At 57.2% G+C, this 187029-nt stretch carries 181 protein-coding genes, 6 tRNA genes and 11 pseudogenes (1 of these 198 only partly in view); 117 read left to right on the forward strand and 81 right to left on the reverse strand.

All coding sequences use genetic code 11. The features are described from left to right. From JH25_RS16875 to JH25_RS29020, 41 genes are all read left to right on the forward strand, one after another. A protein-coding gene (locus JH25_RS16875) for a 34 kDa antigenic family protein (protein WP_164699514.1) crosses the window boundary here: on the forward strand, positions 1–116 show its 3' end. 451 nt of this gene lie to the left of the window's left edge; the window shows 116 of its 567 coding nt (coding positions 452–567); the start codon falls outside the window, past its left edge; it ends in the stop codon at positions 114–116. Positions 117–242: 126 nt separating this feature from the next. Continuing rightward, positions 243–1400, forward strand: coding sequence for a PFGI-1 class ICE element type IV pilus protein PilL2 (gene pilL2, locus JH25_RS16870; RefSeq protein ID WP_032877871.1), 1158 nt, complete (start codon positions 243–245; stop codon positions 1398–1400). Further along, positions 1400–3217 carry a PilN family type IVB pilus formation outer membrane protein gene (gene pilN, locus JH25_RS0127035; RefSeq protein ID WP_032877874.1) on the forward strand — a complete coding sequence of 606 codons (1818 nt, stop codon included), beginning with the start codon at positions 1400–1402 and terminating at the stop codon, positions 3215–3217. Before pilL2 ends, pilN begins: the two co-directional genes overlap by 1 nt. A gap of 3 nt (positions 3218–3220) precedes the next feature. After that, positions 3221–4552: a type 4b pilus protein PilO2 gene (pilO2, locus tag JH25_RS16865; RefSeq protein ID WP_032877876.1), complete on the forward strand. Its 1332-nt coding sequence runs from the start codon at positions 3221–3223 to the stop codon at positions 4550–4552. Continuing rightward, positions 4542–5114, forward strand: coding sequence for a type IV pilus biogenesis protein PilP (gene pilP, locus JH25_RS16860; RefSeq protein ID WP_032877877.1), 573 nt, complete (start codon positions 4542–4544; stop codon positions 5112–5114). The genes pilO2 and pilP overlap by 11 nt, the downstream gene beginning before the upstream one ends. A gap of 12 nt (positions 5115–5126) precedes the next feature. Next, positions 5127–6686, forward strand: a complete 1560-nt coding sequence (locus JH25_RS16855) for a GspE/PulE family protein (protein ID WP_032877879.1) — start codon at positions 5127–5129, stop codon at positions 6684–6686. Next, a complete protein-coding gene (locus JH25_RS16850) occupies positions 6676–7815 on the forward strand; it encodes a type II secretion system F family protein (RefSeq protein ID WP_032877881.1) in 1140 nt (379 codons plus the stop codon). Before JH25_RS16855 ends, JH25_RS16850 begins: the two co-directional genes overlap by 11 nt. Positions 7816–7840: 25 nt before the next feature. Next, positions 7841–8356, forward strand: coding sequence for a type 4 pilus major pilin (locus JH25_RS16845; RefSeq protein ID WP_173667485.1), 516 nt, complete (start codon positions 7841–7843; stop codon positions 8354–8356). 10 nt (positions 8357–8366) lie between these two features. After that, the gene (locus JH25_RS16840) at positions 8367–9308 is read left to right on the forward strand and encodes an ATPase, T2SS/T4P/T4SS family (protein ID WP_008437359.1); all 942 of its coding nucleotides are present in this window, start codon (positions 8367–8369) and stop codon (positions 9306–9308) included. Then, positions 9298–10614, forward strand: a complete 1317-nt coding sequence (pilV, locus tag JH25_RS16835; protein ID WP_032877884.1) for a shufflon system plasmid conjugative transfer pilus tip adhesin PilV — start codon at positions 9298–9300, stop codon at positions 10612–10614. Before JH25_RS16840 ends, pilV (JH25_RS16835) begins: the two co-directional genes overlap by 11 nt. Positions 10615–11040: 426 nt before the next feature. Continuing rightward, on the forward strand, positions 11041–11481 hold the full coding sequence (gene pilM / locus JH25_RS16830; protein WP_032877886.1) for a type IV pilus biogenesis protein PilM: 441 nt from the start codon (positions 11041–11043) through the stop codon (positions 11479–11481). 1534 nt (positions 11482–13015) lie between these two features. Then, positions 13016–13267 (forward strand): hypothetical protein, encoded by a 252-nt coding sequence (locus JH25_RS16825; protein ID WP_008437363.1) that lies wholly within the window; start codon positions 13016–13018, stop codon positions 13265–13267. A 95-nt stretch (positions 13268–13362) separates the two neighbouring features. Further along, on the forward strand, positions 13363–13866 hold the full coding sequence (locus JH25_RS16820; protein WP_008437365.1) for an STY4534 family ICE replication protein: 504 nt from the start codon (positions 13363–13365) through the stop codon (positions 13864–13866). 96 nt (positions 13867–13962) lie between these two features. Continuing rightward, complete coding sequence (locus tag JH25_RS16815) at positions 13963–14280, forward strand: hypothetical protein (protein WP_032877888.1); 318 nt, start codon at positions 13963–13965, stop codon at positions 14278–14280. Between the two features lie 286 nt (positions 14281–14566). Next, positions 14567–14902, forward strand: coding sequence for a hypothetical protein (locus JH25_RS16810; RefSeq protein WP_032877890.1), 336 nt, complete (start codon positions 14567–14569; stop codon positions 14900–14902). A 77-nt stretch (positions 14903–14979) separates the two neighbouring features. Beyond that, entirely contained in the window at positions 14980–15585 is a 606-nt protein-coding gene (locus JH25_RS16805) for a DUF3275 family protein (protein WP_032877891.1), read from the forward strand. An 84-nt stretch (positions 15586–15669) separates the two neighbouring features. Further along, positions 15670–15951 carry a hypothetical protein gene (locus tag JH25_RS16800; RefSeq protein ID WP_032877894.1) on the forward strand — a complete coding sequence of 94 codons (282 nt, stop codon included), beginning with the start codon at positions 15670–15672 and terminating at the stop codon, positions 15949–15951. 72 nt (positions 15952–16023) lie between these two features. Further along, positions 16024–16629, forward strand: coding sequence for a hypothetical protein (locus JH25_RS16795; protein ID WP_032877896.1), 606 nt, complete (start codon positions 16024–16026; stop codon positions 16627–16629). A 15-nt stretch (positions 16630–16644) separates the two neighbouring features. After that, on the forward strand, positions 16645–18111 hold the full coding sequence (locus JH25_RS16790) for a DUF6094 domain-containing protein (protein WP_032877898.1): 1467 nt from the start codon (positions 16645–16647) through the stop codon (positions 18109–18111). Positions 18112–18215: 104 nt separating this feature from the next. Next, complete coding sequence (locus JH25_RS16785; protein WP_032877899.1) at positions 18216–20456, forward strand: SNF2-related protein; 2241 nt, start codon at positions 18216–18218, stop codon at positions 20454–20456. 159 nt (positions 20457–20615) lie between these two features. Continuing rightward, a complete protein-coding gene (locus JH25_RS16780) occupies positions 20616–21332 on the forward strand; it encodes a hypothetical protein (protein WP_032877902.1) in 717 nt (238 codons plus the stop codon). A gap of 10 nt (positions 21333–21342) precedes the next feature. Further along, on the forward strand, positions 21343–22137 hold the full coding sequence (locus tag JH25_RS27940; protein ID WP_236648035.1) for a TIGR03759 family integrating conjugative element protein: 795 nt from the start codon (positions 21343–21345) through the stop codon (positions 22135–22137). After that, positions 22122–22679, forward strand: a complete 558-nt coding sequence (locus JH25_RS16765; RefSeq protein WP_032877907.1) for a lytic transglycosylase — start codon at positions 22122–22124, stop codon at positions 22677–22679. The genes JH25_RS27940 and JH25_RS16765 overlap by 16 nt, the downstream gene beginning before the upstream one ends. After that, a complete protein-coding gene (locus tag JH25_RS16760; protein WP_032877909.1) occupies positions 22676–23179 on the forward strand; it encodes an integrating conjugative element protein in 504 nt (167 codons plus the stop codon). The genes JH25_RS16765 and JH25_RS16760 overlap by 4 nt, the downstream gene beginning before the upstream one ends. Before the next feature lie 7 nt (positions 23180–23186). Continuing rightward, positions 23187–23471, forward strand: coding sequence for a hypothetical protein (locus JH25_RS28630; RefSeq protein WP_073451710.1), 285 nt, complete (start codon positions 23187–23189; stop codon positions 23469–23471). Continuing rightward, positions 23431–23841: a hypothetical protein gene (locus JH25_RS16755; RefSeq protein WP_008437384.1), complete on the forward strand. Its 411-nt coding sequence runs from the start codon at positions 23431–23433 to the stop codon at positions 23839–23841. Before JH25_RS28630 ends, JH25_RS16755 begins: the two co-directional genes overlap by 41 nt. A gap of 3 nt (positions 23842–23844) precedes the next feature. After that, complete coding sequence (gene traD / locus JH25_RS16750; protein WP_032877911.1) at positions 23845–26055, forward strand: type IV conjugative transfer system coupling protein TraD; 2211 nt, start codon at positions 23845–23847, stop codon at positions 26053–26055. Positions 26056–26073: 18 nt separating this feature from the next. Then, entirely contained in the window at positions 26074–26829 is a 756-nt protein-coding gene (locus JH25_RS16745; RefSeq protein WP_032877914.1) for a TIGR03747 family integrating conjugative element membrane protein, read from the forward strand. A gap of 9 nt (positions 26830–26838) precedes the next feature. Further along, positions 26839–28317, forward strand: coding sequence for a UvrD-helicase domain-containing protein (locus tag JH25_RS16740; RefSeq protein WP_032877916.1), 1479 nt, complete (start codon positions 26839–26841; stop codon positions 28315–28317). A 75-nt stretch (positions 28318–28392) separates the two neighbouring features. Further along, on the forward strand, positions 28393–28704 hold the full coding sequence (locus JH25_RS16735) for a hypothetical protein (RefSeq protein WP_032877918.1): 312 nt from the start codon (positions 28393–28395) through the stop codon (positions 28702–28704). A 151-nt stretch (positions 28705–28855) separates the two neighbouring features. Further along, on the forward strand, positions 28856–29170 hold the full coding sequence (locus tag JH25_RS16730; RefSeq protein WP_236648088.1) for an integrative conjugative element protein, RAQPRD family: 315 nt from the start codon (positions 28856–28858) through the stop codon (positions 29168–29170). After that, a complete protein-coding gene (locus JH25_RS16725) occupies positions 29167–29406 on the forward strand; it encodes a TIGR03758 family integrating conjugative element protein (protein ID WP_032877922.1) in 240 nt (79 codons plus the stop codon). Before JH25_RS16730 ends, JH25_RS16725 begins: the two co-directional genes overlap by 4 nt. 18 nt (positions 29407–29424) lie before the next feature. Continuing rightward, on the forward strand, positions 29425–29763 hold the full coding sequence (locus JH25_RS16720) for a TIGR03745 family integrating conjugative element membrane protein (protein WP_008437401.1): 339 nt from the start codon (positions 29425–29427) through the stop codon (positions 29761–29763). A gap of 13 nt (positions 29764–29776) precedes the next feature. After that, a complete protein-coding gene (locus JH25_RS16715) occupies positions 29777–30157 on the forward strand; it encodes a TIGR03750 family conjugal transfer protein (protein ID WP_008437403.1) in 381 nt (126 codons plus the stop codon). Further along, positions 30154–30807 (forward strand): PFL_4703 family integrating conjugative element protein, encoded by a 654-nt coding sequence (locus JH25_RS16710; protein WP_020302977.1) that lies wholly within the window; start codon positions 30154–30156, stop codon positions 30805–30807. Before JH25_RS16715 ends, JH25_RS16710 begins: the two co-directional genes overlap by 4 nt. Beyond that, positions 30807–31709: a TIGR03749 family integrating conjugative element protein gene (locus JH25_RS16705; RefSeq protein ID WP_050549344.1), complete on the forward strand. Its 903-nt coding sequence runs from the start codon at positions 30807–30809 to the stop codon at positions 31707–31709. The genes JH25_RS16710 and JH25_RS16705 overlap by 1 nt, the downstream gene beginning before the upstream one ends. Continuing rightward, positions 31699–33189 (forward strand): TIGR03752 family integrating conjugative element protein, encoded by a 1491-nt coding sequence (locus JH25_RS16700; protein ID WP_032877924.1) that lies wholly within the window; start codon positions 31699–31701, stop codon positions 33187–33189. Before JH25_RS16705 ends, JH25_RS16700 begins: the two co-directional genes overlap by 11 nt. Continuing rightward, entirely contained in the window at positions 33167–33595 is a 429-nt protein-coding gene (locus JH25_RS16695) for a TIGR03751 family conjugal transfer lipoprotein (RefSeq protein ID WP_050549345.1), read from the forward strand. Before JH25_RS16700 ends, JH25_RS16695 begins: the two co-directional genes overlap by 23 nt. Continuing rightward, complete coding sequence (locus JH25_RS16690; RefSeq protein ID WP_032877926.1) at positions 33595–36558, forward strand: conjugative transfer ATPase; 2964 nt, start codon at positions 33595–33597, stop codon at positions 36556–36558. The genes JH25_RS16695 and JH25_RS16690 overlap by 1 nt, the downstream gene beginning before the upstream one ends. Beyond that, positions 36555–36851, forward strand: a complete 297-nt coding sequence (locus JH25_RS16685) for a hypothetical protein (RefSeq protein ID WP_032877928.1) — start codon at positions 36555–36557, stop codon at positions 36849–36851. Before JH25_RS16690 ends, JH25_RS16685 begins: the two co-directional genes overlap by 4 nt. Positions 36852–36904: 53 nt before the next feature. Next, positions 36905–37189 carry a DsbA family protein gene (locus JH25_RS29020; protein ID WP_236648036.1) on the forward strand — a complete coding sequence of 95 codons (285 nt, stop codon included), beginning with the start codon at positions 36905–36907 and terminating at the stop codon, positions 37187–37189. Positions 37190–38092: 903 nt separating this feature from the next. On the opposite strand, the gene JH25_RS27950 is transcribed toward JH25_RS29020, so the two are convergent. The 3 genes from JH25_RS27950 to JH25_RS28635 form a co-directional block, all read right to left on the reverse strand. Next, positions 38093–38344: a bacteriocin immunity protein gene (locus tag JH25_RS27950; RefSeq protein WP_081883298.1), complete on the reverse strand. Its 252-nt coding sequence runs from the start codon at positions 38342–38344 to the stop codon at positions 38093–38095. A gap of 96 nt (positions 38345–38440) precedes the next feature. Beyond that, complete coding sequence (locus JH25_RS0127040; protein ID WP_050549346.1) at positions 38441–39700, reverse strand: S-type pyocin domain-containing protein; 1260 nt, start codon at positions 39698–39700, stop codon at positions 38441–38443. After that, entirely contained in the window at positions 39670–40053 is a 384-nt protein-coding gene (locus JH25_RS28635) for a hypothetical protein (protein ID WP_164699515.1), read from the reverse strand. Before JH25_RS28635 ends, JH25_RS0127040 begins: the two co-directional genes overlap by 31 nt. A gap of 459 nt (positions 40054–40512) precedes the next feature. Here JH25_RS28635 and JH25_RS29025 point away from each other — a divergent pair, with 459 nt between their 5' ends. From JH25_RS29025 to JH25_RS28640, 5 genes and pseudogenes are all read left to right on the forward strand, one after another. Further along, on the forward strand, positions 40513–40785 hold the full coding sequence (locus tag JH25_RS29025) for a recombinase family protein (RefSeq protein ID WP_268872688.1): 273 nt from the start codon (positions 40513–40515) through the stop codon (positions 40783–40785). 41 nt (positions 40786–40826) lie between these two features. After that, positions 40827–41102 carry a helix-turn-helix domain-containing protein gene (locus JH25_RS29210; RefSeq protein ID WP_268872689.1) on the forward strand — a complete coding sequence of 92 codons (276 nt, stop codon included), beginning with the start codon at positions 40827–40829 and terminating at the stop codon, positions 41100–41102. Between the two features lie 385 nt (positions 41103–41487). Further along, a pseudogene (locus JH25_RS29240) lies at positions 41488–41868 on the forward strand (recombinase family protein); the annotation flags it as partial. A gap of 149 nt (positions 41869–42017) precedes the next feature. Next, a pseudogene (locus JH25_RS29245) lies at positions 42018–42092 on the forward strand (recombinase family protein); the annotation flags it as partial. 508 nt (positions 42093–42600) lie between these two features. Continuing rightward, positions 42601–42849 carry a hypothetical protein gene (locus JH25_RS28640; protein WP_164699516.1) on the forward strand — a complete coding sequence of 83 codons (249 nt, stop codon included), beginning with the start codon at positions 42601–42603 and terminating at the stop codon, positions 42847–42849. 449 nt (positions 42850–43298) lie between these two features. Here the strand turns inward: JH25_RS28640 and JH25_RS27630 are convergent, their stop codons facing one another. The 7 genes and pseudogenes from JH25_RS27630 to JH25_RS0127070 form a co-directional block, all read right to left on the reverse strand. Further along, positions 43299–43760, reverse strand: coding sequence for a toxin-activating lysine-acyltransferase (locus JH25_RS27630; RefSeq protein ID WP_050549347.1), 462 nt, complete (start codon positions 43758–43760; stop codon positions 43299–43301). After that, positions 43753–45480 carry a hypothetical protein gene (locus tag JH25_RS28645; protein ID WP_164699517.1) on the reverse strand — a complete coding sequence of 576 codons (1728 nt, stop codon included), beginning with the start codon at positions 45478–45480 and terminating at the stop codon, positions 43753–43755. Before JH25_RS28645 ends, JH25_RS27630 begins: the two co-directional genes overlap by 8 nt. After that, positions 45477–46601: an SbmA/BacA-like family transporter gene (locus JH25_RS27955; protein ID WP_081883299.1), complete on the reverse strand. Its 1125-nt coding sequence runs from the start codon at positions 46599–46601 to the stop codon at positions 45477–45479. The genes JH25_RS28645 and JH25_RS27955 overlap by 4 nt, the downstream gene beginning before the upstream one ends. A 67-nt stretch (positions 46602–46668) precedes the next feature. Then, the gene (locus JH25_RS16675) at positions 46669–48087 is read right to left on the reverse strand and encodes a TolC family protein (RefSeq protein ID WP_081883300.1); all 1419 of its coding nucleotides are present in this window, start codon (positions 48085–48087) and stop codon (positions 46669–46671) included. Then, positions 48087–50240 carry a peptidase domain-containing ABC transporter gene (locus tag JH25_RS0127065; RefSeq protein WP_050549350.1) on the reverse strand — a complete coding sequence of 718 codons (2154 nt, stop codon included), beginning with the start codon at positions 50238–50240 and terminating at the stop codon, positions 48087–48089. Before JH25_RS0127065 ends, JH25_RS16675 begins: the two co-directional genes overlap by 1 nt. Before the next feature lie 9 nt (positions 50241–50249). Then, on the reverse strand, positions 50250–51506 hold the full coding sequence (locus JH25_RS16670) for an HlyD family secretion protein (RefSeq protein ID WP_032877930.1): 1257 nt from the start codon (positions 51504–51506) through the stop codon (positions 50250–50252). Positions 51507–51891: 385 nt separating this feature from the next. Beyond that, positions 51892–52092, reverse strand: a pseudogene (locus JH25_RS0127070) (IS3 family transposase); the annotation flags it as partial. A gap of 234 nt (positions 52093–52326) precedes the next feature. Here JH25_RS0127070 and JH25_RS16665 point away from each other — a divergent pair. Continuing rightward, positions 52327–52947: a LysE family translocator gene (locus JH25_RS16665; RefSeq protein ID WP_032881110.1), complete on the forward strand. Its 621-nt coding sequence runs from the start codon at positions 52327–52329 to the stop codon at positions 52945–52947. Between the two features lie 35 nt (positions 52948–52982). Here JH25_RS16665 and tnpC read toward each other — a convergent pair whose 3' ends face one another. The 3 genes from tnpC to tnpA form a co-directional block, all read right to left on the reverse strand. Then, positions 52983–54521 (reverse strand): IS66 family transposase, encoded by a 1539-nt coding sequence (gene tnpC, locus JH25_RS16660; protein ID WP_032877932.1) that lies wholly within the window; start codon positions 54519–54521, stop codon positions 52983–52985. A 61-nt stretch (positions 54522–54582) separates the two neighbouring features. Continuing rightward, positions 54583–54918, reverse strand: a complete 336-nt coding sequence (gene tnpB / locus JH25_RS29035; RefSeq protein ID WP_032877934.1) for an IS66 family insertion sequence element accessory protein TnpB — start codon at positions 54916–54918, stop codon at positions 54583–54585. Further along, positions 54915–55247 (reverse strand): IS66-like element accessory protein TnpA, encoded by a 333-nt coding sequence (tnpA, locus tag JH25_RS27960; RefSeq protein ID WP_236648038.1) that lies wholly within the window; start codon positions 55245–55247, stop codon positions 54915–54917. Before tnpA ends, tnpB (JH25_RS29035) begins: the two co-directional genes overlap by 4 nt. Before the next feature lie 343 nt (positions 55248–55590). On the opposite strand from tnpA, the gene JH25_RS29040 reads away from it, so the two are divergent. Next, a complete protein-coding gene (locus tag JH25_RS29040) occupies positions 55591–55821 on the forward strand; it encodes a hypothetical protein (RefSeq protein ID WP_050549352.1) in 231 nt (76 codons plus the stop codon). Between the two features lie 74 nt (positions 55822–55895). On the opposite strand, the gene JH25_RS27985 is transcribed toward JH25_RS29040, so the two are convergent. Continuing rightward, on the reverse strand, positions 55896–56138 hold the full coding sequence (locus tag JH25_RS27985) for a barstar family protein (protein ID WP_442961408.1): 243 nt from the start codon (positions 56136–56138) through the stop codon (positions 55896–55898). A 141-nt stretch (positions 56139–56279) separates the two neighbouring features. On the opposite strand from JH25_RS27985, the pseudogene JH25_RS29045 reads away from it, so the two are divergent. Then, a pseudogene (locus tag JH25_RS29045) lies at positions 56280–56408 on the forward strand (hypothetical protein); the annotation flags it as partial. Positions 56409–56488: 80 nt separating this feature from the next. Here JH25_RS29045 and JH25_RS29355 read toward each other — a convergent pair. From JH25_RS29355 to JH25_RS16635, 5 genes and pseudogenes are all read right to left on the reverse strand, one after another. Then, positions 56489–56797 (reverse strand): annotated as a pseudogene (locus tag JH25_RS29355) (nuclear transport factor 2 family protein); the annotation flags it as partial. A gap of 330 nt (positions 56798–57127) precedes the next feature. Then, positions 57128–57976: an SDR family oxidoreductase gene (locus JH25_RS16650; RefSeq protein ID WP_032877936.1), complete on the reverse strand. Its 849-nt coding sequence runs from the start codon at positions 57974–57976 to the stop codon at positions 57128–57130. A gap of 86 nt (positions 57977–58062) precedes the next feature. Further along, entirely contained in the window at positions 58063–58446 is a 384-nt protein-coding gene (locus tag JH25_RS16645) for an antibiotic biosynthesis monooxygenase family protein (RefSeq protein ID WP_201772882.1), read from the reverse strand. Between the two features lie 50 nt (positions 58447–58496). Then, the gene (locus JH25_RS16640) at positions 58497–59969 is read right to left on the reverse strand and encodes an aldehyde dehydrogenase family protein (RefSeq protein WP_032877938.1); all 1473 of its coding nucleotides are present in this window, start codon (positions 59967–59969) and stop codon (positions 58497–58499) included. Positions 59970–59982: 13 nt separating this feature from the next. Continuing rightward, positions 59983–61104 (reverse strand): NAD(P)-dependent alcohol dehydrogenase, encoded by a 1122-nt coding sequence (locus JH25_RS16635; protein WP_032877940.1) that lies wholly within the window; start codon positions 61102–61104, stop codon positions 59983–59985. A 104-nt stretch (positions 61105–61208) separates the two neighbouring features. On the opposite strand from JH25_RS16635, the gene JH25_RS16630 reads away from it, so the two are divergent. From JH25_RS16630 to JH25_RS28000, 3 genes and pseudogenes are all read left to right on the forward strand, one after another. Beyond that, the gene (locus JH25_RS16630; RefSeq protein ID WP_032877942.1) at positions 61209–61649 is read left to right on the forward strand and encodes a winged helix-turn-helix transcriptional regulator; all 441 of its coding nucleotides are present in this window, start codon (positions 61209–61211) and stop codon (positions 61647–61649) included. A 405-nt stretch (positions 61650–62054) separates the two neighbouring features. Next, the gene (gene tnpB / locus JH25_RS27995; RefSeq protein ID WP_236648091.1) at positions 62055–62240 is read left to right on the forward strand and encodes an IS66 family insertion sequence element accessory protein TnpB; all 186 of its coding nucleotides are present in this window, start codon (positions 62055–62057) and stop codon (positions 62238–62240) included. A gap of 121 nt (positions 62241–62361) precedes the next feature. Next, positions 62362–62920 (forward strand): annotated as a pseudogene (locus JH25_RS28000) (transposase); the annotation flags it as partial. Between the two features lie 331 nt (positions 62921–63251). On the opposite strand, the pseudogene JH25_RS29250 reads toward JH25_RS28000, so the two are convergent. Both JH25_RS29250 and JH25_RS0127095 read right to left on the reverse strand, forming a co-directional pair. Next, a pseudogene (locus tag JH25_RS29250) lies at positions 63252–63956 on the reverse strand (tyrosine-type recombinase/integrase); the annotation flags it as partial. Between the two features lie 14 nt (positions 63957–63970). Beyond that, positions 63971–64317, reverse strand: a pseudogene (locus JH25_RS0127095) (LexA family protein); the annotation flags it as partial. Between the two features lie 230 nt (positions 64318–64547). Here JH25_RS0127095 and JH25_RS16620 point away from each other — a divergent pair. The 5 genes from JH25_RS16620 to JH25_RS16600 are packed head-to-tail and all read left to right on the forward strand — an operon-like array spanning position 64548 to position 69196. Continuing rightward, complete coding sequence (locus JH25_RS16620) at positions 64548–64976, forward strand: TIGR03757 family integrating conjugative element protein (RefSeq protein WP_081883305.1); 429 nt, start codon at positions 64548–64550, stop codon at positions 64974–64976. Beyond that, positions 64973–65914 carry a TIGR03756 family integrating conjugative element protein gene (locus tag JH25_RS16615; RefSeq protein ID WP_032877947.1) on the forward strand — a complete coding sequence of 314 codons (942 nt, stop codon included), beginning with the start codon at positions 64973–64975 and terminating at the stop codon, positions 65912–65914. Before JH25_RS16620 ends, JH25_RS16615 begins: the two co-directional genes overlap by 4 nt. A gap of 20 nt (positions 65915–65934) precedes the next feature. Continuing rightward, the gene (locus tag JH25_RS16610; protein ID WP_032877949.1) at positions 65935–67296 is read left to right on the forward strand and encodes an integrating conjugative element protein; all 1362 of its coding nucleotides are present in this window, start codon (positions 65935–65937) and stop codon (positions 67294–67296) included. A gap of 8 nt (positions 67297–67304) precedes the next feature. Further along, positions 67305–67685, forward strand: a complete 381-nt coding sequence (locus JH25_RS16605) for a hypothetical protein (protein WP_032877951.1) — start codon at positions 67305–67307, stop codon at positions 67683–67685. Continuing rightward, positions 67682–69196: a conjugal transfer protein TraG N-terminal domain-containing protein gene (locus JH25_RS16600; RefSeq protein ID WP_032877953.1), complete on the forward strand. Its 1515-nt coding sequence runs from the start codon at positions 67682–67684 to the stop codon at positions 69194–69196. The genes JH25_RS16605 and JH25_RS16600 overlap by 4 nt, the downstream gene beginning before the upstream one ends. Positions 69197–69235: 39 nt before the next feature. On the opposite strand, the gene JH25_RS28655 is transcribed toward JH25_RS16600, so the two are convergent. After that, positions 69236–69586, reverse strand: coding sequence for a hypothetical protein (locus tag JH25_RS28655; protein WP_164699477.1), 351 nt, complete (start codon positions 69584–69586; stop codon positions 69236–69238). A 238-nt stretch (positions 69587–69824) separates the two neighbouring features. Next, positions 69825–70253: a hypothetical protein gene (locus JH25_RS28005; protein WP_177327402.1), complete on the reverse strand. Its 429-nt coding sequence runs from the start codon at positions 70251–70253 to the stop codon at positions 69825–69827. Between the two features lie 264 nt (positions 70254–70517). On the opposite strand from JH25_RS28005, the gene mobH reads away from it, so the two are divergent. Next, positions 70518–72404 carry a MobH family relaxase gene (mobH, locus tag JH25_RS16595; protein WP_032877955.1) on the forward strand — a complete coding sequence of 629 codons (1887 nt, stop codon included), beginning with the start codon at positions 70518–70520 and terminating at the stop codon, positions 72402–72404. After that, entirely contained in the window at positions 72401–73720 is a 1320-nt protein-coding gene (locus tag JH25_RS16590; RefSeq protein WP_032877957.1) for a site-specific integrase, read from the forward strand. Before mobH ends, JH25_RS16590 begins: the two co-directional genes overlap by 4 nt. A 170-nt stretch (positions 73721–73890) precedes the next feature. Here the strand turns inward: JH25_RS16590 and JH25_RS16585 are convergent. The 7 genes from JH25_RS16585 to rluD form a co-directional block, all read right to left on the reverse strand. Then, positions 73891–73967 (reverse strand) — tRNA-Pro (locus tag JH25_RS16585). 188 nt (positions 73968–74155) lie between these two features. After that, positions 74156–74231: transfer RNA gene (locus tag JH25_RS16580), tRNA-Lys, on the reverse strand. A gap of 5 nt (positions 74232–74236) precedes the next feature. Continuing rightward, positions 74237–74313 (reverse strand) — tRNA-Pro (locus tag JH25_RS16575). A gap of 9 nt (positions 74314–74322) precedes the next feature. After that, a tRNA-Asn gene (locus JH25_RS16570) sits at positions 74323–74398 on the reverse strand. 295 nt (positions 74399–74693) lie between these two features. Next, positions 74694–77258: an ATP-dependent chaperone ClpB gene (gene clpB / locus JH25_RS16565; RefSeq protein WP_005784667.1), complete on the reverse strand. Its 2565-nt coding sequence runs from the start codon at positions 77256–77258 to the stop codon at positions 74694–74696. 135 nt (positions 77259–77393) lie between these two features. Continuing rightward, positions 77394–78119, reverse strand: a complete 726-nt coding sequence (gene pgeF, locus JH25_RS16560; protein ID WP_032877959.1) for a peptidoglycan editing factor PgeF — start codon at positions 78117–78119, stop codon at positions 77394–77396. Beyond that, the gene (gene rluD, locus JH25_RS16555) at positions 78116–79078 is read right to left on the reverse strand and encodes a 23S rRNA pseudouridine(1911/1915/1917) synthase RluD (protein ID WP_005784662.1); all 963 of its coding nucleotides are present in this window, start codon (positions 79076–79078) and stop codon (positions 78116–78118) included. The genes pgeF and rluD overlap by 4 nt, the downstream gene beginning before the upstream one ends. 149 nt (positions 79079–79227) lie before the next feature. Between rluD and JH25_RS16550 the strand changes: the two genes are divergently transcribed. Continuing rightward, on the forward strand, positions 79228–80253 hold the full coding sequence (locus JH25_RS16550) for an outer membrane protein assembly factor BamD (RefSeq protein WP_005784660.1): 1026 nt from the start codon (positions 79228–79230) through the stop codon (positions 80251–80253). A 127-nt stretch (positions 80254–80380) separates the two neighbouring features. Then, on the forward strand, positions 80381–80614 hold the full coding sequence (locus tag JH25_RS16545; protein WP_005784659.1) for a PP0621 family protein: 234 nt from the start codon (positions 80381–80383) through the stop codon (positions 80612–80614). On the opposite strand, the gene thiO is transcribed toward JH25_RS16545, so the two are convergent. The 5 genes from thiO to pilV (JH25_RS16520) form a co-directional block, all read right to left on the reverse strand. Continuing rightward, positions 80601–81710: a glycine oxidase ThiO gene (gene thiO, locus JH25_RS16540; protein WP_032877963.1), complete on the reverse strand. Its 1110-nt coding sequence runs from the start codon at positions 81708–81710 to the stop codon at positions 80601–80603. The two genes, JH25_RS16545 and thiO, sit on opposite strands and share 14 nt — an antisense overlap. Before the next feature lie 62 nt (positions 81711–81772). Further along, positions 81773–82174 (reverse strand): type IV pilin protein, encoded by a 402-nt coding sequence (locus JH25_RS16535; protein ID WP_032877965.1) that lies wholly within the window; start codon positions 82172–82174, stop codon positions 81773–81775. A gap of 11 nt (positions 82175–82185) precedes the next feature. Then, entirely contained in the window at positions 82186–82716 is a 531-nt protein-coding gene (locus JH25_RS16530) for a pilus assembly PilX family protein (protein WP_032877967.1), read from the reverse strand. A 5-nt stretch (positions 82717–82721) separates the two neighbouring features. Then, a complete protein-coding gene (locus JH25_RS16525) occupies positions 82722–83429 on the reverse strand; it encodes a prepilin-type N-terminal cleavage/methylation domain-containing protein (RefSeq protein WP_032877969.1) in 708 nt (235 codons plus the stop codon). Then, positions 83426–83911: a type IV pilus modification protein PilV gene (gene pilV / locus JH25_RS16520; protein ID WP_032877971.1), complete on the reverse strand. Its 486-nt coding sequence runs from the start codon at positions 83909–83911 to the stop codon at positions 83426–83428. The genes JH25_RS16525 and pilV (JH25_RS16520) overlap by 4 nt, the downstream gene beginning before the upstream one ends. Before the next feature lie 206 nt (positions 83912–84117). On the opposite strand from pilV (JH25_RS16520), the gene JH25_RS16515 reads away from it, so the two are divergent. Then, positions 84118–84699, forward strand: a complete 582-nt coding sequence (locus tag JH25_RS16515) for a GspH/FimT family pseudopilin (RefSeq protein ID WP_032877973.1) — start codon at positions 84118–84120, stop codon at positions 84697–84699. Here the strand turns inward: JH25_RS16515 and ispH are convergent. The 6 genes from ispH to murJ form a co-directional block, all read right to left on the reverse strand. Beyond that, the gene (gene ispH, locus JH25_RS16510; RefSeq protein WP_005784653.1) at positions 84653–85600 is read right to left on the reverse strand and encodes a 4-hydroxy-3-methylbut-2-enyl diphosphate reductase; all 948 of its coding nucleotides are present in this window, start codon (positions 85598–85600) and stop codon (positions 84653–84655) included. The genes JH25_RS16515 and ispH overlap by 47 nt on opposite strands. 177 nt (positions 85601–85777) lie before the next feature. After that, a complete protein-coding gene (gene fkpB / locus JH25_RS16505; protein WP_177327426.1) occupies positions 85778–86215 on the reverse strand; it encodes an FKBP-type peptidyl-prolyl cis-trans isomerase in 438 nt (145 codons plus the stop codon). A 7-nt stretch (positions 86216–86222) separates the two neighbouring features. Continuing rightward, the gene (gene lspA / locus JH25_RS16500) at positions 86223–86735 is read right to left on the reverse strand and encodes a signal peptidase II (protein WP_032877979.1); all 513 of its coding nucleotides are present in this window, start codon (positions 86733–86735) and stop codon (positions 86223–86225) included. Continuing rightward, complete coding sequence (gene ileS, locus JH25_RS16495; protein ID WP_032877981.1) at positions 86728–89559, reverse strand: isoleucine--tRNA ligase; 2832 nt, start codon at positions 89557–89559, stop codon at positions 86728–86730. Before ileS ends, lspA begins: the two co-directional genes overlap by 8 nt. 14 nt (positions 89560–89573) lie before the next feature. Next, positions 89574–90512 (reverse strand): bifunctional riboflavin kinase/FAD synthetase, encoded by a 939-nt coding sequence (gene ribF / locus JH25_RS16490; RefSeq protein WP_003188404.1) that lies wholly within the window; start codon positions 90510–90512, stop codon positions 89574–89576. A gap of 119 nt (positions 90513–90631) precedes the next feature. Further along, a complete protein-coding gene (murJ, locus tag JH25_RS16485; RefSeq protein ID WP_032877982.1) occupies positions 90632–92170 on the reverse strand; it encodes a murein biosynthesis integral membrane protein MurJ in 1539 nt (512 codons plus the stop codon). A gap of 253 nt (positions 92171–92423) precedes the next feature. On the opposite strand from murJ, the gene rpsT reads away from it, so the two are divergent. Beyond that, positions 92424–92702, forward strand: coding sequence for a 30S ribosomal protein S20 (rpsT, locus tag JH25_RS16480; RefSeq protein WP_003188401.1), 279 nt, complete (start codon positions 92424–92426; stop codon positions 92700–92702). Positions 92703–92962: 260 nt separating this feature from the next. Here the strand turns inward: rpsT and JH25_RS16475 are convergent, their stop codons facing one another. Next, the gene (locus JH25_RS16475) at positions 92963–93448 is read right to left on the reverse strand and encodes an FKBP-type peptidyl-prolyl cis-trans isomerase (RefSeq protein ID WP_003171645.1); all 486 of its coding nucleotides are present in this window, start codon (positions 93446–93448) and stop codon (positions 92963–92965) included. Between JH25_RS16475 and JH25_RS28015 the strand changes: the two genes are divergently transcribed. The 3 genes from JH25_RS28015 to JH25_RS16465 all read left to right on the forward strand — a co-directional run bounded on the left by JH25_RS28015 (position 93447) and on the right by JH25_RS16465 (position 96816). Then, complete coding sequence (locus JH25_RS28015) at positions 93447–93737, forward strand: DUF3565 domain-containing protein (protein WP_078820254.1); 291 nt, start codon at positions 93447–93449, stop codon at positions 93735–93737. The genes JH25_RS16475 and JH25_RS28015 overlap by 2 nt on opposite strands. A 79-nt stretch (positions 93738–93816) precedes the next feature. After that, positions 93817–95916: a phosphate acetyltransferase gene (gene pta / locus JH25_RS16470; RefSeq protein ID WP_032877983.1), complete on the forward strand. Its 2100-nt coding sequence runs from the start codon at positions 93817–93819 to the stop codon at positions 95914–95916. Then, on the forward strand, positions 95917–96816 hold the full coding sequence (locus tag JH25_RS16465) for an acyltransferase (RefSeq protein WP_032877984.1): 900 nt from the start codon (positions 95917–95919) through the stop codon (positions 96814–96816). 193 nt (positions 96817–97009) lie between these two features. On the opposite strand, the gene cysN is transcribed toward JH25_RS16465, so the two are convergent. The 3 genes from cysN to JH25_RS16450 all read right to left on the reverse strand — a co-directional run bounded on the left by cysN (position 97010) and on the right by JH25_RS16450 (position 100853). Next, positions 97010–98908: a sulfate adenylyltransferase subunit CysN gene (gene cysN, locus JH25_RS16460; protein WP_005784642.1), complete on the reverse strand. Its 1899-nt coding sequence runs from the start codon at positions 98906–98908 to the stop codon at positions 97010–97012. 9 nt (positions 98909–98917) lie between these two features. Further along, positions 98918–99835, reverse strand: a complete 918-nt coding sequence (gene cysD, locus JH25_RS16455; RefSeq protein WP_005784641.1) for a sulfate adenylyltransferase subunit CysD — start codon at positions 99833–99835, stop codon at positions 98918–98920. Between the two features lie 259 nt (positions 99836–100094). Beyond that, positions 100095–100853 carry a Nif3-like dinuclear metal center hexameric protein gene (locus JH25_RS16450; protein WP_032877985.1) on the reverse strand — a complete coding sequence of 253 codons (759 nt, stop codon included), beginning with the start codon at positions 100851–100853 and terminating at the stop codon, positions 100095–100097. A 101-nt stretch (positions 100854–100954) separates the two neighbouring features. Here JH25_RS16450 and algW point away from each other — a divergent pair, with 101 nt between their 5' ends. Together algW and JH25_RS16440 are read left to right on the forward strand one after the other, a co-directional pair. Then, a complete protein-coding gene (gene algW, locus JH25_RS16445; RefSeq protein ID WP_005784639.1) occupies positions 100955–102115 on the forward strand; it encodes a Do family serine endopeptidase AlgW in 1161 nt (386 codons plus the stop codon). A gap of 112 nt (positions 102116–102227) precedes the next feature. Beyond that, positions 102228–104321, forward strand: coding sequence for a TonB-dependent siderophore receptor (locus JH25_RS16440; RefSeq protein ID WP_032877986.1), 2094 nt, complete (start codon positions 102228–102230; stop codon positions 104319–104321). A 127-nt stretch (positions 104322–104448) separates the two neighbouring features. On the opposite strand, the gene hemH is transcribed toward JH25_RS16440, so the two are convergent. Together hemH and JH25_RS16430 are read right to left on the reverse strand one after the other, a co-directional pair. Continuing rightward, positions 104449–105474 (reverse strand): ferrochelatase, encoded by a 1026-nt coding sequence (gene hemH, locus JH25_RS16435; RefSeq protein WP_032877987.1) that lies wholly within the window; start codon positions 105472–105474, stop codon positions 104449–104451. A 14-nt stretch (positions 105475–105488) separates the two neighbouring features. Continuing rightward, positions 105489–106388, reverse strand: coding sequence for a TIGR01777 family oxidoreductase (locus JH25_RS16430; RefSeq protein WP_032877988.1), 900 nt, complete (start codon positions 106386–106388; stop codon positions 105489–105491). A gap of 212 nt (positions 106389–106600) precedes the next feature. Here JH25_RS16430 and JH25_RS16425 point away from each other — a divergent pair, with 212 nt between their 5' ends. The 12 genes from JH25_RS16425 (at position 106601) to JH25_RS16370 (ending at position 116592) form a co-directional block, all read left to right on the forward strand. Continuing rightward, the gene (locus JH25_RS16425) at positions 106601–107587 is read left to right on the forward strand and encodes an NAD(P)/FAD-dependent oxidoreductase (RefSeq protein ID WP_032877989.1); all 987 of its coding nucleotides are present in this window, start codon (positions 106601–106603) and stop codon (positions 107585–107587) included. Beyond that, a complete protein-coding gene (locus JH25_RS16420) occupies positions 107584–107799 on the forward strand; it encodes a TIGR02450 family Trp-rich protein (protein ID WP_032877990.1) in 216 nt (71 codons plus the stop codon). Before JH25_RS16425 ends, JH25_RS16420 begins: the two co-directional genes overlap by 4 nt. 111 nt (positions 107800–107910) lie before the next feature. Then, positions 107911–108870, forward strand: a complete 960-nt coding sequence (locus JH25_RS16415; RefSeq protein ID WP_005784633.1) for a YbgA family protein — start codon at positions 107911–107913, stop codon at positions 108868–108870. Between the two features lie 3 nt (positions 108871–108873). Further along, positions 108874–109803 carry a MerR family transcriptional regulator gene (locus JH25_RS16410; protein WP_032877991.1) on the forward strand — a complete coding sequence of 310 codons (930 nt, stop codon included), beginning with the start codon at positions 108874–108876 and terminating at the stop codon, positions 109801–109803. Next, positions 109804–111246 (forward strand): deoxyribodipyrimidine photo-lyase, encoded by a 1443-nt coding sequence (phrB, locus tag JH25_RS16405; RefSeq protein ID WP_032877992.1) that lies wholly within the window; start codon positions 109804–109806, stop codon positions 111244–111246. Next, positions 111239–111661: a nuclear transport factor 2 family protein gene (locus JH25_RS16400; RefSeq protein ID WP_032877993.1), complete on the forward strand. Its 423-nt coding sequence runs from the start codon at positions 111239–111241 to the stop codon at positions 111659–111661. Before phrB ends, JH25_RS16400 begins: the two co-directional genes overlap by 8 nt. Beyond that, positions 111658–112440, forward strand: a complete 783-nt coding sequence (locus tag JH25_RS16395) for an SDR family NAD(P)-dependent oxidoreductase (RefSeq protein ID WP_032877994.1) — start codon at positions 111658–111660, stop codon at positions 112438–112440. The genes JH25_RS16400 and JH25_RS16395 overlap by 4 nt, the downstream gene beginning before the upstream one ends. Further along, entirely contained in the window at positions 112437–113684 is a 1248-nt protein-coding gene (locus JH25_RS16390; protein WP_032877995.1) for an NAD(P)/FAD-dependent oxidoreductase, read from the forward strand. The genes JH25_RS16395 and JH25_RS16390 overlap by 4 nt, the downstream gene beginning before the upstream one ends. Further along, positions 113681–114490, forward strand: a complete 810-nt coding sequence (locus tag JH25_RS16385; protein ID WP_032877996.1) for a DUF1365 domain-containing protein — start codon at positions 113681–113683, stop codon at positions 114488–114490. The genes JH25_RS16390 and JH25_RS16385 overlap by 4 nt, the downstream gene beginning before the upstream one ends. After that, positions 114477–115748 carry an SAM-dependent methyltransferase gene (locus JH25_RS16380; RefSeq protein ID WP_032877997.1) on the forward strand — a complete coding sequence of 424 codons (1272 nt, stop codon included), beginning with the start codon at positions 114477–114479 and terminating at the stop codon, positions 115746–115748. The genes JH25_RS16385 and JH25_RS16380 overlap by 14 nt, the downstream gene beginning before the upstream one ends. Continuing rightward, entirely contained in the window at positions 115741–116232 is a 492-nt protein-coding gene (locus JH25_RS16375) for a DUF2878 domain-containing protein (protein ID WP_032877998.1), read from the forward strand. The genes JH25_RS16380 and JH25_RS16375 overlap by 8 nt, the downstream gene beginning before the upstream one ends. Before the next feature lie 54 nt (positions 116233–116286). After that, positions 116287–116592 (forward strand): YkgJ family cysteine cluster protein, encoded by a 306-nt coding sequence (locus tag JH25_RS16370; protein WP_032803249.1) that lies wholly within the window; start codon positions 116287–116289, stop codon positions 116590–116592. Positions 116593–116728: 136 nt separating this feature from the next. On the opposite strand, the gene JH25_RS16365 is transcribed toward JH25_RS16370, so the two are convergent. The 6 genes from JH25_RS16365 to hemA all read right to left on the reverse strand — a co-directional run bounded on the left by JH25_RS16365 (position 116729) and on the right by hemA (position 122093). Beyond that, positions 116729–117247, reverse strand: coding sequence for an acyloxyacyl hydrolase (locus JH25_RS16365; RefSeq protein ID WP_005784623.1), 519 nt, complete (start codon positions 117245–117247; stop codon positions 116729–116731). Positions 117248–117357: 110 nt separating this feature from the next. Continuing rightward, entirely contained in the window at positions 117358–118152 is a 795-nt protein-coding gene (gene murI, locus JH25_RS16360) for a glutamate racemase (RefSeq protein ID WP_032877999.1), read from the reverse strand. Further along, positions 118145–118900, reverse strand: coding sequence for a molybdopterin-synthase adenylyltransferase MoeB (locus tag JH25_RS16355; protein WP_032878000.1), 756 nt, complete (start codon positions 118898–118900; stop codon positions 118145–118147). The genes murI and JH25_RS16355 overlap by 8 nt, the downstream gene beginning before the upstream one ends. Then, positions 118894–119724, reverse strand: a complete 831-nt coding sequence (prmC, locus tag JH25_RS16350; protein WP_032878001.1) for a peptide chain release factor N(5)-glutamine methyltransferase — start codon at positions 119722–119724, stop codon at positions 118894–118896. Before prmC ends, JH25_RS16355 begins: the two co-directional genes overlap by 7 nt. Next, a complete protein-coding gene (gene prfA / locus JH25_RS16345; RefSeq protein ID WP_032878002.1) occupies positions 119725–120807 on the reverse strand; it encodes a peptide chain release factor 1 in 1083 nt (360 codons plus the stop codon). Next, on the reverse strand, positions 120804–122093 hold the full coding sequence (gene hemA / locus JH25_RS16340) for a glutamyl-tRNA reductase (RefSeq protein ID WP_032878003.1): 1290 nt from the start codon (positions 122091–122093) through the stop codon (positions 120804–120806). Before hemA ends, prfA begins: the two co-directional genes overlap by 4 nt. A gap of 182 nt (positions 122094–122275) precedes the next feature. Here hemA and JH25_RS16335 point away from each other — a divergent pair, with 182 nt between their 5' ends. The 18 genes from JH25_RS16335 to JH25_RS16255 all read left to right on the forward strand — a co-directional run bounded on the left by JH25_RS16335 (position 122276) and on the right by JH25_RS16255 (position 136735). Continuing rightward, positions 122276–124000: a tetratricopeptide repeat protein gene (locus JH25_RS16335; RefSeq protein WP_032878004.1), complete on the forward strand. Its 1725-nt coding sequence runs from the start codon at positions 122276–122278 to the stop codon at positions 123998–124000. Between the two features lie 4 nt (positions 124001–124004). Continuing rightward, the gene (gene lolB / locus JH25_RS16330) at positions 124005–124622 is read left to right on the forward strand and encodes a lipoprotein insertase outer membrane protein LolB (protein WP_032878005.1); all 618 of its coding nucleotides are present in this window, start codon (positions 124005–124007) and stop codon (positions 124620–124622) included. 1 nt (position 124623) lies between these two features. Beyond that, positions 124624–125472 (forward strand): 4-(cytidine 5'-diphospho)-2-C-methyl-D-erythritol kinase, encoded by an 849-nt coding sequence (gene ispE / locus JH25_RS16325; protein WP_032878006.1) that lies wholly within the window; start codon positions 124624–124626, stop codon positions 125470–125472. A gap of 37 nt (positions 125473–125509) precedes the next feature. Beyond that, a tRNA-Gln gene (locus tag JH25_RS16320) sits at positions 125510–125584 on the forward strand. A 46-nt stretch (positions 125585–125630) separates the two neighbouring features. Beyond that, positions 125631–126572, forward strand: coding sequence for a ribose-phosphate pyrophosphokinase (locus JH25_RS16315; RefSeq protein WP_003208392.1), 942 nt, complete (start codon positions 125631–125633; stop codon positions 126570–126572). 138 nt (positions 126573–126710) lie between these two features. Continuing rightward, positions 126711–127316, forward strand: coding sequence for a 50S ribosomal protein L25/general stress protein Ctc (locus tag JH25_RS16310; protein WP_005784612.1), 606 nt, complete (start codon positions 126711–126713; stop codon positions 127314–127316). A gap of 167 nt (positions 127317–127483) precedes the next feature. Continuing rightward, positions 127484–128068, forward strand: coding sequence for an aminoacyl-tRNA hydrolase (gene pth / locus JH25_RS16305; protein WP_005784610.1), 585 nt, complete (start codon positions 127484–127486; stop codon positions 128066–128068). Between the two features lie 22 nt (positions 128069–128090). Further along, positions 128091–129191: a redox-regulated ATPase YchF gene (gene ychF, locus JH25_RS16300; RefSeq protein WP_005784608.1), complete on the forward strand. Its 1101-nt coding sequence runs from the start codon at positions 128091–128093 to the stop codon at positions 129189–129191. 322 nt (positions 129192–129513) lie between these two features. Next, positions 129514–130437 carry a sigma 54-interacting transcriptional regulator gene (locus JH25_RS16295; protein ID WP_032878007.1) on the forward strand — a complete coding sequence of 308 codons (924 nt, stop codon included), beginning with the start codon at positions 129514–129516 and terminating at the stop codon, positions 130435–130437. 557 nt (positions 130438–130994) lie between these two features. Beyond that, entirely contained in the window at positions 130995–131366 is a 372-nt protein-coding gene (locus JH25_RS16290) for a hypothetical protein (RefSeq protein WP_032878008.1), read from the forward strand. A 2-nt stretch (positions 131367–131368) separates the two neighbouring features. After that, on the forward strand, positions 131369–132169 hold the full coding sequence (gene sctJ, locus JH25_RS16285) for a type III secretion system inner membrane ring lipoprotein SctJ (protein WP_032878009.1): 801 nt from the start codon (positions 131369–131371) through the stop codon (positions 132167–132169). Positions 132170–132182: 13 nt separating this feature from the next. After that, positions 132183–132764 (forward strand): type III secretion protein, encoded by a 582-nt coding sequence (locus JH25_RS16280; protein WP_228309320.1) that lies wholly within the window; start codon positions 132183–132185, stop codon positions 132762–132764. Further along, on the forward strand, positions 132742–133335 hold the full coding sequence (gene sctL, locus JH25_RS16275; protein WP_032878011.1) for a type III secretion system stator protein SctL: 594 nt from the start codon (positions 132742–132744) through the stop codon (positions 133333–133335). Before JH25_RS16280 ends, sctL begins: the two co-directional genes overlap by 23 nt. Before the next feature lie 88 nt (positions 133336–133423). Beyond that, positions 133424–133639, forward strand: coding sequence for a hypothetical protein (locus tag JH25_RS16270; protein WP_032878012.1), 216 nt, complete (start codon positions 133424–133426; stop codon positions 133637–133639). Next, a complete protein-coding gene (locus JH25_RS16265; protein WP_032878013.1) occupies positions 133640–134032 on the forward strand; it encodes a hypothetical protein in 393 nt (130 codons plus the stop codon). Between the two features lie 14 nt (positions 134033–134046). Then, positions 134047–136173, forward strand: a complete 2127-nt coding sequence (sctC, locus tag JH25_RS16260; protein WP_032878014.1) for a type III secretion system outer membrane ring subunit SctC — start codon at positions 134047–134049, stop codon at positions 136171–136173. Then, positions 136170–136373 carry an HrpT family type III secretion system protein gene (gene hrpT / locus JH25_RS29055; protein ID WP_081883307.1) on the forward strand — a complete coding sequence of 68 codons (204 nt, stop codon included), beginning with the start codon at positions 136170–136172 and terminating at the stop codon, positions 136371–136373. Before sctC ends, hrpT begins: the two co-directional genes overlap by 4 nt. After that, positions 136370–136735: a hypothetical protein gene (locus JH25_RS16255; RefSeq protein ID WP_032878015.1), complete on the forward strand. Its 366-nt coding sequence runs from the start codon at positions 136370–136372 to the stop codon at positions 136733–136735. The genes hrpT and JH25_RS16255 overlap by 4 nt, the downstream gene beginning before the upstream one ends. Here JH25_RS16255 and sctU read toward each other — a convergent pair whose 3' ends face one another. Genes sctU through JH25_RS16200 form a run of 11 tightly spaced genes read right to left on the reverse strand, consistent with a single transcriptional unit; the run spans position 136736 to position 146882 of the window. Beyond that, a complete protein-coding gene (sctU, locus tag JH25_RS16250) occupies positions 136736–137833 on the reverse strand; it encodes a type III secretion system export apparatus subunit SctU (RefSeq protein ID WP_032878016.1) in 1098 nt (365 codons plus the stop codon). Then, positions 137830–138618 carry a type III secretion system export apparatus subunit SctT gene (gene sctT / locus JH25_RS16245; RefSeq protein WP_032878018.1) on the reverse strand — a complete coding sequence of 263 codons (789 nt, stop codon included), beginning with the start codon at positions 138616–138618 and terminating at the stop codon, positions 137830–137832. Before sctT ends, sctU begins: the two co-directional genes overlap by 4 nt. A gap of 10 nt (positions 138619–138628) precedes the next feature. Further along, positions 138629–138892: a type III secretion system export apparatus subunit SctS gene (gene sctS, locus JH25_RS16240; protein ID WP_014716816.1), complete on the reverse strand. Its 264-nt coding sequence runs from the start codon at positions 138890–138892 to the stop codon at positions 138629–138631. A gap of 7 nt (positions 138893–138899) precedes the next feature. Further along, positions 138900–139553: a type III secretion system export apparatus subunit SctR gene (gene sctR / locus JH25_RS16235; protein ID WP_032878019.1), complete on the reverse strand. Its 654-nt coding sequence runs from the start codon at positions 139551–139553 to the stop codon at positions 138900–138902. Then, positions 139550–140563, reverse strand: a complete 1014-nt coding sequence (locus JH25_RS16230) for a FliM/FliN family flagellar motor switch protein (RefSeq protein WP_032878020.1) — start codon at positions 140561–140563, stop codon at positions 139550–139552. The genes sctR and JH25_RS16230 overlap by 4 nt, the downstream gene beginning before the upstream one ends. Then, the gene (locus tag JH25_RS16225) at positions 140560–141018 is read right to left on the reverse strand and encodes a type III secretion system HrpP C-terminal domain-containing protein (protein ID WP_032878022.1); all 459 of its coding nucleotides are present in this window, start codon (positions 141016–141018) and stop codon (positions 140560–140562) included. The genes JH25_RS16230 and JH25_RS16225 overlap by 4 nt, the downstream gene beginning before the upstream one ends. Further along, a complete protein-coding gene (gene sctO, locus JH25_RS16220; RefSeq protein WP_032878023.1) occupies positions 141015–141443 on the reverse strand; it encodes a type III secretion system stalk subunit SctO in 429 nt (142 codons plus the stop codon). The genes JH25_RS16225 and sctO overlap by 4 nt, the downstream gene beginning before the upstream one ends. Next, a complete protein-coding gene (locus JH25_RS16215) occupies positions 141430–142788 on the reverse strand; it encodes a FliI/YscN family ATPase (RefSeq protein ID WP_005784571.1) in 1359 nt (452 codons plus the stop codon). Before JH25_RS16215 ends, sctO begins: the two co-directional genes overlap by 14 nt. Further along, positions 142785–143690 carry an FHA domain-containing protein gene (locus tag JH25_RS16210; protein WP_032881120.1) on the reverse strand — a complete coding sequence of 302 codons (906 nt, stop codon included), beginning with the start codon at positions 143688–143690 and terminating at the stop codon, positions 142785–142787. The genes JH25_RS16215 and JH25_RS16210 overlap by 4 nt, the downstream gene beginning before the upstream one ends. A gap of 37 nt (positions 143691–143727) precedes the next feature. After that, positions 143728–145821 (reverse strand): type III secretion system export apparatus subunit SctV, encoded by a 2094-nt coding sequence (gene sctV / locus JH25_RS16205; RefSeq protein ID WP_032878025.1) that lies wholly within the window; start codon positions 145819–145821, stop codon positions 143728–143730. Next, complete coding sequence (locus JH25_RS16200) at positions 145818–146882, reverse strand: TyeA family type III secretion system gatekeeper subunit (protein ID WP_032878026.1); 1065 nt, start codon at positions 146880–146882, stop codon at positions 145818–145820. Before JH25_RS16200 ends, sctV begins: the two co-directional genes overlap by 4 nt. Before the next feature lie 263 nt (positions 146883–147145). Here JH25_RS16200 and JH25_RS16195 point away from each other — a divergent pair, with 263 nt between their 5' ends. The 5 genes from JH25_RS16195 (at position 147146) to JH25_RS16175 (ending at position 151529) form a co-directional block, all read left to right on the forward strand. Next, complete coding sequence (locus JH25_RS16195; RefSeq protein ID WP_032878027.1) at positions 147146–147697, forward strand: RNA polymerase sigma factor; 552 nt, start codon at positions 147146–147148, stop codon at positions 147695–147697. 238 nt (positions 147698–147935) lie between these two features. Then, positions 147936–148012, forward strand: a tRNA-Met gene (locus JH25_RS16190). Positions 148013–148139: 127 nt separating this feature from the next. Beyond that, a complete protein-coding gene (locus JH25_RS16185) occupies positions 148140–148919 on the forward strand; it encodes a PhzF family phenazine biosynthesis protein (protein WP_032878029.1) in 780 nt (259 codons plus the stop codon). Between the two features lie 36 nt (positions 148920–148955). Beyond that, positions 148956–150785: a gamma-glutamyltransferase gene (gene ggt / locus JH25_RS16180; protein ID WP_050549354.1), complete on the forward strand. Its 1830-nt coding sequence runs from the start codon at positions 148956–148958 to the stop codon at positions 150783–150785. A gap of 27 nt (positions 150786–150812) precedes the next feature. Further along, the gene (locus JH25_RS16175) at positions 150813–151529 is read left to right on the forward strand and encodes a polyphenol oxidase family protein (RefSeq protein WP_032878031.1); all 717 of its coding nucleotides are present in this window, start codon (positions 150813–150815) and stop codon (positions 151527–151529) included. Positions 151530–151532: 3 nt separating this feature from the next. Here JH25_RS16175 and ddlA read toward each other — a convergent pair whose 3' ends face one another. Beyond that, positions 151533–152627: a D-alanine--D-alanine ligase gene (gene ddlA, locus JH25_RS16170; protein ID WP_032878032.1), complete on the reverse strand. Its 1095-nt coding sequence runs from the start codon at positions 152625–152627 to the stop codon at positions 151533–151535. A 162-nt stretch (positions 152628–152789) separates the two neighbouring features. Here ddlA and JH25_RS16165 point away from each other — a divergent pair, with 162 nt between their 5' ends. Both JH25_RS16165 and JH25_RS0127105 read left to right on the forward strand, forming a co-directional pair. Further along, the gene (locus JH25_RS16165; RefSeq protein WP_032878033.1) at positions 152790–153599 is read left to right on the forward strand and encodes an AraC family transcriptional regulator; all 810 of its coding nucleotides are present in this window, start codon (positions 152790–152792) and stop codon (positions 153597–153599) included. A 446-nt stretch (positions 153600–154045) separates the two neighbouring features. Continuing rightward, positions 154046–154282, forward strand: a complete 237-nt coding sequence (locus tag JH25_RS0127105; protein WP_005784550.1) for a hypothetical protein — start codon at positions 154046–154048, stop codon at positions 154280–154282. A 153-nt stretch (positions 154283–154435) separates the two neighbouring features. Here JH25_RS0127105 and JH25_RS29360 read toward each other — a convergent pair whose 3' ends face one another. From JH25_RS29360 to JH25_RS16155, 3 genes and pseudogenes are all read right to left on the reverse strand, one after another. Further along, complete coding sequence (locus JH25_RS29360) at positions 154436–154867, reverse strand: methyl-accepting chemotaxis protein (RefSeq protein ID WP_371920264.1); 432 nt, start codon at positions 154865–154867, stop codon at positions 154436–154438. 108 nt (positions 154868–154975) lie between these two features. After that, positions 154976–155752 (reverse strand): annotated as a pseudogene (locus tag JH25_RS29365) (PAS domain-containing protein); the annotation flags it as partial. A gap of 105 nt (positions 155753–155857) precedes the next feature. Next, on the reverse strand, positions 155858–156190 hold the full coding sequence (locus JH25_RS16155) for a DUF2790 domain-containing protein (RefSeq protein ID WP_032878036.1): 333 nt from the start codon (positions 156188–156190) through the stop codon (positions 155858–155860). Positions 156191–156415: 225 nt separating this feature from the next. On the opposite strand from JH25_RS16155, the gene JH25_RS16150 reads away from it, so the two are divergent. The 3 genes from JH25_RS16150 to JH25_RS16140 all read left to right on the forward strand — a co-directional run bounded on the left by JH25_RS16150 (position 156416) and on the right by JH25_RS16140 (position 160196). Then, complete coding sequence (locus tag JH25_RS16150) at positions 156416–157735, forward strand: OprD family porin (RefSeq protein ID WP_032881122.1); 1320 nt, start codon at positions 156416–156418, stop codon at positions 157733–157735. Between the two features lie 335 nt (positions 157736–158070). Then, the gene (locus JH25_RS16145; RefSeq protein WP_005784544.1) at positions 158071–158745 is read left to right on the forward strand and encodes a heavy metal response regulator transcription factor; all 675 of its coding nucleotides are present in this window, start codon (positions 158071–158073) and stop codon (positions 158743–158745) included. Continuing rightward, positions 158742–160196 carry a heavy metal sensor histidine kinase gene (locus JH25_RS16140; RefSeq protein ID WP_032878037.1) on the forward strand — a complete coding sequence of 485 codons (1455 nt, stop codon included), beginning with the start codon at positions 158742–158744 and terminating at the stop codon, positions 160194–160196. The genes JH25_RS16145 and JH25_RS16140 overlap by 4 nt, the downstream gene beginning before the upstream one ends. Positions 160197–160270: 74 nt before the next feature. Here the strand turns inward: JH25_RS16140 and JH25_RS16135 are convergent, their stop codons facing one another. The 4 genes from JH25_RS16135 to JH25_RS16120 form a co-directional block, all read right to left on the reverse strand. Next, positions 160271–163414: a CusA/CzcA family heavy metal efflux RND transporter gene (locus tag JH25_RS16135; RefSeq protein ID WP_032878038.1), complete on the reverse strand. Its 3144-nt coding sequence runs from the start codon at positions 163412–163414 to the stop codon at positions 160271–160273. Positions 163415–163431: 17 nt separating this feature from the next. After that, positions 163432–164538 carry an efflux RND transporter periplasmic adaptor subunit gene (locus JH25_RS16130; protein WP_032878040.1) on the reverse strand — a complete coding sequence of 369 codons (1107 nt, stop codon included), beginning with the start codon at positions 164536–164538 and terminating at the stop codon, positions 163432–163434. Between the two features lie 19 nt (positions 164539–164557). Beyond that, positions 164558–165784, reverse strand: coding sequence for a TolC family protein (locus JH25_RS16125; protein ID WP_032878041.1), 1227 nt, complete (start codon positions 165782–165784; stop codon positions 164558–164560). A gap of 109 nt (positions 165785–165893) precedes the next feature. Beyond that, positions 165894–166799 (reverse strand): cation diffusion facilitator family transporter, encoded by a 906-nt coding sequence (locus tag JH25_RS16120; protein ID WP_032878042.1) that lies wholly within the window; start codon positions 166797–166799, stop codon positions 165894–165896. 217 nt (positions 166800–167016) lie between these two features. Between JH25_RS16120 and JH25_RS0127110 the strand changes: the two are divergent. Then, a pseudogene (locus JH25_RS0127110) lies at positions 167017–168386 on the forward strand (GntT/GntP/DsdX family permease). Between the two features lie 3 nt (positions 168387–168389). On the opposite strand, the gene JH25_RS16115 reads toward JH25_RS0127110, so the two are convergent. Beyond that, positions 168390–169679 carry an MFS transporter gene (locus JH25_RS16115; protein ID WP_032878043.1) on the reverse strand — a complete coding sequence of 430 codons (1290 nt, stop codon included), beginning with the start codon at positions 169677–169679 and terminating at the stop codon, positions 168390–168392. A 186-nt stretch (positions 169680–169865) separates the two neighbouring features. Between JH25_RS16115 and JH25_RS16110 the strand changes: the two genes are divergently transcribed. Further along, entirely contained in the window at positions 169866–171284 is a 1419-nt protein-coding gene (locus JH25_RS16110; RefSeq protein ID WP_032878044.1) for a short-chain fatty acid transporter, read from the forward strand. 38 nt (positions 171285–171322) lie between these two features. On the opposite strand, the pseudogene JH25_RS28040 reads toward JH25_RS16110, so the two are convergent. Next, positions 171323–171664, reverse strand: a pseudogene (locus JH25_RS28040) (HepT-like ribonuclease domain-containing protein). Next, positions 171661–171951, reverse strand: a complete 291-nt coding sequence (locus JH25_RS16100; RefSeq protein ID WP_032878046.1) for a nucleotidyltransferase family protein — start codon at positions 171949–171951, stop codon at positions 171661–171663. Before JH25_RS16100 ends, JH25_RS28040 begins: the two are co-directional and overlap by 4 nt. Before the next feature lie 157 nt (positions 171952–172108). On the opposite strand from JH25_RS16100, the gene acpA reads away from it, so the two are divergent. The 3 genes from acpA (at position 172109) to JH25_RS16085 (ending at position 175751) form a co-directional block, all read left to right on the forward strand. Then, a complete protein-coding gene (acpA, locus tag JH25_RS16095; RefSeq protein WP_032878048.1) occupies positions 172109–173809 on the forward strand; it encodes an acid phosphatase in 1701 nt (566 codons plus the stop codon). Positions 173810–173928: 119 nt separating this feature from the next. After that, on the forward strand, positions 173929–175098 hold the full coding sequence (locus JH25_RS16090) for a hypothetical protein (protein ID WP_032878049.1): 1170 nt from the start codon (positions 173929–173931) through the stop codon (positions 175096–175098). 137 nt (positions 175099–175235) lie between these two features. Beyond that, positions 175236–175751 (forward strand): hypothetical protein, encoded by a 516-nt coding sequence (locus JH25_RS16085; protein WP_032878050.1) that lies wholly within the window; start codon positions 175236–175238, stop codon positions 175749–175751. Here JH25_RS16085 and can read toward each other — a convergent pair. After that, a complete protein-coding gene (gene can, locus JH25_RS16080) occupies positions 175748–176392 on the reverse strand; it encodes a carbonate dehydratase (RefSeq protein ID WP_005784518.1) in 645 nt (214 codons plus the stop codon). The two genes, JH25_RS16085 and can, sit on opposite strands and share 4 nt — an antisense overlap. 139 nt (positions 176393–176531) lie before the next feature. Here can and JH25_RS16075 point away from each other — a divergent pair, with 139 nt between their 5' ends. Then, positions 176532–176936, forward strand: coding sequence for a hypothetical protein (locus JH25_RS16075; protein ID WP_032878051.1), 405 nt, complete (start codon positions 176532–176534; stop codon positions 176934–176936). Between the two features lie 58 nt (positions 176937–176994). Here the strand turns inward: JH25_RS16075 and rimI are convergent, their stop codons facing one another. Together rimI and JH25_RS16065 are read right to left on the reverse strand one after the other, a co-directional pair. Beyond that, positions 176995–177447 (reverse strand): ribosomal protein S18-alanine N-acetyltransferase, encoded by a 453-nt coding sequence (gene rimI, locus JH25_RS16070; protein ID WP_003188286.1) that lies wholly within the window; start codon positions 177445–177447, stop codon positions 176995–176997. After that, positions 177440–178186 carry a hypothetical protein gene (locus tag JH25_RS16065; RefSeq protein WP_050549356.1) on the reverse strand — a complete coding sequence of 249 codons (747 nt, stop codon included), beginning with the start codon at positions 178184–178186 and terminating at the stop codon, positions 177440–177442. The genes rimI and JH25_RS16065 overlap by 8 nt, the downstream gene beginning before the upstream one ends. A 187-nt stretch (positions 178187–178373) precedes the next feature. On the opposite strand from JH25_RS16065, the gene mksB reads away from it, so the two are divergent. The 3 genes from mksB to mksF are packed head-to-tail and all read left to right on the forward strand — an operon-like array spanning position 178374 to position 183185. Then, a complete protein-coding gene (mksB, locus tag JH25_RS16060) occupies positions 178374–179651 on the forward strand; it encodes an Mks condensin complex protein MksB (protein ID WP_005784507.1) in 1278 nt (425 codons plus the stop codon). Beyond that, on the forward strand, positions 179641–180348 hold the full coding sequence (gene mksE / locus JH25_RS16055; protein ID WP_032878054.1) for an Mks condensin complex protein MksE: 708 nt from the start codon (positions 179641–179643) through the stop codon (positions 180346–180348). Before mksB ends, mksE begins: the two co-directional genes overlap by 11 nt. Further along, positions 180345–183185 carry an Mks condensin complex protein MksF gene (gene mksF, locus JH25_RS16050; protein WP_005784503.1) on the forward strand — a complete coding sequence of 947 codons (2841 nt, stop codon included), beginning with the start codon at positions 180345–180347 and terminating at the stop codon, positions 183183–183185. Before mksE ends, mksF begins: the two co-directional genes overlap by 4 nt. A 186-nt stretch (positions 183186–183371) precedes the next feature. Here mksF and JH25_RS16045 read toward each other — a convergent pair whose 3' ends face one another. Genes JH25_RS16045 through JH25_RS16035 form a run of 3 tightly spaced genes read right to left on the reverse strand, consistent with a single transcriptional unit; the run spans position 183372 to position 186937 of the window. Next, positions 183372–185675 carry a PqiB family protein gene (locus JH25_RS16045; protein WP_032878055.1) on the reverse strand — a complete coding sequence of 768 codons (2304 nt, stop codon included), beginning with the start codon at positions 185673–185675 and terminating at the stop codon, positions 183372–183374. Further along, positions 185668–186291, reverse strand: coding sequence for a paraquat-inducible protein A (locus JH25_RS16040; protein ID WP_032878056.1), 624 nt, complete (start codon positions 186289–186291; stop codon positions 185668–185670). The genes JH25_RS16045 and JH25_RS16040 overlap by 8 nt, the downstream gene beginning before the upstream one ends. After that, complete coding sequence (locus tag JH25_RS16035) at positions 186278–186937, reverse strand: paraquat-inducible protein A (protein ID WP_032878058.1); 660 nt, start codon at positions 186935–186937, stop codon at positions 186278–186280. Before JH25_RS16035 ends, JH25_RS16040 begins: the two co-directional genes overlap by 14 nt. Positions 186938–187029 lie beyond the last annotated feature (92 nt).

The raw sequence follows: 187029 nt of genomic DNA on the forward strand, positions 1-187029 counted from the left end.
TCGATCAGTTCGGTATGGATCTCATGGGGGTTCTTGCATTTTGTTTATGCATGTGGGTACTTCTTAAAAAAAACCTTCAGCACGCCAGAACACACCGCTCATTTTCCTTGGTTTGAGAAATAGCAACGAGAGCCGTGGTAGCGGTTACGTAAATACCTAAAGACGCAGTTTTCTATTTCCTACTGCGCAGCTGGTACCAGCCTGTCACCGTTCCCCTATCATTACAGGGGGCCTCTCGGCACATGATCAGGCACGTCACCACGCTCTGGCTGCTCGCGTTAATCGCCAGTTGCACGACCCAAACGGCGCAGACACCCAAGCCCGCTTTCGACAGCAGTCGCAATCCGGACATGTTGACGCCAGACCTCTATCCTGGCGGCGCCGTTCCTGAAAAAGAACCAGTAGTGCGCTATGGCCGCTACACCCTCGTCAGCACGCTGCCAGATTCTGGCCAACGTGACCTGATGGCTCAGATTATCGACATCAGCATTCCAGCCAACATGCACCCAAATGTGCGTGAAGCGATGCAGTACGTGGTGGACCGTTCCGGTTATACGCTTTGCTCGGCAGACACTGGCCACGTCAACATCCTCTACACCCGACCACTGCCAGCAGCCCAATATAAACTTGGCCCAATGACTCTGCGTAACACCCTGCAAGTGCTCGCAGGTCCGGCCTGGCAGGTGAAGGTGGACGAGGTCAACCGTCAGGTGTGCTACGTCCTGCGCCCTGGCTACCAGCTCCCTGACTCTCCACGTCCTGCATCAACTCAGATTGCTCAGCTCAACACATCGACAGCTGCACAGCCTGTCGCAGCAAAGAGCCATAACAACGATGCGGGCAGCCAAGTAGTAGTCGCCGCAGTTCTGCAAACAGCGCCTTTCACAACAACAGCATCTGCCGCCACACCTGCGGCGAATGCTGCACCAGCCATAACCGTGGCCCCTTCTACGGTGAATACCAAGGACGGCTCTACCAAACAAACGTCTACCTTGCCGAATCCGAGTCCGGCCTCGACCACGGTCAGCAATGCCAATGCGAAGGTCGCTTCAACTCCGAAACTGGTCACCGCGACGTCCGCAGCTTCTCCAGCGCCAAAGCCAGTTGCGACGGAAACTGCAGCACCGAAGCCGCTGGCCCAGATATGGACGGCTTCAACTGGCTCAACTCTTCGTCAAACCGTCGAAGGCTGGGCTGAAAAAGCGGGCTGGAAACTGATGTGGCAGGTCGATGATTTGGATTATTCAATTGACGCTCCGCTTCGATTTGAGGGCAGTTTCCAAGAAGCCATCGGGTCGATTTTCCCGCTGTACGACACGGCTCCACGGTCCTTTCTGGTCGATGTGGTCGACAGTAGCTCATCACAGCGGCTGATTTTTATTACAGAGAGGAACAAATGATGAATGCTCGTCTCTGGATCAAAGGCACAGCCTTGTCACTCATGGTCTCGCTGGTGAGTTCCTGTTCGCTGCAGCGCGTGAATGAATCAGCCAGCCGAGCTGAAAATGACGCTGCGACAGCCTCCCAATACAGCCGATTTCTGAGAAATCAGCAACAAGAGTCCGCCCGCGCTACGGTGGTGTTCAGCGACAAACCATGGGTATCCAAAAAACCGCTGGTCGCCAAGCGTGGTTTACCGCTGAGCATGGATTGCGATATCACCTATCGCCCTTCGTATAACGTTGGGATCGCTGAGATTGCGCAGTACATCACTAGCGAATGTGGTGTTCCGGTCATCGTAGCCCCTGATGCAATCGACCCAAGTGTCCTTTCCAGTTCGACCCAGGGCAACTCAGGACCTGCAGTTCCACCTGGTTTGGGCTCTGCCGACAACCTGGCCAACTTCATGCCCGCCGGCGTCATCGGCAATGTTCCGAGCAGCGCCCGCTCAATGAATTCGGTTGGGCTGACTGCGCCCAACACATTCCCCATTAAGTACAGCGGCAAGCTGTCAGGGTTGTTGAATCAATCGACCTCCCAGTTGGGTTTAGCGTGGAATTATTCCTCCGATGATCGCAGCGTGCATGTCACTTACTTCGACACCAAGACGTTCGACGTCTGGGCATTTGGAGATGACCAGGTCATTGAAAGCACTGTGAAGTCGGGCTTGCTGACCGCCACAGGCAGCGGGAGCAGTTCCGGTGGTGGCGGTGGTGGCGGATCTTCGTCGACAGGAGCATCGGGTGAATCAGGCAGCAACCAGAGCACCACCGTCACCATCAAGACGTCCCTGATCGGAGACGTTGAAAAAAACGTCAAGGCGATGCTGAGCCAGCAGCCCCAAGGCCGAATGTTCCTCTCCCGATCCACTGGCACCCTGACGGTAAGTGATCGACCAGAAGTACTTTCTAACGTTGCCAAATACCTGAATTCGATCAACAGCAGTATCACTCGTCAGGTTTTGTTCAATGTCAAAGTCTTCGAGGTAACTCTCACTGACACAGACCAGACTGGCCTGGACTGGACAGCTGTCTATACGTCCTTGAGCAACAAATGGGGCTTCTCCCTGAAAAATGCCACCACCGGCATAAGCACGGGTGCGGTTTCGGGCTCCCTGAGTATTTTGGACACGTCGAAGTCTCCCTGGGCTGGCTCCAACTTAATCATAAAAGCACTCTCAGAACAGGGCCGTATCTCAAACGTTCGCTCGCCGTCGGTCACCACGCTGAATCTGCAGCCGGCACCAATCCAGATCGGCAACGTAAAGAGCTATGTCGCATCAAGCTCGACAACCACTACGGCTTCCGTTGGATCGTCTACTTCGCTCACCCCTGCGACCATCACCAGCGGCTTCAACATGATGTTGCTTCCTCGAATCATCGACCAGGACAACATGCTGCTGATGATCACCCTGAGCATGAGCAGCAAACCGACGTTTACCACTTTTACGAGCAACGGCTCCAGTGTCCAGACAGCGGACTACGACACCAAGAACCTGTCGCCCAAGGTCAAATTGCGCAGCGGTCAAACCCTCGTACTGACTGGCTTTGAGGAGAACAGCGAAAACGCAACCAAGTCGGGCGTGGGGGATCCAGGGTTCTTCGGTTTGGGCGGCAGCCGTGTCCGCACCACAGGGCACAGCGTGCTCGTAGTGCTGATTACTCCTGTTGTTGATAGCGACACAGGCAGCCCCAGCGCGGTGATTTCACCTGCTGCCAACGAGCCTTGGGGCTCTTGCCCTACCCCACTGCTGCATTGCACAGGTTCCAAGGGGTAAGCCATGGTTGCGGAAACCTCAAAAAATGCACGCTCTGCTCGGGTCCAGGTACTCCAGTATCGAGGGAAATCATTTGTCACCGGTCTGCGCTGGCATCCTCTGGGCAGTGTTACCGGTCACATGAAAGAAGCGCGCCAATACGGTCGTGAGCACCACCTGGACATTGTCGCCATTAGAAGAACACCAGCCATTATCCAGGCGGGTTTCGTAGCGCGTAGTGAGGAGGTCACTAAAGGGATGTACTCGCTCGCGGCCACCTTAGCTGGACAGCTGGGGGACTCATGGATCGCGGCCTGGAAAACTGAAGGCGACATTGACCAATACGCTCTCGTCGCGGTGTATCAAGGTGGGGTGATCTCTGGCTGCGACATGATCGGCACAGGTGCCGAGGTGCGCCGCCGAGTTGTACAACAGCGTAGTCGTGGCATCAACTTCGACCATGAGTACCTGCCCCCAGAGTTCGAAATGGGTGGTCAACCACTGGACGTGGAAGATCTACTAAAGCCCTCGCACCTGAAACGCGAGTACCGGCTTCGGCCACTCGTCTTTGGGTTATCCAAAGCAGAACTGGTGCAACTGGCAATTCTTGGAGCGCTGATCGCTGCCGGCATCATCGGGTGGGCTCAATGGCAGAGCCATCAGGACCGGATAGCCAAAGAGGCGGCGTTCCAGGCTGAACAGCAACGCCTGGCAGAGTTGGCCAGGCTGCAAAAAGAATCCGGTATGGAGCAGCCGCCCCAAGCGCTTGAACACCCCTGGGCCAAACGTCCATCTGTTGCTGATTTCTTGGAGGGTTGCAGCAACGTCATTTATCAGTTGCCTCTGTCCATTCAGGGATGGCAGTTTACGAGTGCAGTCTGCGACGGCGCACAGGTCTTGTCCTCTTATAAGCGTTCGGGCAATAGCACAGCCGACAAACTGATACAGGCAACTCAGGGCCACTTTTCTGATCGGCCGGCCTTCTTTGACGAGGGCAACTCGGCCACGTTGAAATTCGACATCTCGCTACCCGCAGCCGGTGATGAGTCTCTAAAAGAAGCCATCGTGATGTTGGCGAACCTCTCCTCTTGGCTGCATAGCTTCACGCAAACCCCTGTACTGAAAGAAGTACCGGTCGTTGTGCCCGTTCAACCGGCCATTCCCGGTCAGCCTGCTCCCCCGCCGCCCCCACCACCTCAATGGAAGCAATTCGAGCTGAGCTACGCCACTGGAATTACTCCGTTGGACTCTCTGGCCGACGCGCCTAATCAAGGCCTGCGGCTGCGTGAAATTAAGACCGAATATCAGTCTGGCCATCTTATCTGGTCGGTAATAGGTGACCTTTATGCGAAATAAAGCGCTGTGCTTTTTGTGCTCCATCCTTGCGTTAGGGGCACCATCGAGTTGGGCAGATGAGAACACCCTATCTGGGGTGAACGTCGGCGAGCTGGCCCTGATTCAAAGCCAGACGATCTTGTTGAATGCCAAAGCCGAGAAAGCCAAGGCCGAAAGATCGATCAAGGGCGAAGACCAAAGTGCGACGACGCAGCCGTCAACTGTGTTTTTTTCTCAAGGAAACCTCACACAGCCGGCTGCAGCCTCGGCCCACAGCAGTGATACGCAGTCTGAATTGCCTGTCGTGAAAGCGGTATTCGGCTCAGCAAAACGGCTCCGTGCAACCCTGCTCTACAGCAGTGGATTTGAAGTAGACGCAGATGCCTCATCTCGGGAGTTACCCGGTGGTTATCGCGTGGCCATCCTCTCAGTCGAAAACGTGACCCTCGAGCGTGGCGGTAAGCGCTACCCCCTCGGCTTTTCCAGTACGCCCCCGGCCAGCTTGAGCAACGTCAACAATTCAGCCCCCAGCATTACCCCATCAGCACCCATGCCGCCTGGGCTGATCCCTGGCCAACGTTGATTGAGAAGTTCGATGACGATCCTGACTGAAAAACCAGATGTCATAGAGCCTGACAGTGATGAGTCTGCTGCAGTCCTACTGACGTCGCACCAAACACTGCTGACGGCCCCTGGTGGACCGTTTGAGCTGAAACCCGAGCTGCGTCAACTATGTGCGCTGACCAGCGATGGGATTTTGTATGTGTCAGCCCAACACCAAACGGATGCCTATGTCATGGCATTCGAGGACCAGCTGGAACACGAAAATCACCACTTTGAGGTCAAGGTCTGCTCGATGAGCACGATCAAGGCACTCTACCGCGCCAATGATGATGCAAATGGTAAAGCGCTATCGGCGACCGAGACGAAGCGCCAGGCCCAGGTGGTGCAGCTTTTAGGAGAAGCCCACCGGCGCAACGCTAGCGACGTCCACTTTGTCGTAGGTCACGATATCACTCGAATCTTCTTTCGCATCCACGGGCTCTTGTGGGAGGCAGAACAGCATCAGAGCCAGGTGGGCATGGAGCTCTGCTCGTCCCTCTACAACAGCATGTGCGATGTCGCGAAAGACCACTACCAGCCGCAGGTGAGCCAGGACGCCAGGGTAAAACGCGCCTATGTTGACCAACTCGGTTTGTTCGGTGCCCGAGTCGCCACTCGGCCGCTCGTAGATGGCCCTTTGATGGTTTTGCGTCTGCTGTATGACGACAAAACCAAAATGACGCTTAGTGATCTCGGTTTCCTGACGCAGCAAATTGATGCATTCAGCCGCATCCGCAGCTTGCCTTATGGGGTGAACCTGATCACTGGACCCACCGGTTCCGGCAAATCGAAGTCGCTGCAGGTAAACCTGAACCTCTTGCATGAAGAGTGCGGTGGAACAAAACACATTCTGACGATGGAAGATCCACCTGAATATCCACTCCTCGCCAATCAGTCACCGCTGGGCGCCGGTGAAACCTGGAATGACGGTATCACCAATTCCATGCGGCTCGACCCTGACATTCTCATGTATGGGGAGATCCGGGACCTTGCATCAGCACAAGCAGCTTTCCGCGGCGGTATGACTGGTCACCTGGTGCTGACGACACTGCACACCAATAACGCTGTAGCAGCTCTTCAACGACTGATCGACATGGGTGTAGACCGACACCTGGTTACTGATCCTGCATTGATGACAAGCGTGGTCAACCAATCCCTCTTGCCCGTGCTGTGTTCCCACTGCCGCGTACCCGCACGCGAGCATCTCGGGCAGCTCAACAGTGCGCTGGTGCAGCGCTTGCGCGATCTAGAAGCGATTGATGAGACCTACCTCAAAGGACCGGGATGCCCGCGCTGCAAAGGCTTGGGCATCACCGGTCGCACGGTGGTTGCGGAAACTTTGCTCACTGACCTTGAGTTCATGCGCGTTTTCAATGGGCAGGGTGCAAGTGCGGCACGTCGCCACTGGGTCAAGGAAATGTGCGGTATTACCAAGACCGCGCACACGATCATCAAACTGAAACAAGGATTAGTAGACCCCCGCCACGCCGAAATGACGGTGGGGCCTTTGGACTTTGACCGGCAAATCCTGGAGCTCGCTCATGCTGAGTGACATCAGAGCGATGCTGAATCGTTGGGCAGAGACCTTCTATGCCAAGCAGTTCGGCAAAAACGAAAGAATCCAGTTCTACGAGAGCCTGATGGGCATCCTTGAGGATGGTGTGTCGCTTGAGGACGCACTGCACACGGTGGCCAGAGCATTCAGCGATAACGGGCAGAAGCTCCATCCAGTGTCCCTTGCCTGCAAGGATATCGCGCAATCGGTAAAAGGTGGGAAATCGCTGAGCATTTCCTGCGAAGGCTGGGTTCCCTATGACGAGAACTCTTTGATCGCTTCCGGGGAAGACACCGGCAACCTGGTGCAGGCATTTCGGGACTGCGTGAGGATCATCGAAGTACGTCAGCGGATCAGCAAACTCGTAGCGTCCGCCACCGTTTTCCCCTCCGTGGTGTGGAGCGTCATGGCGGCGTTGCTGTATGTGATTGCAGTGTGGATGGTGCCCTCCATGACACGACGCTCCAACCCCGAGGCGTGGACCGGCGTGCCGGCCTTCCTCTACGCCCTGTCGAATTTCGTGACCCACTACGGACTTGTAACGCTGATAGCTGTGATCGTCTTCATCCTCATATCGATCGTCACTCTCCCCGTGTTTTGTGGACTTCAGATCACGGCCGCCAGCCCTTCGTGGAAGCTGCAGTTGAACAAGCTGCTACAGATCCTGCGAGTCCGTGCTGAGAGGCTCCCGCCTTGGTCAGTCTACAAGGCACTCCACGGTTCGATCTTTCTGCTCAACATGGCTGTGATGCTGCGCTCCGGCATCAATCAACTCGATGCATTGACCTCTCTTCAACGCAATGCCTCCCCATGGCTGAAAGAGCGGCTGAGCGCCATTCATTACGGAGTGAGCGCCGGCAAAAACTTCGGTACTGCATTGAAGCTAGCGGGTCATCAATTCCCAGACCCCATGGCGATGCATTTTCTGGAAGTACTCGCCACCCGAAAAGGCTTCGCCGAGTCGATGGAACGGTTTTCAAACCGGTGGCTGGAGCAAACCCTTCAGCGCGTCGAAGCCATCGCCAAATCTCTTATCGGCATGTCCTCCATGGCCATGGGGGTCATGATGATTCTGGTAGTGATCGGAATCTTCCAGTTGGCCGGCAATGTGACTGCAACGCTTTAAATCAAACCTAAATGAGGTACTGGAAATGCCAACAAACACTCCAAACAACCAACGCGGATTTCTCTCCCTGGACGGGATGTTCTGGTTGATGCTGATCGCGGTGGCGCTTGGTTTCATCGTGTTCATGGGCTACAGAACGTTCGGCAGCTCGGACGTCACTATTGAACAGAGCAATCTCGGCACGTTGCTGAGCAATACCAAACGACTGAAAAGCACCACGGGTTACGCCACGGCAGGCACCAACTTGGCGCCTTCTTTGATCAACCTCGAGGCAACTGGCGGCATGAGCATCAACGGTAATGCCCTTTCCAACCGCTGGAACGGCGCAGTGACCGTGATGAGCAACGGCATGACCTTCACCATCACAGAATCCAACCTTCCGAAAAATGCCTGCATCACCCTTGCCTCGAACATGGCCAAGGACAAACAGACAACGACGGCGATCAACGGCGGCACTGCAATTGCCGGCGAAATCACTGCGGTGGCAGCTGCGACCAGCTGCTCCTCGGACGCCAATACCATCGCTTGGACTTCGTACTAAGGAATTCAGTGTGAGCGTGATCTCTGATGCTGAATTCGTCGACCTGTACCTCGGCGATGGATTTGCCGACGCCAAAGGTCTCCCTGGGCAGGCACGAAGGGTTGAAGCGCCCGCCGAATGGCGGGCAGACCTTGAGCGCTTACGGGCGCAGTGCGAGGAAAAGCACAAGGCAACCCAGGATCCAGAGTTCGCCCTAATTGAAGATGGCGTCGTCCTTCGTGTAACCCAGTTGCTGGATTTGAATGGCAAGCCTGTGTTTGTCGTAAGCAAATCCTCAGTCCAGATCCGTCCATTGGACATGCTGGGTCTGCCCGACTATCTGCAGGACGCGCTGATGAGCGACACGGTTCGCGGCCTGATATTCATTTGTGGGGAAATGGGCACAGGGAAAACCTCCAGTGCAGCTTCACTGGTGAAAGCTCGCCTTGAGGCCTGGGGAGGCATTTGTGTGGCTGTCGAGGATCCTCCAGAACCGTTTTTGAATGGTCGCCATGGTAGTGGGCGCTGCATTCAAGTTCCGGTCTCTCGCCGGATGGGGGGATACGAGGAGGCGTTGATTCTAGCGCTGCGCACAAGAGCCGATTTCCTGTTCGTGGGAGAAATTCGCGACAGCTCGACAGCAGCACAAGTAATTCAAGCCTCGATCAATGGCCATCTCATCATCAGCACAGGCCATGCAGGCAGCGTTACTCAAGGCATTGAGCGTATATCAGCCCTGGCTCAGCCGTTACTCAATAACGCCCGAGAGCTGCTCTCCAAGGGGTTAGTGGCCGTTCTTCACCAGTCCTTATCAAGCGGCAACGAAGGAAGTCGTCGATTAACCCTGCAGAGCCTGCTTTTCACGGGCGATGACGGACCGGGCATCCGAGAGAAAGTCCATGCAGGAAAGATCACGATGCTCGATCACGACATCGCTCACCAATCATCAAGGAGTCTCTGGAATGACCAGTAGGAACAAGCAGCGGGGCTTCTTGAGCTTGGACATGGCGATCGGATTGGCCGTTTTCTCCGTTGTCGTCACTTTGGCGATCGCATGGCAAATCAAACAGATGGACTCTCAGGACTATCGAATTGCTGCTGATCAACAGAGAACCATTTCAGAGGCATTGGCCAAATATCTGAAGGATAACTACAGCGTGGTGCTGGCCAACGCGGCAGCAACCGTACCGGTGCAAATAACCGTTCCGATGCTCGTCAACACCAACTACCTTCCTGCAGGTTTTAGCCCCACTAACGCCTTTGGGCAAACCATTCTCGGCCTCGCCCGGAAACCCAACCCCAATCAACTGGAAGTAATTGTGGTTACTACTGGTGGGCAGACAATTCCAGAAATGGGTATCCGAACCATCGCTGAAAATCTCGGAGGACCTGGTGGCTTCATCTCTTCAGCCAACCCGAGCATCGTCCAGGGGGTGAGGGGGGGATGGCAGGTAGCACTAAGTAACTATGCTATAGCTCCTGGCCCAGGACATACAGCCAGCGCACTTTTCCTTATGGATGGTGCGTTGGCTAATGACTATCTATATCGAAACGCAGTACCCAACCATCCAGAATTCAACACGATGAATACTGATATCACGATGGGAAACCACAATATTAACAATGCAGGAAATATCACAGCGTCGGGCAACATTACAGCTAATGCCGATATTACAGCTCGAAACGTCATCGCCACAGCCAATGTTAATGCCGCGACTGCAACCATTACCGGTGATACCAGCACAGGTGGTTGGTTCAGAACACGTGGTGACACAGGCTGGTACAGCGAAAAATGGGGAGGCGGGATTTATCAAAATAGCCCCAACTGGGTCCAGGTTTATAACGACAAAAACTTTTCAACCGGTGGTGAACTATGGGGTGGAAAGATAACCTCGACTGGCAAGATAACGGCCTATGATCGCATTCAGACAAATGAATATTTGTCCCTGGGAGGCATAGCTACCGAGGGGCAACAGTGCAGTGACCGAACCCTTCTTGCAAAAAGCGCCGCGGGAATAACGTTGTCCTGCGAACAAGGCTTATGGAAAAGACCAGGTGGGTGGGAATTCCAGCTGATCCAGGGCACCTGCCAGGCGCCTCCCAGAGGAAGTGTGACCTGCTCCCTTGGCGACACCACATGGAAGTCATGCTCTTTAACCGGCGCTTTTGGCATCGGAGATAGCGAGACTGGCTATATCTTCAGAAATGCAAGTGGATGGTTTCTCTCCACATCTCGACTTTCCTGGCCAGGTCTTTTCTATTGGAGCTGCTTCAAATAAAGCATCCACTTATAAAATTTAACAAACGTTTTTTGTATGTTTATGGGGATTATTGCAGTGCAGTCGCTTGAGAATGACGTTGAGTATAGTGCTGGAGAATTACAGGCCTGGCTAAGCACCCGAAGCAGGATATGCTCAACTGTGCTATGGCGTCGCGCATTAGAAGGAAAGGAGGCATTCGAGGTCGGCGATTTCACTTAAAAATTACACCCTACGCCCTCTGGTCGTTATTTAGTAAAGAAAATCGCCACTATGGAGTTAATCAACCCACACCGTAAACCATTGGGCTTCAAGCGAGCCGCAACGTGGACAGTCATTGCGCTTGGCCTAGTGGGAATTTGCTTAACATTGATTATCCTATCGAAATAGTTTTGTTATTGACGCTTCGGATGTAACAACCACCGTTCTGTAAATGGACCTCGTATCATGACAATGCAATGGCTCGTTTTGATGGTTGTGCTTATTGCCTCCAGCATTTTCATGGAGAACCAACATCAGGACCAACGTATATCCAACTACGCTACCCTCGACTCGCTGGGTCGCGGCTTTCTGGTGTACCGATCTGCCGCTACCGAATATGCCCAGGCCAACCCGGGCTTCAGCGGGGTACCGAGCGATTCTGCGCTCAACCTACCTGGGTGGTTTGTGAAACCTGTGGGCGTCGGTTCTTACATCTCATCAGGAACGGCCTATACTTATTTTGATGGGGTTGCACCGTCAGGCTTGCCTTCTGTGCTGGTAGACCTGACAAAGACAACTACCGTTGGTTTAAAGCGTTCAGGAATGCTGATTTCACAGATAACTGGGGCGACCGGTATAGCAATTCCGTCCCCCGTTCCCGAGGGTGCGGTCGTCGCCGTCAATTAGTCTGCGTCGACCGACTTTGAAAGGCGCCGGGTTGCATAAGCTACGGCCTATCAACATAATGCACGCAACAACGTTTCCACCCCGTTGGCTACTGGCGGTCATCAGTAGCGCCCGGTGATACGGCTTGCCTTATCACCAACCCCAAAGCACGCATAGCTCCGGGAAGGGCGTGCGGACCTGGTTCAGAGCTCTCCCTGTGTCTCCCTGTTCAAGCCAGACACGCAGCCGTCTAACTCGTGAATTGCGAGTTCAAAGGCACATAGGGCTCTGTTGAGGTTCGAAGCACCGTAGTCTAAGGGCCACACTGGTGTTGTGGCCCACACTTTTTAAAGCTCACACAATAGGTAGCCTGATCATCTTGCAAAGGATGATCAGGCTACCTATTGGTAGCTGCTTTTCCTTGCCGGTGGCCCGCCGGCGAAACGCAGGGCTCCCTTTGTGCGCGGATGCGTGCCTTATGCTAGCTGGCCTCAGCCACGATAATCGGCCAGGTGTTGGAAGTAAGACGTTCAGATCACAGCCCAGGGATCAATAACGCCTTCATCCCGCACAGGTGGTATTTTTTTCTGAAAGACGCTTCTTACTACATCCGAGAGTGACTGTTGACCCAGCTACTCTCGGTAGCTTCTCCTGTCGTCCTGAACCTGCTTTGCCCTCCCCGAAATATCCCCTCCCCGCTTGACACATCACCATCCCCCTTCGATGATATGGACGTGGTTTGCTGACGTCGTCAGCATCATGCCCAGGCAGTCAGGATCTTGAAGACTGCGACACGATGTTAGTGTCAGATCCGCCCAAGACCGCTGAGCTTCTGGTAGCGCGGTCGGTCGACAATCGTCGATGGAAGCACCTTATGCAACTCACCTCGCGGGGAATCACTTCCCCAACAGGGTCAGTGGGTTCTCCGCATTCAACCTGCAGGAGAATCACCATGTCCAAACTTGCTTATGGCTTCGGCTTCGCGCTTGGCACCATCACGCGACAGTTTCTGCGTGCGGTTAAGAAATCCAGCGCTGCGCCCACAGCTATCCATACCAAAGCAGCTCCGTTGCTTCCACCGCCTTGCGTACCTGAGCGTCTCGTACGTGAGATGGATCATGTACCGGCAATAACTCGTAAAGGTGTCGACCTGAACCTTTGGTACGCGGCTAACACTCGAGTGGTCGAAAAGCCTGCTCGGAAATCGCGTAAGAAGCCAGCTGCACGCTCGTTGGTGCCAGCAACTTGCTAAGTCTGCGCCCTTCGCCTCTGTAGGGAGCCTTCCCAACGGGAAGGTTTCCTCAGAGTTTTACGGTAGGGGCTTGACAAGCGACAATCGTATTTCCATGATCTGCACATGTATCACTGACGTCGTCAGCAACATGCCCAAGTAGTCTGGATCCGCAAGACTACGATGCGGTTTTCCGCATTGATCCACTCCCAAGATCGCCATAGCTTCCGGTAGCGCGATCAGTCGACTTAGTCGATGGAAGCACCTTTCCCACCCATGACGGGCCTACCCCGCCAGGGCAGGCCTCTCACTTTTGGAGGTCTGATGAAAACTGAACTGGCTCTCTACCAGGCGTTGATTTCGATTAACGTCCCGGAACAGAAGGCAAATGCTGTTATTGAAGCTTTGGAGACCGACATGCTTTCACGTTTGGCTACCAAGGCAGATTTAACTGCTCTTGCTGCAGAGTTCAAATCTGAGATTTCACAGCTTGAAGTCAAGCTCACCATTCGCATGGGCGTCATGTTGTCTGCAGCTGTCGGTGTAATGATTGCTGCAATGAAGCTGATGCATTAAAAAACCTTAAGCTCCACCCACCCTCGCGGGGAATACTTTCCCCCTAGGGCGAAGTGTTTCTCCGCTTTCTGTTATTTCGAAACTGGAGAATCACCATGAGCACTAATCAATCCAACGAAGCAAAATTCTTCGACCTTCACACCACTGGTATCGGTTATCTCAACCGTATCCGTGAAGTGAAACCTCGCGGCAAAGGTAAGCCATTCATGGCAGTTACCGTTGCGGCTCTGCGCGGCTCGATGGATGATGCCGAGTATTCCTATATCGACTGCAACGTGGTCGGCGCTGAAGCTGAAAAGCTGATTCGTCGCAGCCAAGCAGCCGTTGAAGCCGGAAAGAAGGTCCTTGTGAGCTTCCGAATCGGTGATATCTGGACCGACGCATTTACCTACGAAAAAGGCGATAAAAAAGGTCAACCTGGAGCAAGCCTCAAGGGACGCCTGTTGTTTATCGGCTGGATCAAGGTGGATGGGGTAACTGTCTATGAAGCCAAACCGAAAGACTCTGCTGAGCCCCTTCCTGCCCAGGATGGTGCTGCTGGAGATGATTCGGATGACGCCCAAGGACAACCAGAACCTGAACAACGTCAATCTGCATGATTGAAATCATGGCGCCCCCTGGGCGCCTTTCAATATTCGTACCGAAGGGAACGCCTCCCTTCGGGATTGGTGATTTCCGAACCCTGGAGATAAACCATGATGATGAATCCTCAACGACTGCCGCTGCTGACCGAAATTGGTCTTTTAGCTGCTCAAGCTAGTGTTTACAGCGAGCTGGATAAACTACTTCCGAGCAACCCGGCGCTCGATCCCGATGACGACCCGCGCTACACCCTTACTTCTGACCTTTGGTTAGAAGTTCTGGATGGCGTTATCTCATTGGCAAAGATGGACCATCGAGATGAATTCACTCCCAAAAACAGCCCACTGTTATCGGAGTACGGACTTCTCAAGGAATATCGAAGAGCTCGCTGGGAACTGGAAGATGAACATATTCATCCCGAATACTACTAACTCGCTATTAACACACTCTGCAAACTCTGCATCAGTCCCTTCAACTGCTACTTGCGCAGCGGAAATGGAGAAGGCGCAGAAATCAATCAACCTCTGGCTTTCTCAAGGGGCAGAAGCGGAAAGGATGGGCGACACATTCTGGGCAGAGTTATCGGCCGAGAAGGTGACTAAGTACCAATCGATTCTAGCAAGCCTTCGAAAGACAGCATAAATCACACAGCAAACAATACCCCGCCGGGAACCATCTCCCGAACGGGCCAGGTGGTTTTCGCACCTGGAGATAAACATGCAAACCACCACTAACCTCGTGTCGTCTGACCTGCTCAAGCTCCCGGTCGTTTTAACACCTCGGGCCTGGCAGGAAGCGGTGCATATTGAAAACCCACAGGATGCAAGTGTTGTCAGTGAGCGACTGGGCGAAGTTGTCCTGGAGGCCTACCGAGAACTGCATTTGCAACCTGACAGCACACAGATCCATTTCGGCCTCTATCGTTTATTGCCTGCCGGCAATAGCACTGATCGGGTCTGGCTGGACCTAAAACTTGACCGCATAGAATCACCGCCAGGCGTTTTCTATCTGTACATCTCACTCAAGGATGAAACTCATACTTCTTGCCCGTAATCCTTCGACATTCACAGCACTACCCAAAGCCCGACATCTGTCGGGCTTTTTTCATTCGTAGCAGTGTGGAGCTGCCCATGATCAACATCCCCGGCCAACTGGCCATCCGTACCATCAGCGGCCGTAATGGCGAATTCAACGTCGGACGGCTCTCGACCTCTATCGGTGAGTTCGTGATCAAAGACGCACTCCTCGATCAGTACGATGAAGGCAAATACCGAGGCGACTTTCTGATAACGGAGATCCGTCCTTCGTATTACTCCACAGCAGGCCGCCTGGTCGTTGAGATCCGTGCAAAGCTGGAAAGCATGAGCCTCGACGACGTCGACAATCTGACACCAGAAGACGCCGCCAGGCTCTCGCCAAACGAGCCTGACCCTATGGATGAAGAGTCTTCCTCCAACCTCTCCAAGCCAGTGCAGCGGAATAGTCCGCCCGCAGTACCGGCCTCCAATAAACAGGTATCAAAAGAGGATGCCCCGTTTGGGATGACCCCGACCGGCGGAACCAACGACCTCGAGGCAGATGCCGAGTTGTTCGGCACAATCTGGCCTCTAAGCGATACAGTCAGGCTGGACACAACTGTTGATCGTCAGCAACTACGCCAACAGTGCAGTCGGCTCTCTGAGCTCGGCTATGTACACAACTTCAAACTGCAGGTATGGAATATCTCCAATACCTGACGAAGCCCGCGATACGCCAAGCCAATCGGCACAACCCATGAGGGGCCCCCTCCTGGGCGCTCCTCGACTTAGCAGGAGCAGCACATGAATCCAATCTTCAATAACCTGACCCAAGAAATCCTTGAAAACATCGAAGATCAGCTCGCCAATAACGAGGTGTCGACGAATGAGGAGCTTTGGGACTTCTTCGTAGAGGAGCTCGAAATGACGGCAGAACAAGCCGATGCCGCCGTTGCCCTTCGCCACAAATACCTAGGGCAAATTTTTCTCACTGGGCACAGCCCTCTATTTCAAGACGAGACGGTCTCGTTTGACCCGAACGATAAAACGTTCAAATCGGACAACCTGCTGTTTCCCAAGCAATAACACTTACTGCTAACACCCCCGAGGGGCTCACCGCCCCTCCGGGCGGGTTCCCCCTCCATTGTGGAGGTTCCCATGCCCAGCCCTACCCCGCTCTTCCCAATCGAGGAGTGCAATGATCTTTTCGTCGACGCTTGCGCGTGTGACGAACAACGCAACCTGGTGTTCCTTTCTGCATGGGGTCGAGACACGGCGCTGCAGGAGTTCCTTGCCAGGCTGACCCTCGGCACGACAGAAGATGGTCTAAGCCAGTTTCACATCGTTGTAGATGGCCGAAGTCTTCCTGTTTTCCCCAACATCGATCTGTTGGAGAAGCGCACCACGCGACAAATGCGCGGTACGTTATTCGGCAGCTTGATTCACCTCTGGTTGTTTGACCGACGCTGCGTACAGCCGGATCGGGCCAACCACTTCGCCTACGCCCTTCTTGAGAACGGGCAGTCACCTCATCAACGGCTTTGGCCGTTGATACAGGACACCTGTCCATTACCGCTACTGCCTCATTGGCAGGAGCAGGTAATGGGGTTGCTCACCCAACACGACATGCTGCAGCTGTTACCTGGAACGTCCGGTGCTGTTGCGGCATGGCGTTTGACGTTGCAACTCGACGTTCTCGAAACAGCCCTAGGCGAGCTCATTTGCCAGGGGCAGCTCTCAACCCACGCTCAGTTTGAGCATTGATCCAGGAGCCTCACCATGGCTTTGATGTTCCCACGATTGGCGCGCAACTTCGCTCGCAATGGCTACTACCCCACTGACGAAACGACGCTGGAACTCACCCTACAAGCGTTGGCACCATCCCCAAGCGGGAAGATGCGGATCTTCGATCCCTGTGCAGGCGAAGGCGTTGCCTTAGCTGAAGCTGCTCATGCACTCGGGCGTGACCGCGTTGAGACCTACGCAGTCGAGTATGACCAGGAGCGTGCCAAACACAGCAAGACACTGCTGGATTGCGTGCTGCACAGCGACTTGATGGACACCATGATCAGCCGCCAGGCCTTCGGCTTGCTCTGGCTCAACCCGCCCTACGGTGACCTGGTCGCTGACCATGCAGGTGCATCTCAGTACCAAGGTAACGGCCGTCGGCGCCTGGAGAAGATGTTCTATCAACGGACGCTACCACTGCTGCAGTACGGGGGAGTCTTGGTGCTGATTGTTCCGCACTACGTGCTGGACGATGAGCTGTGTGGTTGGCTATGCAATCACTTTACTGAACTGCGGATCTACAAAGCCGCTGATCCAACCTTTAAACAGGTAGTGATCTTCGGTATACGAATCCGCCGGCAGGACCTCGCTCGACCGCAAGAGGTCAAAAACGTACGCGCACGCCTTCAGGCGATCGGTGCCGGCACACTGAGCGCGGAAGCGTTACCAACCAGTTGGCCATGGGAGCCCTACAGGGTTCTCCCGGCATCCAACGAGCTGGAACACTTCTACCGTATCAGCCTTGAACCTGAACAGCTCAGCGAAGAAATTAAAAGACTTCGTGGCATGTGGCCTGACTTCACACTGCACTTTGGTCAAAGCGGCGCTCAGCCACGACCTCCCGTGAGGGAGCTGTCGCGCTGGCACTTGGCGTTGGCATTGGCTGCCGGTGCGATTTCCGGCGTAGTGAAATCCAAAACCGGCCGAGTATTGGTACTCAAAGGCGATACCTACAAAGATAAGGTCCGCAAGACCGAGTTCACCGAAGACCAGGACGGCAACGTGTCCGAGGTAAGGATCCTGACTGATCGTTTCGTGCCCATCATTCGGGCATGGGACATGACGCCAGGCTCTGCCAACCAAGGCCGCGTGATCACCATCAGTTCATCGGCGGATACGGCGGATACGCCGCATGAGCCTGATGAGGCGGTGACACAGCCAACACTGACCCCACCACCACGAGTGACATTTGAACCTGGCCGCTTAGTGCTGACCCAGTCAGTGCACCACCTGATTGAGCATGGACATCTCGATCCAAGCACTTACTTGCGACGGCATTTCTCCGGTGACTGGGGGGAACTGCCCAAAGAAGACTGGAGCAGTAACCAACGGGCTTTGACCTACGGGGATCGATTGTTCTCCTGTTATGACATATGCGCCGGCGATGAGACCCGGCTCTGGATCATCACCGAAGCTGACCGCAGTGCAACAACCGTGTTGCTGCCATCGGACTACTGACCCACCACGCCAACCTGGCCATCCGTTAACCAACCCGCAGGGTATTCACCATACCCGTCGGGGTGTCGTGCATGCCCTGTTTCGTTCCTATTGGAGAAACACTCATGAACGACCTATCCCAAGTCTCTGTATCGCCCTTGGCCATCGGCCTGACTGAGTTCATCGACGAATTCGGTGATGAATTATTGGACTCCCTCAATCGCTCTAACCCACCGGTTTATTCCGGCAGCATCAACGAAGCCCATCAACGGGTTATGAGCGAACTCAAACGCCAGCCGTTCCCTGCTCAAGCTGATGTAGTGCAGGCCGTTGCAGCTTTATTGCTAGACCGCAACGAGCAGGCAGCCGTTATCAATGCAGAAATGGGCACAGGGAAAACCATGATGGCCATCGCTGTAGCCGCTGTCATGCACAGTGCGGGCTACCGCCGCACTTTGGTGGTTTCGCCTCCACACCTGGTCTACAAATGGCGACGGGAGATACTCGAAACCATCCCAGACGCACGCGTGTGGGTTCTCAACGGACCCGATACGCTGGTTAAGCTGATCAAGCTACGTGACCAACTGGGGGATCCTTACGATGGCCGTAAAGAGTTCTTCATTCTCGGACGCGTGCGAATGCGCATGGGGTATCACTGGCGTACGGTATGTTGGCCACGTCGCGCCAGCGGCGGATACAACTTCGCAGGATGCCCCGACTGCGGACGCCTTCTGGAGGACTTAGAAGGCAACCGTGTGACTGTCGAAGAGTTTCACCGAGAGGAACGCCGTCGGAGCTGCCCTTATTGCCAAGGACAACTCTGGACGCTGATGCGCCCGGGCAAAGCCGACAACGGAACTCGTCGTGCGACCATACTAAAATCGATGTGTCGGATTCCGACTATCGGTCCAGTACGTGCGGACAGATTGCTGAATGACTTCGGGGAGGACTTCCTCGCCTCGATGCTGATCGACAACGTCAGCGAATTCATCAATCTGATGGACGCCCAGGGCAATTTCATCTTCAGCGACCGCCAAGCCAAACGCATGGAGCGCGCCATGGCCAACATTGAGTTTGGCTTTGGCGAGGGCGGTTACCAACCCACCGAGTTCATCAAACGCTACCTACCAGACGGATATTTCGACCTGTTGGTGGTGGATGAAGGACATGAATACAAAAACAGTGGCTCGGCCCAGGGTCAAGCTATGGGTGTATTGGCAGCGAAAGCACGTAAAACCGTGCTGCTGACAGGCACCCTCATGGGTGGCTATGCAGACGATCTGTTCTACCTCCTGTTCCGAATACTTACCCGGCGAATGATCGAGGACGGTTACAAACCAAACGCGCGCGGAAGTATGGCGCCGGCCGCGATGTCATTCATGCGCGACCACGGCGTATTGAAGGACATTTACACCGAGCGGGACAACGTGTCACACAAAACAGCCAAGGGAAAAAAACTCTCGGTGCGAACGGTGAAAGCCCCAGGCTTCGGCCCTAAAGGCATTCACCGCTTTGTGTTGCCGTTCACCGTGTTTCTGAAACTTAAAGATATCGGTGGCAACGTGTTGCCGGCGTACCAGGAGGAATTTGTCGATATCAGCATGTCTGCAGAACAAGCGTCGGCCTATCAGCAATTGGCAGGAAAACTGACGCAGGAACTTCGCCAAGCATTGGCCCGTCGAGACACTACCTTGCTAGGGGTAGTCCTCAACGTGCTGCTGGCTTGGCCTGACTGCTGCTTTCGACCGGAGATCGTTAAGCACCCTCGTAGCAAAGATACCTTGGCGTTCGTCCCCTCGATCTTTGCAGATGAGCAAATAATGCCGAAGGAGAAAGCACTGCTCGACCTCTGCCTCACGGAAAAAGCCAAAGGCCGGAAGGTTCTGGCCTATACCGTGTACAGCGGCACGCGAGACACCACCTCTCGCCTGAAACGACTGCTGGAGCAATCTGGTTTAAAAGTAGCGGTCCTGAGGGCGTCAGTGGATACCGCCAGGCGCGAGGATTGGATCCTCGACCAGGTAGACAGAGGTGTCGACGTACTGATCACTAACCCGGAGCTGGTCAAGACCGGGTTGGATTTGCTCGATTTTCCGACCATTGCGTTCCTGCAGACGGGGTACAACGTATACACCTTGCAACAGGCAGCTCGACGGTCATGGCGGATTGGGCAAAAGCAGCCGGTGCGGGTGGTTTTTTTTGGCTATGCCGACAGCTCTCAGATTACTTGCCTGCAGTTGATGGCCAAGAAAATCGCCGTGGCTCAAAGCACGTCGGGAGATGTGCCAGACTCTGGTCTCGACTCGCTGAACCAAGATGGTGACTCAGTTGAAATGACACTTGCAAGGCAGCTCATTGCTTCATAGTTTGACGGCCACCTTCGGGTGGCCATTTTTTTATAACGATCCCAATTTACCAGCGGCCAACTCGACACTTCAAAAACCATGCGTCCTGGAAAACCTATTTCCTGATGCACCTAAGAGACCGGTTTGAGAGGGTGTATTCGCTTTTGCGCGAGGACGCCCATGAATCTACCACGCCCTACTCGAACCACAGCGATACTCAGTCTGTGCCTTGCATTATTGGCAGGCATTCTGGGTTATGAGCATCATCAACTCTCCCAACTCAGCAACAGCTTGGCTGCGACTGCAGACAAAGAGTCGCTCGATGCGTTGTTGACGCGGCTGGGCAAAGTCGATGAGCGACTGGACACGGTAGCCGGCAACCACCTGGTGACCAATGAGGACTTCCGAGCCGGGAAGCAGGCTTTATCGAATCGAATTGATGCGGCACAAGCGTATGCAAAGCAAGCGACGGAGTCTGCGCAAGAAATCTCTCAAAATGCTGCGTCTGCTGGTGAATTGGTAGTCCTCAAAGCCAGCGTCGAAACACTCGATAGCCGTCTTCAAGAACTCAGTCAGTCACGAATCAAACAAACCACTGCTGTTCCCCTCAAGCCCAAGCCTAAGCCCGTTTTTCGCCAACCAAAGCGGCCAACACCGCCCGCTACCACCACTGTCACACCGCAAACACCCCCTTTTACCGTTGTCGGTATCGAGTATCGCGGCGGTGAACGCTTTTTGTCAGTAGCACCGCCTGGCAGCACGCAGTTGAATCAAATTTACCTTATCCGACCTGGTGATGCTGTAGCGGGCACCGCCTGGCGACTCAACGCGCTGGACGGAAGATCCGCACGCTTTGACGTGGCCGGAACACCTCAAACCGTAACCGTCGCGCAATAGGACCACCTTTATGCACTCCCCTACCACTTCCTCGAAAACAAAGAAGCCCAGGAACATTGCTCTTTACGTTTTGGGTTTTATTGCAGGCTTGGCCACCTTCGCGTTTGCATACGGCTGTCATGCGGCTTCGGGGCAATCAACGTCGATCTCGAACACTCAGAACAGTGAAGTTCACAACTCTTCTCAAGGAGCCAGTCAGACAGAACTCGCCCGCGAGTGGGGATTAACCCCCCAAGAATGGTCCCGCTTTCAAACTGTGATGGAGGGTCCTCGCGGAATCTATTCGCCAGGCCTGGATCCTCTGACAGCACTTGGCATCGAAGCGAAGTCGGAGGAGGAGCGCCGACGCTATGCAGAGCTGCAGGTGCGAGCCGAGCGACAGCGTATCGATAAGGAACTGGCGTACCAAAGGGCCTATGACCAAGCCTTCGCACGTCTTTACCCCAATGAAAAAGTAATCCAACTATCGTCCAACCCTGCATCTGCTCCAGGCTCGGGCGCGGTAACTGCTGTGAAAGGCACTGGACGACTAGCCGTTTTTGTTCAAGACAGTTGCAACGCATGTATTGACCGCGTCAAAGACTTACAAAAACAGAAACAGTCCTTTGATCTGTACTTCGTTGGTAGTCAAGGTGATGACGAAATAATTCGCCGCTGGGCCATCTTGGCCGGAGTCGAACCGGCCAGCGTGAGAAGCCGACAGATCACACTGAATCACGATGCCGGTCGATGGCTTGGCCTTGGACTCGGCGGTGAGCTGCCGGCCGTGGTACGGGAGGTGAATGGACAATGGCAGCGTCTGTAATTCGCGCGGCTTTAACGGGGGGGCTACTGCTCACCGCGGCATTTGCTAACGGTGCTGAGGTTCCGCCACCGGCCTATCAGTTGATTGCCCTGCCTGCCGGCGTTCCGTCCGAGGTGCTGTACTCCGTTGCACTGCAAGAGAGTGGCACCCGACTTCGCGGCCAGATCGTCCCCTGGCCCTGGACGTTGAATGTCGCCGGCGCCGGATATCGCTTTGCGACACGCAGCGATGCTTGCAGAGCGTTGATGATCGCCCTTCAGACCGCAGGCCCAAGTAGGGTCGACGTCGGTCTTGGACAAACCAACATCGGTGCCAACGGCCACCGTTATAGCTATCCCTGCGAAGGGCTGGATCCGTACAAAAACCTCTCGGTTACGGCCCAGATCCTGGCTGAGCAAAAAGCCAAAGGAGGCGATTGGATCACCGCTGCTGGCCGGTACCACCGCCCTGCCGGAGGTGAACCCGCTGCCCGCTACCGACGAGCTTTTGCCAAACACCTCAGCCGGGTCACCGGTATCAACCTGATGGCGAATAATCCATGAATAGATTGCTGCATCTGCCTATTTTGCTGTGTTTGGCCTCCCCCATAGCGGTGCATGCCACCTCGCTGATTGTTGTTGAAGATCGAGGGGGTGTTTCCGCTCTGCCCTACTACCAGGACTTGGCTCCAGAACCTACCGAGCAGTCCGCACAGTCAGACAATATTGGTGTGCGTGGGCAAGGCTCGTTTCCAGTGCGCTCTGACCAACTGACACCCGGGCAGGTCCAGGGCCGGGTAATCAATGCACCAGGCCTGCAACCATTGTTTCTTGTAGGCGACGATGAAAGCTCCAGAAAGTGGTTATCTCAGCGCCTCGATCAGTTACAGCAACTGCAGGCAGTTGGCCTTGTGGTTAACGTGGCCAGCGCCGAGCGGTTTGCCGAAATCCAACGATGGGCAGGAAATCTACAGGTGGTCCCGGCACCATCCAATGATCTGGCACAGCGCCTGGGAATCCAGCATTACCCGCTGCTGATCACTGCCACAACGATCCAGCAGTAACCAGGGTATGGCCTCTCTTACGCACATCACCTTGGTCATCAAGCAACCAGATGACCCACGAGCAGGCCAACTGCTTTTTGAACAGGTCACCTATGTCGCCAAGCTCTATGGCGGCACCGTCATCGCCCGCGTACCTGGTGACGAGGTGGAGCTATGTCAGCGGCTAAAAGAACGCCTGCCCGAGGCAGTTGAGCAAGCGAGGCAAGAGTTGGCCAATTCATCATCACCCATCAAAGGAGAATCCCGGCCCCATGAAGCTGACCAAGAAGCAACGCTGCGAGCTTCACGCTAAATTCGCGGGCCATTGCGCATACTGCGGGGTGCTGTTGGGTGACCGGTGGCATGCGGACCACATGGAAGCAGTATGGCGAGAACCAGAGAGGGTGGACGGCAAGTACTCAGGTGCCATCATTCTGGGGCGGCCAGAGAACCACGCCATCAGCAACATGATGCCCGCGTGCGTGCCGTGTAATTTGAGCAAGGCAGCGATGCCATTAGAGGTCTGGCGAGAGCGCATTGCTGGACACGTCAACTCCCTCAACAGCTACCACCCCATATACCGCCTGGCCAAGTCCTATGGGCTGATCGCTGAGACAGGCAAGCCAGTCGTTTTCCATTTCGAAACAGTGGGGCCACTGTCCCCTTTCACTCATAGGAAGTGATCCATGGCCACCTCCTACACCATTGAGTCGTTACTACGCCCTGCTGTTGAGCTGTACACAGTTTGCGTATGTGCCGCTGCGGCGTTGCTCTGTATTTTCGCGCCCTGGGCGGTTGCTCTGACGCCTTTATTCGGCATGGTTGCCGGTACAGGCTTTCTGGGTCTAGGGTTCGTCCGCCTCAAACAAGCATTGGTGGTGCTGCGTTACCGGCGCAATATTCGGCGCCTACCCCACTACACCATGACCAGCAAAGACATGCCGGTCAGCAATGAGCGGCTATTCATCGGTAAAGGCTTTCGCTGGACCCAAAAACATACTCAGCGGTTGATGGAGACTTACCTCCCAAAATACGCCGAGTATGTCGAGCCCACGTCTATCTATACCTTTGCTCGCAGAATTGAGGAGCGTTTGGAGTTCGCGCCCTTTCCACTCAAATTGCTGTCAAAGGCTACCTCGTGGGATGTGCCATTTAACCCGGCGCGTCCACTTCCTCCAGTCGGGGGGCTACCGCGCTTACACGGTATAGAGCCGAACGAAGCGGATGTCAGCCTGCCACTGGGTGAGCGGGTTGGACACTCCCTTGTATTGGGGACTACTCGTGTTGGAAAAACCCGCCTGGCAGAGTTGTTTATCACCCAAGACATCAGGCGTACCCGCCGTAGCCCCCGGCGCCGCGTTCATATGGGGCGACGCGTGCAACCCGTTCATCGAAGCCAGCGCAATGTAGAACTGGACCGCGAAGTGGTGATTGTCTTCGATCCTAAAGGCGACGCAGACCTCCTGAAGCGCATGTACATCGAATGCAAGCGCGCAAACCGACTGGAGGAATTCTACGTGTTCCACCTGGGCTGGCCCGATCACTCCGCTCGCTACAACGCCGTTGGCCGGTTTGGTCGGATCTCGGAGGTTGCCACCCGCATTGCCGGCCAACTTTCGGGGGAAGGCAATTCCGCGGCATTCCGGGAATTCGCCTGGCGTTTCGTCAACATCATCGCGCGCGCCCTCGTGGCACTGGGACGTCGGCCGGACTATGAACAGATCCTCAAGCATGTGACAAACATTGACGCGCTGTTCATCGAGTATGCGCAGAAGCACTTTGCTGAAAATGATCCCAAAGCCTGGCAAACCATCGTTGAGCTGGAAGGAAAGATCGATCGTAAGAACCTCAGTTTTGCCATGAAGGACCGACCGCTACGCGTGGTGGCCCTGGACATGTACCTCACTCAGCAACGCATCTCCGACCCAGTGATGGAGGGTCTGCGATCAGCGGTGCGCTATGACAAAACCTATTTCGACAAAATCGTGGCCAGCCTACTGCCGTTGCTGGAAAAACTGACCACAGGCCGGATTGCAGAGCTGCTATCTCCCGACTACATGGATCTTGAGGATCCACGCCCGATCTTCGACTGGATGCAGATCATCCGCAAACGGGCAGTGGTCTATGTCGGCCTGGACGCTTTATCAGATACAGAGGTGGCCGCAGCCGTGGGCAACTCGATGTTTAGCGACCTGGTGTCAGTTGCGGGCCACATCTATAAGTTTGGCATCGATGATGGCTTGCCCGGGGCAACCGGGGGCAAGGTAGCGATTAACGTGCATGCGGACGAATTCAACGAACTGATGGGCGATGAATTCATACCGATGATCAACAAAGGCGGCGGTGCCGGCATGCGGGTCACTGCCTACACCCAAACCATGAGCGATATTGAAGCAAAAATCGGTAACCGCGCTAAAGCTGGCCAGGTCATCGGTAACTTCAACAACCTGTTCATGCTACGCGTACGTGAGACTGCAACCGCCGAGCTGCTGACCAACCAGTTGCCCAAGGTCCAGGTGTTCACCAGTACACCCGCAAGCAGTGCAAATGACGCTATTAACGGCAACGCTGCTTTCACCTCTAACACCCACGATCAGATCCAAAGTGTCAGCGTACCGATGATCGAACCGGCGCATGTGGTTGCCCTGCCCAAGGGGCAGTGCTTTGCCCTGATAGAGGGGGGGAATTTGTGGAAAATTCGTATGCCGTTGCCGGCAAGCGATCCCGATGAAGTGATGCCCAAGGATCTTCAGGCCTTGGTTGAGGGCATGCGTAAAGGGTCCGGAACCAGCAGCGACTGGTGGCAAGCGCCGGGATATCACGCATTAAGTGAGTCGCTTCCTGATGACCTGGTAGACGACTTCCGCCAGATGGCCAATAACGGAAAAGCCGCATAGGTCTGAGGTAGCATAACCATGGCCGATATCGCGGAAAAAGCACAGCAACAGCAGGAAGGTCAAAAAAACTTCCTGGGCATGCTGTTCTCCACCCCCTTTCACTTCTTGGGGGTGATGTTCGGCTCTTTGCTCGGCGCCATCGTCGTTGAATGGCTGTGCATGTACACCTTCTGGCCAGATGCCGGCTGGAAACATGCTCAGCAGATGTTCCAACACGAACTGGGCTGGCTGTCCCAGGATCTGCTGCACAGCGTTGTCATTAAAGAACCGGGGCGTACAGCGACCTGGCTGGCACAAACGGTCTATGACTGGCTGATGGTGAAAACCGGCATGCAGGACAACATAAATGCACTGACACAGTACGCTCGCTCAACATCACCACAACAAGCGGGAACCTTGAACCTTCGCTACGAACTCGGTCGGGCGATGATCAAGTTCCAGGACTATGGCTTAGCCGCGTTATACACAGTCCTGACCTTCTGTGTGCGAATGGTCATTCTGACGTTGACGATTCCGCTGTTCGCACTGGCGGCGTTCACTGGCTTGGTCGATGGCCTGGTGCGGCGTGACCTACGAAAATTCGGCTCCGGCCGCGAGTCAAGTTACCTGTATCACAAAGCCCGGGGGACGATCATTCCGCTGACCATCGTGCCCTGGACGGTCTACCTGGCCATCCCCATCAGCATCAGCCCCCTTTTGATTCTGTTGCCCTGCGCCGTGCTGTTGGGTGTGTCCGTTTACATCACCGTCTCAAGCTTCAAAAAATACCTTTAGGAGCTGCCCATGCAGTGGACTCAAGAACAGCAGCCCATCATCCACTCCACGGCTGACAAGCTGCTGGTTCAGGCCTTCGCCGGTACCGGCAAAACCACCACATTGGTGGGCTACGCCACACAACACGCCTCGGTGAAAATGCTCTACCTCTGCTACAACCAATCCGTCGAGCTCGCTGCCAGAGATCGCTTTCCACGCAGGAACGTGGTGTGTAAGACGGCGCATGGCCTCGCATACGCAGTCTATGGCAGTCAGTACGCCACCAAGCTGACTAACAATTTGCGCCTGACGAATATCGCAAGGGCCATCAACACCCAGGACTGGGAACTCGTGCGGGACGTCCTCAGCACACTGAACAACTTCATGGCCAGCGCCGATGACGAGTTGGGTCGTGTGCATTTTCCCAGGTTCCAGGGGCAACGAATGCTCACCAGTGCCCAGGAACGTTTCCTGAACAATGCTTTAAACGCGGCTAAAACCATCTGGAACCGGATGATCGATCTGCAGGACACAGGAATGTCGATCACCCATGACGCTTACTTGAAGCTGTATCAGCTGAGCAAGCCCGACCTGAGCGAACGATTTAACGCCATCCTGCTCGACGAAGGTCAAGACGTGAACCCGGTTATTGCCGACATAGTAAAAATACAACGGGTCCGCAAGGTGGCAGTCGGAGATCCCCACCAGCAGATCTATCGCTTCCGCGGTGCAGAAGATGCGCTCAACAGCGACTGGATGGCCGACGCCGAACGTCACTACCTGACACAAAGCTTTCGCTTCGGCCCTGCCGCCGCGCATGTTGCCAACACCATTCTTTTTTACAAGGGTGAGAAACGAAAGCTGCAGGGGTTAGGTTGCAACACCCTGGTTAAACGGGCTCTGCCTGAAGAGCTACCGCATCGCACGTTTATCCATCGTACCGTGATCGGCGTCATCGAGAACGCCCTGCAGCTGGTCGCAAGAAACCCCAAGATTTTCTGGGTCGGCGGTATCGACAGCTACTCGCTACGCGACCTGGAAGATTTATACCTATTCAGCCGCAACCGTAACCAGGAGGTGCAGAACCGCAGGCTGTTGCGAGATTACCGGGACTTTTCGCAGTACATGGAAATAGCCGAGGTAAGCCAGGATACGGAGATGTTGCGATCGATCAAGATTATTACAGCCTATCCGGACCTGCCCCAGCGGATCCAAACCTTACGTTCCCGCTCGGTAGATAACGAGCTAGACGCCACCGTGACACTCACGACTGGGCACAAAGCCAAGGGGCTGGAGTGGGACTTTGTCAGCCTGTATGACGACTTTAGCGCTGATCCGCTTTCACCTGATATCGATCAAGGTCGTAAAGATGACGAGTTGAATTTGCTGTACGTGGCGGTGACGCGAGGGATGAAGATTCTAGCGTTGAACTCGATGGTGCTTTCTATCATGCAGCGCTATGTCGATGCTCGGACCTCTGCACTCCAACCTCAGAAATCACGCGCTTAGCAGCAAACTATTTCAGATTGCTGGCACGCGCTCATTATTGAAACCCTGGTAGCTCTGCACATTGAGGACGTCGCCATGGGCCGTCAGAAATTTGAATACCACACTGAGTTCTCTCCCTTTCATTACGTTGTCAAAACCAAAAAGCTCTTCATGTTCAAGTCCGAAGAGCCCACCACTGAACCCGACACCCGGGGTTTTCTGGAAGATTCTGAACGGCAAAACCGCCTTGCTCAATTAGGCAACGAAGGCTGGGAGCTGGTCAGCGTCCAGCCCGTGGTCAAAGGAGAAGTCAAGGTTGGCAATCAAAACGCCCAAGGCTGGGCTTATGGATTCGCCTTGCCCATCGGGTATCTGCTGTTCTTCAAACGCCCTATCCACTGTGAATGATGGGTTCGGTACCGCCAGAAGAAATCCTTACAGTCCTGAATATGGTTTTCTTGCGGCGACCATAGCTTGATCACGGCAAGCTGACGGCATCAGGAATGACTAGAGCCCAGCCGTGATCCAGTACCCGCGTCTCACTGCACTCACTCGCCGAATTGCCTTGCCAGGCCTCATCGTACTTATCGGATGCAGCCTGCCTGTCTCTCATGCGGCCGCTGCTTCAGCCTCTGAACAGGCCAACTTGGACGTGATGATCCGCCAGTTAAATGCCTTGGAGGACACCGCACGTCGTAGCGCTCAAGTGGCCGACGAACCTGGCAAGCGTTACTTCTTCGATTACCAGCGCCTAGCAGGTGATATCGCCCGAATTCGTCATGGGTTGGAGGGCTATCTCACCCCAACCCGAGCCCAGCCTCGTGATCCTGTTGAGCTGTCAGGCCAATACACGACAGAAGGACGCAAGCCATGAGCATGAGCGGCGCTCAGGCTGCTGCGTTTCAAGCGGCGGGAGGATTCCCTGCCTCGACGAGCTACCTGTTTTTCGTCGGCGTCGCTGTAGCCATCATCTTTATGTGGGGCGCCTGGGCTATCTGGAGCTGCTACCGAGGATGGGCCACTGGCAACCTTGATCGAACGATTGCCTCGACCTCGGTCGTCCGCATCCTACTGCTTTGCATGATCCTCACCACATTTGTTCTTAGTTGACCCTATGGGAGATACACCATGACTTCATTCTTAAAACCGGGCCGCATGCTGATCGGGTTGCTTGCTCTCCCCCAACTGGCCATGGCGGCTCTTCCTCAGTCTCAGCCTCCAACCCGGGGGGAAGGCTCTAACCTGATGCAAACCATGCAGAACTACGCCTTTGACGGTTTTACTTTGCTTGGCCTCATCATCTGCGCCGTCATTTTCAGTGGCGTTGCTTGGCATGCCTTCGGCACCTACCACGAAATTCAACTTGGCAAGAAAAAATGGGGAGATCTGGGGGCGACAGCCGCCGTTGGCGTCGCCATCCTCGGTGTCGCCATTTTCCTGGTCACCAAGGCTTCAAATATTCTTTAAAAGAGCCTTGGCCATGACAGAACTCTCAGACGATGGGACCCTGATTTTCCTCCCTGTGCGATTGAACAATCAACCAGTCATCATGGGCGGCCTTACCGCTGACGAAATGTGGGCCACCTTGGCGTTAAGTACCGGCGCAGGGCTGGTTATCGGTATTCCGGCCGCGATATTGACCCAGATTTGGGCACTTATCATCGGCGCCGCCATGCTCTGTGCTGTCCTAGGGCTGTTTCTTGCCAGTCGTTTCTTGCGTCGGTGGAAACGCGGCCGACCTGATACATGGCTATACCGCCAGATGCAACTGAACATCGCGCGGTTTTTTCCGACGTGGAATAAAGCCCTGCTGATTACTCGTACAGGTGCGTGGACCTGTCATCGAACGGAGGTTCAATGACTTACCGTAAAAAAGTAGACGCCCAACTGGCCCACATCAACAGCCTGCGCATGGTCATTGGTTTTCTCATTGCCCTGGGTCTGTACATGGCTTATGGCTGGCAGAGCGCACCGCGTGACCTAACTGTTCATGTACCTCCAGATCTACGTTCAGGTAGCACCCGTAAGTGGTGGGATATTCCACCGGAGTCGGTATACGCCTTCGGTCTGTACATTTTTCAGCAGATGAACCGTTGGCCCGTTGACGGTGAAACCGACTACGAGGACAACATTACCCGCTTGGAAAGCTACCTGACTCCCAGCTGCAAAGCCTACTTGCAGAAAGATTTCGAGCTACGCCGCAATAGCGGGGAACTGCGCAAACGTGAGCGGGGTGTATTTGAAATTCCAGGCAGAGGCATCGACGATAAGTCTGAGCAACATATTGAACAGCACAGCATCAATGACTGGACCGTCAACCTGGACATCACCGCTGACGAGCACTACGGCGGGGAGCGCGTAAAGCGGGCATTTGCTCGCTATCCGTTAAGAATTATCCGATTCGACGTCGATCCCGAAAAAAACCCCTTCGGCCTAGCCTGGGACTGTTATAGCAGTAATCCACAACGCATCGAAGTCTCCGCAGAAACGACCAGAGCAGGAGGCAAATGATGACACGCCGCCTACTGATCATCGGACTCTTAGCCCTTCACTTCTGCGGGTTGGCCAACGCCGTCGAAATCCTGCGCTGGGATCGTATCCCTATAGCACTGCCCTTGATCGTGGGTCAGGAGCGTATTGTCTTTGTGGACCAAAACGTACGGGTGGGTCTGCCTCGTAACCTCGTCGACAAACTGCGCGTGCAGAGCACCGGTGGTGCCCTCTACCTGTTGGCGAAAGAGCCGATTGAACCGACTCGCTTACAGCTGCAGAACATGAACTCCGGTGAGATCATGCTCGTGGATATCATCGCAACGGTAGGAAAACCGAATCAGGTCGCATCCGAGCCGGCTAAAATTGTAGCCGGGGACAGTCCCGCCCCGCGTTACGGCCAAGTCAACGCCAAACCTACAAGCAACCATGCAACTTCTTCCACGGCCCAAGCCAGCGCTCAAGTCGAGGAGGATGAGGATGCGCCGAAACCGCGTCGTGAGACCCCTCTTCCGGTGGTCATAACGCGCTATGCCGCACAGATGCTTTACGCGCCCCTACGCACCGTTGAGCCCGTGGAGGGGATTGCTCAGATCAATCTGAAGCGCGGTTTGGACCTCACCACCCTAATGCCGACATTGCCGGTCGAAGCCTCTGCGTTGGGGTCGTGGCGGTTAGACGAGTATTGGGTCACGGCGGTGAAGCTACGTAACACAAGCGCCCAAAACCTCACATTGGATCCGCGTGACCTGATGGGTGACTTTGTCACCGCGACTTTTCAGCATCCCTACCTTGGCGCCAAAGGTGATTCCAGCGACACCTCGACGGTGTACTTGGTGACCCGTGGTCATGGTCTAGCCGAATCGTTATTGCCGGCCGCCATCAGCCAGATCGATCCGAAGGGAGGCCGTCGTGAAGAGTAATCCACTTGTTAAATACCTGGTCATATCGTTCGCGATCCTGGCGATATACGTAGTGGTCAAATTATTCAATCGCGAAAGTGCCGATCAACAGGTTCATGCGCCGGAAACGGTTGTACTTAGTACGAAGGAGGCTAAAAAGCTTGGGGTTGACGGAGATACACCCAGCGACACATTGCGCACCATTGTCGTGGAAAGCAGACAACTCAAGGACCAAGTCTCCAATGCTTTGAAGAACAATGACGAGCTAAAGCAACAGAACATCGAGCTGCAAAAACGCCTGCAGAACATCGACCTCAACGTCGATAACAAACTGCAGAACGTTCAGCAAACGATGAAGCAGGAGGCGCAACAACAGAGCCAAACCCTCTTGGACACACTGCAGCAGCAGTACAATACCCTGAGCAGCAAATCGGGCAGTGGCAATGAGTCTGGATCTGATTTGCCGATCGGCTTCGGCGTTCAGCCAGGTGACGGTCAAGGCTTCAAAGGCGGACCTGGCGCGGACGTTGTTTGGATAGAGCCGCAGGACGCAACGCCGGTCGATGTCAACGGCAAGCCCATCGCTGCAGGGTCAAATCAAACGGCAAGCGGCTTCAACTTCCCGACCTCTTTTGGCGAGTCCGTGGACCGAGGACAAAACGCACTGCGCACGGGCGCTCAAAGTGTTGCGAATGAAATCTCGCCACAGGAGGCCCGCAAACAGGTGCGCAAGGTCTACACCTTGCCGCAGAACTCGACATTGATGGGTTCGGTGGCCATGTCCGCGCTGATCGGCCGGGTGCCCATTGACGGCACTGTCAACGACCCCTACCCGTTCAAGGTATTGATCGGGCCGGACAATCTCACGGCCAACGGCATCGACTTGCCCGACGTCGCCGGCGCGGTGGCCAGCGGAACGGCTTCCGGCGATTGGACCCTGTCTTGCGTACGCGGTCAGATCAAAAGCCTGACGTTCGTCTTCAATGACGGCACTGTGCGCACGCTGCCACAACCTCAGGAAGAAACGAATAGCAGTCAAAATAGTAACAATCAGAACAATGGCAACCAAACCACCATTCAGGGTGGCCTGGGCTGGATAAGCGATGCCTATGGCATTCCTTGTATCAGTGGCGACCGCAAGAGCAACGCCTCGCAATACATTGGCTCGCAGGTACTGATTACCGCCGCCGGCGCAGGTGCTGCCTCCCTCATCAAGTCAGATGGAAACAGCGGTTCTTTTATAAACCCTCAGTCCGGAACCATCGGTTCTGTCGGCGGCTCGGGCAGTGAAGCCATGGGCAAAATCATTGGCCAGGGCGTCAATGACGTCTCCAGCTGGGTCAACAAAATCTACGGGCAAGCCTTCGCAGCGGTGTATGTACAACCCGGGGCAAAGATAGCTGTGCACCTGGACCAGCAACTGACCATCGATTACGAACTCAATGGCCGCAAGGTCAACTATCGCTCAGGAGCCCGTCATGTTTCGACTCCGCTTGACTAATCATGGCTTAAAACTAGGTGCATACCTGGCCATCGCCCTACTCGCCTCGGCCTGTTCCACCAACAAAGACGAATTGCTCCCCCATGGGGACCGCACAATGATGGACGTTTGGGATCAAGGTTCCAGCGGCTCAAGCAGCTCGAGCAGCCGCCAATGGCTCGATGCACGCCAAGATCTTCGTCGGCCTCTGGAGACGAGGGAAACAGACAACACCATGTTCACACGTACCGCACAAAATGAGATCTACAGCCAATTTAAACGCCTACCCAATCCCGACCTGGTGATGTACGTCTTTCCTCATTTAGCGGGTTCAGACCCGGCACCGATCCCAGGCTACACCACGGTGTTTCCGCTGTATCAGCGGGTGCAATACGCCATGCCTGGCGAACGCACGGAGGCATATTGATGGTTTTTTTTGAACGATTCAAAACGCGACGGGCGACAGAGCGTGTGGAACCTGGCGTAACACCAGATTCGCCGTTATCTGACGATGTGCAGGGATCAGCAACCGAGACGTTTGAGGCTGCGACAGAGCGTTACTACGAACGCCTTGCTGCCATGGGTATTCCCTCGCCGAGCGATTGGCGTAACCCAAAAAAAAAGCCAGCCACAACCGCTGATGCTGACTGTCTATACGACGTCAACCCCTCCTTCGTAGACCTACTGCCCTGGGTGGATTACCTGCCTGCAGAAAAAGCCATGCTATTGGAAGACGGCGTGTCACGCGCTGCCTTTTTTGAGCTGACACCGATAGGTACCGAAGGTCGGGATCCCGAATGGTTACGCAAGGCCCGCGACGCCCTGGAAAACGCCCTCCAGGACTCCTTCGACGAGCTTGAAACCTCACCCTGGGTGGTTCAGCTCTATGCCCAGGACGAAACCAGCTGGGACGATTACCTTCAGCAACTGCATGACTACGTTCAACCACGCGCACAAGGCAGTGCATTCACCGAGCTTTATTTGAAGCTGATGAAGCAACACCTGGAATCCATCTCCAAACCAGGCGGGCTGTTTGAAGACACCAAGGTCAGCCAACTGCCCTGGAGGGGCCAGCAGCGCCGCGTCCGTGTTGTTGTCTACCGCCGTACCCAAGGCGCGCAAGCGGATGTGCGAGGCCAGGCGCCAGGTCCTTACCTGAAAATCATCTGTGATCGCTTGGTGGGCGGCTTGGCGAACGCCGGCATTAAAACCCATCGCATGGATGGCCACGCCATTCGCCATTGGCTGATTCATTGGTTCAATCCACGTCCCGATCATCTTGGCCCTGCCGATGCAGATATTCGCCGCTTCTACGAATTGGTGTGCAAGCAAGCACCTGCTGCTGCAGAGGGCGAGCTGCCGCTCGCCAGCGGCACTGACTTCTCGCAAAACCTGTTTTATCGCGAACCACTGTCAGATATAGAGAAAGGTCTGTGGTATTTCGACGGCCTTCCCCATCAGGTGGTGATGCTTGACCGCTTGAGGGATGCTCCCAAGACCGGGCACTTAACCGGTGAAACCCGAAAGGGCGGTGATGCGCTCAACGCGCTGTTCGACAAAATGCCAGAGGACACCATTCTCTGTATCACTCTCGTGATCACCCCGCAGGACATTCTCGAAGGGCATCTGGAACAGCTTTCACGCAAGGCAGTTGGAGACACGCAGGCCTCGATCCTGACACGCGAAGACGTCGCCACCGCCCGTCAGTTGCTTGGGCGCAAGCACAAGCTGTACCGAGGTAGCGTAGCGTTTTACCTGCGGGGTAAAGACGATGCCCAACTGCACGAACGCAGTTTGCAACTCAGCAGCGCATTGCTGGGTGCTGGCATGGAGCCGGTGGAACCTCGGGATGAAGTGGCACCGCTGAACTCCTACCTTAGATGGCTACCCGGCAACTTCGACCCCAATGCGCGCAAAGCACTGGAGTGGTACGCACAACTGATGTTCGCCCAACACATTGCGAACCTAGCCCCCGTCTGGGGTAGGTCGACCGGAACCGGGCGCCCGGGTATTACCCTGTTTAACCGTGGGGGAGCGCCGATAACCTTCGACCCGCTGAACAAGCTGGACCGGCAGATGAACGCGCATTTGTTCATTTTCGGGCCTACGGGTTCAGGTAAATCGGCCAGCGCGACAAACATCCTTAGCCAAATCATTGCCATCTATCGGCCACGTCTGTTCATTGTGGAGGCTGGCAACAGCTTCGGCTTACTCGGTGATTTCGCCAAAAAGTTGGGTTTGACGGTAAACCGGGTTCGACTTGCCCCTGGATCGGGTGTCAGCCTCGCGCCATTCGCTGATGCCGTGAAGCTCATCGAACCCAGCCAAAACGTGAAGATTATCAAAGCTGATGATCTTGAGGCATCGGACGAACATCTGACTAGCCAGACCGAAGATGAACAACGCGACATCCTGGGCGAGATGGAAATTGCGGCCAGGCTGATGATCACCGGTGGTGAAGAAAAAGAGGATGCCCGTCTTACTCGTGCCGACCGTAGCGCCATCCGCCAATGCATACTGAATGCAGCGAAAAAATGCGTGACGGAACAACGTATCGTCCTGCCGGAAGATATCCGTGAAGCGCTGCGAGAAATGGGACTCGAGCCCGGTATTCCAGACGCCCGAAGCACACGATTCTTGGAGATGGCGGAAGCCTTGTCCATGTTCTGTATGGGCACCGAAGGCGACATGTTCAACCGTCCTGGCACCCCATGGCCAGAAGCGGACATTACCATTGTCGACCTTGCCACCTATGCGCGAGAAGGCTATAGCGCACAGATGGCCATCGCTTATATTTCCCTGCTCAACACGGTCAACAACATTGCCGAGCGTGACCAGCTTAAAGGCCGTCCGCTGATCTGCTTCACCGACGAAGGCCACATCCAGTTGAAGGTCCCACTCCTATCACCCTACTCCGTCAAGATCACCAAAATGTGGCGAAAGCTCGGCGCCTGGTTCTGGATGGCCACCCAGAACGTTGACGATGTGCCGCCAGAAGCCTCAGCCCTACTCAACATGATCGAATGGTGGATGTGCTTAAACATGCCGCCTGATGAGGTGGAGAAGATCGCACGGTTTCGTGAACTGACTCCTGCACAGAAGTCGATGATGCTGTCAGCGCGTAAAGAAAGCGGCAAATTCACCGAGGGCGTCGTGTTGTCCAAAAGCATGGAACTGTTGTTCCGGGCGGTACCACCGAGTTTGTACCTGGCCCTCGCCATGACCGAGCCGGAAGAAAAAAAGCAACGCTTCGACATCATGCAAGCCAAAGGCTGCAGCGAGCTCGATGCTGCTATTGAAGTTGCTGCAACGCTTGACCGCTATCGCGGTATCGAACCTCACATCATTACTTTCCCCGAGCAAGTCACGGCCTTGGAGCGCCAGGCATGAGAGCATTGAATTCCCTGACCCAGAACCTGATAGAAAGTCTAACCCAGCTGCTTGAACAACCGGGCGAAGACGCCCTTCAAACCCTTGAGGTGTGTGCCCCCGTTTTGATAGAGCAACTGCAACAGGTTTTGGTTCGTGCGGTGGATCGTCGTGACATTGAGTCCCAACTTCACGCGGTGTTAGCCAATTGGCTGCGACAGCACCCACAACCCGAGAATGCTGAGAACGCTCTTCTTGAGGCCCTTCGTAAACAAGCGCTGCTTTCATCGAAGCCAGCCGAGGCTCGGGCATGATAGGCCTTCGCAAATAATGGTTGATGCCGGGGTGCATTTTGGCAGGCACATCGATGGCCTGCTTTGCCCTCACTCGAAGTGAGGTACCGCCCCCGCACAGCACAGGCCCGTGGTTATTTGGACCTTCAAAAGCACGCTGGACTGTGACTGAGTTCGCGGATCTGGAGTGCCCCTACTGCAAGACGTACACACCTGCGTTGAAAACCTGGATACAGCAGCAGAAGGATGTAAACCTGCAGTGGCATCATCTGCCACTGGATGTGCACGGTCCCACCGCAGTACACGAAGCCAAGCTCGCTGAATGTGCGAGGGCGCTTGGTGGCGCACCTGCCTTCTGACAAGCCATTGACCAGATCTTTGACCGGACCCGTAGCAACGGTGAGGGTTTCGATGGGCATCTGAAAGTTGTTGGTGTTACTAACCAGGCCCTGTTGTCCTGTGCAGCCACCGACAAAGTGATCGCCCAGCGTGTCGGCCAGCAGGCCGAGGAGGCCGTCAAAGCCGGGGTTACGGCCACTCCTACTGTCATAATTACAGACAACACGACAGGCCGCTCCGTAAAGCTTGAGGGACCAGCTGATGCGGTGTTGTTGTTATCAGCCATTGATTGGCTAGCTCAGAAAAAGGAGCAGCGACACTCTAAAAAATTCGACCGTTAAATCAGACAGTTTTGTGCGCTAAACCAAAGTCATCAAATGCGTAGGCTGCTCCAGTGCTCTCCAACTCTCATATACGCTTGCGTGGCGCTGTTCGTCACGTCTGGTTTTTAGACGTATCACAACAATGGCTATCAGTCCCTATCGTCCGCCATGGCGGCGGATGCAATTTTTGTCTGAACTGCTCTGAATCGCCCCGGATTCTCTAGACACCTTGCAAGCTCATTTGCAGATTTCCTACTACCTGAGCCGGGCCCTCGCCAAAGGCGTGTTAGTTGGGGCCAATCCCGTTGACGTTGACTTCGTGAAAACGGTGTTATCCCCAGGCCTGGACGGGCTTGAAGCCAGGTTGGCCCGTAATGGGTATGGGATTAATGCCCTGTGTGGCCATCTCGGGGCTCGACGAGCGGAGGTCCGCGCCTATCTGGCAGGTCAACTGCCACAAGGTCGAGCTGAAGACTTCAACAAAGAAATTCATAAGCTGGGTGTTTTATGAACTGTAATGCAATGGTAGTCATGGGCCGCTCAAAACCGGAAAACCCAGTCACCGAAATTAACTCGGTGACTGGGTTTAACTGACTTCAATTAAGCGGTTTTGAAGCTTGGCTTACCGTTGGCGGCTCGCCATGCTTTAACTTCTGCAACTACTGCCTCTGGGCCACTTTTCCCATCTTCGGGATAGTAAAGTAAATCTGAGCCTGAAGGATGCTCTGAAATCTCCTCAAATTCCATTACGGCATTATCATGTGCTTCTTCAGATGGATAGTCCGCACTATATAGTTTATTAAAAAATAAAAGAAAATCAGATTCTGTCATTTCATTTATTGATGTGCTCATTATTTCTTCTCCTGATGAGTTTCGATATGCCGCTTTGGAGTAATTACGATAATGTTATCAATGTTAAAAACATTCTCCACCTGTGGAGATGTAGTTTTAGTGGTGCAGTTCATATTTTTTACGCGCTCCCGCACGCTCAATCTTTCTGACGAATGCCGCATACCCCTTTTCCATGGCGGCGACACTACCTGGATCAAACTGTTTAGAGAGCTCGGGGTCACCAGCTACGGCTTTCCAAAACGCCTCTCGAAAAGCCCTGAAGTTCTTGAATTCCTTACCCCGAAGCTGATCAGCAATCTGTGACGGAATGGGTGCCCCTTCACCTTGCGATGCAGTCCCTAGCCAGATCCCCGACACGGGTTGACCTACACCGGTTACCACACCGGGATCTTCACGCCGATCCCGGAACATCACATAGATCGGAGGCAACCCCGAATCTGCCGGGAACACGGTGATGAAGTCATCGAAACCGGCCTCCGCCCCCCCTGGGAAGGTGTCAATTCGGCTCTCAACTGGCGTTACCGTTGCGCCAGTATAGACCGGCGGTGCGGGCTGTTCAGCAGGCGATGTGGTTGAACTGTTCCCTGGGTTGACAATAGGCGTCCAGGTCAAGGTCCTACGCGGAGTGTCTCCTGTCGTTACGCTATAGACGTTCTGCGCAGCATCGTAGGTAGCAGCCACCACCCTGACGCTTGAAGGAATAGTCGTACTATCAGTCTTAACTATGATGACTTCTGACTGTCCATCCGCTGCTGTTTTTGAGTTAAGCCGCACGGGTAGGTTAACGGTTCCACTGGTGGCGGCAATGGCAAGTAAATCTTGGTTTTGCTCAGGGTCGAGATCCGACAGAGGGGTGCTAAACGTATAACGCTCAGGCAGCTCACCATTGGCCAGTTTTGGCGAGTAGGCCAGGGTAGAAACACCCACCAAAAGACCTGAGGCGGTACCGGCTAGCAAACTGGTCAGTTCGGCAATTGCGGAGCGAATCGCAGCTTGCAATGTAACTGCCGCCGTTTCAATAACATTTATAGTTCCCACCGCGGAAATAACAACTGGGCCAGTTGCTGACGCAGAGCCTGGCGCACGAAACGTATTGGCGACTCGAATAGCTTCTGCTGCAAGACGCGTCTGTTCAGCGGCAGCCTTTGCAGCGGCATCAGCAGTGGCTTTGTCAGCGGCAGTCTTTGCAGCAGCCTCAGCCGCGATTCGAGCTTGAGTGGTCGCCAATTCTGTTTTCAATGCCGCAGATTGAGAATTTAAAAGCGAAATTTCATCGTTAATATATTTGGCTTGATAGGCCGCTTTGCGAGCCTCATTCCAATGACTTACCGTATCAACAGGTGGGATGAGTTGCATGCCCCGCTTATACGTCTCTTCAATAAAATCCCTGTCAGTCTTACTAAAAAATCGGCCCCATAAAAAGCATCGGCGATGGTTTTTTGAGCTTGATAAGCGGGAGTTTTCTGAGCGACCAATGAATCTCGCAAGGTAATTTCGTTACTTATGCTGGCTGCAGCCCCAGGGTCATTAATTACACTGCCTCCTCTGGCTGACGCCAGCTTACTTTCAACCGTTTGAGACAGGATTTGAAGCTTTGCGGAATATTCCTTTACCCCGTCTTCGGTTGCCTGCTTCAAAATAGGTGGATAGTAATTATTTAGAAATTTTATAAATGACGTCGGGTCAATTCCTGGCGCTACGCCCATCATAGGACCGCCGTTACTAGGGACTACATTTCCACCCCCCCCACCAACATAATTGGTTCCTGCAGGGGGCTGAGCCCCCTACATATGACGTGGGTAGTAAAATAGCTTCGCCTGCCATTCTGTTCTCCTTAACGTTTGATTTGAGCTCATATCTTGATAATACGAGCTAGCTGTCTCCTTCCTTACGCCTTGCCAAGCGTTGACGAGAAAACGCAGCTCACAAATACTGTATGTAAATCCAGCATTCATGCACAACCGCAATATGCACATATGCATATCTGCTGACGAACAGTAATAGCTCAATTCACTGCTCATATGTCCGAAAGGGGATCGTTCAACGGACGGTTTTTCCCCGCTCTGATCGATTGGCTGAAACGCCTTCTTTTCTTGGGCGTCGCCTGTCTCATTTGAGTGGTACGATATATTTATCGTTGAAGGCCCCTTTGGTATTACAGTTCGACCATGACAACTACACTCATTAGCTACGCACGTTGCTCGACCGACAGGCAAGACCTCACCTCACAGAAGGAGGCTTTAATCAAGCTCGGTGTGAAAGCGGATCGCATTTATACCGACCATGGTTTTATCGGTACGAAAAGAGAGCGGCCGGGGCACGACCAGGCCCTGGCGGCAGTGCGCCACGGGGATACGCTGGTTGTCCTTAAACTCGACCGCCTTGCACGCTCCGTTCCTGACGCGCGTGCGATTGGAGATGAACTCACGGCCGCTGTGTGAGGTTGCAGATCGGGACCAGTGTCCATGATCCTTCCGATCCGATGGGCAAGCTGTTCTTCAACATTCTCGCCACGTTCGCTGAGTTCGAGTCGGACCTCATCAGACTGCGCACGCCGGAGGGGATGGCCATCCCACGGGCCAAAGGTAAGTTGCGCGGTAAGAAGCCGAAGCTCTCGGATCGCCAGCAAAAAGAGCTGTGCCGGATGTATGACACCGGCGAGTACTCGATCAGTGATCTGGCCGAAGTGTTTTCCATATCAAGACCGACCGTCTATCGAACGCTTGCGCGCCAATCAATCGGAGCGGCTGCGACATGAACTGACCAGGTGGGGCGACGGGCAGAGAGGTGTCGTCGAGGTTGATGCATTATTGCTTGCGGATATACGCAAATAATGTGGGTCGGGGACGCAGATAAAGTCAGTTAATGTGGGCAACTGCCCGGATAGAATCAAATAATGTGGGCAACCTCGGTCGGATAGCGTCATTTAATCTGGGTTCAAAAAGGCGGATAAACGCGAGCCCAACGATTTATAAACGCAAGCGATAGCAGGTAGGCAGATCAAACAGTGCCGAGCGCTGTCGCTCGGTGAGAATGTGTCGTCTCGGCATCACCACTGTCCCTGTTGAAGTATAGTTTGATTTGGACAAAAATCAGCGCATGTAAATCAAGGCTTTCCAACACCGTAAACGACGAGGGTTCAATTGGGACAGCGCGCAGCCATCTATTGTCGAGTTTCGACTGCAGACCAATCATGCGAACGGCAGGAGCGTGACCTGACGGCGTTTGCCAGTCGTGCCGGTTACGATCCCATCGGGGTCTTTAAGGAGACCGGTTCCTGTACGAAGCTTGACCGCGCCGAACGGCGAAAAATCATGGCATTGGCCCAGTCACGGCAGATCGATGCCATTATCGTAACAGAGCTGTCTCGATGGGGGCGGTCGACGATCGACCTCCTCAATACGCTACGTGAACTGGAGAGCTGGAAGGTATCTGTCATTGCCATGAACGGTATGGCGTTCGACCTGTCGTCCCCGCATGGCCGTATGCAGGCGATGTTTCTTTCCGGCATTGCGGAGTTCGAGCGTGATCTCATCAGTGAACGAGTCAAGTCAGGCCTCGCCGCTGCTCGCGTCCGAGGACGTAGGCTCGGGCGGCAAGTCGGCGTGCGCCCGAAATCCGAAAGCTTTACCCGAAAGTCATCGAAGCGATTGAAGCGGGTCGCAGCTATCGGTGGATCGCCCGGGGTCTTGGTATTAGCAAGAACACCGTCACTGAAATTGTCCGCAGACATCGCGAAACTGCTTAGCGTGTCATTTCGCCCCCTGCCGAAACCGACCCCACAGGGGCTTAGCGTACGATTTTTTTCCGAATTCTGTGCTCGCCCCTTTACTGACGAATGCGGGAAAGGTGCACTTGTAATGTGGGAAATGGTCACTGCGAGGAGCTTGCGGCGGCAAAGAAACAATATTAAGCAGATGATCTGATCGTTTTTGACCGATTTTCTGCCTTCAAAATCGACGGAGGCTGAAGCGGGCCAGAAATACACACCTACTTGAGAGTATCCTTAGCTGTAAATTCACTATTATTTCAGAAATATGAGGTAGTTGACGGATGGGAAAAACTTCTGAATTTGTTTGTTCGATAGTTCTTGGAATCATTGTAGCAATCATTGCAAAAAATATGAGTGCTGAAGATAATGTGCCGAGCGGCCTGATGATTTTAACTGTGCTTGTAACAAGCCAAATATTCAAATTTATCAGAAAATACTCCGCTAGTAAAGAAGAAAATAAGCTTTAAACATATTGGAGGTGATTATGCGAAGACTTACGGATGGTGAAATCAAAATTATAAGTGGAGGGGGGGATGGACAGTTACTAGGAGAGCTAATAGGTGGTGCCATCGGTAGTAAATTGGGTGGTAATGGTGGAGCTGTTGTTGGCGGATATGTGGGGAATAAAGTTGGAGGATTTGTGGAGGGACTTTCGAATGTAAAACCAAGCCCTGGAATTCCTATTATGGGTATTCCTCCGATGGGATCGTTAAAACCTTTTAGCAGCAAATAAAGGGGTAGTCCCTTCGGCAGAGTATTGATGCGAGCCCACGTGTCTCACCCGTGGGCTCGCATTAATTAATGCTGATAATGAAGCTCTAGTTTCTTCTTCGTTTATACTCTTAAAAAAGTTATCTGGAGCTAGGAATGATTATTAGCATCAGTGGATGCGCCACTGGTAGTCGATACCGGCGCCAGTCTATACTTGACTCATCAGGCAATCACCTACCGCTATTAGCCGGTCGCCTCGATGATAATGAGCTTTTCTCATCCTTGTCCAGAACGGCCACCCGTTCGCTATGGCGTGACAAAAATGCGTCCATTATTCGGTTGTGCTGTCAACAGGGAAGATAACGTACGTTAACTTCGGCAACATAGATAGAGCTGTCTAAAAAAACCTGGATAATTCAGCTGTCTGGAATCTCCATCGCACTAAATTTTGAAAGTTTATTTGAAGACTCTCTAGATCTTACGCCGCACTACTTTCCGAATCGAATAATCATCCTCCCTACGGGCCCAATGAACTGTATTTATACTTTGCGATTTGAAAACTCTTCTAATTTCTTTCATCGCGAATACCGCATCCCCAAAGGGAAAGCAACAATCTATTATCCATGTTTTATCACCCTCATCCCATTCAGATTCATGAAGTGAGAAGTTAGGATCTTTCAATAGACGCAGTTCAACATCATAGCTAAGGTTGGCCCAGGTTACATACCCAATAGGGTTGTCGAAGACATCAAAAAAAATTATTATTTGTTTGTGCTGGATTGCCGACATTAGCCAGCCTCTAAAATCTATCAGTCTAAATAACAAATATTTTGGAGACTGCATCGCAATCCAAAATGAAAAACCTAAAGTTTTTGCTTGGTCTTCGATGCTGGTTTTTTTACATGCGGTAAATAATCTGTATTGTTTATTCATAAAAAACCTCAATCATATCTACATAAAAGCAAGTTGCCGACTTCATTGTATTGTTTTTTTCCAAAATCTCTGAAAATGAACCTGAATCTATTAAGTCGCCATGGATAGTATGGATTTCGAAACGATTATTTTGTGCGACGTAGACAATCAATATATCTCCGTCTCTCCAGAACAAAGTATTAGTTGCAGTATAATGCTTATACGTTAAAAACGCTGAATTGATCGCTCTTTCAAACAATTCACCGTATCTTGATTTTTGTTCAACAAATGACTTTGCCTGACGAGATTTTGGAATCATATCTTGCAAGCAGAACAATACTGAACTAAACCTATTCAACCGAGTCACATTGATACTTACAAGCTTACAAAAAGCATCATAATTTACTCCATATATCTCGGCATTATGCTGCACAAGATCAAACAGTGAGTCATAAGCAAATGTCAGGTCTTTCAGAAGATCTCCGTTCGTTGATACCCAGCAAAAACTTTCTTTTGTCTTATAGAGCTTTTGCTTAAGGAGCTGCCTGTAGAGTTTAGATATCCAGTATTCGTATCCCTCCCACCCATTACTGAGTTTTATTGGAGTGACGGAGTAATTATCTAAAGCGAGAATTTTATTCAATAAATCAGAAAATCTAGAGAAGTAAACATTATCTGATAAGGTTTCAAGTATGTCTATCGGGAATCCTGACTGAGCTGCATTGTATATCGACAAGTTTTTTACGTACTCCCGATTAAAGGTAGCTAATGCCAAGCTTGCTAACTTATTCGAGTTCTCCATTGTAACCATCTGATACTTGTACAAATAAAAACAAATTTCTCGAATGCTATCGGTCGCAGGTTCATACTCCATCAAAAAATGTTTTATGTTGAATCCTTCCCACCACATATCGTTTGAAAATACTGTACTCCCCGCTAAATCCATCCAGGCACCGTCTAAGGTTATATTGGATGCACTGATGCTTTGGTGGAATATCCTTTTTGCTCTTGCTGCCGCAAATTGTTTTGCATAGCGAGAAGCAAGCTCCGAGAGTCTATAAGCTAGATTTTCATCTAAGGTTTTAGCTGGGCTAGCCAAATTGCTTTCAGGCAAGAAATCAACCAATTTCTGAATTGCTAATTTTACTCGTTTTGCATCTTCACTCAAAGCATCTAGTTTTTTTTCTTTGAAATATAATGCTCTTATAAAGTGAGCTGGCCGTACGGCAGGCATCCTGATCAGCAACCCGCGAGGGAGTGTTATATCCGGCTCTTCGAAATCACATTCTAAGTTTATAACTGCAACCGTTCTTACTGCTCCATAGGGAAGCGCGATGTTAATGATCTCAGACCAAATGGATTCATAAATAGCAACGTCTAACGATAAAAAACCGTTCGCGTGAGAATTTCCGTATCTATCCCGAGGCCTGTCACCTACTAATTGGTTGGGCCCCAGTCCTTTTGAATGAAACACTCCATCGAAGCCACAGCGCCCCCCTCCGCCGTTAGTGGAAATCCCATCCCCCCCGTATCGTTCTGCATAAAAAATCTTCGTATCCAATAAGTTATCTGATTTTTGTGAGGTATCAATAGTTACGTAGTTATATTTTGAGATTATCTCCAAGTCAGTTAAGTTGTGTCCAAGATTTTTATTATTGTAGACAACCTTGCCTTTTTTGGCTTTTACAGTTTTAAATTCTACAAAAACCTCTGGCAAATCATTCAGTGTTAATTTTTTCACGAAGCCTCCTTAATCATACAGCTTGTGACGAGCTCATGGCACGCTGATAACTCTGTTTGGTATGCTAGAGCCTTATCAAACGATATCAATCGATCAGTTGTCGCTTTCCATTCAGCTAAACTGGGATAGGCATTAATGAACCAACTTAAATTTTCGCAAAGATTCCCAAATGCTGAGTTAATCTGCATAACATCGCCGAAAGTTATCGAGCCAGAAAAAAACCGTGGCACTGCCAGCAAACTACTAAAAAGCAACGATAACTGACCGTAAATTTCTGTGAACAATGAAAGGCGCACTTTAACCCTAATTGTCCGACGCATATTGGCGAGGCTAATATCCAGTTTTTCGCTAATATTGTTTTTTTCAAGACTTCGTACTGTCTTGGCGGACTCAATATTATTTCGATCACGAAAACGCACTAAAAAATAGCGAAGATCTGCCTCTGACTTTTGATGATAATTATTCAGCGATACCAGCTTAAAACCTATCTTCTGGCTTATATACATACCTAGCGCAGCATATATAATCGCCGCCCAGAACATATAGGCAGGTACCTTTACTCCCCATAGTGACGCGTTTCCTGAAATCGCGATGAGAACTACACTGAATGATACTACACTTGCCAAAGTATAAAGGAGCCCACACGAGAGATAAACTGTTGAGTACGTAAACTTATTAATATCCTCAGCAATGCGCTGGTCGGGGTTATCAACACGACGCTCAACCTGACGAGGCTGCGGAGATCTAATTATCCACGCAGAGAGATAGTGATTGGTCAGCCATCGACGCCATTTTAGTGCAAATATACCTACTAAATAGGTGGTCAGCACTGAGCGCGCCACTGAGAAACATACAACTCCAAGAAAAACCAATACCAACATGTAGAAACTTCGAGCATTCATCTCTTGAATGGCGTTGTAAAAATGCTTATACCACTCATTGAGCACTAATGCGCTTGCAACCCCCAGCAATGAGAGCGTCACCAAGCCAATGAGCGCGCACCATGCAAATATTTTTTCTTCCGACTTCCAATACAGCGAGAGCAAAAAAGACGTACTTCGCAAAAATCCACTTTTGTTGAATTTTGACGCATTTATACTTTCTGTATCAGTGTTCATCATGGCTTCTCGGTTTTTTTGCGTTTATAATTTTATTTATAAATTTCTATTTTATTTCAAGCACGACTAGCTATAACGCCCAGAACCCCAGGCGTCCTAAGCTCGCCGCTAATTTCAAACGCGCCATTTGCCAGCTGTTCAGGGCATTAATGTGTTGCTGCTCTGCAGACGCATACGCAGTCAATGCATTAAGTAGTTCGATCATGCTGCCAACGCCCGATTGGTAGCGGCCTCGCACGACTTCCAGTGCCTGGTTGGATTGCTCTACCCACTCGGCCGTTCTTTCCAAGGATCGCGTTTCAGTGATCAGCGTTTGATAGTTGCCCCAAAGGTCTATCGAAATACGCTGCTCAACATCGCTTACCTCTGCCTCCCTCGCTTCCAGTCGAGCTTGAGCTCCTCGTACTTGGTAAGTGCGCTCGAATCCTTCAAACAAAGGGATACTCAGTTGCAGCCCAACGCTGTTATCGCGTGTGCGGCTATCGCCGTTGAACGCCATTGATTGGTTAAGCTGCACATCAAAGGCGTTGGCAACCAATGACAAGGTAGGACGGCCTTCCGCCTTGCTCTCGTCGATGGCTGCTTTTGCCGCATTCAGCCGAGCCTTGGCAGCAACGAGCGAAGGATGATCCTGCTTAGCTTGCTCAAGCAGCTCGTCAATACCTTTGACAAATTGGGTATCCGGACGCCGTGTCAGGCTTCCGGCAAGCTCCAGTGCTGCCCGCGGCGCTAGCCCCATGCGCAGGGCCATCAGGCCCTTGGCATTGACTAAAGCTCCGTTGCTGCGGACTTCGTTAAGTGCCGCTTGGGAGTACGCCGCCTGGGCTTGAAGGCGGTCCGAAAGTGCAGCTGCACCTGCGTCATGCTTGGCGCTGGCGGCCTTAAGGTTTTCGGCTGCCAGGGCCGCCACCTGAGCAGCAGCAATATGACTATTTTGTGCAGCTAGGGTGTCGTAATACAACTGCGCAGCCAGTATGAAGGTTTGCTGCAATTGCTCATCTTGATTAGCGTTCGCAGCAATCAACAAATGGCGAGCATTGCGCAAGGCTGCGTCGCGCCGACCAAAATCAAACAACACCCAGCTCAACGCCAATCTGTGATCCACTTGGCTTTTATGGCCGCGGCTGGAGTATTCCTCACGCTGTTCATAGTTCGTGTGGTTGCGACCCGTGGTGATACCCGAACTTGCGTTGAGTCTGGGAAGATACGCCGACTGCCGCACCCCGACATACGCGGCCTGAGCTTTGGCATTTGCCCAGTTCAGCCTCGCCTGGGGATCGTGACAGAGCACCCGCTCTATCATGTCTTCCAATGTTAAACGCGCAGGTACCGGGTTGCTCTCACACGCACCGGGAACACTGTCGATGGGTTGAGTAGCTGTTTGTGCACTTGTATGCTCAGTCGCGAACACATCCAGACCTGCTGCCAGCCCCCACTGAGAGAAAGCATAAAGACAAGCCACTACCGTGGCGGCGCGTGAAACCCTCATCACGGAGAGACCGTGCCAATGCCATGAATACCATGGGTCTCAACAAACTGAGCCGGTACAATCCGCCCATGCTCCAGCATCACCACTCGATCTGCCGATGCAATCGTCTCAGCGCGATGAGCGATAATAATCCGCGTCACTTTCAGCGCTCGCACGGCCTCATTGACTTGTTGCTCGCACGCCATATCCAGATGGCTGGTGGCTTCATCTAGGATCAGTACGTCGGGTTTCTTGTAGAGCGCTCTGGCTAACAGCACACGCTGTTTCTGACCGCCCGACAACACTGTCCCCATATCGCCCACCAGGGTGTTGTAACCCATCGGCATAGCCAGGATGTCGGCATGAATGGACGCCATGCGCGCACACTCCATAGCCCAGCCCAAATCTGGGTCTGACTCAAAGAACACGATGTTGTCTGAGAGTGAACCGGCGAACAGGCAGTCGTCCTGCATGACTGTCCCGATCTTGCCGCGAAATGTATCGGCGCCCAGTTGTTGCAGATCACTGCCTGCGACACAGATCTTTCCTTCAGTAGGCTGGAAGATTCCTAAGAGCAAACTGATAAGGGTGCTCTTGCCACTGCCCGAGACTCCGGTGATAGCCACAGATTCGCCTTGCGCGATGTATAGATCGATGCCATCGAGCACGAATGGCTCTTGATCGGAATATCGATACTTCACACCTTTGAATTCGACATCTACAGGGCATACGGGCCACGTCGTGCAGGTGAGCGTCCCACGACTATCTTCCGGTGGATGCATGACGATATCGGCCAGCCGCTCGCTTTGCAGACGAAGCATGTAAAGCTCAAAAAAATGGTCGATCAGATTCGCGACGCGACTGACGAACTGATTTTTGTAAGCCATGAAAGCGATCAGTACTCCGACGGTAAATTGGTTATTCATGACCATCGATGCACCAACCCCAATGGCAATTAGGTTTTCCAAACCAAATATCAAACCATTCAACTGCGTGTAGATCATCTGTAGCTTCTGTGCTCGTAAACCTGCGTTGATCTGCTCTACGAGCAGGCCAAGCCAGGCTAGACGCCGCTCGTTCTGGCGCTGGAACAGTTTAATTGGCCTTATGCCACGTACTGTTTCCAGGAAGTGGCTTTCCTGGCGAGCGGCGTGAACAATCTGCTGTTCATTAGCCCGGCGTAACGGGTAGTACCACGCCCAGCGAACCAGGGCGTACAGGAGCATCGCGGTTGCGGCTATAGCCGCCAGTAACGGGCTATAGATATACATTAGAATTAAAGTAGCGATGGTCATGAGACCATCGAGCACCGCAGAAAGGAAGGCCGCTGTTAGGGTGCTCTGTATGACATCGACGACACCAAAACGGGACACGACATCACCTAGATGCCGCTTTTCAAAATAGTTGATAGGCAGACGCAGCAAATGACTGAATACGTTGGCGCGCCATTGCACGCTTAATAGCGTACTCAAATGCATCATGACCCAAGCCCGTATGGCGCTAACTATTTGCTGCATCAGCAACAGTAAGCCAAAGCCGATAATCAAAGTTGTCAACAGGTCACGATCTTGAGTGACCAGCACGTTGTCGAGCGTCCATTGCAGAAGGAAAGGACTGACCAGTGAGAACACTTCCAAGGCCAATGCCAAGACTAATACCTGCCCAAGGGAACGGTACAGACCACTCACCTTTCCCAGCATGCTCATCAGTTTGATCTGGGGCTTGGGCTCCTGCTTTTCAAAGCCCCCCTCCGGCCAGACTTCGAGCGCTACACCGGTAAAACATTTGCTGGCCTCGGCCAAGCTCAGATGCCGTATGCCACTTGCCGGGTCATGCACAATAATTCGCTGATTCTCTACCGCCTTGAGCACAACGAAGTGATTTAAGTTCCAATGCAAAACACAGGGCAGCTTGAGTTTGTTCAGCTCATCGAGCTCCAGTCTGACAGCCCGAGTGCCGAGATTGAGCTGTTCGGCAATCTGGATCAGTTGCCTGAGCGTGCTTCCCTTGAGCGACACGCTGAATTTGCGGCGCAAGTCCATCAACGTGGCATGATGACCATGAAAGCCTGTGATCATCGCCAGGCAGGCCAGGCCACACTCCGTCGCTTCGGTTTGCAGAATTAAGGGCAAACGGCAGCCCATTCGCAAGGAAATTGCATCGAGGTAACTCAAGCTGCTCTCCTATAATTTTCCGGTCAGGCTGTAGAGTGGCTCAAGCACCCATTCATAGAGGCGGCGGGTTTCTTGCAAAATGTCAGCCTCAACCAACATGCCGGTTTGCAGCGGGCGTGGCTTGCCATATGCCATTACCGATTGCGCTTCGATGTCAACGCGAATGCGATAAATCTGTTCACCTTCAAGGCCAAGCCCTGGAACGCTACCCGTCATCGTTGCCAGATCGGCGGCCGACAGCGATGCTTTTGAGATAGATATAACGCTGCCACTGTGTTGGCCGAACTTCTGGTATGGATACGCTTGATATCGCACTCTCACTAAGTCACCGTTACGAATAAAACCTATGGCTTTACTCGGCGCGTACAGTTCGGCTTGCAGATGAGAATTAGCGGGCACGATGCTCATCAAGACCCGCGAGCTATCAACTGTCTGACCTGCCTCAACGAGGATTGCGGTGGCTACGCCATCTTGGGGAGCTGTAATGGTCAAGGCACGCTTGGCTTCACTTTCGATGAGCTCTTGCTGGATACCCGACAGCGAGCGCTGAATGCCGGCAAGTTGGTTTTCATGCAGTGACGAAAGACCTGCAAGCTCATGCTGGGTCTCCACTAACTGCTGATTAAGAACCGTCGTTTCGCGAGCCAAGCCTTGGAGAGTCTGATGCTGGCCAAGTAACTCGGATTGGCGCTGTTGAAGCTGATCCACTGAGATGTAGCCCTTATCCATCAACCCCTGATAACGATCAGCAGCATTTGTCGCCAGTTTAACAAGCTTCTCCTGACTGGCCTTCTGCTGCGCCAGAGTCCGCAACTGTTGCCGAAGACTGTCCAGTTTGCTTTGCAGGCTTTGCAGTTCTTCAGCTTGAAGTTGCTTTTTCTTCGTTAGTTCATCACTCAAAGAACGCTGCCGCATTGCAAGTTGATCACTCACGTCGGCCTGAACCGGCCGTGAGTCTCCCGCATACCGCTCGCTGGAAATTCTAAACAGTGGCAAGCCTTGCTTGACGGGTTGGCCTTCCTCGACAAATCGCTCCAAGACAAGACCATACTGAGGCGCGTGTATTTTCAATTGCCCTGAGAAAGGCACCAGTTGACCTGGTACGGTGATACGCTTGGTATAGCTGCCCCAAAGAAAAAAAGTCACTACCATGGCCGCGAACAACCCCGCAACCAGTGTGAGGACGGTAAAGGAGACTGGCCTAACAAGCACGATTTCACCAAGCCAATTCACATGCCGTGAGGCCATTGCTTCAATCCGGAACATTGGTTTTGGGGATTTCACAGGTCGTCCTTAATGCCGGTTACAATCCAGAGCAATACGCATCCTTGCAAGCTGATAAAAACCTGGTGAACAGCAATTAGTACTGAGAGGGAGGCTATTTTCAGATTCTTAAGTCATTTTACAGGCGGAAAGCACCCGACTGTATAAAAATTTAGTAAATGGGGAAGCTCGACTTTTTGTGCTGACGCCATCAGAGTTGAATGCAGGATTACACCATATCAGACATCCTGATTGCACTACTGTCGTTGACCGTGCCTGTTCTGACCGGTTTTGTTGTGGCGCCCACGCGTTGGTGGTGGAGCTGTTGGCGCTGATTGAAAAGTGACCCACCCTGTGAACTGCCCCCCCAAAATTTGGACAGGAGACGCTATTGATTCAGCGCCTGGATACGAAATTGTACCGGACTCAAGCCATTCAGTCTGAGGCTTATGCGGTCTTGGTTGTAGTAGGCGATGTAATCCTCTATGCCTGATGCCAGTTGCTCCACACTCTCAAATGATTCCAGATAGAAAAACTCGCTCTTGAGCGTACCGAAAAAGCTTTCCATAGCGGCATTGTCCAAGCAATGGGCCTGTCCCGTGACAACGGACGCCAAGAAGCGATACTTAAATCGTTCTCTTGGAGGTTGCCATGTATCCATCCACTCGCCGTAACTACACCGATGAGTTGTAAGCGTCCGGGGGACACACCTTTCTGATTGCGCCGGCGTCCTGACTGCACGTGCTCCAGCATGACCCTAAGGACGGTGGCACGCGCGGCAGTTCAATTGTAGGATTGACGAAAAATGGTTATGGATATCCATATGAACCTTGCGACGCTAGCGTTATTCCTGCCCGCCTGCTTTGCCCTGAATATGGCGCCTGGGCCCAACAACCTGCTGTCTATCAGCAATGCAACACGCTACGGATACCGCACATCATGCATGGCAGGTGTTGGTCGCTTGCTGGCGTTCGCGGTGATGATTGCGCTGGCTTCGGCAGGCTTGGCCGTAGTGTTACAAACTTCAGAGCTAATCTTCTATGGGATCAAAATAGTTGGCGCGGCATATCTTTGTTACTTGGCATACCAGTTGTGGAGAGCTACACCGCAAGCGGAAGCTGAGTCAAAAAACGCCCCGATAGGTCTATGCGCGCTGGCAAGGCAGGAATTCCTCGTTGCCGCAGGCAACCCCAAAGCCATCCTGATTTTTACCGCGTTCTTGCCTCAATTCGTCGACCCAACGGCAGACATTGGTTCTCAGCTTACGTTGCTCGGTCTTCTGTTTTTGGTATTGGAGTGGATTGCGATTGGCATCTATGCGTACATCGGATTGCATATGCGACGTTGGTTCGCTCTGCCTCGTGGTAAGCAAATTTTCAACCTTTGCTGCGCTGGCTTGTTGTCGGCTGCCGCCTCAATGCTATTGATGACACGTCGAGCTTGATCCGCAGTAAGCAGATGATGATAAGTGTCTCCGACTCATCTGCGTGGTGGGATGGGTTGCCACTTATGCGGCAGCAACTGATCAATTTCACTCGCCCGCTGCGTCGGCAGGCGCGTAAGAACGTCCTTCAGATAAGCATACGGATCATGCCCATTAAGCCGCGCAGACTGGATTAAACTCATAATCGCTGCTGCCCGTTTGCCGCTACGCAGCGATCCTGCAAAGAGCCAGTTCTTGCGTCCAAGCGCCCATGGCCGGATCTGGTTCTCTGCCCAGTTGTTGTCTATGAGTACGGCCCCGTCATCAAGGTAGCGCGACAGCGCTGCCCAGCGTTTCAGGCTGTAATCCAGCGCTCTGCTGATGGCTGAACCTTCAGGCACGAGTTCGCGCTGGGCCATCATCCAAGCATTTAGTTTATCCATCACAGGTACGGCTTTCTCTTGCCGTATTCGGCGCCGTAAATCCGGCTCCAGGTCGCGCACTTCACTCTCGATTTCGTAAAGCAACTGGATGTAGCGTAGGGCCTGCTCGGCGAGCATGCTCTTGTTGGTGGCATGTAGTTCGAAGAATTTGCGCCGCGCATGGGCCATGCAGCCGATCTCGGTTACGCCGAGTTCGAAACTGGCCTTGTAGCCGCCAAAATCATCGCAGACCAACTTGCCCTTCCAGCCTTGCAGGAAGTTGCGAGCATGCTCTCCGGCGCGGCTGGGGCTGAAGTCGTAAACCACCGCTGCCAAGTCCGAGAACTGGCTGGTGGCGTAGGCCCAGACATAAGAGCGGTGGGTTTTCTTCGCGCCCGGAGCGAGCATCTGTAACGGTGTTTCATCGGCGTGAATGACCTGCTGCCCGAGCACTACGTCGCGTAGCGCATCGACCAGAGGCTGCAATTGGACGCCAGTAACGCCAACCCATTGAGCCAACGTCGAACGTGGAATCGCCAAGCCAGCTCGACCGAAGATCGATTCCTGACGGTAAAGGGGCAGATGGTCAGCGAACTTCGCGATCATGACGTGGTCGAGCAGGTCCGAAGTCGGGATGCCCTTATCAATGACCTGCACCGGAACCGGCGCCTGGATCAGTGTTTCACAGTCATCGCAGACCCATTTGCCACGGACATGGCGCTCAACGGTAAACATGCCAGGCGCGTAATCAAGCTTCTCGCTGACATCCTCGCCGATGCGCTTGAGTACGCAGCCACATTGGCAGTGAGTATTGTCCGGTTCGTGATGGATCAATGTGCGTGGAAACTCTGCCGGTAATGCCGTGCGCTTGGGCTTTTGCTTTTTATCGGTCGCCGTTGGCGCTGTTTGCAAGGCTTGAAGCTCTGCTTCAATTGCCGCGATATCGGGATCGATCAGGTCATCTAGCAGACTGGCCTGCTCAGGATTCATCTGCTCGCTGCGCTTGGCAAACTTCAATCGTTTGAGCTGCGCGATCTCGTGAGTCAGTTTCTCGATGACCGTTTGATCACGGTTGATTTTCTTGCCCATGGTGTCGACTTGCGACAGCAACTGCGCTGCCAAAGCACGCAGTTGGTCGGGGGACATTTGATCGAGATTGGGCGAAGAAGTCATGCCCCGGATTTTTCCAGAGCAGGCGGTTCGCGGCGATAGACCGATAGGCTAATGGCAGCCGTTAAAGCAGTGTGATCGCGCCGCCGGAGCCCGCGCGTTGCCAGGGCAGCCCTACTACCAGGGCTTGGAGTTGCTCGGAATCCAACTGCATTTCAGATCCATGGCGAATACCTGGCCAGTGGAACTTCCCCTGGCTCAGTCGACGAGCAGCCAGCCAGACCCCGAAGCCGTCATGCACCAGAACTTTCATGCGAGTGGCGCGACGGTTGGCGAATAGATAGGCACAGTGCGGCTTCGCCGCACCGAACACCGCGATCACTCTGGCCAACGCAGTCTCGGTACCTGCTCGCATGTCCATCGGCTCGGTGGCGAGCCAGATGGAGTCGATCCGGATCATCGCAGCAGATCTCGAAGAAAGGTCGCGCAGGCAGCAGCATTTTCCGTTGGCCAGTTCACTTTGACGGTGCCACGTGTGTGCTGGATCTCAACGCAGATATTCGGCGATGCAGCTTGCGAATTTGCTCCAGCCAGCTGCATGGGCAACGGAATGAAAGCAGGTTGCAGCGCCGTATTTTGCTGCGTGTGTAACCGAATCCATTTGTGGACGAGGTTTGCGTTAAGATTATGGCTGAGCGCGATGCTGGCAATCGAAGCGCCTGGCTGGGCACACTCTTGAATAACCTGGGCTTTGAAGGACTTGGAATAGGAACGGCGTGTTGGCTGCATGAAATACCCACTTAAAAGGCTAGAATTGGTGCGCACATAAATTTAAGTGCACACCATGTCTTGGCTTTGCGGGGCTTGGTAGGTGACTTGGCCGGACGGATACCGCACTCAGCCATAATCTTAACGCAAACCTCGTCCACAAATGGATTCGGCTGCAATCGCAGAAAAGCACAGCGCTGCAACCTGCATTTATTCCATTACCCGCGTCGCTGGCTGGGGCAAAATCCCACCCATCATCATCGAATATCTGCGTTGAAAAACAGCACACGCGCGGCACCGTAAAAGTGAGTTGGCCCACTGAAAATGCTGCTGCCTGCGCGACCTTTCTTCGAGATCTGCTGCGATGATTCGCATCGACTCCATGTGGCTTGCCACCGAGCAGAAGGACATGCGCGCCGGTACCGAGACGGCATTGGCCAGGGTGATCGCAGTGTTCGGTACGGCGCAGCCGCACTGTGCTTATCTGTTCGCCAAGGCGCATTGGCTGGACGCTTACCAAGTCTCGGAAAAATGGCTATGCGTAGTGGACAATTCCTATGGGACGACGCTACTCGATAGTGTCATCGGATCGTAGGACATCAAAAGGGTAGAGCCTACCTCCAGCAAGTAGGCTCCATCACCCACAAACGAAAGGCAGCAGTTTAGCTTTCAGCGAGGTGTGTCTGCCAGACGCTTACATTCAACCTTCATTTCGGTAAGGCATTCATGCATAAGCCTCGCATCCTCAGGTAAGCGCTTGGATAGCGTGTTCCACCCTGAATTTTTTAGGTGCTCGGGCATTTCCACTAGACCCATTATCGCGTCCCAGAAAGCATCCCAATTGCAGCCATACCACTCAGGAAAACCTAGCGCATCCTTCAAGAAAAAATGGAGTTCCTCAGAGCTTGACACCCCACTCAGGTCAATAATTACCGATGTGCAATCTGCTCATCGTCATTACCTCAAAAAACTGTTAACCGGCGAACGCATGCCAGCGGCTGAATCAGAATGCTTTTGCTATCATTTTTGGCGTGATCAATTCGGGGGGCGGCAATGAAGCGCTTCATTCAAGGTGACCATCGCGGACAAGCCACTTTGCTTCCCGAAAGCCTTGACGACTACGTCAGCAACACAAATCCGGCGCGAGTAGTCGACTTTTTCGTCGACGAACTCGACCTAGGATAGTCGGCGGTGAAGATCGAATTACATGCTTTGGCCCTGGTCAACATGACTGAGCTGCTGAAGCATATTGGTGCTGAGCGTTAGAATCCTTCACCTTCGTCTGTTACTGGCATGTTTGAGTAATGGACCTTAACTATTCGCCATACTCCACCAACCCTTACAAGCATTTGGCTCTCGCGCCCCTCAGTATGCAGCGGCTCACCGTTTTGGCGGAAAGTGGCGTCAAATGCCCAGTAGAACTCTGCATAGGCTGCATTCCCGAATACCGTTATGCTGATGTCGCGTGGCACCAGTTTTCGAGCGGAAAACATATCGCCCATGGTCTGGATGTAGAAGTTGTCCCTGACCTGCACCCAGCCAATTTCATGGCCCCGAGGATGAACGAAGCTCGCATCCGGGGATGGTGAGCCAGATCTTCTCTGCCAGGTTCAAATCGGTGCCATTAATATCGCCATTTATTGAATTCGCGTACTGCTCGATCAAGGACCTAATCTCATTGTTATCGCTAAGATTCATCGTAACTCTCCTAAAGTTGTACCAAAGTCCCACTAATAGCGGAATCAACCTAACTAAGTAAATGATTCGCTGTTTTTAGCGATTTACATTCCGTCGTAATTGCATCAACAGTGACGGTATTCATGCATCTGAAAGGATGCATTGGAGCGGATGCGGCTGTGACCTTGCGTCGCAGTTGCGACGCAAGGCTTAACTGTGCTGAATCAGGCCTTCAGCGCCTGCGCAACAACGGCAGACAAAGGGGTGGTTGGACGACCTAGTAGCTTCGAAAGCTGGTGCCCGTCATCGAATAGTCCGCCCTTCGACGCACCAACGTCCCAAGATGCAAGCCCATCCGCCAGACTTTCCGGTAGGCCCGCGCCTTTGAGGGCTGCGGCGTAGTCGGTTTCGGGAATATCGGTATAGGGGATCGAACGGCCTGTCTGCTTGGAGATTTCCGCAGCAAGATCAGCCAGCGTATAGGCTTCGTCGCTGGCCAACTCGTAAACCTTCCCGGCGTGGTTTGTGCTTGTCAGAACAACAGCTGCTGCCTCGGCATAGTCGGAACGAGGGGCAGAGGAAATCAGTCCGTCGCCAGCGCTACCGTAGAAAGCACCGTTGGCCAACGCGGCCGGAATCGATGCTGTGTAGTTCTCCGTGTACCAGCCGTTGCGCAGAAGCGTAAAGGGCACGCCCGACGCTTTGAGAGCCGCCTCGGTCTGGATATGTTCGTATGCCAAATTCAGCGGCGACGTATCCGCATGCAGCAAGCTTGTGTAGACGATAAGCTTGACACCGGCCTTTTTGGCAGCAGCGATGACGTTGGCGTGTTGAGGTACACGTTGCCCCACTTCGCTGCTGGAAATCAGCAGTAGTGTATCCACGCCACCAAGCGCCGAGTCGAGTAGATCGGATTTGGTGTAGTCGAAGGCACGGGCCGCAACGCCCAGGTTCGAGGCCTTGACTGGGTCGCGCACCAAAGCCACGATATCGGACGCAGATGCTTTGTGCTTGAGTTTCTCGATGACAAGACGGCCCAGTTGGCCGGTGGCGCCAGTGACTGCAATGCTCATGATTTAACTCCTACATGGATGAAAACGAACAGAAAATAGTTTGGCTCAGAACTCACATGCTGAGCGGTAAGGCCGTGCCTCGCTACTTACGGCGCTTGATAGCGCTTCATCACCATCGTCGCGGGATCGATCAGCGAAACGAACTTCTGCGCAGCAGGCGCAGAAGAAAAACTGGCCATCGAGGCGTCGGCGTCGGCTACCGATCTCCAGTGCACGATCACCAACCATTCGCCGTTCTTACCTGCGGCCGATTCACGTGAAATGAACCCTGGCTGGTGGGCGACATGTTCGCTTTCCACGGCCTTGTCGACCGGTGCGAACTGGGCATAGCTGACACCACTCTTAAGGGTGAGAGCTACCACCTCAATAACGGGTTTAGCTGGGGTTACGGTTTGGGCACCTGCTTGTGCAGCAAATCCCAAAACGAAGCATGCTGCCGCGATAAGGCGAGGAAACTTGGATCGACTCATGTACATTTCACTCCCTACAGACTTGTCGTAAATAAAAGGCAATTAACACGTCAGAACGGATAGGCACGCCGCACGCGTTGTACGCTGATCCAATGATCGGTGGTGAATTCGTCGATAGCCCAGTCGCCGTTGAAGCGACCGATACCTGAATTTTTCTCGCCGCCAAATGGCGCATTAACCTCATCGTTGACAGGAATATCGTTGACATGGGTCATGCCGGCGCACACTCGTTGCGCGAACCATGCGCCGCGCTCCAAGTCTCCAGAGAACACAGCGCTGGAAAGACCGTATTCGCTGGCGTTGGCGAGTTCGAGCGCATGTTCCTCATCTCGCGCAGCAAGGATGCCGACCAAAGGGCCAAAAATCTCACTGCGGGCTATCTCAAAATCCGGCTGGACATCGGCAAAAACGTGAGGTGGCAGGACTTGGCCTTGGGCTGGCCCTTCCAGCAAGACACGTGCGCCTTCGGCCTTCGCCTGAGCAATCTTTTTTTGCAGGCCCTCTAACTGCTTCACGTTGATGACTGGACCGATAACGGTGCTAGGCAGCGAGGGATCGCCAACAGACAGTTTGGAGACGCGCTCCACGAACAGCTCTATGAAGCGCTCATACACAGGCTGCTCGACGATGATCCGATTGATCGCCATGCAGATCTGGCCGACGTGCAAGAATTTGCCCACGACGGCTGCATGCGCAGCCTGCTCCAGATTTGCATCGGCTAGTACGACAAAGGGGCTATTGCCGCCCAGCTCTAAGGCCACGTGCTTGAGGTGCTCCCCACCGCTTGCAATGCGACCGATGCCGCGGCCCACTTCGGTCGAACCTGTGAAAGAAATCAGCGCTGGCACTGGGTGCTCGACAAAGGCGTCCCCAATATTCGAGCCTGTCCCAACCACCACACTCAGCACGCCGGGCGGCAGTCCGGCCTCCTCGAAGATATGGGCGAGCAGAAGGCCTCCAGTGATGGGGGTGTCGCTTGCAGGCTTGAGTACTACTGCATTGCCCACCGCCAGCGCCGGCGCCAATGAACGCTGGGTCAGGTGCAATGGGAAGTTCCAAGGGCTAATAATGCCTACCACCCCTAATGGCTTACGATATACGCGGCTTTCCTTGCCGGGAACATCGGAGGGCAGAATGCGACCCTGCACGCGACCGGGAAAACTGGCCGCTTCCAACGTGATTGCGCGGGCGGAGGCCCATTCGATCTCGGCTTTGATGCGAGTGCTGCCCGACTCGCGGATTAACCAGTCGATGATCTCGTCGCGGCGCTGCTCAAAAATTTCAGCTGCCTTCAATAGAACCGTTGAGCGAGCGGCGGGCCCAGCGGCCGCCCAGGCGGCTTGGGCTTGCTTGGCGTAGGCGTAGGCGTCATCCAGATCGTCACGGCTAGCCAGCGGTATTGTGACCAGTAACTGTTCATCGTAGGGCGAGCGGTTTTTAAGCGTCTGGCCGGAGCAGCCTGCGCGCCACTCGCCGGCGATGTATTGCAAATTTAGGTTCTGGTAGGCATCTGATCGACTCATAGTAATGGCTCCTTTATCGCAGCGGCGATATCCGCAGGATTGGCTTGAGAGTGATACCTTTCTCGCTGTCCGCGGCCGCCTGGTTGATCTGGTCGAAGTCGTAGAACTTGACCAACTTGTCGAACGGGAAGCGGCCTTGCATGTAGAGGTCCACTAGCCGCGGAATGAAAATATCCGGCACGCTATCGCCTTCAATAATGCCGAACACGTGCTTGCAGTTCTGCATTACATCATTGGCGTCCAATTCGAGTTGAGTACCGAGTTTGGAAGCTCCGACGATGCCGCAGCGGCCGCGTGGACGCAGTGCAGTGACCGCGGAACGGATCACCGCCGGGATGCCGGTCGAGTCCAGAGCGAAATCCACGCCATTACCGGTAATCCGCCGAATTTCCTCAACCGGGTCCTGCTCGCGGCTGTTGATGACGTGGGTCGCACCCAACTCCAGAGCCAATTGCAGACGCGACGGAACCACGTCGATGGCAAAGATAGTGCTTGCCCCGGCTACACGGGCACCGAGCACCGCGCTCAGTCCGACCGCACCGCTTCCGAAGGCTGCGAAGCTGTCACCAGGCCCGATTTTGAGGGCGTTGATGGCCGCCCCAGCACCGGTCTGAATGCCGCAACCCAACGGCCCCAGCTGTTCGAGCGGCGCGTCCTTGCGCACCTTCACTACGTTGCGCTCGTTGGCGACCGCATATTTACCAAACGAGGACTGGCCAAAGAAACGGTCATGAAGCTCCTGGCCGGACGCGTCATCCAAGGCGTGCGAACCGTCGTGACGATGGCCCGAGAAATTCAGAGCATTCAGACGCTCGCAACTGGCCGGAGCGCCTTCGTGGCAGGCGCGGCACTGGCCGCATGAAAGGAAAGTCAGAACGACGTGGTCGCCCGGCACCACCTTGCTCACTGCGGCGCCGACTTCCTCCACCACGCCGGCACCCTCGTGTCCCAGCACAATAGGCTGTGGCACAGGATAGACTTGGTCGCGCGCCACCATGTCCGTGTGGCACATTCCAGTGGCGACCACGCGCACGCGCACCTCATTATCACGTAGAGAGGCTATGAAAACTTGTTCAAGTACAAAGGGGCCGCCTGGTCGTCTGACGACAGCGGCCGTAAAGTATTTGGTGCACATATTGATCAGCCCTCATGCCGACTTCTCAGCAGGATTGACGGGAACGACGCATGCACTATAAATTCACGGCTTATTTTTCGTAAGTACTTACAAAAATGTAAGCTATGAACAATGTCCTTGACGTAACAGTCTTCAGTGAAACCGGCGACGCTTCGCCGCTAGCCGAGAGGATTCGGCATGGCAACGTCCTGGCCAAGGCGTGCCCGTCGCGTAAGCGACTGCAACATCTCACCAGCCGCTGGGCCGTTTTGGTACTGTTGGTACTGCTCGATGGAACGCTGCGGTTTAGCCAATTGCGGCGCATGATCGAAGGCGTGAGCGAAAGGATGCTGGCGCAGACGTTGCAACAGCTAGAGGCAGACGGAATCGTCCGTCGCCGGGTCTTTAAGACGGTGCCCCCCCAAGTTGACTACACACTCACGCCGCTGGGCAGGGAGGCTGCGCTGAAGGTCGTGGCGTTGGTTGATTGGATTGAAATCAATCTGCCGCTTCTCGAAAACACCGTGGAACCACACCAAAAATCAGAGGCCGAACGCCTCGGATGACAAATTTCTTAACGGTGCAATGAGCGCGCGCTCCTGCTCAACGTGAAGTAGCACTAGCTTCCCGCGATCCAGATCCGCCAGGACTGTGTGCATGGGCACTCCCCCCCAGCCACGGCATCAATGTTAACGTGATCGCAAGTGGCTGCCGATTTACCGTGATAAACCCGTCGCGCCACTTCCCGCGTTTGTACCGCTGCAATCGATGCCTAAACGGCACACTGATGAAGCGGTGTCTATCGTACTGTCGCTGGGCGACAAATCCATCACGGTCAAATGGCCCGTATCAGACGCAGACGGCTGCACACGCTTCATCCGTGGCCTCTCGCAATGATCCGCCTCGATGCTATCTGGGTCGCCACCGAGCCGATGGACATGCGCACAGGCACCTAAACTGCGTTGGCCCGCGTGGTGGCGGTGTTCGGTGCGGCGAAGCCGCACTGCGCCTATCTGTTTGCCAACCGCCGCGCCAACCGGATGAAGGTGTTGGTACACGATGGCGTGGGCATCTGGCTTGCCGAATGCCGGTTAAACCGAGGCAAGTTTTACTGGCCCGGCACTCATAGCGGCCAGGAAGTCGAACTCGACGCTTAACAACTGCAAGCGTTGGTGCTCGGTTTGCCATGGCAGCAGGTTGGCGTCAACGGCGCAATTACAGTGATTTAGTTCCGCCTTTGACCTGTGGTGGATGAGTTGCTTTGGTAAAATCCACGGCATGACTTCCTCGCCCAACCTCGACCAAATGACACCCGAACAACTGCGCGCCTCCGCTACGCAGTTGCTATCGAAGGTCGACACCATGGGCAGGAAGATCCATCGTGACGAGACGATTATCGAACAGCTCTCACGACATCGCCAAGCGCATCGGTGAAGACGTTAGCGAGAAGCTGGATTACACGGGCGGCGTGTTCACCGTCGAACGCCATGTCCGTTGCAAGTAGGTCTGCGATGACTTCGAAACGCTGACTCAGGCACTGGTTCCGGCGCAAGTTATTGATAAGGGCATCCCGACTTCGGACCTGCTCGACCACGTCATGATCGCGAAGTTCGCTGACCATCTGCCCCTTTACCGTCAGGAATCGATCTTCGGTCGAGCTGGCTTGGCGATTCCACGTTCGACGTTGGCTCAATGGGTTGGCGTTACTGGCGTCCAATTGCAGCCTCTGGTCGACGCGCTGCGCGAAGTAGTGCTTGGGCAAGTAGTCATCCACGCAGATGAAACACCGGTGCAGGTGCTCATGCCGGGAACAAAGAAAACTCACCGTTCCTATATGGCATTTGGTCAGGCCGTTCGGCGATGCGGGTGGCGACTCGACCAAGCATCCACCTAAAAAACTCAGGAAGAACCTCAACCCCTTCACGGAGTAACCAATCAAAGTGGCCACAGAGAAGTTTCCACCTTGAAGCAGCGCCCGGATAACGTAAATACTCTGAATTGTCCAAGCCTCGAAGCCCGAACCTAGATATTGAGAATGGTCGAGCTGCCTATGATTTCTCGGGTTACTCGGCAAATCAATCTTGATGCTGTCATCGACAGCCTCGAATCCTATCGTGACGGATTGCAGGGCCGACTTATAGTTCTTTTGCCGGGCCAACGTAACTACCTCAGGTGCGCTTAGTGGAGTCAGCCATAAACATCATGTCAATTTCGTCCTCATGCGCAAGAACGGATTGAACCTCCAGCTGGTTGATGAGATGCAAGTAAATCATCGTTATTTGAACATCTGAATGCCCCAGCCTGTCTCTGACATAAAACAGTGGCTCACCTTCAAACTCTCTGCTTTTTATAAGGGCAAGCAAGGTATAAGTCCCGTAAGTTTGGCGTAGCATATGAGCCCGAACATAGAAGCCGCACTTTCGCTCATAGGACTTCATAACGTCCACTACGGAATTCTTTGAATAATGCCTGCCTTCATTAGTTAGGAGCAGCGCAGTAACACCTCCATGACCATTGGACTTACGAACCTCTCGCTAGTGAAGGGAGTAAGACCACATGCTCTCCATCAGCGAGTAGGGCACATGGATAGTCCTAGGCCTTTCGTACTTGATATGCATGTCTGAAGGATTAAAGGCAACGCTGACCATTTGCCCTGAGCGCACTCCCTTTTTCAACCTAGGATTGAACACATATTTGAGAGGAAAAGACCTAGCCTCACAGGAGCGAAGCCCTGTACACACCATGAGGTGGAATAATATCTGGTAACTTGGATCAGTATCCAGGGCAAGGCATACCTTGACTTGATCCTTGGTCAAGAATTTGGTCAGGCGCTTTCGGTCGCGCACCATCACCGAAGCCTTCATGCTCTCCGCTGTTGAGGTCGACCTTAACGCTCATGGTCACGCACGCTGTAGTTGACCACACCCCATATCATCAGGTCGTCGCCTTCCATTACGTACCTGGGGGATATTTAGGATTTTCAGCCATCAAAATCACTTGGTCATCGCGACTGTGCAGACGCTTGCACAGGCACTCGGCATTGAGCGCCACAATAACGATATCGCCATGACGAGCCGTTTTGCTTCGGTCAACGATCACCAGGTCACAGCTGAAAATGCCGACACCTTGCATACTGTCGCCTTGGATCTTGGCCAAGTAGACGTGTGGTGCACGGATTTAAAAAAGCTCATCCAGCGAAATCAACTTTTCCAGATGATCAGCCGCCGGCGATGGGACCAAGAAGGGTCGCGCTCATAAACTTGGCCTGAATATATACTGCATGGATAGCCAGTTAACTGTGCACTCACTGCGTCGTCAATTTGAGCCGACCAAGTGCCATCTCTAATCCAACCCATACGAATTCGTCGCTCTCAAATACCCAAAGCTTCCAAATTCCTATTTCTTACTGCGCTCAAGACAGTCATCCGGTCTTCTGTACCTGAATCCATATCAGGTACGGTGCCATGCTCCAGATCCTTACCCATCTTAGCGAAACGCGGCGCTGGCTGTTTTCACTGCTAATGTTCTTGTCCACTGCGTCCCACGCGGAGACGTGGGTCATTACAAACCGAGCACATCCAGTATCCGCACCTTCTGGCGCTCGCGTCATCTTCCTGGATGATCAGCAGCGCCTTGAAGAACAACTTTCCAACCAACTACCCGCCGATCCAGGCCAGGCAGAAGCAGCCATTCAACGCTACCTGGTCAGCCCTGCAGGGAAGCATCTACAAAACGAGCTGGCCCAAGCCCAGCAGGGCGTCACAGACGCCTGGAGCCTGCGAGTCGAAAAACTCCCAGCCGTGATCGTAGATCGTCGCTACGTCGTGTACGGCGAGCTTGACGTAGCTAAAGCCGTCGCGTTGATTGAACGAGCGCGGAGCCTGCCACGATGAGACGCTCACGTTTAGCGATCCGGCCTTTGTCGCTGGCTATCACTTTCAGCCTGTCATTCAGTGCATCGGCTGCGATCAACTCGGCAGCGATTATTGCCTCGACCCTGTCACCAACCTGCCTGGAGTACAAAGTGGTCGGCATCTGCTACTGGCTGCTCTGCACGCCATTCGGATGCAAAGTCAAAACCTCGACCAAGGTTCGTCACTACGTACCGGACGCTGTGGTGTCTGCATATGCGAATACAGGGATGAACCCTTGGATAGAGATGTCACCTCTTGGCACCCCGAATCCGATGGCCCAAGCGGGCAACGACGGCACTACCAATCACGTTGCCGAGAACAACATCATCAAATTTAAGGAAGCCGATGTCATCGGCCATCCAGGTGGTGCGGCGTTGAGTCAGTTTGCCAGCGCCTCGGGCTATGTATGCAAAGGCGCAACCTTACCGCTTGTGCCTTACTTTCTGAGCACCCTTGACCCCATTGCTTGGCGATACGGCGCCCCGGAATCCGTATACCCCGAAGCACTCATTCCGGGCATGCGTGAAGTCGGTAGCCTGCTCTCAGCAAGCAGCTGGGGGAACGTCTACCCGCGTAGCGGCTTCCTTAACCAGACTGACGACTACAAAACGGGCGCAGTTATTGCGCAGCGTGCCGGCGACGTGGTTACCCGCCCAGGCCAGGTCCATGTCTACTTGCCGATGCTCGCCCTTCCCTACCCCGGCTACTGGCCTGCAGGGCCGCTACGCGAAGGTGACGCCTCCACTGGTAAGTGGCAAGAGCTCACCCCAGTCCTCAACCCGACTTGCGCAACCTTTCCCACCATCGGTCCGAACATCGATGCGCAGGATGGCGGCTACGCCTGGGCACTCTGGCGCCCTTATTCATGTTGCCAGCGTCGTGGCCAGACCTTCCTCGGCAGTACGGACTTCCAATGAAACAGCGATCGGAGCGAAGCATGAAACTCACTACCTTGGCGATAGGGCTCACCTGCAGCCTCAGCAGTGCAATAGCGCTCTCTGCTGACCCAATCAACGTCTCATCCTCTGGAAGCGTAATTGGGGACAACGTGCTGTATAGCATTGGCGGCGGCAACGCAGTCACCATGGGGAGCGCAGGTAACATGGATAGTATTTCTGTGGGAGGCGGTTGGAATACCAATCTAATCTGCGGAAACATGAGCCTGAGCACAACCCTCGAAAACCAATTGAATGGTGCTACTTCCGGCTTCAAAAACATCATGAGCTCGGTGGTACAGAGCGCCACCAGCGCCGTGGCTTCGCTGCCGGCACTGATTCTTCAACGTGCGAACCCGGCGCTATACAACCTCATCACCAACGGTATTTTGCAGGCCCGCTTGGACTTCGACCGCTCCAAAGGCACATGCCGCGCCATTGGCGAAAATATGGCTGATATCGCCGGTAACCAAATGGGCTGGGGCAAGCTTGCTGAAGGTCAGGCTATGAGTCAGGCGCTGACATCCAACACGGACGCAGTTTCGGCGGTGGAACAAGTCGAAAAGAAGGGTGGCAACGATGGCGTCACTTGGGTTGGGGGTGATAGAGCAGGTGGTTCCGGTCAGAAGCCAATTCGTATCGTAGCCGACGTCGCCAAGGCGGGCTACAACCTTCTGAACAAGCGCTCGGCCGGCGACACCGGATCCATCAGCAAGGCGAACTGCAACAACGGCATGGTGTGTAATGTCTGGTCATCACCCCAAGAAGCGTCCAGCTTCGCCAACCGTGTATTGGGTGAACAGCAACAGCAGACCTGTGACAGCTGCCCTAAAACGGTTACTGCTGCAGGCGTCGGTCTTACGCCGCTCATCCAGGAAACATACGACACCAAGCTGAAAGCCCTGCAAGAACTTCTGAGCGGGAACAAACCCCTTTCGGTAGAAAACCTAGAAGCAGCGAGCAGCAACTCATTACCCGTCACCAGAGGCGTTGTGGCGGCCCTCAAGGATGAGCGCGATCAGGACGTACTCGCTCGCCGGCTTGCCTCCGAAGTCGCGTTGTCCGATGTACTTGAGAAAGCTCTGACCCTGCAGCGCACCTTGATGGCAGGCAGTCGGGAACCGAACGTCGCGGCTAATGACCTCGCCGTCCAGGCAGTCGGCCAGCAGAGCTCCTCGCTGCAACGGGAGATCGGCAACCTCAAAATGGAACTGGACATGCGTCAGCAGCTCGCGAAGAACTCGCCTCTGACCATCATTGAACGCAGCAAAGCACGGGCAGAAGACTCTCGTGGTGTGTCCTCGGGAGCACCAGAAACGGATCGATTAGACCAGTTGCAGTCACCCGCCCAGAACAAACAGTGAGAAAGGCCATGACCGATATGCCGGAGCCTGTCACCGCCCCCAACCGCTCGCTGGTTAGACGAACCGGGAGGAGCATTCTGCTTGTTCTGGGTCTTTTGCTCGCGACTACCGCCCTCGTAGTACTACTCAGCGCTGACTTGATGAACATGTTCGACAGCGCTGAGCAATGGCAATCCTGGCGTACCGACCACTACTGGCCGCTCTTCACTTGGCGCCTGATGCTTTATATCGCACTGGCCGTTGCCTGGTTCAAATTCAAGGCTCGATTATCGAACTCAGAACGCTCGAAACGGCGCAAAGGCCTGTTGAAGATCGAGGTGTTGGTGATCCTATTATTTCTGATGGTTGAGCTGAGCAAGGTGCTGTATCAGGCAGGGGGTGACTTGTGACGCTCTACACCAATGATTATTTGGAGTACTACCTGACGTTGGTCGGTTGGATCATCAACAACGGTATCTGGGCGATGATTTCAGATACCGGACTATTCGCCCTGCCCTTCTGCATCATCGTTATTCGAGAGTGGCTGAAAGTCCGTGGTGAGGGGGCCGATGAGGGCAACAAAGGCGTTCTCTCACTGGCACGTATCGAGACCAATATCTACGTTGGCTACATCGTCGTCGCATTCTTCGCTGTACCAGCCGTCAATGTGAGTTTTGATACCTTGGCATTTGACCAGAGTAGAGCTCAGCAATGTCAATACAACTTACCTAAACCCACGGACACAGGCTGGAACACTACATTCAGCTCACTGGCAGGAAAGAGTGCCCAGATGCCCATGTGGTGGGCATTAATGCATGCATTATCAAAGGGATTAACCAGTGGCGCTGTAGCAGCAATACCCTGCGGAACTGATCTACGGCAAGTACGCATGGAAGCTAGCAATACCAAGATCAACAACCCACTGTTGGCTCAGGAAATTGGCGATTTCACGCATGATTGCTACGGTCCCTCCCGCGCCAGACTATTCATGCGTCAACCTGAATTGGGAGCGCAGGGGAACGACCCTCGTTATGGGCAAGAACTCAGCTGGATTGGTTCTCACTATTTATTGAACACCTCTGGTTATTACGACACGGACTACTCCAAAACTCCAAGGGCTTCATGGCCCTATAACGCATCTCGCGATGTTGGTTTACCACAAGTGAGTGGAGGTGGGGGCTATCCAACTTGCAAACAATGGTGGTCGGATAGCGGAGTGGGACTGCGGGATCGTATTAAGGCTCAAGTGTCGCCGGACCTAATGACCAAAATGCTCGGCTGGGCGAAGTGGTTATCCCAGGAAGAAGTAACTGACTCGCTTGTCCGACAACTGGTCTCGCCTACCAACCAGGTGAAAGGAGATGTGTATACGGACTACGGGGGACAAATCAACGGAACCGTGTGGAATGGAGCAGCCCGGGCAGCGGGGACTCTCGGAGTTGCATTAGGATCTATGGCCTATTTCCCAGCAATGGACATGGTTCGCCAAGCGCTACCAATGGTCATGGCGTTCTTGAAGATGGCGATGGTGATATGTATTCCGCTGGTACTGATTGTTGGAGCTTACCAGCTGCAAGTTGCCATGACTTTGACCGTGGTGTTTTTTGCGCTGATCTTCGTGGACTTCTGGTTTCAACTGGCAAGATGGGTTGACAGCACAATACTCGATGCGTTGTATGGCGCAGGATCCCCACATCTGTCATTTGATCCCGTGATGGGCCTGAACACTGCAACTCAGGATGCCATCTTAAACTTCGTAATGGGGTCTATGTTCATTGTCCTGCCTCTATTCTGGATAGGCGCGCTAGGGTGGGCTGGAATTAGGGCTGGGAATGCGCTGGAGGGGCTATCAAGAGGTACGCAATCTGTAGAAAAAGCGGGGGCCGAAGGAGGCGAGTTTGCAAAAAACAAAATCAAGTAAGAAACACTACCTCATCAAAAATCCACAGCAAACACGAAATTAATTCAAGAAATTATCATCATAATTTGCATGAAATAGAGGATTATTCTGATTTTCTAAAGAGTATGGATCATTATCAGACGCAGAGTTAAAAGGCTCGTAACTACTTTTAGATACTAGCGATGAACGAGAGAACCCACCTACAGCCAAGGCCAGAAAAATAAGACCAACAGTCAGGATGGCCATGAACGCATGAGCCAACCAGACCCAGGAATAAACCGTGACTGCGATTAGGGCCAGACGCTTGACCCAACGCAAGGTGCGGTTCTGACCGCACCAAACGAGGCGCACAGCCTGACCCAGGCCATAGCCTAAGCGACTTGCTACTCCCTGAGAGGTCTGCGTGGTCATGGTGCGTCTCCTTCTAACCCCATCTAGGGGCGATATGACATTACTTATAATACCGTTTTTTCTCTGCTACAAGATCATGAGACAAACGGCCGTTACCCTTGGCACCTAGCGCCGTCCCATTTTCGCTGCAGAAATGGCCCAAAAGGTAAAGGGTTCTGTAGAAGCGAATGGAATGGTTCACAAGGGTAAAAGCCTTACCCGAAAGGGCCGCTTTCAGCGGGAAAAAGGTCCAATCTCATCAACGCATCTCCCGAGTCGAATAAATTTCAACTAACTCGTCTTCTGTAAAATTACTAAGCAAAAAAAAGTATTCAGCTCTGGACTCAACCGTCAACGGTTGGAGAGAACCTAAATTAATGAGAGTTGAAACAGCCTCGTCAGGAGTCATTTCGCTAGTAAGTGGGGCTCTTTGCCCAGAGTAATAAACCTTGTCAGACGCAATAGCTACATCCAGCAGTTCACGTACTTCACCATAACGAGCGGAACGCGCAGCGGTTAGAAACACTCCATCAAAAACGACCAAGACGCTATCAACGTGAGTAATAATATATTTAGCTAAGGCGACAACCAGAGGAAGGTTGTTGTCCCACCTTGCTTCCTCATCATCAAGATCATTCCCTACGCTAGCAAAAAGAATGATCTCATCACACTTATTGTCACGTATCAAATCACAAAGTGCCCAAACATTATCTGAGGTTGATTTCGTAGCTTAGCGAAGTGAAACCATCATTTTTCCTCACATGGTCGATCTGCGGCACCGTGCCCTTAGATTGAAACGACGATAATTCTGCATTCCTTTCTCCGTCACCACCATAGAGAGATGGCTCTTCGCCAAAAGAAATACCCGAGACCACCAGTGATCCTTTCCCCTTGCTCGCCCCCCCTTTGATAGGAGAAAAGCCTGCCCCATGAATCATTTACGGAGCAGGCGATGTTCTCTATTTTCCGCCGCAATAAAGCGCTACCCGCCCAAAGCCCCTCCCCTAACGGTTTTATACAGCCGGCCTCTAGCCAAGCACTACTGGCATCGCCGCGCCGTCAGAAACTACTGGAGAACATTTGGCAGCGCGCATCGTTATCTCGCTCACAGTTTGTCGAGCTCTATAGGCGTCCACTTGAGCGCTACGCGGAGTTGGTCCAGCAGCTCCCTGCTTCGCAAAACCACCATCATGCACACCCTGGCGGCATGCTGGATCACGGGCTTGAAATCGTCGCCTATGCCTTGAAAATTCGACAGAGCTACCTGCTTCCTATAGGCGCACCGCCGGAGTCTCAATCAGCACAGGCTGAGGCCTGGACTGCCGCCGCGGCTTACGGCGCTCTGATACACGACCTCGGCAAGATCGCCGTCGACGTGCACGTCGAGCTGGCAGGAGGTAAAACCTGGCACCCGTGGCACGGCCCAATCGATCGTCCCTATCGATTCCGCTACGTGAAAGGACGCAGCTACCAACTTCACGGAGCCGCTGCCGCACTGATCTACGCGCAGATCCTCTCCTCAGAAATCTTAGATTGGCTCAGTAATTTCCCCGAAGTGTGGTCGCAGTTAATCTTCATTTTGGCTGGTCAGTACGAACATGCCGGCATTTTGGGAGAGATCGTGGTCAAGGCCGATCAGGCGTCCGTCGCACAGGAACTCGGTGGAAATCCAGCCCGCGCGCTGTCCGCGCCCAAACAGTCTTTGCAGCGTCAATTAGCAGATGGGTTGCGTCACCTGGTCCGAGATACATTCAAACTGAATCAAACCGATGGACCGTCAGATGGATGGCTGACACAGGATGCTCTTTGGCTGGTTAGCAAGCCTATTGCTGATCAATTGCGAGCCTATTTGCTGACCCAAGGCGTTGAAGGTGTACCCAGTTCGAATGCGCCTTTCTTCAACATGCTGCAAGATCAGGGGGTAATCCAAACCAATGCCCAGGACAAGGCAATCTGGAAAGCCACGATAGACAATGGTCGTGGCTGGCGAAACACCTTCACCCTGCTGAAGCTCTCACCGGCACTGATCTGGAATGATCCAAGTGATCGGCCCACAACTTACGCTGGGACTCTTGAGGTAGAAGCTGGCAACCCGGCAGAAGACTCTGCAGCTGAAAATAACATCGCCACACCGGCAAAAAAGTTGCCTTCGGACATTCAATCCAGCCCTGTGCCGGCGCCTTTAGCCCCGGCACAGACATCACCGTTCGAACTCCCGCAGCATTCCTCGAGCGGTACCGATGAATTTGACGAGCTAATGGCGCTCCTTGGTAATATCAATGAGCCTTCAGAAGACATCAAAAATAAAGAGGTCTCTGCGGCACATACCACGTCTCCGAAACTGGATGACATCCAGCCTTCCCAAACGTCGAATCAAGGAGGTGCGTCTTTAGCAATAATCGAAGAAGTCACTCCGATGCCTAGCAATAACAGCGAGATCGGTAAGGGATTTGTTGAATGGCTTAAGAAAGGCATCGCGTCCCGGACTATCATTATCAACGATACCAAAGCGCTGGTTCATACCGTAGCAGGGACCGCTATGCTGGTAACGCCTGGAATTTTCAAACGCTACGTCCTTGAATTCCCCCATATCGAACAGCAAGCCAAAGTACATCAAGTCAGCGCCTGGCAGCTGGTTCAACGTAGTTTCGAGAAACAGAAACTTCATCGAAAAACGCAAAACAGTCTGAATATTTGGACCTGTGACGTTGTTGGACCTCGAAAATCCAAGCAGCTCAAGGGGTACTTACTTCTAGACCCGCGCACGATCTTCTCTGAGGTCCCCTTCGACAATATCAGCCTGTCCTTGAAGTCAGAAGCAACGGAGCCGCCACAATGACGACGCCCTCAAATCTGACGGAGGAATACATCTTTGCCCATGATCTGCGGCCTGCCAGTGCAAAGATCTATCGTGCCTCTACCAAAGCACTACTTAAGCATTTCCGAACGGCCTCAGTTGAGGAGATCGATCATCGTGCGGTTCTGATATGGCGAAAAAAAGTCCTTGAGAACGGATTATCCAAACGCAGCTGGAACACCTATTCAAATCACCTACGAACTGTTTGGGGCTACGCCATAGAACACGGCCTGTTGACCCATACCACGATCAACCCATTCAAGAAAACCAGCGTTATCCCACCAAAGCGAGCCAGCAAGACAATCAATCGAGACGCCATCCAACGAGCACGCAACTGGCTCATATCCCTTGTAGGCCAAGAACGTTGTACGCATGAACGTAGCCAGATCACACCTGCCTGGTTCTGGCTCAGCGTCTTCGAGATGTTTTATTACACAGGCATACGTCTGAATGCCCTGCTGTGCCTACGCTACAAAGATATCGACTGGGACAGCCAGATGATCTTGGTCCGCGGTGAAACAGAGAAGACCCATCGGGAGTTTTTCCTCCCCATTATGGAAGGACTCGCTCCACACTTATCCAGGATCCTGGGGGAGGCCGAGAAAATCGGTTTTTCACCAGACGATCAGCTGTTCAACGTCAACAGATTCTCTCGTCACTTCCATGGCAAGGAAATGAACATCGACCAGGTGGAGTCAATGTACGGCAAGCTCACCGATAAGATCGGCGTGCGCATGACCCCTCACCGCTTCAGGCACACATTAGCAACAGACTTGATGAAGCAGCCTGAGCGAAACATTCATCTCACGAAAAGCCTGCTGAATCATTCGAATCTAGCGACAACGATGAATTACATAGAGGCGGACTACGACCATATGCGTGCTGTTCTACATGAGCGGAGTCTAGCTCAGGGCGCTCTGAGCCGAGTGAGACGGGTTGATCCAAGTGGCACACCCTCTGCCCCCTTACCCGCCAAAATAGGTGTGCATTCACAGGAAACCGCTCAACCAGAGCCCAAGAAGCTGCCAGCTCCACAACAATCTAGCAGCACAGAGGTCAGTATTGATCGGCGGACCAAGTCGACTGGCCGAAGCGCGCTACAGAAGGCTCTCGAGCTCGCATCTGCGCAACTGCATCGCGAGTCAATGACATGCTCTATGGACCCACCAGTAGATCAAGTAGAGCAGAGTCTACTACTGACGCTAATGGCGAGCGGGCTTGGTGTCGGCACATTCAGGAAACGCACCTCAACTGAGCATTCAATACGAAGCTCATCATTTTCCAGAGCATCGCCCTAGTACGTTCATAATCAAAGCGCACTGGCTATAGGGAGTTCTGGTTGGCCAGAGGCTTTCGCATGCCCGGGATAAAGCACCAGGTCGAAATCCGTATTTTTTCCCGACGAACGGCAAAACTTTGCTCAAGGCACAAAAAAAAGCGCCATAAAGACGCCTTTTTTCATTAAATATGGTCGGGGTAGGGGGATTCGAACTCCCGACATCCTGCTCCCAAAGCAGGCGCGCTACCGGACTGCGCTATACCCCGGAATGCGCATCGCAAAGCCGATGCACATTGACATCATGACGAACCGAAACTACTGTTCGCCTCAGACGGCTGCATGTCTACGGTAATATCTAAGTGCTGTAACACTTTCCAAAACCGTAAAACCGCCTCTATCAGAGCTAGAACCTCTGATTCTAAGATTTGATTCCAGCGTTAACTGGTCTCAAAAATGGTGGGTCGTGTGGGATTCGAACCTACGACCAATTGGTTAAAAGCCAACTGCTCTACCAACTGAGCTAACGACCCAAATATGGTCGGGGTAGGGGGATTCGAACTCCCGACATCCTGCTCCCAAAGCAGGCGCGCTACCGGACTGCGCTATACCCCGATTTGAAATTGGCTCCGTGACCAGGACTCGAACCTGGGACCCAATGATTAACAGTCATTTGCTCTACCGACTGAGCTATCACGGAACTACATATTTCAAATTTACTGCTGTGTAACCTTCTCTTCGACCCTGTCCGTATCGCTACGTTAGCGTCTCTGAGGCGCGCTATTCTACAATCTTAAAAACCCCTGTCAACCCTTTAAATTGCTTTTAAGACAATGATTTGCGCTTCTTTCTGATTTCTTCTTGGGGAGAAGAAACCCGTGGGCTGACGTTGCTGCGGGGCGCACTTTACAAGCCTTTGCCTTACAGTTCAACGCCCTATCGAAAAAAAAGGCCTCGCAATGCGAGGCCTCTTGTTATTACACCGGGTGCTGGCCTCAGTGGAAGACGATTTCGTCGTCTTTCACCGTTGCCGTGACGCGAGTGCCCGGCATAAAGCTGCCCGACAGGATCAACTGTGCCAGCGGGTTCTCGATCCAGCGCTGGATCGCACGCTTCAACGGCCGTGCGCCATACACCGGGTCGTAGCCCACTGCGATCAGCTTGTCCAACGCCTCGCCGCTCAGCTCAAGGTCGAGCTCACGCTCAGCCAGGCGACTGCGCAGGCGGCCCAACTGGATTTCGGTGATACCCGCAATCTGATCCCGTGCCAGAGGCTCGAAGATCACCACTTCGTCGACCCGGTTGATGAATTCCGGGCGGAAGTGGGTGGTCAAGGCGTCCATCACCGCTGCGCGCTGGGCTTCGCGATCCCCCACCAGTTCCTGGATCTGTGCCGAGCCCAGGTTGGAGGTCATCACGATCACCGTATTGCGAAAGTCCACCGTACGCCCGTGGCTGTCCGTCAAGCGACCATCTTCCAGCACCTGCAGCAAAATGTTGAACACATCCGGGTGCGCCTTCTCGACCTCATCCAGCAGGATCACCGAGTAAGGCTTGCGTCGCACGGCCTCGGTCAGGTAACCGCCCTCCTCGTAGCCCACATAGCCTGGTGGTGCGCCGATCAGGCGAGCCACCGAGTGTTTCTCCATGAACTCGGACATATCAATGCGTACCATGGCCTCTTCAGTATCAAAGAGGAACTCGGCCAGGGCCTTGCACAGCTCAGTCTTACCTACGCCGGTCGGGCCGAGGAACATGAACGAGCCGCTTGGACGGTTCGGGTCGGACAAGCCGGCACGGGAACGCCGTACCGCATTGGATACCGCCACCACCGCCTCTTCCTGACCGATGACGCGCTGGTGCAACAAACTTTCCATTTTCAGCAGTTTGTCGCGCTCGCCTTCGAGCATTTTCGAGACTGGAATGCCGGTCCACTTGGAGACTACTTCGGCGATCTCCTCCTCGGTCACCTTGCTGCGCAGCAACTGGTTCTCAGGCTTGCCGTGCTGGTCGACCATCTGCAGGCTGCGTTCCAGGTCCGGAATCACACCATATTGCAACTCAGCCATGCGGCTCAGATCGCCTTTACGACGCGCGGCTTCCAGTTCCTGACGGGACTGCTCGATTTTCTGCTGGATCTGCGCCGAACCCTGTACTTCGGCTTTTTCCGAGGTCCAGATTTCTTCGAGGTCCGAATACTCACGCTCCAGACGGACGATTTCTTCCTGAAGTTTTTCCAGGCGTTTCTTCGCTGCCTCGTCCTCTTCTTTCTTCAACGCCTGGGATTCGACTTTCAGTTGAATCAGGCGCCGATCCAGGCGGTCGAGCACTTCCGGCTTGGAGTCAATCTCCATGCGAATGCGGCTGGCCGCTTCGTCGATCAAGTCGATGGCCTTGTCCGGCAACTGACGATCGGTGATGTAGCGATGACTCAGCTTGGCCGCCGCAATGATCGCGCCATCAGTGATCGCCACTTTATGGTGGACCTCATAGCGTTCTTTCAGGCCACGCAGGATCGCGATGGTGTCTTCTTCGCTTGGCTCTTCCACCAGCACTTTCTGGAAACGCCGCTCAAGGGCCGCATCCTTTTCAATGTACTGACGGTATTCGTTAAGCGTGGTCGCACCGACGCAATGCAACTCGCCCCGCGCCAAGGCCGGCTTGAGCATGTTGCCAGCATCCATGGAGCCTTCGCCTTTACCGGCGCCGACCATGGTGTGCAGTTCGTCGATAAACAGAATGATCTGGCCTTCCTGCTTCGACAATTCATTAAGCAGGGATTTCAGTCGTTCTTCGAACTCACCACGGAACTTGGCACCGGCGATCAGGGCCCCCATGTCCAGGGACAACAGGCGTTTGCCTTTTAAGCCGTCCGGCACTTCACCATTAATGATGCGCTGGGCCAGGCCTTCGGCAATCGCGGTTTTACCCACGCCAGGCTCACCGATCAGCACCGGGTTGTTCTTGGTGCGACGCTGCAGGACCTGGATGGTGCGACGAATCTCATCGTCACGACCAATCACCGGGTCGAGCTTGCCTTCTTCTGCACGCTTGGTCAGGTCGACGGTGTATTTGTCCAGGGCCTGGCGCGACTCCTCATGGTTGGGGTCGTTCACGGCCTCGCCGCCACGCAGGTTGTTGATAGCGTTTTCCAGGGCTTTCTTGCTCACGCCCTGCCCCAGCAACAATTTGCCGAGCTTGCTGTTGTCGTCCATGGCGGCGAGCAGCACCAGTTCGCTGGAGATGAACTGGTCACCCTTCTGCTGGGCCAGGCGGTCCGCCTGATTGAGCAGGCGCGCCAGGTCCTGGGACATATTCACGTCGCCGGTAGGGTTTTGAATTTTCGGCAGTTGGTCGAGCTCTTTACTCAACTCCTTGCGCAGGCTGTTGATGTCAAAGCCCACCTGCATCAACAAGGGTTTGATAGAACCACCTTGTTGCTCCAGGAGCGCCTGCATCAAGTGTGCCGGCTCAATCGCCGGATGGTCGAGGCCGACCGCCAAGGATTGGGAGTCCGATAAGGCCAACTGCAATTTGCTGGTTAAACGATCAATACGCATTAGTCACCTTCCTTTTGAGCAGGCCGGAGCTATGAACAAACACATCCTGAATGAAGAAACCTGCCAGATACCCTTATAGATGGGGTGGATTCTGGGGGTTTCAAGCGGCGGACTGTTGATACAGGTCAGGACAGTCTAGCGTTCAAGCCAGATAAGGGAGGCGAATCGGCCCGTACGCGGGCTGCGGCGATAAGAAAAGAAGCGTGGATCGGTCACGGTGCAAAAACCACCACCATATACAGCGGTGACACCGTTTGCTGCCAGACGCAGGCGCGCCAGCTGGTAGATGTCGGCCATGAACTTGCCGGGGTTGTGGCTGGGAACAAAGGCTTCAGCGGTGGCCGGCAGTTGCTGCATGAACGCTTCACGTACCTCCGGGCCGACCTCAAAGGCTTGCGGGCCAATGGCTGGGCCGAGCCAGACCAGGACGTCTTCAGGAGCAGTATCCAGGCTTTCGAATGCGGCCTCCAGCACGCCAGCCGCCAAGCCACGCCAACCGGCATGGGCTGCGGCAACCCGGGTACCCGCACGATTACAGAACAGCGCAGGCAGGCAATCGGCGGTCATGGATGTGCAGGCGATGCCGGGGGTGCTGGTCCAACTGCCATCTGCCTCGACGGTAAGGCCTGGATCGGCCTCAACCACGTGAGTACCGTGGACTTGGCGCAACCAGGCGGGCTGGATATCGAAGGCGCTGCTCAGACGACGGCGATTTTCAAGGACGGCCTCAAGGCTGTCCTCGACGTGATCGCCCAGGTTGAGGCTGTCGAACGGCGCCAGACTGACACCGCCCGCACGAGTCGTGACGCAGGCTTTGACCTGAGACGGCGCGGGCCAGTCAGGAATCAGCCAGTCACTCATCCGATAAACGCCTCACGATCCTGCTTGAGCAGCGACAACAACCAGACCAGGTCGTCTGGAAGTGGCGATTCCCAACTCATGCGCTTACCGCTCGTCGGATGATCCAGTTCCAGGAAGCGTGCGTGCAGTGCCTGGCGCGGGAAGGACTTCAGCGACTCGACCATTGTCTGGCTTGCCGCCGGCGGAATACGGAAGCGCCCACCGTAGGCAGGATCGCCGACCAACGGGAAGTTGATATGCGCCATGTGCACGCGAATCTGGTGGGTGCGCCCGGTTTCCAGCTTGACCCGCACATGGGTGTGGGAGCGGAAACGCTCCAGCACACGGTAGTGGCTGACGGCTTGCTTGCCACCTTCCATCACCGCCATACGCTGGCGCTGCTGGCCATGGCGACCAATCGGGGCGTTGATCTTGCCCCCGGCCACCACCACACCGATCACGATGCACTCGTAGATCCGGCTGACGCTGCGACTCTGCAACTGAGTAACCAGTTGCGTCTGCGCCTGAATGGTCTTGGCCACCACCATCAAACCGGTGGTGTCCTTGTCCAGACGGTGCACGATGCCGCAGCGCGGGACATTGATGATGTCCGGGACGTGGTGCAACAGGGCATTGAGCAAAGTGCCATCAGCGTGCCCGGCAGCCGGGTGAACCACCAGGCCAGCGGGTTTGTTGATGACCAGGATGTCGTCGTCTTCATAGACGATATCCAGCTCGATGTCCTGGGCGACCCATTCTCCCTGGGCTTCCTGCTCGGCAGTCAGCTCAAGAATCGCACCGCCATGAACTATGTCTCGCGGGCGGATAACCGCTCCATCCACAGTCAGGCGGCCGTCTTTGATCCAGGCGGAAAGGCGCGAGCGCGAGTGCTCAGCGAATAATTGTGCGGCGACTTGATCGAGGCGTTGGCCGCCCAATTCGGACGGCACCTCTGCGCGAAGTTCAATTTTATCGGACATGCTCAGACTAGGCGTGGCACAGCCTTTGGTTTCGGCTGCGCGCTTGTGGTTAAATACGGCGTCTTTTGCCCCGAGGCTTTCAACGGGGCGCTCATCATAACAGGACGGCCCCGCCCAAGACAGCGGCCGTCATAGGGACGCAAGCCGCCATGCAAGTGAAACACCTGCTGCTGATCGCCATCCTCGCCATGACTGCTGCTTGCTCGTCAACAAAGGACGTCGTCGACGAAAACCTGAGCGAAGTCGAGCTGTACCAGCAAGCTCAGACAGACCTGGACAATAATAGCTACACCAGCGCCACAGCGAAGCTGAAGGCATTGGAGTCGCGCTACCCATTCGGCCGCTATGCCGACCAGGCCCAGTTGGAGCTGATCTACGCCAACTACAAGAACGCCGAGCCGGAAGCTGCCAAGTCCGCCGCCGAGCGTTTTATCCGCCTGCACCCACAGCACCCGAACGTGGACTACGCCTACTACATGAAAGGCCTGACCTCGTTCGACCAGGACGTTGGCCTGCTGGCGCGCTTCCTGCCGCTGGACATGACCAAGCGTGACCCGGGCGCTGCACGCGACTCCTACAACGAGTTCGCCCAGCTGACCAGCCGCTACCCCAACAGCCGCTACGCGCCGGACGCCAAGCAGCGCATGATCTACCTGCGCAACCTGCTGGCCTCCTACGAAATCCACGTGGCCCACTACTACCTGACCCGTCAGGCCTACGTAGCTGCCGCCAACCGTGGCCGCTATGTTGTGGAGAACTTCCAGGAAACCCCATCCGTGGGCGACGGCCTGGCGGTGATGACCGAGGCTTACCAGCGTCTGCACCTGGACACCCTGGCGACCACCAGCCTGGAAACCCTGAAGCTCAACTACCCAGATCACCCAAGCCTGAAAGATGGCCAGTTCGTGCCTCAGGTTGCCGAAGCCGACAACCGTTCGTGGCTGAGCAAGTACACCTTGGGCCTGATCGAGTCTCGTCCGCCACTGCCGCCGGGTGAAACCCGCGCCAACCAGGACGTGATCAAACAGTACCAGGACGCCAAGGATGCCATCCCTTCGGACCTCAAGCCTCACGACGAGAACGGCGACGTTATCGAAGAAGAGGAGCCGCAGGCCCTTGGCAACAACGAAGACCGTTCGTGGTTCAGCTACATGACCTTCGGTGTGTTCGACTGATTGTTCGACGCAACGCAAAAGGGAGCTCTGAAGGAGCTCCCTTTTTTATGAGCGAGTATTTATTGCGCTGTGCGCCTGTGGCCAGCTTGGCTAAACTGGCGCATTCCTTGTCGAGAAACTGCCCATCATGCTTCGTCTACTGTTCTGGATTGCCGTCATTGCTGCCGCGGTATGGTTCTGGCGCAAATTCAAAAACCCTGCAGCCCGCCAGCAACGACCTGCCGAGCCGAACGCAGCGCTGATGGTGCGATGCGCCCACTGCGGCGTGCACCTGCCGCAGGATCGCGCACTGAGTTCGCGCCAGGAGTGGTACTGCACCCAGGCGCACCTGGAACAAGGGCCGAAGTCTATCCAGCGTTGAGGCGACCTGCCGGGGCATAAGGCGCCGGATCAATGATCGGAGCCCGCCCCAACAGCAAGTCGGCGAACAACTGGCAGGAGGCAGGTGCGAGTACCAGGCCATTGCGGTAATGCCCGCAATTGAGCCACAAGCCCTGAAAGCCGGGAACCTCTCCGATATAGGGGATACCTTCCGGCGAACCGGGCCTCAACCCCGCCCAATGCCCGACTACCTCGGCGTCCGCCAAGGCGGGGATCAGTTCCACCGCAGACGCCTTGAGGCTCGCCAACGCAGTTTCGGTCGGCGTCTTGTCGAACCCCTCATGTTCCAATGTGCTTCCAATCAGAATGTGCCCATCGCGGCGGGGGATTGCATAGCGCCCCTTGGCCAAGACCATGCTGGATAAAAAGTCGGACGCGCACTTGTACAGGATCATTTGGCCTTTGACCGGCTCCACGGGAAGGGTCATGCCCAGTGTGCTCAGCAACTGCCCGCTCCAGGCCCCGGCGGCGAGCACCACCTGATCGGCAAAAACCGGTCCCGTAGCAGTGTTCACCCCCACCACGCGATTGTTGTTCTGCACAAAACCCGACACTTCGCAGTGCTCGTGAATCGTCACATCCGGCAACGCCAGCAGCGCCGCCTTCAAGGATTTAACCAGGCGAGGGTTGCGCACATTGGCCACATCGGCCATGTAGATCGCCCGGGAGTAGCCGCCTCCCAGCGCCGGCACGGCATCATGAGCCTGGGACACATCCACCTTGCTCAATGGCCGCCCTTCACGCGCAGCCCAGGCCAATGCATCAGCCTCATCATCCAGGTCAAGCCAGTACAAACCCGTGGTATGAACCTCGGGATCGACACCGGTTGCGGCAAACAAGCGCTGTGCCAACTGCGGATAGAAATCCTGGGACCAATGGGCCAAGGCAGTCACGGCCGGGCTATAACGCCATGGATACAACGGTGAGACAATTCCGCCACCCGCCCAGGAAGACTCCTGCCCAAGCCCCACACGCTCCAGCAGCATGACTGCACGCCCTTCTCTGGCAAGGTTGTACGCCGTCAACAGCCCGATTACTCCGCCGCCGACAATCACCACTTGCTGTTGCTTTGCCATCATCTGATCCCGCCGATAAACAGGGAAAGGCGCGCCCGGCGCCCACTCTTCAAGCACTCTCATCACTGCCCCCAGCAGACTTTGCGCGACATTTCAGGCGCCGCTCCCGGGTTGCTTCGCATACCGGTGCTGCTCAAGCTGAAAGCTGCACACGCGTCGTCCGCCATGACTGAGTCCACGGCAGGCGTAGCGAGCAAGTCGAAATCCTGGGGGTTTAAAATCACACTGATTCTATAGTGATCGTTACCCGCAATGGCGCCGCCCGCATCAATAAAAGTGCCGTTTCTGGTATATGCGCGCTCCAGGTGCTGGGCTTGCTCGCTCAGCAACGCGACTATTTGCGCGCGATACACCTTTTTTACCTGGCCGATGTACCCGGGATACGCAATGCCGGCCAACAACGCAACGATCGCCACGGCGATCAATAACTCCATCAGGGTAAAGCCCTGGCTATCCATGCCCATCCCATTGCTCCTTATTGAAGTTGCCGCCATGAAATCCGTCGAAACCTGACGTTGCCGCCCTCCTCCACCCGTGCATAAACCGACTCCAGCACCGTGCGCGATTGGCCTGTAAGGCCCACGGCAGTGATGCGAAAGAGCGCTGCCCGTGTATCGGGCGGCAAATGAGCCAGCCCTGCTCCTTCCCCCAGGGATTGAACGCCATAAAACCCACCCCTCAAGGCCAACCAGGTGACCGCTGAGACAGGGTTTGCCCCTGCGCCAGTCAAGGAAAATGCTTCATTAGGCGGTACACACGTAATAACCGAGTTGCACACAGGCATCGCAGGGCCGCCCCTCTGCACAACCGACTCCCCCAGCCGCAAACCGCTCTCAGCAGACTGAAAGGATTGATTACGCTGCCACAGGCTACTCGCGACTTTTTGCTGGGCGACCGCCCCCTGTATCGACGACAGCCCCAGCTGCGATAACAACAGCAGGAATACCAGACTGATCAGCAGCACCATCCCGTTCTGCCGTACCCGAATACCGCCAAGCATCGACATCGCCCCTAACCCAACCGATTTCGCAGCGCCGCGACGACACTGTAGGTCTGATCCTTAACCCGCCCAGTTGGGTCTTGCAGAGTCATGGAGATACGCACACTACGTACCAAAGAACTGTCAGCCGAATGGCTGTCGTAACGCACCACAACCGTTGATGCAGGCTCAGCCGCCAAGCCAAAACTGATGTCGAATGCACGCACGTTATCAATCAGTACCGCCTTTGCCGGTGCTGCCGGAGTACTGACCTTCAACTGGCCCGATTCATAGGTGTAGGTAAGCTGGCGTATGCCAAAGCGGATCAGGCCAGGGGCGGCAGCAGGTGCTGCCCCCTCATACGCCTGGGCCGCCTCCTTGCAGTCGGACAACACCGTCCAGTCGGGCTTGCCAGCGCCGTTACCGACGTACGCGGTGACCAACGTCAGCGACCTTGAACTTCCAGACGCGTCCCAGCTTATCGGTCGATCGAAGGCAGCCGGGGCGTTGTCGATAACGGTCGCGGCCAAACATCCCAACATGCCTGCCTGACGAATGTCCTGTGTGATCTTGCCCAGGGCAAGCCGCGCATCATCCTGCAGCACCATGGCGGCCTGCTGGCTGTCGTGAGTCAATCGTGAACTTATGAGCACCTGACTCACCCCCAACACCAGCACCAGCCCGACGGCGAGTGCGAGCAACAACTCCACCAGGCTGAAACCTCGGGCATGACGATTCATTGCAAGGCTCCCTGCTCACTGGTGACTCGGCTGGTCAGCGTGAAGGTTTCCCGTGCTTCTGGGGTGCCTGCTGAGCGGCGATCCTCCCAACTGATGCTGATGGTGACCTCATGCCCGCTTACCGCCACGGAACCCTTGGCATCCTTGCCAGCAAAACCAATGATATTGGCCTCGAAATCGTGCAGGTCCAGGTCGCGCACACTGGCGGCCGAAGTGTTGGGCGGCCCCGACTCGTCCCTCCCCCACGTGTAATCCGCACCAGCATTGGCGCGAATTCGGTCGAGCATGTCGTAGGCGATAAAACTGGCTTGGCTGATCATCCTGGCGCTGTCGGTGTACTTGAGCGCGTTGAGCTGAAGCATTGCAGCGCCCATCAGGCCGACAGCCAGGATCAACAGCGCTATCAGCACCTCGATCAGCGTCATGCCGGATTGGTGCCGATGCGCGGAGCGCAGAAAAAATCGATTCGGGCGGGCAGGCATTACCGTCGTCATCCATGTCGAAGGCCGGAAAAAAGCAGGCAAACCCTGCTGTGCGATCCAAGACTAGCGGCGGATTTCGAGCAGCGCTGCTGCCGGAACAAAGGGAAATACTTTGGACATAAAGGCCATCACCCAGCATTCGCGGCCAGGCGCTATACCTAGGTCTGCAACTCGAAGATTCACTCGCGTCCACGGAGGGAACGCACATGACACAACGAGGGTTCACCCTGATTGAAATGCTGCTGGGGCTGATCGTCACCAGCTTCCTCGCGCAATTGGCCGTACCCGGTTTCAAAGGTTTGCTTGAATCGCAGCAACGACAAAGCGTGGCCCAATCACTTGCCGCCGGACTGCGTTACGCACGCATGGAGGCCATCACGCGCAATCAGGCGGTGGTCATTCATGCAAACGACAGGGACTGGAGCCTGGGGTGGCGGGTGATACTGGATGTCAGTGGACGCGGCCATCAGGACGACGACAACCCGGTGCTGCTGGAGCGCCAGGGCGATGGTCGCGTGCCCGTGGCAGGCAATGGCCCGGTTACGAACCAGGTGCGTTTCAGCGGCTTGGGAGAACCGGTTTTCGCCGGCGGAGGCTTCCGTGCCGGCACCGTGCATGTGTGCGACACGAGCCAGGCACAGAGCCTGTATCAGATCGTGCTGGCCCCCAGCGGACGCATCAGCCTGCGCAGTGACAAGACCGAGCAGGCATTATGCCGAGCCGATGCCGGCATTGTTGGCGTCAGAGCAGCGAGCGGACCCGCAGTTCCTTCGGCATCGAGAACGTGATGTTCTCTTCACGACCTGCCAGCTCATCGGCGCCAGTAGCGCCCCAGGCCTGCAACTGCTGGATCACGCCGCGTACCAGCACTTCCGGTGCGGAGGCGCCTGCCGTGATGCCGATACGCTCGACACCATCGAACCAACTGCGCTGCATGTCTTCGGCACCGTCGATCAGGTACGCCGGCGTAGCCATGCGCTCGGCCAGCTCACGCAGGCGGTTGGAGTTGGAGCTGTTAGGGCTGCCGACCACCAGCACTACGTCACACTCATTTGCCAGTTGCTTGACCGCATCCTGGCGGTTTTGCGTGGCGTAGCAGATGTCATCCTTGCGCGGGCCGCCAATGGCCGGGAACCGCGTGCGCAGGGCATCGATTACGCGGCTGGTGTCGTCCATGGACAAGGTGGTCTGGGTCACGAAGGCCAGGCGTTCCGGATTGTGCACCTGCAAGTTGGCGACGTCTTTCTCGTCCTCGACCAGGTAGATAGCACCGCCGTTGCTGGCGTCGTATTGGCCCATGGTGCCTTCTACCTCCGGGTGACCGGCGTGGCCGATCAGGATGCACTCACGACCGTCGCGGCTGTAGCGCGCCACTTCGATATGCACCTTGGTCACCAGTGGGCAGGTGGCATCGAATACCTTGAGGCCACGGCCCGCCGCTTCGGTACGTACAGCCTGGGAAACACCGTGGGCACTGAAGATGACGATCACGTCGTCGGGCACCTGATCGAGTTCTTCGACAAAGATCGCCCCGCGCGCGCGCAAGTCTTCGACCACAAATTTGTTATGGACGACTTCATGGCGCACATAAATCGGCGGCCCGAAGACTTCCAGGGCGCGATTGACGATTTCGATCGCCCGGTCCACGCCGGCGCAGAAGCCACGGGGGTTGGCGAGTTTGATTTGCATGCTGTGCCTCGTGTATTGCAGCCATATTGAGTCAATTTGACACTGACTCAACCGACAATGGAGATCAAAGGTGGGAGGGGGCTTGCTCCCGATATAGGTATATCAGTCTGCACATTTAGCTGATACACCGCTATCGGGAGCAAGCCCCCTCCCACATTTTAGACCGCGTACGGTCGGTTACAGCGCTTTGACGTCGATAATCTCGACGTCAAAGGTCAACGTCTTGCCGGCCAACGGGTGATTGAAGTCGATGGTCACTTGCGCGTCATCAAATGCTTTCACCACGCCAGGCAATTCAGTGTTCGCCGCATCATTGAAGATCACCAGCAAGCCTTCCGACAGGTCCATGTTCTGGAACTGCGAACGGGGGATGATCTGCACGTTTTGCGGGTTGGGCTGGCCAAAGGCGTTTTCCGGCAGGATTTGCAGGGTGCGCTTGTCACCGGCCTTGAAACCGAACAGTGCCGCTTCGAAACCCGGCAGCAGGTTACCGTCGCCGACCTTGAAGGTCGCGGGGGCCTTGTCGAACGTGCTGTCGACCGTGTCGCCATTCTCCAGGCGCAGTGCGAAATGCAAAGTGACTTCCGTGTTCTGGCCGATGCGTTGCTCAGCCAATACCTGATCAGTCATTGACGGTTTCTCCGGTTTTCTTGCTCTTGAACATATCCAGCGCCAGCATGATTGCGCCGACGGTGATAGCACTGTCGGCAAAGTTGAACGCCGGGAAGTAGTGGCGGTTCTGCCAATGCACCAGGATAAAGTCGATCACATGGCCCAGGGCGATGCGGTCATACAGGTTGCCCAGCGCGCCACCCAACACCAGGGCCAGCGCGATGGCCAGCCAGGTGTCGTCGCGGCCCAGGCGCTTGAGCCACACCACCAGTACGGCACTTACCACCACGGCGATCACAGCAAACAGCCAGCGCTGCCAGCCACCGCCGTCAGCGAGGAAGCTGAAGGCGGCGCCAGTGTTGTAGGCCAGGGTCCAGCTGAAATAATCCGGGATCACCACGATTTGCTGGAACATTTCCAGGGAGCCCTCGAAGTGAGCCTTGCTGACCTGGTCAATGACCAGGACCAGCAGGCTCAGTACGAGCCAGCCCAGACGTCCGAAACGACTGTCTGCATTAGGCATAGTGGCGAACCTCGCCTTCACCGCTGATGTTGTCGACACAACGACCGCAGATTTCCGGGTGCTCAGGGTTCACGCCGACGTCTTCACGGCAGTGCCAGCAACGAGCGCACTTGGGGAAGGCCGACTTGACCACTTTGAGCTTAAGGCCAGGCACTTCGGTAGCCACCGCATCTGCCGGAGCCTGGGTAAACGGCGCCAGGCTCGCAGTAGAGGTGATCAGCACGAAGCGCAGCTCGTTGCTCAGCTTGGCCAGGTCGGCGGTCAGGCCGTCTTCGGCAAACAGGGTGACTTCGGCTTGCAGGTTGCCACCCACGGCCTTGGCCGCACGCTGGACTTCCAGTTCCTTGTTCACCGCAACCTTGACGGCCATCACGCCTTCCCAGTACTCGCGGCCCAGTTCGAAGTCAGCCGGCAGTTCGGTCAGGCCTTCGTACCAGGTGTTGAGCATGACGGACTCGTTACGCTCGCCCGGCAGGTACTCCCACAGTTCGTCAGCGGTGAATGCCAGAATCGGTGCGATCCAGCGCACCAGCGCTTCGCTGATGTGGTACAGCGCGGTCTGCGCCGAACGGCGCGCCTTGCTGTTGGCGCCAGTGGTGTACTGGCGGTCCTTGATGATGTCGAGGTAGAAACCACCCAGCTCCTGCACGCAGAAGTTGTGGATCTTGGAGTAGACGTTCCAGAAGCGGTATTCGCCGTAGTGTTCCTGCAACTCGCGCTGCAGCAACAAGGTACGGTCCACAGCCCAACGGTCGAGGGCGAGCATGTCTTCGGCCGGCAGCAGGTCGCTGGCCGGGTTGAAGCCGGTCAGGTTCGACAGCATGAATCGCGCGGTATTGCGGATACGGCGGTAGGCGTCGGCGCTGCGGGCCAGGATCTGGTCCGAGACGGCGATTTCACCCGAGTAATCGGTGGAAGCCACCCACAGGCGCATGATGTCGGCGCCCAAGGTGTCGTTGATCTTTTTCGGCTCGATCACGTTCTTCAGCGATTTGGACATCTTGCGGCCCGTCTCGTCGACGGTGAAGCCGTGGGTCAGCAGCTCGCGGTACGGCGCATGGTTGTCGATGGCGCAACCGGTGAGCAACGACGAGTGGAACCAGCCACGGTGTTGGTCCGAACCTTCCAAGTACAGGTCGGCACGCGGGCCGGTCTCGTGGCCCATCGGGTGCGAACCACGCAGCACATGCCAGTGAGTGGTGCCCGAATCGAACCACACGTCGAGGGTGTCGCTGATCTTGTCGTACAGCGGCGCTTCGTCGCCCAGCAGCTCGGCAGCGTCCAGCTTGAACCAGGCTTCGATGCCTTCCTGCTCGACACGCTGGGCCACGACTTCCATCAGCTCGACGGTGCGCGGATGCAGCTCACCGCTTTCCTTGTTCAGGAAGAACGGGATCGGCACGCCCCAGTTGCGCTGGCGGGAGATGCACCAGTCCGGACGGTTGGCGATCATCGAGTGCAGGCGCGCCTGACCCCAGGACGGGACGAACTTGGTGTCTTCGATGGCCTTGAGCGAGCGTACACGCAAGGTGTCGCCGCTGGTCGGCTCTTTGTCCATGCCGATAAACCATTGCGCCGTAGCGCGGTAGATCAGCGGGGTCTTGTGACGCCAGCAATGCATGTAGCTGTGCTGTATGGCGGCGGTTTGCATCAACGCACCGACTTCACGCAGCTTTTCGATGATCGGATGGTCAGCCTTGAAGATGAACTGGCCACCAAAGAACTCGAGCGAAGGCACGTATACGCCGTTGCTCTGCACCGGGTTGATGATGTCGTCGTTGACCATGCCGTACTTCTTGCAGATCACGAAGTCGTCCACGCCATAGGCAGGCGAGCAGTGGACAATGCCGGTACCCGAACCCAGCTCGACGTAGTCAGCCAGGTACACCGGCGACAGACGGTCATAGAACGGGTGACGGAAGTTGATCAGTTCCAGCGCGGAGCCGGTGGCGGTGGCGATCACCGAGCCTTGCAACTCGTAGCGGGCAAGGCACGACTCGACCATTTCTTCGGCCAGCACCAACAGGCGATCACCGACATCCACCAGAGCGTAGGTGAATTCCGGGTGCACGTTCAGCGCCTGGTTGGCCGGGATGGTCCACGGGGTGGTGGTCCAGATCACGATGGCAGCCGGCTTGGCCAGGCTTGCCAGGCCGAATGCCTCGGCCAGCTTGGCGTCATCGGCAATCGGGAAGGCCACGTCGATGGTCGACGACTTTTTGTCTTCGTATTCGACTTCCGCTTCGGCCAGGGCCGAACCGCAGTCAAAGCACCAGTTCACGGGCTTGAGACCCTTGAACACGAAGCCGCCCTTGACGATTTCAGCCAAGGCACGGATTTCACCGGCCTCGTTCTTGAAGTTCATGGTCTTGTAGGGATTGTCCCACTCGCCCAGCACGCCCAGGCGAATGAATTCGGACTTCTGCCCTTCGATCTGCTCGGTGGCGTAGGCACGGCAGAGTTCGCGGGTCTTGTCCGCGCCCAGGTTCTTGCCGTAGGTAACTTCGACTTTGTGCTCGATCGGCAGGCCATGGCAGTCCCAGCCGGGAACGTACGGCGCGTCAAAGCCCGACAGGGTTTTGGAGCGCAGGATCATGTCCTTGAGAATCTTGTTCAGCGCATGACCGATATGAATCGTGCCGTTGGCATAAGGAGGGCCGTCGTGCAGGACGAATTTCGGACGATCCTTGCCAATTTCGCGCAACTTTCCGTACAGGCCAATACTGTTCCAGCGCTGCAGGATCTGCGGTTCGCGCTGTGGCAGGCCGGCCTTCATTGGGAAGGCGGTGTCCGGAAGGTTTAGCGTGGCTTTATAGTCGGTCATTTAAGGCTCTTCGGTTAGCGATGGGCGCTAGGTGCGGCTAGTGCACGGGCGGCGGCGACATCCGCATTGATCGCCGTTTTCAACGCCTCCAGGGAGGCGAAACGCTGCTCTTCACGCAGCTTCTGGTGGAAAACCACCGTCAAACGCCGGTCGTATAAATCACCGGCAAAATCCAAAAGGTGAACTTCCAGGTGGGCCTTGCCATCACCTGCAACCGTGGGCCTGACGCCTATATTGGCGACTCCCGGCCACGATTGGCCGTCGATGTCGACGCTGACCAGGTAAACCCCGGTCAGCGGCACACGGCGGCGCTTGAGTTGCACGTTGGCAGTTGGCGTGCCCAATTGGCGCGCCAGCTTCTGGCCGTGCAGTACCCGCCCGGCAATGCGGAAGGGGCGACCGAGCAAACGCTCGGCCAGGTCGAAGTCGGCGGCAGCCAAGGCGTTACGCACCTGGGTGCTGCTCACACGCAGGCCGTCCAGTTCGACGGTTTGGGCGGCTTCAACGGTAAAGCCCTGGTTGACGCCGGCATGTTGCAGGAAATCGAAATCCCCGACCCGATCGCAACCGAAATGGAAGTCGTCACCGACCTCCAGGTGTTGTACACCCAGGCCATCGACCAGGATGCGGTCGACGAACTCGGCGGCGCTGAGGCTGCGCAAACGCTGGTTGAAAGCCAGGCAGAGGACGCGGTCCACGCCCTCCTCCGCCAGCAGTTGCAGCTTGTCGCGCAAGCGCGCCAAACGGGCCGGCGCTGTTTCCGGGGTAAAGAACTCCCGCGGTTGTGGCTCGAAAATCACCACGCAGCTGGGCACACCCAACTCGACCGCACGCTCGCGCAGCCTTGCCAGGATAGCCTGGTGGCCACGGTGAACACCGTCAAAGTTGCCAATAGTGGCGACGCAGCCCCGATGCTCGGGGCGCAGGTTGTGGAGACCTCGAACCAGCTGCATAACGCGCTTCTTGCTCATAAAGTGGTCGATTATAACCACACCCGGCCCCGGACGACAGGCAACAGCGCAGGCCAAATGGGTCGAATCGATAAAACAATCGTTTTATCGCGGCGAAGTCTCTATCCCAGCGACTTGCGATTGAAATCGCGCAGGCGGAAACCCTGCAACAGCAACATCCCGAAGTACACCGCTACGCCCGCGACCACCAATACACCCAGGCGCATAAAGCGCTCAAGCATATCCCCATCGTCCCAGGCCGGCATCACGTGCATCAAGCCCACCAGCACGGCGGACATCGCAGCCACCGCCACGAGCAACTTGAGGGTAAACATCCCCCAACCCGGCTGTGGTTGATACATCTGCTGTTTGCGCAGTTGATAAAACAGCAGGCCTGCATTGATACAAGCTCCGGCACTGATCGCCAGCGCCAGCCCGGCATGGGCCAAAGGACCGATAAATACCAGGTTGAGCAGTTGCGTGACAATCAGCGTGAAAATCGCGATTTTCACCGGCGTACGGATGTTCTGCTGTGCGTAGAAGCCCGGTGCCAGGACCTTGATCACAATAATGCCGAGCAGACCGACAGAGTAGGCAACCAGTGCGTGCTGGGTCATCAACGCGTCGTGCGCATCGAATTGCCCGTATTGAAACAGCGAGACCGTCAGCGGCTCGGCCAGGATTCCCAGGGCCAGTGCGCATGGCAACACCAACAGAAAGCACAGACGCAGGCCCCAATCGAGAATGCGCGAATACTCCTGACGATCCTTGCTGGCATAGGTGCGTGCCAGGGTAGGCAGCAGGATCGTGCCCAATGCCACACCAAGCACACCGGATGGCAACTCCATCAAGCGGTCGGCGTAGTACATCCACGATACCGAGCCGGATACCAGCAACGAGGCGAACGCGGTGTTGATGATCAGGGAAATCTGACTGACCGATACCCCGAGTATCGCCGGCAGCATATTGCGCATCACGCGCCAGACGCCGGTGTCCTTGAGGTTCAGGCGTGGCAGTACGAGCATGCCGATTTTTTTCAGGTGCGGCAGTTGGTACAGCAACTGCGCCAGGCCGCCGGCCAGGACCGCCCAGCCCAGGGCCATGACGGGCGGATCGAAATACGGCGTAAGGAACAGCGCAAAAATAATCATGCTGACGTTCAGCAAGGTCGGCACAAAGGCCGGTACCGAGAAACGATTCCAGGTATTGAGGATCGCCCCGGCGAGCGAAGACAGGGAAATCAGCAATATATAAGGAAAGGTCACCCGCAGCAGATCAGTGGTGAGCGCAAACTTTTCCGGCGTATTGGCAAAACCGGGCGCCGTGGCCCAGATCACCCAGGGCGCGGCGAGCATCCCGACGATGGTTACCAGCATCAGTACCAGCGTCAGCAAACCCGAGACGTAGGCGATGAACGTACGAGTCGCCTCCTCGCCATGCTGGGTCTTGTATTCGGCCAGAATCGGCACGAACGCCTGGGAGAACGCGCCTTCGGCAAAGATCCGTCGCAGCAGGTTGGGGAGTTTGAAGGCAATAAAGAAGGCATCCGTGGCCATACTGGCGCCAAAGATGCGCGCCAGCAGAGTGTCACGCACAAACCCCAAAACCCGGGAGATCATCGTGATAGAGCTGACCGCAGCCAACGATTTGAGCAGATTCATTGAAAGAGTTTGCGCCTATAGATAAAGAGCAGGCGAACAAAGCGCCCACTTATGCGATACTGCGCGCCTGCAACAGCACAGAGCCAAAGCTCGCGAGTTTACAGGTCAAGCGCCGGAAATAAATCACCCGCCTCTTCAGATCGACCACTCAGCAGTTCGCATCAGCCGCCCTTGACAACCCATCAAGTCATCGGCATGATTCGCGGCCTATTTTGTTTGCTATTTCCTAAAAAGTCTTTCGAGGAGCTCGACGGTGGCCAACACACCTTCCGCCAAAAAACGTGCAAAACAGGCTGAGAAGCGTCGCAGCCACAACGCCAGCCTGCGTTCCATGGTTCGTACCTACATCAAGAATGTAGTTAAAGCCATCGACACCAAAGACGCTGAAAAAGCTCAAGCTGCTTACGTTCTGGCCGTGCCAGTTATCGACCGTATGGCCGATAAAGGCATCATCCACAAGAACAAGGCCGCTCGCCATAAGAGCCGCCTGAATGGCCACATCAAGGCTCTGAGCGTTCCTGCTGCAGCCTAAGTGGTAACAACTGCCACGCAGCCCAGGCTGCGTAACAGTTAAGAAATGCCCCGTACCGAAAGGTCCGGGGCATTTTTGTTTGCCCAAAGATTCATCACAACTTCCCTTGTGGGAGGGGGTTTGCTCCCGATGGCGGTGTGTCAGTCAGAATATCTGGTACTGATACACCGCTATCGGGAGCAAGCCCCCTCCCACATTAAAACGCAAAAAAACGCCCCGAACCAGTCGGGCGTTTTTGCTACCGATTGATCAAACCACAATCAATGGTGGTGACCGCCTTCACCGTGGACGTGGCCGTGAGCCACTTCTTCCTGGGAAGCATCGCGGATGGCAACGATTTTCACTTGGAAGTTAAGGCGCTGGCCAGCCAGAGGGTGGTTGCCGTCGACAGTCACATCATCGCCGTCCAGGTCACGGATGGTGACGATCTGCATTTGGCCGTCCGGCGCGGAAGCGTGGAACTGCATGCCCACTTCCAGCTCGTCAACGCCTTCGAACATGCTGCGGCTCAAAGTGCTGACCAGCTCGGCGGAGTATTCGCCGTAGGCATCTTCAGGTTCTACGGCTACGGTCAGTTCGTCACCGACTGCCTTGCCTTCCAGGGCCTTTTCCAGGCCTGGGATGATGTTACCTGCGCCTTGCAGGTAGACCAGCGGCGCGCCGCCGGCTGAGCTGTCGATGACCTCACCAGCGTCGTTGGTCAGGGTATAGTCGATGGAGACAGCCTTGTTAGCGGCGATCGTCATGGGGCGAGACCTTTTGCATAAGAATGAAGAACGGACAAGTCTAAACAAGGATTTGCCCGAAAGCGAACAGAACCCGGACAGACGGGGCCGACCAACGGTCTCGACGATCACCGGATTCCACCAGGATGACGACCGGCACTGGGTTGCCGAGCTGTCCTGCGGCCACACCCAGCACCTGCGCCACCAGCCGCCGTGGCAGTCGCGCGCCTGGGTCGTCGACCCCGCGCAACGCCTTGAAAAAATAGGCCAACCCTTTGCGTGCGGCTGGTGTGCGCAAGTGCGCGAATAACGATAACCTTGACGCCTGATTCGCGGTAGGCGCCCATGCATAGGGCGCCACCCAAGCCATGCACCTCCAGAGAATTCGCATGCAGACTTTTTTTATCGCGCCCACCGATTTTGGTGTGGGTCTGACCTCCATCAGCCTTGGGCTGGTGCGCACCCTGGAACGGGCCGGCCTTAAAGTCGGCTTCTTCAAACCGATTGCCCAGCCACACCCGGGCGATACCGGTCCGGAGCGCTCCACTGAGCTGGTGGCACGTACCCACGGCCTGAAGCCACCACAACCCCTGGGCCTGGCCCATGTGGAGCGAATGCTCGGCGACGGCCAACTCGATGAGCTGCTTGAAGAAATCATCACCCTGTATCAGCAGGCCGCCGTAGGCAAAGACGTGCTGATCGTCGAAGGCATGGTGCCGACCCGCAGCGCCAGCTACGCCGCGCGGGTCAACCTGCACCTGGCCAAGAGCCTGGATGCGGAAGTGATCCTGGTCTCGGCGCCGGAGAACGAAGTGCTCACCGAGCTTTCTGGCCGGGTGGAATTGCAGGCCCAACTGTTCGGCGGCCCCAAAGACCCGAAAGTATTGGGCGTGATCCTCAACAAAGTGCGCACCGACGAAAGCATGGAGGCATTCTCGGCGCGCCTTAAAGAGCACTCGCCGTTGTTGCGCAGCGGCGATTTCCGCCTGCTTGGCTGTATCCCCTACCAGCCCGAACTCAATGCCCCGCGTACCCGCGATGTGGCCGACCTGATGGGTGCGCAGGTCCTCAACGCCGGCGACTACGAAACCCGGCGCATGACCAAGATCATCATTTGCGCCCGTACCATGCGCAACACCGTAGAGCTGCTCAAGCCCGGCGTCCTGGTGGTCACCCCCGGCGATCGCGACGACATCATCCTCGCCGTCAGCCTGGCCGCGATCAACGGCGTGCCGCTGGCCGGCCTGCTGCTGACCAGCGACACCCTGCCCGACCCGCGCATCATGGATCTGTGCCGCGGCGCCTTCCAGGCCGGGTTGCCAGTGCTGTCGGTGAGCACCGGCTCCTACGACACCGCCAACCAGCTCAATAGCCTCAACAAGGAAATCCCCATCGATGACCGTGAGCGCGCGGAGATCATCACCGACTTCGTCGCCAGCCACCTCGACGCACGCTGGCTGCACCAACGGTGTGGCACGCCCAGGGAGATGCGCCTGTCGCCGGCGGTGTTCCGCTACCAGTTGATCCAACGGGCCCAGGCCGCCAACAAGCGCATCGTGTTGCCCGAGGGCAGCGAGCCGCTGACGGTGCAGGCCGCCGCCATCTGCCAGGCCCGAGGCATTGCCCGCTGCGTGCTGTTGGCCAAACCGGCGGATGTCGAAGCGGTCGCCCGTGCCCAGGGTATCGAGCTACCCGAGGGCCTGGAGATTCTTGACCCGGACCTGATTCGCCAGCGCTATGTCGAGCCGATGGTTGCCTTGCGCAAGACCAAGAGCCTCAACGCCCCCATGGCCGAGCAACAGCTGGAAGACACAGTGGTGATCGCCACCATGATGCTCGCCCTGGACGAAGTGGACGGCCTGGTCTCCGGGGTTGTTCACTCCACCGCCAATACCATTCGCCCTGCCCTGCAACTGATCAAGACCGCGCCCGGATGCACCCTGGTATCGTCGGTGTTCTTCATGCTGTTCCCCGAGCAGGTGCTGGTGTACGGCGACTGTGTGATGAACCCACACCCAAGCGCCGCGGAACTGGCGGAAATCGCCTTGCAAAGCGCCGATTCCGCCGCCGCGTTCGGCATCACGCCACGCGTGGCGATGATCAGCTATTCCAGCGGTGATTCGGCCAGCGGCGAGGAAGTGGAAAAAGTCCGCGAAGCCACCCTGCTCGCCCACGAACAGCAAGGCTCGCTGCTGATCGACGGACCGCTGCAATACGACGCCGCCGCCAATGAAAGCGTGGCCCGGCAATTGGCGCCCAATAGCCAGGTGGCGGGCAAGGCCACGGTGTTCGTGTTCCCCGACCTGAACACCGGCAACACCACTTACAAAGCCGTGCAACGCAGCGCCGATTGCGTGAGCCTGGGGCCGATGCTCCAGGGCCTGCGCAAACCGGTCAACGACCTGCCGCGCGGCGCCCAGGTAGACGACATCGTGTACACCATCGCGCTGACTGCGATCCAAGCCGCCAACCGACCTATGGATATCTAAATGCTGGATTTTCTACCTGCCGCCGTACGCGGGGTGATCGCTTCGCTGTTGCTGGCGCTGAACACGATCCTGCTGTGCTCGTTCCTGTTTATTGTCGCGCTGTTCAAGGCACTGCCCTTCGCCAAGCGCTTCAGCGAATGGCTGATGAACCACACCCACGAAGCCTGGGTGACCAACAACAAAGGCTGGATGAACCTGGTGCGCCGCACACGCTGGCACCTGAGCGGCCTTGAAGGCCTGGACTATCAGCATTCGTATCTGGTGACCAGCAACCACCAGAGCTGGGTCGATATCATGGTGCTGCAATACGTGCTCAACCGGCGCATTCGCCCGCTGAAGTTTTTTCTCAAGCAAGAGCTGATCTGGGTGCCGGTGATTGGTCTGGCGTGGTGGGCACTGGGCTTTCCGTTCATGAAGCGCTACACCAAGGCTTATCTTGAGAAGCACCCGGAAAAGAAAGGCAAGGACCTGGAAACCACCCGCAAGACCTGTGCGAAGTTTCGCGACAACCCCGTGGGGATTTTCAACTTTGCCGAAGGCACACGCTTTACGCCGGGCAAGCATGCGCAGCAACAGTCACGGTTTCGCTACCTGCTTAAACCCAAGGCGGGCGGCATTGCGTTTGTGCTGGATGCCATGGGCGAGCAGCTCAAATCATTGGTGAATGTGACCATCCATTACCCTGCCGGGCGCCCAGGCTATTGGGATTTGCTGTGCGGCAATGTGAAGGAGGTGGTGGTGCATTTTGAAGAGGTGCAGATCCCGGCTGAATTCATTGGCAAGAATTATGAGCAGGATGGGGAGTACCGGTTAGCGTTCCAGGGCTGGATCAACCGGTTGTGGGAAGACAAGGATGCGTTGCTGGAGCAGTTGCACAAAGACTTTCCAGCCAGCCGCTGATCAACATGTGGATGCAATTCAATGTGGGAGCTGGCTTGCCTGCGATAGCGGTGGATCAGCTAAGGATAAATAAACTGACAGTCCGCCATCGCAGGCAAGCCAGCTCCCACATTGACCGAGTCCACATTTGAGAATGTGTAAAAAGCCCGCCACCGATCACTCGGTGGCGGGCTTTTTTGTGCGGCAATAAAGCCTAGATCGCGCCGCGCTGACGCAACAACTCCAGCACTTGCTTGACGCTGTCTTCCAGCGACAAGGCCTGGGTATCGATCACCAGGTCGGCATTCAACGGCACGTCGTACGGGAAGGACTCGCCAGGGATGTTATCCCCACCGGCCGCGTACAAACCTTGCGGATCACGCTCGGCACATACCAGCGGCGACGCCTGCACATATACGGTCAACAGGCGATCACTGCCAATCAGCGCCTTGGCCTGTTCACGGCCTTCGGCATCCGGCGCGACAAAAGCCGCCAGGGTCAGCAAACCGGCTTCGTTGAACTGACGCGCCACGTGAGCCGCACGGCGCCAGTTCTCGGTACGCCCGGCACGGTCCTGAGGCAAGCCTTTGTTCAGGTCATGCCGCAGGTTCTGGCCGTCCAGCACGAACACCGCACGCCCCATGTCGAACAGCTTGCGCTCAACCGCATAGGCCAACGTGCTCTTGCCGGCACCCGACAAGCCGCTGAACAACACGGTGGCCGGCTGCTGGCCGAAACGCAGGGCACGTTCTTCAGTGGCCACGTGTGCCAATTTGTCGTGCTGCGCTGCACCGCCCTGGCTGGCCGGTGGCGCGATGATCATGCCCGCGGCCACGGTGCCATTGGTCAGGCGGTCGATGACGATAAAGGCACCGGTGGTGCGATTGCTGTCATAGCCATCCAACGCAATGGCGGCATCAAGGCTGACCTTGACCCGGCCAATTTCGTTGAGCTGCAGCGAACTCGCCGGGCCTTCGGCCAGGGTGTTCACGTCCACACGATGCACGATGCTGGTGATAGAGCCCGGCACGTAGCTGGTAGCGCGCTTGATGTCGTATTTCTTGCCCGGCAGCATCGGCTCTTCAGCCATCCACACGAGCATGGCGTCGAACGCATCGGTCACTTGCGGCACATTGTCGGCATGCACCAACAGGTCGCCACGGGAGATATCGATCTCGTCTTCCATGGTCAGGGTCACGGCCTGGCCTGGGCCGGCGTGCTCCAGCTCACCTTCGAAGGTGACGATGGATTTGACCCGGCTGCGTTTGCGTGACGGCAGCACCACGACTTCGTCGCCTTTGTGCACGATGCCGCTGGCAAGAGTGCCGGCAAAACCACGGAAGTTCAGGTTCGGGCGGTTGACGTACTGCACCGGGAAACGCAGGTCGGTGTAGTTGCGGTCGTTGGCGATCTCGACGGTCTCGAGGATCTCCATCAGCGACTGGCCGGTGTACCAGGGCGAACGCTCGCTCTTGTTCACCACGTTGTCGCCCTTGAGCGCCGACATCGGCACGAAGGCCAGGGTACTTGGCTTGAACGCGATGCCTTCGGCGAACTTCAGGTAATCGGCCTTGATCGACTCGAATACGCTTTGGTCAAAGCCGTTGATGTCCATCTTGTTGACGGCCACCACGATGTGCTTGATGCCCAGCAACGAGGCGATAAAGCTGTGGCGACGGGTCTGGGTCTGCACGCCATAGCGGGCGTCGATCAGGATAATCGCCAGGTCACAGGTGGACGCACCGGTGGCCATGTTGCGGGTGTACTGCTCATGGCCGGGGGTGTCGGCGATGATGAACTTGCGCTTGGCGGTGGAGAAGTAGCGGTAGGCAACATCGATGGTGATGCCCTGCTCACGCTCGGCCTGCAGGCCGTCGACCAGCAAGGCCAGGTCGATGTCATCGCCGGTGGTGCCGGACTTCTTCGAATCGCGGGTGATGGCTTCCAGGTGATCTTCGTAGATCATCTTGGAGTCGTGCAGCAGGCGCCCGATCAGGGTGCTCTTGCCGTCGTCGACGTTGCCGCAGGTCAGGAAGCGCAACATCTCTTTGCGCTCGTGCTGGCCCAGGTAGGCGAGGATGTCCTCGCTGATCAAATCAGATTGATGCGACATGACAGCCCCTTAGAAATAGCCTTGACGTTTTTTATCTTCCATGGAGCCTGCGCCATCGTGGTCGATGACCCGGCCCTGGCGCTCGGAAGTTCGCGTCAGGAGCATTTCCTGAATGATGTCCGTCAGCGTCTCGGCTTCGGACTCCACCGCGCCCGTCAACGGGTAGCAGCCAAGGGTACGGAAACGGACTTTCTTTTTGACGATGCGGGCTTTGTCTTCGTCGGACAGGTGTTCGAGGATGCGGTCGTCGTCGATCATGATCAACGTGCCGTTCTTCTCGATCACTTCGCGCTCGGCGGCGAAGTACAGCGGCACGATCGGGATGCCTTCCAGGTAGATGTACTGCCAGATATCCAACTCGGTCCAGTTGGACAACGGGAACACGCGAATCGACTCGCCCTTGTTGACGTTGCCGTTGTAAACGTTCCACAGCTCCGGACGTTGGTTCTTCGGGTCCCAGCGGTGCTTGCTGTCGCGGAACGAGTACACGCGCTCTTTGGCACGGGACTTCTCTTCATCGCGACGGGCGCCGCCGAACGCTGCATCGAAACCATGCTTGTCCAGGGCTTGCTTGAGGCCCTCGGTCTTCATGATATCGGTGTGCTTGGCGCTGCCGTGGGTGAAGGGGTTGATACCCTGCGCCACGCCATCCGGGTTGACGTGAGTGATCAGGTCCAGGCCAAGCTCTTCGACCATTTTGTCGCGGAACTTGTACATTTCCTGGAATTTCCAGCGCGTGTCGACGTGCATCACTGGGAACGGCAGCTTGCCCGGGAAGAAAGCCTTGCGTGCCAGGTGCAACATCACGGCGGAGTCTTTACCGATCGAGTAGAGCATCACCGGGTTGTCGAACTCGGCGGCGACCTCGCGGATGATGTGGATGCTTTCCGCCTCCAGCTGTTTCAGATGCGTCAGTTTGTCGACCATGGTTACTCACGGAAAAACGATCTTATGGACGGCCAGGCGGGCCGTGTTCGAGCGGGGCATGCTAGCACAGCACCTTCTTCTATTCAGGGCGCCATCTAGATCGAAACGGTATATGAATATACCGACCAGTTTGGCCGCAAATAGACTCAAGTGTGGGAGGGGGCTTGCTCCCGATAGCAGTGTGTCAGTTAGTACATATTTCAATGATCCATCGCCATCGGGAGCAAGCCCCCTCCCACATTCAGTCGCGCTCTAAGGCTCAGATCGGGTTCGGGCAGTCGATAAATAGATGCTCCAGGGCAAAGCGTCGCGCCAGGTAATCGCCCAACGCCTGCACCCCATAGCGCTCGGTGGCGTGATGACCGGCAGCAATGAAGCTGACGTCGTTTTCACGGGCGCTGTGGAAGGTCTGCTCGGATGCCTCGCCGCTCAGGTACAGGTCGACCCCGGCGGCAATCGCCTGGTCGATATAGCCCTGGCCACCTCCGGTGCACCAGCCGACGCGGCGGATCATCTGGCTGCCTTCGACCAACAGCGGTTCGCGCCCCATTGCATCCTGCACACGGCGGGCGAAATCACGCGGTGACAAAGGTTCGGCCAGCGACCCCACCAAGCCGACCACCTTGGGGTTGCTCGGGTCCAACGGGCCTTCGACGGTGATGTCCAGTTGCTTGGCCAGTTGCACGTTATTGCCCACCTCAGGGTGAAGGTCCAATGGCAGGTGATAGGCCAATAGGCTGATGTCGTGCTTGAGCAGGGTTCTCAGGCGGCGCTGCTTCATGCCGGTGATACACGGGCTCTCGCCCTTCCAGAAATAACCATGATGCACCAGCACCAGGTCGGCCCCGGCTTCGACGGCGGCGTCCAGCAGCGCCTGGCTTGCGGTCACACCGCTGACGATGCGCATCACCTGCGGACGGCCCTCGACCTGCAAGCCATTGGGGCAATAATCGGCAATTTTGGCACTGCCAAGGTAGCGGTCGGCTTCCTCGACGAGGGTGGTAAGGGGGACGGCCATAAAAGACTCCTAAATATCCGGTTCGCAGGCATCGCAGCCTCGTATAATGCGCGACATTATGGGCGCTCGCCCGCCCCCTGCAACCTGTCAGGACTTACTTGATGCTCAAGGCACTGCGTTTTTTTGGATGGCCATTGTTGGCTGGCGTGCTGATCGCGATGCTGATTATTCAGCGTTATCCCCAATGGGTGGGCCTGCCTACCCTGGATGTGAACCTGCAACAAGCACCGCAAACCAACACGGTGGTGCAGGGCCCGGTCACCTATGCCGACGCGGTCACCATTGCGGCCCCTGCGGTGGTCAACCTGTACACCACCAAGGTCATCAACAAACCGGCACACCCGCTGTTCGAGGACCCGCAGTTTCGCCGCTACTTCGGTGACAACGGCCCCAAGCAGCGCCGCATGGAGTCGAGCCTGGGTTCCGGGGTAATCATGAGCCCCGAAGGCTACATCCTCACCAATAATCACGTGACTACCGGCGCCGACCAGATCGTGGTCGCCCTGCGTGATGGCCGCGAAACCCTGGCCCGTGTGGTGGGCAGCGACCCGGAAACCGACCTCGCAGTACTGAAAATCGATTTGAAGAACCTGCCATCGATCACCCTCGGTCGCTCCGACGGGTTGCGCGTGGGTGACGTAGCACTGGCGATCGGCAACCCGTTCGGCGTGGGCCAGACGGTCACCATGGGCATCATCAGCGCCACCGGGCGCAACCAGTTGGGCCTTAATAGCTACGAAGATTTCATCCAGACCGACGCAGCCATCAACCCGGGCAATTCCGGCGGTGCGCTGGTGGATGCCAATGGCAACCTGACCGGCATCAACACAGCGATTTTCTCCAAGTCCGGCGGCTCCCAAGGCATCGGTTTTGCGATCCCGGTGAAGCTGGCGATGGAAGTGATGAAGTCGATCATCGAACACGGCCAGGTCATTCGCGGCTGGCTGGGCATCGAAGTGCAACCCTTGACCAAGGAACTGGCCGAGTCGTTTGGCCTGACCGGACGCCCAGGCATCGTGGTCGCCGGGATCTTCCGCGATGGCCCGGCACAGAAAGCCGGCCTGGAGTTGGGCGATGTAATCCTCAGCATCGACGGTGCACCGGCCGGTGATGGCCGCAAGTCGATGAACCAGGTAGCGCGAATCAAACCGACCGACAAGGTGGCGATCCTGGTCATGCGTAACGGCAAGGAGATCAAGCTCTCGGCGGAAATCGGCCTGCGTCCGCCACCGGCGACCGCACCGATAAAAGAAGAGCAATAACCGTCGCGACCCTAGCGCCCGTTCGCGGGCGCTTGTAGGGCGACATTTCTTAGCGATTCATTCTCATTAGGCATGTTATATTGTTTCAATATCGCTATTGGAACGCTCTATCATGCCGTCTCGAAAGTTTGTGCCCTTGGCCGGCCTGGCCTTGGGTTTGCTGCTCGACCCTGCTTACGCCGAAGAAAACACCCTGGAACTGGACACCATCAGCGTAACCTCCGAGGCGTATGAGTCCGCCACAGGCCCGGTCCAAGGCTATCGCGCCACCCGCTCTGCCAGTGCCACCAAAACGGATACCGCCCTTCGCGACATACCGCAATCGATCAGCGTGATCCCCGCCACGGTGCTCAAGGACCTGGGCAGTACCAGCGTGGAGCGCGCCCTGGAATTTGCCGGCGGCGTATCCAAGCAAAACAACTTCGGTGGCCTGACCCTCTACGAATACAGCGTGCGCGGCTTCACCACGTCTGAGTTCTACCAGGACGGTTTCAGCGCCAACCGCGGTTACCCCAGTACGCCGGACGCGGCAAATATCGAACGCATTGAAGTTCTCAAAGGCCCCGCCGCCAGCTTGTATGGGCGTGGCGATCCTGGCGGCACGGTGAACATCGTCACCAAGAAACCCCAGCCCGAAGCGTTCACCACCTTGCAAACCAGTGCTGGTAGTTGGGACCGCTACCGCACTGCGCTGGATGTGAATACGCCGCTGGACAGCGAGGGGCGCGTCTTGTCACGGGTGAATCTGGCGGTTGAAGACAAGCACAGTTTCCGCGATCACGTGGACGCTAAACGAGTGTTCGTCGCGCCGTCGTTCAGTTGGCAGTTGACCCCGGACACTCAGTTGCTGGTCGAAAGCGAATTCGTGCGCCACAGCTCCACCTTCGACCGGGGCATCGTCGCCGATACTGGCATGTCCCATTCCACCTTTCTGGGCGAGCCCAACGACGGCAATATTCGCAACCACAACAACCGCATCCAGGCCGCGTTGGAACACCACCTCAACGACGCCTGGAAGCTGCGCCTGGCCAGCCACTACAAGCAGGGCAGCCTGTGGGGCGATGCGTCGGAAAGCCGTGCGCTGAATGGGGATGGTCACACCGTCAACCGTCGCTACCGTGAACGCTCGACCGGTTGGCATGACAGCATCACCCAGCTGGAACTGCGCGGGCTGTTCGATATCGGCAGCTGGCAGCATGAACTGCTGATCGGCACCGAATACGAGGACTACCGCAAAAAGGAGCGTGTGACGGCGATTGGCGGTGACTACCCTATCGACATCTATAAACCGGTCTATGGCCAGGCCAAACCCAATGGCGCACGCTCCGGCACCGACTTCTTCGAACAGACCAAAAGCCACGCCCTGAACCTGCAAGACCAGATCATCTTCACCGACCGCCTGCGAGGCATGATCGGTGCGCGCTTCGAGCACTTCGAACAGAGCACCGAGAACTTCGCCCGCAACCACGCCAAAAGCCGCCAGACCCACGACGCCCTGACCCAACGCGCCGGCCTGCTCTATCAGCTGACACCGCAAGTCGGGGTATTTGCCAACGCATCCACCTCGTTCAAGCCGAACAGCGGCCTGGATGCCGGCGGCAAATCCTTCAAGCCAGAAGAAGGCGTGGGCTATGAGGTGGGTATCAAGAGCGAGATGTTTGACGAGCGCCTCAGCGCGACGCTCGCGGCCTTCCATATCGAAAAGGAAAACGTCCTCACCCTGGACCCGGCGACCAACACCGACCGCGCCATTGGCAAGGCGCGCAGCCAGGGGTTTGACCTGCAGGTGACCGGGCAAGTGACCGACGCCATACGCGTGATTGGCGCCCTGGCCTACATCGACGCCGAAGTGACCAAGGGCGACAAAGCCATCCCCACGGGCAGTCGCATTCTCGGGGTCGCCAAGCGCAGCGGCAGTCTGTTGGGCGTTTATGAATTCCAGGATGGGGCGTTGCGCGGTTCAGACCTGGGGGCGGCGTTTACTTATGTGGGTGACCGTTCCGGCGAGGCGGGCACAGGCTTCGAACTGCCGGCCTACCACACCGTGGATTTACTGGCCCACTACAAGGCCACGAAGAATGTCACCGTGGGGCTGAACCTGAATAACCTGTTCGATGAGAAGTACTACGAGCGCTCCTACAGCCGCTATTGGACCAACCCCGGTGAACCGCGCAACCTCACCGTCAGCCTGACCCTCAATCTCTGACGAGCATGGAACTGAATGTGGGAGGGGGCTTGCTCCCGATAGCAGAGTATCAGGCAGTATATCTGTCACTGATCCACCGCCATCGGGAGCAAGCCCCCTCCCACATTTGAGTCACCGCAAGGCTTGACTACAAGGCAACGGGCGCTCGTTCGCACAGGGTATTGAGCGCCGCCGCCCATTGCGGGTCATCATTCAAGCACGGCACCAACACCAACTCCTCGCCCCCCGCCTCGCGGAACTGCTCCCGCCCGCGATCACCAATTTCTTCCAAGGTCTCGATGCAGTCGGCGACAAACGCCGGGCACATCACCAGCAGCTTCTTCACGCCCTGCTGGGCCAGCGCCTCCAGGCGGGCCTCGGTGTAGGGCTCGATCCACTTGGCCCGGCCAAGGCGCGATTGAAACGCCACCGACCACTTGCCATCGGGCAAACCGGCACGCGCGGCAAAATCCCGGGCGACGCTGAAGCATTGGGCGCGATAGCAGGTGGCGAGCACCTCTGGCGATGCGTTCTTGCAGCAGTCGGCACCCTTGAAGCAATGCCCGCCGGTAGGGTCGAGCTTTTTCAGATGGCGCTCGGGCAGACCATGGAAACTGAGCAGCAAGTGATCGAAATCCTGCTCCAGGTAAGTGCGTGCGCTGGTTACCAGAGCATCGAGGTACTCGGGCTGGTCGTAAAAAGGCTGCAGGATCGAAAACTGGATAGCGAGTTTCTTGTCGCGCACCACGCGCCTGGCTTCTTCTATCACCGTGGTCACGGTGCTGTCGGCAAATTGCGGATACAGCGGCGCCAGTGTCACCTTGCCGATACCCTGGGCGGCCAGCCGTGTCAGGGCGGTTTCCAGCGACGGCTCGCCATAACGCATTGCCAGTTCCACAGGGCCGTGGGTCCACTGCGCAGTCATCTGCTGTTGCAGACGACGGCTCAAGACCACCAACGGCGAGCCCTCATCCCACCAGATCGACGCATAAGCATGGGCAGACTGCTCAGGGCGCTTGATCAGGATCAGCGACACCAGCAAACGCCGCACCGGCCATGGCAGGTCGATCACATAAGGGTCCATCAGGAACTGATTGAGGTAGCTGCGCACATCAGCCACCGAAGTGGACTTTGGCGAACCCAGGTTGACCAGTAACAACGCGTGATCGGTCATGCAACATCCTATCTTTAGAGGCGGCTGGACAGGTCGTCCAGAGCCGCACGCAACTCAGTGAACTGGAAAGTGAAACCCGCCGCCAGCAGCCGTTCAGGCAAGGCCTTCTGCCCGCCCAGCAACAAACCAGACAATTCGCCCAGGCCAACCTTCAGTGCAAACGCCGGCATCGGCATGAACGCCGGGCGGTGCAACACCTGGCCGAGGGTCTTGGCAAACTCGCGATTACGCACCGGGTGTGGCGCGCAGGCATTATAAGGACCGCTGGCGTCAGTCTTGTGCAGAAGAAAATCAATCAGGGCGATTTGATCCTTGATATGCACCCATGGCATCCACTGCCGACCGTTACCGATCGGCCCGCCCAGCGCCAGTTTGAAGGGCAGCAACAGGCGCGACAAAAAGCCGCCCTGCGCCGACAGCACCAGGCCGGTGCGCACCAGCACCACGCGAACGCCCAGGGCTTCGGCACGTTGGGCGGTTTCTTCCCAGGCAATACACAACTGGCTGGGGAAATCGTCCAGCACTGGCCCGCTGGCTTCGGTCAATTCGCGCTCGCCGCCGTCGCCATACCAGCCCACTGCGGAGCCGGAGATCAGTACCGCCGGTTTCTGCTCCAGGCTGTCGATCCAGGCCAGCAGGGTTTCGGTGAGGTTGATGCGGCTGCTCCACAGCAATGCCTTGCGCTTGTGGGTCCAGGGCCGGTCAGCGATGGGTGCACCCGCAAGGTTGACCACCGCGTCCACCGCGCCAATCACCTCTTGCAGGCGAGCCACCCCAAGCACCTGTGCGCCGCAGACCCTGGCGACCGTTTCCGGTTGCCGGCTCCACACCGTCAGGCGATGACCCTGGGCGAGCCAGTGTTGGCAAAGTTGACGGCCAATCAGGCCGGTACCGCCGGTCAGCAAAATATGCATGGGACTCTCCTCATGTAACGTTCGCCGCCGCTCACTGGTCTATTTTATAAGCAGGGATCAATTTGATAATCGAGCGTGACGCGCGTTCAAGCCTGAGCTTAACCATAGGTCACGCCACACAATCAGGCACGCCAAAACTTATACCAAAAAACAATATTGTACAGCTATTGGTGTCGGCGTAGTCTGTACCCAACGGTAAAACGAGGCCTCCCATGACTGTCCCCATCGCGATCATCGGCACCGGCATAGCCGGTCTCTCCGCCGCCCGAGCGTTGAAAGACGCGGGCCACACCGTACAACTCTTCGATAAAAGCCGCGGCAGCGGTGGCCGCATGTCCAGCAAGCGCAGCGATGCCGGCGCGCTGGACATGGGCGCGCAATACTTCACCGCCCGCGACCGGCGCTTCGTCAACGAAGTGCAGCGCTGGCAAAGCAATGGCTGGGCCGAACAGTGGAAGCCCCAGCTGTACAACTTCAAGTCCGGCCAACTGACGCCTTCCCCCGATGAACAGATCCGCTGGGTCGGTACACCGCGCATGAGCGCGATCACCCGCGCACTGCTCGATGACCTGCCGGTGGAGTTCGGTTGCCGCATCACCGAGGTGTTCCAGGGCACACAGCACTGGAACCTGCTCGACGCCGACGGTGAGAGTCACGGCCCCTTCAGCCATGTGATCATCGCCACACCGGCCCCTCAGGCCACTGCCCTGCTGGCCGCTGCCCCCAAGCTGGCAAGTGCCGCCGCCGGGGTGAAAATGGACCCGACCTGGGCCATTGCGCTGGCCTTCGACAAGCCCCTGGATACACCGATGGAGGGCTGCTTCGTGCAAGACAGCCCCCTTGACTGGCTGGCGCGCAACCGCAGCAAACCCGGGCGCGACACCACCCTCGACACCTGGGTGCTGCACGCCACCAGCGCCTGGAGCAAGGCGCACCTGGACCTGCCCAAGGAAGCGGTAATCGAGCACTTGCACGGCGCCTTCGCCGAACTGCTGCACAGCGCCATGCCCGCGCCGTCATTCAGCCTGGCACACCGCTGGCTCTACGCTCGCCCGTCGGGCAGCCATGAGTTCGGCGTACTGGCCGATGCCGACCTGGGCCTGTTCGTCTGCGGCGATTGGTGCCTTTCGGGCCGGGTGGAAGGCGCCTGGCTCAGTGGTCAGGAAGCGGCACGACGCTTGATCGCACACCTGCAATGAACCGCCTCAACCCCAGCAAGCTGCTGCTGTCGAAATGGACGGCAGCACAGCCACGCAACAAGGAAAAACACTTTTTGGTCACCGAGTTGTTTCGTGATGACGAAGGCACGGTGCTGGAAATCGAGCTGCAAGCGGTGCTGACCCAGCGTGCCGAACGCCTGCCATGGCAGACCCTGCAAAACGCCGAGTGCTGGAAAATCGGCTGGAAGTAACGCTGCAAAAAACCTATACAAACTATTTGACTTGTACAACATCGAATCTATGATGAGACGTAGTTGTACAAACTTTATAAGTTGTACAGGATTATTGCAGAGGTTTTGGGTATGTCGAGTAGTACAAAACCGAAGATCGCCATCAGCGCCTGCCTCCTTGGCGAGAACGTGCGCTTTAACGGTGGGCATAAACAGTCGCTGCTGTGCACCCAGACACTCAGCGACTACTTCGACTTCGTGCCGTTGTGCCCGGAAGTTGCCATCGGCATGGGCATCCCCCGCGAGCCAATCCGGCTGGTAGGCGACCCTGCGCAGCCGCAAGCCGTTGGCACGGTAAACCGTGAACTCAACGTCACGCAGCCACTGCACGACTACGGCCAGCAAATGGCCCAGGCACACACCGACCTGTGCGGTTATATCTTCATGCAGAAGTCGCCATCGTGCGGCCTGGAGCGGGTCAAGGTGTACCGCGCCAACGGCACGCCCGTTGACGGTGGCGGCCGCGGCATTTACGCCCAGGCGTTTTGTGCGCGCCACCCTAACCTGCCGGTAGAAGAAGACGGCCGGCTGAACGACCCTGTGTTGCGGGAAAATTTCCTGACCCGCGTATTCGTGTATGCCAGCTGGCAACAACTGCTGGCCGAGGGGCTCACCCGCCACGGCTTGCTGACGTTTCACTCGCGCTACAAGTACCTGCTGATGGCCCACAGCCCGGCGCATTACAAAAGCCTGGGCCATTTGCTCGGCAGCATGGGCAAGGACGTCGATCTCCAGGCTCTGGCCCACGGCTACTTCGGCGAGCTGATGACGGGCCTGAAGAAGTGCGCCACCCGCGGCACACACAGCAATGTGCTGCAACACATCAGCGGCTACCTCAAGCAGGTCATCAGCGCCGATGACAAACAGGAAATGCAAACCGTGATCGGCCAGTACCGTCAAGGCATCGTGCCGCTGGTAGTGCCACTCACCCTGCTCAAGCATCACTTTCGCCAACATCCGGACCGTTACATCGCACAGCAGGCCTACCTGCAACCGCACCCGGAAAACCTCAGCCTGCGTAATGCGATATAACCCATGAAAGCTGCCCTGCTTGACGAACCCGGCGAAGACATTGCCCTGGCCATTGAAAACGGCTGGTTGCCAATCCGCGAAGTGGCGCGCCAGACCGGCGTCAACGCCGTGACCCTGCGCGCCTGGGAGCGCCGCTACGGCCTAATCGTGCCCCAGCGCACGCCCAAGGGGCACCGGCTGTTCAGTGCCGAACATGTACAACGCATCCACGCCATCCTCACCTGGCTCAATCGAGGCGTGCCGGTCAGTCAGGTCAAAGGCTTGATCGACTCAGCCCAGGCCAGCCCCGCGCCCATGGAAAACGAGTGGCACGCCCTGCGCCAGCATTTGGTGGATGCCATCAGCGAACTGGCCGAACGCCGGGTCGATGACGCCTTCAACCAGGCCATGGCGCTCTACCCGCCACGCACCTTGTGCGAGCAATTGATGCTGCCGCTGCTCAAGGAGCTGGAACAACGGTGGCAGGGCCAGTTCGGCGCGCAGATGGAGCGGGCGTTTTTCCTGTCGTGGCTGCGCAGCAAGTTCGGCGCGCGGATTTATCACAACAATCGCCAACTCCACGGCGCGCCGCTGCTGCTGGTCAACCATTCCGACTTACCGCTGGAACCGCACCTGTGGCTCAGCGCCTGGCTGGCGAGCAGCGCCGACTGCCCGGTGGAAGTATTCGATTGGCCGCTGCCTGCCGGCGAACTGGCCCTGGCGGTGGAACACCTGCAACCACGCGCCGTGCTGTTGTATTCGAGCAAGACCCTCCATTTGTCGACACTGACAAAACTATTGGGCGACGTCAGTTGCCCAATAGTGATTGCCGGCCCGACGGTGCGCATTCACAACGCCGAGTTGTCCGTACTCACCCGCGACATCCCTGAGTTGTTCATGGCGCAAGACCCGTTGTCGGCCCACCAATTATTGATCCAGCGTGGAATCGTCTAAATGCATCTGATCTGGCTGCGCACCGACTTGCGCCTGCACGACAACACGGCCCTTGCTGCTGCGTGCCAGCGTGGCCCCGTCGCGGCCATTTACCTGATCACTCCCCAGCAGTGGCTGGCCCACGATGACGCGCCGTGCAAAATCGATTTCTGGCTGCGCAACCTGCAGCACTTGAGCCAGGCGCTGGGCGAACTGAACATCCCTTTATTGATCCGCTACGCCGCGACCTGGGACCAGGCGCCCGCTGCACTGAGCGAACTGTGCCGGGAACTGTCGGTGGAGTCTGTGCACGTCAACGAGGAATACGGCATCCACGAGAGCCAGCGTGATGCTGGCGTGGCAGAGACGCTGCAAACGCAGGGAATCACGTTTCACAGCTACCTGGACCAACTGTTTTTCCAACCCGGTAGCGTACTGACCAAGACCGGCACCTATTTCCAAGTGTTCAGCCAGTTTCGCAAGGTTTGCTACAACCGCCTGCACAGCGCCCTGCCGCGCCAGGTGGCAACGCCGAAAGCTCAGGCCAGGCTCGACGTGAGAAGCGATCCGGTGCCGACCACGGTCGACGGTTTCGAGTCGCCCAGCGAAACTTTGCGCGCCCTGTGGCCAGCCGGTGAAGACGAGGCGCGCCGCCGCCTCGACGCCTTCACCGACGAGCAGATCAGCTATTACAAGGACGAGCGCGACTTCCCAGCCAAACCCGGTACCAGCCAGCTTTCGGCCTACCTCGCCGCCGGTGTGGTTTCGCCGCGCCAGTGCTTGCACGCTGCGCTGCAAACCAATCAGGGCGAGTTCGAAAGCGGCGACATCGGCGCCATCACCTGGATCAACGAGCTGCTATGGCGCGAGTTCTATAAACACATTCTGGTCGGCTACCCACGGGTGTCCCGCCACCGCGCCTTTCGCCCGGAAACCGAAGCGCTGGCGTGGCGCAATGCCCCCGAAGACCTCGCGGCCTGGCAACAGGCGCGCACGGGTTTGCCGATCATCGACGCGGCCATGCGCCAATTGCTGGAAACCGGCTGGATGCACAACCGCCTGCGCATGGTGGTGGCGATGTTCCTGACCAAGAACCTGCTGATCGACTGGCGCGAAGGCGAGCGCTTTTTTATGCGCCACCTGATCGACGGCGACCTGGCGGCCAATAATGGCGGTTGGCAGTGGAGCTCATCGACCGGTACCGACTCGGCACCGTACTTCCGGATTTTCAGCCCGTTGAGCCAATCGGAAAAATTCGACGGCGACGGCATTTTCATCAAGCGCTGGCTGCCGGAACTGGCCACGCTGAATAAAAAAGAAGTGCATAACCCGGCAGCGGCTGGCGGTTTGTTTGGCGTGGCGGATTACCCCTGCGCCATCGTCGACCTCAAAGCCTCTCGGGAACGCGCATTGGCTGCCTTTCGCCGCCTGCCTTCACGTCAGGAGATGGCCGATCATGAGTGACTTCCTGCGCCGCTTCGCCGAAGCCTTCACTACGCTGGACAAGCACAACCTGCACCTGCTTGGCAGTTTGTACAGTGATGACATTGTATTTGCCGACCCGCTGCATGAAGTCCATGGGCTGCCCGAACTGCAGCGTTATTTCGCTCAGCTATACAGCAACGTCAGCCAACTGGATTTCGAGTTTCAGGGTATCGACCAGACGGCCGAAGGCGAAGGCTACCTGCGCTGGATCATGAGTTTTCGTCATCCGCGCCTGGCCGCAGGCAAGATGATCCGGGTAGAGGGCTGTTCCCACTTGATGTGGCGCGACAAGGTCTACCGGCATCGCGATTACTTCGATGCGGGCGCACTGCTTTATGAACATGTGCCGATTCTCGGCCGCGTCATCAGTTGGCTGAAAAGGAGAATGGGATGAGCCTTGCATCGCCCCGCCGTTATTGGCTGACCGGCGCCAGCAGTGGCATCGGCGCCGCATTGGCCGTAGAGCTGCTCAACAGTGGCGCCCATGTGGCCCTCAGTTCCCGCACCAAAGGCCCGCTGGAAGCACTCGCCCATCGTTATCCAGGGCAAGTGCTGGTGGTGGCCGGCGACCTGACCGACAGCCAGACCGTGCGCGAGATCGGTGAACACATCGCCCAGGTCTGGGGTGAGTTGGACACGGTGATCCTCAATGCCGGCACCTGTGAATATGTCGACGCCCGGCAATTTGACGCTTCGATCATCGAACATGTGGTGCGTACCAATCTGTTGGCCAGCAGTTATTGCATCGAGGCCGCGCTGCCGCTGTTGCGCGCGGGGCGTACCCCGCATCTGGTGGGCGTGGCCAGCGCGGTGACTTACCTGCCGATGCCACGCGCCGAAGCCTATGGCGCATCCAAGGCCGGCCTGCGTTACCTGTTCGAGTCCCTGCGCATCAGCCTGTCACCGGAAAACATCGACGTCACCGTGATCAGCCCAGGCTTTGTTGACACACCGCTGACCGAACGCAATGACTTCCCGATGCCCCTGAGCTGGTCCGCCGACAAGGCGGCGCGGCACATCTTTGCGAAACTGGAGAAACGCCCGCTGGAAATTGCCTTCCCGGCCATGTTCATTGCCACCCTGTGGCCGCTGTCGAAGTTGCCTAACCGCGCGCAATTGATCATCGGCAAGCGCATGTTGCGCAGCCCGCCACCGAAAAAGGACATTCCGTGAAGATCGCCATTGTCGGCAGCGGTATCGCCGGGCTGACCAGCGCCTACCTGCTCAGCCGCCGCCACGACATCACGGTGTTCGAAGCGGGCGACCGCATCGGCGGGCACACGCACACAGTCCACGTTACCGTAGAGGGCGAACGCTATGCCGTGGACACCGGCTTTATTGTGTTCAACGACTGGACCTACCCCAACTTCATCCAGTTGCTGGGCCAGATCGGCGTGACGTTCAAACCCACCGAAATGAGCTTTTCGGTGTGTGACCAAAGCAGCGGGTTCGAGTACAACGGCAACAACCTCAACAGCTTGTTTGCCCAACGCCGCAATATTCTGTCGCCCGGGTTCTGGGGCATGTTGCGCGATATCCTGCGCTTCAACCGCCAGGCGCCTTTGGACCTGCAAGAGCAGCGTATCAGTGCCGAGATGACCCTCGGTGACTACCTCGCAGCCGGCGGTTACGGCCAAAGGTTTATCCGCCACTACATCGTGCCAATGGGGGCTGCGATATGGTCAATGTCCCTTTCGGACATGCTCGGTTTCCCACTGCAATTCTTCGTGCGCTTCTTCAAGAACCACGGCTTGTTGTCGGTCAACAACCGGCCGCAATGGTGCGTGATCGAAGGCGGTTCAAGCAGCTACATCGAACCGCTGACCCGCAGTTTTCGCGAGCGTGTGCGCCTCGGTTGCCCTGTGCATAAAGTGCAACGCACCGACAATGGCGTGGTTATCCACAGCCCGTACGGCAGCGAAACCTTCGACCGGGTGGTATTGGCCTGCCACAGTGATCAGGCCCTGGCATTGCTTGACGACCCGAGCCAGGCCGAACAAGAGATCCTCGGCGCCCTACCCTACGCCGACAACGACGTAGTGCTGCACACCGACACGCGCTTGCTGCCTGACCGCGAGCTGGCCTGGGCCAGTTGGAATTACCGGCTGACCGGCCACTCGCAGAATCAGGCCGCCGTCACCTACGACATGAACATCCTGCAGGGCATCGACAGCGACACCACGTTTTGTGTCAGCCTCAACCAGACGCAAGTGATCAACCCGTTGAAGATCCTCGCGCGCTACACCTACGCCCATCCGCAGTACAGCCTGGCCGCCGTGGCCGCTCAAGCACGCTGGGAAGAATTGCACGGCACCCGCAACACCTTCTACTGCGGCGCGTACTGGGCCAACGGCTTCCACGAAGACGGCGTGGTCAGTGCCCTGCGCGTGGCCCAGGCGTTCGGGGAAAGCCTGTGAACAGCGCCCTGTACAGCGGCTGGATCGCCCATCGCCGGTTTACGCCCAGGGCCCACGCTTTTCGCTACCGCATCGGCCTGCTGTATCTGGACCTCAGCGAACAGGATGCAGTACTCGGGCTTTCACCCCTGGCCGGCACTGGTCGCCTGGCGCCTTTCGGCTTTCGCCAGCAGGATTACCTGCGTGAACTCACGCGCCACGGCATGAGTTTGAGCGATGCCGTGCGCCACGAAGTCGGCAAAGCTCTGGGGCGAACACCCCAGGGCGCTATCTGCCTGCTGACCCAGGCCCGCAGTTGGGGCCTGGCGTTTAACCCGGTGAGTTTCTTCTACTGCTTCGAGGCCGACGGGCAGTTGGCCGCGATTCTGTGTGAAGTGACCAACACGCCATGGCGCGAGCGCTATCACTACGTGCTGCCGGCCCAGCCCCTCGACGCCGATGAGCATCAGCACTTCGCCGTGGCCAAAGGGTTCCATGTGTCGCCCTTCTTACCGCGCGACCTGGAATATCGCATGAGTTTCAGCCCTCCATCTGCCCGGCTCGGCGTGCACATGGCCGACTGGCAGGGCACGCAAAAGGTTTTCGACGCCACCTTGAGCCTGGAAAAACACTCACTCAGCCGCGCAAGCCTGCATCAATATTTGTGGCGTTTCCCCTGGATGACCGCCAAGACCTGCCTGGCAATCTACTGGCAAGCCTTGCGCCTGCTGCTCAAGCGCACACCGATTTTTTCCCACCGGGCCGCCGATGGCGCCTCTCGCACCGCCGTCGGGTACACCAAGGATCGCCGCCATGAAACACCCTAGTTTATCGGTCAAGGCTAACCGCCTGAACGTCAATGGCATGACCGCTGCGCTGTTGCGCAAGGCGGTGCTGCGCCAGCTCAGCCAACTGCGTCACGGCCAGTTGGTGGTGATCGAAGACGGCGAGCGACAAGTGTTCGGCGCACGGGAAGCGCACCTGTTAGGCGAAATTCAGATTCTCGACTCGGCGGTATGGGGCCTGGTGGCCGCCAATGGTTCGATCGGCGCCGGCGAGGCATTTATCCATGGTTACTGGACCAGTCCCGACCTCACCGCCGTGGTCCGGGTGATGGTCAGCAACCTGGAAGTACTCGACGCCATGGAAGGTGGCCTGGCACGCATGGCCCGCCCGTTCACCCAAGGCCTGCACTGGCTCAACCGCAACACACGCAAGGGCTCGCAGAAAAACATCGCCGCCCATTACGACCTGGGCAACGACCTGTTCGAAGAGTTTCTCGACCCGACCATGATGTACTCGGCGGGGCAGTTTTTGACACCCGATGACAGCCTGGAACAAGCGCAACTGAACAAGCTGGAGCGCATCTGCCAGAAACTGGCGCTCAAGCCCAGCGACCATCTGCTGGAAATCGGCACCGGCTGGGGCAGCATGGCGTTGTATGCGGCGCAGCATTACGGCTGCAAGGTCACCACCACGACCCTGTCCAAGGAGCAATTCGCCTACACCGAAAAACGCATCCAGACGCAAGGCCTGCAAGATCAAGTGACCTTGCTGCTCAGCGATTACCGCGACCTCACCGGCGAGTATGACAAGCTGGTGTCGATCGAGATGATCGAAGCGGTGGGCCATCGGTTCCTGCCGACCTATTTCAAACAATGTGCGCACTTGCTCAAGCCCAACGGCCTGATGCTGCTGCAAGCCATCACCATTCGCGAACAGCGCTTTGAGCAGGCCAAGCGCAGCGTCGACTTCATCCAGCGCTACATTTTCCCCGGTGGCGCCCTGCCCTGTGTACAGAACATGCTGCACATCGTCAGCCGCGACACCGACATGAACCTGCTGCACATGGAGGAATTCGGCCTGCACTACGCCCGTACCCTGCGCCTGTGGCATGAAAACTTCCGCCGCGCCCATGGCCGTCTCATGGAATTGGGCTACGACGAATATTTCCTGCGTTTGTGGGAGTTCTACCTGTGCTATTGCGAAGGCGGGTTTATGGAACGCACCATTGGTACCGCACAACTGCTGCTGGCCAAACCCGCGGCGATCAACCCGCCATTGCTTGGGCGCTTCAGTGCTTAAAACCCTGGCCAATGCCGCGCTGTTCCAATGCGGCTGGTTTGCCTGCGTACTCGGCGGCGACAGCCCATGGCTGCTGGTGGGTTTGGCGGCACTGGGCGTGCATCTGCTGTGGATAAGTTCGCCGGCGGATGACGGCCTGCTCGTGCTCAACGTGACACTGGCGGGCACACTGCTGGACACGCTGTTGCGCACCCTGGGCGTTTTCCACTTCAGCGAGCCCGGGCCGTTGATTCCATTCTGGTTGATCGTACTGTGGGCGCTGCTGGCCACGACCCTGCGCCATTGCCTGGCCTGGAGTGCACGGCCCTGGTGGCTGGCCGGCCTGTTGGGCGCAGTGGGTGGGCCTTTGTCTTATTACGCCGGCAGCCAATTGGCCGGTGTGGGTTTTGGCTACGGCACGGCAGCCACTCTGACCGGTCTGACGCTGTTATGGGCCATGCTGTTCCCCTTGCTGCACGGGCTCGCGCGCAAGCTCGAACACTGACGCTTGTCCGAGCATTCATACACGTTTAACGCACTTGCCTTACACTGCGCGGCTATGACCAACATCCCCCATATCCAAATCACTGAACCGGCCGTCACCTGCTCGACGTGCGCGGCCTGCTGCTGTCAGCTGGAAGTCATGCTGATCACCGACACCGGCGTGCCGCAGCGCTTTATCGATACCGATGAGTGGGGCGGCGAAGTGATGCTGCGCCTGGACGACGGCTGGTGCGCCGCGCTGGACCGGGACACGATGATGTGCACAATTTACGCGCTTCGACCGCTGATTTGCCGGGAGTTTGAGATGGGTGCGCCGGAGTGTCTTGAAGAGCGGGAAGGCATCGCGACGGTCTACCGCTGATCCTGCGATGAGCAAAGATCTAAATGTGGGAGCAGGCTTGCTCGCGAAGGCGGTGGGTCAGTCTATGCATGTGCTAGCTGATACACCGCTTTCGCGAGCAAGCCCGCTCCCACAGGGGGGCTTCGTTGTTGTTGAATTACAACGGCATGGTGTAGTGCAACGAGTAGCTCTCTACCCCATCGTTATTGCTGCTGATGCCGGCGTTGGAATAGTGCGTGGCGCGAATGCCCACTTCATGCCCACCGGTAAACCGCAGGCCGAAACCCAGGCGGTCTTCGAACTGAAAGGCTTGGCCGATGTTGTTGTCTTCCAGCCGGGTACGGGAGAACACCGCCACGCCGATACCGGCTTCGATGTAGGGCTTGACCGACTGGCCGGCAAACTCATACACAAACACCGGCGAGAACGACAGGCTGCTGGCACCTGCCCGGTCATCACCTTCCCAATACGTGTAGGCGCCGCTCCAGTAGCCGGTCAGACGGCCAACATCGCTTTGCATCCAGCTTTTATCCCAATCCGAAGTCAGGCCCAGTCGATAGGTCAACGTCGAATCACTGGTACTCCCCAACCCGAACTCCAGGCCGGCGGCCTGGGCTGAAACAGAGTGTCCCAACACAGCGGCCGCAATCGCAGCCAAACAGAACAAGCGCTTCATAAGAAACATCCTTCCGAACGAAGTTATATAGTTTTAAACAGGCTAACTGGCTATAGAAGCTGACGTAGAGCCGGAAGTTCAGCTTTTATCAGCACCATTTCACGAAATTTTCACGAGCCAAAGCTTCGCACAACTCCGGGATGTTTCCAAAGTGTCGGTAGGATATTTCTTAGGTGGGTCAGATCGCCGCTGGTCCAGAACTGTGCAGTGTCGGGATTGCCAGCTGCCAGCAGGTCGCGCTCATCCAGCAAACGCTTGAGCTGGCGCGCCACGGCGGCGCCGGTGTCGATCAGGATAATGCTGGGGGGCAGCATCTGCGCCAGGAGCGGCTTGAGGAAGGGATAGTGGGTGCAACCCAGGATGATGGTGTCGCAACCGGCGCTGAGCAGTGGCTCGATATAGCCCTGCAACAGTATGTGCAAAGCCGGGCTGTTCAGGTCGCCGGCTTCAATCAGCTCCACCAGGCCCGGACAGGGTTGGGTCACCACTCGTACATCAGTGGCGAAGCGGTCGAGCAAGGCTGCGAATTTGGCGCTTTGCAGCGTGCCGGTGGTGGCCAGCACACCCACCACGCCGCTGCGGGTAGCGGCAGCAGCGGGCTTGACCGCAGGCTCCATGCCGACCAGCGGCCAATCAGGGTAGTCCTGACGCAAATCGGCAACGGCGGCGACCGTTGCGGTGTTACACGCGATAACAAATGCCTTGGCACCGCGCTCGCGGAAAAACTCGGCGACGGTTCGAGAACGCTCAAGGATGAAAGTGGGCGTTTTCTCACCATAGGGGATATGCCCGCAGTCGGCCACATACAGCAGCGATTCATGGGGCAATAACTGCTGGATTTCTTCCAGCACCGTCAGGCCGCCGACGCCGGAGTCGAACACACCGATGGGCGCGCCCTTAACCATGCCGGGTTCCACACACGCTGCAACCCGGGTCGCGCTTGACGCGCAATTCGCGAAAACGCGTGGTCAAGGCGTCGATCAGCAACAGGCGCCCCACCAGCGGCTCACCGAAACCTGCCAGCAGCTTCAAGGCTTCCAGCGCTTGCAGGCTACCGACCAGCCCCACCAACGGCCCGACCACACCTGCTTCGCTGCAGGTCAGTTCGGTGTCGCTGCCGTGCCCGTATAAACAGTGATAGCACGGGCTGTCGGCGCGACGCGGGTCGAACACCGACAATTGCCCCTCAAGGCGAATGGCCGCGCCACTGATCAATGGCTTGCCCGCGACGACGCAGGCCGCATTCACCGCTTCGCGGGTAGAGAAGTTGTCGCTGCAATCGAGCACCACATCCACCGCGCCGATTGCAGAGACCAGCGAGTCAGCATCCAGCGCCACGCGATGGGCGGTCAGGGTGATTTCAGGGTTGAGCGCGTTCAGGCGACGCATGGCCGAATCAACCTTGGTCTGCCCTACGCTGTGGGTGTCATGGATGATCTGACGTTGCAGGTTGGTCAAATCGACCGTGTCAAAATCCGCCAGGTGCAGCTCACCTACACCGGCAGCGGCGAGGTAGAGCGCAACCGGAGCGCCCAGGCCACCGAGGCCGACGATCAACGCGCGGCTCTGTTTCAGGCGCAACTGCCCTTCGATGTCGACATGCTGCAACAGAATCTGCCGGCTATAACGCAACAGCTCCTGATCGGTCAGCACGGTCGGTGCCCCAGGGTGATGCGTTCGTGACCGCCAAGATCGATACGACTGTGTACGCCTTCAAAGCCTTGGCTCAGCAACAAGTCACGCACAGCCAAGGCCTGGTCGTAGCCGTGCTCAAGCAACAGCCAGCCACCGGCATTCAGATGGGCCGGTGATTGATCGATGATCAGGCGCAAATCGTCCAGGCCATCAGGCCCGGCCACCAGGGCGCTCGCCGGCTCAAACCGCACGTCCCCCGCCACCAGGTGCGGATCGTTGTCAGCAATGTAGGGCGGATTACTGATGATCAAGTCGAAGCGATCGCCTTGCAGGGCGCTGAACCAATGGCTGTTCAGCACCGTGGCGTTATTGAGGTGCAGGCGCTGGCGGTTGCGCTCGGCCAGGGCCACCGCTTCGAGCACGCGATCAACGGCGGTGACTTGCCAGGCCGGGCGTTCGCTGGCTAACGCCAAGGCAATGGCGCCACTGCCGGTGCCCAGGTCCAAGACTTTGGCCAGGGTAGCAGGCAGCAGTTCCAGAGCGGCTTCCACCAGCAATTCGGTTTCCGGACGCGGGATCAGCGTGTGCGGTGCGACCTCCAGATCCAGCTTCCAGAAGCCTTGCTGGCCGAGGATATAAGCCACCGGCTCGCCGCTGCGGCGGCGCTGCAGGTAACCGGCAAAGGTCAGGGCGTCTTCGCTGCTGACGATCTTTTCCGGCCAGGTGTGCAGGTAGCTGCGGGACTTGCCCAGGGCGGCGGCCAGCAGCAGTTCCACATCCAGGCGCGCAGTGGGCGAATCGGGCAGGTCGGCCGCGCGCAGCAGGCTGGCTATGATGGTCATTTATTCACCTATCGCGGCCAGTTGATCCGCCTGATATTCGGCGAGCAACGGCTCGATCACCGCATCCACGCCACCAGCGAGAATCTCGTCCAGGGAATAAAGGGTGAGATTGACACGATGGTCGGTTACCCGGCCTTGGGCAAAGTTGTAGGTTCGGATGCGCTCGGAGCGATCGCCCGAGCCCACCAGCAGCTTACGCTCGCTGGCAATCGCGTTGGCGGCGGCGCTGGTTTGCTGGTCGTTCAATTTGGCCGACAGCCAGGACATGGCCCGCGCCCGGTTCTTGTGCTGGGAACGCTCTTCCTGGCATTCCACCACGATGCCCGACGGCAAGTGGGTAATCCGAATCGCCGAGTCGGTCTTGTTGACGTGCTGGCCACCGGCGCCCGACGAGCGGTAGGTGTCGACACGCAAGTCCGCGGGGTTGATCTCGATGGCTTCCTGCTCGTCCGGCTCAGGCAACACCGCCACGGTGCACGCCGAGGTATGGATACGGCCCTGGGACTCAGTCGCAGGGACACGCTGCACACGGTGGGCGCCGGATTCGAACTTCAGCTTGCCGTAGACGTTGTCACCTTCTACCCGAGCAATGACTTCTTTATAGCCACCGTGTTCACCTTCGTTCTCGGACAGGATCTCGACCCGCCAGCCGCGTCGTTCGGCGTAGCGCGAATACATGCGGAACAGGTCGCCGGAGAAAATCGCCGCCTCGTCGCCACCGGTACCGGCGCGGATCTCCAAGAACACGTTACGGCCGTCATTAGGGTCCTTGGGCAGCAACATGCGTTGCAGGTCGCCTTCCAGTTCGGCGAGTTTTTCCTTGGCCTCGCGGACTTCTTCCACGGCCATTTCACGCATGTCCGGGTCATTGTCCTTGAGCAGCGCCTGAGCGCCTTCGAGGTCAGCCTGCACTTTGGTGAGATGTTTGTAGGTGGCTACAATCGGCTCAACTTCGGCGTACTCCTTGGAATAAGCGCGAAACTTGGCCTGATCAGAAATGACCTCGCCGTCGCCGAGCAAGGCGGTCAGTTCTTCGAAACGGTCCTGGAGCACGTCCAGTTTATTGAGCAGTGAAGCTTTCATTGCGGTTTTTTATCCGAAGAGCTGTCTGACGCGCCCTCACCGAGGGCAAAGAGTTCCTGAGCCATGGCCAGCGCATCGAGGCGGCCTTCGGCGGTAAGCTTTTTCAACTGAACGCTGGGTGCATGGAGCAGTTTGTTGGTCAGGCCACGGGCCAATTGCATCAGCACCTCTTCGGCGCTGCTGCCGTTGGCGAGCAGGCGCTGGGCCTTGAGCAACTCTTCATCACGCAGGCGTTCGCCCTGCTGACGATACGCCTTGAGCACATCCACCGCCGCCAATTCACGCAGGCGCACCATGAAATCTTCAGCACCGGTGCTGACCATCTCCTCAGCGGCCTGGGCGGCACCCTGGCGGCTCTTAAGGTTCTCGGCGACCACTTCATGCAGATCGTCGACGCTATAGAGGTAAACGTCGTCCAACTCGCCGACTTCGGGTTCGATATCCCGGGGAACGGCGATATCCACCATGAAGATCGGCTTGTGCTTGCGCAGTTTCAACGCGCTCTCGACCGCACCTTTGCCGAGGATCGGCAACTGACTGGCGGTGGAGCTGATAACGATATCACTGCGTACCAGTTCAGCCGGAATGTCTGACAACAGCACGGCATGGGCACCGAACTGTTCGGCGAGGATACTCGCCCGTTCGAGCGTGCGGTTGGCGACAACGATGCGCTTCACGCCTAAATCGTGCAGGTGCCGGGCTACCAGGGTAATGGTTTCACCGGCACCTATCAGCAGCGCCTGGCTGCGCTGCAAGTCGCTGAAAATCTGCTTGGCCAGGCTGACAGCGGCAAAGGCCACCGACACCGGGTTTTCGCCGATAGCCGTGTCGGTACGCACCTGCTTGGCCGAATTGAAGGTGGCCTGGAACAGGCGCCCCAGCAGCGGGCCGACCGTGCCGGCCTCACGCGCTACGGCATAGGCAGACTTCATCTGGCCAAGAATTTGCGGTTCGCCCAACACCAGCGAGTCGAGACCGGCCGCCACACGCATCATGTGACGAACTGCCGCATCCTCTTCATGCACATAGGCACTGGCGCGCAGGTCATCGAGGCTCAAATGGTGATAATCGGCCAGCCAGCGCAGTACCACATCCGCTGAAAGATGTTCCTGCTCTATATAGAGCTCGCTGCGATTGCAGGTCGAAAGGATCGCAGCTTCGCGGCTGTCGGTGAGCCGGCAGAGCTGCTGCAAGGCCTCAACCAACTGCTCTGGCGTAAACGCCACGCGCTCGCGCACGTCTACGGAGGCAGTCTTGTGGTTAATACCGAGTGCGAGGAAGGCCATTCAATATCGCTGATGATGTCGGGAAGCCGACAATTGTCCTACTTCGAAAGATCCAGAACAACCACCGTCGTCTATTGTCCTAATGCGTTATGCCTATAAAGGCCTCCACTGAGACTCGGTTATGTTTGGCCGAAGGCTTGTGTCATGATGATCCGACCGCAGGTTAGTCGTCCTCTTCCTATATGAATAGATCTTCCGCGTTGCTCCTTGCTTTTGTCTTTCTCAGCGGCTGCCAGGCCATGGCACCCGTGTCGCCGGAGGCTACGCCGCCGGTAGAAGACACCTCCCCCGCCCCTGAAAAGCCCAAGGTTTATTCCTCGTTCAGTGAAGAAACGATCTACAGCCTGCTGACCGCGGAACTGGCCGGCCAGCGTAATCGTTTCGATATTGCGCTGGATAATTACGTGACCCAGGCCATCAACACCCAGGACCCGGGCATTTCCGAGCGGGCGTTTCGCATCGCCGAATACCTGGGCGCCGACCAGGCTGCGCTGGATACGTCGCTGATCTGGGCAAAAAATGCCCCCGATGATCTGGAAGCCCAGCGCGCCGCCGCCGTGCAACTGGCGCGCGCGGGCCGCTATGACGACTCTATGGTCTATATGGAGAAAGTCCTGCAGGGCAAGGGCGACACGCATTTCGACTTCCTGGCACTGTCGGCCGCCGACACCGATCAGGACACCCGCAATGGCCTGATGAAGAGCTTCGACCGCCTGCTGCAAAAGCATCCGAAGAACAGCCAGTTGATTTTCGGCAAAGCCTTGCTGTTGCAACAGGATGACGAAGCCGACGCCGCACTCAAATTGCTTGAGCAGAACCCGCCGGAAGACGGCGAGATCGCGCCGATCCTGCTGCGAGCACGCCTGCTGCAGAACCTCAACCGCGGCAAGGAAGCGATTCCTCTGCTGGAAAAAAGCATCAAGAAATACCCGGACGACAAGCGCCTGCGCCTGACTTATGCGCGAATGCTGGTTGAGCAGGACCGCATGGAAGACGCCAAAGTGCAGTTCGCCAACCTGGTCCAGCAATACCCCGACGACGACGAACTGCGCTATTCGCTGGCCCTGGTGTGCCTGGAAGCCAAAGCCTGGGATGAGGCCAAGGGCTACCTGGAACAGTTGATTGAACGTGACAGCCATGTCGACTCGGCGCACCTGAACCTGGGCCGCATCGCTGAAGAACGCAACGACCCGCAGGCCGCCCTGCTCGAGTACGCCCAGGTCGGCCCCGGCAATGACTACCTGCCCGCCCAGTTGCGCCAGGCCGACATCCTGATGAGCAATGGCCGTACCGACGAAGCGGAAAAACGCCTGGCGGCGGCCCGCGATGCCGAGCCGGACTACGCCATCCAGCTGTACTTGATCCAGGCCGAGACCTTATCGGCCAACAAGCAGGGCGAACGCGCCTGGAAGCTGCTGCAACAAGCTTTGTTGCAGTATCCCGACGATTTGAACCTGCTGTACACCCGCGCCATGCAGGCAGAAAAACGCGATGACCTGGCCCAACTGGAAAAGGACCTGCGCCTGATCATCAAGCGCGACCCGGATAACGCCATGGCACTCAACGCCTTGGGTTATACCTTGTCCGACCGCACCACGCGTTACGCCGAAGCCAAGGTACTGATCGAACAGGCCCATGCGCTCAACCCTGAAGACCCGGCTGTACTCGACAGCCTGGGTTGGGTGAATTACCGCCTGGGCAACCTCGACGAGGCCGAGCGCTTGCTGCGCCAGGCACTGGAGCGGTTTCCCGATCAAGAAGTTGCCGCGCACCTGGGCGAAGTGCTCTGGGCCAAGGGCAAGCAACGCGAAGCACGACAAATCTGGGAAAAATTCCTCAAGGAACAACCCGAAAGCCCAATCCTGCGCGGCACCATCAAGCGCCTGACCGGATCCGAGACCCTTTAAGCTTATGTTCTTGCGCCACATTATCGTTTTCAGTTTTATCGCCCTGCTCGCCGGTTGCGCGGGCGTAGGCACCCGTGAATCCGTTGAAGGCCAGGGCAACCCGGCGCAATGGCAACAACACAAGGATCAGCTCAGCAGCATCGACGGCTGGCAGATCGAGGGCAAGGTCGGGGTTCGCGCGCCGAAAGATTCCGGCAGCGGCACCCTGTTCTGGCTGCAACGCCAGGATTATTACGACATTCGCCTCTCGGGCCCGCTGGGCCGGGGGGCGGCTCGCCTGACGGGCCGGCCGGGGCAGGTGAGCCTGGAAGTGGCCAACCAGGGCCGCTATGAGGCGACCTCCCCGGAGGAACTGCTGGAGCAGCAGATCGGCTGGAAGCTGCCTGTCTCGCATTTGGTCTGGTGGGTGCGCGGTCTTCCGGCGCCCGAGAGCAAAAGTCGCCTGAGCCTCAATGGCGACAGTCGCCTTGCCTCCCTGGAGCAGGACGGCTGGCAGGTGGAGTACCTGAGCTACGTGCAACAGAACGGCTATTGGCTGCCCGAGCGCATCAAGCTGCACGGCACCGACCTTGATGTCACGCTGGTGATCAAGGACTGGCAACCGCGCAAGTTGGGGCAATAACGTGACAGAACGCCTGACCCTGCCCTCGCCTGCGAAACTCAATCTGATGCTGCATATTCTTGGTCGCCGTGAAGATGGCTATCACGAGCTGCAGACCCTCTTTCAGTTCCTCGACTATGGCGATGAGCTGACCTTCGCCGTACGCGACGATGGCGTGATCCAGCTGCACACCGAATTCGAAGGCGTGCCCCACGACAGCAATCTGATCGTGAAGGCGGCGAAAAAACTTCAGCAACAATCCGGCTGCCCGCTCGGGATAGATATCTGGATCGACAAAATCCTGCCCATGGGCGGAGGTATCGGGGGCGGGAGCTCGAATGCTGCAACGACGTTGCTGGGGCTGAACCACTTGTGGCAACTGGGCTGGGACCACGATCGCCTGGCTGTGCTGGGCCTGACGCTGGGCGCGGACGTCCCGGTTTTCGTGCGCGGCCACGCCGCGTTTGCTGAGGGCGTAGGGGAGAAACTTACCCCTGTAGAGCCCGAAGAACCCTGGTATGTCGTGCTTGTGCCGCAAGTATCTGTAAGTACAGCAGAAATTTTTTCAGATCCGTTGTTGACACGTAACTCTTCTCCCATTAAAGTGCGCCCCGTTCCCAAGGGAAACAGTCGAAATGACTGCTTACCGGTTGTAGCAAGGCGTTATCCAGAGGTACGTAACGCTTTGAATTTGTTAGGTAAATTTACCGAAGCAAAATTAACCGGAACTGGAAGTTGTGTGTTTGGGGGCTTCCCAAGCAAAGCTGAAGCTGATAAAGTCTCGGCCCTTCTTACAGAGACCCTTACAGGGTTTGTAGCAAAGGGAAGCAACGTTTCGATGTTGCATCGCAAGCTGCAAAGTCTGCTCTAAAAGGAATCGAGTGTTAGGCACTCGTTGCAACAGATACAGGGGCGTCGCCAAGCGGTAAGGCAGCAGGTTTTGATCCTGCCATGCGTTGGTTCGAATCCAGCCGCCCCTGCCATTTTCTAATACTCATCCAGGTTACCCTCAGCCTCTAGGTACTGCGCGTGTCCAAGATGATGGTCTTTACGGGGAATGCCAACCCCGATCTGGCTCGACGTGTCGTACGTCAGCTGCATATCCCTCTCGGTGACATCTCTGTCGGTAAGTTTTCCGACGGCGAAATTACAGCCGAGATCAATGAAAATGTCCGCGGTAAAGACGTCTTCATTATTCAGCCGACCTGCGCTCCGACCAACGATAACCTGATGGAACTCGTCGTGATGGCTGATGCCTTCCGCCGCTCCTCAGCGACTCGAATCACAGCTGTAATCCCTTACTTTGGTTATGCCCGTCAGGATCGCCGTCCGCGTTCCGCACGTGTGGCTATCAGCGCGAAAGTCGTTGCTGACATGCTGACCGTGGTAGGCATCGACCGTGTTCTCACGGTTGACCTGCACGCTGACCAAATCCAGGGTTTCTTCGATATTCCGGTAGATAACATCTACGGCTCCCCCGTTCTGGTGGATGACATCGAAGACCAGCGCTTTGAAAACCTGATGATCGTGTCCCCGGACATTGGTGGCGTCGTGCGTGCACGGGCCGTTGCCAAATCCCTGGGCGTGGACCTCGGGATCATCGATAAACGCCGTGAAAAAGCCAATCACTCTGAAGTGATGCATATCATCGGTGATGTCGAAGGGCGTACCTGTATTCTGGTTGATGACATGGTCGACACCGCCGGCACCCTGTGCCACGCGGCGAAAGCCCTGAAAGAGCACGGTGCTGCAAAAGTCTTCGCCTACTGCACACACCCTGTGCTGTCGGGCCGAGCGATCGAGAACATCGAGAACTCCATGCTGGACGAACTGGTGGTGACTAACACCATCCCGTTGTCCGCTGCTGCTCAAGCCTGTTCGCGTATCCGTCAACTGGATATCGCACCGGTAGTTGCCGAAGCGGTTCGCCGCATCAGCAATGAAGAATCGATCAGCGCGATGTTCCGTTAAGGGTCAAACCTTCGGAGCACCTCACTGACGAAAAGCGCCCCGCCCCAACATACTGTTGGGGCGGGGCTTTTTTGCCCATATCGCCTTTAGCGCTGGTCGCAAACGCTGGGGCGAATGTGGTTATTTTGGAGATACAACATGAACGATTTTACTCTGAATGCTGAAGTGCGTTCCGACCTGGGGAAAGGTGCGAGCCGCCGCCTGCGTCGTCTCGCAAGCCTGGTTCCAGCTGTAGTTTACGGTGGCGACAAAGCCCCTGAATCCATCAGCATGCTGGCCAAAGAAGTTGCCAAACTGCTCGAAAACGACGCTGCCTACAGCCACGTTATCGAACTGAACGTTGGCGGCAAAAAGCAGAACGTTATCATCAAGGCCCTGCAGCGCCACCCTTCCAAGGGCCACGTACTGCACGCTGACTTCGTACGCGTCGTAGCTGGTCAGAAACTGACCGCTATCGTGCCTGTGCACTTTGTTGGCGAAGAAGCTCCAGTCAAGAAAGGTGGCGTTGTTTCTCACACCACTACCGAGCTGGAAGTAAGCTGCCTGCCGAAAGACCTGCCTGAGTTCATCGAAGTCGACCTGTCGGCTGCTGAAATCGGCACCATCATCCACCTGTCCGACCTCAAGGCCCCTAAAGGCGTTGAGTTCGTTGCACTGGCTCACAACGACGACAAGGCTGTTGCCAACGTCCACGCGCCACGTGTTGTAGCAGAAGATGAAGCCGGCGAAACCGCTGCCGAGTAATACACTCTGCAACGAAGGAGCTTGAGGGAACATCGCGGACCGAAACGTAGCGAGAAAGCGGGCAACAACGCGAAGTTTATCTCTGGATAAGTGAGCTCCTGTCGTCCACTTTCGCCGCACGCTGGTGTAGCGATGTTATCCACAACTCCAAAGGAAGGGCCCCTGTCGTGACTGCCATTAAACTGATCGTTGGCCTGGGAAATCCAGGCGCCGAATACGAACAGACCCGGCATAACGCGGGGGCCCTTTTTGTTGAGCGCATCGCCCACGCCCAAGGCATCAACCTTGTGGCCGATCGCAAATATTTCGGCCTGACCGGGCGCTTTTCGCACCAGGGTCAGGATATTCGTCTACTGATTCCCACCACCTACATGAACCGCAGCGGCCAGGCCGTCGCGGCGCTTGCGGGCTTCTTCCGGATCAAACCCGAAGAAATCCTGGTGGCCCATGACGAACTGGACCTGCCACCCGGCGTTGCCAAGCTCAAGCAAGGCGGCGGACACGGCGGGCACAATGGCCTGCGCGACATCATCGCGCAGCTGGGCAATCAGAATACCTTTTACCGTCTGCGGCTCGGCATTGGCCACCCAGGCGTTGCCAGTATGGTTTCAAATTTCGTCCTGGGTCGTGCGCCACGCGCCGAACAGGAAAAACTCGATGCCAGCATCGATTTTGCCCTCGGCGTGCTGCCGGATATCTTCGCCGGTGAATGGAACCGCGCGATGAAAAACCTGCACAGCCAGAAGGCCTGACTTTTACCCGAGGGGAAACACCATGGGATTCAATTGCGGCATCGTCGGCCTGCCCAACGTCGGCAAATCCACCCTGTTCAACGCCCTGACCAAGTCCGGTATTGCGGCGGAGAACTTCCCCTTCTGCACCATCGAACCCAACAGCGGCATCGTGCCGATGCCGGACCCACGCCTGGAGGCACTGGCAGCGATCGTCAACCCCAAGCGCATCCTGCCGACCACCATGGAATTCGTCGACATCGCGGGCCTGGTCGCTGGCGCATCCAAAGGCGAAGGCCTGGGCAACAAGTTCCTGGCCAACATCCGTGAAACCGATGCCATTGCCCATGTGGTCCGCTGCTTTGAAGACGAGAACGTGATCCACGTCTCCAACAGCGTCGACCCCAAGCGCGACATCGAAATCATTGACCTGGAACTGATCTTCGCCGACCTCGACAGCTGCGAAAAGCAACTGCAGAAAGTCGCGCGTAACGCCAAAGGCGGAGACAAGGACGCAGTGGTCCAGAAAGGCCTGCTGGAGCAGTTGATCGCTCACTTCACCGAAGGCAAGCCGGCACGCAGCCTGATGAAGAGCATGGGCACCGATGAGAAGGCTGTGATCAAGGGCTTCCACCTGCTGACCACCAAGCCTGTGATGTACATCGCCAACGTCGCCGAAGACGGCTTCGAGAACAACCCGCTGCTCGACGTGGTCAAGGCCATTGCCGAGGAAGAAGGCGCCATTGTTGTTCCGGTATGCAACAAGATCGAAGCTGAAATCGCCGAGCTCGATGACGGCGAAGAAAAAGATATGTTTCTTGAGGCCCTGGGCCTTGAAGAGCCTGGCCTGAACCGTGTGATCCGCGCCGGCTACGAGATGCTCAACCTGCAGACCTACTTCACCGCCGGTGTCGAAGAAGTTCGCGCCTGGACCGTCAAGGTTGGCGCTACCGCGCCACAAGCTGCCGGCGTGATCCACACCGACTTCGAAAAGGGCTTCATCCGCGCCGAAGTGATCGCCTACAACGACTTCATTCAGTACAAGGGTGAAGCCGGCACCAAGGAAGCCGGTAAATGGCGCCTGGAAGGCAAGGAATACGTCGTCAAGGATGGCGATGTAATGCACTTCCGTTTTAACGTGTAAGTACAACCCGCGGTATTGACTGCGGGACCAGAAAAAGCCGATGCATTGCATCGGCTTTTTTGTGGGCGAGCGCTTATGAAAAAAGACTGTATCCCCAAAAAAAACAGACTCTCAGAATATTCCTACTTACCAATCGACCGATTAACCCCGCACTTATTCCTGCGTCCAACAAGCCTTAACTTACCATCATTTTCCTACATCACTCCTCCGCTTAAACCTCTCTACACCGAGTGACAACTTTTATAATCTACGCTCTACTGAAATGGCGCTTGCACACCGTATTTGCAACAGTGAAGTAATAGCGAACAGGGAGTATCAATTCATGTCGACCTACGTCCAGAAGGATAATAAAACAGACGTTTCACTCATCGAAGGTCCGGAAATTGAAACCACGCTTAACAACACTGCCGCGCTCAACGTTGACATTCTGTTGCTGGGAGAAACCGGCACCGGAAAAGACACTCTTGCACAGCGGATTCATCGTTTATCGGGGCGACGCGGTAATTTTGTTGCCGTGAACTGTGCGGCAATCCCAGAAAGCCTCGCGGAAAGCCAGTTGTTCGGTGTCAACAGCGGGGCTTATACCGGGGCAATACAATCAAGGGCTGGATTCGTCGAAGCAGCCCACCTGGGTACCCTATACCTGGATGAGATCGACAGCATGCCCCTGAATCTGCAAGCCAAGCTCCTGCGCGTGCTGGAGTGCCGTGGGGTGGAACGCCTGGGCTCGACTCGGCTGATCTCCGTGGACATGCGCGTCATCGCATCAGCCCAGCAGTCGCTGCAAATCATGGTCGAACAAGGCGCCTTCAGGCGTGACCTCTACTTTCGTTTGAATGTGGTCAACATCGAGCTCCCCGCCCTGCGAGATCGGCGCGAACGCATCATCCCGTTGTTTCTGGAAATGGTTCAGGAAGAAGCGGAGCAGTTCAAATGCAGTGCCCCATCGCCTCCTGACAGCCTGCTGCATCAACTGCTCTGTCACTCCTGGCTGGGTAATGTGCGCGAACTACGTTCGACGGCGAAACGGTTCGTCTTGGGCCTCCCGCCGCTCTCAACTCCCGCATGCAGACAGCAACCACTTCAGACGGACCTGAAGACACGCCTCCAACAAATTGAAAAAGCATTGATTGAAGAATCCATGTACCGCCACCACCACTGTGTAGATACCGTAGCAATTGAACTGGGGGTCGCTAAGCGCACGCTGTATTACAGGATGAAACACTTGAAGATATCACTGGCATAAGCTCAATCATTCCTCTCACAGCTAACAAGTAGGCCATAAAAACCCTGTATCGCCAAAGACCTGATCAAACAACCACTCAAGAAAACAATTAGTTACATCGCGACCTGGAAACATCTGGAACGCATTACTAATACGGGCCACACAGTTGTTGCCAGAAGCAAATCTCTGTAACACGTAGATGCTGCCGTGATTTGACCGATGGAAAAATAAAGACCCAAAAAACCCATAGTAGGATTTCTATATGAATGTTGGCGCAGGAAGTGGTACAGGCTCTATACCGCAGACATATTCAGGGAGTATGGATGGAGTTGGAGGCGCGAACGAGGGCTCAGCCGAAGCTATCTTCGAGAAAATGAAGGCTGATGCAATAAAAAATGGCTGGAAGAGTGCTGAAGTAAAAAATATTCAAGCACTGATCCGGTCGGGCTCAGGCCAATAATCGCGAGGTGATCGATTACCTTTCAGGCTTTGCAGCCCGAAAGGTAATCATCCAACCGGCCCGACAGACCATTTTAGTGCTCTAGAGCCGCTGTCCACCCTGAATGAGTAGACACTCCATGCAAATAATAAACGACCGCTTTTCACAGAAAAGCAGCAATACCGAACACGACCGTAAGCCACAGGAACAATCGGCAGGCGGTACGGACGTCAGTTTTTTCACGTCACTGTTCGAAGGTTCCCATCCCACAAGCACAATCTCTGCCAAGCCTGAAGGCTCACTCCTTTTGACAGAAGCATCAAAGCACCTGAGCAACTCAAGAGATGGCTTCGCAAAAATAATCCGCTCAACCAAAAAGGGGATTGATGTTGAGGCCATAGGAAATTACCCACGCGAGTTACATAACGCGCAACTTACAACACAATTGATGGTGAAATGTCTTGCCAAGACAACGCAGTGCATTGACAAGATCAGCAACATGCAGTCTTGAGCATGAATAACTCTCTGCTTGTCGCTTTAGTTTTGAGTATGACTTTTATATTGAGCGGATGTGGTGACCGGGTAGAACTGCATCGCCAACTGTCCGAACAAGAAGCCAATGAGGTTGTAGCCGAATTGGCTGATAAACATATTCGTGCGCAAAAGGTACCGGCCAAAGACGGGGTCGTCGTAACGGTTAATACAAGCGACATCGGGCGCGCCGTACGTACCTTGGAAGCCGCCGGCCTTCCCCGGCTCGCCCGGACCACTATGGGGGATACCTTTCGCAAGGAAGGGGTAATTTCCACCCCTCTGGAAGAGCGTGCCCGCTACATCTATGCCTTATCTCAAGAGCTTGAAACCACGTTATCCAAGATCGACGGTGTGATCGTCGCACGTGTGCATGTGGTATTGCCTGAACGCATAGCGCCAGGAGAGCCGGTCCAACCCGCATCCGCTTCCGTATTCATCAAGCATGATCCACGCCTGGACCCCGACAACATTCGCGCGCGGGTCCGCAGAATGGTGGCGAGCAGTATCCCTGGGATGACCACCGCAGTGGATAACCCGCAAAAACTCACCGTGGTGTTTGTACCGGCCTCCACTTATCAGGAACAACAACGCCTGGTGTATTTCGGCCCCTTCCTGGTGCCCGGCGACGATCTCGGATTCTGGCGATCCAGCATCATGATCTTGCTGCTCGGTCTGGCTTCGGCCGTGGCAGCCATGATCTTCCTGCAAGCGCGGCGCAAGCGTCCTCATCTGGAGCCCGCGCTTACAGGAAACTCAACGGGGCCAACGCATGGCACCTAGACCCGATCATCTGATGCGTGAGCAACTGGCCTGGGCTCAATGGTGGGCTTTTCCCTGGAAACAGGCCCACGAAGACTGGAGAGGCGACAAGTATCGTGCGATTGAAAGGCTTTTTTATAGCGGTCGGTCAGCGCCAGAAGACCTTACGGGTTTTGTCGCCTGCTTGCCGGCTGCACCTCATGCCACTGTGCTTCGGTTGGCCCTGGCCTCCACGGACCAACTCAACCTGGCGCTGGCATTGGCCAACCACACGTTCAATCCCCAGGCAGCATCACCCTTGAGTGAAGATCATCATGAGTGGTGCATGCGCCTCTCCATGGCGCTGCACCCTTCCATGCTGCCCCCACATTCCGATCCGCTGCGACTACTTCATAGCTGGGTTGAGCCCGCTACCTGGCAGCGCCTTCGATTGCGTTTCCCCCGTACACGTGTGAGCGAGGCTGAAACAGCAGACGCCCCACTCGAAAGTGCGAGCAGCCGATTGAACACCCTCTGGCAGGCCGTCGTCTGGCGCGTCGCAAGCATGGCGAGCGACAACATGCCCCTGTCTCGCAAGGATGAGGAAAGCAGCGATGTTATGCCGACATACTATTGAGTTACGCAAGGACGCGTCCGGCACGCGAGCCAACCTTATCCCGCGCGAAGAGCTAGCCAATTGGGAGCAGGCCAACCATCTCTTGAGCCACGCCAATGCCCAGGCCGACGAATTGATACGTATGACCGAAAAAAAATGCGAGGCCATGCTTGAACAAGCCTCACTGGAAATCTGGCAACGCGCCGATGCTCAACTCAAACAATGGGAACGCGACCGTCAATCGATGTGCGATAACCTTGAACACTACGCGACCGCCATCACCAACCAAGCCATTCGCTGTCTGCTCGACGAGACAACTGCCCCGCAACGGCTCGCAGCGCTGTTGAAACAATTGCTGGATAGCCAAGTTCAGGAAGTCAGTGCGACGTTGCTCTGTCATCCCCATGATCTTGAGGAGATAAGACAGGGCCTTGCCCGTCACAAGAGCAGATTCTGGAAGTTAAACGCCGACGACACGGTTCATCCTCAAACACTCGTATTGAAAACAGATGAGGGGGACTTCCGTATCAGCTGGAATGCCATGCTCGACACTTTTTTCAACCAGGGCAAAGAGTACTCGATCGAGATCTAATCCTACGAGCACAGAGACTTTATTTATATTCTCCACTCAGAACTAACTGTTTAAATTCACCCATCAACATAGCTATCAGAGGGAAATCATGGATTTTTTCAAAGAGCTGACTCATTCGATTGCCAGAAATAAAACTTCTACATACAAAGAGTTCAAGTCCGGTTTTGAAGAAAGCCTGGCGGCCGAAGACAGCGAGCGGTTTCACAATTTAGTAACGCGCAGAGAGGTCACCTTTGCGCTTTATAGTGAGCACGGTAAAACGGTCAATCAGATGCTCAAAACAACCATTGAAAGTTTTCAGTAAATGAAAGCGCTCGTGGGTGACTGGTTGAGCGGCAGGGAGGAAAAAATCGCCATATTTGAAGGTGACGACGAAGTCACCTTGCGACGTCAGGGCGACGCCGTTTTATTGAGTGTTCAACTGACCTCAGCGGTGACAGATAACTCAGCCTTGCAAGGCTGGCTGCGCCTGGGTGCTGCCAGCTTGAACCATTTTCAGGGTGCATTGGCTCAAAAAGCTGACACAGGTGCGCTATGGCTGATTCAACGTCTGCGCACCGACCGTGGTGAAGCCCACGTACTGAATTGCCTCGAGACCCTGCTGAACCAACGTGACACATGGCGCGCCATCGTTGCGCGTCTTGCTCGTCCAGCCCAAAACCTCAAACCCACCCCGCTACGTTCACGCGCGTACTAATCAGAGAACTGTCTATGCCTAACAAGACCCATAAGGGCGGCCGCTTGTGCCTTGACTCGCCTGATGCTTCATTCAAAAGAGCCCATTGGCGGAATGTGTTCCTGTTTTCCTGGCTGCTGGTTTCAACTCAAAGCGCGGTGGCGGCGATCCCCGCCGAATGGAAGAACACCGCCTATGCTTATGAAGCCGAGCATAAGCCAGTCCGGGACGTGCTCGACGACTTCGCCCAAACCTTCGGTACGCAACTGCAAATCGAGGGCCTGCTGGAGGGCACCGTCAACGGCAAGATACGCGCCAATACCCCACAATCCTTGCTCGACCGGCTGGGAGTAGAACATCGCTTCCAATGGTATCTGTACAACAACACACTCTACATCAGCACCCTGGACCAGCAAGAGTCCGCGCGCCTGGAGGTTTCCTCTGAGACCATTGCCGACCTCAAGCAGGCGCTCACTGATATTGGCCTGCTCGATAGTCGCTTCGGCTGGGGTGAGTTGCCCGAGGATGGCGTCGTGCTCGTCTCCGGACCTCGGCGCTATATCGAACAAATCAAGCAGTTCAGCAGCCAACGCCGCACCGTGGATGAAAAACAGACGGTGCTGAGCTTCCCGCTGAAGTTCGCCAATGCCGCTGATCGTCAAGTGGATTACCGCGGCCAGAAGCTGACCATTGCCGGTGTTTCCAGCATTGTGCAAGGGCTGCTGGAGCCCCGTTCAAATCCGATCTCCTCGGTGCTGAGCCAGCGCCCTTCCTCACAGCCCTCGCCTATTGCGCCGAATGTTCCCCGCTTGAGCAATCCCATGCTGGGGCAGATACTCGGTACAAACAGCAACACCATGCCATTGGATATTGGCGCCACACTCCCCCCGCGTGCACCGATACCCAGCAGCCGGATTCGCGTCGAAGCCGACATTCGCAATAACGCAGTCCTGATCTATGACCTGCCAGAGCGCCAGGCCATGTACCGCGAGTTGATCGCACAACTCGATGTGGCGCGCAAACTGGTGGAGATCGACACGATCATTCTGGATATCGAGCGTACGCAGTTGGATGAGTTCGGCGTGAACTGGGGGTTTCAGAACAGCCGGTTCCGTGCAGGTTCGTCATCCCAACAGTTGTCGCTTGAGAATCGCGAACGTTTCTATGCCGACATACGCGCCCTGGAAGCCAAGGGGCTGGCGACGATGGTTTCCAACCCGTCCGTGCTCACCCTGGAAAACCAGCCGGCGGTGATCGACTTCAACCGCACTCAATACCTGACACCTGGTCGGCAGAACGCAACCATCTTGCCGGTCACCGTGGGGACCAGCGTTCAGGTCATACCCCGCGTCATCACCAGCCGCGGCAGCCATCAGATTCACTTGGTCGTGGATATCGAGGACGGCACGTTCGACGAATCCAACCCCAACCGTAACCTCAGGGACCTGGATGTTCGCCGCGGTAACGTCAGCACCCAGGCAGTCATGGCGGAAAAGCGCTCTATGGTTGTAGGCGGCTTCCACGTCACGGAAAGCACCGACAGGCAAAGCAAGGTGCCACTGCTGGGTGATATCCCGTTGCTGGGCAAGGCGCTGTTCTCTTCCAGCGAAAGGCAGAACAATCGGCGTGAACGCCTGTTTATCATCACGCCGCGCGTCATCGGCGACCAGGCCGATCCGTCTCGCTATTTACCCCAGGCAGATCAGGCCCAATTGCAGGCGGCGCTGGCACCGCTGGCCAGGCGTAACGCCCCTCACCAGCCGGTGATCAAGCGTAGCGACGTGATCAGTACCCTGGCGCACCTGGTGACTGGGCAAGTGCCCAAGGCCTTCAAGTTGGCGCCAATGCCCGTGGGGTTGAACACGCTGTGCAGCACCCGCGACCTGCTCGCACTGAGTACCGAGCGCAGCCAATGGTATGCAGGCCCTGAGTACAACGTTGCAGTCGTAGTACTACGCAACCAGTTCAACCGCAATGTGCGCATCGATGAAAAAGAATGCAGCAACTCGCAAACGCTTGCCGTCACCGTGTGGCCACACGCCTGGTTGAAACCGGGAGAGGAAGCCGAGGTATTTATTGCCATGCGTCCGGTGGTGAAGGATGAACACCTCAGCGTACCGCGCCCCACCTTGATTACGCCATCTCAAAAGGTTCGCCCATGAAACATCAATTGTTGTGCGTCACTCTGATCGGTACGGCGCTGCTTGTCAGCGCTTGCACCCCCACGTGCAAAGGCGACTCCTGCTCACGTCCCCAATCGACCGCACAAAAGATGGTGATCTGGTGGCCATCTCACATGCGCGTCGAGCCCGGCCCTTCCGGGGAGCGAGCGGATTACCAGACGATATCGCTGGAACGATGAGCATCAAGGAAATACCCGACGAACCACGCCAGGTATTTCTGGAGAACCTGGTGAGCGGCGCTGCCACTCACCAGGTTCTCACTCGCGGCATCGAGGTGCGCGCGCTCAACGCGGGTAATCACCCTGGACTGGCCTTGCACATCATTCGCGAAGCGTTGCAAGCCGGGCAACTACAACGCGTATTGCAGCGCCGCTTTGAGCAGGCACAGGTGTTTGATGGCTGTTTTATCTATCTCGATACCCAGGGCGCCTTGGTGATCTGGCACGCCTTGCCCTCCTCCCACTGCAATCCGGGCAGGATCCTCAGCAGGATGCTCTCGCTGGCCAATCTCAGCGCTCTGGACCCAGGCTCCAGTCGCTGATCAGCGCTGATCAAGCTCAGGCAATTCCAGCGTTTCGCGCTTGGCTTCGTCATCCAGCTCGCGCAAGGTGCGGTAGATCAACGCTACGGCCTGCAAGGTCTCGCGAGGAATGCTTGCACCCAGCTGCTTGGTATAGATCGTGCGGGCCAGCCACACACATTGAATCACCGGGACCTCGGCGACCTTTGCGCGCGCGATCAGTTTTCGCGCTTCGTCGTCCGTGCCCTTGCTGATCAGCAGGGGCAAAGGCGTCTCGCCTGGGCGGTAGTACAGCGCGACTGCAAAGTGCGTCGGGTTGACCACCAACATGTCGGCTTCTTCCAGCTTGGGCAGCTTGACCTTCGGCTCCTCTTGCGCCAATTCCTGCGCCAACTGGCGGCGCTGGCCTTTCACATGGGGGTCGCCCTCCATGTCCTTGTACTCTTTGACGACCTCAACCTGTGTCATGCGCATACGCTTGGCGAAGAAGTGCTTTTGCAAAGTCAGATCGATCAGCGCCAACACCAGCAACAGCCCCAGGCAGGCATGCAGCAGGTGACGGAACAACGCGATCAGCGCCAGCAGATAGCTCTGCAGGTCGCTGTTGGCAAGGTTAATCAACGCCCCCAACGCGGGCCAGACCACCACGTACACAATCAGGCCCAGTAGGAACGCTTTGGCGATGCTCATCAGCAGATTCATTAACGACTGGGCAGAGAACATCTGCTTGATCTGGCTGATAGGGTTGAGGCGATTGAAATCCATCTTCAGCGTGTCCGGCGCGAACAGCAGGCCGAACTGCATCCAACTGGCAATCAGCTTCGCGGCAATCGCAAGCCCGGCCATCAACAGAGAGAACGAGAAAAACATCACCAGGCCCTCCACCAGCACTTCTTCCAGCACCCGTGCAAACGGCTGGCCCAAGCGTGATATCGGCAACACCAGCAGTTGCTGAAAGCGTTGCAAGCTGGTTTCGGCAGTGAACAAAGCGACCTCACTGATAGCCGTCAGCGCCAGCAGCTTGCTCACATCCTGGCTCTGCGCAACCTGACCTTTCTTACGTTGGTCACGCAGCTTCTTGGCGGACGCCGGATGCTTTTTTTCCCCCGAATCACTCACGGCGCCGAGACCTTGAACAAAAGCCCCAGGTAGTGCTTAAGGCCACCCAGCTGGCTCATACGCCCGACAATAAGATCCTGTAACAGTGCGAAGTACAGCAACAAAATACCGATTCCCGCCAGGCACTTGACCGGCGGAGCCAAGGTACTCACTTGCAATTGCTGGCTGTAGACCCCCAGTAACGCGATACCGAACTCCAACAGCAACAGCACGGCAATAAAGGGCGCGGCATAAAGCATCATGTGCATGAATGTGTCACTGAGCAGCCCAACAAATACGCTCATGCCATTAGCTGCTGGAAGCGGAAACCACACGGTGGGTGGCCAGATCAGGTAACTGTCCCAGATCACCTGGGTGAGTGCGCCCAACCCCAGCATGGCCATCAGCAAGTAAATCGCCAGTTGCTTGAACATGTGCCCGATCGGCGTCGCGTCCGGCCCCAGTGACGGGTTAAGTTGGCCACCGGCCAAGGCTCCACGCTGGTTGTCCAGCAGCGCTCCCACCGACTCGAACATCCAGAACGGCATCGCCAACAACACCCCCAGCAGCAACCCCAACGCTACCTCCTTGAGCATCAGCGCACCGAGCATCAATGCTGAATAGTCCTGCCCTGCCAAAGCAGCATGAATACCTGGAGCGGGCAACAACGCCATGACCATCACGATGGTGTGTCGGGGCAGGCCGCGCACATGTTGAAAACAAAACGCCGCTACCAGGATGCCACAGGGGTAGATACGCGCCATGCCGATCAACAGGCTGGGGAGATACTCAAGATAAAGCAGCACAGGCAACGCCTTAGTTCAGGGCCGAACGGCCGATCATTTCAAACGTCAGGTTGATCAGCTGGATCAACTCCACGCCAATCCATCGGCCCGTGAGGATCAATGTGACACCCACCGCCACTAGTTTGATACCAAAGGGTAATGTCTGGTCCTGGATCTGCATCAGCGCTTGTACCAAAGAGGTCAGCACCCCCACCACCACCGCCACGATCAGCGGCGGTGCAGACAGTACAACCACCAGCAACATGCCCTGCTTGAACAGCACGATAGGTTCCATACGCCACTCAGAGATAGGAAAGGAACAGACTGTCGAGCAACCGCGACCAGCCAGACACCAGCACAAACAGCAGCAGCTTGAGCGGCAGGGAAATGGTCATCGGCGAGACCATCTGCATACCCAACGCCAGCAACAGGTTGGAAACAATAAGGTCGATCACAATGAAGGGAATGTAGATCAGGAAACCGATCTCGAACCCCGCCTGCAATTGCGAAAGCACAAAGGCCGGGATCAGCAGGATAAGATCCTCACGCTGTACCTCCTGAGCTATTTTCGCAGGCCACAGACGTGCGGTATTGTCCAGCAGATGGGTCAGCACATCCGGGTCCACATTACGCAACATGAATGCACGCAAGGGGTTGATGGCCTCATTGCCGGTATGCAGAAACGTTTGCACGTTGCTCATGTCCAGAGGCGACGCCTTGATATTCTCGGCGATTTCGTACCCCACCGGCGCCATGATGAACAAGGTAGCCGCCAGAGCGATTCCGTTGATGGCCATGCTCGGAGGTACTTGCTGTACGCCGATGGCATTGCGGGTAATCATCAGCACAATCACGATTTTCAAGAAGGCTGTGCAGACCACCAACAGCATGGGCATCAACGACAGCGCGCCCAGAAATATCGCCAGGACGATCGGGTCCAGCCCTTGAAGTATCATCGACCGAACACCACTCGGGACAACTGCAACCCAAGGCGCCCGTCAACTTCCACCAACTGCCCCTGGCCGATGGGCCGATCGCCATAAAACAGACCCGCCATGCCTGGGGCAAAGCCGGTAATGCCCAGTACCGAGCCGGGCACGAGGTTACGCAACTCCCCCAGGGTCAGGTTCAGTGTTCCGCAGCGTACGCTCAGCGTCATGCTCAATTCATCGAACGGCTCGGGGCCGAATACGTCCATTACGGGTTCATCGTCTTCATGCCCCGAGTGATGAGGTACATCTAAATCTTCGTCCACAGACACGTCCTCGATAGAAGTAAGAGTGAAACGTAACCACCCGGTGTCATCGTCAATGCCGCCATGCAGGCGCTCTCTGCCGACCGACACATAGCCGCTGCCCCGGGCCTGGAAAAAGGTCTGTTCAAGCACCAGCACATCGCCAGCTCGCAGACTGCCGGCCTGTACAATCGGTAACCGTAACCGCCCAAGGGTCACGGCAATTGCCAGTTGAAACGACAACGGCAGCGGCGCAGCCGTGGCCCGCCAGGCCCCCGCCTCGTACAACGCCAAAAAGCTTTCGGGGCTCAACCACACATAACCCTCAACCCACGATGCCCCCAGGGTCACGGTGAGGCGACAGCCAAAGCCTTTTGGTCGCCCGGTGTGTAGCAATCGCACATAACCCAACAGCGCTCGCACTTCGGGGCTCAGGTAATACTGAAACAACGTCCAGAACCAGGAATCCGGTTCGTTGTCGGCCCCTGCAAGGGTCACCGGACATTCACCCAGCAGGCTAAGCAACGGCCCCGCCTTAGCGAGCGCCAGCACACCGCACTGCGTGTCGAAGCACACCACGTCACCGCCAACAGGCGCACGTCCAGGCTCAAGCCGCAATTCACCGGCCTGACCCGCAACATGGAACGGCAGGTACAGGCCGCGGCCCAGCTGGCGGCGCGCGGCAACCCCGTCGCTCTTGATCGAAGGTAATGTCAGTAGCGGTACGATCATGGGTTGCCGACGCTTGGCAGAAGCAGGCTGACCGGCAGACCCAGCGCTTGCGTAAAACGGTCCTCACACTGTTGCCGTACGCCGCTGAGCCAGCGGGCCGTGGCGTCGTGTTCCGCTTCCAATTCAATGGCCCAGCCGCTCTGCTCTCGGCGCACGCTGGCGTTGATCCGTCCCAGGCGTGGCAAGTACAACACTGCCTGCAACGGCCACTGCGAACCGGCCAACACACGAGGCGTCAGTTGTTCGGCCAGCGCCTCGATCATGGCAATACCGGCCGCAGATTTTCTTCGCGACAAGGAGGCGCTCGTCCCTGCGCCCTCCCCATCACCCGCAAACAACCGCGTAAACAGTCGCCCTTGTTCCCACGCAACCATGCCCGCTGCTCCCGAGTCACGCTCTTCGCGGGGCTCACGCAGGGGGGGTCGTTCGGTGGGTTTATTCGCAACCTGGGTCATGTCGGCTCCTGTGCAAGCAAAAGTGATAGCTCCTGTAACTTTTCCACCTGCCGCAGGCATTCGGTGGCTTGCCTCTGGGCACTGCCAACGTGGTGTTCCTTTTCTTGCCGTTGGTTGCGCAGCGCCTCAAGCTGCCCCTCTTCGCGCTGGGTACTGGCGGATAAGGAGCGCTCCTGTGCGTTCCAGGATTTCAGGCCCGCCAAGGTCAAGAGCTGGCCCTGGTGCTGACTGAGCAACTCAGCACTTTGCCGGGCTTGCTCCTGCCGAGTGTGTTCAAGTGCATCCTGGGCCTGCTGGATATGCGCGAGCAGGGCCTGCTGCGCACGCTTGGCCTCACGCAGGGCACGTTCGGCACGATCAGCCCTGTGCCTGCGCAGGCAACGCAGCATCTGCACTTCACCGTGCAGCACATCAGAAGGGGACATAGGTCGTCAGCTCCTTGAGTTGCTCCAGCGTGACGGCCATCGGTGTCGGCTCACGCAAATCCTGGCGCAGGAAACCGTCCACCGCCTGGCGACTGTTCACGGCCAGGTCCGTCAACGCATCGCTGCCAGGCTGGTACTCGCCCAGCTTGAGCATCAACTCGATCTGCTGGTACGCCGATAACAACCGTCGCAACGCCGTGCCCGCCTGAATATCCTCTGGCGCCGCAACGTTGCTCAATATTCGTGAAAGGCTCGCCAACACATCCACCGCCGGATAGTGCCCACGCTCAGCCAATTTGCGCGACAGCACGATATGGCCGTCGAGCAATGAACGTACTTCATCGGCCACCGGATCGTTCATGGAGTCCTGCTCAATCAGCACTGTGTAGATCGCTGTGATCACGCCGTCACGGGTCAACCCGGCGCGCTCCACCAAGCGCGGCAGCAAGCTGTACACCGAAGGCGGCAGGCCTCCGCGCCCCAGGGGTTCGCCGGCAGCCAGGCCGATTTCACGCTGGGCCCTGGCGAAACGGGTCAGGGAATCGATCAGCAGCAACACCCGCTGGCCCTTGCGCCGAAAACCTTCAGCCAGAGCCGTGGCGGTAAAAGCGGCGCGGGCACGCTCCATGCTGGAGCGATCAGACGTGGCACACACCAGTACCGCTTTAGAGCGCAGTTGCTCATCGAGCTCATGGTCGAGAAACTCACGCAGCTCGCGCCCCCGCTCGCCGATCAAGCCGAACACGATGACATCGCATTCGACGTTACGGGCGATCTCGGCCAACAAGGTGGTTTTGCCACAACCGGCCCCGGCGAACAGACCGACACGCTGGCCTTCACCGAGCGTCATCAATCCATCGATGGACCGCACCCCGGTGGCCAGCGCACGGTTGATACGCGGCCGCTCGGTGGGCAAGGGCGCTTCACATAACACCGGGCTGGTATCCGGCAGTTCGGATTCGACAAATGCGCTGGCACCCTGGCCCGTAATCGGCCTTCCGAAACCGTCCAGAACCTGGCCCAGGAGCGCCTCGCTGACTTGCACTCTATGCGACACGCCCAGGCGCTCGACAGGCGCCCCCACGCGCACGCCTTCCAGGTTCCCAAGGGCACTGAGCACCGCATCCTGCTGATCAAAACCAATGATTTCAGCGAGCATGCAGTCACCCGGACCTTTTTCCACCTGGCACAAATCACCGATACGCGCCTGAGGCAGCCGGCACTGCAGCAGCATGCCGTTGACGCGCTGGATTCGCCCGCGCATGGACACCGGCGCAAAGCTGCCGAGCGCCTGGGCCTGGCGTTGCTGCCAGGCGTCCAGACGCGCTTGCTCGGAGGTACTCACCAGTGCACCTCGTAACGCTGTGCGCCATCAAAAACCACTTTGCTGTTGTCGATCAGCACCAGGCGCAAGCCGTCCACCTGATCCCCCAAAAAGAGCCGGCTACCCTCTTCCAGAACCACATGACCGTTAGGTCCGCCGACAATTTGCACGATCCTGAACGGCAAGGCGTCATCTCGCACACGTACACGACTGATCACCGGCACCATACTGTCGAATTGCTCACCAAAGCGGCTGAGCATCCGCGACACCAGCTCCACATCGTCCTGGGAAACATCGCCGTTGAGCACGACTTGACCGTTGATGACTTGCAGGTCGATCCGTTGGCTCAGCTCACGCTCGCCGAGCATTTTCAACAACTGCTGACGCACATCAAACGGTGAGGCCAATTCGTGTTTGCCAATCACCGATGGCATCAGGGAAGCCTGCGCGTCATGCTCCCCTGTCGAAACCATGCCCACCACTGCGATGACTACCGCCACCACCAGCATCAGGCTGATCAACCGCTTTTGCTGCGAGGGTGATATCGACGATAACGGCAGTGTCTGCACAGGTTGTTCCGGTGATGGCAATGCCGCAGATACCGGGGCCTCAGGCACAGGCTCAGGCCATGGATGATCTGCCAAGGCGACGCACAATCTCACGCTACCCACCAGAAAGGGCACGTTCAACGCCAGGCTCGGGATCTGCGCCAGGGCCTGGCCATCAGCCCCGTACACCAACTGCGCCTGGGCCTGCACCGACCAGTTAACGTCGCAAAACTGCAGCAGGGCATGATGCTCGGCGACCCCTGGATCGCTCAGCACCAGGTCAGCGTCCGGCTGGGCACCGATGCTCCATCGCTCGCCGAACAACGGCAACGCAGCGCCCTGGCGCAGCCCATCAAGCACGCGTAACTCATACATCATCGAGCCCTCCTTCGTACTGTCCATGGCTGCGAAATCATGCCGCTGCGCCACGCATCAATGCTTCCTGACCGAGGTCAATGCGCCCCAACACCTTGACCTTGGATGCGCTCCCCAACTCAGCGAAAGACAGCACCGGTACATGGTTGAACTCTTCGAGCAATAGAGTCCGCAAGGGGCTGCGCAAGTCCTGCGCCACCAACATCACGCTTTTGCTCTTGGCCCTCAAGGTAAAGGCCTGATTGAGCAGGTTGATAAACGCCGCGCTGTGATCCTGGTCCAACGCAAAGAACACCCCGGTCTGGGTTTGGCGCAGGGCTTCGCGCAGGATGTTTTCGCTTTGCGCAGACAACAGCCAGGCGTGCAGGCCGTCGGCCTCGCTGTACTGGTGATAGATCTGCGCCTTGAGAGCAATGCGTGCATAGTCGGCCAGGGCTTCCGGCTCACGCTCATGCTGTCCGTACTCGATCAGCGATTCGACAATCAGGCGCACCGCCCGCAGGGGGACACCTTCACTGGCCAGGCGCTGCAACACCGCAGAAAAACGCGACAGCGGCATGATGCGCTGCAGTTCCTGCACCAGTTCCGGCTGATTATGCTCAAGCCAACTCAGGATCGACTTGCTCTCCTGAATCCCCAGGAACTGTGGCCCGCTGAGCATCATCGCCTTTCGCATACGCTCCAGGATCAGGCTCGTGGCGGTGAAGCGCTCCAGTTGCGGATCATCAAGCAGCGGATCGTCAGGGGCCAACCAGAGCCAATCCTGTTCATCGCGCTCAGCCAACCCGGCGATGGCGTGCTCTGGCTCAACCTCAAGCGCCATGCGCTCAACGGCCATATGATTGACCACTGACGCCCTGACCATGGGGACTTCATGCACACAAAAGCGCATCTCATCGGGGGCCAGGGAGTCATCGAGCTCGACTTCGAACGGCGGCAATGTCAGGCCAATATTGGCGACCAGCGAATTTCGCGCCTGGCGAATCCCGTGAATCAGATTCGTCACTTCAGGCGTGCCACGCAGAACAGGGGAAAACTGCAACAGGTAAGGGCGCGACGGGTCAAAGCCGCGCAAGTCCTCTTTACCGTTCTCTTCAGGGCGAACGACTTCGGCGGCCTCGTTGGAAGGCCCTGCCTGGTGTTGACGCTGGCGCACCAGGTAGTAACCCACGCTGCCGGTGATCAGCGCGATCAGGATAAATACCAGGGTAGGCATGCCAGGGACCGCGGCAAACGCAAGCATTCCCACCGAGGCAATCACCCAACTCTTGGGCTCGCTGGTCATTTGCCGGGCAATTTCGACGCCCATGTTACTGACGCCTTTGCGTCCATCCGGCGCAACACGGGTGATGATCATGCCCGCAGTCAAAGAGATCAGCAGCGCCGGAATCTGTGCAATCAGGCCATCGCCGATCGTCAGTACCGAATACAACGCCATCGAATCGCCTGCGCTCAAGCCGTGCTGGAACATTCCTGTGGAGAAGCCGCCCAACAGGTTGACCACGACGATGATCAAGCCGGCGATGGCGTCGCCCTTGACGAACTTCATGGCCCCATCCATGGCCCCGAACAGTTGGCTCTCACGCGACAACTGCTCACGCTTGTCCCTCGCTTGCATGCCGTCAATCAGCCCTGCACGCAGATCGCTATCGATAGACATCTGTTTGCCCGGCATCGCATCCAGGCTGAACCGCGCCGCCACCTCGGCGACCCGCTCCGAGCCCTTGGTGATCACCAGGAAGTTGACCAGGGTCAGGATCAGAAAGATCACCATCCCTACCGCCAGGTTTCCCCCCACCACGAAATTGCCGAAGGCCTCGACGATGTCACCGGCGTCCTGTTCCAGCAGGATCAAGCGCGTGGTCGCAATCGACAGCGCCAAACGAAACATGGTGGTCAGCAACAGGATCGATGGGAACGATGAGAACGCCAGAGGGCCTGGTAGATAAAGCGCCAGTACGATCAACAGGCAAGATATGCAGATATTGAGCGCAATCAGAATATCTACCAGCCAGGTCGGCAGTGGCACGATAAAGATAAAGACAATGGCCATGACCACCACGGCGCCCAGCACTTCTGCGCGCTGTGCCACTTTGAGCAGCAAGCCGTTGATGGTCGACAGCAGGGTCACGTCATAACCCCGGCCAACTCAGGAAAACGCTGGGTACCACCGTCGATCCGGTTCAGCTCGTCCATCACCGCTACAAACCTGAACAAGGTTTCCTCGCGGACTCTACTGTCAGACCATAAGGCCAACGGTAACTGCCGGATAAGAGGGTAAAGCGCGTTGAGAGCTGCCAGTTGCCTGGAGGGCGAACCACTCCCCATCTCATTCCCTAACCGCAGGATTTCATCGGCGGCGATGCCGCTATCGGCGTATCCAAGCAGGCGCTGCAGCAGGGAAACGGCGTCATGATCGATGCCCAGTCGCAGGTTGAACGCCAGGCAATCGGCCAATACGGTGCCCAACTGCCCACAACTTCGCAGGCCCAGCAGCACAGAACGCAACAGTGGGGTGGGCATCGATGACACCCGGGCCGCGATATCGTCTGCCAAGGCTTTACGCATCACATTGAGCCCTTCATAGAAGCGCTCGCCGCCGTATACGCCCAGCAGGGCTTGCATCATGGTCGCCAGCGATTGGCGCGTGACCACGCTGGCATAGTAGAGCGCGCGGAGCGCCTGGCGTTCCTGCGGGTCCGCGCCGGCTGCTTGCAATGCTACGGCAATGTTCAGGCCAGCCTGGATTTCTCCCTTGAAACGCGCCTCGAATTTGGCAATGGCTGCGCGGGCCAAGGCAGCCTCGGATTTACGCAGATCAGCGTCCGCCTGGCCTGCCACGTGCTTGAGGACCACGAACGCACGCGCCGGGTCGCCGCCTGTGAGGTCGAGCAATTTGTCGACGCTGGCGTTTTGCAGTAACTGCATCCTGATGCGGCGAGAAACCGAGGCCATGCTCGCCTGGGCCGGATGCCCCAACTGGTCATAAAGCTGCACCAGTTGTTCCGCAGCAGGCACGCGCTGGGCCATCTGCCGCTGGGCCAGCGGAAGTTTATTGAGCTCTACTTCCTGATTGAACAGTTGGGCCAGTTCATCAACACCCTTCGCAGGCGCAGGCACGGCAGTATTGCTGATAACAGGTTGATCCAGGCGTTGGACCGTTGGCACATCGTTGCGCGATTCGACTTTCATGGACAGGCCAGTTCAGGAAGAGTGTGTCTCTGTGTGGCAAAGCCTCCCCATACGGTTCCATTGAAATTCGAGACGACGGCACGTTTGAAAATACTTGCACGGACCTCTAATCCTCACGTGCAAAAGCCTGCGTAAAAAAGCATCAATTCAAGATATTTATATATATAAATTAAGTAGTTACGTGATTTTTTCTGTTTGGCACAAGCAGTGCAATCGGGTTCCTGTCGATACGTTTCGACTGCGTCTACCTTAAGGAAAAAATCATGAATATTCCTATTGAAGCCTTAGTTCACCTTGGTGGCAATTCGCCTCAATTCATGCTTCATCTGACAGACGATCAACAGAAAAAGCTTCGCCGCTTTATTCATAAACGCGTGCTTAACCCGGAAGATGCGGATGATCTTTTGCAATTGACCTACCTGGAAGCCTGGCGTAATCGCGAACGTTTCAGCGGCACCGCAACGCTCAGCACCTGGATGTGTGGCATCGCGCAGAACCTGATCCGCAATCACTTTCGGCGCCTGTATGCCAAACCCGCACATTGCGAATTCGATGAGTCGCTGTGGCATGGCCAGGAAGAGACCCACAGTCTGGATTGGGAGTTTGAGATCAACCGGCGCCTGGAAAATACCCTGAGCGCTATCGATCACTTGCCGACCGAGATGCGCAAGACGCTGTACGCTTCACTGGAAACCGACGGTAGCTATCAGGACACCGCCGACGTACTGGACATCCCTATCGGCACCGTGCGCTCGCGCCTGTCACGGGCACGCGAACAGCTCAAGCGCGTGACCCACACCCCCCTGCATCGCTAAGCTGAATTAGCCGGGCAAGCGTTGGGCGACAGGGATATCTGCCCAACACTGTCAGACTTGGCCTGATAGACGCCAATGCTCTGCATCTGCCCCCCGCTACAGAGCGCATCCGCCAGCGAGCCTCCCTGCCGCCTGTCACCCAAAGCAGCGTTTTCGGTTAAACGGTTGAAAGCGTAGAAAAAAACTCAACAAAAAGACTTGACGCATTGCCGTTCCGAGCGAATAATGCGCGCCACTTGGCTACATAGCTCAGTTGGTTAGAGCATAGCATTCATAATGCTGGGGTCCGGGGTTCAAGTCCCTGTGTAGCCACCAAGTACTAAAAACGGCTTACCGAAAGGTAGGCCGTTTTTTTGTGCGCGTAAAAAACTCCCCAACTGTATTTTGACGCCCCCCACCCCCACTGTTAGTGTCCAGCCTCCCTAAAATGCGGAGTGCCCCGATGAAACTGGACATCTACCAAGTCGACGCTTTCAGCCAACACCCCTTCGGCGGCAACCCGGCGGCGGTGTGCCCGCTCACCGAATGGTTGCCCGACGAGCAACTGCAGAGTATCGCGGCTGAAAACAACCTCTCGGAAACCGCGTTTTTTGTACCCCGTGGCGAGTTCTACGAGCTGCGCTGGCTCACCCCCGAAGTCGAGGTAGACCTGTGCGGCCATGCCACCTTGGCGGCGGCCTGGGTATTGATTCATATGCTGGCCGATGCGCCGCAAGTGCTGCGCTTTGCAACGCGTAGCGGCGAGTTGCGGGTGACGCGCAATGGCGATGAACTGGCGATGGATTTCCCAGCCAAACAGCCGCAACGCTGCGAGCCACCGGCCGGAATGTTGAGCGCACTGGGCATTGAAACTGCTGAGGTGTTTGGCACCGATGACTACATCGTGCTGGTGGAAAATGAAGCGCAGGTGGCGGCACTGACACCGGATTTCGCACGGCTCAAGGGCCTGCCCAAACGTGGGATTGCAGTCACCGCCAAAAGCACACAGTTTGATTTTGTCTCACGCTGGTTCGGCCCGAATGTGGGGGTCAATGAAGACCCGGTCACCGGCTCGGCGCACACCTCGCTGGCAACGTTCTGGGCCGAGCGCCTGGGCAAGTTGCAGATGACCGCCGAGCAAGGCGGCCAGCGCAAGGGCCAGTTGCGCTGTGAACTCAAGGGCGACCGCGTGATTATCTCCGGCAAGGCGGTGCTGTATATGCAAGGCACGATTTATCTGTAAAACGCAATTCCCGAAGGACAACAGATCATTCTCAAAATGAACGGAGTTCAGCGCGTGCTTTTGACTTCCCGCCGTCAGCTGACGGTCATCGCAGCAGCCCTGGCCCTTGCGGCCTGCCACACGTCTGTCACCGAACAACCACCGGCACCGGAGTTGGGTTCGGGCTATCGCACTGACCTGAGTACCCGCCACGCCGAGCACCATATGGCCGCCGCTGCCAACCCGTTGGCTGCCGAAGCCGGACGCGAGATGTTGCGCCAAGGCGGTTCGGCCATCGACGCGGCGATTGCGATGCAAGCGGTGCTGACCCTGGTAGAGCCACAGTCTTCCGGCATTGGTGGCGGTGCGTTCATCATGCTATGGGATGGCAAAAACGTGCAGGCCTACGATGGCCGCGAGACCGCACCGGCGGGGGCGACCGAGCGCTTGTTCCTGAAGGCCGACGGCACGCCGATGGCGTTCACCGATGCGCAAATTGGCGGGCGCTCTGTCGGCACGCCGGGTGTATTACGCGCACTGGAAATGGCGCACAAGAAGAGCGGCCATCTGCAATGGGCCAAGCTGTTCGAGCCGGCGATCCGCCTGTCGGAGCAGGGCTTTGCCATTTCACCGCGCTTGCATAGCTTGATCGCGGCGGATCGCTTTATTGTGCAATCGCCCGAGATGGCGGCGTACTTCCTGAATGCCGATGGCTCGCCCAAAGCCACCGGCACGCTGTTGAAAAACCCGGCGCTGGCCGCGGTATTCAAGCGCATCGCCAAGGAAGGGCCGGATGCGCTGTACCACGGGGCGATTGCCGATGAGATCGCACGCAAGGTGCAGGGCAATCACAATGCCGGCAGCTTGTCCGTAGCCGACCTCAAGGGCTACAGCGCCAAGGAGCGCGCCCCACTGTGCACCGACTACAAACAATGGAAAATCTGCGGGATGCCGCCGCCCTCCTCTGGCGGGATTGCCGTGGCGCAGATCCTTGGCACCTTGCAGGCGCTGCAGACCCGCGACCCGCGCCTGGCGATCGCGCCGATGACCCCGAACAAGAGTACTTCGCCGGCCGGGCTTGAACCGACACCCGAGGCCGTGCACCTGATCGCCGAAGCCGGGCGCCTGGCCTTTGCCGATCGCGCCCTGTATGTGGCCGATGCAGACTTCACCCCCGTGCCGGTTGCCGGCCTTGTTGCACCCAACTACCTGACCCGGCGCGCCGCGCTGATCGGCGAGCGCAGCATGGGGGTCGCCAAGCCTGGCCAACCGGAGGGCGTTCAAGTGGCGTATGCACCGGATCGCTCGCCGCTGCGCATCTCCACCTCGCAAGTGGTGGCGGTGGACGACCAGGGTGGCGCGGTGTCGATGACCACCACCGTGGAAGCGGCGTTCGGCTCCCACGTGATGGTCCAGGGCTTTTTGCTCAACAACCAGATGACCGATTTCTCGTTCATCCCCGAAGAAAACGGCCAGCCTGTGGCCAACCGCGTGCAACCCGGCAAGCGCCCGCGCTCGGCCATGGCTCCAACCCTGGTGTTCGATCGCAACAGTGGTGAGTTGCTGGCCACCGTGGGCTCCCCGGGCGGTTCGCAGATCATCGAGTACGTGAGCAAATCCCTGGTGGCCATGCTCGACTGGAAGCTCGACCCGCAAGCGGCCATCAGCCTGCCGAATTTCGGCAGCCGCAATGGCGCAACTGAGTTGGAAACCGGCCTGTTCAGCCCTGCGCTCAAACAAGCGCTCAAGGACAAGGGCCATGCCCTGAGCGAGATCGATATGACCAGCGGCGTACAGGCCATCGTCCGCACGCGGGATGCCCAGGGCAAGGTGTCGCTGAGCGGCGGCGCCGACCCTCGGCGTGAAGGCGAGGCGTTGGGCGACTAGGGTGTTTTGATCAAAGGAGAATGCACGGTGAACAAAGCCCATAACCTCAATGCCCTCCCCGGCGTGGATCACGGTTTTTGCTCGATTGACGATCCGCTGCGCCCCGATGACGTGTTTATTTGCAAACAGGTGCACAGCGCGTCAGTGATCGAGTGGCAGCCGGGTCAGCCGGCCAACACGATTGAGGCTGACGGGGTGTTCACCCGGAGCCGGCAGCCAATTGCGGTCATTACGGCCGACTGTTTGCCCATCCTGATCGCAGGCGGTGATTTAGTGGCCGCCATTCATGGCGGCTGGAAGGGCCTGCAACGCGGGATTATCGGCAATGCCGTGCAGCGTTTTATCGATGAAGGCATTAGCGCGACCCAGTTGCGGGTGGCAATTGGGCCGTCGATCAAGCCTTGCTGCTATGAGGTGAGTGAAACGTTCATTGCCCAGTTCCAAGCGGATCAAGGCCACCTATGGGAGGACAGCCAGGCACCCTGGAGCATTGAGCAACCGACACCGCTACAAGCTCCGCACATTACACCGCCCCACGCCAGGCAAGCGGGAAGTGCCTGGTTTGACTTGAGCGGGTATGGGCTGCTGTTGCTGCAAGCGGCGGGGGTCAAGCGCGAGCAGATCGAGGTGAGTGACGTGTGCACTTATTGCACGTCGCCGACGTTTGCCAGCTATCGCAGGAGGACGCATCACTTGGAGGAGCCGAAGACATTGATCTATTCGTGGATTGCTCGTAAACGCTAACGATCAGCGATTGCTCTTCAACCCCTTGCGCCGCGCATGTCGCTCCAGCGCCAATTCGATCAACCGGCTCACCAACTCGCTGTAGCTCATGCCCGCCGCCTGCCAAAGCTTGGGGTACATGCTGATGCGGGTAAAACCAGGCAGTGAGTTGATCTCGTTGATCAGGACTTCGCCCTCATTCGTCAGGAACACATCCACCCGCGCCAGCCCTGCGCAACCCAACACCTCAAAGGCTTCAATGGCCAAGCTGCGAATTCGTTCGCTGGCTTCACGGCTGATAGCCGCAGGCACCACCACTTGGGCGGCCTGATCGTCGATGTATTTGCTGTCGTAGGAATAAAAACCGTCGCTCACCACGATCTCACCACAACCGCTGGCGATTGGGTGGTCATTGCCCAACACGGCGCATTCGATTTCACGGCCCTGGACGGCGGACTCCACCAGCACTTTTTCATCAAAACCCAACGCCAGCTCAACCGCAGCGTGGTACTCGGCTTCGCTGCCGACTTTGCTCACGCCCACTGAGGAGCCCTGGTTAGCGGGCTTGACGAACATCGGCACGCCGAGCTTGTTCGCCGCCGCTTCAAAGGAAGTGCGCGCCGCGTTGCCACGGGTGAGGGTGATGAACGGCGTGACGGCAATACCGGCGTCACGCAGCAGGCGCTTGCTGATGTCTTTGTCCATGCACACGGCCGAGCCGAGCACGTCGGAGCCGACGAAAGGCAAGTCGGCCATACGCAGCAAACCTTGCAGGCAACCGTCTTCGCCAAGGGTGCCGTGGACAATCGGGAAGATCACATCAATATGTTCCAGCAGGCCCTGCCCGGAGGTTTCCACCACCTGCTGGCTGGCCTTGCCGGGCACCACCGCCAATTCGCGGTTGGATTGGTTGAGGGCGATCAGGGCAGGGTTTTCCTGGTTGATCAGGAAGTTCGACGTGTCGTTGAGGTGCCAGTGGCCGGCCTTGTCGATACCGATCAGGATGGGCTCGTAGCGCGAACGGTCGAGGGCATCGACGATGTTGCGCGCCGATTGCAGCGAGACCTCATGCTCAGCCGAACGGCCACCAAAAATAATACCTACCCGCACCTTGCTCATGACCTGGCCTCACTGTTGAAAGTAAGGCTTCTTAACACGGGCGGTCAGCGATCCGCTAGCAATCTGCACCACCCGACGCCTGCACAATCGTACAAGACCCCAGACAGACAACCGTGGCAGACTCGGTTAACGTGTTCCCACCTCCTTCTGTGACAAGTCACCATGGGCAAACCCACCCACTCCCTCGACTGGCTGCACCGCGCCCCGCACGCCAGCGGCCTGGACCGTATCGAGGCGTACTTTGCCGGTTTCGCATTCGACCCCCATCGCCATGACACCTACGCCATCGGGCGCACGTTGTTCGGCGTGCAGAGTTTTCATTATCGCGGTGGCATGACCCACAGCATGCCCGGCACCACCATGGTGATTCACCCGGACGAAACCCACGACGGCCGTGCCGGCAGCGATGAAGGCTTCAAGTACCGGATGATTTATGTGGAGCCGGCGCTGATCCAGCAGATCCTCGGCGGCAAACCCTTGCCTTTCATTCCCGGCGGCCTGTCCACCGACCCTCGGCTGCACCGCGCCAGCGAAGTGCTGCTGCAAAGCTTGGATTGCCCGATTGACCCGATGCAAGAGCAAGACGCCATGTTCGACCTGGCCCAGGCCCTGAGCGAGGCATCCGGTGCCGTCGTCAGCCGTAAATCCTTCGACTACGTGGCCGCCGAACGCGCCCGTGAATTTATCCACAGCGCCCTGGGCCGCAGCATCACCCTGGATGAAATAGCCGACCATGCCGACCGCGACCGCTGGGCGTTATCGCGGGATTTTCGCTTGTTGTTCGGCACCAGCCCCTACCGCTACCTGACCATGCGCAGGCTGGACCTGGTGCGTCACTTGTTGGCCCAGGGCCAATCTCTGGTGGATGCCGCAATGACCGCCGGCTTCACCGACCAAAGCCACATGACCCGGCAATTTCGCAGCACCTACGGGATGCCGCCATCGCGTTGGGTAAAGATGCTCGGACGCTGAGTGCTGGGTTGGAATACGTTCAAACTGTGGGAGCTGGCTTGCCTGCGATGCAGACACCTCGGTGTATCAGGCACACCGCTATCGCAGGCAAGCCAGCTCCCACAGTTGGATGAGGTGGTGTTGCTGGCATTTGGTCATGGTTTGTAAAGGGCCAGCAAGCTGTGTCCCTTTAAATTGCAGGACGTTTCCGAGACAATCCCTGCCGCCTTGTGCCTGTTGGAATCGATGGCTAGTCTTCGGTCCGTCACTGCCTTTTCAGTGATCGGGTTTAGTCGCTCGGATTTAATAGGCGCATGGTCCTCCATGAGGTTTTATGGTGGCTGTGCGCAGGGCGCCCTCGGGTGCGCCGGACTTTGCCTATTTGCCGGTCGACTAACCTGCGTACAGCCGCCACCCAACGTTTAGTCGCGACGGGTCGGCTCCTTTGAGTTAATAGGAGTTACACCATGACCAAAGCACTTCCCGATCCACCCATGGACTGCCTCGTCGTCAACGAAGACCTCAGCTTCGAAGACGCTCAACTCTATATCTCACACCTGATCAACAGCGCCTCTGCCACCGTGTGGGACTGTTGCGATCACCTGCAACCCCATGACCGCGCCAGAATCCATGCCGCGTGGCATTTGCTGGAGATGGCCAAGACCGTGCTAAACCGCACCATCGAGTGCATGCCGCGCACCTGAAAACACGACAAAACTCATGTGGGAGCTGGCTTGCCTGCGATGCAGACACCTCGGTACATCAGATACACCGAGGCGATGCTATCGCAGGCAAGCCAGCTCCCACATTTGGGTTCTGTTGTCGCCAAAATCGAGTTTGGTGTCCGAACGTGCTCTTTAGCTCGACAACTGATTGGCAAACTGCCCGACCGCGCTCACCACTTTTTGCGCACCGTCCTGAATTTCCACAATCACCGTACCCGCCTCGGCCGCCAGGGCCAGGCCTTGCTCGGCTTGCAGGCGACCGTCGGCCATCAGCGCAACCGCATCGCGGGCCATGTCCTGGTTCTGGCGCACTACGCCGACGATTTCCTCGGTGGCTTTGCTGGTGCGTGAAGCCAGTTGCCGCACTTCATCGGCCACCACCGCAAAGCCACGCCCCTGCTCACCGGCACGCGCTGCTTCGATGGCCGCGTTGAGCGCCAGCAGGTTGGTCTGCTCGGCGATGCCACTGATGGTCTTGACGATGCTGCCGATCACCTGGGACTGGGCATTCAGCGCCTCGATACCTTCGCCGGCCTGTTGCATGTGTTGGGCCAGGTCGCGCATCACATCCACCGCCTGGGTGACCACGGTGGTGCCGCGCTGGGCGCTGTCGTCAGTTTGCAAGGAGGTGCTGTAGGCAATGTTGGCGGCCTCGGCCACCGCTTGCTCGCGGTTAACCTGGTCGGTGATCACCGTGGCGAACTTGACCACTTTGTACAGCCGTTCGTTGGCGTCCAGCACAGGGTTATAGGTGGCTTCCAACCACACCAGGCGACCGTGGCTGTCCACGCGCTTGAAGCGCGCCGCCACGAACTCACCGGCGTTCAAGCGCTTCCAGAACTGCTGGTACTCGGCGCTGTTGTATTCCTGCGGTTCGCAGAACATACGGTGATGTTTACCCTGGATCTGCGCCAGGCTGTACCCCATGCTGCTGAGGAAGCGGTCATTGGCGGTGAGCACGTTTCCGTCCAGGTCGAACTCGATCAACGCGGTGGAACGCATCAGCGCGGTGATCAGGTTTTCATGCTCACGCGAACTCTCGATGGTGCGGGTGAGGTCGCTGGAGAACATCGAAAAATGCTTGATATGCCCCTGTGAACTGCGCACCGGCTGCACGATCGAGCGCAACCACGCTTCCTTGCCATTGCCACGCATAAGGCGCACGGCGCCGGCGAAGTGTTCGCCGCGGGCCAGGGCGTGCTTGAAGCGCAACTGAAACTCATCCTGGCGCACATGGGCCGGTACCAGGTCTTCGATTGCACGCCCCACAATCTCACTCAATGAATAAGCCAGTTCCTGCAGGAAGTTGGCATTCGCCCACTCCACCCGGCCCTCGGCGTCCAGCGTCAGGACGAGCATTTCGCTTTCCAGGCTCTCTTTCACCTGTAGCAAGCTCGACAATTCTTCGCGCAGAGCGGTCAGCTCCTGCTTCAGGCGGGTATTGAACATGGGGCACCATTAGGCAAATGGGGTGGGCGTCCTAATCTGCATCGGCGCTGGCGCAATTTTCTAAAGAGAGCTTGCAGCCCAAGTCGAACTATATTTTCAGCGCCATCAGCCCCCATTGAATCGGCACACACCCATCACTTGATATTCCAGGGTATTGAGCTTGCCGCTGGAGTCTTCATAGGTCATGCGCGACGGCACGGCGTTGCACGAGCGGATCGGCGGCGTCACGTTGACCACCTTGGCGATATCCAGATCCATGCCGTAGCGATAGGTCTGCACCTGAGGCACCGCCTTGCCTTTTTTGATCGCATAGGCGGCCATGGCTTTCTCGTTGCGCTCCATCATCAGGGCAAAGGTGCGATCCCCTCCGCCTTCGGCCAGTGCACCGAACGACAAGACCGCCGTTAATACGCCCAAACCCACTGTATAGAAGTTCATGACCAAGTCCTCGACTAAAAGTTAAGTGTCGAGACTAACCAACGAACCCTGACACCAGGTTCACCAGAACATTACGTATTTGTTAGATGGCCATTAGTTTCCAGAATCGTAATCTTCATGCAATGCGCCTGTTATACGCCGTTTGCAACTATCAGCCTGGGCCAGATCAATAAGAACGCCTGCCTCTATAAGAAGCCGATAACTGCCATCACCGAGGAGCGCATCATGAATATTCGTCACTACACCCTTCCCTTTTCACTGATGGCCGCGTTGCCCCTGGCCGTGGCGGCAGGGCAGGAAAAGCCCGACGGTTTTATCGAAGGCAGTAGCCTGAACGTCCTGGCGCGCAATTTTTACTTCAATCGCGACGATCGCAAGGGCCAATCCAGCCCCACCGGTAACGGCTATTCCGAAGCCTGGGCGCAGGGGCTGATCAGCCGGTTCGAGTCCGGCTTTACCCAAGGCACCGTGGGGTTTGGCCTGGACGCGTTTGCCATGCTGGGGCTCAAGCTCGACTCCGGTGCAGGCCGTAGTGGCGGCAAGGGCTCGTTCGGCGTATTGCCGGTGGACAGCACCAATCAGCCCGAAAACCGCTACAGCAAACTCGGCGGAGCGGCGAAACTGCGTGTATTGGACACCGTGATCAAGGCCGGCGACGTATTCCCGCTGACGCCCGTAGTGGCGTACGGCGATTCACGGGTATTGCCCCAAAGCTTTCGCGGTTTCACCGTACAAAACACCAGCCTGAATGGCCTGAGCTTGCAAGGCGGACGCTTGAGCGGCATGAGCCAGCCCAATGAAAGCGGGATGAACAAAGGCTTCGCGACGTTCTATGCGGGCAAGGTCGACTCGCCTTGGATCGCCTACTTCGGCGGGGACTACCAACTCAACAGCCACCTTGGCTTGAGCCTCTACAGCAGCCGCTTGAAGGACGCATGGGATCAGTACTACCTGGGCAGCAACGCCAACTATGCGCTGACCGACGACGTGTCACTGTTCGGCGATTTCAACTACTACAAGGCCGTGGACGAAGGCCGCAAACGGCTCGGCGAATTCGACAACAGCATCTGGAGCGCCAGGCTTGGGGTCAAGGTCGGCGCCCATAGCGTGGCCGTGTCGCACCAGCGCAACAATGGCGACGATGACTTCGACTACCTGCGCCAGTCTGATTCGATCTTCCTCAACAACTCGATCCAGTACAGCGACTTCAATTCGCCCAAGGAGCGCTCATGGATGGTGCGCTACGACCTGGACATGCAGGCGTTCGGCATCCCGGGCCTGTCGTTCATGACCCGCTACGGCAAGGGCACCGGCGCCGACTACAGCAACGCCAACGCCGTGTACATGCGTCGCGATGCGGCGGGTAACCCGCTGACCGATCAACGCCGTTGGGAACGGGATATCGAGGCCAAGTACGTGGTGCAAAGTGGGCGTTTCAAGGATTTGTCCCTGCGCTTGCGCCAGGCCACCGTGCGCTCCAGCGCCTTTGAGTCCGATCTGGAAGAAGTTCGCTTGATCGCCGAATATCCACTGGCCATTTTGTGACACTTACATTCGCTCGCGATTAACTAACATCTGTTCACAAATAGCCGGTTATCAAAATTGTAATATTGGCCTCAGCTTCTCGTTAGTTTCAACTTTCTATACTCGCGCCAACTTATTTACCGAGCACGTTCATCTCTGAAGCTTTTGTGTAGCTCCTTTGGAAAGAGATGAATTTTTAACGCCCCGCTTGGGGCGTTTTTTTTGTGCGCCGGGCTATGCGACCGATGGTCGCAGTTGACCCTAAAGCTACTTTAGCCTTCAGACTTTTCCCACTTTGATAACAGCCGCCATAAGGACATGGGCGCCTTCTCTCCATCATTCAAGAGGTAACCCCCATGCGTATCCTTGTGATTGAGGACGAGCAAAAAACCGCTGACTATTTGCGACAGGGTTTGAACGAAAGCGGCTACGTGGCCGACTGCGCCGCCAATGGCATTGATGGCCTGCACCTGGCCGAGCAGCATGCCTACGAGTTGGTGATTCTGGACGTCAACCTGCCGGGCAAGGATGGCTGGCAAGTGCTGGAACAACTGCGCCGCAACGGCAACCAGCGGGTGATGATGCTCACGGCCCGCGGCAGGCTGGCGGACAAGATCAAGGGCCTGGACATGGGCGCCGACGATTACCTGGTCAAGCCGTTCGAGTTCCCCGAGCTGCTGGCGCGGGTGCGCACCCTGTTGCGGCGCAGCGAACACATCCCCCAGCCGGAAGTGTTCCGCGTCTCGGACCTGGAACTGGACCCGCGTCGCCACCGCGCCTATCGCGGCACTCGGCGCATCGACTTGACCACCAAGGAATTCGCCCTGCTGCAGGTGCTGATGCGCCAGAGCGGTGAAGTGCTGACCCGCACGCAGATTATTTCGCTGGTATGGGACATGAATTTCGACTGCGACACCAATGTGGTGGAAGTCTCCATCAGCCGCCTGCGCGCCAAGGTCGACGACCAGAGCGAGGTCAAGCTGATCCACACCATTCGCGGCGTCGGCTACGTGCTGGAGGCGCGTCCATGAAAACCGGCAGCCTGTCGATGCGCCTGGGTTTGACCGTCAGCCTGATGGGCGCGGGCCTGGTCTTGCTGCTGGCCACCCTGGCCTACCTGGCCCTCACCCATGAACTGGAAAAACTGGCGCGCAAGGGCCTGGAAAGCAAGATGGAGCAGCTCCAGCACAGCCTGTCCCTGGGGCTCGACGCCCAGGCCATTCGCGCTCGTCCCCATGCGCTGCTGGACCTGGTCATCGGCCACGACAATTTCTACCTGACTATCGTCGGCACCGCGCCCGACACCCGCGTGTTAATGAACATCGGCGCCAAGCCCCAATCGCCGTTGCTCACCGACTTCAAACCGCGGGAAACCCTCGGCTACCTGAACTGGACCGACAGCGACGGCAACCAGGTGCTCAGCGCCTCCAGCCTGATGCGCCTGGCCAGCGGTGAACGCGTGCGGGTGCTGCTGTCCCTGGACCGCAGAGACGACCAGGCACTGCTCAGCGCCTATCTGCGCGCCACGCTGATTGCGCTGCCGCTGCTGTTGATACTGATCGGCATGGGTGCCTGGTGGTTGGTACAACGCGGCTTGGCGCCGTTGAAGCAATTCAGCCAGGTGGCGGCGAAGGTCACCACCCAGGACCTGACACACCGTTTGTCCGTCGACAATTTGCCCCACGAACTGGGGGAACTGGCCCAAGGCTTCAACGTGATGCTCGACCGCCTGGATGCGGGCGTACAGCAACTCTCGCAATTCTCCGATGACCTGGCCCACGAACTGCGCGCCCCGCTGACCAACCTGATGGGCAAGGCTCAACTGACCCTGTCGCGCCAGCGCCCGCCGGAGGAATACAAAGCGGTGCTGGAATCCAGCACCGAAGAGCTTGAACGCCTGGGGCGTATTGTCAGCGACATGCTGTTCCTTGCCCAGGTCAGCCATCCGGCGGCGCGGGCGTCATTCACCGACGTATCCCTGGGGCAAGAGGCCGAGCGAGTGATGGAGCTGTTTGCCCTGAGTGCCGAAGACAAGCAAGTCACCCTGAGCCTGCGCGGCGAGGCCTGGGTGACGGGGGATCGTCTGATGATCCAGCGGGCGATTTCCAATTTGCTCTCCAATGCCATACGCCATACGCCAGAAGGTTCGAGCATCCTGCTGTTGGTGGAAACCTATGGCCAGAGCGTGTCGCTGTCGGTGGGCAACCCCGGCCGAGGCATCGACGCGCACCACCTGCCGCACCTGTTCGAACGTTTCTACCGCGCCGACAGCAGTCGTACCCGCGCCGAAGGCGGCAACGGGCTGGGGTTGGCCATAGTGAAATCGATCATGCATTTGCATCAGGGGCATGCTCATGTCACCAGCCAACCTGGGCGTTTCACACGGTTTAGCCTGGTGTTTCCTTTGCAAACAACAGAGATCTCATGTGGGAGGGGGCTCGCCCCCGATGGCAGTGTGTCAGTCAACACATGTATCAACTGACCTGCCGCTATCGGGAGCAAGTCGAATCGTCGCACCGCCCCTCCCACATTGGTTGTGTGGTGCATTCAAGATTGTTATTCGGCCTCTTCTTCACGGCGATGAGCCCATTGGTACAACGCTGGTAGCACCAGCAACGTCAGCAAGGTCGAGGAAATAATCCCGCCAATCACCACCGTCGCCAACGGGCGTTGTACTTCGGCGCCGGTGCCGGTGGCGAGTGCCATGGGGATAAACCCGAGGGACGCCACCAGCGCAGTCATGAGCACCGGGCGCAAGCGGGTCAGCGCGCCTTCGTGGATCGCCACCGCTAACGAGCGCCCTTCTTCGCGCAGGTTGCGGATAAAGGCGATCATCACCAGGCCGTTCAGCACCGCCACACCGGACAAGGCGATAAAGCCCACCCCTGCCGAAATCGATAGCGGAATATCCCGCAGCCACAGCGCCATGATTCCACCAGTCAACGCGAACGGAATCCCGGTGAACACCAGCAAGCCATCCTTGAGGTTGTTGAACATCATGAACAGCAGGCCGAACACCAGCAGCAACGCCACCGGCACCACGATACGCAGGCGCTCGGAGGCTTCTTTCAACTGCTCGAATTGCCCGCCCCAGGTGGTCCAGTAACCGGCGGGCACTTTCACCTGAGTGGCAATGGCCGCTTCGGCTTCCTCGACAAACGAGCCGATATCACGCCCACGCACGTTGGCGCTGACGATCACCAGGCGCTTGCCATTCTCGCGACTGATCTGGTTGGGGCCCAGCACCAGGTCGAGGCTGGCGACCTGGGACAAGGCGATAAAGCCCAGTTGTCCCGAGGTACTACCGGCCAGCGCCGGCACCGGAATCAATAACCGTGACAAGCCTTCGATGTCTGTGCGCAGTGCGTCGGACAAGCGCACGACCATGTCGAAACGCCGATCACCTTCGTACAACGTACCGGCCTGACGCCCACCGACGGCGACAGCGATGGTGTCCTGCACATCGCCCACATTCAGGCCAAAGCGAGCGGCCTTGTCGCGGTCGATATTGATGGTCAGCACCGGCAGGCCGGAGGTCTGTTCCACCTTCACTTCCGAGGCGCCGTTGAGCTTTTGCAAGGTCTCGGCGATTTCCCCGGCAGTGGTGTTGAGCACGGCCATATCATCGCCAAACACCTTCACCGCCACATCGCTGCGCACCCCGGAAATCAGCTCGTTGAAACGCAGCTGGATCGGTTGCGACAGCTCATACACGCTGCCCGGCACAATCGCGCTGGCGCGTTGGATATCGGCAATGAGGGCCTCGCGGGACTTCTTCGGGTCGGGCCATTGGTCCTTGGGTTTGAGCATCACGTAGCTGTCGGAGATGTTCGGCGGCATCGGGTCGGAGGCGATTTCCGCCGTACCGGTGCGCGCAAATACCCGCTCGATTTCCGGCACTTCGGCCAGCAAGGTTTTTTCCAATTGCTGCTGCATCTGCACCGATTGCGTCAGGCTGGTGCCAGGTACGCGCAGCGCCTGCTGGGCGAAGTCGCCCTCGCTGAGGCTGGGGATAAATTCGCTGCCCATACGGCTGGCGACCAGGCCCGATACGACGATGGTCAGCAGCGCCAGGCCAAATACCAAGGGGCGGCGCGTCATCACCCAATTGAGCACTGGGTCATACACCCGGCGTGCGCTGCGCATGACGAAGTTTTCTTCTTCCTTGACCTTGCCGGTGACGAACAACGCAATCGCCGCCGGTACGAAGGTCACCGACAGAATCATCGCGCCGAGCAAGGCAATCACCACCGTGAACGCCATCGGGTGGAACATCTTCCCGGCCACCCCGGTAAGAGCGAAGATCGGCAGGTACACCACCATGATGATCAGTTGCCCGAAGATCAGCGCCCGTCGCGCCTCTTTGGCAGCAGCGAACACTTCGTGCAGGCGCTCACTGCGGGTCAGCAGGCGGCCGTGACGCTGCTGCGCATGGGCCAGACGACGGATGGCGTTCTCGACGATCACCACCGCACCGTCGACGATAATGCCGAAGTCCAGCGCACCGAGACTCATCAGGTTGGCGCTGACTTTGTTGGTGAACATGCCGGTGAAGGTGAACAGCATCGCCAGCGGAATCACCATCGCCGTGATCAGCGCCGCACGAATATTGCCCAGGAACAGGAACAACACCGCCACCACCAGCAACGCACCTTCGAAGAGGTTCTTCTTCACGGTGGCGATGGCTTTTTCCACCAGGTTGGTGCGGTCGTAGACGGTGACCGCCACCACGCCTTCGGGCAGTGAACGGTTGATCTCCTCGAGCTTTTTCGCCACTGCCTGGGACACGCTGCGGCTGTTCTCACCGATCAACATGAACACGGTGCCCAGTACTACTTCGCGGCCGTTTTCGGTGGCGGCGCCGGTGCGCAGCTCGCGGCCAATGTCGACCTGGGCCACGTTGCGCACACGAATCGGGGTGCCGTCCGAGGTGGTGATGACAATGTTGGCGATGTCATCGATAGACGCCACTTGCCCCGGCGCGCGGATCAACAACTGTTCGCCGCTGCGCTCGATATAACCGGCGCCGACATTGGCGTTGTTGCGCTCCAGAGCGGTCACCAGATCGTTGAGCGTCAGGTTGTAGGCGGCCAGGCGCTTGGGGTCCGGCGCAATCTGATACTCCTTGGCGAAGCCTCCGATGGTATTGATCTCGGCCACGCCCGGCACATTGCGCAGCTGCGGTTTGATGATCCAGTCCTGGATCACCCGCAGGTCGGTGGGGGTGTAAGGCGTACCGTCCTCTTTGCGCGCACCGTCCTCAGCTTCCACGGTCCACAGGAAAATTTCCCCAAGCCCGGTGGAAATCGGCCCCATCGCGGTTTCGATGCCATCGGGCAATTGTCCTCGGGCCACTTGCAGGCGCTCGTTGACCAGTTGGCGGGCAAAAAACAGGTCGGTGCCGTCCTTGAAAATCACCGTGACCTGGGACAAACCGGAACGCGACAGCGAACGTGTCTGTTGCAAGCCGGGCAGACCGGCCATGGCGGTTTCGATGGGAAAGGTGATGCGCTGCTCGGTTTCCAGCGGCGAAAAACCGGCGGCCGCCGAGTTGATCTGCACCTGCACGTTGGTGATATCGGGCACCGCGTCGATGGGCAGTTTCTGATAGCTGGCGATGCCGACACCGGCCATCAACAGCACCGCCAGCAACACGATAATGCGCTGCTCGATGGCGAATTGGATAAGGCGCTCAAACATGGGGAATCACTCGCAGATCAATGGGCGTGTTCGGCCGAGCCTTTGCCCAGTTCGGACTTGAGGATGAAGCTGCCAGCCGTCGCCACTTGCGCACCGGCCTCCAGGCCCTGACGCACTTCGACGTAGCCGTTTTCACTGACGCCCAGTTCAAGATGGCGGGTGATAAAGCCGTCTGCGGTGCGCACGAACACCGAGGGTTTGTCCTCGACGGTCTGGATGGCGGCTTGCGGCACGGTCACCTTGGCCTGGTAGGTATCGGTGGCGACTTGCACGGCCACGAATAAACCAGGACGCCAGGCGTCGTCGGGGTTGGACACCGTCACACGCACGGTGGCGGTGCGCGTTTGCTCGCCGAGCAAGTTGCCGACATATGCCACGGTGCCCAGCACTTCGGTGCCCATTTCCGTCGAGCTGACTTTTACGGGTTTGCCTACACGGACCTTGTTCAAGTCCTTGGGAAAGACACCGAAGGTGACCCACACCTGAGACAGGTCCGAGAGCGTGAATGCGTTGCTGGTTTCACTGACCACCTCGCCCACGCCCAGGTGTTTTTCCACCACCACCCCGGCGAACGGCGCCCGCAGTTCATAGCGATTGCCACCGGCCAGAACTGCGCTGCCGCTGAGGGCGGTCATCTTCTGCCGCGCATTGTTCAGGGCGATTTCGGCCTCTTGCAGGGTTTGCCGCGCCAGCAGGTAATCCTGCTCGGCGGAGATTTTGTCCTGCCACAACTGGCGCTCGCGCTCAAAGGTGGTACGCGCCAGTTCGACCCGGCGCTGGCTGGCCGCCAACTCACTGCGCTGGTCGGAAATCTGCTGGCTGGCGATCACCGCCAACAGTTCGCCTTTTTTTACCGACTGGCCCAGATTGACGTTCACCGCTTCCACTACGCCCGCAGCACGGGGCACGATGTGGGAGGTACGGTCTTCATCAAAACGCACCTCGCCGGGCAGCGTCAGCACCGTGCTGATCGAGCGCGGTTGCGCCTGGGCCAGTTGAATACCGGCGGCCTGGATCTGCTGCTCGGTGAGTTCAAGTTTGCCTTCTTCTTCCTCGGCGTGGGCCAAGCCCGATAGCAGCAGGCCCAAGGCGACGGCGAGCGCCATGCCATGTTTTTTGTTCATCAGGGGACTCCAGGAAAAATCAAAACCGGGCGAGGTCGCCGTAAATTCGTTCGATACGCACCCAGGCGTCGGTGGCCTGGGCCGTCGCCGCGAGGTACTGGGTGCGGGCCGCGATCAAGGTACGCTGGGCGTCGAGCACGTCGAGAAAGCTGAACTTGCCCATCTCGAAACCACGGGTGGCGCTGTCTACCGCGCTCTGTGCGGCAGGCAGGATCTGTTGGTTGAACGCACGCACTTCGGTGTTCGCCGTTTGCCACAGGTCCAGGGCCTGGCGGGTTTCGGTGCGCAGGCGCAGCTCGGCGGCGTTGCGCAGGTCGCGGGCCTGGTCGGCGCGTCGAGTGGCCGCGAGGATGTTGCCCTGGTTGCGGTTGAACAGCGGGATCGGCATCGACACGCCCACCAGGTTGACCCGCTCGCGCACGCTGGCGTCGTACTGGCTGCCAATGGACACATCCAGGTCCGGAATGCGCTGGGCTTTTTCCAGGCCCACGCTGGCTTCGTTCTGCACAATGTTCAGTTCGGCCAGGCGCAGTTCGGCGGTTTGCTCAAGACGTGCCAGCAATGGCGCGGCGGCGGGTAACGCCGGCGCGGAGGTGTTTGGCGTGGCGACGGCCTGGAAGTCGGTGGCCGCACTGCCGGTGCTGGTGGCCAGGCGACGGTAGGCATCAGTGAGGCCAATCTGTGCGCGGTTCAATTCCAGGCGGATTTCCGACACCTGCACCTGGGCGCGGGTAGCTTCCACCGGTGATGACTTGCCGGCGGTGACACGCCCGTTGGCGACCACCAGGCCGCGCTCGGCAAGCGTCATGGAGCGTTGCGCCAGGTCGAGGCGCTCCTGGGCGCGCAGGGCGCCGTAGTAGCTGTCGATGACCTCGGCGCGCAACAGGTTACGGCGCTGCTCCAGGGTCAGCGCGGCGGCGTCCTGGGCGCGGGTGGCCACCTCGATGCGCGCACCGCGCTTGCCGCCCAGTTCCAGGGTCTGGCTGAGTTTGATACTGGTGGTGCGGCTGTTGCGGCGGGTGTCTTCGGCATCCCAGGAGGCCACCGGGTTGGGGATCAAGCCGGCCTGCTGGCGGCCGCCCTGGGCGATGTCGATTTCCCATTGTGCGGCCGCCAGGTCCGGGTTGTTGGCGAAGGCGGTTTGCAGCGCTGCATCGAGGGTGAGGGGTTGTGCCTGGGCGGCGTTTGCGGATATCCACAATGCCAATGCTGCCGCCCCCAACAGTGTTCTAACGGAAATTGCCATAACGAGAGTTCCACGCCCATGAAGTCGCTGAGGTGTCCCAGCGGGGGCAATGTAGCTGTCGGTACTTATCAGGGCCGTGGGTGAAAGATTACAAATCCGTTAGCCAGGCTCAGGCATGCACGTCGTCGTGATCGTCATGCTGAAAACCCTCGCCCTCGACCTGGATCGTGGCATGGGAAATATCGAATTGCTCGTGCAGTAACTCCGTCACTCGGCTGAGGATCTGCTGCTCAGTGCCCTGGGATGCATCCGCGACCAAATGCGTACTCAGCACATTCTTGCCACTGGTGAGGGCCCAGATGTGCAGGTCGTGCACGTCCCTGACCCCAGGCACGCTGCGGATGGCCTGCTCCACCTGCTCGATATCGACGCCTTCCGGCACACCTTGCAGCAGGATGTTCATGCTCGCCTTGAGCAGGGTCCAGGTGCGCGGCAATACCCAAAAGCCGATGGCGGCCGCGACCACGGAGTCGACCCACCCCCAGCCGGTGAACATGATCACCAGCGCGGCAATGATCACGCCGACGGAGCCGAGCATGTCGCTCCAGACTTCCAGATAGGCACCCTTGACGTTAAGGCTCTCGCCGCTGGCCGCGCTGAGCAGGCGCATGGAGATCAGGTTGACGACCAGCCCCAGCAGCGCAATCACCAACATGCCGGTGGACTGGATCTCGGCGGGCGTCTGCAGCCGCAGGTAAGCCTCGTACAAGATGTAGAACGCCACGGCGAACAGCAGCAATGCATTGAACGCAGCCGCCAGAATCTCGAACCGCGCATACCCGAAGGTGCGCTTGCGATCTGCCGGGCGCTTGGCGACCTGGATCGCCACCAGGGAAATCGCCAGAGCCAGGGCGTCGGTCATCATGTGCGCCGCGTCCGACAACAGTGCCAGGCTGCCGGTGATAAAGGCGCCGATGACTTCGGCCAGCATGAAGCTGCCGGTCAGCCCCAGGGCGATCCATAACTTGCGTTCGTGGCCGGCGCGTACTTGGGCGTGGCTGTGTCCTGCGCTCATGGGATGTCCTTGTGGGTTGGGAGGAAGCGGATCATAGAGCTATAGGCCAGATCCACGGGCATGGTTTGCAAAATTGTCATCTGCACGCCAGAACGTCGTTAGCGTTGAGCGCACCAAAATCGTTCATGGACACGCTGGGGCAGTTCTATCAGGTATGCTTTTCAAGCCGAAACAAAAAGAAACATATTAGCCAACCTGCTCGATAAGGAGTTCCGTTTTGGAGTTATCGACTGCCGCGTGGATGGTTCACGACACCCGTCTTATGCTCTGCGTCCTGCTGGCCATCGCGAGCATCATCGTGCTGATCAGCGCGACCAAATTGCCGCCGTTCCTGTCGATTCTGATCGGCACCTTTATCGCCGGTGTGGGTGCCGGTCTACCACCAGAGGAAGTGGCCAAAGCGTTCAGCAAGGGCGCCGGGGCGATTCTGGGTGAGGCCGGTATTATCATTGCCCTGGGCGCAATGCTCGGCGCGCTGATGGCCGAATCCGGTGCAGCCGACCGTATCGCCACTACCTTGCTTGGGCTGGGCAAAGGCAAGTCATTGCCGTGGGTGATGGCGCTGGTCGCCATGGTGATCGGCCTGCCGCTGTTCTTTGAAGTGGGCCTGGTGATGATGGTGCCGATCATCTTTGTGATGGCTAAGCGTTCGAACCAGCCGCTGCTGAAAATCGCCATCCCGGCATTGGCGGGCATGACCACCCTGCACGCCCTGATGCCGCCGCATCCGGGGCCGCTGATTGCCGTGGGTGCGTTGCACGCCGACCTGGGCCTGACCATGTTGCTGGGTTTGTGCCTGGCGGTACCGGCGGTGATCCTGGCCGGGCCGCTCTACGGCAATTGGTTGTCCAAGCGCCTGCATGTGGACGAACCGGCCGAGATTGGCGCGCTGTTCAGCGCACCGCCCAAGGCTCCGCGCCAGCCGAGCTTTGGGGTGTCGTTGCTGATCATTCTGTTGCCGGTGATCCTGATGCTCGGCAGCACGCTGGCCAAAGTCGCGCTGGCGCCAGAAAGCCCCCTCGGCTTGGCCTTGAAGTTCCTCGGTGAACCGCTGATCGCTCTCGGCCTGGCCGTCATCGCCGCAGTGATTTGCCTCGGCTGGGCCGCAGGCATGCCACGCGCCGACGTCGGCAACACCCTGCGCAAAGCCCTGGCGCCCATCGCCGTGTTGCTGCTGACCATCGGCGCTGGTGGCGGCCTCAAGCAAACCCTGCTGGACGCAGGCGTCAGCCAGACCATCAGCAAGGTCGCCGAAGGCGCGCACATGCCCTACCTGTTGCTGGCCTGGCTGATCGCCGTGGCCCTGCGCCAAGCCACCGGCTCGGCCACCGTCGCTACCACTACGACGGCGGGCATCCTCGCGCCGATGATGGCCGGGCTGGCGGCAACGCAAAGCTCATTGGTCGCCCTCGCGATTGGCGCCGGTTCGGTGTTTTTTGCCACGTCAACGACGCCGGGTTCTGGATGGTGCGCGAGTACTTTGGCTTGCAGTTGAAACAGACGATCTGGGTGTGGTCGGTGTTGCAGACGATTGTTTCGGTGGTTGGGCTGGTGGGTACCTTGTTGCTCTGGCACTTCTTGACCTGAACCTCAGGCGGCCAAGGTGTGGCGTTTGCCAAACAACGCCACACTTCCCACCCCCACCGCCCCCATCACCACGCAATACCCCACGCAGACCCACGGGCTGGCCGGCATCAGCGCGATCAATAGCAGCGGCGTAGTACTCGCCCACAGCGCATAGGCAATGTTGTAGGTGAAGGAAATCCCCGACACCCGCACCTGCGCCGGGAACAGGCCGACCATCACTGACGGCACCGCGCCCACCACCCCGCAGCTCAAGCCTGCCACGGCGTACGCCGCGCCCAGCCACACACCGCCGCTGATCAGGCTGGCATACAGGATAAAAATCCCTACCGGCAGCAACAGGCTGTAGACCAGCACCGCGCGCCAGGCGCCGATGCGGTCCACGAGCAAGCCGGCGAGGACGCAGCCGATATTCAGGAAAACGATGCCCAACGCGCTAAGGGCGAAGGTGTGGCTGGGGCTCATGCCGAAGGTTTTCTGCATCATGGTCGGGGTGATGACCACCAGCACCACCACGGCTGAGGTGAGTACGCAGGTGAGGATCATGGCAGGCAACAGCACGGCGCGATGCTCGCGCAGCACGGTGCGCAATGGCATTTCGGCGGCGGCCTGGCGACGCGCCTGCATTTGGAGGAACACCGGGGTTTCGCTGAGCCAGCGACGCAGCCATACGCCGATCACGCCGAATACGCCGCCGAGCAGGAAGGGCAAGCGCCAGGCATAGTCGAGGATTTCGGCCGGGGTGAAGACTTGCGCCAGCAAGGTGGCAGTCAATGCGCCCAGCAGGTAACCGAAGGTCAGGCCGGCTTGCAGGAAGCCCAAGGCGTAGCCACGGTGCTGGCGCGGCGCGTGCTCGGCGACGAAGGTCCAGGCGCTGGGCACTTCGCCGCCCACTGCGGCACCTTGCAGCACGCGCAGCGCCAGCAGGATCAAGGGTGCGAAATAGCCGATCTGCGCGTAGGTCGGCATGATGCCGATCAGCAGGCAGGGCAAGGCCATCATCAGGATGCTCAAGCTGAATACGCGCTTGCGCCCCAGGTGGTCGGCAAAGTGCGCCATCAGGATGCCGCCCAGCGGACGGGCGAGGTAGCCAGTAACGAAGATGCCGAAGCTTTGCAACAGGCGCAGCCACTCAGGCATTTCCGGGGGGAAAAATAATTGGCTGAGGGTCAGCGCGAAAAACACAAAAATAATGAAGTCGTAGATTTCCAGGGCTCCACCGAGGGCGGCCAGGCCCAGGGTTTTGTAGTCGGAGCGGGAAAAACGCTGCGCCCGTGGGGAAAAGGTGGCAGTCATGTGCAGGCTCGACAGACAAACAAAATGGCGTGCAGGTTATGAGCTGAACCCATTGAAGGCAATCACGACGGATATATTTGTTTTACTCATTGATCGTTGAAGATAACTACATTCCCAAATCAATGGGGGTAGAGGAACATGCCGTAAAACTGCCAAACCCCATAATAAATACAAGAGGAAAGCTTCATGGCCGATGCTATCGAAGAAAGCCGCTACGCTCGATTTGCCCTGCGTTGTTCCAATTTTGCCGAGCGCTGGTTTCCCGACTCCTGGGTGTTTGCCGCTCTCGCGGTGATTATCGTCGCCGTGGCGACCCTGGGCATGGGCGCAGCGCCCGCCGAAGCGGCCAAGGCATTTGGCGACGGGTTCTGGAGCCTGATCCCGTTCACCATGCAGATGGCGTTTGTGGTGATCGGCGGTTATGTAGTCGCCAGCTCGCCGCCCGCGGTGAAGTTGATCGACCGCTTGGCGCGCATCCCCAAGAACGGTCGTTCGGCGGTAGCCTGGGTGGCGTTGATTTCCATGGTGGCCTCGTTGCTCAACTGGGGCTTGTCCCTAGTGTTCGGCGGTTTGCTGGTGCGGGCGTTGGCCCGTCGTACCGATTTGCGCATGGACTACCGCGCCGCTGGCGCTGCGGCATACCTGGGCCTCGGTGCCGTGTGGGCGTTGGGGCTGTCGTCGTCAGCCGCGCAGTTGCAGGCCAACCCGGCCAGCTTGCCGCCGTCGATCCTGTCGATCACCGGGATGATCCCGTTCACCGAAACGATCTTCCTGTGGCAATCCGGTGTGCTGCTTCTGGCGCTGATCGTGGTGTCGCTGATCATCGCCTACGCCACCGCGCCCGGCCCCAACAGCGCCCGCGATGCCAAGGCCTGCGGCGTCGACCCGGCCTTTAACCTGCCCAAGCCACAACCGCCGACGCGTCCGGGCGAATGGCTGGAGCACAGCCCGTTGCTGACGATATTGCTGGCATTGCTGGCAGCCGGCTGGCTGTTCCATGAGTTCTCAACCAAGCCGGCGATCAGCGCCATCTCGGGGCTCAACACCTATAACTTCCTGTTCATCATGGTCGGCGCCCTGCTGCACTGGCGCCCGCGCAGCTTCCTCGATGCCGTGGCCCGCGCGGTGCCGACCACCACCGGCGTGCTGATCCAGTTCCCGCTGTACGGCTCGATTGCCGCGCTGATGACGGTGGTCAAGGGCGGTGACGGCCAGACCCTGGCGCACCATATCTCGACGTTCTTCACCTCCATCGCCTCCCACGACACCTACGCGCTGCTGATGGGCGTGTATTCGGCGGTGCTGGGCTTCTTCATCCCATCGGGTGGCGGCAAGTGGATTATCGAGGCGCCCTATGTGATGCAAGTGGCCAATGACCTGCAATACCACCTGGGCTGGGCGGTGCAGATCTACAACGCCGCCGAGGCACTGCCGAACTTGATCAACCCGTTCTATATGCTGCCGCTGCTGGGGGTGTTGGGGCTGAAGGCGCGGGACTTGATCGGGTTTTCGTTTGTGCAGTTGTTGGTGCACACGCCGCTGGTGTTGTTCTTGTTGTGGGCGCTGGGGACGACGTTGAAATATTTGCCGCCTGTGATGCCCTGAATAACGGGTGACCGCAACTGTTGGTAGAACAGCTGCGGTCAAGGATTTACAGGAAGGCGTGCCAATAGATCAGGTAATGCACTCTGTATCGTGTCCCAAACAACATCCAAGTTGATATCGAAGTAACCATGAGCGATTCGGTTGCGCATCGCTCACATATTGCGCCAAGGAATATGTGAATGGCGTGCCGCGAAGTCCGGATGCTGATCCATGATTTTCGTCGACGCTTCACCAATGATGATCAGGCTCATGACCACAGCTTGTTGTGTTCGCCGGTCCTCCAAAAACGCTTCTTTGCTCAAGCCCTCTACAAAAGTGATAGCGTCAGTGGCAGCTTGCCTTATGTGCTCCAGATAATCCCCTAAGCGATTTTCTGTCATACAGGACGGGCCTCAGCCAACACCTTGGCGCGAAATTTCAACGGCAAGTCGCCAGGCGTCAACAGGTCGACATTGACGCCTAACAAGTCCTCAAGCTCGACCTGCAACCCGCCAAGATCAAAAAGAGTTGTTCCCGGTGGCGCATCAACCAGCAAATCAAGATCACTGCCTTCTTGGTCGGTACCCGTTAATACAGACCCAAATACTCTCGGGTTTGATATTTGGAAACGTCCTAACACTTCTCTGACAGCTGCTCGTTGTAGATCAAGTGCAGTTGAAGGTTTCACGACTCACCTCGATGGTGTGCATTAGAAGCCCAGTCTAGCAGCGCTTACTCTGTGTAGACACGCCCCGCACATCACATGTGTGTCTTCGTTCCGTCACATTCCATTGCTACCGTCCTGCGAAATATCTTGCAACATCTCGCCAAGGACTCCCCCCGCAATGAGTGACGAGCACAACGACCGCCCTACCCCCGACTCCGCCCCCAAAACGCCGGTCGACACCAGCCGTCGGCGCTTCCTCGGCGGTGCGGCGGTGTTGGGGGTAGGCGCGACTTTGAGTGCCTGCGGCCATACCAGCGAAGCGCCGAGCACACCGGTAGCCAGGCCGCTCACGCCCCAGGAACTGGACAAGGCCTTGAGCGACCAGGTTAAAACCGTGGTGGTGATCTACGCCGAGAACCGCAGCTTCAACAACCTGTTTGCCGATTTCCCCGGGCTTGAAAAACCACTGTCGGCGTTATCCGCCACTGACACCCGGCAGCGCGACCGCGACGGTAGTGTGCTGGCCAGCCTGCCGCCCACATGGGGCGGTGTGTTGCAAGTCGGCCCGCAAACGGTGGACGGGGTGACCTACCCCAGCGGTGTGCAATTCCAGGAAAACCTTTCCAACGCACCGTTTGCCCTCAAGGGCCCGAACGCCGAAGACCTGCCATTGAGCTTGGTAACCCGCGACCTGTGGCATGTGTTCTATCAAAACCAGATGCAGATCAACGGCGGCAAGAACGACGGTTTTGTCGCCTGGGGCGATGCCGGGGGCCTGGTGATGGGCCATTACGCCCAAAGTCGTTATTCTCTGCGCCTGTGGGACGTTGCCAGGGAGTTTGTGCTCTGCGATAACTTTTTCCAGGGCGCATTTGGCGGCTCGTTTCTTAACCACCACTACCTGATCAGCGCCACGGCGCCGGTTTATCCCAATGCCGCGCAATCGGTGGCCAAGGCGCAGATCGCCACGCTGCAAAGTGATGACCCCACCGACACGCGCCTCAAGCCGCTGGACGCGTCCCCGGCCAGCGCCATGACCGGCCCGCCGCAGTTCGGCCCCAGCGCGCTGACCCCGGACGGTTACGCCGTAAACACCCTGGCCCCGCCGTATTGGCCCACCTGGATTCGCGACCCGCAAAACCCGGATTACTCAAAGCCTGACCTGCCCAATGTGCTGGTGCCGCAAACCCACGAGCACATTGGCGACAAGCTGTCGAAAAAGAACGTTGACTGGGCCTGGTATGCCGGCGCGTGGCAGGCCACTCTGGAGCAGTTCAAGGATTCGGGCGGGATCCCCAAGATCCCGAACTTCCAGTACCACCACCAGCCGTTCAACTACTTCAAGCAGCAAGGTCCGCAAAACCGTGCGGAACGTGATAAACGCCTGCGCGACGGCGGCTTGGGGGATGAATCAAGCACGAACAAGTTCTTCGCAGATGCCCAGGCCGGCAAGCTGCCGGCCGTGAGTTTCTACAAACCCCAGGGCAACCTGAACATGCACGCCGGTTATGCCGATGTGGCCTCGGGCGACCGCCATATCGCCCGCGCCCTGAAAGTGCTGCAAGAGAGCCCGCAGTGGAAAAACATGGTGGTGGTGGTCACCGTCGATGAAAACGGCGGTTGGTGGGACCATGTCGCGCCGCCCAAGGGTGACCGCTGGGGCCCGGGCACGCGGGTGCCGGCCCTGGTGGTGTCGCCGTTTGCGCGCAAAGGCACGGTTGACCACACGGTGTACGACACTGCATCGATCCTGCGTTTGATCACCCGAGTGTTCCAATTGGAGACTCTGGACGGCCTCAAGCAGCGTGACGACGCGATGATCGCCCGCGGCCAGAAGCCCATGGGCGACCTGACCAACGCTTTGCAATTTCACCCATAGAGGCTTATCCAATAACGACATGCCTGGCGATTTAACACGCGATTTTCCCGGTCAGCCGCTACTGTGTGCAGGTGGGCTTTTATCCCGCGCAGACGGGCGTCGCTGACAAGGAACCAACTATGTTTAAAACGACCAGGCTGTCCTTCACCCTCGCCGCACTGCTGGTGAGTGCGGTCGTACAGGCCGACATCGAGGTGCCTCTGGGCAGTACGCAGCGCGTCACCCAGTTATTCGCATTTCCCAATAACTGCAACGTGATCTGCTTTCGGCCATGGACGCTGGAGCAGACCGCTGAGCACTACTTGAACCAGAGCCTGCAGCGTGACGGCTACGGCCGCGCCAGGGTCAGTGTGAAAACCCACGATGGCCAGGTCTGGGCGAATTTCAGCGGCGTACCGGACACCTACGGCCAGTCCCTGACCACCTTGCTCAATACCGCCGACCTCGCTTATCAGGGTGCCAGCCGGCTCAACAGCGATGGCAAGTGGGCTTATAACTGGTACCTGTTCCTGCCGCTGGGCATGGCCCTGGAGAACCGCAAGAGCATCGAACTGCTGCACTTTCCTCCGGACTACTCGCTCACCCAGGCCCAGGACTACCTGGAGTCGGCCACCACTGACCGCTGGGCGGCCTTGCTTACCGACAACGGCATCCCGGCCAGCGAGACACCGGCTTACCAGACCATCATCGATATCGCGCCCATCGCCGCACCGTCCAACGCAGGCAAGGATCTCGAGAGCGTCTACAGCTACTTCACCGACTACCAGACCCGCATGGTCAAGGAACTGAGCCTGCACGCCAACGGCTCGCTGCCGATGGTGGCGTTCGGCGCGCCGGTGCGCAGTTGGCTCAAGCAACAATACGGTCAGAACGTCGGCGTGCTGGAGCTGACCCAGATCAGCCCGACACCAGGCACGAGCGTGTCAGTGCTGGGCGCCAACCACCCCAGCTACATCTGGTACGCGGCGGACCCGGCAAGCTATGACGGCGATGAACAAAAGGCCGACGAGGCCGGATTGAAAGTAATGGGGCAGGATTTAAGCGCGGCCTGCTGGCAAGCGGGCATGGGCCAGAAACCCGCCAGCGATGCGAATGTGTTGCTCAAAGCCTGCTTGAATACCTGGCAGGTCACACGCAAGGAGCAGACCTGTGAGCTGTTCTTCACCTCGGTGCGCAACCTGACCCCGGAGCAGGCCAATACCAAGTGCGCCACACCGCCTATCAAGGCGCAATTGAAGCAGCTGAAAAACGCCGCGCCGCCCCCCACTGTTACCTCTCCCGCGCTTTAACGCGAACCCGCGGTTTCTACTGTCAGATCTGACAGTAGAAACCGGCTTCAACTTCGGCGAGTCTTGGCTTGCGCCCACTTGCTGCAAGACTGGCAGTCAGAACACCCCAGATCCATGCAGCCCAATTCAGGAGAGTGATGAAGACTCAAGCCATGGATAAGGCTAAAACGGCAGTGAATGACTGCCTCTACCCCTTTGAGACGCTGCAGGTGGAACAGGGTTACCCCTCGACCGCACAATTCAAGGTCGTGCGATACCCTAATGGCAAGCGGGGTGGCATCAAGGCTCGCATCGACTTTGACAGTCGAGTACGCATCGCTCTGGTTTCAGGCTACGCAGTCAGCGAGCGCCGGGCGCATACGCTGCAACTGTCGCCGCGTATTCACTTGTACGATAGATGGTTCTGCGGCCTGATACGGCACTCCTGCAAGCCGAACGTGCTCCTGGACACCACGTACATGGAACTATGGACCCTGAACACCATTACCGCAGGCAGCCTGCTGACCCTGGATTACGCCATTACTGAAGACGCGCTTTACCGGCAGTTCGCTTGCCATTGCGGCGAGCTGAACTGCCGGGGCTGGATCACCGGCAGCAAAGAGCCGTTGAACGCCCAAGGCCTGGCCTGGTGGCGCGAAAACAAAAGGTCCTAGGCTTCGCCCAACGGACGCAGGCGGTACTGCGGCGGCAGTTGCTCGAAGCCACTGATGGTGGTGTTCAAGCTCTTCCAGCGACCGTCCTTGATGCCGTAGATGCAGCCATGGATCGACAGGCTCTGCCCACGGTGCCAGGCATTTTGCACAATGCTGGTGTGACCGACATTGGCCACCTGCTGGATCACATTGAGTTCACACATGCGGTCAACGCGTTCTTCTTCAGTTGGCAGTTGAGCCAACAGTTCGCGGTTCTCGTAGTAGAGATCACGAATAGTGCGCAGCCAGCCGTCGATCAGGCCGAACTGGCGGTCCTGCATCGACGCACGCACGCCGCCGCAACCATAGTGCCCCGTGACGAGGATGTGTTTGACCTTGAGCACGTCGACTGCGTACTGGATCACCGACAGGCAATTGAGGTCGGTGTGCAGCACCACGTTAGCCACGTTGCGGTGCACGAACAGATCACCGGGCAACATGCCGACGATCTCATTGGCCGGCACCCGCGCGTCGGAGCAACCGATCCACAGGTATTCCGGGGTTTGCTGGCGGGCGAGCTTGGCGAAGAATTCGGGATCTTCCTGTTTGATCGCATCCGCCCAGCGTTCGTTGTTATCAAGCAGGTCTTGTAGTTCGTTCATCAGGGAAAGCCTCAGGAATGATGCGCAGTTTTGTGACTGACAACCCCTCGTCCGGGTCACGCCTGGCGCAAATTAGCTTGAATCTTTGGGGCTCAGCGCCTGTCCACACACTATAAGCCCCACAGTATGAGGATTGGCCATGACTGAATCACGACGTCCCTACGGCGCAACCCAGCCGGAACCGATCGACGACAACGAAGACCGCATGGGTTCGATGCGCGAGCTGGATTTTGACGAAGAGGACCAGACAGCGGAAATCGGCGATGAAATCCCGCGTGGCGAGCGCGAGCAGCTGATGCCCGACGAACGGGTACGAGAGGCCGGGATGACCGGGGCCTCGACCGCTGATCATGAATCAACCGATGATGATATGAGCCCGGAAACGCTGATTCACGAGGACGGTGCCAGAGATGCTCGGGAGGAAGGAGAAGACAGCCCGGCGGACTACGATCTGAGTGTTGTTGGTGAAGAGGATATTGGTGGCGGAAATGGCCTGGATGAGGCCGAACTGGCCGATCTGGACCCGCTCAACGGCAAACGCTGACACAACGCAGCTCAAAATGTGGGAGGGGGCTTGCCCCCTCCCACATTGGTTCCGGTATTTAGTCGACGAGGGTGCAAGCCATGACGACCGCGTCTTCGCGACCACCCACAGCAGGGTAATAATCCCGGCGACGGCCAATCTCATTGAAGCCATAGCGCTCATATAACCGAAAAGCCCCGGTATTGCTGTCCCGCACTTCCAGGAAGCATTCCCGCGCGTTGGCCGCGTAGGCACGGGACATCAGGTGTTCCAGCAGCGCCAGACCCAATCCGCGCCCCTGGTTTTCCGGCTTGACGGTAATGTTCAGCAAATGCGCCTCATCGAGAATGATCTGCACCACCCCATGGCCCACTTGCTGCTCGCCTTCGAACATCAGCCATATCTGGTACTTGCCCAGCCCGTCGAGAAAGATCCCTCGCGTCCAGGGATGGCTGAACGCTGCGTATTCGATTTTCAGCACCGCGTCGAGGTCGGCCTCGGTCATCGGGCGGAAGGATAAAGCCTCACTCATCAGTTGTTTTCCAGCGCGCCATCAGCCGGCGCATGGCTTGCCAGACATCAGCCTTACGCTGTGGCTCTTCCATTAATAATTCCAGACCCGGCAGGGCCCATACCGAACCCAGGCTGTCGACCTGCAGTTCGCGGTACCAGGCCTCGGCATTGGCTTCACCGGCAAACCGCACGGCAGGCAAGCCGATCAGCCACAGGCACACGCAGGGTTCGTCTTCCAGACGCGCCGAGACAAAGCCCTGGACAAAATCCCGCGCAGCTTCCGGGCCCTGGTCCATGGTGCCGCGTACCAGCAGCGGCCAGCGCACAGGCTCACCGATGATTTGCGGGCTGTCGGGCAGGCCGGCGGCGCGCAGCATGTCCTTGAGCAGCAGGTAGGCCGGGTCGCGCGACTGGAAGCGCTCGCCGGTTGGCAGTTCCACCAGCAACAGGCAACGCCCGGCCCGCAGCAATTGCAGGGCAAAGCGGGGCGGCGGCACTACCGGTGCCTTGACCACCGGCGCGGCCTCCTCCACCACCTTGGCAGCCTTGGTCACCGGCGCAGGGCGTGGCACTTCGATCTTTGCCCGTTCGACCACCGGGCGTGTTTCGACTGGGGGCTTGACCACCGCCACGGGCGCGGCAGCCTCTTCCCCCGACGACTCGAACGCCTCATAGGGCTCAAGCGCCTGCAACAACTCGGGCCGCGACGGCGCGGCAAACGGCAGTTCGGTGCGGGGCAGCCAGTTGACCACCTGCATGGCGGTCAAGTAAGCGCGACGTCGGGACTCGATAAGCACAGCTCGGCCACTTGTGGATAAGTAAAGAGCGGGGATTCTACCGCTGTTCGGCAACAATCGCCCACTGCGCACTGACCGGCTGTGGATAAATCCCGCGCCTGATGCAGTACAATCGCGACTTTTAATCGCCAACCAGCCGGCCATTCCCATGATCGAACCCAAGCGCGTCCTGCGCGCCCTCGCCGAACACTGGGCCTTACTTGAGCCTCTGTGCGAACACTTCGACCAAGGCACCCTGAGCCTGAGCGAGCTGCGCGCACAATTGGCCGCCCAACAACTGGACAGCACGCCCCAGGACATTACCAGCCTGCTGGACGTGTGGATTCGCCTGGATATCCTGGTACCTGTCGCCAAGAGCCCGAACCGTTTCGAGCTCAACGCGCAGATCCACGACTTCCTCGCTTATCTTCGCAAGGAGCACCGGCTTGGCCTGTGCCTGGAAATCGAAGCCTACCTGCGCCACCTTGAGCGCCTGGCCGGTTATATCCAGGACGCCTTCGACATCCGCGACGGCCATGACCTGGCCCGGCAACTGCGCTTGCTGGATATGCGCGTGCGCGACGTGCTGAAAAAACTTGCCAACGACGAACAGGCCCTCGCCGCCGTGGCCGATCGCGCCAAGACCAGCGACCGCCAGATCCCGTTGCGCCAGCGCTACGCCGAGGTGTTGGCAACCTGGGACGAATACGTCGAGCCGATGATTCAGCTGGTGAACGCTGACGGCGCCTTCGAGCAAGGCGTGCGCAAGGTGGAAAACGTGCTGCTGCGCATGCTCACCGAGCAACAGCGTCTTGGCCACCTGGTGGACGACGACATGCTGCTGCGCACTCACGCGCGCATCCTCGAAATGCAGACCAGCGCCCAGTTGACCTTGCGCCATGCGCGCGAGCTGCTGTTGCCGCTGCGCGAAGAAGCACGCCGGCATAACGCAGTGACTCGCGGCGCTGCGCTAGCCTTGTCGGCGATTCGCCGTAAAGGCCTGGACGCGGTGCCGCAAGCGGCGATGCCGATGTTCACCCGACCGCAAAGCACCTTCCTGGGCAGCGCCAGCCAGGTCGAGGCTTATGTGTATGCCCTGGCCAATTTCGAGCCGAAACCGGCGCGATTCCCCAAGGCGCACAAATCCCACAAGGGCGAAGCCCCGCGCGCGCCGCGTACGGTCAAGGAAATGCTCGAGCGCTGCGAAGACGCCCTGCCGATGCCGGACCTGATGACCTGGCTGCTGGAACAGGAGCCCGACGGCGCCACCGACGAATTGCTGTACTGGTTTTCACGCCTGTCCCGGGAAAAACGCTTCAAGCGCGAGCGCCTGGAACGTCGCGATTACCACACCCACGAGCATCAGGTCAGCCTGCGCTCCTTCGCCCTGCTCCCGGCCGGCGTTGACGCCACCGAGAATTCTGCGAGCACCCCTTATGCATCTTGATCTATCCGAACTGTCCCAGCTGGCGCCGATTTTTCGCGAGCTGTTCAAGGGTTACCACGTCAGCCGCCGCGACCCGGAGCTGTACGCGCAGCTGTCGAACTTCCAGGACCAGTACCGCACGCTGTTCAAGGCCTTGGGCTTTGAGCTGGTATGCGATACCCGCGGTTTCTACTACTTTGTCCCGGACACCGCCGTGGCTGCCGCGCAGGTCAACAAGACCGCCCAGCGCCTGGCCTTGTTTACCTTCATTCTCGTCGAGCACCTGGCCGACCAGGGCCGCGACCCGGTTGCCGTGCTCGACGGCGGCAGCCTGGGGCGCGACGAATTGCCTTCGTTGCTGGAGAAGTACCGCGACCTGTTTATCCAGGCCGAAGTGCAGACCCAGGAAGAGCTCGAAGAAAAAATCATGCGTCGCATGACCCAACTCGGTTTTGCCAGCGAAGACAACGGTATCTACCGCTTCCTGCCACCAATGCACCGTTTCCTCGACGTGTGCCTGTCGGTGCAACAGGACCGCGACCTCGCCGCCAGCGTGCACAGCGTATTGCCGCTGCCGGTGCCAGTGATCATCGACGAAGACAGCGATGAAAAACTGCTGAAGACCGATGACCCGCTGGACCTTAGCGCCTTCGATGAGGAAAGCGAAGAAGACGCCCTGGCCCGAGCCATTGCCGAAGAACAGGAAACCGACGTATGAGTAAGGAACGTTACGGCATCCGCCGCTTCGCCCTATTGAACACCGCCGGTTACAGCCTGGGCTTGTTCCCGCTGGAAGAGCCGCTGTCGGTGTACGGCGCGAACAACCTGGGTAAATCCGCATCCATCAACGCCTTGCAGTTCCCGATCCTGGCGCGCATGTCGGACATGAGTTTCGGCAAGTACACGCTGGAACAATCGCGGCGCTTCTACTTTGCCACCGATACCAGCTACATCCTGGTAGAAGTCTCCCTGCCCCACGGCCCGCACGTCATCGGCGTGGTCGGACGCGGGCCGGGCGGCGGTTTCGGTCACCAGTTCTTTGCCTATGCGGGCAAGCTGGACCTGGCTCATTACCAGAAAAACGACACCTGCCTGCGTCAGAAAGAGCTGTTTACCAACCTTGAGCGCGAGGGCCTCAAAGCCTACGAACTCAAGCCTGATGAACTGCGGCGCTTGCTGGTGGGCGGCCATACGTCGATCCCGCTGGACCTGACCCTGATCCCGCTGCGCTCCACCAGCGAACAGAGCTTGAAGACGTTCCGTGCGTTGTTTATCAACCTGCTGCACATGCGCGAAATCACCGCGGCCAAGCTCAAGCAACTGTTCCTCGACGCGTTCGAACACAGCTTGCGTTCAGGCAGTGTCGACTACATCGCTGCGTGCGAAGAAGCCTTCCGTGATGTGCGACGCATGGAGCAGGACTACAACTCGCTGGTGGCTGCCGGGCCGTTGGTCGAGGCGTTGGCCAATGGCGTGAAACAACGCGACGCCTTGCGCGGCAAACTGCATCGCCTGTCACCGCTGCTGGATTCGTTGCTGGGCACCTGGTCGGACTACGCCAGTGCGCGCAAGGAAGAGCTGACCATCCAGGCCGAGCACTACCGCAACGAGCAGGACGCGCTGCAGAACGACCAGCGTGGCGGTACTCAGGAACTGATGCGTCTGGAGCGGGAGATCAGCGGTATCCAGCGTTGGCTGGGCGAGCTGTCGGTACTCAAGCATCGCTTTGCCCTGGTGGATGACGTCAAGGTGCTGGAGCAACAGTTGCTCGCCGCCAAGGACGCCCACGATGAACTGGCGGGCGCATTGGCGCAGTCGCGACAGTTCAGCGCCGAGGACCTGGACGAGCGTCTGCGCGACCTGGAAAAGCGCTTGAAGTCGGTCAGGCAGCAACTCGATCACGCCGACAACAACAGCTATGCCAAGCTGCGCGAGGAGTTCTCGCAACAGGATGTCGAACGTCTGATGCGCCTGTTCAACAGCTCGTTGTTCAGCCTGCCTCTGGGTGAGCACGGCATCACGCTGGATGAGGACGGCCAGTGGGTCAAATCCCTGGAGCAGATTCTCGATGGATTCAAAGGCGAGCGCTTTGAAGTGCCGGGGCTGTCCATCGACATCTCGCACATCGAGCCGCCTGCGTTGCAGGCCCTGGCCGACCGCGCCGCATTGCGCGACCAGAAGGAGCGCCTGGAAAAAGAACTCAAGCAACTCAAAACCCAGCAGGCCGTAGCTTCCGACCGCGCGGCGAGCAAGACCCAGACCGAAGCGCTGTATCAGCAGGTGCTGGATGCTCAGAAGGCATTGGAAGATTTCCGCCGCACCCAGACCCTAAGTGCAGAAGAAGGCGAGAAGCTGGAAAACCTGGCGCAGATGGAAGCCGCCCAGGATGAGCTGAAGCGCTCCAGCGATGCCTTTACCGAGCGCGTCCAGCAATTATCGGCCAAGCTGCAACTGGTCGGCCGCCAGATCGGCGATATGGAAGCCAAGCAACGCACGCTGGATGATGCGTTGCGTCGTCGTCAGCTGTTGCCGGCGGACCTGCCGTTCGGCACGCCGTTCATGGACCCGGTCGACGACTCCATGGACAACTTGCTGCCACTGCTCAATGACTACCAGGATAGCTGGCAGGGCTTGCTGCGCGCCGACGGCCAGATCGAAGCCCTGTACGCTCAGGTGCGCCTCAAGGGTGTGGCCAAGTTCGACAGCGAAGATGACATGGAGCGTCGCCTGCAGCTGCTGATCAACGCTTACGCGCACCGCACCGATGAGGCGTTGACGCTGGGGAAGGCACGCCGAGCAGCGGTGACCGATATTGCCCGTACCCTGCGCAATATCCGTAGCGACTACGACAGCCTTGAACACCAGTTGGCGTTATTCAACCGCGAGATCAACAAACGCCAGGTCTCCAACCTGCAGAGTTTTCGCATCGTGCTGGCGCCGAACAAGGAAGCCCTCAAGCATATCGACCAGATCATCCACAGTGCTGGCCAGTATGAAGAAGGCGAAACGCTGTCGGTGTTCGACCTCAGCCAGAGCGCCGAGCAGGACAACAAGAACGAAGAGGCCAAGGAATACCTGGCGCGCCTCGTTGCGGCCAACCATAACCAGCTGGGCCTCAAGGACTTGTTCGAACTGGCGTTCGAGATCACCAAGGTGCACGGTCAGCCGGTGATTCATACCGACATCGATGGCGCCGCGTCCAACGGCACCACCATGACCATCAAGGCGCTGACCAACATGTACTTGTTGTTGCACTTGATGGACCGTGACCAGGCCGGCCGTGTGCGTTTGCCGTATTACCTCGATGAGGCTGCAGACATTGATGAGAAGAACCAGGCTGCCTTGCTGGAAACCAGCTTGCAACTGGGCTTCGTGCCGATCCTGGCCAGTGTGAAGCCGCAGGTCTCCGCCCAGGTGGCGATCGACCTGGAAGGCGGCAGCGGGCCGAACGGAATCTACATTGATGAGGCGGACTGGAAATACATCCGTCGCCATGATGTGGTGAAGGCGACGATGAATGTGCAAGCCGATGAGCCGGAGCTGGATGAGGTCTGACGCGTTGCGCTGACATGCAAAAAGGCCGCGATCTTTTGGATCGCGGCCTTTTTTTCGGCTTGGGATTTGCGGTGTGTTTGTGGGCCTCATCGCGGGCAAGCCCGGCTCCCACAGTTGGAATGCATACTTGCTGAAAATGCATATCCCTGTGGGAGCCGGGCTTGCTCGCGAAGGCCGCGCATCGGTTTATTTACCGAGTGGAATCTTGGGCGCCCAGGTCAGCCACTCATCTTCAAACTTATCGAACAACGGGAAGGTCTGCTGTGGCCGTGCCGGGTTGCCCATGCGTTCGCCATCCGGCGTGGCAAAGGCGATACCGCCGGCCACCAAGGTCTCCAGGGACTCGGTGCGCACCGTCGCGCCCTTGAACAGGCCGAAGTCGAGACCGAAGCCGCTGGTGTTCCAGAAGCGACTGCCACTGCGTACCAGGGGTGCGTACTTGGGCTCGATCAGGATATGCACCAACACACGGTCGGCGGTCTGGCCCAGTTCATAGCCGGTGACCTTGCCCACGGTGACTTCACGGTAAGTGACCGGCACGCCTTCTTTGAGCGAACCACGGCGAGCGGCGCTGAGTGTCAGGCTCAGGCCTTGCTCCTGATGGACAGCCTCCGGCGGCTGATCCAGTGCAACAAAGTTTTTTTGCGGCCCGGCATTTTTCACCGCAGGCTGCACCTCGATGTATTGCCCGGTGACCAGGGTTTCAAGATTGGAGGTCTTCATCAGGCCCAGCTCCGGCTTGACCACCCAGAACTGGCTGCCTGCGCGGGCGATACGATCAGCCACCTGAGTAATACGGGCGCGCAGCAATACGGACTGCATGTCGGCGCTGAGGTCGACGCTCTCGACCTTGCCAACCTCGAGGCCTTTGAAGCGTACGGCTGTACCGGGGCGCAGGCCGTCGGCACGATCGACCTTGATCGTCACCAGGGTGCCATGCTGATTCGCGGCGTCACGGTCGGTGAACAAACGGAAGCGCGGGATACGGTGCTTCAGGGGAACGTTGGGCTCCGGTGTTTCGAAGGCGATACCACCGGCCATCAGGCTGGCCAGGGATTCGCTTTTGACCTGGATGCCACCGGTGAGCCCACCAGTGAGAGTGACACCGCTGGCGTTCCAGAAACGTGTCGAGCCGTTGACCAGGCCTTCATACTCTTTCTCGATATGAACGCCGATCACGAGTTGCTTCTTCTTGCGTGAAAACTGGTAGCTCTGCACCGAACCCACCTTGACCTGTTTGTACAGAATCGGGCTGCCGACATCCAGCGAGCCCAGGTTGTCGGTGAGCAGCACCATGTGCAGGCCGGGGGAGCGCAGGTCTAACGGCGGCGCCTTGGCGCGGGCCACATACTCACGTTGTGGCGGGGTGCCTTTGTCACCCGGGCGGATCGCGATGTAGTTACCTTTGACCAGTGCTTCCAGGCCGGTGATGCCTGCCAGGGAGATGGACGGCTTGACCACCCAGAATTGCGTGTCCTGGACCAGGTAGTCTTCGGCCAAAGGATCAAGGGTCAACTCGGCGCTGGCGCTGGACAGGTCCGGGTCGATCTTCAGGGTTTTCAGGCTACCAACCTGGATGCCTTTGTACATGACCGGGGTACGCCCGGCCTGGAGGCCTTCGAAATCGGTGAGTTTGACCTTGACCTTGATGCCGGCTGCGGCGGCATCGAAGTCCTCGTACAGGCGAAAAGGCAGGCTCGGGTCGGTGGGTGGGCTGTCTTGGCGATTCTCAGGCGTGGCGAAGGCGATACCACCGGCCACAATGCTGGAAAGCGATTCGCTGCGCACCTTCACCCCGGAGAGGTTGGCGTCGATACTGATGCCGCTGGCGTTCCAGAAACGCGTGTGCTTGCGCACCAGGCTGGCGTAGGTCGGCTCGATATAAACCTTGATCTCAACGATGCTCTGGTCTTCGGACAACAGATAGCTTTTGACCTGGCCGACCTGAATCTGCTTGTAGAACACCGGACTGCCACGGTTCAGCGAGCCCAGGCGGTCGGCCTTGAGCGTCAGGTGCAGGCCCGGCTTGGCGTCGGATAACGGTGGTTCTTCAGACAGCGCCTTGAACTTGCGCGTGGGCTCACCATCGCCCGGGCTGGCGGCGATGTAGTTACCCGAAACCAGGGTCTCCAGGCCAGTGATACCGGCGAGGCTGACGCTGGGCTTGACCAACCAGAAGCGGGTGTTGGTCCTCAGATACTGCTCTACATCCTTGTTCATCTCGATGGTGGCGATCACCCCGCGATTGCTGCCTTCGTCATCCAGGGCCAGGGTCTTGACCTTGCCGACGGTCATGCCTTTGTAGACCACTTCAGTCTTGTTGACTTGAATACCCTCGCCGCTCTCAAAGCGAACCTGAATCTCAAGACCTTGCTGGGAGTAGGCGCGCCACCCCAGCCAGCCACCGATGATCAGGGCAATCAGGGGCAACACCCAAATAGCCGACCAATTGGAGGCCGGGCGGGTTTTAGCTTTAGGCAAATCACTCATGGTCGTCGTCCGACTCCGTGTTATCCCAAATCAGTCGGGGATCGAAAGTTACTGCGGCAAGCATCGTCAAGATCACCACACTGGCGAACGCTGCAGCACCGAGATTGGCCTCGACACTGGCAAGTCGCCCAAAGTTAACGACCGCCACCAGGATGGCGATCACGAAGATATCCAGCATGGACCAGCGGCCAATGAATTCGATAAAGCGGTACATCACAATGCGTTGTTGCGCGGACAGCGGTTGGTGACGCTGCACCGAGAACAGCAACAGGCCGATGCCTACCAACTTGAATGTCGGCACCAGAATACTGGCGATGAACACCACGGCGGCGATAGGAAACATGCCGTGCTGCACCAGCTGGATCACACCCGCCATGATGGTACTCGGGTCGCCTTGGCCGAGGGAGTTGACGGTCATGATGGGCAACAGGTTGGCGGGGATATACAAGATTGCTGCGGTGATCAGCAATGCCCAGGTACGGGTGAGGCTATTGGGGCGACGCGCATGGATCAACGCGCCGCAACGGGTACAGAGTTGCTCGTCGGTATCCGCTTCTTGCTTGTTCAATTCATGGCATTCGGTACAAATCAGAATGCCTGCATCAATCGCCCGCATGGTCATCCTCTCCTGACAGTGCTTGCCAGATCTGATGGGGTGACATCACCACCTCAAGCAGAACTTGAACCATTAATAAACTGACGAAGCAGACCAGACCCAGGCCGATCGTGATGGAGGCCATGTCGGCGAGCTTTACGATTGCCACCAGTACGCCCATCAAGTAGACCTCCAGCATCCCCCAATCCTTCATATGGTGGTAGATGCGGTACAACAACAGCCCGTAACTGCGACCGATGTTCCAGCGGATGCTGAGCAACACTGCCAATTGGCAGAGCAGCTTTAACAAGGGGATCCCCATGCTGCACAAGAACACAACGGCAGCAACGCCTTGCATACCGGTATCGAATAAGCCAACAACGCCGCTCCATACGGTGTCCTCCGAGGACTGCCCGAGTAGATTGAGCTGCATGATGGGCAAAAAGTTCGCCGGGATGTAAAGCAGCAGGGCCGCAAGTACTAAAGCAAGGCTCCGCTCGACCACATTGTGGCGGTGAGCATACAACTCGTAGCCACAGCGTGGGCACTGGGCTTTTTCGCCAGGGGCGAGCGCTGGCTTGCGCATCAGCAAATCGCACTCATGGCATGCCACCAGGTCGTCCAGTGGTAAATCCGACACCTCAACGGCATCAACCGGATCGGGCATAGATAGGGCTCTGACTCTAAAATAGTTAGGTGGCTATTCTAGTGCTCTGGCTCGGAAATAACTGTGCAATTTTGTCGGGCGATTGAGGGATG

The organism is Pseudomonas sp. BRG-100 (assembly GCF_000737955.1).
Lineage (GTDB): Bacteria > Pseudomonadota > Gammaproteobacteria > Pseudomonadales > Pseudomonadaceae > Aquipseudomonas > Aquipseudomonas synxantha_A.

What these genes read in the sequence shown, in the direction of transcription:
- pilL2 (WP_032877871.1), top strand. Translation starts at nt 243, where the DNA reads ATGATCAGGCACGTCACCACGCTCTGGCTGCTCGCGTTAATCGCCAGT.
- pilN (WP_032877874.1), top strand. Translation starts at nt 1,400, where the DNA reads ATGAATGCTCGTCTCTGGATCAAAGGCACAGCCTTGTCACTCATGGTC.
- pilO2 (WP_032877876.1), top strand. Translation starts at nt 3,221, where the DNA reads ATGGTTGCGGAAACCTCAAAAAATGCACGCTCTGCTCGGGTCCAGGTA.
- pilP (WP_032877877.1), top strand. Translation starts at nt 4,542, where the DNA reads ATGCGAAATAAAGCGCTGTGCTTTTTGTGCTCCATCCTTGCGTTAGGG.
- JH25_RS16855 (WP_032877879.1), top strand. Translation starts at nt 5,127, where the DNA reads ATGACGATCCTGACTGAAAAACCAGATGTCATAGAGCCTGACAGTGAT.
- JH25_RS16850 (WP_032877881.1), top strand. Translation starts at nt 6,676, where the DNA reads ATGCTGAGTGACATCAGAGCGATGCTGAATCGTTGGGCAGAGACCTTC.
- JH25_RS16845 (WP_173667485.1), top strand. Translation starts at nt 7,841, where the DNA reads ATGCCAACAAACACTCCAAACAACCAACGCGGATTTCTCTCCCTGGAC.
- pilV (WP_032877884.1), top strand. Translation starts at nt 9,298, where the DNA reads ATGACCAGTAGGAACAAGCAGCGGGGCTTCTTGAGCTTGGACATGGCG.
- pilM (WP_032877886.1), top strand. Translation starts at nt 11,041, where the DNA reads ATGACAATGCAATGGCTCGTTTTGATGGTTGTGCTTATTGCCTCCAGC.
- JH25_RS16825 (WP_008437363.1), top strand. Translation starts at nt 13,016, where the DNA reads ATGAAAACTGAACTGGCTCTCTACCAGGCGTTGATTTCGATTAACGTC.
- JH25_RS16820 (WP_008437365.1), top strand. Translation starts at nt 13,363, where the DNA reads ATGAGCACTAATCAATCCAACGAAGCAAAATTCTTCGACCTTCACACC.
- JH25_RS16815 (WP_032877888.1), top strand. Translation starts at nt 13,963, where the DNA reads ATGATGATGAATCCTCAACGACTGCCGCTGCTGACCGAAATTGGTCTT.
- JH25_RS16810 (WP_032877890.1), top strand. Translation starts at nt 14,567, where the DNA reads ATGCAAACCACCACTAACCTCGTGTCGTCTGACCTGCTCAAGCTCCCG.
- JH25_RS16805 (WP_032877891.1), top strand. Translation starts at nt 14,980, where the DNA reads ATGATCAACATCCCCGGCCAACTGGCCATCCGTACCATCAGCGGCCGT.
- JH25_RS16800 (WP_032877894.1), top strand. Translation starts at nt 15,670, where the DNA reads ATGAATCCAATCTTCAATAACCTGACCCAAGAAATCCTTGAAAACATC.
- JH25_RS16795 (WP_032877896.1), top strand. Translation starts at nt 16,024, where the DNA reads ATGCCCAGCCCTACCCCGCTCTTCCCAATCGAGGAGTGCAATGATCTT.
- JH25_RS16790 (WP_032877898.1), top strand. Translation starts at nt 16,645, where the DNA reads ATGGCTTTGATGTTCCCACGATTGGCGCGCAACTTCGCTCGCAATGGC.
- JH25_RS16785 (WP_032877899.1), top strand. Translation starts at nt 18,216, where the DNA reads ATGAACGACCTATCCCAAGTCTCTGTATCGCCCTTGGCCATCGGCCTG.
- JH25_RS16780 (WP_032877902.1), top strand. Translation starts at nt 20,616, where the DNA reads ATGAATCTACCACGCCCTACTCGAACCACAGCGATACTCAGTCTGTGC.
- JH25_RS27940 (WP_236648035.1), top strand. Translation starts at nt 21,343, where the DNA reads ATGCACTCCCCTACCACTTCCTCGAAAACAAAGAAGCCCAGGAACATT.
- JH25_RS16765 (WP_032877907.1), top strand. Translation starts at nt 22,122, where the DNA reads ATGGCAGCGTCTGTAATTCGCGCGGCTTTAACGGGGGGGCTACTGCTC.
- JH25_RS16760 (WP_032877909.1), top strand. Translation starts at nt 22,676, where the DNA reads ATGAATAGATTGCTGCATCTGCCTATTTTGCTGTGTTTGGCCTCCCCC.
- JH25_RS28630 (WP_073451710.1), top strand. Translation starts at nt 23,187, where the DNA reads ATGGCCTCTCTTACGCACATCACCTTGGTCATCAAGCAACCAGATGAC.
- JH25_RS16755 (WP_008437384.1), top strand. Translation starts at nt 23,431, where the DNA reads ATGAAGCTGACCAAGAAGCAACGCTGCGAGCTTCACGCTAAATTCGCG.
- traD (WP_032877911.1), top strand. Translation starts at nt 23,845, where the DNA reads ATGGCCACCTCCTACACCATTGAGTCGTTACTACGCCCTGCTGTTGAG.
- JH25_RS16745 (WP_032877914.1), top strand. Translation starts at nt 26,074, where the DNA reads ATGGCCGATATCGCGGAAAAAGCACAGCAACAGCAGGAAGGTCAAAAA.
- JH25_RS16740 (WP_032877916.1), top strand. Translation starts at nt 26,839, where the DNA reads ATGCAGTGGACTCAAGAACAGCAGCCCATCATCCACTCCACGGCTGAC.
- JH25_RS16735 (WP_032877918.1), top strand. Translation starts at nt 28,393, where the DNA reads ATGGGCCGTCAGAAATTTGAATACCACACTGAGTTCTCTCCCTTTCAT.
- JH25_RS16725 (WP_032877922.1), top strand. Translation starts at nt 29,167, where the DNA reads ATGAGCATGAGCGGCGCTCAGGCTGCTGCGTTTCAAGCGGCGGGAGGA.
- JH25_RS16720 (WP_008437401.1), top strand. Translation starts at nt 29,425, where the DNA reads ATGACTTCATTCTTAAAACCGGGCCGCATGCTGATCGGGTTGCTTGCT.
- JH25_RS16715 (WP_008437403.1), top strand. Translation starts at nt 29,777, where the DNA reads ATGACAGAACTCTCAGACGATGGGACCCTGATTTTCCTCCCTGTGCGA.
- JH25_RS16710 (WP_020302977.1), top strand. Translation starts at nt 30,154, where the DNA reads ATGACTTACCGTAAAAAAGTAGACGCCCAACTGGCCCACATCAACAGC.
- JH25_RS16705 (WP_050549344.1), top strand. Translation starts at nt 30,807, where the DNA reads ATGACACGCCGCCTACTGATCATCGGACTCTTAGCCCTTCACTTCTGC.
- JH25_RS16695 (WP_050549345.1), top strand. Translation starts at nt 33,167, where the DNA reads ATGTTTCGACTCCGCTTGACTAATCATGGCTTAAAACTAGGTGCATAC.
- JH25_RS16690 (WP_032877926.1), top strand. Translation starts at nt 33,595, where the DNA reads ATGGTTTTTTTTGAACGATTCAAAACGCGACGGGCGACAGAGCGTGTG.
- JH25_RS16685 (WP_032877928.1), top strand. Translation starts at nt 36,555, where the DNA reads ATGAGAGCATTGAATTCCCTGACCCAGAACCTGATAGAAAGTCTAACC.
- JH25_RS29020 (WP_236648036.1), top strand. Translation starts at nt 36,905, where the DNA reads ATGGCCTGCTTTGCCCTCACTCGAAGTGAGGTACCGCCCCCGCACAGC.
- JH25_RS27950 (WP_081883298.1), bottom strand. Translation starts at nt 38,344, where the DNA reads ATGAGCACATCAATAAATGAAATGACAGAATCTGATTTTCTTTTATTT.
- JH25_RS0127040 (WP_050549346.1), bottom strand. Translation starts at nt 39,700, where the DNA reads ATGCAACTCATCCCACCTGTTGATACGGTAAGTCATTGGAATGAGGCT.
- JH25_RS28635 (WP_164699515.1), bottom strand. Translation starts at nt 40,053, where the DNA reads ATGATGGGCGTAGCGCCAGGAATTGACCCGACGTCATTTATAAAATTT.
- JH25_RS29025 (WP_268872688.1), top strand. Translation starts at nt 40,513, where the DNA reads ATGACAACTACACTCATTAGCTACGCACGTTGCTCGACCGACAGGCAA.
- JH25_RS29210 (WP_268872689.1), top strand. Translation starts at nt 40,827, where the DNA reads ATGGGCAAGCTGTTCTTCAACATTCTCGCCACGTTCGCTGAGTTCGAG.
- JH25_RS28640 (WP_164699516.1), top strand. Translation starts at nt 42,601, where the DNA reads ATGCGAAGACTTACGGATGGTGAAATCAAAATTATAAGTGGAGGGGGG.
- JH25_RS27630 (WP_050549347.1), bottom strand. Translation starts at nt 43,760, where the DNA reads ATGAATAAACAATACAGATTATTTACCGCATGTAAAAAAACCAGCATC.
- JH25_RS27955 (WP_081883299.1), bottom strand. Translation starts at nt 46,601, where the DNA reads ATGATGAACACTGATACAGAAAGTATAAATGCGTCAAAATTCAACAAA.
- JH25_RS16675 (WP_081883300.1), bottom strand. Translation starts at nt 48,087, where the DNA reads ATGAGGGTTTCACGCGCCGCCACGGTAGTGGCTTGTCTTTATGCTTTC.
- JH25_RS16670 (WP_032877930.1), bottom strand. Translation starts at nt 51,506, where the DNA reads ATGTTCCGGATTGAAGCAATGGCCTCACGGCATGTGAATTGGCTTGGT.
- JH25_RS16665 (WP_032881110.1), top strand. Translation starts at nt 52,327, where the DNA reads ATGAACCTTGCGACGCTAGCGTTATTCCTGCCCGCCTGCTTTGCCCTG.
- tnpC (WP_032877932.1), bottom strand. Translation starts at nt 54,521, where the DNA reads ATGACTTCTTCGCCCAATCTCGATCAAATGTCCCCCGACCAACTGCGT.
- tnpB (WP_032877934.1), bottom strand. Translation starts at nt 54,918, where the DNA reads ATGATCCGGATCGACTCCATCTGGCTCGCCACCGAGCCGATGGACATG.
- tnpA (WP_236648038.1), bottom strand. Translation starts at nt 55,247, where the DNA reads ATGCAGCCAACACGCCGTTCCTATTCCAAGTCCTTCAAAGCCCAGGTT.
- JH25_RS29040 (WP_050549352.1), top strand. Translation starts at nt 55,591, where the DNA reads ATGATTCGCATCGACTCCATGTGGCTTGCCACCGAGCAGAAGGACATG.
- JH25_RS16650 (WP_032877936.1), bottom strand. Translation starts at nt 57,976, where the DNA reads ATGAGCATTGCAGTCACTGGCGCCACCGGCCAACTGGGCCGTCTTGTC.
- JH25_RS16645 (WP_201772882.1), bottom strand. Translation starts at nt 58,446, where the DNA reads ATGAGTCGATCCAAGTTTCCTCGCCTTATCGCGGCAGCATGCTTCGTT.
- JH25_RS16640 (WP_032877938.1), bottom strand. Translation starts at nt 59,969, where the DNA reads ATGAGTCGATCAGATGCCTACCAGAACCTAAATTTGCAATACATCGCC.
- JH25_RS16635 (WP_032877940.1), bottom strand. Translation starts at nt 61,104, where the DNA reads ATGTGCACCAAATACTTTACGGCCGCTGTCGTCAGACGACCAGGCGGC.
- JH25_RS16630 (WP_032877942.1), top strand. Translation starts at nt 61,209, where the DNA reads ATGAACAATGTCCTTGACGTAACAGTCTTCAGTGAAACCGGCGACGCT.
- JH25_RS16620 (WP_081883305.1), top strand. Translation starts at nt 64,548, where the DNA reads ATGCTCCAGATCCTTACCCATCTTAGCGAAACGCGGCGCTGGCTGTTT.
- JH25_RS16615 (WP_032877947.1), top strand. Translation starts at nt 64,973, where the DNA reads ATGAGACGCTCACGTTTAGCGATCCGGCCTTTGTCGCTGGCTATCACT.
- JH25_RS16610 (WP_032877949.1), top strand. Translation starts at nt 65,935, where the DNA reads ATGAAACTCACTACCTTGGCGATAGGGCTCACCTGCAGCCTCAGCAGT.
- JH25_RS16605 (WP_032877951.1), top strand. Translation starts at nt 67,305, where the DNA reads ATGACCGATATGCCGGAGCCTGTCACCGCCCCCAACCGCTCGCTGGTT.
- JH25_RS28655 (WP_164699477.1), bottom strand. Translation starts at nt 69,586, where the DNA reads ATGACCACGCAGACCTCTCAGGGAGTAGCAAGTCGCTTAGGCTATGGC.
- mobH (WP_032877955.1), top strand. Translation starts at nt 70,518, where the DNA reads ATGTTCTCTATTTTCCGCCGCAATAAAGCGCTACCCGCCCAAAGCCCC.
- JH25_RS16590 (WP_032877957.1), top strand. Translation starts at nt 72,401, where the DNA reads ATGACGACGCCCTCAAATCTGACGGAGGAATACATCTTTGCCCATGAT.
- clpB (WP_005784667.1), bottom strand. Translation starts at nt 77,258, where the DNA reads ATGCGTATTGATCGTTTAACCAGCAAATTGCAGTTGGCCTTATCGGAC.
- pgeF (WP_032877959.1), bottom strand. Translation starts at nt 78,119, where the DNA reads ATGAGTGACTGGCTGATTCCTGACTGGCCCGCGCCGTCTCAGGTCAAA.
- rluD (WP_005784662.1), bottom strand. Translation starts at nt 79,078, where the DNA reads ATGTCCGATAAAATTGAACTTCGCGCAGAGGTGCCGTCCGAATTGGGC.
- JH25_RS16550 (WP_005784660.1), top strand. Translation starts at nt 79,228, where the DNA reads ATGCAAGTGAAACACCTGCTGCTGATCGCCATCCTCGCCATGACTGCT.
- JH25_RS16545 (WP_005784659.1), top strand. Translation starts at nt 80,381, where the DNA reads ATGCTTCGTCTACTGTTCTGGATTGCCGTCATTGCTGCCGCGGTATGG.
- thiO (WP_032877963.1), bottom strand. Translation starts at nt 81,710, where the DNA reads ATGGCAAAGCAACAGCAAGTGGTGATTGTCGGCGGCGGAGTAATCGGG.
- JH25_RS16535 (WP_032877965.1), bottom strand. Translation starts at nt 82,174, where the DNA reads ATGGGCATGGATAGCCAGGGCTTTACCCTGATGGAGTTATTGATCGCC.
- JH25_RS16530 (WP_032877967.1), bottom strand. Translation starts at nt 82,716, where the DNA reads ATGTCGATGCTTGGCGGTATTCGGGTACGGCAGAACGGGATGGTGCTG.
- JH25_RS16525 (WP_032877969.1), bottom strand. Translation starts at nt 83,429, where the DNA reads ATGAATCGTCATGCCCGAGGTTTCAGCCTGGTGGAGTTGTTGCTCGCA.
- pilV (WP_032877971.1), bottom strand. Translation starts at nt 83,911, where the DNA reads ATGCCTGCCCGCCCGAATCGATTTTTTCTGCGCTCCGCGCATCGGCAC.
- JH25_RS16515 (WP_032877973.1), top strand. Translation starts at nt 84,118, where the DNA reads ATGACACAACGAGGGTTCACCCTGATTGAAATGCTGCTGGGGCTGATC.
- ispH (WP_005784653.1), bottom strand. Translation starts at nt 85,600, where the DNA reads ATGCAAATCAAACTCGCCAACCCCCGTGGCTTCTGCGCCGGCGTGGAC.
- lspA (WP_032877979.1), bottom strand. Translation starts at nt 86,735, where the DNA reads ATGCCTAATGCAGACAGTCGTTTCGGACGTCTGGGCTGGCTCGTACTG.
- ileS (WP_032877981.1), bottom strand. Translation starts at nt 89,559, where the DNA reads ATGACCGACTATAAAGCCACGCTAAACCTTCCGGACACCGCCTTCCCA.
- ribF (WP_003188404.1), bottom strand. Translation starts at nt 90,512, where the DNA reads ATGCAGCTGGTTCGAGGTCTCCACAACCTGCGCCCCGAGCATCGGGGC.
- murJ (WP_032877982.1), bottom strand. Translation starts at nt 92,170, where the DNA reads ATGAATCTGCTCAAATCGTTGGCTGCGGTCAGCTCTATCACGATGATC.
- JH25_RS28015 (WP_078820254.1), top strand. Translation starts at nt 93,447, where the DNA reads ATGGGGCGAGACCTTTTGCATAAGAATGAAGAACGGACAAGTCTAAAC.
- JH25_RS16475 (WP_003171645.1), bottom strand. Translation starts at nt 93,448, where the DNA reads ATGACGATCGCCGCTAACAAGGCTGTCTCCATCGACTATACCCTGACC.
- pta (WP_032877983.1), top strand. Translation starts at nt 93,817, where the DNA reads ATGCAGACTTTTTTTATCGCGCCCACCGATTTTGGTGTGGGTCTGACC.
- JH25_RS16465 (WP_032877984.1), top strand. Translation starts at nt 95,917, where the DNA reads ATGCTGGATTTTCTACCTGCCGCCGTACGCGGGGTGATCGCTTCGCTG.
- cysN (WP_005784642.1), bottom strand. Translation starts at nt 98,908, where the DNA reads ATGTCGCATCAATCTGATTTGATCAGCGAGGACATCCTCGCCTACCTG.
- cysD (WP_005784641.1), bottom strand. Translation starts at nt 99,835, where the DNA reads ATGGTCGACAAACTGACGCATCTGAAACAGCTGGAGGCGGAAAGCATC.
- JH25_RS16450 (WP_032877985.1), bottom strand. Translation starts at nt 100,853, where the DNA reads ATGGCCGTCCCCCTTACCACCCTCGTCGAGGAAGCCGACCGCTACCTT.
- algW (WP_005784639.1), top strand. Translation starts at nt 100,955, where the DNA reads ATGCTCAAGGCACTGCGTTTTTTTGGATGGCCATTGTTGGCTGGCGTG.
- JH25_RS16440 (WP_032877986.1), top strand. Translation starts at nt 102,228, where the DNA reads ATGCCGTCTCGAAAGTTTGTGCCCTTGGCCGGCCTGGCCTTGGGTTTG.
- hemH (WP_032877987.1), bottom strand. Translation starts at nt 105,474, where the DNA reads ATGACCGATCACGCGTTGTTACTGGTCAACCTGGGTTCGCCAAAGTCC.
- JH25_RS16430 (WP_032877988.1), bottom strand. Translation starts at nt 106,388, where the DNA reads ATGCATATTTTGCTGACCGGCGGTACCGGCCTGATTGGCCGTCAACTT.
- JH25_RS16425 (WP_032877989.1), top strand. Translation starts at nt 106,601, where the DNA reads ATGACTGTCCCCATCGCGATCATCGGCACCGGCATAGCCGGTCTCTCC.
- JH25_RS16420 (WP_032877990.1), top strand. Translation starts at nt 107,584, where the DNA reads ATGAACCGCCTCAACCCCAGCAAGCTGCTGCTGTCGAAATGGACGGCA.
- JH25_RS16415 (WP_005784633.1), top strand. Translation starts at nt 107,911, where the DNA reads ATGTCGAGTAGTACAAAACCGAAGATCGCCATCAGCGCCTGCCTCCTT.
- JH25_RS16410 (WP_032877991.1), top strand. Translation starts at nt 108,874, where the DNA reads ATGAAAGCTGCCCTGCTTGACGAACCCGGCGAAGACATTGCCCTGGCC.
- phrB (WP_032877992.1), top strand. Translation starts at nt 109,804, where the DNA reads ATGCATCTGATCTGGCTGCGCACCGACTTGCGCCTGCACGACAACACG.
- JH25_RS16400 (WP_032877993.1), top strand. Translation starts at nt 111,239, where the DNA reads ATGAGTGACTTCCTGCGCCGCTTCGCCGAAGCCTTCACTACGCTGGAC.
- JH25_RS16395 (WP_032877994.1), top strand. Translation starts at nt 111,658, where the DNA reads ATGAGCCTTGCATCGCCCCGCCGTTATTGGCTGACCGGCGCCAGCAGT.
- JH25_RS16380 (WP_032877997.1), top strand. Translation starts at nt 114,477, where the DNA reads ATGAAACACCCTAGTTTATCGGTCAAGGCTAACCGCCTGAACGTCAAT.
- JH25_RS16370 (WP_032803249.1), top strand. Translation starts at nt 116,287, where the DNA reads ATGACCAACATCCCCCATATCCAAATCACTGAACCGGCCGTCACCTGC.
- JH25_RS16365 (WP_005784623.1), bottom strand. Translation starts at nt 117,247, where the DNA reads ATGAAGCGCTTGTTCTGTTTGGCTGCGATTGCGGCCGCTGTGTTGGGA.
- murI (WP_032877999.1), bottom strand. Translation starts at nt 118,152, where the DNA reads ATGGTTAAGGGCGCGCCCATCGGTGTGTTCGACTCCGGCGTCGGCGGC.
- prmC (WP_032878001.1), bottom strand. Translation starts at nt 119,724, where the DNA reads ATGACCATCATAGCCAGCCTGCTGCGCGCGGCCGACCTGCCCGATTCG.
- prfA (WP_032878002.1), bottom strand. Translation starts at nt 120,807, where the DNA reads ATGAAAGCTTCACTGCTCAATAAACTGGACGTGCTCCAGGACCGTTTC.
- hemA (WP_032878003.1), bottom strand. Translation starts at nt 122,093, where the DNA reads ATGGCCTTCCTCGCACTCGGTATTAACCACAAGACTGCCTCCGTAGAC.
- JH25_RS16335 (WP_032878004.1), top strand. Translation starts at nt 122,276, where the DNA reads ATGAATAGATCTTCCGCGTTGCTCCTTGCTTTTGTCTTTCTCAGCGGC.
- lolB (WP_032878005.1), top strand. Translation starts at nt 124,005, where the DNA reads ATGTTCTTGCGCCACATTATCGTTTTCAGTTTTATCGCCCTGCTCGCC.
- JH25_RS16310 (WP_005784612.1), top strand. Translation starts at nt 126,711, where the DNA reads ATGAACGATTTTACTCTGAATGCTGAAGTGCGTTCCGACCTGGGGAAA.
- ychF (WP_005784608.1), top strand. Translation starts at nt 128,091, where the DNA reads ATGGGATTCAATTGCGGCATCGTCGGCCTGCCCAACGTCGGCAAATCC.
- JH25_RS16295 (WP_032878007.1), top strand. Translation starts at nt 129,514, where the DNA reads ATGTCGACCTACGTCCAGAAGGATAATAAAACAGACGTTTCACTCATC.
- JH25_RS16290 (WP_032878008.1), top strand. Translation starts at nt 130,995, where the DNA reads ATGCAAATAATAAACGACCGCTTTTCACAGAAAAGCAGCAATACCGAA.
- sctJ (WP_032878009.1), top strand. Translation starts at nt 131,369, where the DNA reads ATGAATAACTCTCTGCTTGTCGCTTTAGTTTTGAGTATGACTTTTATA.
- JH25_RS16280 (WP_228309320.1), top strand. Translation starts at nt 132,183, where the DNA reads ATGCGTGAGCAACTGGCCTGGGCTCAATGGTGGGCTTTTCCCTGGAAA.
- sctL (WP_032878011.1), top strand. Translation starts at nt 132,742, where the DNA reads ATGTTATGCCGACATACTATTGAGTTACGCAAGGACGCGTCCGGCACG.
- JH25_RS16270 (WP_032878012.1), top strand. Translation starts at nt 133,424, where the DNA reads ATGGATTTTTTCAAAGAGCTGACTCATTCGATTGCCAGAAATAAAACT.
- JH25_RS16265 (WP_032878013.1), top strand. Translation starts at nt 133,640, where the DNA reads ATGAAAGCGCTCGTGGGTGACTGGTTGAGCGGCAGGGAGGAAAAAATC.
- sctC (WP_032878014.1), top strand. Translation starts at nt 134,047, where the DNA reads ATGCCTAACAAGACCCATAAGGGCGGCCGCTTGTGCCTTGACTCGCCT.
- hrpT (WP_081883307.1), top strand. Translation starts at nt 136,170, where the DNA reads ATGAAACATCAATTGTTGTGCGTCACTCTGATCGGTACGGCGCTGCTT.
- JH25_RS16255 (WP_032878015.1), top strand. Translation starts at nt 136,370, where the DNA reads ATGAGCATCAAGGAAATACCCGACGAACCACGCCAGGTATTTCTGGAG.
- sctS (WP_014716816.1), bottom strand. Translation starts at nt 138,892, where the DNA reads ATGGAACCTATCGTGCTGTTCAAGCAGGGCATGTTGCTGGTGGTTGTA.
- sctR (WP_032878019.1), bottom strand. Translation starts at nt 139,553, where the DNA reads ATGATACTTCAAGGGCTGGACCCGATCGTCCTGGCGATATTTCTGGGC.
- JH25_RS16230 (WP_032878020.1), bottom strand. Translation starts at nt 140,563, where the DNA reads ATGATCGTACCGCTACTGACATTACCTTCGATCAAGAGCGACGGGGTT.
- JH25_RS16225 (WP_032878022.1), bottom strand. Translation starts at nt 141,018, where the DNA reads ATGACCCAGGTTGCGAATAAACCCACCGAACGACCCCCCCTGCGTGAG.
- sctO (WP_032878023.1), bottom strand. Translation starts at nt 141,443, where the DNA reads ATGTCCCCTTCTGATGTGCTGCACGGTGAAGTGCAGATGCTGCGTTGC.
- JH25_RS16210 (WP_032881120.1), bottom strand. Translation starts at nt 143,690, where the DNA reads ATGTATGAGTTACGCGTGCTTGATGGGCTGCGCCAGGGCGCTGCGTTG.
- JH25_RS16200 (WP_032878026.1), bottom strand. Translation starts at nt 146,882, where the DNA reads ATGAAAGTCGAATCGCGCAACGATGTGCCAACGGTCCAACGCCTGGAT.
- JH25_RS16195 (WP_032878027.1), top strand. Translation starts at nt 147,146, where the DNA reads ATGAATATTCCTATTGAAGCCTTAGTTCACCTTGGTGGCAATTCGCCT.
- JH25_RS16185 (WP_032878029.1), top strand. Translation starts at nt 148,140, where the DNA reads ATGAAACTGGACATCTACCAAGTCGACGCTTTCAGCCAACACCCCTTC.
- ggt (WP_050549354.1), top strand. Translation starts at nt 148,956, where the DNA reads ATGAACGGAGTTCAGCGCGTGCTTTTGACTTCCCGCCGTCAGCTGACG.
- ddlA (WP_032878032.1), bottom strand. Translation starts at nt 152,627, where the DNA reads ATGAGCAAGGTGCGGGTAGGTATTATTTTTGGTGGCCGTTCGGCTGAG.
- JH25_RS16165 (WP_032878033.1), top strand. Translation starts at nt 152,790, where the DNA reads ATGGGCAAACCCACCCACTCCCTCGACTGGCTGCACCGCGCCCCGCAC.
- JH25_RS0127105 (WP_005784550.1), top strand. Translation starts at nt 154,046, where the DNA reads ATGACCAAAGCACTTCCCGATCCACCCATGGACTGCCTCGTCGTCAAC.
- JH25_RS29360 (WP_371920264.1), bottom strand. Translation starts at nt 154,867, where the DNA reads ATGCGCGACCTGGCCCAACACATGCAACAGGCCGGCGAAGGTATCGAG.
- JH25_RS16155 (WP_032878036.1), bottom strand. Translation starts at nt 156,190, where the DNA reads ATGAACTTCTATACAGTGGGTTTGGGCGTATTAACGGCGGTCTTGTCG.
- JH25_RS16150 (WP_032881122.1), top strand. Translation starts at nt 156,416, where the DNA reads ATGAATATTCGTCACTACACCCTTCCCTTTTCACTGATGGCCGCGTTG.
- JH25_RS16145 (WP_005784544.1), top strand. Translation starts at nt 158,071, where the DNA reads ATGCGTATCCTTGTGATTGAGGACGAGCAAAAAACCGCTGACTATTTG.
- JH25_RS16140 (WP_032878037.1), top strand. Translation starts at nt 158,742, where the DNA reads ATGAAAACCGGCAGCCTGTCGATGCGCCTGGGTTTGACCGTCAGCCTG.
- JH25_RS16135 (WP_032878038.1), bottom strand. Translation starts at nt 163,414, where the DNA reads ATGTTTGAGCGCCTTATCCAATTCGCCATCGAGCAGCGCATTATCGTG.
- JH25_RS16130 (WP_032878040.1), bottom strand. Translation starts at nt 164,538, where the DNA reads ATGAACAAAAAACATGGCATGGCGCTCGCCGTCGCCTTGGGCCTGCTG.
- JH25_RS16125 (WP_032878041.1), bottom strand. Translation starts at nt 165,784, where the DNA reads ATGGCAATTTCCGTTAGAACACTGTTGGGGGCGGCAGCATTGGCATTG.
- JH25_RS16120 (WP_032878042.1), bottom strand. Translation starts at nt 166,799, where the DNA reads ATGAGCGCAGGACACAGCCACGCCCAAGTACGCGCCGGCCACGAACGC.
- JH25_RS16115 (WP_032878043.1), bottom strand. Translation starts at nt 169,679, where the DNA reads ATGACTGCCACCTTTTCCCCACGGGCGCAGCGTTTTTCCCGCTCCGAC.
- JH25_RS16110 (WP_032878044.1), top strand. Translation starts at nt 169,866, where the DNA reads ATGGCCGATGCTATCGAAGAAAGCCGCTACGCTCGATTTGCCCTGCGT.
- acpA (WP_032878048.1), top strand. Translation starts at nt 172,109, where the DNA reads ATGAGTGACGAGCACAACGACCGCCCTACCCCCGACTCCGCCCCCAAA.
- JH25_RS16090 (WP_032878049.1), top strand. Translation starts at nt 173,929, where the DNA reads ATGTTTAAAACGACCAGGCTGTCCTTCACCCTCGCCGCACTGCTGGTG.
- JH25_RS16085 (WP_032878050.1), top strand. Translation starts at nt 175,236, where the DNA reads ATGAAGACTCAAGCCATGGATAAGGCTAAAACGGCAGTGAATGACTGC.
- can (WP_005784518.1), bottom strand. Translation starts at nt 176,392, where the DNA reads ATGAACGAACTACAAGACCTGCTTGATAACAACGAACGCTGGGCGGAT.
- JH25_RS16075 (WP_032878051.1), top strand. Translation starts at nt 176,532, where the DNA reads ATGACTGAATCACGACGTCCCTACGGCGCAACCCAGCCGGAACCGATC.
- rimI (WP_003188286.1), bottom strand. Translation starts at nt 177,447, where the DNA reads ATGAGTGAGGCTTTATCCTTCCGCCCGATGACCGAGGCCGACCTCGAC.
- JH25_RS16065 (WP_050549356.1), bottom strand. Translation starts at nt 178,186, where the DNA reads ATGCAGGTGGTCAACTGGCTGCCCCGCACCGAACTGCCGTTTGCCGCG.
- mksB (WP_005784507.1), top strand. Translation starts at nt 178,374, where the DNA reads ATGATCGAACCCAAGCGCGTCCTGCGCGCCCTCGCCGAACACTGGGCC.
- mksE (WP_032878054.1), top strand. Translation starts at nt 179,641, where the DNA reads ATGCATCTTGATCTATCCGAACTGTCCCAGCTGGCGCCGATTTTTCGC.
- mksF (WP_005784503.1), top strand. Translation starts at nt 180,345, where the DNA reads ATGAGTAAGGAACGTTACGGCATCCGCCGCTTCGCCCTATTGAACACC.
- JH25_RS16045 (WP_032878055.1), bottom strand. Translation starts at nt 185,675, where the DNA reads ATGAGTGATTTGCCTAAAGCTAAAACCCGCCCGGCCTCCAATTGGTCG.
- JH25_RS16040 (WP_032878056.1), bottom strand. Translation starts at nt 186,291, where the DNA reads ATGCGGGCGATTGATGCAGGCATTCTGATTTGTACCGAATGCCATGAA.
- JH25_RS16035 (WP_032878058.1), bottom strand. Translation starts at nt 186,937, where the DNA reads ATGCCCGATCCGGTTGATGCCGTTGAGGTGTCGGATTTACCACTGGAC.